The sequence below is a fragment of the Desulfomicrobium norvegicum genome (assembly GCF_900114595.1).
GTDB classification, from domain to species: Bacteria; Desulfobacterota; Desulfovibrionia; order Desulfovibrionales; family Desulfomicrobiaceae; genus Desulfomicrobium; species Desulfomicrobium macestii.
Genome location: NZ_FOTO01000002.1, coordinates 230,687 through 405,561, shown reverse-complemented (window position 1 = coordinate 405,561; position 174,875 = coordinate 230,687). Strand labels below are relative to the sequence as shown.

At 56.7% G+C, this 174,875-nt stretch carries 156 protein-coding genes (1 of these 156 cut by a window edge); 55 read left to right on the top strand and 101 right to left on the bottom strand.

Going from position 1 to position 174,875, the window contains the following annotated elements; genetic code table 11:
• Positions 1-285: 285 nt before the first annotated feature.
• Positions 286-438 (bottom strand): hypothetical protein, encoded by a 153-nt coding sequence (locus BMZ24_RS19650; protein WP_153304603.1) that lies wholly within the window; start codon positions 436-438, stop codon positions 286-288.
• Between the two features lie 58 nt (positions 439-496).
• Positions 497-1,678, bottom strand: a complete 1,182-nt coding sequence (locus tag BMZ24_RS05815) for an iron-containing alcohol dehydrogenase (RefSeq protein WP_092190206.1) — start codon at positions 1,676-1,678, stop codon at positions 497-499.
• 498 nt (positions 1,679-2,176) lie between these two features.
• On the opposite strand from BMZ24_RS05815, the gene BMZ24_RS05810 reads away from it, so the two are divergent.
• The 7 genes from BMZ24_RS05810 (at position 2,177) to BMZ24_RS05780 (ending at position 10,285) form a co-directional block, all read left to right on the top strand.
• Positions 2,177-3,319: an iron-containing alcohol dehydrogenase gene (locus BMZ24_RS05810; protein ID WP_092190204.1), complete on the top strand. Its 1,143-nt coding sequence runs from the start codon at positions 2,177-2,179 to the stop codon at positions 3,317-3,319.
• A complete protein-coding gene (locus BMZ24_RS05805; RefSeq protein WP_092190202.1) occupies positions 3,319-4,545 on the top strand; it encodes a two-component system sensor histidine kinase NtrB in 1,227 nt (408 codons plus the stop codon). The genes BMZ24_RS05810 and BMZ24_RS05805 overlap by 1 nt, the downstream gene beginning before the upstream one ends.
• Positions 4,542-5,918 carry a sigma-54-dependent transcriptional regulator gene (locus BMZ24_RS05800; protein WP_092190200.1) on the top strand — a complete coding sequence of 459 codons (1,377 nt, stop codon included), beginning with the start codon at positions 4,542-4,544 and terminating at the stop codon, positions 5,916-5,918. The genes BMZ24_RS05805 and BMZ24_RS05800 overlap by 4 nt, the downstream gene beginning before the upstream one ends.
• Positions 5,919-6,137: 219 nt before the next feature.
• Positions 6,138-7,265: a LuxR family transcriptional regulator gene (locus BMZ24_RS05795; protein WP_092190198.1), complete on the top strand. Its 1,128-nt coding sequence runs from the start codon at positions 6,138-6,140 to the stop codon at positions 7,263-7,265.
• Between the two features lie 137 nt (positions 7,266-7,402).
• The gene (locus tag BMZ24_RS05790; RefSeq protein ID WP_092190196.1) at positions 7,403-8,596 is read left to right on the top strand and encodes a quaternary amine ABC transporter ATP-binding protein; all 1,194 of its coding nucleotides are present in this window, start codon (positions 7,403-7,405) and stop codon (positions 8,594-8,596) included.
• On the top strand, positions 8,593-9,429 hold the full coding sequence (locus tag BMZ24_RS05785) for an ABC transporter permease (RefSeq protein ID WP_092190194.1): 837 nt from the start codon (positions 8,593-8,595) through the stop codon (positions 9,427-9,429). The genes BMZ24_RS05790 and BMZ24_RS05785 overlap by 4 nt, the downstream gene beginning before the upstream one ends.
• A gap of 16 nt (positions 9,430-9,445) precedes the next feature.
• Positions 9,446-10,285, top strand: a complete 840-nt coding sequence (locus BMZ24_RS05780) for a glycine betaine ABC transporter substrate-binding protein (RefSeq protein WP_192624350.1) — start codon at positions 9,446-9,448, stop codon at positions 10,283-10,285.
• Positions 10,286-10,466: 181 nt separating this feature from the next.
• On the opposite strand, the gene secA is transcribed toward BMZ24_RS05780, so the two are convergent.
• Positions 10,467-12,983, bottom strand: a complete 2,517-nt coding sequence (gene secA / locus BMZ24_RS05775) for a preprotein translocase subunit SecA (protein ID WP_092190192.1) — start codon at positions 12,981-12,983, stop codon at positions 10,467-10,469.
• A gap of 139 nt (positions 12,984-13,122) precedes the next feature.
• On the opposite strand from secA, the gene BMZ24_RS05770 reads away from it, so the two are divergent.
• Positions 13,123-13,704, top strand: coding sequence for a cysteine hydrolase family protein (locus BMZ24_RS05770; RefSeq protein WP_092190190.1), 582 nt, complete (start codon positions 13,123-13,125; stop codon positions 13,702-13,704).
• 31 nt (positions 13,705-13,735) lie between these two features.
• Here BMZ24_RS05770 and smpB read toward each other — a convergent pair whose 3' ends face one another.
• From smpB to BMZ24_RS05695, 15 genes are all read right to left on the bottom strand, one after another.
• The gene (gene smpB, locus BMZ24_RS05765; RefSeq protein ID WP_092190188.1) at positions 13,736-14,200 is read right to left on the bottom strand and encodes an SsrA-binding protein SmpB; all 465 of its coding nucleotides are present in this window, start codon (positions 14,198-14,200) and stop codon (positions 13,736-13,738) included.
• A 23-nt stretch (positions 14,201-14,223) separates the two neighbouring features.
• Positions 14,224-15,990: a phosphoenolpyruvate--protein phosphotransferase gene (ptsP, locus tag BMZ24_RS05760; protein WP_092190186.1), complete on the bottom strand. Its 1,767-nt coding sequence runs from the start codon at positions 15,988-15,990 to the stop codon at positions 14,224-14,226.
• Positions 15,990-16,268, bottom strand: coding sequence for an HPr family phosphocarrier protein (locus BMZ24_RS05755; protein WP_092190184.1), 279 nt, complete (start codon positions 16,266-16,268; stop codon positions 15,990-15,992). Before BMZ24_RS05755 ends, ptsP begins: the two co-directional genes overlap by 1 nt.
• A 10-nt stretch (positions 16,269-16,278) precedes the next feature.
• Positions 16,279-17,025 carry a PTS system mannose/fructose/sorbose family transporter subunit IID gene (locus BMZ24_RS05750; protein ID WP_244150290.1) on the bottom strand — a complete coding sequence of 249 codons (747 nt, stop codon included), beginning with the start codon at positions 17,023-17,025 and terminating at the stop codon, positions 16,279-16,281.
• Between the two features lie 2 nt (positions 17,026-17,027).
• Entirely contained in the window at positions 17,028-17,858 is an 831-nt protein-coding gene (gene rsmI / locus BMZ24_RS05745) for a 16S rRNA (cytidine(1402)-2'-O)-methyltransferase (protein WP_092190182.1), read from the bottom strand.
• A complete protein-coding gene (locus BMZ24_RS05740) occupies positions 17,809-18,213 on the bottom strand; it encodes a YraN family protein (protein ID WP_092190180.1) in 405 nt (134 codons plus the stop codon). Before BMZ24_RS05740 ends, rsmI begins: the two co-directional genes overlap by 50 nt.
• Positions 18,195-18,818, bottom strand: a complete 624-nt coding sequence (locus BMZ24_RS05735; protein ID WP_092190178.1) for a ribonuclease HII — start codon at positions 18,816-18,818, stop codon at positions 18,195-18,197. The genes BMZ24_RS05740 and BMZ24_RS05735 overlap by 19 nt, the downstream gene beginning before the upstream one ends.
• Positions 18,819-18,825: 7 nt before the next feature.
• Complete coding sequence (gene rplS, locus BMZ24_RS05730) at positions 18,826-19,173, bottom strand: 50S ribosomal protein L19 (protein WP_015775468.1); 348 nt, start codon at positions 19,171-19,173, stop codon at positions 18,826-18,828.
• Between the two features lie 48 nt (positions 19,174-19,221).
• Positions 19,222-20,496 (bottom strand): tRNA (guanosine(37)-N1)-methyltransferase TrmD, encoded by a 1,275-nt coding sequence (gene trmD / locus BMZ24_RS05725; RefSeq protein WP_092190176.1) that lies wholly within the window; start codon positions 20,494-20,496, stop codon positions 19,222-19,224.
• A gap of 200 nt (positions 20,497-20,696) precedes the next feature.
• Positions 20,697-21,245 (bottom strand): ribosome maturation factor RimM, encoded by a 549-nt coding sequence (gene rimM / locus BMZ24_RS05720; protein ID WP_161949051.1) that lies wholly within the window; start codon positions 21,243-21,245, stop codon positions 20,697-20,699.
• A 1-nt stretch (position 21,246) separates the two neighbouring features.
• On the bottom strand, positions 21,247-21,480 hold the full coding sequence (locus BMZ24_RS05715) for a KH domain-containing protein (RefSeq protein WP_015775465.1): 234 nt from the start codon (positions 21,478-21,480) through the stop codon (positions 21,247-21,249).
• Between the two features lie 61 nt (positions 21,481-21,541).
• Complete coding sequence (rpsP, locus tag BMZ24_RS05710; RefSeq protein ID WP_015775464.1) at positions 21,542-21,787, bottom strand: 30S ribosomal protein S16; 246 nt, start codon at positions 21,785-21,787, stop codon at positions 21,542-21,544.
• Positions 21,788-21,861: 74 nt separating this feature from the next.
• On the bottom strand, positions 21,862-23,349 hold the full coding sequence (ffh, locus tag BMZ24_RS05705) for a signal recognition particle protein (RefSeq protein ID WP_092190172.1): 1,488 nt from the start codon (positions 23,347-23,349) through the stop codon (positions 21,862-21,864).
• Between the two features lie 118 nt (positions 23,350-23,467).
• On the bottom strand, positions 23,468-24,661 hold the full coding sequence (locus BMZ24_RS05700; protein ID WP_092190170.1) for a pyridoxal phosphate-dependent aminotransferase: 1,194 nt from the start codon (positions 24,659-24,661) through the stop codon (positions 23,468-23,470).
• A 27-nt stretch (positions 24,662-24,688) separates the two neighbouring features.
• Positions 24,689-26,104, bottom strand: coding sequence for a sigma-54-dependent transcriptional regulator (locus BMZ24_RS05695; protein ID WP_092190168.1), 1,416 nt, complete (start codon positions 26,102-26,104; stop codon positions 24,689-24,691).
• A gap of 145 nt (positions 26,105-26,249) precedes the next feature.
• Between BMZ24_RS05695 and larB the strand changes: the two genes are divergently transcribed.
• The 8 genes from larB (at position 26,250) to BMZ24_RS05655 (ending at position 34,967) form a co-directional block, all read left to right on the top strand.
• On the top strand, positions 26,250-27,002 hold the full coding sequence (gene larB, locus BMZ24_RS05690) for a nickel pincer cofactor biosynthesis protein LarB (protein ID WP_244150289.1): 753 nt from the start codon (positions 26,250-26,252) through the stop codon (positions 27,000-27,002).
• A gap of 10 nt (positions 27,003-27,012) precedes the next feature.
• On the top strand, positions 27,013-28,125 hold the full coding sequence (locus BMZ24_RS05685) for a glycosyltransferase (RefSeq protein WP_092190164.1): 1,113 nt from the start codon (positions 27,013-27,015) through the stop codon (positions 28,123-28,125).
• Positions 28,122-29,123, top strand: a complete 1,002-nt coding sequence (locus BMZ24_RS05680; protein WP_092190162.1) for a polysaccharide deacetylase family protein — start codon at positions 28,122-28,124, stop codon at positions 29,121-29,123. Before BMZ24_RS05685 ends, BMZ24_RS05680 begins: the two co-directional genes overlap by 4 nt.
• Positions 29,120-30,169, top strand: coding sequence for a glycosyltransferase (locus BMZ24_RS05675; protein ID WP_161949050.1), 1,050 nt, complete (start codon positions 29,120-29,122; stop codon positions 30,167-30,169). The genes BMZ24_RS05680 and BMZ24_RS05675 overlap by 4 nt, the downstream gene beginning before the upstream one ends.
• A gap of 218 nt (positions 30,170-30,387) precedes the next feature.
• Positions 30,388-31,458 (top strand): O-antigen ligase family protein, encoded by a 1,071-nt coding sequence (locus BMZ24_RS05670; protein WP_161949049.1) that lies wholly within the window; start codon positions 30,388-30,390, stop codon positions 31,456-31,458.
• A complete protein-coding gene (locus BMZ24_RS05665) occupies positions 31,455-32,585 on the top strand; it encodes a glycosyltransferase family 4 protein (protein WP_092190156.1) in 1,131 nt (376 codons plus the stop codon). The genes BMZ24_RS05670 and BMZ24_RS05665 overlap by 4 nt, the downstream gene beginning before the upstream one ends.
• A gap of 12 nt (positions 32,586-32,597) precedes the next feature.
• On the top strand, positions 32,598-33,203 hold the full coding sequence (locus tag BMZ24_RS05660; RefSeq protein WP_092190154.1) for a hypothetical protein: 606 nt from the start codon (positions 32,598-32,600) through the stop codon (positions 33,201-33,203).
• Positions 33,204-33,206: 3 nt separating this feature from the next.
• Positions 33,207-34,967, top strand: a complete 1,761-nt coding sequence (locus BMZ24_RS05655) for an ABC transporter ATP-binding protein (protein ID WP_092190152.1) — start codon at positions 33,207-33,209, stop codon at positions 34,965-34,967.
• A gap of 87 nt (positions 34,968-35,054) precedes the next feature.
• On the opposite strand, the gene BMZ24_RS20470 is transcribed toward BMZ24_RS05655, so the two are convergent.
• The 7 genes from BMZ24_RS20470 to BMZ24_RS05620 form a co-directional block, all read right to left on the bottom strand.
• Positions 35,055-35,408 (bottom strand): GtrA family protein, encoded by a 354-nt coding sequence (locus BMZ24_RS20470; RefSeq protein ID WP_161949048.1) that lies wholly within the window; start codon positions 35,406-35,408, stop codon positions 35,055-35,057.
• Between the two features lie 115 nt (positions 35,409-35,523).
• Positions 35,524-36,456, bottom strand: a complete 933-nt coding sequence (locus BMZ24_RS05645; protein WP_244150288.1) for a glycosyltransferase family 2 protein — start codon at positions 36,454-36,456, stop codon at positions 35,524-35,526.
• A 115-nt stretch (positions 36,457-36,571) separates the two neighbouring features.
• Positions 36,572-38,419: a hypothetical protein gene (locus BMZ24_RS05640; RefSeq protein ID WP_092190146.1), complete on the bottom strand. Its 1,848-nt coding sequence runs from the start codon at positions 38,417-38,419 to the stop codon at positions 36,572-36,574.
• 71 nt (positions 38,420-38,490) lie between these two features.
• Positions 38,491-39,249, bottom strand: coding sequence for a class I SAM-dependent methyltransferase (locus tag BMZ24_RS05635; RefSeq protein ID WP_092190144.1), 759 nt, complete (start codon positions 39,247-39,249; stop codon positions 38,491-38,493).
• Positions 39,250-39,371: 122 nt separating this feature from the next.
• Positions 39,372-40,838 (bottom strand): undecaprenyl-phosphate galactose phosphotransferase WbaP, encoded by a 1,467-nt coding sequence (wbaP, locus tag BMZ24_RS05630; RefSeq protein WP_092190142.1) that lies wholly within the window; start codon positions 40,836-40,838, stop codon positions 39,372-39,374.
• Positions 40,825-41,949 (bottom strand): glycosyltransferase family 4 protein, encoded by a 1,125-nt coding sequence (locus BMZ24_RS05625; protein WP_092190140.1) that lies wholly within the window; start codon positions 41,947-41,949, stop codon positions 40,825-40,827. The genes wbaP and BMZ24_RS05625 overlap by 14 nt, the downstream gene beginning before the upstream one ends.
• A gap of 166 nt (positions 41,950-42,115) precedes the next feature.
• Positions 42,116-43,072 carry a hypothetical protein gene (locus tag BMZ24_RS05620; RefSeq protein WP_143077845.1) on the bottom strand — a complete coding sequence of 319 codons (957 nt, stop codon included), beginning with the start codon at positions 43,070-43,072 and terminating at the stop codon, positions 42,116-42,118.
• 52 nt (positions 43,073-43,124) lie between these two features.
• On the opposite strand from BMZ24_RS05620, the gene BMZ24_RS05615 reads away from it, so the two are divergent.
• Both BMZ24_RS05615 and BMZ24_RS05610 read left to right on the top strand, forming a co-directional pair.
• Positions 43,125-43,997 (top strand): glycosyltransferase, encoded by an 873-nt coding sequence (locus BMZ24_RS05615; protein ID WP_092190136.1) that lies wholly within the window; start codon positions 43,125-43,127, stop codon positions 43,995-43,997.
• A 7-nt stretch (positions 43,998-44,004) separates the two neighbouring features.
• Positions 44,005-44,832 carry a glycosyltransferase family 2 protein gene (locus BMZ24_RS05610; protein ID WP_092190134.1) on the top strand — a complete coding sequence of 276 codons (828 nt, stop codon included), beginning with the start codon at positions 44,005-44,007 and terminating at the stop codon, positions 44,830-44,832.
• A 134-nt stretch (positions 44,833-44,966) separates the two neighbouring features.
• Here BMZ24_RS05610 and BMZ24_RS05605 read toward each other — a convergent pair whose 3' ends face one another.
• The 36 genes from BMZ24_RS05605 to BMZ24_RS05440 form a co-directional block, all read right to left on the bottom strand.
• The gene (locus BMZ24_RS05605) at positions 44,967-46,082 is read right to left on the bottom strand and encodes a glycosyltransferase family 4 protein (RefSeq protein ID WP_092190132.1); all 1,116 of its coding nucleotides are present in this window, start codon (positions 46,080-46,082) and stop codon (positions 44,967-44,969) included.
• On the bottom strand, positions 46,064-47,014 hold the full coding sequence (locus BMZ24_RS05600) for a hemolytic protein HlpA-like protein (protein ID WP_092190130.1): 951 nt from the start codon (positions 47,012-47,014) through the stop codon (positions 46,064-46,066). The genes BMZ24_RS05605 and BMZ24_RS05600 overlap by 19 nt, the downstream gene beginning before the upstream one ends.
• Entirely contained in the window at positions 47,007-47,789 is a 783-nt protein-coding gene (locus tag BMZ24_RS05595) for a hypothetical protein (protein ID WP_143077844.1), read from the bottom strand. The genes BMZ24_RS05600 and BMZ24_RS05595 overlap by 8 nt, the downstream gene beginning before the upstream one ends.
• Before the next feature lie 50 nt (positions 47,790-47,839).
• A complete protein-coding gene (locus tag BMZ24_RS05590; RefSeq protein ID WP_092190126.1) occupies positions 47,840-48,781 on the bottom strand; it encodes a UDP-glucuronic acid decarboxylase family protein in 942 nt (313 codons plus the stop codon).
• A 44-nt stretch (positions 48,782-48,825) separates the two neighbouring features.
• A complete protein-coding gene (locus BMZ24_RS05585; RefSeq protein ID WP_092190124.1) occupies positions 48,826-49,968 on the bottom strand; it encodes a glycosyltransferase in 1,143 nt (380 codons plus the stop codon).
• Entirely contained in the window at positions 49,958-50,968 is a 1,011-nt protein-coding gene (locus BMZ24_RS05580; RefSeq protein WP_092190122.1) for a glycosyltransferase family 2 protein, read from the bottom strand. Before BMZ24_RS05580 ends, BMZ24_RS05585 begins: the two co-directional genes overlap by 11 nt.
• A gap of 9 nt (positions 50,969-50,977) precedes the next feature.
• Positions 50,978-51,892, bottom strand: coding sequence for a hypothetical protein (locus BMZ24_RS05575; RefSeq protein ID WP_143077843.1), 915 nt, complete (start codon positions 51,890-51,892; stop codon positions 50,978-50,980).
• 134 nt (positions 51,893-52,026) lie between these two features.
• Positions 52,027-52,797 carry a DUF268 domain-containing protein gene (locus BMZ24_RS05570; protein ID WP_208599806.1) on the bottom strand — a complete coding sequence of 257 codons (771 nt, stop codon included), beginning with the start codon at positions 52,795-52,797 and terminating at the stop codon, positions 52,027-52,029.
• A 22-nt stretch (positions 52,798-52,819) separates the two neighbouring features.
• Positions 52,820-53,521 carry an FkbM family methyltransferase gene (locus tag BMZ24_RS05565; protein WP_092190117.1) on the bottom strand — a complete coding sequence of 234 codons (702 nt, stop codon included), beginning with the start codon at positions 53,519-53,521 and terminating at the stop codon, positions 52,820-52,822.
• Complete coding sequence (locus tag BMZ24_RS19395; protein WP_143077842.1) at positions 53,521-54,384, bottom strand: glycosyltransferase family 4 protein; 864 nt, start codon at positions 54,382-54,384, stop codon at positions 53,521-53,523. The genes BMZ24_RS05565 and BMZ24_RS19395 overlap by 1 nt, the downstream gene beginning before the upstream one ends.
• A gap of 239 nt (positions 54,385-54,623) precedes the next feature.
• Positions 54,624-55,088, bottom strand: coding sequence for a hypothetical protein (locus BMZ24_RS19390; protein WP_143077841.1), 465 nt, complete (start codon positions 55,086-55,088; stop codon positions 54,624-54,626).
• A 170-nt stretch (positions 55,089-55,258) separates the two neighbouring features.
• Positions 55,259-55,969 (bottom strand): hypothetical protein, encoded by a 711-nt coding sequence (locus tag BMZ24_RS19385; RefSeq protein WP_143077840.1) that lies wholly within the window; start codon positions 55,967-55,969, stop codon positions 55,259-55,261.
• 147 nt (positions 55,970-56,116) lie between these two features.
• A complete protein-coding gene (locus tag BMZ24_RS05555) occupies positions 56,117-57,358 on the bottom strand; it encodes an ABC transporter ATP-binding protein (protein WP_092190113.1) in 1,242 nt (413 codons plus the stop codon).
• A 10-nt stretch (positions 57,359-57,368) separates the two neighbouring features.
• The gene (locus tag BMZ24_RS05550) at positions 57,369-58,184 is read right to left on the bottom strand and encodes an ABC transporter permease (protein ID WP_092190111.1); all 816 of its coding nucleotides are present in this window, start codon (positions 58,182-58,184) and stop codon (positions 57,369-57,371) included.
• A 152-nt stretch (positions 58,185-58,336) separates the two neighbouring features.
• The gene (locus BMZ24_RS20090; RefSeq protein WP_161949047.1) at positions 58,337-59,071 is read right to left on the bottom strand and encodes an HI0074 family nucleotidyltransferase substrate-binding subunit; all 735 of its coding nucleotides are present in this window, start codon (positions 59,069-59,071) and stop codon (positions 58,337-58,339) included.
• Positions 59,068-60,066: a GDP-L-fucose synthase family protein gene (locus BMZ24_RS05540; RefSeq protein ID WP_092190246.1), complete on the bottom strand. Its 999-nt coding sequence runs from the start codon at positions 60,064-60,066 to the stop codon at positions 59,068-59,070. The genes BMZ24_RS20090 and BMZ24_RS05540 overlap by 4 nt, the downstream gene beginning before the upstream one ends.
• 18 nt (positions 60,067-60,084) lie before the next feature.
• Positions 60,085-61,233, bottom strand: coding sequence for a GDP-mannose 4,6-dehydratase (gmd, locus tag BMZ24_RS05535; protein ID WP_092190244.1), 1,149 nt, complete (start codon positions 61,231-61,233; stop codon positions 60,085-60,087).
• Positions 61,234-61,421: 188 nt separating this feature from the next.
• The gene (locus BMZ24_RS05530; RefSeq protein ID WP_425266264.1) at positions 61,422-63,269 is read right to left on the bottom strand and encodes a polysaccharide biosynthesis protein; all 1,848 of its coding nucleotides are present in this window, start codon (positions 63,267-63,269) and stop codon (positions 61,422-61,424) included.
• Between the two features lie 38 nt (positions 63,270-63,307).
• A complete protein-coding gene (locus BMZ24_RS05525; protein ID WP_161949046.1) occupies positions 63,308-64,147 on the bottom strand; it encodes an MraY family glycosyltransferase in 840 nt (279 codons plus the stop codon).
• 146 nt (positions 64,148-64,293) lie between these two features.
• On the bottom strand, positions 64,294-65,265 hold the full coding sequence (locus BMZ24_RS05520) for an NAD-dependent epimerase/dehydratase family protein (RefSeq protein WP_092190105.1): 972 nt from the start codon (positions 65,263-65,265) through the stop codon (positions 64,294-64,296).
• Between the two features lie 2 nt (positions 65,266-65,267).
• Positions 65,268-67,388: an STT3 domain-containing protein gene (locus tag BMZ24_RS05515; protein ID WP_092190103.1), complete on the bottom strand. Its 2,121-nt coding sequence runs from the start codon at positions 67,386-67,388 to the stop codon at positions 65,268-65,270.
• 31 nt (positions 67,389-67,419) lie between these two features.
• Positions 67,420-68,544 carry a glycosyltransferase family 4 protein gene (locus BMZ24_RS05510; protein ID WP_092190101.1) on the bottom strand — a complete coding sequence of 375 codons (1,125 nt, stop codon included), beginning with the start codon at positions 68,542-68,544 and terminating at the stop codon, positions 67,420-67,422.
• On the bottom strand, positions 68,541-70,469 hold the full coding sequence (gene asnB / locus BMZ24_RS05505) for an asparagine synthase (glutamine-hydrolyzing) (protein WP_092190099.1): 1,929 nt from the start codon (positions 70,467-70,469) through the stop codon (positions 68,541-68,543). Before asnB ends, BMZ24_RS05510 begins: the two co-directional genes overlap by 4 nt.
• Positions 70,470-70,473: 4 nt before the next feature.
• Positions 70,474-71,298, bottom strand: a complete 825-nt coding sequence (locus BMZ24_RS05500) for a hypothetical protein (protein ID WP_092190097.1) — start codon at positions 71,296-71,298, stop codon at positions 70,474-70,476.
• Positions 71,295-72,419 carry a glycosyltransferase family 4 protein gene (locus tag BMZ24_RS05495; protein ID WP_092190095.1) on the bottom strand — a complete coding sequence of 375 codons (1,125 nt, stop codon included), beginning with the start codon at positions 72,417-72,419 and terminating at the stop codon, positions 71,295-71,297. The genes BMZ24_RS05500 and BMZ24_RS05495 overlap by 4 nt, the downstream gene beginning before the upstream one ends.
• Before the next feature lie 42 nt (positions 72,420-72,461).
• Positions 72,462-73,559 (bottom strand): glycosyltransferase family 4 protein, encoded by a 1,098-nt coding sequence (locus tag BMZ24_RS20465; protein WP_425266263.1) that lies wholly within the window; start codon positions 73,557-73,559, stop codon positions 72,462-72,464.
• A gap of 31 nt (positions 73,560-73,590) precedes the next feature.
• Positions 73,591-74,430, bottom strand: a complete 840-nt coding sequence (locus BMZ24_RS05485; RefSeq protein WP_208599805.1) for a class I SAM-dependent methyltransferase — start codon at positions 74,428-74,430, stop codon at positions 73,591-73,593.
• Entirely contained in the window at positions 74,423-75,505 is a 1,083-nt protein-coding gene (locus tag BMZ24_RS05480; protein WP_244150293.1) for a glycosyltransferase family 4 protein, read from the bottom strand. The genes BMZ24_RS05485 and BMZ24_RS05480 overlap by 8 nt, the downstream gene beginning before the upstream one ends.
• Before the next feature lie 29 nt (positions 75,506-75,534).
• Positions 75,535-76,227 carry a class I SAM-dependent methyltransferase gene (locus tag BMZ24_RS05475; RefSeq protein WP_161949045.1) on the bottom strand — a complete coding sequence of 231 codons (693 nt, stop codon included), beginning with the start codon at positions 76,225-76,227 and terminating at the stop codon, positions 75,535-75,537.
• Between the two features lie 35 nt (positions 76,228-76,262).
• A complete protein-coding gene (locus BMZ24_RS05470; RefSeq protein WP_092190085.1) occupies positions 76,263-77,600 on the bottom strand; it encodes a lipid II flippase MurJ in 1,338 nt (445 codons plus the stop codon).
• Between the two features lie 443 nt (positions 77,601-78,043).
• Positions 78,044-78,520: a hypothetical protein gene (locus BMZ24_RS05465; RefSeq protein WP_244150286.1), complete on the bottom strand. Its 477-nt coding sequence runs from the start codon at positions 78,518-78,520 to the stop codon at positions 78,044-78,046.
• On the bottom strand, positions 78,517-78,822 hold the full coding sequence (locus BMZ24_RS05460) for a nucleotidyltransferase domain-containing protein (RefSeq protein ID WP_092190083.1): 306 nt from the start codon (positions 78,820-78,822) through the stop codon (positions 78,517-78,519). Before BMZ24_RS05460 ends, BMZ24_RS05465 begins: the two co-directional genes overlap by 4 nt.
• A 116-nt stretch (positions 78,823-78,938) precedes the next feature.
• A complete protein-coding gene (locus BMZ24_RS05455) occupies positions 78,939-79,256 on the bottom strand; it encodes a nucleotidyltransferase domain-containing protein (RefSeq protein ID WP_161949044.1) in 318 nt (105 codons plus the stop codon).
• A gap of 28 nt (positions 79,257-79,284) precedes the next feature.
• Positions 79,285-79,809 (bottom strand): winged helix-turn-helix domain-containing protein, encoded by a 525-nt coding sequence (locus tag BMZ24_RS05450; protein ID WP_092190079.1) that lies wholly within the window; start codon positions 79,807-79,809, stop codon positions 79,285-79,287.
• Positions 79,810-79,918: 109 nt separating this feature from the next.
• Entirely contained in the window at positions 79,919-80,203 is a 285-nt protein-coding gene (locus BMZ24_RS05445) for a ComEA family DNA-binding protein (RefSeq protein ID WP_092190077.1), read from the bottom strand.
• A gap of 251 nt (positions 80,204-80,454) precedes the next feature.
• Positions 80,455-82,419, bottom strand: a complete 1,965-nt coding sequence (locus tag BMZ24_RS05440) for a peptidase U32 family protein (RefSeq protein WP_092190075.1) — start codon at positions 82,417-82,419, stop codon at positions 80,455-80,457.
• 249 nt (positions 82,420-82,668) lie between these two features.
• Here BMZ24_RS05440 and BMZ24_RS05435 point away from each other — a divergent pair, with 249 nt between their 5' ends.
• Both BMZ24_RS05435 and BMZ24_RS05430 read left to right on the top strand, forming a co-directional pair.
• Positions 82,669-83,715: a tetratricopeptide repeat protein gene (locus BMZ24_RS05435; RefSeq protein WP_161949043.1), complete on the top strand. Its 1,047-nt coding sequence runs from the start codon at positions 82,669-82,671 to the stop codon at positions 83,713-83,715.
• Between the two features lie 3 nt (positions 83,716-83,718).
• Positions 83,719-83,922, top strand: coding sequence for a hypothetical protein (locus BMZ24_RS05430; protein ID WP_092190070.1), 204 nt, complete (start codon positions 83,719-83,721; stop codon positions 83,920-83,922).
• A 24-nt stretch (positions 83,923-83,946) separates the two neighbouring features.
• On the opposite strand, the gene BMZ24_RS05425 is transcribed toward BMZ24_RS05430, so the two are convergent.
• Positions 83,947-84,654 (bottom strand): pseudouridine synthase, encoded by a 708-nt coding sequence (locus BMZ24_RS05425; RefSeq protein WP_208599804.1) that lies wholly within the window; start codon positions 84,652-84,654, stop codon positions 83,947-83,949.
• A 374-nt stretch (positions 84,655-85,028) separates the two neighbouring features.
• Here BMZ24_RS05425 and BMZ24_RS05420 point away from each other — a divergent pair, with 374 nt between their 5' ends.
• Together BMZ24_RS05420 and trmFO are read left to right on the top strand one after the other, a co-directional pair.
• On the top strand, positions 85,029-87,740 hold the full coding sequence (locus BMZ24_RS05420; RefSeq protein ID WP_092190066.1) for a cation-transporting P-type ATPase: 2,712 nt from the start codon (positions 85,029-85,031) through the stop codon (positions 87,738-87,740).
• A gap of 137 nt (positions 87,741-87,877) precedes the next feature.
• Complete coding sequence (trmFO, locus tag BMZ24_RS05415; RefSeq protein ID WP_092190064.1) at positions 87,878-89,185, top strand: methylenetetrahydrofolate--tRNA-(uracil(54)-C(5))-methyltransferase (FADH(2)-oxidizing) TrmFO; 1,308 nt, start codon at positions 87,878-87,880, stop codon at positions 89,183-89,185.
• Between the two features lie 147 nt (positions 89,186-89,332).
• On the opposite strand, the gene BMZ24_RS05410 is transcribed toward trmFO, so the two are convergent.
• Positions 89,333-91,462: a DUF3536 domain-containing protein gene (locus BMZ24_RS05410; RefSeq protein WP_092190062.1), complete on the bottom strand. Its 2,130-nt coding sequence runs from the start codon at positions 91,460-91,462 to the stop codon at positions 89,333-89,335.
• 94 nt (positions 91,463-91,556) lie between these two features.
• Between BMZ24_RS05410 and rdgC the strand changes: the two genes are divergently transcribed.
• Together rdgC and BMZ24_RS05400 are read left to right on the top strand one after the other, a co-directional pair.
• Positions 91,557-92,186, top strand: a complete 630-nt coding sequence (gene rdgC / locus BMZ24_RS05405; RefSeq protein WP_092190240.1) for a recombination-associated protein RdgC — start codon at positions 91,557-91,559, stop codon at positions 92,184-92,186.
• Positions 92,186-92,707, top strand: coding sequence for a hypothetical protein (locus tag BMZ24_RS05400; protein ID WP_092190060.1), 522 nt, complete (start codon positions 92,186-92,188; stop codon positions 92,705-92,707). The genes rdgC and BMZ24_RS05400 overlap by 1 nt, the downstream gene beginning before the upstream one ends.
• 109 nt (positions 92,708-92,816) lie before the next feature.
• Here BMZ24_RS05400 and BMZ24_RS05395 read toward each other — a convergent pair whose 3' ends face one another.
• Entirely contained in the window at positions 92,817-93,311 is a 495-nt protein-coding gene (locus BMZ24_RS05395; protein WP_161949042.1) for a PilZ domain-containing protein, read from the bottom strand.
• A gap of 343 nt (positions 93,312-93,654) precedes the next feature.
• On the opposite strand from BMZ24_RS05395, the gene BMZ24_RS05390 reads away from it, so the two are divergent.
• The 9 genes from BMZ24_RS05390 to BMZ24_RS05350 are packed head-to-tail and all read left to right on the top strand — an operon-like array spanning position 93,655 to position 101,000.
• Entirely contained in the window at positions 93,655-94,710 is a 1,056-nt protein-coding gene (locus BMZ24_RS05390; RefSeq protein ID WP_092190238.1) for a BMP family ABC transporter substrate-binding protein, read from the top strand.
• A 9-nt stretch (positions 94,711-94,719) separates the two neighbouring features.
• Positions 94,720-95,784, top strand: coding sequence for an ABC transporter permease (locus BMZ24_RS05385; protein WP_092190056.1), 1,065 nt, complete (start codon positions 94,720-94,722; stop codon positions 95,782-95,784).
• Positions 95,781-96,701, top strand: coding sequence for an ABC transporter permease (locus BMZ24_RS05380; RefSeq protein ID WP_092190054.1), 921 nt, complete (start codon positions 95,781-95,783; stop codon positions 96,699-96,701). Before BMZ24_RS05385 ends, BMZ24_RS05380 begins: the two co-directional genes overlap by 4 nt.
• Positions 96,702-96,710: 9 nt before the next feature.
• The gene (gene gpt, locus BMZ24_RS05375; RefSeq protein ID WP_015775398.1) at positions 96,711-97,196 is read left to right on the top strand and encodes a xanthine phosphoribosyltransferase; all 486 of its coding nucleotides are present in this window, start codon (positions 96,711-96,713) and stop codon (positions 97,194-97,196) included.
• A 3-nt stretch (positions 97,197-97,199) separates the two neighbouring features.
• Positions 97,200-98,702: an ABC transporter ATP-binding protein gene (locus BMZ24_RS05370; protein ID WP_092190052.1), complete on the top strand. Its 1,503-nt coding sequence runs from the start codon at positions 97,200-97,202 to the stop codon at positions 98,700-98,702.
• Positions 98,692-99,357: a class I SAM-dependent methyltransferase gene (locus tag BMZ24_RS05365; protein ID WP_244150285.1), complete on the top strand. Its 666-nt coding sequence runs from the start codon at positions 98,692-98,694 to the stop codon at positions 99,355-99,357. Before BMZ24_RS05370 ends, BMZ24_RS05365 begins: the two co-directional genes overlap by 11 nt.
• A 9-nt stretch (positions 99,358-99,366) precedes the next feature.
• Complete coding sequence (gene nikR / locus BMZ24_RS05360) at positions 99,367-99,786, top strand: nickel-responsive transcriptional regulator NikR (RefSeq protein WP_092190050.1); 420 nt, start codon at positions 99,367-99,369, stop codon at positions 99,784-99,786.
• Complete coding sequence (gene folE2 / locus BMZ24_RS05355) at positions 99,786-100,610, top strand: GTP cyclohydrolase FolE2 (RefSeq protein WP_092190048.1); 825 nt, start codon at positions 99,786-99,788, stop codon at positions 100,608-100,610. The genes nikR and folE2 overlap by 1 nt, the downstream gene beginning before the upstream one ends.
• A gap of 18 nt (positions 100,611-100,628) precedes the next feature.
• On the top strand, positions 100,629-101,000 hold the full coding sequence (locus BMZ24_RS05350; RefSeq protein ID WP_092190046.1) for a flagellar basal body rod C-terminal domain-containing protein: 372 nt from the start codon (positions 100,629-100,631) through the stop codon (positions 100,998-101,000).
• 304 nt (positions 101,001-101,304) lie between these two features.
• Here BMZ24_RS05350 and hslO read toward each other — a convergent pair whose 3' ends face one another.
• Positions 101,305-102,180 carry an Hsp33 family molecular chaperone HslO gene (gene hslO / locus BMZ24_RS05345; protein ID WP_092190044.1) on the bottom strand — a complete coding sequence of 292 codons (876 nt, stop codon included), beginning with the start codon at positions 102,178-102,180 and terminating at the stop codon, positions 101,305-101,307.
• Between the two features lie 6 nt (positions 102,181-102,186).
• Positions 102,187-102,909: a DNA/RNA nuclease SfsA gene (gene sfsA / locus BMZ24_RS05340; RefSeq protein ID WP_092190042.1), complete on the bottom strand. Its 723-nt coding sequence runs from the start codon at positions 102,907-102,909 to the stop codon at positions 102,187-102,189.
• 85 nt (positions 102,910-102,994) lie between these two features.
• Between sfsA and BMZ24_RS05335 the strand changes: the two genes are divergently transcribed.
• From BMZ24_RS05335 to amrB, 3 genes are read left to right on the top strand one after another with little or no spacing between them, the layout of a single operon-like run.
• Complete coding sequence (locus BMZ24_RS05335; protein WP_092190040.1) at positions 102,995-104,002, top strand: sigma-54 interaction domain-containing protein; 1,008 nt, start codon at positions 102,995-102,997, stop codon at positions 104,000-104,002.
• A gap of 31 nt (positions 104,003-104,033) precedes the next feature.
• Positions 104,034-107,129: a hypothetical protein gene (locus tag BMZ24_RS05330; RefSeq protein ID WP_092190038.1), complete on the top strand. Its 3,096-nt coding sequence runs from the start codon at positions 104,034-104,036 to the stop codon at positions 107,127-107,129.
• A gap of 9 nt (positions 107,130-107,138) precedes the next feature.
• The gene (amrB, locus tag BMZ24_RS05325; RefSeq protein WP_092190036.1) at positions 107,139-107,951 is read left to right on the top strand and encodes an AmmeMemoRadiSam system protein B; all 813 of its coding nucleotides are present in this window, start codon (positions 107,139-107,141) and stop codon (positions 107,949-107,951) included.
• Between the two features lie 69 nt (positions 107,952-108,020).
• Here the strand turns inward: amrB and folD are convergent, their stop codons facing one another.
• Genes folD through BMZ24_RS05310 form a run of 3 tightly spaced genes read right to left on the bottom strand, consistent with a single transcriptional unit; the run spans position 108,021 to position 111,006 of the window.
• A complete protein-coding gene (folD, locus tag BMZ24_RS05320; protein WP_092190234.1) occupies positions 108,021-108,866 on the bottom strand; it encodes a bifunctional methylenetetrahydrofolate dehydrogenase/methenyltetrahydrofolate cyclohydrolase FolD in 846 nt (281 codons plus the stop codon).
• A gap of 53 nt (positions 108,867-108,919) precedes the next feature.
• Positions 108,920-110,212 (bottom strand): phosphopyruvate hydratase, encoded by a 1,293-nt coding sequence (gene eno, locus BMZ24_RS05315; RefSeq protein ID WP_092190034.1) that lies wholly within the window; start codon positions 110,210-110,212, stop codon positions 108,920-108,922.
• The gene (locus BMZ24_RS05310; RefSeq protein ID WP_318779629.1) at positions 110,209-111,006 is read right to left on the bottom strand and encodes a type III pantothenate kinase; all 798 of its coding nucleotides are present in this window, start codon (positions 111,004-111,006) and stop codon (positions 110,209-110,211) included. The genes eno and BMZ24_RS05310 overlap by 4 nt, the downstream gene beginning before the upstream one ends.
• A 160-nt stretch (positions 111,007-111,166) precedes the next feature.
• Here BMZ24_RS05310 and BMZ24_RS05305 point away from each other — a divergent pair, with 160 nt between their 5' ends.
• On the top strand, positions 111,167-111,364 hold the full coding sequence (locus tag BMZ24_RS05305) for a Trm112 family protein (protein ID WP_092190032.1): 198 nt from the start codon (positions 111,167-111,169) through the stop codon (positions 111,362-111,364).
• 2 nt (positions 111,365-111,366) lie between these two features.
• A complete protein-coding gene (locus BMZ24_RS05300; protein WP_092190030.1) occupies positions 111,367-112,185 on the top strand; it encodes a TatD family hydrolase in 819 nt (272 codons plus the stop codon).
• On the opposite strand, the gene BMZ24_RS05295 is transcribed toward BMZ24_RS05300, so the two are convergent.
• The 8 genes from BMZ24_RS05295 to carB form a co-directional block, all read right to left on the bottom strand.
• Entirely contained in the window at positions 112,174-112,482 is a 309-nt protein-coding gene (locus BMZ24_RS05295; RefSeq protein ID WP_092190028.1) for a DUF4911 domain-containing protein, read from the bottom strand. The genes BMZ24_RS05300 and BMZ24_RS05295 overlap by 12 nt on opposite strands.
• On the bottom strand, positions 112,469-113,530 hold the full coding sequence (locus BMZ24_RS05290) for a M24 family metallopeptidase (protein WP_092190026.1): 1,062 nt from the start codon (positions 113,528-113,530) through the stop codon (positions 112,469-112,471). The genes BMZ24_RS05295 and BMZ24_RS05290 overlap by 14 nt, the downstream gene beginning before the upstream one ends.
• Positions 113,531-113,573: 43 nt before the next feature.
• Positions 113,574-114,587 carry a nucleoside recognition domain-containing protein gene (locus BMZ24_RS05285; protein ID WP_092190024.1) on the bottom strand — a complete coding sequence of 338 codons (1,014 nt, stop codon included), beginning with the start codon at positions 114,585-114,587 and terminating at the stop codon, positions 113,574-113,576.
• Positions 114,588-114,726: 139 nt separating this feature from the next.
• Positions 114,727-117,063, bottom strand: a complete 2,337-nt coding sequence (locus BMZ24_RS05280; RefSeq protein ID WP_092190021.1) for a penicillin-binding protein 1A — start codon at positions 117,061-117,063, stop codon at positions 114,727-114,729.
• Positions 117,060-117,605, bottom strand: a complete 546-nt coding sequence (locus BMZ24_RS05275) for a zinc/iron-chelating domain-containing protein (RefSeq protein WP_143077839.1) — start codon at positions 117,603-117,605, stop codon at positions 117,060-117,062. Before BMZ24_RS05275 ends, BMZ24_RS05280 begins: the two co-directional genes overlap by 4 nt.
• 43 nt (positions 117,606-117,648) lie before the next feature.
• Positions 117,649-118,644 (bottom strand): KpsF/GutQ family sugar-phosphate isomerase, encoded by a 996-nt coding sequence (locus BMZ24_RS05270; protein ID WP_092190017.1) that lies wholly within the window; start codon positions 118,642-118,644, stop codon positions 117,649-117,651.
• Positions 118,645-120,036, bottom strand: a complete 1,392-nt coding sequence (purF, locus tag BMZ24_RS05265; protein WP_092190015.1) for an amidophosphoribosyltransferase — start codon at positions 120,034-120,036, stop codon at positions 118,645-118,647.
• Positions 120,037-120,139: 103 nt separating this feature from the next.
• A complete protein-coding gene (gene carB, locus BMZ24_RS05260) occupies positions 120,140-123,388 on the bottom strand; it encodes a carbamoyl-phosphate synthase large subunit (protein ID WP_092190013.1) in 3,249 nt (1,082 codons plus the stop codon).
• Positions 123,389-123,856: 468 nt separating this feature from the next.
• Between carB and BMZ24_RS05255 the strand changes: the two genes are divergently transcribed.
• The 7 genes from BMZ24_RS05255 to BMZ24_RS05225 all read left to right on the top strand — a co-directional run bounded on the left by BMZ24_RS05255 (position 123,857) and on the right by BMZ24_RS05225 (position 132,401).
• Positions 123,857-124,342, top strand: coding sequence for an Lrp/AsnC family transcriptional regulator (locus BMZ24_RS05255; RefSeq protein WP_092190011.1), 486 nt, complete (start codon positions 123,857-123,859; stop codon positions 124,340-124,342).
• A 27-nt stretch (positions 124,343-124,369) separates the two neighbouring features.
• Positions 124,370-127,375, top strand: coding sequence for an L-glutamate gamma-semialdehyde dehydrogenase (gene pruA, locus BMZ24_RS05250; protein ID WP_092190009.1), 3,006 nt, complete (start codon positions 124,370-124,372; stop codon positions 127,373-127,375).
• A gap of 482 nt (positions 127,376-127,857) precedes the next feature.
• Positions 127,858-128,988 (top strand): branched-chain amino acid ABC transporter substrate-binding protein, encoded by a 1,131-nt coding sequence (locus BMZ24_RS05245; protein ID WP_092190007.1) that lies wholly within the window; start codon positions 127,858-127,860, stop codon positions 128,986-128,988.
• A 63-nt stretch (positions 128,989-129,051) separates the two neighbouring features.
• Entirely contained in the window at positions 129,052-129,957 is a 906-nt protein-coding gene (locus BMZ24_RS05240; RefSeq protein WP_092190005.1) for a branched-chain amino acid ABC transporter permease, read from the top strand.
• Positions 129,954-130,913: a branched-chain amino acid ABC transporter permease gene (locus tag BMZ24_RS05235; RefSeq protein ID WP_092190003.1), complete on the top strand. Its 960-nt coding sequence runs from the start codon at positions 129,954-129,956 to the stop codon at positions 130,911-130,913. The genes BMZ24_RS05240 and BMZ24_RS05235 overlap by 4 nt, the downstream gene beginning before the upstream one ends.
• Positions 130,910-131,677, top strand: coding sequence for an ABC transporter ATP-binding protein (locus tag BMZ24_RS05230; RefSeq protein ID WP_092190002.1), 768 nt, complete (start codon positions 130,910-130,912; stop codon positions 131,675-131,677). Before BMZ24_RS05235 ends, BMZ24_RS05230 begins: the two co-directional genes overlap by 4 nt.
• 10 nt (positions 131,678-131,687) lie before the next feature.
• Positions 131,688-132,401: an ABC transporter ATP-binding protein gene (locus BMZ24_RS05225; protein ID WP_092190000.1), complete on the top strand. Its 714-nt coding sequence runs from the start codon at positions 131,688-131,690 to the stop codon at positions 132,399-132,401.
• 351 nt (positions 132,402-132,752) lie between these two features.
• Here the strand turns inward: BMZ24_RS05225 and BMZ24_RS05220 are convergent, their stop codons facing one another.
• The 8 genes from BMZ24_RS05220 to sat all read right to left on the bottom strand — a co-directional run bounded on the left by BMZ24_RS05220 (position 132,753) and on the right by sat (position 142,981).
• Positions 132,753-133,214, bottom strand: coding sequence for an EVE domain-containing protein (locus BMZ24_RS05220; RefSeq protein ID WP_092189998.1), 462 nt, complete (start codon positions 133,212-133,214; stop codon positions 132,753-132,755).
• Between the two features lie 141 nt (positions 133,215-133,355).
• Positions 133,356-134,030 carry a hypothetical protein gene (locus BMZ24_RS05215; RefSeq protein ID WP_092189996.1) on the bottom strand — a complete coding sequence of 225 codons (675 nt, stop codon included), beginning with the start codon at positions 134,028-134,030 and terminating at the stop codon, positions 133,356-133,358.
• A gap of 15 nt (positions 134,031-134,045) precedes the next feature.
• Positions 134,046-135,272 carry a quinone-interacting membrane-bound oxidoreductase complex subunit QmoC gene (gene qmoC / locus BMZ24_RS05210; protein ID WP_092189994.1) on the bottom strand — a complete coding sequence of 409 codons (1,227 nt, stop codon included), beginning with the start codon at positions 135,270-135,272 and terminating at the stop codon, positions 134,046-134,048.
• A gap of 11 nt (positions 135,273-135,283) precedes the next feature.
• Positions 135,284-137,575: an FAD-dependent oxidoreductase gene (locus BMZ24_RS05205; protein WP_092189992.1), complete on the bottom strand. Its 2,292-nt coding sequence runs from the start codon at positions 137,573-137,575 to the stop codon at positions 135,284-135,286.
• Positions 137,576-137,578: 3 nt separating this feature from the next.
• Positions 137,579-138,820, bottom strand: a complete 1,242-nt coding sequence (locus tag BMZ24_RS05200) for a CoB--CoM heterodisulfide reductase iron-sulfur subunit A family protein (RefSeq protein WP_092189990.1) — start codon at positions 138,818-138,820, stop codon at positions 137,579-137,581.
• A gap of 162 nt (positions 138,821-138,982) precedes the next feature.
• A complete protein-coding gene (aprA, locus tag BMZ24_RS05195; RefSeq protein ID WP_092189988.1) occupies positions 138,983-140,974 on the bottom strand; it encodes an adenylyl-sulfate reductase subunit alpha in 1,992 nt (663 codons plus the stop codon).
• 38 nt (positions 140,975-141,012) lie between these two features.
• Positions 141,013-141,501: an adenylyl-sulfate reductase subunit beta gene (gene aprB, locus BMZ24_RS05190; RefSeq protein ID WP_092189986.1), complete on the bottom strand. Its 489-nt coding sequence runs from the start codon at positions 141,499-141,501 to the stop codon at positions 141,013-141,015.
• Positions 141,502-141,712: 211 nt separating this feature from the next.
• Complete coding sequence (gene sat, locus BMZ24_RS05185; RefSeq protein ID WP_092189984.1) at positions 141,713-142,981, bottom strand: sulfate adenylyltransferase; 1,269 nt, start codon at positions 142,979-142,981, stop codon at positions 141,713-141,715.
• Between the two features lie 350 nt (positions 142,982-143,331).
• On the opposite strand from sat, the gene BMZ24_RS05180 reads away from it, so the two are divergent.
• From BMZ24_RS05180 to BMZ24_RS05165, 4 genes are all read left to right on the top strand, one after another.
• The gene (locus BMZ24_RS05180) at positions 143,332-144,972 is read left to right on the top strand and encodes a chorismate mutase (protein ID WP_092189982.1); all 1,641 of its coding nucleotides are present in this window, start codon (positions 143,332-143,334) and stop codon (positions 144,970-144,972) included.
• The gene (locus BMZ24_RS05175; RefSeq protein ID WP_092189980.1) at positions 144,929-145,177 is read left to right on the top strand and encodes a hypothetical protein; all 249 of its coding nucleotides are present in this window, start codon (positions 144,929-144,931) and stop codon (positions 145,175-145,177) included. The genes BMZ24_RS05180 and BMZ24_RS05175 overlap by 44 nt, the downstream gene beginning before the upstream one ends.
• 78 nt (positions 145,178-145,255) lie before the next feature.
• Positions 145,256-147,178, top strand: a complete 1,923-nt coding sequence (locus BMZ24_RS05170) for an aconitate hydratase (protein ID WP_092189978.1) — start codon at positions 145,256-145,258, stop codon at positions 147,176-147,178.
• Positions 147,179-147,235: 57 nt separating this feature from the next.
• Positions 147,236-149,134 (top strand): peptidylprolyl isomerase, encoded by a 1,899-nt coding sequence (locus tag BMZ24_RS05165; RefSeq protein WP_092189976.1) that lies wholly within the window; start codon positions 147,236-147,238, stop codon positions 149,132-149,134.
• A gap of 83 nt (positions 149,135-149,217) precedes the next feature.
• On the opposite strand, the gene BMZ24_RS05160 is transcribed toward BMZ24_RS05165, so the two are convergent.
• The 5 genes from BMZ24_RS05160 to BMZ24_RS05145 all read right to left on the bottom strand — a co-directional run bounded on the left by BMZ24_RS05160 (position 149,218) and on the right by BMZ24_RS05145 (position 152,607).
• Positions 149,218-149,703, bottom strand: coding sequence for a metallophosphoesterase family protein (locus BMZ24_RS05160; RefSeq protein ID WP_161949041.1), 486 nt, complete (start codon positions 149,701-149,703; stop codon positions 149,218-149,220).
• Positions 149,700-150,281: a hypothetical protein gene (locus tag BMZ24_RS19380; RefSeq protein ID WP_143077838.1), complete on the bottom strand. Its 582-nt coding sequence runs from the start codon at positions 150,279-150,281 to the stop codon at positions 149,700-149,702. The genes BMZ24_RS05160 and BMZ24_RS19380 overlap by 4 nt, the downstream gene beginning before the upstream one ends.
• Positions 150,282-150,287: 6 nt before the next feature.
• A complete protein-coding gene (locus tag BMZ24_RS05155) occupies positions 150,288-150,917 on the bottom strand; it encodes an HD domain-containing protein (RefSeq protein WP_092189972.1) in 630 nt (209 codons plus the stop codon).
• The gene (gene argJ, locus BMZ24_RS05150; protein ID WP_092189970.1) at positions 150,898-152,073 is read right to left on the bottom strand and encodes a bifunctional glutamate N-acetyltransferase/amino-acid acetyltransferase ArgJ; all 1,176 of its coding nucleotides are present in this window, start codon (positions 152,071-152,073) and stop codon (positions 150,898-150,900) included. The genes BMZ24_RS05155 and argJ overlap by 20 nt, the downstream gene beginning before the upstream one ends.
• An 84-nt stretch (positions 152,074-152,157) precedes the next feature.
• Positions 152,158-152,607: an RrF2 family transcriptional regulator gene (locus tag BMZ24_RS05145; RefSeq protein WP_092189968.1), complete on the bottom strand. Its 450-nt coding sequence runs from the start codon at positions 152,605-152,607 to the stop codon at positions 152,158-152,160.
• 193 nt (positions 152,608-152,800) lie between these two features.
• On the opposite strand from BMZ24_RS05145, the gene murB reads away from it, so the two are divergent.
• Together murB and BMZ24_RS05135 are read left to right on the top strand one after the other, a co-directional pair.
• Positions 152,801-153,673 (top strand): UDP-N-acetylmuramate dehydrogenase, encoded by an 873-nt coding sequence (murB, locus tag BMZ24_RS05140; RefSeq protein WP_092189966.1) that lies wholly within the window; start codon positions 152,801-152,803, stop codon positions 153,671-153,673.
• Positions 153,674-153,687: 14 nt separating this feature from the next.
• Positions 153,688-155,370 carry a formate--tetrahydrofolate ligase gene (locus tag BMZ24_RS05135; RefSeq protein ID WP_208599803.1) on the top strand — a complete coding sequence of 561 codons (1,683 nt, stop codon included), beginning with the start codon at positions 153,688-153,690 and terminating at the stop codon, positions 155,368-155,370.
• 215 nt (positions 155,371-155,585) lie between these two features.
• Here the strand turns inward: BMZ24_RS05135 and metG are convergent, their stop codons facing one another.
• Both metG and BMZ24_RS05125 read right to left on the bottom strand, forming a co-directional pair.
• Positions 155,586-157,532, bottom strand: coding sequence for a methionine--tRNA ligase (metG, locus tag BMZ24_RS05130; RefSeq protein WP_092189964.1), 1,947 nt, complete (start codon positions 157,530-157,532; stop codon positions 155,586-155,588).
• A gap of 24 nt (positions 157,533-157,556) precedes the next feature.
• Positions 157,557-158,855, bottom strand: coding sequence for a PSP1 domain-containing protein (locus BMZ24_RS05125; RefSeq protein WP_092189962.1), 1,299 nt, complete (start codon positions 158,853-158,855; stop codon positions 157,557-157,559).
• Positions 158,856-159,262: 407 nt separating this feature from the next.
• Here BMZ24_RS05125 and BMZ24_RS05120 point away from each other — a divergent pair, with 407 nt between their 5' ends.
• Complete coding sequence (locus BMZ24_RS05120; RefSeq protein ID WP_092189960.1) at positions 159,263-159,628, top strand: hypothetical protein; 366 nt, start codon at positions 159,263-159,265, stop codon at positions 159,626-159,628.
• A gap of 141 nt (positions 159,629-159,769) precedes the next feature.
• Here BMZ24_RS05120 and alaS read toward each other — a convergent pair whose 3' ends face one another.
• Both alaS and recA read right to left on the bottom strand, forming a co-directional pair.
• Complete coding sequence (gene alaS, locus BMZ24_RS05115; protein WP_092189958.1) at positions 159,770-162,409, bottom strand: alanine--tRNA ligase; 2,640 nt, start codon at positions 162,407-162,409, stop codon at positions 159,770-159,772.
• A gap of 181 nt (positions 162,410-162,590) precedes the next feature.
• A complete protein-coding gene (gene recA, locus BMZ24_RS05110) occupies positions 162,591-163,649 on the bottom strand; it encodes a recombinase RecA (RefSeq protein ID WP_092189956.1) in 1,059 nt (352 codons plus the stop codon).
• 189 nt (positions 163,650-163,838) lie between these two features.
• Here recA and BMZ24_RS05105 point away from each other — a divergent pair, with 189 nt between their 5' ends.
• Complete coding sequence (locus BMZ24_RS05105; RefSeq protein ID WP_092189954.1) at positions 163,839-164,912, top strand: adenine nucleotide alpha hydrolase family protein; 1,074 nt, start codon at positions 163,839-163,841, stop codon at positions 164,910-164,912.
• A gap of 225 nt (positions 164,913-165,137) precedes the next feature.
• The gene (gene wrbA / locus BMZ24_RS05100) at positions 165,138-165,749 is read left to right on the top strand and encodes an NAD(P)H:quinone oxidoreductase (protein ID WP_092189952.1); all 612 of its coding nucleotides are present in this window, start codon (positions 165,138-165,140) and stop codon (positions 165,747-165,749) included.
• A 146-nt stretch (positions 165,750-165,895) separates the two neighbouring features.
• Here the strand turns inward: wrbA and BMZ24_RS05095 are convergent, their stop codons facing one another.
• The 4 genes from BMZ24_RS05095 to BMZ24_RS05080 all read right to left on the bottom strand — a co-directional run bounded on the left by BMZ24_RS05095 (position 165,896) and on the right by BMZ24_RS05080 (position 169,050).
• Entirely contained in the window at positions 165,896-166,432 is a 537-nt protein-coding gene (locus BMZ24_RS05095) for a DUF3750 domain-containing protein (protein WP_092189950.1), read from the bottom strand.
• A complete protein-coding gene (locus BMZ24_RS05090) occupies positions 166,429-167,202 on the bottom strand; it encodes a tRNA threonylcarbamoyladenosine dehydratase (protein ID WP_092189948.1) in 774 nt (257 codons plus the stop codon). Before BMZ24_RS05090 ends, BMZ24_RS05095 begins: the two co-directional genes overlap by 4 nt.
• Before the next feature lie 387 nt (positions 167,203-167,589).
• Positions 167,590-168,414, bottom strand: a complete 825-nt coding sequence (locus BMZ24_RS05085) for a TatD family hydrolase (RefSeq protein WP_161949040.1) — start codon at positions 168,412-168,414, stop codon at positions 167,590-167,592.
• A 222-nt stretch (positions 168,415-168,636) separates the two neighbouring features.
• Positions 168,637-169,050, bottom strand: a complete 414-nt coding sequence (locus tag BMZ24_RS05080; protein WP_143077836.1) for a cereblon family protein — start codon at positions 169,048-169,050, stop codon at positions 168,637-168,639.
• A gap of 45 nt (positions 169,051-169,095) precedes the next feature.
• On the opposite strand from BMZ24_RS05080, the gene BMZ24_RS05075 reads away from it, so the two are divergent.
• Positions 169,096-169,554: an L-2-amino-thiazoline-4-carboxylic acid hydrolase gene (locus BMZ24_RS05075; RefSeq protein WP_092189942.1), complete on the top strand. Its 459-nt coding sequence runs from the start codon at positions 169,096-169,098 to the stop codon at positions 169,552-169,554.
• 599 nt (positions 169,555-170,153) lie between these two features.
• Here the strand turns inward: BMZ24_RS05075 and BMZ24_RS05070 are convergent.
• The 3 genes from BMZ24_RS05070 to BMZ24_RS05060 form a co-directional block, all read right to left on the bottom strand.
• Positions 170,154-172,508 (bottom strand): mechanosensitive ion channel family protein, encoded by a 2,355-nt coding sequence (locus tag BMZ24_RS05070; RefSeq protein WP_092189940.1) that lies wholly within the window; start codon positions 172,506-172,508, stop codon positions 170,154-170,156.
• Between the two features lie 63 nt (positions 172,509-172,571).
• Positions 172,572-173,909 (bottom strand): M48 family metalloprotease, encoded by a 1,338-nt coding sequence (locus BMZ24_RS05065; protein ID WP_092189938.1) that lies wholly within the window; start codon positions 173,907-173,909, stop codon positions 172,572-172,574.
• A gap of 83 nt (positions 173,910-173,992) precedes the next feature.
• Positions 173,993-174,875, bottom strand: partial view of a YifB family Mg chelatase-like AAA ATPase gene (locus BMZ24_RS05060; RefSeq protein ID WP_092189936.1) — the 3' portion only. Its footprint extends 653 nt past the window's final position; 883 of the gene's 1,536 nt are visible here — the last part of the coding sequence; the start codon falls outside the window, past its right edge; it ends in the stop codon at positions 173,993-173,995.

The window sequence follows — 174,875 nt, the reverse complement described above, 5'->3', positions numbered from 1 at the left end:
CACGACCTCCAAGACCGGCCAGCTCGCCGAGTTCTTCAAACTTGAAGCTTTTGGTTCTGGTATTGATGCGTAGGATTTTCATGAAGACTCCTTGATCAGCAAATCGGGTAAGAAGTTTGTGAAAGGCACAGAATCATGCCTCTCAAGACATAAAGCAAAAAAAAGGGCAGGGTTGGGAGGAATGCCACCTCTCAACCCTGCCCCAGTTACTGGCATCATACAATTACGGCAGTCTCACGCTTCGGGTCCGGATCAGGGTGACCCGGCTTGCACACACTTCACGCTTCAAAGCCGCGAACCCGCGCACCACGTTTCGTCGAATCTGGCCGTTTCCAGAAAATCTTCATCGCGCACCGTGGCCCCGACCTCATCGCGCTCAAGGCCGACTTTCCAATCAACCTCTTCCAGGGAAAGCAGCGAAGCATCGTCAAACCACATGCGGACCTCCGGTTTCTGAAAAAAAAAGCGCGCCGGTTGGCCGGCGCGCAATGATTAATTACAGGGCAGCCTCGTAAATGCGGGCTACATCGGCGTCTTTCAGGCAGACGGGGTTGGTGAAACCGCAAGCATCTTTCTGAGCGTTGCCGGTCATGATGGCGATGTCTTCCTTCTTGACGTCCTTGCCATAACGCTTGCCCAGCTCGATCAGGCCGGAAGGAATGCCGACGTCGGTGGACAGCTGCTTGATGGCGTCAAGAGCCTTTTCCGCACCAGCACGCAGGGACATGCCTTCAACATTCTCGCCCAGGAACTTGGCCATGTCGACAAAGCGCTCGAGCTTGGCGTTCAGGTTGGCGCGCTCAACGTGGGGCAGCAGGATGGCGTTACATTCACCATGGGGCAGATCGTAGAAGCCGCCCAACTGGTGAGCCATGGCGTGAACGTGACCAAGGCTGGCGTTGTTGAAAGCCATGCCGGCCAGATACTGTGCGAAACACATACCTTCGCGGGCTTCGATGTCCTTGCCGTTGGCAACGGCTTTGCGCAGGTACTTGGCGATCAGTTCGATGGCCTTCTGTGCGCAGGCGTCGGTCATGGGGGTAGCGATGGTGGAAACATAGGCTTCCACGGCGTGGGTCAGGGCGTCCATGCCGGTGGCTGCGGTCAGCGCCGGGGGCATGCCGACCATCAGCATCGGATCGTCGATGGCGATACCGGGGGTGACGCGCCAATCAACGATGGCCATCTTAACCTTGCGGGAAGTATCGGTGATGATACAGAAACGGGTCATTTCAGAAGCGGTGCCGGCGGTGGTGTTCACGGCCAGATATGGAGGCATGGGCTTGGTGGACTTGTCCACGCCTTCGAAGTCATGAATCTTTCCGCCGTTGGCGACAACAAGGCCGATACCCTTGCCGCAGTCATGCGAGCTGCCGCCGCCCAGGGAAATCAGGGAATCGCATTTGGTTTTCTTGTACACGTCGACACCGGCGTGAACGTTGTTGTCGGTGGGGTTCGGAATGGTTTCGTCGTATACTTCATACTTCATTCCGGCGGCGTCCAACAGGTCGGTGATCTGCTTGGTCAGACCGCAGCCAGTGATGCCCTTGTCGGTAACTACCAGGGGCTTGCTGCCGCCCAGAGCCTTGATTTTCTCAGGAATCTGCTTGGAAGCACCAATACCGATCAGAGTAACGCTGGGAATGAAAAATCCATACACCATTTCTTGAACAGCCATGATTGCACCTCGCTAAAGATTGTTTGACTCGAATAGAATCCACTCAATTAACTCTCGTGATTCCCCATAAGGCAAGAATGAGGCCAGACTGCTCGAAAACGTGAAAAATCCTTGCTTTTACACTGTAACATACCGAAATAAAATACCATAACCAATTCACTCTACCCCTGAATGAAAGGCGACCGGCAATATGTTTTCAAAGCCCATCCCGTTTTGTATCACTTTGATCCTGGCCCTTATAGACAAGTTGAGTCAAAATGACTCATTGTGCCTCCCCGCCCCAAAAGAGCACCTTTGCCAGTCCTCTCAATGTTGGGTAGCATGGCCGAAATCGACCATATTATTCTTATTATTTTCAACGTCTTGAAGATATTCATCAAAGAAACGGCGTATGCCGGACAAGCCGGGACAAGCGGTCGTGTTCTTGCACTCTAAATGAAACAGACCAGTCGAGCCCAATCCCGGAACTCAAAGACAAACCCGTCGCGAGGAAAAGACATGGATATAAGAAAATTCTCTCTGCCAGAAATAATTTTCGGACATGGCAGCATGGAATATACAGGATCGTACGCTTTGCAGCTCGGCGCCAAGAAAGTCTTTGTGGTCAGCGATCCGGGTCTCGAGCGCAGCGGCTGGGTCGGCAAGCTCATCGAAGTTCTTGAGGCCTCGGCCTTGAAGTGGGTTTACTACTCAAACGTGAGCTCCAATCCGCGTGACTATGAAGTGCATCTGGGTGCGGATCTGTACAAGGCCGAAGGCGCGGACGTGGTCATCGGCCTTGGCGGAGGCAGCCCGCTGGACATGGCCAAGGGTGTGGCCACCGTGGCCAGCAACGGCGGGATAATCCAGGACTACGAAGGCGCGAACCTGATCATCAGGCCGCTTCCGCCCATGATCTTCCTGCCGTCCACGGCCGGAAGCGGCTCGGACATTTCCCAATTCGCCATCATCACCGATGTGGCGCGCAAGGTGAAAATGTCGCTCATCAGCCGCTCCCTGACGCCCAACGTATCCATCATCGATCCGGAAATGCTCTCCACCGCCGGCGACGATCTCATCGTGACCTCAGCCGTGGACGCACTGTCCCACGCCGTGGAATCCTACGTCTCGCTCATCGCCCACACGCTGACCGAGACCCAGGCCGTAAAAGCCATGCACCTCATTCTGGACAATTTGAAACCAGCTCTCAAAACCCGCGATCCCCTCGCCATGGAAAACCTGTCCATGGCGGCGGTTGCCGCAGGAATGAGCTTCAGTAACGCCAGTCTTGGGGCCTGCCATGCCATTGCCCACTCTCTTGGCGGATTTTTCGATACCACGCACGGAATGGTCCACCCGGTGCTCCTCCCTGCGGTCATGAGCTACAACCTGCCTGCCTGCGAGGCAAAGATGGCCACCATCGGAGAAATTGTCCTCGGCAAACGCCTGTCGTCATCCCTGCAAACAGCCGAGGGCGGCATCAAACGTCTCAAGGAGATTTTTCTGGAACTCGGCACCGCGGTTCATTTTCGCGAAATTGTGGATGACGAGACCGCCTTCCCCCAGATCTGTGAAATGGCCACCAAGGACGCATGCCTGCTGACCAACCCTCGCCCGGCCAAGGCCGAGGAATTGCTGAGCATCTGCCAGGAGGTCTGGTGATGGGTAAGACCACGCTCAGCGACATCGTCGGGCCGGAATATACCAAGCTCGGTTTTTTCCGCGAAGTGCAGGAAAAAATGGGAGAGCTTGAGACATATAATGCGGAGCTTGAACGGAAAAAACAGGAAATCCAGGACATCCTGAACGGAATCATGGATCTTTTGGCGGTGGTCTCGCCGGATTACCGCATTGTCTACGTGAACAAGGTGTTCAACGACTATTTTGATATCCCCCACCCAGAAGGGCTCTTCTGCTATCAGGTTTTCCGGGGCGGCTCCGAGCCCTGCCAGATCTGCCCCCTGCGCACGGCCCTGCAAACCGGCAAGCCCGACCGGGCCTCATATATCGACCACCGACCGGACCGCAGCCTGCACTTCGAGGTCGTGGCCTCGCCCATGTTCGACGACAAGAGCCAGGTTCGCACGGTCCTGGTCTCAAAACGCGACGTGACCATGGAAAAAGAATATCAGGCCAAATACTATCAGGCCGAAAAAATGGCCACCATCGGCCTTCTGGCGGCGGGCGTGGCGCATGAGATCAACAATCCCCTGGCGGCCATCAGCGGCTTCTCCGAGGCATTGAAACGCCGCCTGCCCTACCTTGGGACCCTTCTGGACAAGGAAACGGAACAGGGCATCCTGGAGGATTTCACGGACTATACGACCACCATCCTCGAAGAATGCAACCGCTGCCGGGACATTGTCGGCAACCTGCTCTCGTTCAGCAGCCAGAAAACATGCAAATTCAATACAATAGACCTAAACTCTCTGGTCACGGGGTCCCTCAAGATTCTGCATCACCAGATCAAGTTGCATCCGGGCATAACCCTGCATCAGGATCTGTGCCCCGAACCCGTGACCATCCGGGGCGCCCAGGGCGAACTCAAGCAGGTCCTTTTGAACCTTGTGCTGAACGCCATGGACGCCATCGACGCCAAGGGAACCATCACCATCCGCACCAGCATGGACAACGCGGAACGCGCGGCGCTCATTGTCGAGGATACCGGACAGGGCATCCCCCCCGAAACCCTGGACAAGCTTTTCATCCCCTTTTTCACAACCAAGACCAAAGGGCACAGCATCGGCATCGGCCTGTCCATCTGCTACAACATCATTAAAATGCACGGCGGGGAAATCCACGTCTGCAGCGAACCCGGCAAGGGTTCCGCCTTCCGGGTCATGCTCCCGACCGGATTTTCAGCAAACAACAAGGAAATGACTACATGAGCATCTTCAATTCCATTGAAATACTCGTCGTGGATGACGAGTCCAATATACGCAAGCTCTTCTCCCGCGAACTGGCCTCGCCCGGCCGCACCATCCACACCGTGGGCAGCGCCAAGGAGGCTTTCGAGCACCTGCACAAACATTATTACGACATCATCATTCTCGATATACGCCTGCCCGACGCCAACGGCCTTGAACTGATGACCAAGCTGCTTGAGACCGTGCCCAACGTGGCCATCATCCTCATCACCGGCTACGCCGACGTGGACAACGCCGTGGAGGCCATGAAGAACGGGGCTTACGACTACATCACCAAGCCCTTCTCCCTGGATCGCATGGAGCAGGTCATCGAGAAGGCCTACCAGCGGGTCCGCCTTCAGAGAGAAAATGAGCTCCTGCGCCACAATTCAGAGCACAAGTCCATGCCCAAATTCATAGGGCACTCCAAATCCGTGCAGCAGGTCCGCTATCTCATCGAAAAAGCCGCGCCCACGGATGTGCCGGTCCTTCTGACCGGGGAAAGCGGCACGGGCAAGAACGTGGCCGCCGCCGCCCTGCACGCCAAAAGCAAACGCGCGGGACAGCCGCTCATCATCAAAAACTGCGGCACCTTCGACAAGGAATTGCTCAGAAGCGAACTATTCGGATACTGCAAGGGCGCCTTCACCGGAGCGGAGCGCAGCCATGACGGCCTCCTGTCCCTGGCCCACAAAGCCACCCTCTTTTTCGACGAAGTCGGGGAACTGACCCTGGAGTTGCAGGGCGCCCTCCTGCGCGTGCTTGAAACCCAGCATTTCAGGCGTGTGGGAGACAAGGAGGAGCGTTGCGTGGATGTACGCTTCGTCTTTGCCACCAACAAGGACCTGGCCAAGGAAGTCGAGATGGGACGCTTTCATGACGCCTTCTACCACCGCATCAACGTCTTCAACATAGAGCTGCCGCCGCTGCGTGAACGGCGCGAGGACATCCCGGCCCTGGTCGAGTACTTTCTCATGTCACTGGCCAAGGATGGGCAGGAGTACAAGATCTCGCCCCGGGCCATGCAGCAGCTCATGGACAATCCCTGGCCCGGCAATGTGCGCGAACTCAAGAACATCATCGAGCGGGGCATGATCCTGGCCGAGAACAACATCATAAATGTCCAGGCCCTGCCATTCTGCCAAAAGAGCTGCCAGAATCCGCGTGAAAAAGGATTTTCAACCCTTGAGGAGCTGGAACGTTCACATATCAGCATGGTCATGCATGCCGTGCAGGGCAACAAGTCCCGCGCGGCCCAGGTACTGGGTATCGGACGCAAGACCCTTTACAGAAAGCTCGAAGAGTACAGGCTGACCGAAGTGGGCCTGCAGAACGCCAATTTTCTGAGCAAATAGCGGGGTGGATCTTTTTGACACGGTCTAAAAACGCATTACCGAATCAGGGGCGCCGACAGGGCCCCCGAGAAACACCGGTAAATCATGGTGCGCAATAACCGCTTATGGCTGTTGTGTTTTTTCCCGTCATCCTCTAGCCTGGGGCGGATCGTAAATTGCGCCGCGTCCGGGCTGGCCCGTGCCTGACCGTGCGACGGCAAAAAACTCCAGGATTCGCCAATGCCAACGGTATTTTTCTTTTGCGACGCCACAGGGCGCGTCGTCGAAGCGCACGCAGGGGAATTCGAGGAATGGGACCTTTCTCCCGGCACATCCCTGTGCAACGCCTTGGGCATTGACTGCCCGAACGGAGAACTTCTGAAGGCCCGCCTTTCCCCTGGCACCACACACACTCTGACCGGACCATCGGGACAGCCCATAAGCCTGCGGATCATGCCCCTGCCCAAAAGCCTTGCCCCCGAGGGAGGATTCCTCGCCACCGTAAGAATCTCCTCGCAGCTCGGCATCCTCGCCACGGACAATCCCGAACCCTCGGCCGCCACGCTGGATTATGCCGTGTTCAACGCCGTGTTCAACGACGCACGTGACGCGATCCTGCTCACGGATGAACAATTCCGCATCCTTGCCGCCAACCGCAAAGCCCACTCCCTGTACGCCGAAGGAGAAGAACCACTGGCCGGCGCCACGTTCAAACGCATCCTGCGCGCCGTGGACGAAGCGCGAGTCCTGGCCTCGGCCAGATCCCTGAAAAACGGGGCCTCGTGGCGTGGCACTCTCACGACCTTGAGGCCGGACGGCCAGGAAACACCGGTCAAGCTGGGCGTTCGATGCCTGAGCGTGGGCGAAGTGCGGCTGTTCCAATTCATGATGCGCGACCTGCGCGGACGCATCGCCCTTGAACGCGACCTGGCCCAGAGCCGACTGGCGGTCGCGGACATGAACACGGCCCTGAAGCAGGTTCTGCGCAATGTGGAAGAAGAACGCCAGGAGCTCAAGGACGAACTTGTGCAGCAAGTCCGTGAAGAAGTTCTGCCAACGGTGGAACGGATCGCCCTGGAAGACTCGCCTCTGGTACGCCAGGCCTACAGATCCGCCCTGGAGGAAAAGATCGCGGACATGGGCGTAACCACCCCCGAATCGGCCAATCTCTTTGCCAGACTCACTCCCCGCGAAATGGACATCTGCCGTCTCATCCAGCAGAGTTGGCAAGGCCGGGCCATCGCCGAGGAACTCGGCATCTCCTTTGAAACCCTGCAGACACACCGCAAGAACATCCGCCGCAAGCTCGGGCTCAAGGGCGGCCCGATTTCCCTTTCCGCCTTTGTGCAACAGCATCCTCCATTCTGATCTGTCGGGTACTCGCCCATACCCGATACGTCCCCGCTCCCTCCCCTTGATCTCTCGCGCTTTTCCCCTAGTCTATCCAATGCTGCAAAAAGGCGCGCAAGAAAGCGCGCTTCGTTAACTTGAGCCAAGGAGACTTAATGGCAAAAATATATGTAGAAGGTCTGTATAAAATTTTCGGCCCCAACCCGAAGAAAGCTCTGCAGATGTTATCCCAAGGCAAAAGCAAGGACGACATCATGGCCTCCACCCGGCACGGCGTAGGCGTCAACAACGCCAATTTCGAAGTGAATGAAGGGGAGATCGTGGTTGTCATGGGCCTGTCCGGCAGCGGAAAATCCACGCTGGTGCGCTGTCTGAACCGCCTGATCACGCCTACCGCAGGCAAGATTCTCATCGACGGACGCGATGTCCTGACCATGGGCGAGGACGAACTGCGGCAGTTGCGACAACGCAAGATGGGCATGGTCTTCCAAAATTTCGCCCTCTTTCCACACCGCACTGTGCTCGAAAACGCCGCCCTCGGTCTTGAAATCCAGGGCATGGACAGGGAGCAACGGCTGAAACTGGCCGATGAAGCCCTCTCCCTGGTCGGCCTTGACGGATGGGGCGCATCATATCCGCGCCAGCTGTCCGGCGGGATGCAGCAGCGAGTCGGACTTGCCAGGGCGCTGGCCCTGAGTCCCGACATCCTGCTCATGGACGAAGCCTTCAGTGCGCTCGATCCCCTCATCCGTCGCGACATGCAGGACGAACTGATCAGCCTGCAGGAAAGGATGCAGAAAACCATCGTCTTCATATCGCATGACTTGGACGAAGCCCTGAAGCTCGGCGACCGCATCATTCTAATGAAGGACGGCGCCATCGTGCAGATTGGATCACCGGAAGAAATCCTGACCCACCCGGCCGATGAATACGTAGCGCGATTCGTCGAGGACGTGGACATCACCAAAGTCCTGACCGCCGAATCCGTCATGAAGCACAGCGAGGCCGTGGCCTATCTGCGCACAGACGGCCCCCGTGCGGCCCTGCGCAAGATGCGTAAGCACAACATCGCCCATCTCTTCGTCGTGGACCACACGCACCGGCTGGTAGGGATCGTCTCCGCCGACGCGGCGGCCATCCTGGCGCAACGCGGCGAAGGAAGCCTGACCGAAGCCATCTGCACGGATATCAAGACCGTTTTTCCGGACACGGCAGCTCATGATCTCTTCAGCATAATGGCCGATCTGCCTTACCCGCTGGCCGTGGTCGATGAAGCAAACAAGTTCAAGGGAGTCATTGTACGCGGCACACTTGTCGCGGCCCTGGCTGAAAGAGGAGGTGCCGCATGAACGAGTACAAACTGCCGGTAGGCGAAGTCATCGAGACTGGCATCGACTTTCTGGTCGAACACTTGTCATTTATCACCAAAGCCAGCGCCGAGGTGGTCGAGACGCTGCTGGGGGCCATGGAAAGCGGCCTGCTGCTCATCCCCATCCCGGTTTTCATCGTGCTGGTGGGAGCCTGCGTATGGTTCCTGACCAAGGAGCGCAAACTCACCCTGGGCAGCGCTCTCGGCCTTGCGCTGATCTGGAACATGGGACTTTGGACCGCGACGGTCAGCACCATCGCCCTGGTTCTGGTCGCCACGCTCTGCGCCATCGCCATCGGCGTACCGCTGGGTATCTGCGCGGCCATCAGCAAAGGCACATACAAGGTGGTCATGCCCGTCCTCGACGTGATGCAGACCATGCCGGCCTTTGTCTATCTGATCCCGGCCATCCCCTTTTTCGGGCTGGGCAAGACAGCGGCCATTTTTTCCACGGTCATTTTTTCAATGCCTCCGGCGATCCGCTTCACGTGCCTCGGAATCCGACAGATTCCCGCGGAGCTTGTGGAATGTTCCACCGCTTTCGGCGCAACGCGCATGCAGAGACTGTACAAGCTGGACCTGCCCCTGGCCGCGCCGACCATCATGGCCGGCATCAACCAGACGGTCATGCTGGCCCTGTCCATGGTCGTCATCGCGTCCATGATCGGCGCCAAGGGTCTGGGCGGAGAGGTTTGGAAAGCCATCCAGCGCCTGCAGATGGGGCGCGGATTCGAGGCGGGCATAGCCATTGTCATCGTGGCCATGATCCTGGACCGGGTGCTGCAGAAGCTTGGCACCCGAAAAGAAAACTAAAACAAAGGAGTTACCTGTGAAAAGAATTCTACTTACCATCGCGTGTCTGATGCTCTTGATTCAACCTGCCATGGCCGCCAAGGGCAAGGTTCGCATCGCTTACGTCGAATGGGACTGCGCCACGGCCAGCACTACGGTTGCCAAGGCCGCGCTGGAAGAAATGGGTTATGAAGTCGAAACCCTCGCGGTCGCGGCAGCAGCCATGTGGCAGGCCCTTGGAACCGGCGACGTTGACGCCATGGTCACCGCCTGGTTGCCCGTGACCCATGCCGACTATTACGCAAAGGTCAAAGACAAGGTCGAAAAAGTGTCCGTGGTCTCCGGCGGAGCCAAGCTTGGCTGGGCCGTGCCTGCGTACGTTACCATCAACTCCATTGAGGAGCTGAACGCCAACGCCGACAAATTCAACGGCAAGATCATCGGCATCGACCCGGGCGCCGGCCTCATGAAGCTGTCCGAACAGGTCATCGCCGACTACAAGCTGGACAAGCTGGAACTGATGGAAGGCAGTGGTGCAACCATGACCGCAGCCCTGGACAATGCCATAAAGAACAAGGAATGGGTGGTCGTCACCGCTTGGTCCCCGCACTGGATGTTCGGCAAGTGGGAACTCAAGTACCTGGAAGACCCCAAGGGCATCCTTGGCGGCGAAGAACAGATCGAGGCCATCGTGCGCAAGGGCCTGGACAAGGACATGCCTGAAGTTCATGCCTTCTTCTCCAACTTCAAGTGGGATTCCCCGGCACAGCTGCAGATGGTCATGGCCTGGAACCAGGAAGGCGGAAGCCCCGAGGAAAACGCCCAGCGTTTCCTGAAGGAATATCCGGAGACCGTGAAGCGCTGGATGGGCAAATAACCGCAGTCTGAAACACGACGCTAAACGGCTCGGGCCAGGGATATGATCCCCGACCCGAGCCGTTTTTTTTGCTTTCCCGGATGACAAGTCCTATAAGACCTATAGGTCCCATGGGACACATAAATTTCCGCCAGAGGCATCTCCCCAACAAAAAACCCCGGCTCGCACCGGGGTTTTCTGATCAGGCCAGCTTACCGCAACATTTCTTGTACTTCTGCCCACTGCCGCAGGGGCAGGGGTCGTTGCGGCCGACCTTGGGGTCGACCCGGCGCACCGTGTCCGGCTTCTTGTCGGCGGGTTCGTTGCCGCCGACATACTTCACGTCTTCCTGTTCCTCGTGCTTCAACTCCTCCTGCTTGACCGCCTCGATGCGCAGGTGGGTTAGCGCCTTCATGGTGTTCTCGCGAATGCGGAAGATGAGGTCCTCGAACAGCTCGAAGCCCTCGCGCTTGTATTCCTGCTTGGGATCACGCTGGGCGTATCCGCGCAGGCCGATGCCTTCCTTGAGGTAGTCCATCTGCAGCAGATGGTCTTTCCAGTTGCGATCGAGGGCATCGAGCAGAAAGAAGCGCAGGATTTCCTGGTACTGATCAGGGGCGGCGGCGCGATGTTCCTCCAAAACGGACAGGATCGCGGTCCGTGCATCGTCCTTTTCGATGAATTTTCCACCCGGTGCCATGCGCTCCATGGCGAAGACTTCGTCCAGCTTGGAGCGGATCATGCCCCGGATTTCTTCGGGAGATTCGGAGTGCCCCTTCTTGTTTTCAAGGGGCTCGTAGACCTGGGAGAGCAGATCGTCGATGAACTCCTCCACCGTGGGCTGCAGGTCGTCGGCGATCATGAACTCGCGGCGCAGGGAATAGATGACCTCGCGCTGCTGGTTCATGACATTGTCATAGTCGATGAGCTGCTTGCGGATCTCGAAGTTGTGTCCTTCGACCCGCTTCTGGGCATTTTCAATGGACCGTGAAATGAGCGGATTCTCGATGGTCTGACCGTCTTCCAGGCCCAGCTTGTCCATGATTCCGGCGATGCGGTCGGATCCGAAGAGACGCATGAGCGTGTCGTCCAGAGCCAGATAGAAGCGCGAGGAACCGGGGTCGCCCTGACGTCCGGCGCGGCCGCGCAGCTGGTTGTCGATGCGCCGGCTCTCGTGGCGCTCGGAGCCCAGGATGTGCAGTCCGCCAAGCTCGCGCACGCCTTCTCCAAGGACGATGTCCGTGCCTCGACCAGCCATGTTGGTGGCGATGGTCACCCGCCCTTTCTGTCCGGCCATGGCCACGATCTCGGCTTCCTTCTCGTGGTACTTGGCGTTCAGGACTTCATGCGGAACGCCTTTCTTCTTGAGCAGGGATGCGATGTACTCGGACTTCTCGATGGATGTGGTGCCGACCAGAACCGGCTGCCCCTTGGCGTGCAGGCCCTTGATCTCCTCCACGATGGCCGCGAACTTTTCGGCCTGCGTCTTCAGGATCACGTCGGGAAAATCCTTGCGCACCATCTGCTTGTTCGGTGGAGCGACCACGACTTCCAGCCCGTAAATCTGCTGGAACTCCACGGCTTCGGTATCTGCCGTACCGGTCATGCCGGCCAGCTTCTCGTACATGCGGAAGAAATTCTGAAAGGTGATGCTGGCCAGGGTCTGGTTCTCGGCCTCGACCTTGACCCCCTCCTTGGCTTCGAGGGCCTGATGCAGGCCGTCGCTGAAACGCCGCCCGGGCATGAGTCGGCCGGTGAACTCATCCACGATGACCACCTGTCCGTCCTTGACGATATAGTGATCATCCAGGGTGAAGAGATAATGGGCGCGCAAGGCCTGAAGAATATGGTGCTGCAGGGTGATGTTGGCCGGATCGAAGAGGTTGGTCACGCCCAGGATCTCTTCGCAATGGGCCACGCCCTCGTCGGTGAGCACGACGGTTCGCGCCTTTTCATCGATGGTGAAATGCTCGTCCCGGTCCAGCTTGGGAATGATGGCGTTGACGCGGCCATAGAGCGAGGTCGATTTTTCGCCCGGACCCGAGATGATGAGCGGGGTACGGGCTTCGTCGATGAGGATGGAGTCCACTTCGTCGACGATGGCGAAATTGAGCGGACGCTGCACAAGCTGATGCTTGTAGAATTTCATGTTGTCGCGCAGGTAGTCGAACCCGAACTCGTTGTTGGTGCCGTAGGTCACATCCGCGCCGTAGGCCTGCTGGCGCTCGGCGTCGGAGAGGCCGTGCACGATGACGCCGACGGATAGTCCCATGAACGTGTAGAGCTGGCCCATCCAGGCCGCGTCACGCTTGGCCAGGTAGTCGTTGACCGTGACCACGTGCACGCCCTTTCCAGACAGGGCGTTCAGAACTACTGGCAGGGTCGCGACCAGGGTCTTGCCCTCGCCGGTCTTCATCTCCGCGATCTTGCCCTGGTGCAGAATCATGCCGCCCATGAGCTGCACGTCAAAATGGCGCATGCCAAGCACCCGGCGGCTGGCCTCGCGAGTCAGGGCGAAAACCTCGGGCAGCAGGGAATCAAGTTCGCGCCCACCGGCCACTGCTTCCCGGTACTCCGCAAAGCGGCTCGGAATCTCGGCATCGGCAAGAGCCTGCATTTCCTTTTCCAGGGCGTTTATCTTGCCGACCGTGGGCTGCAAGGTTTTCAGGAATCTGTCGTTTCTGGAACCGAATATTTTCTTGGTCAAGTAACCGATCATGAATACTCCCGACTCGTTGGTCTTGGGGATAAAAGAGTCTCTTGCCGGGGGGCGGGTGCTCCGGCTAGAAATCGGACCCATGCCCCGAGCTCACGCACTAGGGCAGATTTTTTACAATTACAACCGCAAGAAGGCAGCCATGAACGAGCATAACCGCGCCCTATTGATCATCGACATGCAACACGACTTCGCCGTGCCCGGCGGGGCCTGCGAGGTAGCCGGGGCCCATGCCACCATTCCGGTCATCCGCAAGGTCCTGACCCGATTTCGGGACCTTGGCTTGCCGGTCTTTCACATCGTGCGCGAATACCGCAGCGATGGCTCCGACGTCGAAATTTCCCGCCTTGAAGCCTTGAAAACCCGGCCCATGGTGGTTCCCGGCACTCCGGGAGTGCGCATAGCGCCAGGGCTTGAGCCCATCGAGGGCGAGTACCGCATCGTCAAAAAACGCTTCAGCGCGTTCATGTTCACGGAGCTCGACCTGATCCTGCGCCGCAAGGGAATCACGCACCTGACCGTGACCGGCACTCAGCTGCCTTTTTGCCTGCGCACAACCCTGTTTGACGGCTTGAGCCTGGGCTACCACATGACCCTGCTGACCGACGCCTCTTCCTCGCGCACGCAACAGATCCACCTGGCCAACATCCAGGACATCCGGGACGCGGGCATGGCCTGCGTGAGCGTGGAGGAATATCTGCACGGTATCAACACGCCGGCCTGATGCCGTGCCGGGGGAAGACCACCGCCGCCTCTCAGGCCCGGTTCATCTCCCGCTCGGTGTCCCGGTTCACGGCTTTCTGTTTCAAGTCCTCGCGCCGATCGTAGACCTTCTTGCCCTTGGCCAGGGCCAGTTCGATCTTGATCTTGCCGTCCTTGAAATAGAGCTTGGTCGGCACCAGGGTCAGTCCCTTCTGTTCCATCTTCGATTTGAGCGAGTGAATCTCGTGGCGATGCATGAGCAGCTTGCGCTCCCGATCCGGGACATGCTGGGCGTATCCGGCGTTGGCGTAAGTGGAGATATGCACGCCCGAGAGAAAGGCTTCGCCTTCCGTGATGCGTACATAGCCATCCATGAAGTTTACTTTTCCTTCACGCAGGGATTTGACCTCGGAGCCGGTCAGCATGATGCCGGCCTCGATGAAATCGAGCAGTTCGAAAAAATGACGGGCCTTGCGGTTGGCCGCGATGATCTTGATGCCTGTAGGCTTGGCGCACATGAAAAAATCCTTGAAGTTGAAATCTAGTCGTCCACCAGGGAGGAGTAGAACATGAGCTCCTCGGGAAAACGGCGGAAGATCATTTCCCGGACGAGCTTGTTGTTGCGGGCCACCGAATGGCTGGCCATGACCTGCTTCAGGAGGGCGTTGCATTCCTCCATGGAGGCCTGCCGGACGATGCGCTTGATGCCCGGAATGGACTGGGGCCCGAGACTGATGGAGTCGACCTGCATGCCCATGAGTACAGGGATGCAAAAGGGATCGGCCGCAAGCTCGCCGCACAGGCAGACCTCGATGCCCGCCCGGTGGGCCGAGTCCACCACCCACTTGATGGAGCGCACGATGGCCGGATGCAAGGGCTGGTACAGATAGGACACATCCTTGTTGGTGCGGTCGATGCCCAGGGAATACTGAATGAGGTCATTAGTGCCGATACTGAAAAAGTCCACCTCGCGGGCCAGAAAATCGGCGGTGATGACGGCGCTCGGCACCTCGATCATGATGCCCATGGGCATGTCCTCGCGGAAGCAGATCCCTTCCGCGTGCATCTCCTCCTGGACCTCCCGGTAGAACTTCTTGACCTCGACCAGCTCCTGCAGGCCGGAAATCATGGGAAACATGATGGACACGTTGCCAAGCACGCTGGCCTTCAGGATGGCCCGCAGCTGGGTCCGGAAGACCTCGCGGTGCTTCAGGCAGTAGCGGATGGCACGCAGGCCCAGGGCAGGATTGGACTCTGCCGAGGACTGCATGCGCATGAGCTTGTCCGCGCCCACGTCCAGGGTGCGGATGACCAGCTTCTTGGGCGCGACCAGTGAGGCCATGTCCATGTAGATTTCCGTCAATTCGTCTTCGGTGGGCATTCCGTCGCGGTTCAGGTAGCTGTACTCGGAGCGGAACAACCCGATGCCCTCCCCGCCGTTGTCGTTGACCGCGACGACCTCTTCGAAAAGTTCGATGTTGGCCAGGACTTGCACCCGGTAGCCGTCGATGGTCTCGGCGGGAAGGTGGCAGGAGCGCATGATCGTGGCCTGATAGCCCTCGAACTGAGCCTGCAGGTCCGTGTAGCGGGCCAGTTCGTCTTCGTCGGGATCGATGATGATGCGCCCATGGAAACCGTCCAGGATGATGATCCCGCCCTCGGCCAGGTCATCTCCGAGCCCTTCCATGCCGACCACGGCCGGAATCTGCAGGGACCTTGCGAGGATGCCTGCGTGGGAGGTCTTGCCGCCCTGAGCCGTGGCAAAGGCCATGATCTTGTTGACATCCAGCTCGATGGTATCGGCCGGGGAAAGATCATGGGCCAGCAGGATGGCGCGGTGCTTGATGGCCTGATGCCCGCTCTCCCCCCCCACCAGCTTGCCCAGCACCCGTTCGGCCACCAGACGCACATCCTGCATGCGCTGCCGCAGGTATTCGTCGGCGATGGAGGCGAAGATCTCCTGTACATCCCCGACGGCCCGCTCCAGCGACCATTCCGCATTGATCTTGGTGAGGGCGATGTGATCCAGGGCCCGTTTGCGAAACTTCTGATCGCGCAGCATCATGAGGTGCGATTCGATGATGGCCGAATGTTCCTTCAGATCCTCCGGCACCAGGGTCAAAATCCTTTCCAGATCGTGCAACGCGTCATCAAAGGCCCGGTTCAGCCTCTCGATTTCAAAAGGCACATCCGCATCGGACACGGTCTGGCGGACCGTGCCGGAGAAATGGCTTTTGTTCAGGTAATACGCGCGGCCAATGGCAATGCCGGCCGAAACGGGGATACCGAAGAGCGTGCGGGAAGCCATCAGCGATCCTCTCCGAACATGTCTTCAAAAAGTTTCGAAAGGCTTAAAAGGGCATCGGCGGCATCTGGGCCGTGGGCACGCAAGGTCAGCTCAGTCCCTTGCGGTGCGGCAAGGGTAAGCAGGTCAAGGATGGATTTGGCATCGGCCTCCATGTCGCAGGAGTGCACAGTGATTGAAGCCACATAACGCTGGGCTTCCTGAGAAATCTTTCCCGCGGGCCGGGCATGAAGCCCGAGGCTGTTCCCGACCCGGATAATCTTTTCCTGCACTTCATCCATTTCAAATCACCTACATGGATACAAAAGCAAAAATCTTTTCCCAGGGTGCCATCAGGCCGCCCAGAACCAACGCCGCCAAAATCAGGGAGCGATCCCACTCACGCATGAAGCCGGCCAGGGCCAAAAGTCCGGCACAGGCGGCCCAGACCAGGGGCCACAGTCCGCCCGCAGGAGCTGCCTGCAACAGAAAAAGGGCCACCAGAACGCTGTTCATGAGCTTGAGTCGCTGCCCCCAGTCAATGAGATTCCAGGACCTTAGCCGTTGCAGAAAAGAAAGCCCCTGAGCATAGCCGCGTCCGAAGGTGTACATCTTGAAAAGCTGCAACCCGCAGAAGCACAGACAAATCCAAACCGCAAGCGTCCACGTGTATCCAGCGGCCGCCAGATTGACGCCGACCAGGGACCACAAAACCAGAAAACTGCCGCCGAAGAAAGAATCCCCCAGTGCCGACAGGGTATAAACCGTGGTCGAACGCAATTTGGGAAGGATGTCCGCAGGAAGCATTCCAAGAGCTATCTTCTTCTCCATGGACAAAAAAATTCCGACCAAAAGGGGCGTCCAGAAGGGGTGGGTGTTGTAATGCTTCAGATAGCGGCCCCGCGCACGCTTCAAGGCTTGCGGTTCAGAAGCGTAAAGCGCACGCAGCCCCGGCTCCATGATATAGGCCAGCCCGACATTCTGCATCCCCTTGGTGTTGAATGTGGCGCCAACCATATATGTTCGCAGAAAAATCTGCAGCAGGATCCGCGTATCCACCCTTACTCCGCGTCGTGTTCCAGGATCAGTTCGTATATCTGCTTGACCGACCAGCCCCGGGTTTGATCCCGCAGGGTCCGGGCCGCGTCCTTGGCGTGCATGCCCTCAAGCATCAGGCCCTGGACCCGCTCCAGAACCTCGGCCCTGGACGTGGCGGCAATCTCTTCAGGGGGACCTATGATCACGGTCACCTCGCCCAGTAGCTCCTCAGTGAATTCCTGGAGTTGACCAAGCCTGCCATTGATAAACTGCTCATGTTTCTTGGTCAATTCCCGGGCCAGACAAAATTCCCTCTCTCCAAGCACCTCGAAGGCAAGCGCAAGGGTCGGGAGCACCCGATTCTTGCGTTCAAAGAAAACCAGAGTAGCCCCGAGCTGTGCATAGGGCCGAAGCAAAGCGCGCGCGTCTCCGCCCTTGCGCGGAAAAAAACCAAGAAAAACAAATGGATACGGCGGAAGACCGCTGGCCATGAGCGCCGCGATGGGCGCGCAGGGACCGGGCACCGGCACGACGCGGATCCCATGCTGACGGCAGGCCGCGACCAGACGGTAGCCGGGGTCGGCGATGAGCGGAGTTCCTGCATCGGAAACCACCGCGACATCGAGCCCCTGCTCCAGAAACGCCAGCACCTCGGCAATGCGGGAGCCCTCGTTGTGTTCGTGCAGGCTCAAAAAGCGCTTGCCCGCAATACCGGCCAGCTGCAGCAGATGACCGGCCCGCCGGGTGTCCTCGGCCAGAATGACGTCAGCCTCTTCCAGGGTTTGCCGCGCCCGGGGAGAAAAATCACCAAGGTTGCCAAGGGGCGTGGCCACGATCCAGACCGTCCCGTACATCAATGATATCCTCCCAGTGTTCGACGACCGTTTCCCCGAGCAGAAAAAGTATGCTGACCAAATCGAAGCGGCATGGCCTGCTCCAGGCCCGATGCCGGCTCAGATATAACGTTCCCGTCTTGATCAGGCGCTTCTTCTTGGCCGGCCCGATGGCTTCGCCGGGCTCGCCGCGCACATCACCGGAACGGGTCTTAACCTCGACAAAGACGATCGTCCCTGCATCCTCGCAAATCAGATCGATCTCGCCGCTCGTGCAGCTGAAATTTCGTTCGACAATCCTGAGCCCTTTTTCCGCCAAAAAAGCGGCAGCCAGCTCTTCGCCGGCCTTGCCCGTGATCAGATGCCGGGCAGCCACAGCTGCGCCTCCCGAGGCACCGGCCCCACGCCGCGAAAACTGATCCTGTGCGCCGGGCTCGGGCCGAGACTGCGCAGCGCATCGAGGTGCGCCTTGGTGCCGTATCCCTTGTGCACCGCGAACCCGTAGCCCGGATAGCGCTGGTCCATGCACAGCAAAAGATCGTCCCGAAAGGTCTTGGCCAGGATGGAGGCCGCTGAAATGCAGGGATGGAGAGCATCGCCGCCGACCACGGTCATTTGGGGCAGGGAAGATGGGAAACGCTGGTTGCCGTCCACCAGAACCAGGCCTGGACAGACCGTTAAGGCGTCCAGGGCACGAGCCATGGCGGCCAGGGTGGCCTGCAGGATATTGATGCGGTCGATTTCGCCGGGCCAGGAAAAACCTAAGGCCCAGGACACTGCCTGGGCCTTGATGGCTTGTGCAAGCACCGCGCGCCGTCGCGAGGAGAGCTTTTTGGAATCGGTCAGGCCCGGAAGGTCGAAATCCGGAGGCAATATGACTGCCCCCGCCACCACCGGACCGGCAAGACAGCCGCGTCCGGCCTCGTCGATGCCGGCCTGAATCTGATCCGCGAACTGAGTGCAGCCTTTGGGGCTGAGCAAATTGATCCTACCAGGCGTTCTTGGTCTTGATGCGGGCAGCTTTGCCTCTGAGGCTACGCAGGTAGTAGATGCGGCTCTGACGAACCACGCCTTCGGAAATAACTTCGATGCGGTCGATGGTCGGGGCATGCAGGGGGAAGATGCGCTCCACGCCGACGCCATCGGAAACCTTGCGCACGATGAACGTGCTGTCGGTGGTGCCCTTCTTCAAACGCAGAACCACGCCCTGGAAAACCTGGATGCGTTCTTTCTCGCCTTCGATGATGCGGGTATGCACCTTGACCGTGTCACCGGCGCGGAAGCGGGGATGGTCGGCACGCAGGTGCTCGTTTTCAATCTTCTGGATGATGTTCATGATTTTCTCCTTTATCTGAAGCGGCCTGTGGGCCGCAACGTGTGCGTCTTATCCGATATCGCCCAGCAGGCGGTCCACCATGATGGAAGCCGCGGAACGGACGGAAAGGTGGTTGTACCTATCCATAAAACGTATGGCCCGCAACATGCCGTCGGCCCCTGCCAGAACGTCGCGATGCAAACCGTGTCCGGTGCCCAGAACCAGAAGAACCGGCTCCTTCTGAAGCATCTGTGACACCTGGGCGCAGGTCATGTTTCCAGCCTTGGCGCTGGTAGCCACGACCTTGGGACGCACGCCCGTGCAATCCGTGATTTCCGCGATGGCCTCGTCCAACAGGCCGACCACCCGGACCCGGCCCAGGGCGGTGCCCCGATCCGGATTTGCCTTGAGCCCGTAACCCTCGCGCCAATGGCCTATGAGGGTGCGGGCGAGATCCTGCTGGTCCGCGACCGGGGTGCAGACAAAATATCCGCCAAGCCCATAGGTACACGAAACGCGTGCAATATCGTGGAGGTCAAGGTTTGTCAAAGACGTAGTGATGGTCTGACCCGATTTATTTTCAACCGGGTAATGGACCAGCGCCACAAAAAGATTTCGCCCCGGCCGTGTCCGCTCAAGCCCTTTCAAATACTTGATGTCATCATCCGTCAGCGCCGCCTGGGCAAGAATGTCCGGACGCGAGGCCAGGGTCGTCTCCAGGCTCTTTTCCCGCCGCCAGGCCATGATGCGTCCGTGATGGCCCGAAGACAGAACCGCCGGCACTTTCAGGCCCTCGTACTCCTCCGGCCTGGTGTAATGGGGATATTCAAGCAGGCCGGAACTGAAGCTTTCCTCGTCGGCGCTTTCGTCCTTGCCCATGAAATCCGGGATGAGTCGGCCAACGGCCTCGATCAAACACAGGGCGCCAACCTCTCCGCCATTCAGGACAAAGTCGCCCACGCAGATGGGCTCGATGGCGCAAAGCTCTTCCAGCCTGGCGTCGATTCCTTCATAGCGGCCGCACAACAGCGCGATCTCTTCCTCCCCGGCCAGTTCCCGAGCCAAGGCCTGGGTCAGGGGACGCCCCTTGGGACTGAGCATGAGCACCCTCGCCTTTGGCCCAAGGGCCCCAAGCGCGCGGCGGATCGGATCCACGGCCATGACCATGCCCGGCCCGCCCCCGTAGGGACGGTCATCCACATTGTGATGCTTGTCCGTGGAATGGTCGCGCGGATTGATGAACGAAAACTCGATCAGCCCCTTTTCCCTGGCCTTGGACAGGAGTCCGCAGGAAAGGGGGGAATCGAAAAATTCGGGAAAAATGCTGATGACGGAAAATCGCATTCCTGCTTCCACTTTAATGGCCGGAGCACTAGGGAGGGAAACTGCAAAAGTCGCTCGGCACCGCCCCTGGTCATTCCCGCGAAGGCGGGAATCCATCTTATTCCGATCAGTTAAAATTAGGGGATTGATCCCCGCCTTCGCGGGGATGACGACAGTGCATATCGACAATCCTGCGCGCCATTACCTCTGGCCAATCACGCTTACGGCTGTTGATACAATTCGAGCAGGCCGTCCGGGGGATCGACCAGGATGACTCCGGCATCAAGGTCGATATCGAGAATGAACTCGTCCACGGCCGGAAGCATGATCTCGTTGCCGTCCTCGTCGTGAATGAACCACAGCACCTGACCGGCCACGTCGCGGATGTCTTCCAAGAGGCCGATGCGGGAGCCGTTGACATGCATGACCGGCAGGCCGATCAAGTCCTCGGGGCGATACTCGTCCTCGTCCAGCGGCGGCAGATCGCGTTCCCGCGCCAGCACGTCGGCACCACGCCACGCCTCCGCCTGATCCCGCCCCTGGGAGCGGTCAACGGTGATGAGGGCGCGACCCTGATGCGCACGCCATCCTTCAAGAACGCAAGGCCTCGGTTTTTTGCCCGGAAGCCGCAGGTAGATGCGGGTCAAGCCCTCAAAGATGAAAGGGGAGTCTGCATATGGTTCGATGCAGAGCTCCCCCCTGAGGCCATGTGGTTTCTGAACCCGACCCAGTTCCACGAGCTTGACCGGGTCCAATTTCTCTTCGGACACGTTACTCCAGAATTTCCAGGACTGAACGTTTCCTGATTTTGGTTGAAGCCGCGCCCAAGATGGTCCGCATGGCCCTGGCCGTGCGCCCCTGCTTGCCGATGACCTTGCCCAGATCTTCCTTGGCCACCTTCAGCTCAATGACGGAGGTCTGCTCTCCCTCGATTTCAGTCACCGAGACACTGTCCGGATTATCCACCAAAGACTTGGCTATGAATTCGATCAAATCCTTGAGCATGAGCACCTCCGCTGAAGATCTGTGGATCGCACGATGAGCCGGGCGACGAGCCTTGGAGGTACTATTTACTGAATCCAGACTTCTTTAGCAAGGAGCGAACCGTATCTGTGGGCTGCGCACCCAGTTCGATCCAGCTTTTGACCTTGTCCTGATCGAACTTGATCTCGGCAGGCTCGGTCATGGGGTTGTAATAGCCCACATAATCAAGGGCCCGGCCGTCACGGCGGGAAGCGGAATCCACGGCCACGATGCGGTAAAACGGTTTCTTCTTGGAGCCCATGCGGGTCAGTCTGAGTTTCAAAGCCATTGTTGTTCTCCCTGAACGTAAGTGTATTGCGCGAACGCTTAAGTTCGGTCGTAACCGAAACAAGGGGCGCCCGACTATTTTTTTCTGCGCTGCTTTTTGGCCTTCTTGCGCTTTTCCTTGAGCTTGGCCGCTTCCGCAGCGGTTCGTCCGCCGCCTCCGGAAGGCAACCCGCCGGGCATCCCGGGCATGCCGCCCGGCATCGCTCCCATTCCTGGCATTCCGGGCATCCCGGGCATGCGTCCGCCCTGTGGCATGGACGGCATCTTGCCGCCCGCCATCTTCTTCATCATCTTCTGCATCTGCTCAAAATTCTTGAGAAGCTGGTTGACCTCGGTCACCGTGACCCCGCTGCCCTTGGCGATTCGCTGCTTGCGGCTGGGGTTGATGATCTTGGGCTCGTGGCGTTCGGCCATGGTCATGGAACTGATCATGGCCTCGACCTTGCCGAGTTCCTTCTCGGGCATTTGGACATCCTGCAACTGCTTGCGGATCTGTCCCATGCCCGGGATGAGCTTCATGATGCCTTCGAGAGAACCGAGCTTCTTGATGCGACGCATCTGCGTACGAAAATCTTCAAGATCGAATTCGGCCTTCTTGAATTTTCTTTCAAGGGCCTCGGCTTCCTTGGAGTCGATGGTCGACTGCGCCTTTTCGATCAGCGTCAGTACATCGCCCATGCCGAGAATCCGGGACGCAATGCGGTCCGGATGAAAAACTTCAAGTTCGCTGAGACGCTCGCCCATGCCGACAAACTTGAGCGGCTTGCCCGTGATGGACTTGATGGACAACGCCGCGCCGCCGCGGGCATCACCGTCCATCTTGGTCAGCACAACGCCGGTGATGTCCAGAACCTCGTTGAATTTCTCGGCAACGGTGACCGCGTCCTGGCCGGTCATGGCGTCGGCCACGAACAAAATTTCCTGCGGACGGCACTTTTCCTTGATGCCGACCAGCTCCTGCATGAGCAATTCATCAATATGCAGGCGGCCCGCCGTATCGATGAGGATCACGGAGCAGCCCTTGAGCTCGGCGTCACGCATGGCGTCAACGCAGATGTCCACCGGATTCATGTCCACGGTGGAAGGATAGACCGGCACTCCCAGCTCGGCTCCAAGTTTCGTCAGCTGATCGATGGCCGCCGGACGATAGACGTCGGCGGGGACCAGGTACGGAGCGTATTTCTGGCGGCGCAGGAACAGGGCCAGCTTGGCCGCCGACGTGGTCTTGCCCGAACCCTGCAGGCCGGACATCATGATCACGTAGGGCGGCTTACCCGAGAGGTTCAGGGCGCAGTTCTCGCCGCCCAGGAGCTTGATCAGCTCTTCGTGGACGATCTTGATGACCTGCTGGCCGGGTGTCAGGCTGCCGAGGACATCCTGCCCGAGCGCCCGAACCTTTACCTTTTCGACAAAGTCCTTGACGACCTTGAAATTGACGTCGGCTTCCAGGAGGGCCAGACGCACTTCGCGCAAGCCATCCTGGATGTTGCTTTCATCGAGGCGGCCGTGGCCGCGCAGTTTTTTAAAGACCGATTCAAGTCGGTCGGACAAGCTATCGAACATTCAAGGGCACCTGTGCTGGGGAAAAGAAGAAGGGATGCATAGACAAGTTCGATCCACTCGTCAAGCAGAAGCAAACCATGGTGTCGCGGCGCGCGGCATCCCGCGCGCCGCCACGAAATCAGCCCAAGGCCTTGGCCACGGCACGCGCAAAGCCGGGAGCCGCGCCCCGGATGGTGGACTCGTCCACACAGAAAGCCAGGCGGAAAAAGCCCGGATAGCCGAAGCCCGAACCAGGCACGGCCAGAATCTGCTCCTGCATGAGTTCATTGACAAAGGCCGCATCATCCCCGCCCTTGGGAATGCGCGGGAAGAAATAGAACGCGCCCTGCGGCATGGAAAATTCAATGCCGGCCTCACGCAGCACCTCGGCCATGGCGTCACGACGGCGGGCATAGACCGAGGCATCCACCTCGTGCCCCAAGGCCTTGGCCAGAAGCTTCTGCCCCACAGCCGGCGCGTTGACGAAACCGAGGATACGATTGGCCAGAATCACTCCCGCCACCAGATGCGCGCCTTCGGGCATGGCCGGATTCACGGCCACGTACCCTACCCGCTCCCCGGCCAGGGCCAGATTCTTGGAGAAGGAACTGATCACGACGCTGTGCTCGTAGATCGGGAAAATCGCGGGCACTTCAGTTCCGTCATAGGCCAGAAAACGGTAGGGTTCGTCGGAAATGAGCAGGATGGGCCGCCCGGTCCGGGCCGAAGCCTGCCGCAGGATGTCGGCCAACTGGGAAAGCTCTTCAAGAGAATAGATCCGGCCAGTCGGGTTGTTGGGTGAGTTGATCAGCACGCAGCGGGTACGGTCGGAGATGGCCGAGGCCAGGGCCTTCAGATCCAGCTCGAAGGTCAACGGCTTGGACGGGACGGCTTTCAAAACCCCGCGATGATTCTCGGCATAGAATCCGTACTCCACAAAATACGGCGCAGGACAAAGTACCTCGTCTCCGGGTTCGAGCACGGCCCTGAACAACGCGTTGATCCCGCCCGCCGCGCCGCAGGTGACAACCAGATCCTCGGCCGAAACGGCCACACCCTGCTCGACGGAAACCACCTCGGCCAGGCGCTCGCGCACCTGCGGATAGCCGGCGTTGGGCATGTAGCCGAAGGCAAAAGGCTTCCCGGCGTCCTCGGCCAATTCGCGCAGCCCCTCGGCCACCGCCGCCGGGGGAGCCAGGTCCGGATTGCCCAGGCTGAAATCATAGACATTCTCAGCCCCGTATTTCTTCTTGAGCTCGATGCCGGTTTCGAACATGCGCCGGATCCACGACGACTTGGCCAGATAGCCCTCGATCTGCGAACAAAGAATCATATGCTCTCCCTTGAAGGCCCGGTTCCCTTACGGAATATCCAGGCCGATCTTTCTGTATTCACCAAGTTTGTTGCGCAATGTGCGCACGGAAATTCCTAGGAGCTCCGAAGCCTTGGTCCTGTTGCCCAAGGTCGAATCCAGGCTCTTCATGATCAGATGCATCTCCATTTCCTGGATGGTCGGGATGCGTCCGGCAAAGTCCATGGTCATGCTCGGGGACAAGGATGACGCCCGCGCGGGAATGGGCGCGTCCGGCACCGATTCGCCCGCTTCGCAAAGCTCCGGGGACCACTCCTGCCCATCCAGCAGAAAATGCATCGGCCGGATGGGCCCCGCCCCGGCCAGGAGCACGGCCCTTTCCATCAAATTCTGCAGTTCACGCACATTGCCCGGCCAGTCGTGCGCCATGATCCAATCGCGGGCTTCGGTCGAAAGTTGCAGGGCGCCGAGTCCGTATTCCCGGGTGAGACGGCGGATGAAAAAATCGGCCAGCAACAGCACGTCATCGCCGCGCTGGGCCAGCGGAGGCAGGCGTAGCGGGATGACGTTCAGGCGGTAAAAAAGGTCCTGACGAAATTCGCCCTTCTCCACGCTCTGCTCAAGATTGCGGTTGGTGGTGGCCAGTACGCGCACATCCACCTTGACCGTCTCGACCCCGCCCACGCGGTCGATCTCGCCCTCCTGGAGGGCGCGCAGCAGCTTGGCTTGAAGAGCCAGGGCCATTTCGGAAATTTCATCCAGAAGCAGGGTCCCGCCGGTGGCCAGTTCGAACTTGCCCAGCTTGCGGGAAATGGCTCCGGTGAATGAACCCTTCTCGTGACCGAACAGTTCGCTCTCGAGCAGGTGCTCGGGCAAGGCCGCGCAGTTGACCGCCACGAAGGGAGCGTTTTCACGGCCCGAATGGGCATGAATGAAACGGGCGAACATCTCCTTACCCGTACCCGACTCGCCGGAGATGAGCACGGTGGCCTTGGACGGAGCCACCTGCTTGGCCAAAGCCAAAACCCGGGCCACGGAAGGATGGGAGCCTACGATGGCCACCTCGCGCGGATTGCTCCGGGCAACGGGACGAGGCGCGGCCGGGGCTTGCGCTTCCCGTGGCAACACGGCCTGGATCTTTTCCCAGGTCAGCGGACAGAGCCAGTAATCCTGCGCACCCATTTCCATATAATAGCGCGCTTCCTCGGCGCTGCCCTTGTCCGTAAACACGATGACGGGGATCTGGCTTTCGGCCTGGTTCAAGGCATCGAGAAGATCCTGGGCCCTGTATCCGGGCAGGGAAGGCAGGGTGAAGACGATATCGGCCTTGCGCGCCTCAAGCACTTTAAGCGCCGAGGCACGGTCGTCCACAACCATGGCCTGACACTCATGCGCCTTGAATTCGGCATGCAGGGGGGACACGAGTTCGGATCGTGAGACAAAGAGGATTCGCTTGGACGCCATATCCGCATACGCTATCTTTTCCCCAGCCTCTTTGCAATATGGAGAGCCTGCGGGCGCTTGCCCGCCATCCGCCCATCTGCTAGGGCTGGGTCGGATTTCGAGCCTTCAATTCACAGCAAGCCAAAGGGTCTCCCCTCTTATGCCCATGAACCCCCAAGAACTGACCTCCCTGCTGCGCGACGTCGCCGCCGGCAATATCTCGTGCGAGACTGCCCAGGCGGTCCTTGCGGGGAACGAAAACAAGGACCTGACCCTAGACACCTGGCGCCAGGAGCGCACCAATGTCGGCGAAGTGGTCTATGGTCAGGGCAAGACCCTGGAGCAGATCCGCGCCTCCCTTGCAGAGCTGGGGCGGCACCACCCGGTCCTGGCCACCAAGATTTCGACGGCGCACGGGCAGGAGCTTAAGAATCTTTTTCCAAATGGATGCCTGTGGGAGGAGGCGAGGCTCTTTTGCCTGGGAGCGGATCTGCTGGCCGCCGACCCCAAGGCGCCCGACTCGGAAGTGCTCATCGTCACGGCCGGATCCTCGGACCTGCCCGTGGCCCGTGAAGCCCTGGGCACTGCCAGATTCCTGGGACTTGGCGCGCACCTGGTGAGCGACGTGGGCGTCGCTGGCCTGCACCGCCTGGACCCGCACCTGCCGAGCCTGCGCCAGGCCAGGGTCATCATCGCGGTGGCCGGAATGGAAGGCGCGCTGCCAAGCGTCCTCGGCGGGCTCCTGAAGGCACCGATCATTGCGGTTCCAACCTCGACAGGCTATGGGGCCAACTTCGCAGGCCTGACCCCGCTCCTGGCCATGCTCAACTCCTGCGCCCCGGGCGTGGGAGTGGTCAACATCGACAACGGCTTCGGGGCGGCCGTGCTGGCAAAAAAAATCCTGACCCGCCAAGAATAAACAAAAGCAAATGAATAAACCGGTTCTTTTTCGAGTCACGAACAACCTGAAGGTGGGCGGTGTGCAGAAACGGCTGCGCGCACTGTTGCCTCTGCTCACGGAGCACTACGAAGTGCACGTCGTGACCTACAAGGATCGAGGCGTATTTTTTGACGAATTGGCCCAGCTAGGCGTGCATACCCACTTCCTGCCCCGCAAGGGGCACTGGAACCCGGTGGCCATCTGGCGACTGGCAAAACTTTTCCGCAAACACCGGGCCGATATCGTTCACACACATTCCTTCGGCGGCAATATCTTCGGCATCCTTGCGGCCGCACTAGCCCGGGTGCCGGTACGGATCGGCCAGGTTCATTTGAGCGACCTGCACTGGTACGGAACAACCGCCATGCGACGCAAAAAACAGATGCTGGAAGAACGCCTGGTCCACCGGCTTTTTTCGCACAAGGTGGTGTTCGTTTCCCGTGAATCCCTCGAATATTTCAAAAGACACACGCGACTGCCGGACAAGATGATGACCATCCTGCACAACGGCCTCGACCTGCCAGGCAACGTCGAGGCGGCATCCCGAACGGAACTGGGCCTACCCGAGGAAGGAAAACTTGTCGGGTTCGTGGGCCGCATCGCGCGAGGCAAAGGGGTCGGACGTTTTCTTGAAATCGCACGCCAGGCATCTCTTGAGTCGTCTGGCAGATATCATTTTGTGATCATCGGCGACGGCGAGGGGCTTTCCCGGCATCAGGCCTGGAGCCGCGAACAAGGTCTGGAGCCGCATGTAACCTTTCTCGGTGAGCGCCATGACATTCATCGCTGCTACGCCGCCCTTGATTGCCTGATTTTCTGCTCCGACCCCGGAGTTGAAGGCATGCCAGGAGTGGCCCTGGAGGCATGTGCCCACGGCCTGCCCATCCTGGCGTTGAAAACCGCCCCTCTTGAAGAGATTCATGAATATTACCCACGCATTGCCTTCATGGATGGGTTCACGTCGAGCGCAAAACAACTTGAGAAGACTCTGGCCCTGCCCGTGGCAAACCAAAAACCTTTTCGCGATGAATTTTCCATTGAGGCCATGCAAGCCCGAACCCTCGCCCTCTATGCCGATTTGCGCAGACAGGCCACGGCATGAGCGTCATATCCATAGCTCAGGCGCTGCTGGGCACAAGCATTCCGGTTCTTTGCTACCATCAGGTGCGGCCGGACAGCGGCATGACGCCTGAGAAATTTGGCCGCCATCTCGACCTCATCAAAAAGCTCGGCTTTCAGACCATCAGCCTGGCCAATCTGCACCGCATCATACAGGGACAAACACCTCAATCCGGCCCTTCGGTGGTCATTACCTTCGATGACTGCACGCTGGACAACTGGGTATACGCCGTGCCCCAGCTCTTGCGCCGGAACATGCATGGGGTTTTTTTCGCCATCACCGATTTTATTCAGCCCGGACCAACCCGGCTCCAAGCTGATCAAAAGACGGCTCCACTTCCAGTGCCAGCCTTTGGCGACATAATGCAGCAGGCCTTGTCCGGAAACTGTGACGGATTCATGAACGAGGCCGAAATCCGCGCCGTGGTGCACGATCTGGGCATGGAGGTCTATTCGCACTCCGCCACGCATCAGGCCTGTTTCACTCGCGCAAAACAAACCGGCACCCTCGGCGAGAACAGACACTGGAGCCATGCCGCATTATGCGGCCAAGACGCTGACGCAGACTCTGCCGTCCACCCAGTGGGCAGCGCCTATGCCCATGCAGGCTTTGGACTGGACGGGAACGGCCGCCCCCTGACTCTAAAGACTGACCAAGAGCGTCTCGCTTTTTGTGTAACTGACTTTTCGGCAGCGAAAGCCAAGTTGGAAGACCTTTTGGACCAGCCCTGCCCCTTTCTTTGCCTGCCCTGGGGCGAATACGACGACATCACCCTGGCTGCCGCAAAAAAGGCTGGCTATGAGGGTGTGCTGAACCTTGAGGCTGGACACGTCGGGCCCGGAATTGACCCCATGCGCATCGGCAGACTTGCGGTCAAGGACCGCAAAACATTGCCCTGGCTTGGCCTTAAGACCCTGCTCCTGGCTCACAGGACGCTGGCTCCATGGGCCCAGAGGCGGAACGTAGGCAGGCGCACATGAATATCTGCTTTGTCAATTCCACCAATAAATGGGGCGGGGTCAAAAGCTGGACCCTCGATGTGGCGCGCGGTCTCGCGGATCGCGGACATGGCATCCTCATCGTCGGCAGGTCAGGACCTTTCATCGACAAGGCCCGCGAAATGGGGCTCGACGCTCTGGGCCTTTCCTTTGGCCCGGACTTCAATCCAATGCGGATTCTTGGCTTCATCAAGCTTTTCAAGGCGCGCAAAACCGATCTTGTCGTCGTCAATGTGGGCAAGGATATGCGCATTGCAGGCATAGCGGCCAAAATGCTCGGCATCCCGGTGGTCCACCGCGTCGGCCTGGCTGGAGACATGCGCAACACATACAAGGTGCGCCTGCTGCACAAATGGATACGGCCACGTATCCTGGTCCCGTGCGAACAGATCAAAAGGGGCCTTCTGCAAGAACTGCCTTATCTGAAACCGGAAGAAATCACGGTCATTCTGACAGGCAAGGAACCTGCACCGTCTCCACCGGCAACCGTGCATTCACCGCTTCGCTTCATCTCCACCAGTCAGCTCAACGCCGACAAAGGGCATAAAGACGTCCTTGAGGCGCTGGCCGAACTGAAAAAACAGGGCTACGCGTTTGAATATCATATCGTGGGAACAGGACGCATCGAAGCGGAACTGAAAGACCTTACCACCAGCCTTGACCTTGACGACCGGGTCACCTGGCACGGATTTCAAAAGGATGTCAGGTCATTTCTGCGCAAGGCAGACGTCTTTCTTCTTCCTTCCTACCGGGAAGGCTTGCCAAATACGCTGCTTGAGGCAATGGCTGAAGGACTTGTCTGTGTGGCTCGGGATGTGGGGGGAGTGGCCGAGATGTGGCCACAAGAAGTACAAGACTTATGCATCCCTTCTACATTGTGTCCTAATAAATTTAATGCTGTATTGAATGAATTGATTTGTTATTCTAATGATATAATATTTGAACGAAGAAAAATATTCTGGAAAGCCTCAGTAAATAATTCACTCGAAAATATGATTAGAAAAATCGATTTTTTTTTCACGCATTAATAATAACATACACGAGCACTACAAGTATACACCTGTTTCAATAATGCGATAATAAAAATTATTATAAAAAATATATACTTATAAATCTAAAAGCCATGCAATACGCCTATCCTAATAGTTTTTATAATCTGCATAGTATTTTTGCAATTTCGCTTTGCATATATCTTACTGCTATTTGCTTGAATCCTTCCGCTTCGGAGCCTCTTGGGGCGCTTGTCTTGATCGTTTCAGCTGTCATACTCGGAAAGTCTTCAAACTTATGGCAGTTCCTTTGGGATTCGTCACTTTTATCCCTTTTGGCATTCGGGCTATACTGCTCTGTCACAAATATTTTCGGCCCCGGCGACGTAGCCCGGACAGGTATCATTTACGGATGGCTCATCCCGCTTTTCCTCGGCAAAGCGTTTGTCCACTTCCGCCATCAAACCGTCCAGAAAGACATCCTGATCGCAGCCCTCGCCTTGGCGGGGGGTATGCTCGTTGCGCAATTACTTCTCGCATTTGATATCACGTACATCGACAATCTGGGCCTTGATTTGCAATACTTGAAACTGACGTTCCGTAACGCAACCCGAACAGCTCTTTTTGTCGCGGTAGGATGCATGGTCTGTTTCACACAGGTCATTTTTGCCTCATCAAACCGCTCACGCCTTCTCGCAATGATGGCAGGCATTATCCTCCTGTCCGCACTGCTGATGACGGAAAAACGAATGACCCTGGCCGCGCTCCTAATCTGTTGCGGCTTTCTGCTCGTCTCGCGCAGGAGTTTCCGAGTCATCGTCTTAGGTTTAGTGGCCATCGTCTGTCTCATTTTTCTATTCGGAAAAGCAGAACGCTTCGATCTGCGTCCTGGCCATCTCCTCGCCAGTCAGGGAGAACGACTTACGGTTTGGTATGCGGCGGTTGAAATCATTAAGACCTACCCTTTGACAGGAAGCGGCTTTCGTACCTTCAAAGAGGCTGCAGCTCCTCATGTCGAAACCTACCGAGCAAGTCATCCTACAGGCGCATATGAAAATCTCGAGGACGCTCACAACTTGCCCTTGCATCTCCTGAGCGAAAGCGGAATCATTGGTACGGCTATTTTTTCTCTTATCTTCTTTTTTCCTTTGCGAAACTGCTGGCGACTCCGAAACACCAACGCTGCGGCCATTCCATTGCTATCCAGCATCGCTTTAATTTTGCTTAACTCGCAACTGCACGTAAACATCTTTTCCTTGAACGTCTCAGGCCTGCTTTTTTTCCTGACCGGTGCAGCAAGCGGCATCGGCGAGGAACACAACCGATGAGCGCCGAGTCGTACCTGTATATAGCCAAGTCCAAGATCCCCTCCCGCCATGCAAATTCCGTACAGGTTGTAAACATGATTTGCGCCTTTGCACCACTGGTTCAACGCCTTGACGCCTACCTGCCTGGAGGATTTACCAAACGCCTGCATGTATGGACAGGGAGGCTCTTCGCGAACTACGGGCTTCCGATTCCAGACAATGTGCGAGTTCACTTTGTTTCACAATCTGGGCACGGCTTTGAAGAAAACGTACTGCGAAAACTCCCGTCCACGTTTGAAGGCAAGATCTTCACCCGAAGTGCACCGGTCGCCTGGAAGCTTGCCGAGCAAAACGCACCGGTTCTATTCGAATCACATGTTTTTTCACGAGACGCCAAGCAAGTGCCCATGTCTCGTTTCATTCAGGCCATGAATGCATCAAGCACTGCCGGAATCGTGGGAATCTCTCAGGAGATCTCCGACTCGTACCTCGCAGCGGGCCTGCGGGAAAGACGGCTCATGACATCTGCGGATGGGGTGGATCCTGCGATTTTTTCCCACGCCGTGGCCGGCGGGCTAGGTCATCTGTTCGGTCAACGTATATACGATCGTCCCAGACTGGTTTACACGGGCTCGCTGAGCCCCGAAAAGGGCGCAATTTTCCTGGCCGAAGCGGCATCGCGGATGGAGCATGTCAATTTCGTCATCATCGGTGGCAACCTCAAGGAATCGAAAGCACTGGCTGAAAAGAGCAAAGGCCCCAATCTATTCATGCACCCAAGCGTACCACACAAGAGAATTCCCTCAATCCTTCAAGACGCGGACATGCTGATCATGCCTTACATGCCAGAGGGCGATCTGATTCCTTACATGTCACCGCTCAAACTTTTTGAATATCTGGCCACGGGCAAGCCAATTCTATCATCGGATCTCGCTGTACTGCGGCCATTTCTGACTCATGACGAAAATTGCCTTCTATTTTTGCCTGGCTCACTTGATTCCCTGTGCACGCAAATCAACCGTTTGCTAACCATGACTCCCGAAAACAAAGAACGCCTTCGCGACAACCAATTGCAGTCCGCAATGCGCCATACATGGACAAACAGAGCCAAAACCATCCTCGATTGGCATCGCGGATTGCTCGCATAAAGGAAATCATCCATGATCAAACTCGGCCCACAAATCATCAAAGGCGGTTGGTGCCAAATCGTGTCCATTCAGGACCAGCCCGAGCTCTGTGCCAAGATCCTGGTGCCCCGCAGACGCTTTCAGGGTGGACAGCCCGACCCCAACGTCATTGTCTCACAAAAATATGGCATTGAGGATTTTCTGGATTACGAATGGGCCAACTACCAGAAAATCATGGCCGCCTGCCCGGCAGACCTGCGCCAATATTTTGTAGACATGCGTGGCGTTGAAATAGCAGAAGACGGGCGCAAGGCTTTGCTCATGCGTATAGTCCGCGACGATCAAGGCGGACCCGCGCCCAATCTGGTCAAAAATACGCGGCATCTTACGCCCGAATTTTGGGCCGTGATGGAGCGTATCCGCAAGGAAGTGTTCTTGGCGAACAGCATCGACCATTTCGGGATCGTTCGCCGCAACATTTTGGTCCAATCACCGAGCCATCCAGTCATCATTGACTTTCAAACCGGACGCGAACGCTTTCGCGGACAATTCTGGCTTCGACACCCGTGGTTCGTCCGTCAGAAAGTCAATCGCTACTTTCAAAAACTTTATAAGGAGATGGGTATCACCCTGTCGTAACCTATGAATATCAAAAAACTTCTTGAGAATGAAACCATACATCTGCTTCGCCGCTGCCTGAGTTATTTTGCGCCCTACAAAATGCTTGTCATCGCGTCCTTCGCTGCCCTGGGTCTGGTAGCATTGTGCACCGCCGGGGCGGCCTATCTGGTCCAGCCCGCTTTGGACAAGATCTTTATCGACAAGGATCGCTCTTCGCTCATGCTGCTTCCCATCATGCTGGTGGCGCTCTTTCTGGGTAAAGGCGTGGGACTTTTCGTTCAAAAATATCTCATGTCCTATTGCGGACTCAAAGTGCTGGAGCGGCTTCGCTATGAGCTTTTCGCAAAAATAATTTGCCTGCCCGTGGATTTTTTCGGGGAAACACGTGTCGGCATGCTCATGTCCCGGATCATCAGTGACGTGAACCTGATCAGCTCAAGCCTGCCGGAACTGATCAGGATCATCCAGCACAGCCTGACCATGGTCGGGCTGGTGGCCCTCATCATCTACCGGGATGCGCAGCTTGCCTTCTGGGCCTGCCTGGTCTTCCCCTTGGCCGTTTATCCAGTGATCTATTTTGGAAAAAAACTGAGAAAAGTGGGGCGGAACTATCAGGCCAAGATTGCGGATATCTCTTCGTACATGCAGGAAAGCTTCAATGGCCTGCGCGTGGTCAAGGCCTTCGCCACTGAGGACATGGAAAAGGAAAAGTTCAGCGAGGCAAGCTCCAAACTTTTACGTATCGGCCTCAAGGGCAAGATCTACAACCAGCTGTCATCTCCAATAATGGAGCTGATCGGAGCCGTCGGCGCTGGCTTGGTCATCTGGTATGGAGGCAGTCAGGTCATTGCCGGCAAAAGCACGCCGGGAGAATTCTTTTCCTTCATGACAGCACTGGTCATGCTCTACGACCCCTTCAAGTCCATAAGCCAGGCCAACAACACCATTCAGCAGGCCATGGCTGGGGCCGAACGCGTTTTTGAAATTCTGGATTCCAAGGATTTGGTCGAAGAGTCTGGCGGCGATACCGTCTATGTTCCGCCGTTTGCTTCGCTTTCATTTGAGGATGTATCTTTTTCCTACCCCGGAACACAGGAGCCAGCACTCAAAGACATCAATCTGGAAATCAAGGCAGGCCAGAGGGTGGCGTTCGTTGGCCAGAGCGGGGCAGGGAAGACATCTCTCATACATCTGATTCCCCGTTTTCACGAATGCCAACAGGGAGTCATCCGCTTGAACGGCCTCCCCTTGAAGGATTACACCTTGTCCAGCCTGCGCACAGGCATCGGCATCGTTTCGCAGGATCCTTTTCTTTTCAATCTTTCAGTGCGGGACAACATCGCCTACGGTCGACCGGAACTGGATCAGCAGGTGGTTGAGCAGGCGGCCAAAGCGGCCTATGCCCATGACTTCATCATGGAACTGCCGCAGGGCTATGACACGATAGTCGGAGAAAAGGGAGTGAAGCTCTCAGGCGGACAAAAACAACGCCTGACCATCGCCCGGGCAATCATGAAGGACCCCTCCATCCTCATTCTCGACGAGGCGACGTCGGCTCTGGACACGGAGTCCGAGCGGATTGTCCAGAAGGCGCTGGAAAACCTGATGGCGGGCAGAACGAGTTTGATCATCGCTCATCGCCTGTCGACAATCCTTACGGCAGACAAAATCGTGGTCATGGACGGCGGGCAGATTAAATCAGTGGGTAATCATCAGCAACTGCTTGAGAAATGCCTACTCTACAAGAGGCTCTATACTCTGCAGTTTGATGCTAAAACTTAAGAGTGAGGCTTGAGTTATTCCCAATATTTTGAATATCTAGACTAAATCACCCGGTATGATTGTAATATACGAAATGCATCGCAAAAACTAACGAACAGAAACCTTGCCGCCCAAAAAGGCGACTTTTTGCAGCAAGTAGCTCACAGGAGGCATGATCAACACTACGCCCAAGACAGAAATATACGAGTGCAGCTGGAGTTTTTCGCAAACAATGGAAATGACAAAACTTACAGACACACCGATGATCGACAAACTTAAAAATCTCCAATAGTAATATATACTGCTTGTATTGACTTTAAAAACGAAATATGAAGATGCAAAGAAAGAAAAAATATTCGCACACATAAAAGCAAAAACATTCGCTAAGACGACAGGAAATTGCATATAAAGCAAGAATGTAAACACACCTATGTGAACAAGCGTGTTTACTACACCTGTCATCACAAATTTTACAACCCGTGGCCTCGAATCTAAATAAGAAGACAACTTATTAATTGTCATTATCATATTATGCAGCATTCATTTATCAAAGTTAGGCAATTAAAAGTATGAATTTTTATTCATTCTTATAGACAACATTATTATCATTGGAATCCATTACAACATAAAGCGGCCGCCTCTTCGTCTCAATATAAATTCTACCTATATATTCCCCCACTATCCCAAGCGCCAACAATTGAACGCCTCCTAGAAAAAGCATGGACGCCATTAGTGATGCATACCCCTGCACCGGATCGCCCCATAAAAGTCTTTTGCTCACGACAAACAGGCCATACGCAAGCGTTCCCATGGACATGCAACCACCAAGTATTGACGCCATTCGCAGCGGTAGAGTGGAAAAAGATGTCAAACCATCAACCGCAAGACCAAGCAACTTAATGGGCTTCCACTTGCTCTGCCCACAATAACGCTCAGGACGATCGAATTCTATCTGTTCATACCGAAAGCCAGGCCAAGACAACAAACCTTTCATGAAGCGATTGCGCTCGGGCATCTGCCTGAGCACATCCACGACATGACGATCCAAGAGGCGAAAATCACCTGCATTCTCAGGAATTTTAGACGCGCTGACGGAATTAAAAAATTTATAAAAAAACTTGGCTGAAGCTGCTTTTACGAATCCATCAGCCTGTCGTGAGCGCCGAACCGCCACGACAACATCAAAGCCTTGCTCCCATTTGTCCAACATCACAGGGATCAACTCCGGCGGTTCCTGCAGATCAGCGTCCATGGGTATGACGACATCCCCCCTAACGAGATCAAGCCCCGCAGAAAGTGCTATCTCCTTGCCATAGTTCCGAGAAAGACGAAACGCACGAATGCGCTTGTCTCCGATATCGACAAGAGCGGAAAAAGTATCATCACTACTACCATCATCAATACACACAACTTCATACGCAATAGCACGACCAGACAAGGCATTATCTATAGATGCGAACAACATTTCCAATCCGTCGCGCTCATTATACATAGGTATTACAAGGCTCACGAGAATGGATCCAACATCTCTTTTTTCGGAGCTCCTGGAAAACGCAAGAACTCCTCCGCTCGGAAAATTCATATACTCCACACTAAGCGATTTTTAACCAGTTAAAATATGAAAATTACTCAAAAAAGGCAACTTTCTTGTATTCAACACCATCCAAGCTCGCGTATACTGCAAGAATTTCCCCCCATTCAGGCGCAGCCACCGGGAGCATATAGCAGTCCTTCACACCTCCAAAAATTTTCCATTTCTCCAAGACACTTTGCTCTGTAATTCCAAAATATTCAAGCATACTGCCTTTCATGATTACATCTCTAGTCAAAATCTTTTTTTCGATCATACGTTGCATAAAAACCGGCACAGGGCGATCCAATTGACGACGAATCAAAACCAGCGTGGAAATATGATCACTCGCAGAAATTGAAGAGTCTACCAGTAACCAGTGAAAGCGAAAGGTGTCATTCGGACCGGCCTTGACGTTTTTAAAAACATACATTCCGAAAAAATTTTCCGCAGAAAATTTCCCCTCAGGTACTCGTTCCATAATATTAACATAAGCACGATTTAAATCGGGTGACGCAGAAACCAGCTCTCCCAAACCGAACATCTTGGAAACATCCTTGGAAGGCCACTCATCAGGACTACCGGGGATGGCCTCTCCTAGACTCACTGGATACGGATAAAACAACAACTTACCGACCTTTGTAGCATGCCCAGGGGCCTCATACCCAGTCCAAGTCAAAAAAGTATAGCGCTTTTCAAGTGAAGCTGCGTACGCTGCAATTTTTCCTGAAAAAAGGTCGTGCAAAAGACGTTGGTAGTTAGGGGTAAGAACCAATATGATGACAAATGCGAGACCTACCAGGGACAACGGAATTGTCGCCATCGTTCTTCGGACACGCATCATTGCGATAATGGCGACAAAAGTCAGTGCGTAACTGGAAAGCAGAGACATGCTGGCGGTCAACTTAGGAGTGGCTGTTACCGGAACATCACTGAGAGCCTGCACCAAAACAATACCAAAAGTTATCGCAAAAAAAACTAAGATTCCGAAAATTAGCGGGAGTATGTGGTTGCCAAATTTATTTGAACATCGTTTGAGTTCCGGATTTATCGTTAAGCCTACAAAAAGTACTGTCAGTCCCCATACAGAAAAAAATGCGCTAAAAGCATGCGACTTCCATGCAGCCCATGATGCTGATATCTGCGCTAAAATTACCTCAAGTGTCACGTCTCGAGTCGCTTGTCGCTTGAAGTTTCCCATTGCCAGAAAAGAGAAGAGAAAGAAAAATACCACGACCTTAAATGTTCGCAGATACATCTTTCTATGTGGGTGCGAAAAATAGTACGCCATCAAAAATGCCAGTGCAGCAGCCAGAAATGTTGCAATGGCCGCATGTTCATAGCAACCAATAGCCGCTACACTTGTTCCAAAAACTGCAATTTTAAGTTTTTTAGATACAAATTCTGCATTCCATAGCCGACATAGGGACCAAATGAAAGACAAGACAAGTCCATTGCCAATTCCCAAGCCCAGAACATCCGTCATCAAATAGTATGTTATATTCAGATTCGGATGCCCACTCAAAAAAGCCAACATGCAGATCGAAGCAATAATAAAAGAGTCGCCGCGACGTTTCCGACCAAAAAGTTCAAAGAAAATGCCGTAAAATGAAATCCAATATACCGACACCCCAGTTGCACATACCAGAGTGTACCCCACCCTAGATTCAGCAGCTTTGCCCAGAAAAACTACCAAAAAATGGTGAGTATAGCGCCCGCTCCAAGACGTCCAAGCGTGAAACATTTCTTCGACAGCCTTTCCAATATCGAAAATACCCCGCGCAGCATTTGCGCGGGTAAAATCATCGCCCAGAGGAAAGGTAAAACCCATAGCGATGTAAAATGGGATGATCAGAACTACGAGAAGAGCGCAGATCGAGGCATATTCCAACTTAATTTTCATAAAATATAAATTACCTATTGAAAAATATCATCACTAAATAAACTAACCAATTATTAATACTTTACAACAATTTATTTCAAGCTGTTTTTGCAAAACGTACTCGCTGTTAGAGACTTTCCATACTGATAAAAGCTATCTGTATAATCGCTTTGCTTTTGAAAAAGAAAAAAAATCGAAAAAGCAAAACTAGGAAGTGCAGAAGATAATAACCGCGCGATTTTTTTTGGAAAAGGGTAAAACTGTGCGCCTGCAAAATCTACGAGTTGGAATACACCATTCCCCGCCAGTTCAATCATCCTCTGCGTATCTTGCTTAGAAAAAGTCCGGATGTGTGCCGAGTAAGATTTTGCCTGAGTAGGATGTTGCCCAAACAATAAAAGAGCCCTGTTGTGCAGCGAAGCCACGTTAGGAACCCCTATTAAAACATATCCACCTGTCTTCAAAACCCTTGCTGTTTCGTGAAGAATAAAAAAAATATCTTTAATATGTTCTAAAACCTGATTTATGATCACGATATCAAAGTATTCATCTTCAAATGGCAAACGCGAACTTTCCAAATCGACTTGATATGTCTTGACTCCTTTACTTTTCAAGATTGCGCATTGTTGCGCGTCAAACTCAATTCCGAAAAGCTCTACTCCTGGAGAAGATTTGCGGATAATTTCAAGGTCTCGCCCTGTCCCAGCACCAAGATCTAAAGCCTTTTTAAATGAACCTTTATGCCTCAGCAGTCTGCCAATCGCATGGGCACCATACTGCTCACTGCCACATACCCACCTTAGTAACGGGCTCTGCGCACCAACAACACCAGATTTTTTTTTAAACTGCAATTTTTAACCACCCTAAGAAAATTATTTTCAATAAAATTATATTTTATAAAATTTAGAAAAAACTCATATAAAGAAAAAGCATTATAGCTACATTGCAACCTCTTAAAATAAATCAAAACACCTCAACATGCTCCCCGGCAACGGAATACTTCCCCAGGCGTCTTGAGCAGAATATAAATATCGAGCCAAACAGACCAGTTGCGAACATAGTACGCATCCAGCCGAACACGTTCGGCATACGAGATGCCGCTTCTGCCGGATACCTGCCACAGTCCGGTCAAGCCGGGCTTAACCTTCTTGTAGAGGACGAAGCCCCCCTCATACTTGTCCACCTCATCCAAAACGATCGGCCTTGGCCCAACCAGGCTCAGATCCCCACGTAGCACGTTCCATAGCTGAGGCAACTCATCCAAACTGGTTCTGCGCAAAAAATGCCCTACCCGTGTGATGCGAGGATCGCAGGTCAGCTTGTGCATCTCTTCCCATTCTGCGCGCAAAGCTGGATCGGACTGTAGGCATTCTTCCAGAACAGCGCCCGCATCGCGGACCATGGTTCTGAATTTCCAAATGGTTATATCCTTTCCGCCGAGCCCGATCCGTTTGTGGCCAAACAACACAGGCCCTCTGGAGTCCAGCTTGATGATCACGGCAATGATTGCGGAAAGAAGCAAAATTAACGGCAAGCAGATAAAAATCAAGGCCAGTTCCGCACCTCGCTTGATCCACTGTCTTCGCGGATCAAGGAGCTTCTGATGGACTTCAAGGCCCAGAATCCCGCCCATGTCGAAGGCGGATATCCAAAGCGACGATGCCCCGAACAAGTCTGGAATTATGATCAATCGCCTGAAATCAGCGGCTGGCCCTTGCAGCACCTCCACAAGCTTGGCCGGACCTGCGCCAGGCATCGCCACAATAGCAGTGGCGCCTTTACATTCTTCGGTCACCCCCTTTGCAGCGTCCAATGACCCGATCACCGGCACTCCGTTACAGCTGGTGCCATGTTTCCGAGGATCATCGTCAAAAAATGCCACCGGCCGCAAACACAAACGGTGTTCGCGGTCCAGCGCTTTGGCCACAGCTTCTCCCGTCCTGCCAGCGCCCAAAATAATCGCAGGGTGCCCCCAGCGCTTCCAAATTTCCACTTTTCGCCGGACCATTGTCCGAAAAAAAGGCACCGTGCCCAAAACGCCAATCCAAGCCATGACAAAAATCCCACGCGAGTATTGATCGCTTTGTTTGGACAAAAATATGGCACCAAGGAGAATCAAAAAAATTACGGAAGTCGACTGAGTAATTTTCTTGAGCTCAGCGGGCGGACTGAGCAAAATTCCGGGATATAGCCCCGCAATTGCGTACGCGGCAGGGAAAAGAAGCAGAAATGGAATCATGTCCCAGTAAAGAGCAAAACTAAAAGAACCACCCAGAACAAATCTCCCGACGACACTCAAGCACCAGACCAACAACAAGGCCAGGCAGTCGGAAAACAACAAGAGCCCGGTTACCCTCAATCCAGCAAGCGGCCCCTGCTTCGGGAAGTACGCTTTTAGATCATCGCCTGTAACCACTCCTTCAGATCTATGCTTGAACATCCCAACGCCCCATTGCGCGTGCATGCGCTTGAATTTGACTCTCGATAATCTTGGCCATTTCAGCCCTGAACCTCTCCGGCCCAAAACCGCACGCATGCGCCCGGATTTGGGTAGGGTGAAAATGACTTTTCATGCCTTCAAAGCGTTCGACAGCTTCAAGCAAAGCATCCTCGGTCTGCTCATGAAAAAAGATGCCCGTCTTTCCATCCACAACAGTTTCCAATGCCCCCCCCTTGCCAAAGGCAATGACGGGGCGCCCCGAAGCCATCGCCTCAAGAGGCACAATCCCAAAATCTTCCTCCCCAGGAAAAATCAGCGCCTGGCAACGAGAGTAGTGGTTGCGCAATACTTCAAACGGTTGACGGCCCAAAAACTCGACATTGTTGCCAGCTATCTCACGCAAAAGCCGCCCTTGTTCACCTTCCCCGATTATGACCAGGCGTTTCCCTGAACGGGTGAAGGCCTTCACTGCAAGATCGGCCCGCTTGTAACCAACCAACTGCCCGACCATAAGGTAAAAATCATCCTGCTGCTCCGAAACGCAAAAGTCATCCACAGCTACCGGAGGATAAACAACATCCGCGTCACGTCGATAATGCTTGGCGATCCGCCGCGCGACATTCGCCGAATTGGCCACGAAATGATCTACCCTGTCGGCGCTGAGCCTGTCCCAAATGCGCAAGTAATGAAGAAGGGGAGCCATGAAGAATCTTTTGATTCTGCCGGAATTCGACATGTAGTCGTGGTACATGTCCCAGACGTACCGCATGGGGGTGTGGCAGTAACAAATATGCAAGGTCTCAGGGGATGTCAGCACGCCTTTGGCTGGGCCGGATTCACTGGAAATGACGAGATCATATCCCCGCAGATCGAATTGCTCCAGGGCGAGGGGCATAAGAGGCAAATAGTGTTTGTACCAGCGTTCTGAAAAAGGAAGTTTATTGATAAACGACGTGGCTATTTCCCGTGATGCTAAACGATGAGACAGGGCGTCTCGATCCAGTGAAAGAGTAAAAATGTCTGCACGCGGAAAGAGAGTGCACAACTCTTCGACAACCTTCTCACCGCCCCTCTGTGATACAAACCAGTAATGGACAATAGCTACTCTCAAACTGCATTCACCTTCTCAAATATTTGATAATATTCATTTTGATGCGACAACTGATACCGATCAACGCTGATAAACGATGTTGAGGAATGCGACGAATGAACGATCATTAATGAGAGACAGAGATCGGCCTTGGTCTGACACGCACATATGTGGCATGCAGCCCGCCTCAATTGGGGATTAGCCCAAGCAGTTTCTTTACCTTCGAGACTCCTCGCCTCAGCCAAGGAACTAGAACAAAACGGATATCCTGCCAAGCCATAAGCAACTGTGCGCGCCACGGCGAAAGTTTTGCCTTTTCCAATAAATACCGTTTACGAAAGTAATTCATACTCGCCACCTTGACAGAGCGAGTGAAAATATTCGGCTTTTTACCGCAAAAATGTAAAACGGCGGGCTTTATACGGTTCGCGCGTAATGCTTCAGGACTGTAATACTGTCGCAACTCGCTATCTTCATGGTCTACGGGAATGACCTGATATTTAACGCTAAGTATACGTAACAACTCACGTTGGCAACCGTAAGCCCATAGAAAATTAAGAGGCCCCATTTCCCCACCAAAAAGAAAAACATCCGGATCGCACTTTTGAAGCATTGCAATATCGTACCATTCTTGAAGATCAAGCGCTCCTCTCCGCGCAAAAAAAGTTCCTGTACAGGCATAACGAGCCCGAAATTGTGCAAAATCAAAGTCTGGATAGTGCTTGACAATTTCCTGAGGAGCGAAAAACCAAAATGCTATTTCTGCATCGGAGTATGATTTTTGCTGATCAACGATGAAGTCGTAGCCGTGCTTGTAAAATTGTTCTATAACATTACCCCACACTATGGCATCTGCATCAAGATAAAGAGACTCTTCAAAAGGACTATGCCAAAACCCCACCATTTTTGTAAACCCCCACCCAAATCCAGTCGCTTGTAATCGCGGATCAACAACATCCTGACGCGTTAGAGTGGTTACATTTTCATCACGCAGTACTTCACCTAAACAACCAGGATCACCATCAACAATAAAACAGACGCGTGTCTCAGGCCCGAGAAAATGACAAACACTCATGTATGACGCTTGCGCAAAGTGCACATCACCAGGATAACATGTAATGACAACTCCAAATTTTTTTTCCACGGGCACCTCTTAAATCTTGCGCCAATTTTTTACTTATGGCATGCATTGAACTATGAACTCGACCACATGTGAACGCCCGATAATATCATGCGTTGTTGCGACATACAATGCTGCTAATTATTTACCAACACTGCTTGCTTCTTTTGCCGAACAAGACTTGAAGAACACAGAAATAATCGTTCAGGACGGAGCAAGTACCGATGCGACAATGGCTCTTCTCAATCAATGGCAAAAGAGGCTACCGTCTCTCAGAATATCGAGCCGTAGAGACAAGGGCATCTACGAAGCATGGAATAATGCCTTGGACCGCGTCACTGGAGAATGGGTACTATTTTTAGGCGCAGACGATAAATTCATTTCCCCAGCGAGCTTACAAAGCGCCGAAAGCATATTATACAAACTTGGCCCAAAAACCATCTACTTGGCAACCCCTGTCGTAATAGTTAACGACGCTAGTTCAATTGCTGTCGCAGACAGCAAAAGCATACAGCATCCATCAATTGACATTGGACACAACATTCATCAAGGGATGATCTTTCCCCACCAAGGACTATTCCATAGACGAACAATTTTTGATAAATATCGCTTCAATACCCGACTTCACATTGCAGGAGACTATGATTTTTTAGCCAGAACATTTTCTCTAGGAGATATTGAGGTGCGGGATCTGCCTCTTGTATGCATGGCAGTTGGCGGCGTGAGCACATCGCTCTCAAACATGTGGAGAAGCGAATGGGAGCAGTTGTGCATTTCACGGCAACACTTTTCCAAGTCATTCCCATGGAAAATTTATGTACGCTTAACGAGAAGCATTCTTTGTGCAGTTTTGGCCAAACTGTTTGGATTGGCCACAGCGGCCAGATTTGCCAATTTTTTGCGAAAATTGCGCAGACGTCCTCCATTATGGAACATTTCCTCAAAATAATATCACCATGAAAGTATCTCTTGCCATAGCGACCATCGGACGAACCAAGGAACTTAAGCGACTCCTAGAAAGCCTGTGCGACCAGTCTCATACAGATTTCGAAGTTCTCATTGCAGATCAGAATCCTCCAGGATTCCTTGATGGCACATTGGGCGCTTTTGAATCACAACTGGATATCCGACGCGTATGCATTAGCCCTTGCGGCGTTTCAGCAGCCAGAAATGCTCTTTTCGCGCTATTCACCGGTGAAATTGTAGCCTTTCCCGATGATGATTGCTGGTATGCACACGATACGCTGGAAATGGTGGTTAGTTTTTTTCAGCAAGATATCGCCATAAATAGTGCAGTAGGCACCTGGACACATGATGAATTTGCTCAATCTATTTCCGAAGTCAAAGAACACGCTATTCATGCAATGAATCTGCGTGAATTATTCGTACGAGGTGAAACGTATGTACAATTCCACCGCCGCAGCGCCACGATTGCCATTGGCATGTTCGACCCAGAACTTGGACCAGGCACAGGCCTTCCCTATGGCTGCGGAGAGGATACCGACTACCTTTTGCGCGCAGCAAATCACGGACCAGTCTATCGTGCGCCAGCCATTCGGGTTTTCCACCCCCTGCCCAACACACAAAACTATAGCCTTGCCCCCAAATGGCGCGCCTATGGCAGAGGTCGCATGTACGTGCTTAAAAAGCACAACCTCTCCATCTGGTTCAAATTAGCCAATGTCGTTTATCCATTGTGGCGTGGAGTTGTCGAAGGCAAGGCAAATTGGGCCTATCGTTGGCATATGTTCAAAGGCAGGCTAAAAGGCTTGCTGGATAATTGAAACTCCCGACCCGACTGAGCACACTGGAGATTGACGACTACAATCTCGGCACTACTTTTAATGTATCGCACCACTCCAATCTGTAAGTGATACCACACATAATGATTTTCCCTGAAAATAAAATGCACAAAGACTTAAATTTCGCTGCCAACCACATAGCGATATACATCAAGCGTTTCTTTTGCGCACTTTTCCCAAGAATATCTTGCGCATCGGCCATAACCCTTCTCAATCAACCCTTGTCTATAAGAAGAGTCAAACAAGACGCGCTCCAAGGCATTCGCGATGGAATCGACGGACTCTGGGTCAAAAAAACCGGCCGCGTCTCCTAAGACTTCCGGCAACGAGCTTCGATCAGAACAAAGCACTGGACAGCCAACACTCATCGCTTCCAATGGAGGAATCCCAAAGCCCTCATAAAGCGAAGGGTACACAAACACATGCGCAAAGTCGTAAAGGTCAGCCAACACCTCGTCGTCGCCGCTGAAATGCCGTACCTGCAATCGCCCCCCCCCCAACTCTTGAATCCGAGAACGTTCCTGCCTTGTCAGCTCGCCCCCTCCGAAAGCCACCAACTGAAAATTTTTATGTATGGACGGCGAGGCCGCATATCCTTGGAGGAGACGATCAAAATTCTTGTACCCCCCCCGACTGCCAACATACAAAATATAGGGCTCTTCACATCGTCGCATACCGGAGGGCGCGACCATCAACTCATAACCATGATGCACCACTGACGTCTTCGCAGGATCTACCCCTAATAAGCGAATGAGATCTTGTTGCGTGTTCCCAGAAACGCAAATGACATGATCTGCCCTATTGACTGCGGCAGCCTTCTTGAATCTTGTGGTATCACTCGTCTCAAAAGATTCTGGAAAAAGTTCATGAATCATATCATGAACTGTAACTATCACCTTTGCGCTATTTGAGGCCGCAGATTTATACGAGTAGTAAGTCTCATGTACAAGATTCGGACTACACAATCTTACCAAACAAGGAGCTATCAAATTGTTAATTAATTGAATTAACTTACCAGTTTTAGGTATTTGCGGAATATACAAACCTTTTACGCGATCACTATCAAATTTTAAATAACAATTGAAAAAAATTGGACTCGCAAATTTTACATCACAATTGTTATCTCTAGCAATGCGACTCGCCACCTCACAAAAATAGCGCGAAATACCACCGTATTTTTGCTGGTCAAATATCTGATGATCGTAAACAATATTTATTTTTTTAGCATGCATGACAGCGAATTCAAGATTAACGTTCCGATATCTTTTGCCTTATTTAAAGCTCGTCGTCGCCAACTAATTGTGAAATGCCCCTTGGCGGTAAACTCGTCAGCTGACAGATGTGGGAAGACATGCCGTGGGTGGCGAAGCGGAAACTCTATTTCTTTCGTCGGCATATTTGCGTAAATACTAGCACCTGTGGTGTGAGTTGCAGTTTGGCCGAATCCGATGTTTGAAACTAAATTAACTTCAGGCATGATAGCTAGCCGACTTTGCAACCAAGAACTCAAGACCCACTGATAATCCCAAGTGTCGAGAAGGCCGTGATGCACTTCGTCAAAAGCCTGTAGCCAATAGGGTCTCTCGCCACTGCGCCTAATGTAAGCAGCGAGTAAACCATCAAGCTGCGCCTGCGGCCAATCTCTTATTTTAACATCATAGTCCTTCCAAGCCCGACGCCATGACGCCCACCCCCAAATGTGAAGATAACGCGAGAAATAATAGCTCTCAGACACAGACACGCGATCAAAAAGAAAGTTATCACCACTGATCATGGCTACGCGCTCGTCATAACGATATCGTTCAAGCATCTCCTGACAGAAGCGGAAAAAAGTCGGATGAGGCAGGCAGTCATCCTCCAGAATTATCGCCTCCTCTACTTGCTCAAAAACCCAGTCGATGCCGCTTGAAACCCGCCTCTTACAGCCCAGGTTCACTTCTGAAAAGTTGGTCAGCACCTCACACGGCCAGTCAACTTTTTCGATAATGGCCCGCGCTACGGCTACTTGTTCCAATTCTCCTGGTCGCGAAGCACGTGGGCCGTCTCCAACCACCAGGAGCTTGGGCGGACGCACCTTCGCGATCTCTGCAAACACCCTGGCCGTCGTATCCGGGCGATTGAAGATGATGAAAGCGACGGGTGTTATGAGCTTGTACTCACCCATTGGGAAGCCCCAAAAATGGGTAGCCCCCGGCAAAATGAAGAATATAGTTTTCCTTCATTTTATCAGAAACAAACCGAGAATAAACGCGAGGGTATAATGACTTGAGCAAGGCAGGCGGCATAATACTGTGCAATTTTTTCAAAATTTTAAAGTGATACCCATGCGCAAAATTGTATGCGTAATCAGGATCCTCGGCACTCAACGCATGAAGCACCTGTGTATTGAAGCGATCATCCAGAGGTTTGAACAGTCCTTTGGTTTGAGAAACATAGGCGGCAATAGCTTCTTCGTGACTTGTTTCCGGCAAGTCAGACCAATATGCATCTTCAAAAAGTTTGCCGATCACAGACGGCCTGCATAAAAAAGCTCCTCCATTGATAGACCCGTGCAGCAATTCGCTGTCCTGAAACCCACGTGAGGTGAAATAACTCCTGTGGGTCTCCTCCAGTATGTCTGGTCGACGCCAAACGTGGAGGGCAGTCTTTTTAGACTCACGATTGTCAACAGAGGCAGAAAAAGCAAAGGAATCATCGACACAATCAAACACCGAAGGGGCTGTAGTCGAAATCAAGACATCCAGGTCAACAAAAAAAATCCAATCGTAGGAACTATATCGCTTTGGAAGCAACAATTTTTGACTTAATAAACTACGCCGAAATTTTTGGTCGGGAGCTTCATCGCAGACAATCAAATCCGTGCCACATTTCTTGGCATATCCACGAAGGTGGTTCAATGAAAAAGACAGCAGCCTGCTGTACTTCTCACCAACAGCCATTGTGACAACTGCGTATCTGCTCGTCTGCAACATTGTCATGCCCGGAAGGTTCACGAATTAACAATTTTCTTGAAATAGGTGATTGTCTCCTTCAAACCATCTTCGAGACGCACACGGGGTTCCCAACCCAGCTTCTCTTTGGCCAGCGAAATATCCGGTTTTCGCTGCCTTGGGTCATCCGTCGGCAACGGATGAAAGGTGAGTTTCGACTTGCCGCCCACAAGACACAGAACATTCTCTGCCAGTTCCAGCATGGTGAACTCCCCCGGGTTTCCCATATTCACAGGGCCGGTGAAGCCCTTCTCGCTGTCCATCATTCGCACAAAGCCATCGATCATGTCATCTACATAACAGAAAGAACGCGTCTGCTGGCCATCGCCATAAATGGTAAGGTCCTCACCTTTCAGCGCCTGGACAACGAAATTGCTCACCACGCGCCCATCGTTGGGATGCATATTTGGTCCGTAGGTGTTGAAGATTCGAACGACCTTGATGTCCAGATTGTGTTGCCGATAATAATCGAAAAACAACGTTTCGGCGCAGCGCTTGCCTTCGTCATAACAAGACCGTGGCCCTATCGGATTAACCTTACCCCAGTAACTTTCAGGCTGCGGGTGTAATTCAGGATCACCATAGACTTCACTTGTGGACGCTTGAAAAATGCGAGCTTTCACCCGTTTGGCCAGTCCCAACATGTTGATCGCTCCATGAACGCTGGTCTTAGTGGTCTGCACCGGATCTAACTGATAGTGAATAGGGCTTGCAGGACATGCCAAGTTGTAGATCTGATCAACCTCGACATAAAGTGGAAATGTCACATCGTGACGCATTAGCTCAAAATGAGGATGACCGATTAAGTGAGAGATATTGGCTTTACTGCCCGTAAAGAAGTTATCTATACACAAAACATCTGCGCCATCCTTGATATGACGATCACAGAGATGGGAACCAAGAAATCCTGAGCCTCCCGTCACGAGTACTCGTTTATTCATTATCTTTTTTCCAATTTTTAAAATTCATGTCGCTTTCTCTCTATCTACGAAAAAAGCACTTTATCATGCAGCTTTCGCATTTCATCTTCCCAACGCTCTGGATAAAAATGACTAGCGTAAACAGCTTGGGCACTATTCCCCATTCTCTTTCGCTCATTTGGATCGTTTGCCAATTGTATTACACGTTGGGCCAATTCATGCTGATCATCCACATCGACCATCCAACCGGTCTCGCCACTGTGCACTAACTCTGGAAATCCTCCAACATTTGTGACAACGCAAGGCTTACCATAACGCATGGCATCCAACACAGACAAACTCAAATTTTCAACTTTGCTCGGTTGCACATATATGTCGCATTTTTCGTAGTATTTGCTCACATTTTCAGATGTGCCAACAAACTGGATGTTCTTTTGCAAACCCAGATAAGTCACTCTTTGCCGGCATAAATCAATTAATGGGCCTGGCCCAACCCATAAAAAACGCATCATAGGAAGATTTCTAACAACTTCTGCCGCAGCTTCAATCCAAAACATTGGGTTTTTGTAATCAACAACATGGCCAACTGTAAGCACCTGAACACTTTCTTGGCTAACCTCAGGAGGCACGACCACGCTGCCGACGCTACTATATATAACAGCAACTTTTTCTTTACGACAATCCAGCCCCCATACATCTAGCATACGGCTTCTTGCATATTGTGAAACTGTTATGAAACAAATGCCCCTTGGAATCGAGACCTTCCAAATTAACCTGTTAACCAAACGCTTCAATTTAGAGCGAGCATGCTCAGGTGATGTGTGCAGCACGTAAATTGAGCGACGGCCGTTTCCCAAGTGACCAAGAAACAGACCAGGCGTTCCAACAGAAGCAACGATTATGTCTGGACTACTTTCAGCGATAAACGTGTTCAATGTTCGACGTTCTCTGTATAGTCGCCACGGCATCCTTCCGGGGCCCACACGCCCGACAGCCACCTCGCTGATATGCAAAAATCGCACACGATGAGATCGACAATATTCCGACATATCATCGTCATCAACTGGCCCTTGCGCTACTACTGTAAGATTAAAATTATTCTGCTCATAAAATTTTACCAATTGCTTGGCATATGTACGTGTCCCCCCAGCATGATCATATTGCGCCAACAAGAGCACCCGTGGACAATCACTTTTTTTATAAGACATGACGCATAGACTCAAAGAGAAGGCGTGCCTGCTTTCGCATCCGGCGAGGCTCCCAATTGCTCAATAAGGACTTGCCATAGCGTCTCCAACTCGTTTGTTCAGAACGCAGCGCTGCAAAATTAGCCAATAACCATCGCTCCGCAAGAACACACCTAAAACCATCTTTTGGAAAAACTTGTAAGCTATCATTTGCGGCAGCCAACTTAACAAGCCATGCCTCAGTAAATTCTAATCGCTCTTTGTCTGCGAGGAAGTGCCAACCGACTCCTATATCTAAATGAAGGGCCTTCTCAGCAGCAGTTGGCTCAACTTGAAGCTGTTGAAGCAACCTTGTTTGTATCGCCCACACAGCAGCCAGTTGATGATTACTTTTGATCGTAGTAATCTGATTCGCATGAATACGATACAGGGTATGCACCTCAGAAATATTGCAGACTTCGTATTTTCTGGATATACGCTCCCATAATTCGTAATCTTCTGCGAGTGTAAAATTTGTATTGAACCGAAGATTGGCAGCAGCAAGACAAGATCGGCGCAACATAACCGCAGAAGTGGCGATGGGATTATCAAATAACATACGCCCGCGTACAAATACAGGATCTACTGGATACTTCCAAACTTGTTCCTGGCGAAGCCCTAACGTTCGCACCCAGGTACCGCAAAGCCCTAAATTCGCCTGTCCATCAAGCAAAGCAACCTGTCTAAGCAACCTTTGCGAAAGACTGACATCGTCACTATCCAGCCAAGCCAAGTACTCGCCACTCGAGGCCTCAATGGCTCGGTTACGCGCCTCAGACAAACCAAGATTGATAGGGTGAGCGAGATATCGGACCCGTCTATCCCTGTATGATGCTATGATTTCGGCACTTTTATCAGTTGAACCATCGTCAAAAACCAGAAGTTCAAAGTCACGAAAGCTCTGCGTCAGAACGCTGTTTATAGCCTGTGCGATATACTTCTCGCCATTGTACACAGGCATAAGTACAGATACTTTGGGCATGTTTTAGCTCTAGCCTGCTACAGCCTGCCGTTTCAAGCGCAATGGAAATTCCTGATGTGCACTTTCATTGACGATGCCGTAGTATGACTTTCTATCGATACGAAACCCCTCTTGGCACATTCTTAGCATATCCTCTTGGTGAACCGACCCGTGTAAGTTCTCGATGTCTGTTTGAACCCTATTATACGGGATATTGATAAGCCGGGATTTGGAATAGCAAACACCAAGACGCCAGCTAAAAAGTCCGTGAAATTTCTGCAACTTTTCTTCAAAATGATTAGGAGAGTCAAAATCTATGCTTTTCGCCAATGCTAAAATTTCGTTACGCTGAAAAAAATGGCCATCAACAGACAGCGGATAGTTCCAATCAAGTTCACCGTATTTCCAAATCCATGCCTGCAACTTCTTATCATGTTGCAACTCGAGTGAAAACAGAGAAGGGACAGATTGTGAGCGATTCAATGTATAGCTTCGAGCAAGATTTTTACCCATCCGCAGACTAGGTACACAGTACATGGACGCCATCCCTGCAAAAAACGTCAGATCTACGGACTCCACAAACATATTATCATCAACCAAGAAGAAGATATTATCAGCAGGACTTTCGGAAAGTACCTCTAATAACAGCGGCCTGAAATCATGTCTATTTTCTTGACGCCGCACCTCAATCATCCCTTCGTACTCTTGAAAAACAACATTATAACCTGTATCATAATCGCTGCTAGTAGTCCGGTAGATGACGGTCAATTTTGAACGACCCTTCACAAGGTCGCGGTATGATCCGAGCAGCGCGTGAAGCTGAAGAGGGCGATCCATCGAAAACACAATTCCCGAAACATTATTAGCAGGCCCATTCTCACGCACCTGATCATTGAGTTCACACCATGCACCAGCCAGTAGCCGCAGCTCTTTTTGCTGCGACATCATATCACAATAATTTCGCCGAAATACTTTATTTATTAACATTCGAATCAAACAACACCGCCATTATGCTAAACGCAAAAACTTGTTTACAAAGTAAAAACAATTTGCTATTATAATAAGAGAAATTTTAAAAATCACTTACTGAAGTAAAAACAGCCGCATCCATAGCGCTGCCCAACTGTATCTTCGCAGCTTGCTCGCTGAACAAAAACCCCATCATCTTTAACAAAAGCAAATGATTTTAAATTTAAAGATGAAAAAAAAGACAACACTTGACTATATGTATATATGCGATGCGCGTTATACTGAATAATAGCATGCTCACCTAGCGGAACGACAAAGAGTAATGTCCCACCTGGCTTAAGGACACGAATCAGCTCTCTCATGGCCTTGATGTCACCTTGCGGATCAAAAGTATCACCATAGCGCTCTAACCCCACGTGCTCGACAACATGCATACAGGATAGAGATCCGATCGACGCATCTTCAAAAGGCAAGCAGAGCAAATTAGCATGGCCACACGAAAGATCCCAAAGAGTAAGCGGTGCTGGGCGGTAATCAAAAAACCTAACGGGAAAAAAAGCTGACACTAGTGACACAAATGCGAGACTCGATCCTATATCATAATGACAGTCAGGCTTGTTCTTAGCCAGAATACGAGCGGCCCAAGCAGGATGATAGATATAGTGATAATCAAAACCGGTTTGCGCTGTAGCATCCCCTAAACAGGGGAGTCTGTCTTCCCATTTGCAAACAAAACGCCCGCAATCTTGAAGCAAAGAAGACTTTTCCGCGAAATTCTGCTGAAAATCAATGTCTGACATAGAAGGAAATTCACCCCTTCTTTGGTACATGCGCACAAGCCCATAAGGCAAAAAAACCTTAAGCAATTTTTTCAGCAACATTTCACATCTCCGCCCAAAAAAACTATAAATTTGATTTTTTCCACACATCATTACGGACAAGCAGAGTATTTATATATGTATCCGCATATATAGAGTAATTCTTGCTCTTCAAATATAATATCAAACTATCTTTTTTTTCAGAAACTGTAAACTCTGTATAAGTAAGAGTTTCAACGCAAATTATCTGTGGAGATGTTTTCTCAAAATCTATGCTTTTTAAAATGACCTCATCAAAACCTTCGACATCAAGAGTTAAAAAATGAGGAAAAATGCCATTCGAATATTCATCTATAATCCTATTAATATTTTTTACTGGAACCTGAACAACATCAATTATCCTTCTTTCAGTATTTGCCTCAAGACGAATAGCCTCATCTTTTGACGCGGTATTTAATGTAGAGATATCCATTATATAATAATCAATAAAACCATCTTCTTTTCCTACACAAAAATTAAGATTTATATCTTTTGGCCTATGCTGCTTAAACGACTTAAGCATGGCTTTATTCGGTTCAATATTAATCCCCCGAGAACCATTAGCATATAAAATAGCAGTATTGTTTAAATAAAAAGGGTGATGAGCCCCAATATCTATATATGAAGGTCGAGCGATATTTAATGAATTAAAAACAAAACGAACGATTACATCCTCACCGCACTGAGAATATGATATTTGGCCGCGATTTTTTGAAACTAATTTTTGCAGAAAACTCCTAAACATCATCAAACGCTCCCTTGATGCTGCGCTACAAGACGTAGCAAATTCTTCGCTGTCAACTTGTCTGTGAGCGAATGAAGAACGTAACTACGAGGCGTGTAACATCTACGGTTACTGAAAAAAGCTATCAGTTTTATTGCAAGATCTTCGCTATCTATCCAAAGCTCGCCAGTATGCTCAGAAAGATATGGAGCGGAAGACGCATAAGCTGGTATCGGCCATATTTTATCAGCGCCTGCCCATACAAATGTAGGAACGTCCATGGCCCACGCTTCGGCTAAAGCTATCCCCTGGCTTTCAGCCCCGCCCATATATATCATACACTCGCTAGATTCCAAAAAAGCTTTAAATGTGGACGCATCATATTCACCATATCGCAGAATTTTTACGCACATGTGCAAACTTTCCAAAACCCTTTCTACGTCACCAAGCGGCGCAAAGCTATTTTTTAAATAGATCAAAACGTGCCCAGGACGTGGAGGATTTCGCCGCACCCAAAAATCAACGTCAACACCTGAAGGCCAAATAGCGATTTTATTATCTAAGGCCGGGCAATCTTCCACGTATAGCCGTCTAGTCCACTCAGAGTTTACAACATATAAATCTACGGCTTCGTTCGCAACGAGGTAATCACATAGCGAAGGTAGCACGCAGATGTTCGGCCCAGCAGCGAGAAATTTAATCCGGCCAGCAGCTTTTTGCTCAATAGCAAAACGTAACGTATCAACCCCAGACAGAACAATAACTTCACAAGAAGACAAAAAAGGAGGATTGTAAGAAAATGAAACGCCATTTTGCCTCAATCCTGCCAACAGACTACGAGTTACGGCATAGTGCCCCCCCACGGGACGCCTGAACCAAGCCTTCAAGCACCGTAATCCATACCAAAGCGACGTACGCTTCAACCAAGAATTATCCGGCACAGCCTCGCGCCGCCACCAAGGAGGGGGGGACGTGTAAATTGCAAGTTGTGAATTCATTACAATGGGTTAATGCGAATAAGACAACTGATAGTCAATTTATAAAAAATCCACCACATGACTTACAAAAGACCAGTATATTTGCGAAACAATGCTGAAAAACGATAACATAAACATATTAAAATACTCTACTCATTAATAAAATCTCCATCAGGTCCAACAAAACCATTAATACCAAGAAATTTTAGACTGGCAATATGTTTTTTTCCTATAAAGCGAGGCAATACATTCTCTATAGACCTGCCCATCATGAGCATGGGAATAGAGCACAGAAGAGCAAATATAAATATTCTGATACATTTTTTTGAAACCGCGTAGCACCGTGTAGATACCGAACCATTTCGAAATAAAAAAGAAATTTTATCGGAACTCCATGAATCTAAACAAAAACTATTTGTTATGACATATCGGGCACTAAGCTTAAAAAAAAGATCAACTTCTTTATCGAATCCACATTTCATCATCGCATAAAGAAGCATAACGGCTTCTCCCAGCCCTTTGAAGGGAGAGTCAACAGCCCAACGAACAATAGGGCTAGATCCAATGTAATAGTAATCGATACTAGCGGGCATAAATTCTTGGATGTCAATCATGCCCCCCTCAATCAAGATTACTTTCGCAAATGGAATACTCTCTGATATTGACGCTAACGTACGCTGCGTCTGAATGATGCGCTCTTCATAGGTATAAACACTCCTAATCGCAGTATACGACAATGGCTTCTGTGTAGGCAAAGCACATGAAACGACAATTACACAAACACTCATTCCGATAATCGCTTTAAAATGTACGTTGACTTATCCATAACAGAAGTTTCGGATATCCACGCTCGTGTCTCTCGTTGGCAAAGCGCATCAAGCAAACTCCCAAAATCAAAGTAAAAAACATTAAAAGAAAATCTGAGCATCCGATTTATAAATATCCTGCCCGCACACCCCATCGCAACAACAACAACACCAAAGCTACTGGACTCCTCCAAGAAACTAGAAGACTCGAAACATATCCTGTCAATATCTTTATAAGAATCACTTGCGGGCGTTTTCACATGAAATGCAGTCCCAAAAAGCAACATTTTTACATTGTCTGGAACATCACAGCATCCGACAAATAAAATTGTTTTCGCGCGCAATAATCGCAAGAAGTCAATACAATATTCTGTATCTACGACTGCCTGATGATGCAAAGCACATGTATTATATATTTTATTACCAAGAAAGTATGGAAAACACCGCACAAGAAAAAAATCACACCGTTCATCCGCACCCAAATGCACACCGGGACGCATGCCATATTCCATGCCAAAACGAGAAGAATTAAGCGGCAACGTCTTCAGGATTCCTGGACCACTAGCAGAAAATGCCTCGATCATCTCAAGGGTCATCTGGGAATTTTTTTCCTGCAGAAGGTCACCTTCACCGTCCGCGATACAAACGTCTCCATCACCAAAGCGCAAGTAAGCACCAGACTGTTCCAACTCGACTAGCCTTAAACACTCATCTAGAGTCTCTCGTGTTGAACAAATTGGAACAGAGACAGCGCGAATTCGTTTCAAAATCAAAGCATCGCACAATGAACGTATTAATTTATATATACCCTTGAATATGTACATAAATATAGAGACCTATTGTATTTTCCATTGATTTTTTAAAAACAACTTCGCGCTGTAATCATGCGAAGAGCCCAAATTTTGGGAACCATACGCCTGACGGATAACGGAAAATGGTAAAACAGCATCGACATCATCAAAATTATCCGCGCCAGGAACATGCAACACAATTCTAAAATAATAGCTCCCTATGGGCAGCGGATCTAATTTTATTATGCATAACACATTTTCTATCGAACTATTTACTGAAAAATCATGCATAGTTTCTGAGGCACTTGCCGTAACTACATCATCAGACTCATTTTTTATAAACCAAAGAATTTGGTATTGTTTATTTTTTGGCAATTTACCTGGAGATATTTTACATGACAAGACGAGCTCTGTATGCGACGTACAACTTGTTAAAGATGTTCCATCTGACGCAGAAAGTATTACCTTTCGCAAAAAAGGGAAATCTGAATCCTTATCACGAACGACAATATCACCTTTCTTCACTTGCTCAGATCGATCTGCTAAATATTTATCTGTAATTTCACTTGCACTACCTTCCGCAAGGACACATCCATTTCCAAATAATATTGCCCTATTGCATAGCTTATTAACGAAATGCAACTGATGGCTCACAAGTAGAACTGTCTTGCCTTTTTCTGAACTAACTTCTTCCATTTTTCTAATGCATTTTTTTTGAAAATCCATATCGCCTACCGCTAGCACTTCGTCGACAATAAGTATTTCTGGATCTAGACTTGCAGCAACGGCAAATGCTAAGCGAACATACATACCTGAAGAATAACGCTTAACGGGCGTATCTAAAAATCTCTCCACTCCTGCAAAATCGACTATTTCATCAAATTTTTTATTTACTTCGAACCGACTCATTCCAAGAATAGCGGCATTTAAAAAAATATTTTCCCTCCCAGTCAATTCGGAATGAAACCCCGTACCCACTTCTAACAGACTAGCCACCCTTCCGCGCAAGTGAACACGCCCCGCCGTTGGTTCCGTGATGCGCGAAAGGATTTTAAGCAACGTAGACTTACCAGCTCCATTATGTCCTACAATACCAATTCTATCACCTGGCATGACTTCAAAATTCAAATCTTTCAGCGCCCAGAACTCTTCTTTATTATCCTGGCGCCTAAACAACTTTTTAGGCAGCTGAAAAATTTCCTCACGCAAGGACTTATAATGCGTCTGCCCCTCATGCCGAATGACATATTTTTTGCCGAGACCCTCTACGGAGATGATAGGCTTCATGCTCGTCTCCTTAGATTACGTCCGCAAAAGTGCGTTCTGTTTTTCGAAAAATGACAATACCCCACCACATGAAAATTACTGCACATGTAAGACTTATAGCCAGAGCCCTTCCCGGAAAATCCACAGATCCCAGCACTGCCCAGCGAAAGCCATCAATAACCCCAACCATGGGATTACATTCAAAAAGCAAGCGCCACTGTTCAGGCACGATGCTTGATGAGAAACCCACAGGCGAAACATACAGACCAAATTGTGTAATGAAGGGTACGATAATTCGAAAATCACGATAGGTCACATTGAGTGAACACAATATCAACCCCGGGCCCAGGGACACCACACCCGCCAGCAATGTCAGCAACGGTACTGTCAATATCTGAAGTGGCGGAACATGCTGATACCACACCATAAGCAAACCAAGGATCACGAAAGAAATACAAAAATCAACGATGGCAACGCCTACGCTGGCCGCAGGAACTATGACACGCGGAAAATATACTTTGGAAACTAGATTGGCATTGCTCACCAGACTATTGGCAGAACTGGACAACGCCGTGGAAAAGAGCTGCCAGGGCAGCATGGCCGCAAAGACCATGAGAGCATAGGGCGCAGTTCCTTCAGATGGAAGATTAGCAACCTTGCCAAACACAAAGGTGAAGGCCAGCATGGTGAGAAGAGGGCGCAGCACTGCCCAGAGGATACCCACCACAGTCTGTTTGTATTGAACGGCGACATCACGCCAAGTCAGAATGAAAAAAAGCTCGCGGTATCGCCACAGATCTTTCCAATACTCGCGCTCTGTTCTCCCCGCTTCAAGAATCAATTCCATTGCTACTCCAGCACCTCAGTCATGCCCTGATAAAATATAACTAAAGACGAAGACACAATATCAGGTCTTCCTTTGACGATTCTTGCATTTTCATTCCCAATCCAGGCTGCTTAAACACCACGAAAATTTCCCTCACCACTCTCTCATTGCCCTTACCTGCGAAAAATACTCTTCCCAACCCGTCCAATGTGAGCAAGCAGCTCCTCATTGTCGATATGATGAAAAAGCGACAGGTCAAAGGTATAGGGCAGGAGCAAATCATCCAGTCTCAAACTGATCCGGTTCAAGTCCTGCAATGTGAGATCGTTTCCCTTGAGCACCAGATCGATATCCGAGCCAGGCTTATGCACGCCCTTGGCCCGCGAGCCGTAGAGAATCGCTTCCTCGACCACGGGATCGTCGCGCAATACGTCGACGATCCGTTCAAACATGGAGCTTTCGATCCCGAAACGATTTTCTGATGCCTCGCCCCGATTTCGATCAAGCAAGGACTCCATCTTCTCTTGCAGAACCACAAATAACCCGAAGTAAACGCCCAGAATGGCGTCGACAACCTCCCTGGCTGTCTCTTCGTTGTAAGTATGCGAGGTTTTGGTTCTGCTTTTGTAGGCGTCCATCCATTTGTCACCGTCAGCAATCAGCCCAAGCTGGAAGGCTTTGCGAATGGCGTCGCGGGATCCGTAGATGTCCGTCTGTCCCTGGTTTTCCAGAAAGTCCTTCATGACATTCCAGGCCAGTTCATATGTATATTCAAAGGCTTGAATCGCCCCCTGTTCCTCCAGCTCGTTCAACTGCCCCTTATCCACAAATTTTTTCAGCTGGGACAACGCCTTCTTGAAATTCGCAAACCGCTGCTCCCAGCGGACATCCAAACTGTTTCCCGTCATGCCGTGCCCCCCTCGCAACCAAGTCCACGAGCACCCAACTCTACCCAAATTTCCTGAAAATCCTTGTACGCAAGCCCGATCCCCACCGGCATCGCAATATTCGACCGCCACCCCATGCCGCCCATCCTGGACACATCGAGAAGCTTCTGCGGCGTCCCATCGGGCTTGCTCGAATCAAACTCAACCTCGCCCTCAAAACCCACAGCCTCCGCCACCATGCCCGCCAGTTCCGCGATGGTCACGTCCTGACCGCAGCCGATGTTGACCAAGGGCGGCTCGTGGTCACAAAACAGCGCGTCGGTTTTGCCGGACTCGGTCATCAGGAACACGCATGCGTCGGCCAAGTCGTCGCTGTAGAGGAATTCGCGGCGCGGCGTGCCCGTGCCCCAGACCATGAAACGCCTGTCACCCCGCACCTTGGCTTCGTGGGCCTTGCGGATAAGGGCGGGCAGGACGTGGCTGGTTTGCAGGTCGTAGTTGTCGCCAGGGCCGTAGAGGTTGGTGGGCATGACGGCAAGATACTTGGTGCCGTACTGGCGGTTGTAAGCCCAGCACATCTCAATGCCGGCGATCTTGGCCACGGCATAGGGCCGGTTCGTGGTTTCCAAGGAACCGGTCAGCAGATATTCTTCCTTGATCGGCTGGGGGCAAAGTTTCGGATAAATGCACGACGATCCCAGAAAAAGGAGCTTTTTGGCCCCATGTCTGTAGGCGGCGTCGATCACGTTTGTCTGGATCTGAAGATTGTCGCGGATGAAATCCGCCGGGTAGGTGTCGTTGGCGTGAATGCCTCCGACCTTGGCTGCGGCAAGGAATACGTACTCCGGCTTCTCTGCCGCAAAAAAATCTTCGACGGCCTGCTGACTGCGCAAATCATGCTCTGCACTTGTCCGTTTGAGAATATTGCCAAAGCCGTCTTTCTCCAGTCTTCGGCAAATGGCGCTTCCAACCAGACCGCGATGTCCGGCTACGTAGATTCTGCTGTCTTTTTCCATCATTTTCTGACGCACCGGCTATTCATTGTAGTCGTAAACCTTGAACCCATTGTCCCGGCAAACTTTATCCTTGGCGGCAAGAGATAGGTCTTCGACAACCATTTCCTTGACCATATCCTCGAATGAAATCTTCGGTTCCCAGCCCAGTTCACGCTTGGCCTGCGCCGGGTCGCCCAGCAAGGTCTCCACTTCGGTCGGGCGGAAGTAGCGGGGGTCGACCTCGACGATAACGTCGCCAACCCGAGGCAGCTTGTCCAAACGGCATTTCCCGACATGGTGGGAGCGCAGAACGGTTTCATCCATTGCGGAAATCACGGCCTTCTCGTCCACCCCTTCCCCGCGCCATTCAAGCTGAATCCCAAGCTCCGAAGCCGCGATGGACACGAACTCCCGCACAGAGAACTGACGCCCAGTGGCGATGACAAAATCCCTCGGCGTCTCCTGCTGCAGCATGAGCCACTGCATCTCCACATAATCCTTGGCATGCCCCCAATCTCGCTTGGCGTTCATGTTTCCGAGGAACACCTTGTCTTGCAACCCGAGTACAATTCGGGCCAGAGCACGCGTGATCTTGCGAGTAACGAATGTTTCTCCGCGCATTGGAGATTCGTGGTTGAACAGGATGCCGTTACAGCCATAAATACCGTAGGCTTCACGATAATTGACCGTGATCCAGTATGCATACAGCTTTGCGCAGGCATACGGAGACCGGGGGTAAAAAGGCGTCTTTTCGGTCTGCGGAATTTCCTGCACCAGACCATAAAGCTCGGAGGTGGATGCCTGATAAAACCGGGTCTTCTTGTCCAACCCCAAAATTCGAATGGCCTCCAGGATACGCAGCGTCCCTAAGGCATCCGTGTTGGCGGTGTATTCGGGGGAGTCAAATGAAACTTGAACATGACTCTGTGCAGCGAGATTGTAAATCTCATCAGGCTGAACTTCCTGAATAATCCGGATCAGATTCGTCGAGTCCGTCAAGTCGCCATAATGCAGAACGAGCTTGCGGTTATCCACATGTGGATCTTCGTAGAGATGATCAATACGATCGGTATTAAACAACGAAGCTCGACGTTTGACGCCATGAACCTCATATCCCTTCTTGATCAGGAATTCGGCCAGATAGGCACCGTCCTGCCCAGTGACTCCTGTTATCAACGCTTTTTTCATCATAAATTCCAGTCAAATTATTTTCAATTCCTTCAGTCCATCCAAACCTTGGGCAAAGCGCTTAAACACGGGAAAGCCGTTGCGTCAAACCCTTATTGGCGCGTATGACAAAGCTCATCGAGCCAACGTCTTGTTTTGGCATGTAATACACAAAATTCCATGGAATCGACGCGTTCGCCTCATTGGCATCAATGCGCCCCGGCCGCATTTTTTACGGGGGTATATTCGGGCACCAACACCAGAAGCCCCTGCCTTACCCCCTCGATGTCAAAACACTGTGCAGCTTCAACCAGGATCGCCAATTTGTCATCGCTTTCGACAAACGCCCTATCGGCGCGCAGCACCATAATTTTTTCATGCCCAGTTTCCAGCACGCCCTCTCCTGCGGTGATCAGCTCCTCGTAGAGCTTCTCCCCTGGTCTCAACCCCGTGAATTTGACCCTGATCTCGGCCGGATCCTTGCCGGACAGAACGATGAGATCCCGGGCCAGTTCCGCGATACGCACGGGCTGTCCCATCTTGAGTACAAATATCTCTCCGCCCTGACCTAGCGCCCCGGCCTGGACAATAAGCTGGGCCGCTTCGGGGATGGTCATGAAATAGCGGGTCACGTCCGGATGAGTGACCGTGACCGGGCCACCACGTTCGATCTGGCCGCGAAAAAGCGGAATGACCGAGCCCGATGAACCCAGCACATTGCCGAACCGCACGGCCATGAACGTCGTCCCCCCGCCTTGGAAGCCATGCATGAGCAGCTCCGCCACCCGCTTGGACGCCCCCATGACGTTGGTCGGCCGCACGGCCTTGTCCGTGGACACGAGCACGAAGCGGCCGGCGCCATGCCTGACCGAGGCTTCCATGACCGTGCGCGAACCAATGATGTTGTTGGTCACAGCCTGCCATGGGTTGCATTCAAGCATGGGCACATGCTTGTAGGCCGCGGCGTGGAAAACGACCTGCGGCTGCCGGGCCAAGAAAACAGCCTCCACCAAAGCCGCGTCCTGCACCTGCCCCAGCACAGTGACATAACGCGTAAACCCATGCTGGTGCAGGAGCTCCATCTCTATGGAATACAGATTCTCCTCTCCCGCATCGAAAAGAACGAGCAGGCGCGGCTCAAACCGGATGATCTGCCGGCAAAGCTCCGACCCGATGGACCCCCCGGCGCCTGTGACAAGCACCACCTTGTCCGCGAGGTAGCCTTTGATGCCAGCCTCGTCCAGATGCACTTCCTCGCGGCCGAGCAGGTCCTCGTAGCGCACGTCACGTAGAGCCTTGACCGACACCTTTCCACTGGCGATATCCGCCAGGGCCGGCAATTTCTTGATGCGGAGCTGGGCAGCCTCGCAGGCGTCCACGATCTCTCGCAGACGCTCACCGCTCTGACCCGCGCTGACCAGAATTTCTTCAGCGCGGGTCATCTGGGCAACACCCACCAGCGCCGAAAGCGGGCCATGGACGGGCAGGTCATGAATCCTTCGCCCGATACGGGACGAATCGTCATCCACGAAACCGACCAGATGCAGGCCGGAATCGCGTACGTCCAGAATTTCCTTGGCTATGCGAGCACCATCGGCGTCAGCCCCGACAATAAGCGCCCTTATACCGAGCTGGGGCGCGCAAAAATTTGCGGGCAACAGAACAGAACGCCAGTCTTTGGGGCGCAATGAGATCTCGTATAAAGATCGGATCATCACCCTGGCCCCACATGCGAAAACAAAAGCCAGCAAGGGGTCGAGGATGAACACGGAACGCGGGTGGCCATGGAAATGCGCGGTGAACGCGACATAGATGATGAGCGCCACCTCAGCCATGAAAACAGCGCGCCCAATCTTCCAGAGATCAGCCAGCCCGGTGTAGCGCCACATGCCCCGATAGAGACCGGTCATCCAGAAAAATGCGATTTTAAAAAATACGGCCACCGGCAAAAGCGTGGTCATCTGCCGGGCATATTCCGCAGGAATGTCGAACTCGAATCTCAGCAAAAAGGCAATTACCAAGGCCATTGCAAAAAAAAAGCTCTCACCGATAAGCATGAGGTAGAGGTTCTTATTTGTCAGCAACCGTTGAAATTTCATTGAGATCCTTGCTGTTTCAAAAAATATCTTCGCTTTAACGAATAGTGCGCCCAAGCCCACAAGCCGAATGCAACAACATCGACGCAAATCACATGGCCTATCCCGTTGCGTCTCCCGATCACCACCAGCAAAACCACCAAAATCTGTATCAATCCGTATGCCACGCTCACTTTCCAATGCGCAATTCCGCGCTCGTTGGCCAAAAACTGATACAGGTGCCTTCGATGCGGAGCAAGGAGCGATTCGCCGCGCCACAATCGCTCAACCACAGTCACAGCCTCATCTGCATAGAAGGGAAACAGAAAGGACGCAAAAACGAGAAAATCTGCCCACGAGCGAGCCTGCAGACACAGCATCACCGCAAAAAGAAAACCCAGGAAGATGCTGCCCACGTCGCCCATGAAAAGCCTGGCCCGCGGCAGATTGAACGGCAAAAAAGCCAGAATCGCACCAATTACCGCCATTGTCGGATATGAAAAGTCAGGCAGGGAAACCGCCATTCCTCCAAAGGTCATCAGACACGCAAAGGCGATCAGACCAGTGATTCCTGCCAACCCATTGATTCCATCCATGAAATTGTAGCAATTGGTCGTGCCGACCACGAAAAAAAGCGAGGGAAAAAGCGCCAAGGCAGGCCAAGACACAAGACCCGTCCACCATGCACTGCCCAAGACGAACAAAGCAGCCGCAAACTGTGCAATCAGCCTCGTTCCGGCGGAAATACTGCGCAGGTCGTTGACGAAACTCAAAACCGCCAAGGCCAGAATTGGAAGCCAGAAGAACGAAGGCAATTCGACCGTAAGGCCGACCCAGACAAAGGCCAGTACAAAGCCCACCCCGCCACCTTTGGGCGTGGGCCTGAGATGGGAACTGCGTTCCCCCGGCATGTCCAGAAAACCTGCTCGGGTCAAAAGATGGGGAATCAGTATGCAACAGGGAATGCTCAACAATACTCCCGCGCATAAATACAGAATACCCCCTGTCACTTGCGCCTCAACCCTTCGACCATTTCATTGATACCTCTGCGCAAATCCCAGGATGGGGCAAACCCCAGTTCGCGGCAAATTTTCGCATTGGAATAGCGAGCCGAGCCAGCCAATTTGTCCAGTCGATCCCGATTGAATGGAGAAAGGATTCCGAAGCGCTCCACCATATCACCAAGAAAGGCAGCAGCTTTCAGTGCACCAAAAGGGAGGAAAAGTCCGGGCTTTTTGCCCAAAGCTTCGTGAATCCAGGCCAGCATCTCTTCTGTCGAATACTCGTTGCCGTCGGTGAGAACATAAACCTGCCCGCAGGCAGCAGGGTTTGTCGCCGCAAGCAGGCAGGCTTGAACGACATCTTGCACATGAATCATGGAACGTCCGTTGGCAGGAAAGGCCACGGACGGAAATACTCCCTTTTGCACGGCGCGGATCATCAGATCAAGATTGCCCTTGCTCCCGGCACCATAAACGAGGGTGGGCCTCAGAACCACCGAGCAAGATAGCGGGAGTTCTTCAAGCACGACTCGCTCGGCTGCAAGCTTTGTGATGCCATAAGGATTCTGCGGCGAACATGGCGTAAACTCATCCCAGGCCTCAACCCCGCCCTCGCCCATGGCCTTGACTGAACTCAGGAGTACGCAAGCGCGTACTCCGGCTTGCCTGGCGGCACCCAGCAGCGAACGGGTACCGTGCACGTGCACGGCTTCGTATTCGGCGTTTTCAATGGCGTTCTTGGCACGCGTATGGGCCTTGCCTGCCAAGTGAAAGATCGTGCCCACGCCATCCAGGGCCCGAGGGTCGACTTCGTCCTGTGCAAGATCGCTTTCCAACACATGTCGCCACGGTCCGGTTTGCGGCCTACGCAGCATGGCCGTGACAGCGAAGCCATGATCCGTCAGTTTCTGGCACAGACAGCGTCCGATAAATCCCGACGCGCCGGTGACCAGGACGCGAGTTCCAAGTTGATCCATGCCTAATTCGTCACCTTATATGCTCTGGCCCACGGAGAATTATCCACGACCAAGGTGAATTCCTCGGCAAAATCCGATGCCGGGCGGAGCAGCATCTGCACCATCATGGACCGGTACATCTTGTCGTCCATCAGAAAAACCTGACGGGACATCTGATTGACTACCACATGCATCCCCGTCCCATTGGCCCACTCAAAATGCCGTGTCCCGGAATCCTCCACCACGTCCATGGAATCAAGGAGCGTTGACTTGCCGCCAACCACTAACGTGCCCGCTGCCGAATCCATACGGACCTCACCACGTACTTGCTGGATCTTGCCCGGAGAACTGGTGCCGGAAGCAATATCCCAATTTCCATAATAGCTGATCCAGGAGGCCAAGCGCAGGTTTTCCCAGGAAACAATGAAATAGTTCGACAGGCTCGTTGGCCAATTCGTGTCATCCAGAACTAGATCGGACAAGAATTCCTGAGCTTCAGCAACATCCTTTTTTTGGATATCGGACACTGGATTCCCCGAGAAAAGCGCGGTCCGAAGATCCGTTGTTCTCGCCAGACCATCTTCAAGCATGGCCTGCCCGAAATACCGAATCAACTGACTCGCCTGTCGCGAAGAGGTGGCGCTGTGTACTTGTGCAAGGGGATAGAGCCACTTCCCGGACTGTCGCCCGCCATCACCGAACGTTGCCCGCTCAGCATAGTACTGCCCTGCGTAGCCGTAATCCCACCACTGCCAGAGCAGGGCCTCCGGTTCCGTCTTTTCGCGTAATTCCAGAAATGTTTCGGCATAGATTTTAGGTAGCACCGGCACAGGTCTGACCTCTTGCATAAATACCGCCGAGGGCCACAAGACAACGCAGGCCAGAACCAACTGTGCGATCCAGCGCCGTCCCTGACTCTGGCCGAGCATGCTCATAAATTCACTCAGCCCCAAACCAAGTCCCATGCCAATGCCTACCGTGCCGTACATGGCAAACCTGTTCCCAAGCTTAACGCTGGCAAGACCAAGGACAAGAAAGGGCAAAAATACAAGAAGCGCAGGGCGACGCCAACTGACAAAACCAAAGCCCAAAATACCCAGAACAAAAACGAACCAATTTCCCCCCAGACGTGGTCCGAGCTGTCCCCAGTCAAGGTTCTGCGCCTCGCGAACGCTCTGGGCTATATCGGGGAGTTTCATGCCCGTGGCGTTATTCACCATCTCCGGAGTCGCCACCTTGGCGTACATGTAAAGCCTCTGCAACAAGCCCTGGAAAATCGAGTCCACGTTGCCCAAGTATGCAAGAAATCCTCCTATGGCGATCAGGATCAGCATCAAAAAAACCGAAGAAAATTTAGCGCGGAACACAACAAGAGCAGCCGCTGTCAATACCGAAAAAAGGAAGCCGAACCAACCGGCAAACGCGGTTCCAAAAGTCAGCAACAGTCCCACCCACAGAAAAAACCTGAACTCCCTACGAATCAGAAAAAAGCCCAGAATGCCCGACAGTCCCAAAGCCGGAAGCAATACGCTCGAACTTCCCGGGTAGAAGTACAGGGCCATTTTTCCGCAAATCCCCGCCACTAAGGCCAGCGCCAAACTCCGGAGACCAGCCCCACCGACCATATCTCCAGACAAGGACTCATTTTTCAACATCTCGATCCAGGCGGCCAGGCAGCAGACCATGGAGACCGGGAAAAGCAGATTGATGACATCAGTATCGCAAAATCCGAGCCGGGTGCGCACAAGAAACCCGATGCCGGACGTGACCAGAATGCCGAACACCAACCCACCATCAGGCAGGCGCAGAAAGCGGGCCAGCAGACAAACCGGAACCGCTAGCAAAGGGACAAAGACAACGGGCGCCCAAAAACCGACAGCAGCCACAGGGAAGCCAAGACTTACAATGCCCCGCAGCAACACCGTAATAGCATCATGCACATGCCGCCCAATCATTTTCACTCCGGCCAGCCACGTGTATGCGTCGTGGGTAGCCATGAGGTACCCGCCGTCCAGGATAAACGCCTCATTTTGCCACAGGGGGAGCTCCGCCAAGCGGACGGCCACTGCCGTGAAAATCACAAGGCCCAAAGCCAGCCAGCATTCCGTGGCAAGAGAGAAAGAAAAGCGATCAGGATTGGTCATTGATGCACCACAATGGATAAAATTTAACGAGTCAGGTTATGCTCGCTTTGGCCAAAGAGGCGTACACGGCGAGAGTTTCCGCAATGATGCGCTCCGAGGAAAATTCGGAAATGGCCAGGTTTCTGGATGCAAGGCCCATGGATTTCCGTAGTTTATCGTCCGATATCAGTCTATCCAATGCATCCGCCAAAGCCAAGGCGTCCCTGGGCGGGACCAAAAAACCGTTAACTCCTTCAGCCACAGTCTCCCGGCACCCCGGAGTGTCCGTGGTGACCACGGGAAGCCCTGCGGCCAGCCCCTCCAGTACGAATTTCGGGATTCCTTCCCTGTATGAAGGTAAGCACACAATATGACAACTTTTCAGAAGTGCGGGCATATCTTCCCTGTATCCCAGCCATTCCACAGTATTGTTCTCATGCCAGCCATACAGCACCTCACGTGGGATACTGGCAGGATTGCTCTCATCCGGATCGCCGGCCAAAACCATGCGAACATCAACGCCCCTTGCTCGCAATAAACGCGCGGCCTCGACATACTCTCCCACGCCCTTGTCCCAGAGCATACGCGCGGCAAGAAGAACAACGCACGGCCCCGGTGGTTCAGAGGACGCCTGTATGGCCGCCACATCGACCCCAGCTCCGCGGATCAGATGCACCCGATGACAACCCAAACCGCGAATCAACTCGGCGTCATCCCGATTCTGCACGATGACGCTCGTGCGAGGCAAAATGACGCGAAAAAGCGACAACACGCTCCATTTTACGATACGAGCAAGCCATGTTCCAGAGGCAAGAATCCAGCCCATGCCGGCCAGAGCGTTCACGACATGCCGGACTCCACACAAGCGGGCGGCGAGCGTGCCATAAAGAACGGGCTTCATGGCAACGTGGTGCACTATATCCGGCTTTTCCCTCCGATACACCCGGACCAGCCGCCAGAGCACCCACGCTTCCAAAAACAGGTTCATGGCCCGCCGGGACATTTCAAACGGAACCAGCCGCAAGCCCGCGTCACGAATGCGTTCCCCGTGGGCCGTAACCCGGGTGACCACCGCGACATCATACCCCGCGTCCTTGGCGGCAATGGCGAGAGGCAAACGATGCGAACAAAAATACCAATCCTCGCTGACGAAATAGAGCAGCTTTGGTTTTTTCATTTCCAACGATCCAGCCACGCCTGAAACATAAGCACATCCCACAGATAGTAATGCCAACGACGTTTGCCCGTCACATGCTCCGACCACTTGCGCCGGATCGGCGCGGGATCAAAAAAAGCTTCTTCCCGAAGTCGCTTTTCGTCGAGCAATTCTTCGGCCCAATCCCGTAGGGGGCCCCGTAGCCAGTGTTCTATGGGCACGCCAAACCCCATTTTAGGGCGCTCCATGAGATTCTGCGGCACATACCGATACAAAACCTGTCTGAATAACCATTTACCCTGCCCACTATGCACCTTGTATTCCAAGGGGATGCGCCAGGCAAATTCCACCAGACGATGATCAAGAAGCGGCACCCTCGCTTCCAAGCTCACAGCCATACTGGCCCGGTCCACCTTGGTGAGAATGTCATCCGGCAGATAAGTCAGCATATCAAGCAGCATCATTCGGTTACGCAGATCCGGCAAGTTCGCCAAACGGCCAGATTGACTCAAAATCGTCTCTGGCTCCTTGGCGCCAAGCACTACCTGATCTGGATGTTTCCAATGGGAAATCAGATCCCGGTAAAAGGACTCCCCCTCCCTGTGGCATAACACCTGCGCCAATTTGGGCAATTGATCCGGCAGATTCGCTGCTTGCATGCGCTTGGGCAGCAATCGTTGCAGGCGCGCAAGGCTCTGAAGAGGCGCATGGTCCATCGCCCAGCCCAAGGCCTGACGCAGTGGCGCGGGCATAAGGCGCAGTTTGCTCCAAATACCATAGCCGAGCGCATAACGATTGTAGCCGCAAAAAAGCTCGTCCCCCCCGTCACCGGAGAGACTGACCGTTACATGCCGTTGCGCGAGTTGGCTGACTAGGAAGGTAGGAATCTGCGAGGAATCGGCAAAAGGTTCATCATAGATTTCAGGCAGCCTCGGAATGACCGACATCGCTTCTTCCGGCGAGACATACAACTCAGTGTGGTCCGTACCCAGATGCATGGCTACGGCCTTGGCGTACTGTGCCTCGTTGTGACCTTTCTCGTGAAAGCCGATGGAAAAAGTTTTAACCGGCCTTGTGTTCTGGGCCTGCATCTGGGCCACCACCATTGTGGAATCAAAGCCACCGGAAAGAAAAGCCCCCAGTGGCACATCCGACATCATTCGCGAACCGACGGCTTGTCGCAGTAAAATATCAAGTTCATCGGTCAGAGTCGAAACATCCCCGGTTTGACGTACGCCATCAGACGCGATGGCCGGAAGACTCCAATAGCAAACCGGTACGCCTACCTGCTGGCCACCCTCACGGACCGTCATGAAATGAGCTGGTGGCAGCTTAAATATGCCCCGATAGATGCTCCAAGGCGAAGGCACGTAATTGTGTCGCAGATACAAAGCCAAGGCGTCCCGATTCACTTCGCCCTGCCAGTCCGGAAAGATTGTCATTGCCTTTAGCTCTGAAGCAAAAAGAAAGGTTCCGCCATTCCGGCCGTAGTAGAGGGGTTTCTCGCCCATGCGATCGCGTGCCAGGTATAATATTCGCTCCCGTTCGTCCCACAGGGCAAAGGCGAACATGCCGTTACATCGTCGTAGCGCACTTTCGACCCCCCAGTGCCGCAGGGCGGCGAGCAGGGTCTCCGTGTCGGAATGGCCCATCCAAGCGAAGTGGCCTCCTTCGGATTCAAGATCCCTTCGCAAATCCAAATGGTTATAGATCTCGCCATTGTAGACAAGCACGTAGCGGCCACACGGTGAAACCATCGGCTGGTGGCCTGCGGGAGATAGGTCCAGGATGGAAAGCCTCCGGTGCGCCAAAGCAAGGCCAACGGACCTGTCCGCCCAAACTCCCGCATCGTCTGGACCACGCTTTTCAATGCTGAGGGCCATGCGTTCAGCAATGCCAGGATCGATCTCCTGACTAACCGACCAGAATCCTACGATGCCACACATATAATCACTCTCCCCGCCGGGATATCGGCGCTGAGTGAAAGAGCAACCATACGCCAACACATCCCACCAAAAGCGGCAATGCGAATTTCAGGCACTCGGCCAACTTCTCGAACCAATACAAGACGTTGCTTTTCCACTCGAACCAAGCTGCAGCCGGGTATGACATGTAGGTATTGTTTTTCCTTGACCCGACAATGTCCACCATCGACGCAAAATTGCCATAATATTTTTGAAGTAAATCCGGGGTACGCGCCAGTTCCTCAACGCTTAGGACATCTCCGCCGAGATTTCGCGGCATAATCTCCAGGTCCGGGTCGTACATATGCCAGTCATCGTCGTACCACGCCTCCATTACCACATGCCCATCCAATCCAACATGGCGCGCCCAGATTCCATTCTCCAACGCCAACCTCAGGAGCAAATACGACGATTGATCACATAACAGCGCGTGTCCGCGTTGCACCATGATTTCCGGACTTCGAATGTGCGCAAACCCAGGATGAACGGCGCCGAACGTTACCAGCAACCAATTGCTCAGAAATGTGTGTCGCGCGGCATGGTGGGTAAACCGTTCGGTTACCAACCCGAAAAGCGTGAGCATCACCTCCTCCGCGTCCCCCTGCGCATTCATGGAAACAACACGACGCCGCGCCTCACGCTGAAGAGCAGTCCAACTCCTGCACTCACTGACGAGCGATCTATCAAATTTTTCCCATCCACGTGCTGCCACGCTGGGGTAGTCCCCCAACGATGAAAAATGTCCGATTACGGCCACCGCAAAAATTAACCATCCACACACAGCCAAAGTACAGCCCAGGATTCTTTTCATTCGGTCATCTTTTGGTAAAGTTCGACGTACTGCTCGACAACCGCCTGAATCGCATACCGTTCTTCAATACGCATGCGCGCTGCAAGACCTAATGCCGCCCGGTCCGCAGTCGACATCATCGACATTGCCAAGAGCCCTTCGGCAAGCGCAACACTATCCGAAGGTGGCACCAAAATACCCGTACCCCCAACAATATCCCGACAATCACCCACATCAGTTGCAACACACGGAGCACCGCAGGCCATCGCCTCGCCGAGTACGTTAGGGAACGCCTCTGACCAAGAACTCAGACAAAAAATGTCCATCGCCTGCATGAGTCGATGAACATCCATGCGCTCACCCGTGAAAATGAATCGCTCCATTAACTCCAGCGGTACAATGTTGGCCAGAGTCGGATTTTGCAAAGACACCTCGCGGCCCGCGAGAAGGAAATGAATGTTTGACACCTGACGAGCCACCGTCACTGCCGCCCGTAAAAAAGACGCGTGATCCTTCATTGGATGGAAACGAGCAACATGACCGATGACAAGAGCATCTTTTGGCGTGTTGAACTCCCTCCGGACAGCCATTCGGGTTTCAGGATCCGGCCGGAAGCGCTCCAAATCGAATCCGTTGGAGATAACCTGGCTCCTATCGGCCGCAAGCCCGAAGGATTCATGCTGCGCCTTGGCCAGGCAACTATTGTAGATCACCGCATCCGCTTGACGAGAAAGACAACGGTTAGCGCGGATCACTTGGCGGGTTAGAGGCTTTTCAACCTTCATGTCATACAAGCATTGCCGAATGTTCCAGGCCACAGCAGTACGATTCTGATTCATCCACGCAGCTGCACTTGCGGCCAGATTACCGTGGTACATCCAGCCCTGGATCAAGTCTGGCTCAAACGATCGGACAATACGGCGCAATCCAGCAATCACGCGCGCCCCCGAGATAAAGGATGCCATGTTCATGGAGTAAACAGGGATACCAAGCGCTGCGACAAGTGGCCCTATGGTTCCCTCATCTCGCAACGACACCACGGCAGCATCAGACCGATTCGCCAAGCCACCGGCCAACAGGTTATACAGTGCGCGCTCCGCACCTCCGGTTGAAAGCCCAGTCGAAACGTGCAAAATTTTCATAGAATTTCGAAATGATGGGGTGATGAAAGAAAAAAAATCATTTCAAGCATCTGCACCCACCTTTTGAAGGCCAAGCACCTCATCCCACTCGGCCATGATCCGCCGAGCGGAGAACCGCTCTCTCACAGCAATTGCTTCCTCACCCATGCGCTTACGCATTTTCTCATCTTGCATCAGCGTGTTCATGGCCTTGGCTAGTCCCGTCGCACCTTCGTCCGTGGACACCAAATAGCCGTCAACCCCATCCCGGATGATATCGGAAGGCCCTGTTTCGCAATCAAAACTGACCGCAGGCAGTCCATACGCCATCGCCTCCAGCAGGGTATTGGGGAAGCCTTCGAACCGAGAGCTCATCACATAAAGATCGGCCCGAGCATACCAGTCACCAAGGTTGCCCACACGTCCAGGCAAATGCACCCGATTCTTCAGCCCGAGACGACCCCGCTGCTGTTCCAAAGCCTCTCGTTCAGAGCCTTCACCTAAAATTATGAGATCCCAATCAGGGTACCGCGAGGCCAACGCGCTGAATGCGGCGAGGATTTGCTTAAAACCTTTCTCTTCTCCAAGCCGACCTACGGCAAGCGCCACATGCCTCGTACTGGGCACCACTGAACCTGATTCCACGACAGGCTCGATACATGGCAACGGATAAACCATTGGATTATGGATCACGCTGCCGCGAACTCGAGGACCGTAGCCCTTAAGCCACTGGAGCGCCCGTTGCGTCTGAACCACGACCCTAGTCGCTCGGGAATAGGTTACCTTTCTCAGCAACTCCAGGCCGCTGCCCAACGGCATCGCTGGCGGATAGGTCCGCTCCGAAACCACAACTGGTATCCGTAGCCCCCAAGAGACAAGCAGCGCGGCCACGTTCACATGAGGAAGAAAGGAAACAATCACATCCGGCCTTGACTCTTGAATCATACGCCGAAGAACTATGAACCGACGCATCTTATTGAACCACGACCTGCTACGGCTCCTCACTTGGTCCGCAAGATAATCCAGGCGCACCCGGCTATCCAATGGATAGAAACACTCCCCCCTACCCGAGAAGGTGGGCATTAATGTCACTTTGTGACCTTGTTCGGCCCAATGGTTGCTAAGGAGCGCAGCCACACGTTCGGCACCACCGCCTTCCATGGAACTGACCAGAAAAAGAATGCTTTTCTTATTAATTATTAACAACTAACTTAAGCTTCCTGAAGACAAATTCGTTACAGCCAAGTCCACCGGCACAGGTCTTTAATCGCCGCAATGTAAATCCCAAATCTCGAAAGAAATGAAACACCTCTTCTGGCTTGGCAACTTCAAACGGATATCCTCCGATCCAATCCACAACATCATGCCATGCAGACATACCACGCGATCTTTTATAGTTCTGCCAAGATTTCAAAGGATTTCCACCCATCGAATCTTTAAAAACCGTCAGCGTCCATTGACGAAGAAGTGTGTAAGTCGCTAGCGGTTTCCGCATCCATGGATATCTGTTGTACAAGCGTTTGAGAATTTTCCAACGCTTTGTTGGGCTTCCTTGATCATTATAAATTGAAACAAACAAAGTCCCTCCATTACAAACCAGAGGGGCAATACTAGCCAAAGCTTCCCACATTGCCCCAGTATGGTGCAGCACCCCCCAAGAATAAACCACATCGTATTGGCCTAGTCGACTAAGATATTCGCTATCTAACACCGAAGCTTCCTCAATCAGCCATGCAGCATCGCCTGGAAAATAACGACGCTTTAATTCTTTTGTACAAGCCACCGACTGGGGATCGTAGTCAAAAGAGTGAACTTGCGCACCCAGACGACGTGCAGCCAAACTGAACAGGCCACTTCCCGAACCGACATCAAGAAACTTCTTTCCGTGAAGATTATCGACTTCAAGCATAGTTTTTAGCGAACGTTCTGCCTCAAGGATGCGCTCTTCATTTAAAATAAACAGGAAGCGTTTCCAATTTGCTCCAAATTCAAATCGCTCCCCTTGCTGTACTTGCGTTTCAAAATTATTCACAAGATAATTCTCCAAAAAGTTTTTCCCACATGCCTGCAATCCGATCCAGCGCAAACCGTTCCCGTGCATCCACCGCCCGGCGTGCCATTTTCGCACGTAACCCTTCATCTCGCATTAGACGCGCGAGCTCCTGTGCAAACGTAGCAACGTCCATATGTGGCACAAGCACGCCATCAATCTCATCTCGTATTATGTCCCGTGGTCCGGTAAGACAATCAAAACTGACCGCAGGCAAACCGCACGACATTGCTTCTATCAAGGTATTAGGGAAGCCCTCAAACCTGCTACTCATCGCATAAATATCAGCTGCAGCATACCAATCACTAATGTTGCCAACTTGTCCCGGCAACTTCACTCGATCACACAAACCTAAATACCGAACTTGAGTTTCCAAACTGGCCCGCTCTGGCCCTTCGCCAACGATCAGTAAATCCCAATCGGCCAGATCGAGAGCAATTCGCGAAAACGCTTGAAGAAGCAGATCAAACCCCTTTTCATCCACCAGTCGCCCCACGGCGAGCAATACGTGACGTCCGGAATGAAGCCACTCGCCACAATCGCGTATCGGTGCCGTCGGTGGCAAAGGCCACAAAACAGGATTTGCAATTACTTTGACACGTTTTACATTTGTATATTGGTGTAGCCAATCGGAACTCGAACCAGCAAGTGCCACAACTGCATCAAGGCGCCCGTAGGCAAATGCACGCAAACGCTCCCACCCCACACCCAAGGGCCTCACCGGCGGATGAGTACGTTCCGACCCAACACAGAGCACCGGCATTCCCCGCCCCGCCAACGCAAGTAGAACATTCGCAGTGGTCATCATGCCTACAGCGACATCTGGACGCCATCTCTTCAACAATTTTCTTATCTCTCGGATTGACCTCGCATTGTTCACAACGGCTGACATCCAATTTCGGCTTCCCCTTGCGGTACCAAGCGAGACACGCTCAACGGCCGGATGCAACGCATAAAAATCGTTCTCGGCAGTCGCGAGCGTCGCCACCATAACTTGCCAACCTTTCACAGCCCAGTAATTCGCGAGGTTAGAGGTGACACGCTCTGCCCCCCCCATACATAGAGAATGTATAAGAAAACAAATTTTCATAAAGGTTTTTGGGCAACAACAAAAAAAGTTTCTCCGGCCCCCTTAACTCCTGCCGCCCTCAGAAATCGCTTCATCAACCAAAGTGCTTTGCCTTTCCAATTTAGCAACCGCCAGTCAGAAAAATTTCTCCGCAACAAATGCATAAAGTTAAATAGTGGCAAAATATCTGACCGGATCCTATGGTCAGTAAACGACTGAACGTGCCCCCAGCGATGAAATTTTACGCCGCAGCATGGACAGACCACAAAATTTTCTTGAATATTTTCCTCTGCGGGCACTGTAAAAACGAATTTCCCACCAGGTCGCAATACTCGGAAAACTTCGTACAAAGTTTTTCTGTAATCATCCACATCAAGATGCTCAAGCACCTCGGACATCACGACAACATCAAAAAAACTGTGGCTCCATGGTATATCTTGACTAAATCCAACCACTGCTCGATCACCTATACAATGTGCTTCACGCAATAAAGCAATCGCTCCATCGCTTGGATCTAGCGAATAGACAATTACTCCTTGCATGCTTAACAACATTTCTTCAAGTCCACCATATCCGACACCAATATTGAGTACACGATCTCCTGATGCGACCTCTCTCGATATAGCTTTATAGCGCGGAAACGCTCCTGCAAATAAATTTTTCGCAAAATGATCTGTTTGAAAATGATCCCATATTTTTCTTTGTTCCACAATATCACCAGTAGCCTTATACGAACAAAAAAACTCTATTTTTTATTCATATAAGTAGTAAAAATCAAAGATACAGCCGTCGCAAAATACATCGCAACAGTCGACCAAGCCAAACCAACTCCCTTAAAATCATACAACATTAACGCACTTCCTAGCTTAACAACAAAGCCAACGCTAGCCGCCATAAAAATGCAATTTTGTTGTTTTACAGCGCCCAACCACTGAACCAGCACGATACCAGAAAGATAGAATGGCAACTGCACCCCAAGAACAACTAGCACTTCGGAAACTACAACTGTATCTGACGCAGTGAACGCCCCCCGTTCAAACAGTATTTTTACGACAGGCTTCGCCAACAACGCAAGAACCCCAACTCCGCCAACACCAACCGCTCCAAATAACCATGCCCAACGCTTGGCGATTTGCCAACTCACCCGCGCATCCGCTACTCCAGAAAGTACAGGCAGTAAGGCGCGACCAATTACCACCGCACTGAACCCAAGAACTAATGCCATAATTCGTTGGGCATATATATAAGCAGCAAGCACTCCTTCACCCATACGCACTGCAAAAAATTGATCAACTAGCCCACTAATTGTCATAACGATTTGAGCCAGAAGCATCACGCCAAACACATGTCGTAAGCCACGCCAATGAGTACAGGCAAAATTTGGCATCGCAGCATTAAAACCGCACCTACTCAAATGAGCCAGCCAAAAAAATTGCACCACAACGCCTCCTAGCGTCCCAGCTACCAGCGGCAACGTACTATGGCCCAAAGAAAAATCAAAAAATATCATACTCAAAAGCGCCAGAATGATACACAGTGCAGGCATCGCTTCCAGAAAAGTATTGGCATGGCGCTGTTCGCTCATCAACCAAGAGGAATACAGACCAATTAAGCAGCTAAATCCTACAGTAGGTGCAAGCCAAGGAATGGAAGCCAACGCTGCTTGCTTGCCTAGCGCGCTTAAACCCGCGAAACCACTTGCAACGAATCCGAATAGAATGACACCCGTAATGACACTCGCTACAACACCAATAATAATCGTCGCAAACAGAAGTTCACTTCGAAAGTGAGCTTCTTGATCATTCTGCCCGGCACGCATACTAACGAGATACGGAATAAGCACGAAACTTACGACACTGAAAAAGACACTTCCAGGCCACATGATCAGATTGAACGCAAACAGATAACCGTCCACCACGGCGCTTGTACCATAGCAATACGCAACAAGCATCTCCTTGCCAGCCGCAATCAACTTGGCGAGCAATAAAAACACAGCCACTCGGCTCATTCCCCGCAAAATGGCTTTATTTTCGATGCTTATAAAACGGAATCGGTCACGAAAGCCATTCGGCAACAAGGCCATAACAATCCTTACCACTGCGCATCAAAGGAGGGAGCTTTCGGGGGCAAGCTTTTTTCACATGGGCGCACGGCGCCAAGCATTTCCTTGACAATATTAAGTTCTCATCCCCAACTTCAACAAGTTAGGCCTAAAAATGCACCTCTTTTTCATTCCGCCCGTTGCCCTTGCATGGGAAAAAAGTTTTTCCTACCCGCCCTACGTGATCAAGCTGCTCCCATTGTCGTTGTGATGGAAAAGCGAAAGATCATATTTATGCGATAGGAACAGGCCGTCTAAGGTCAGGCTGATTTTGTTCAAATTCTGATGAGCGAGTCTCTACTCTTTGCATACTCTTCGTAGAAATCCATTTACACTCATTTATATCTGAAACCACCGGCCGGAACCTTTCCGGTAAAGACTTTCTTCCCATTTTTTCGAATAAGATATGAACCAATTGAAACAACTCATATTCCCCCGGCCTTACCCACGCTATCCAAGACCTCTGCCAGTTCTTCAATGCCGGAACATGCCGCGTTCAAAACCATAGCCTTCATGTCGTCGCCTTCAGGATAATCATGCGCGAATTTGTTGCGAATTTCCCGAAGCTCCTGCCAACGCTGAACACTGGGAAGAATCCCCATTTTTTCCAGTCTGTTGAGCTTATCCAGCATGGGGCTGTCTTCCAGCGGCTCCATCAGAACTTTAAGCAGAGCAGGAAAAAGCTTGCTGCCCATGCTATCTTGCAGCTTTGAGTATCGCAGCACAAGCTGGTCGACGTCTTGAATGGACTCCAGGTCGAGGAGCGCCAACTTCTGCCCGTCCAGTGGCAAATGTACCGTCAGTGACTTGAGGGCATGCCTAGCGTGAATCAGATGTGTGCAGCATTCCTGCCACGCGTCATGAAAACGTAATTCATTGATCTCAATGTTTGTCGAAATCATAACTGCACTCCAGAAGCTTTTGCGATGCGTAAAATTTCAGGACGACTCTTGCGATCCGGGTAATCCACAAGCACGTCTATTTTTTGTTCCCCAAGGGCCAGCTTGACCTTGGCCAAAAAACGGAGTTGAGCTTCGAAAATTTCAGTTTGCCCTGTCTTGTCGGTCTCCACCAGCAGGTCGATATCACCACCCCGCCGAGAATCATCTATGCGAGATCCGAAAAGAAAAACCGTGGAGTCTGCTCCGAAAGCCTCTCGCGCCGCGTCGCAAAGAACCCGACGCTCTGTTTCTGTAATACGCATACTCCCTCCTCACATCAGAACCACTGCCTGGCCACCCGAAGGGCCACCATAATCATCTAACGTCTTCCATGGAACATACTTATATTCGTCAAATATTCAAAATATTCCTGGGAATACTACACAATTTCCTCTCCATGCAGTCGGATCTCTTCCACAAGCGTGCCCCCAGCGGCAAAATCCTCGGGGCTGAATGGAATTGGCTCAATATTATTATTAATCTTTCTGCGAAGCGGAACAATTTTACGTCGGTCCATGAATCGATCGCCTGTAAAAAATGGCGAAACCAAAGCCACATCCACGTCGCTTTCTTCCCTTGCAGTGCCTCTGGCCCAAGAGCCGAAAAGAAATGCCTTGTCCACAGAAATTCCGTTTTCACGAAGAACGGCGATGTACTTCCTGACATCCTGAATCACGAAAGCTTTTTGAGAATCCATGCTTTCATCTCCCCGAGACAACCGACCCTCACACCACCTTCCAATGCGGCCGCCCCAAAAAAGTCTTCTTCGAACCCTCGAATTCATCCACGCCGATGACCATCACCCTCAGCTTTCTTCGGATCTTGCCTTCGGTCAGGCGCACATACTCGCCCAGCCTGTCCGCCTTGACCTCGCCGACGATCAAAAGGTCGATGAGCCCGGAGTCCTTGCCCAGGGCGTAGTCGTCCAGGATGTAGACCGCGTGCACGTCGCCAAGGTCCCGGCGGACGTCTTCGACCACCCGGTCGATGCCGAGGCTCTTTTTGACGATGGAGTGCAGTTCGGGAAAAATGGGGTGCTTGGTGTTGGCGCGAAAAAAAAGGGAGCGGCCCTGTTTGTTTTTTTCCAGATAGCCGGCTTCGGTCAGGCTATCGAGTTCTTCCTTGACGGCATTGGGGGAGACGGCGAATTCCGTTGCCAACTCCCTGAGATAGCAGGACACGTCAGGGTTTAGGAAAAGCTTGAGCAGCAATTGAATGCGTGTTTTCGAGGAAAATAGTTCAGAAAGCATGGGCTTTTCGTACAGCCATTTTGAACGATATGCAAGAAAGCAGGTGACAAAAAAGCGACTCCCCGCAATTTGAGGGGAGCCGCTTCAGCGAGGATGAAAACCAGCCGAACTACTCTTTTGTCTCCTTCTTTTGGCCTACGGTGACACGATCCTTGATGGTCTCGTACTTGGCCGGGCCAATGCCCTTCACTTCCTGAATCTCCTCCACCGTGGCGAACGGATGGGCTTCCCGGTACTCAACGATCTTGGCGGCGGTCACCGGTCCGATCCCGGGCAGGCTCGTGAGCTCCTGCACGGTCGCTGTGTTGATGTTGACCAGGTCCTGCGCAAAGCCCGGGGCGGCAAAAAAGCCCAGCAGCAAAACGCAGATCATCACTTGCAACAATTTCTTCATCAAATAACCTCCTTGTGAATTTCGGAGGATCAATGCATAAATTCTCGCTACTCCACAATATTGATTTATCAATGTACGAAAAAAATGAACATCATGGACATAAGTACATACACGACGCTACCATTCGTACGAAAAACAAAGAACGCTCTTGTCAAATACATACCATTTTATATGAAACGCAAATGCGTAAAAGCATAAAAAAAGCAGGCCTGACAAATCAGACCTGCTCCGTATCGAACATGCAAAAATGACTACAGCATTTTCAAATCCCAGTTCCAGAGCCCTTGGCGCTCCTTGATCGAGACCTTCTCGGGCACCGGCTCGTGCAGACGCGCCAAAAGGGCGTATCCGGCCTTTTCCAGTTCCGTCCATTTTTCGCTCAGGTCCAGCTCCCAGTTGGGGAAGGTCCAGACCAGGTTGCCGTAGGTTCTTGACCAGAACTGCTCTCCCTTGGGACTCTGGAACGGTTCGCGTTCGCGCAGATTTTCCGAACGGATGCGCGAGACGCACAACGGATGGATGCCCTTGACCAGAATGCCCAGCGGCAAGGGCGACAGGGCCGGCAATTCCAAAAATCCCTGGCGATCCAGTTCCGGGCTGACAAAGGCCCCTGCAAAGCCCATGCGGGAAAGCTCCGCCAGAGCCAGCGGGTTGGCCGTGTTGCACATGGGCCCGGCCCAGAAGGTCTGGCGCTCGGGCTTGCCGAAAAGCCCCATCTGCCAGGGCGCGTTCAGCACGAACTGCCGGGCACCAAGGCGGGTCATGTTGTCCAGGCACTCGGTCCAGGCCTTTTCTTCCGCGGGCCAGATCACGGGTGGCAGCCACCACCAGATGCGACCGAAAATATTGCGGGAGATGTTCCGCTCCACCCCGGGGGTGAGCCATACGGCCTGCTCGCTCTGATTGCCGAGCCGCGCTGGCAGGCTGCGCCAAACGTCCATCTCGCGCGGCTTGCCCTTGCGCCGGACGCAGCGCGGCAGGGTCGGAGAAAAGGTCGACTCCTTGGTTGGCCGGTCAAAAGCCAGATCTTTTTTCAGGTCCGCGATCAAGGCTTGCAGCTCCCGCTCGCGTCGGTCCACCAAAAAGACCGGAGCGCCCTGGGGAGCGGGTCGCCCCTGCCCCTTGGCCAGCTCGAGGCGGCCACCTTTGGGGATGTCGCGCCGGATTTTCACGGTCTGGTGCCCGGCCTGATCCTCGTAGCCGATGCGCAGCAGATCGCCGCTTTTGAGCGGTTCGCGCGGGGAGACATAGGCGGCCTTGAACCCGCCCTGGACCTTGCCGACCATGTGCCCGGAAGCCGTCTGCTCCCGGTCGGCGATGGGGTTGCTGGGCCGATGCCCAAGAAAATTATAGTGCGAGGACGGCCGCCCCAACGCCATTTCCAAAAGCCCCAGGGCCGCCTTGCGCTGGGCCGGATCGTCCCCGGCGTCACGCAGCATGCGATAGGCCGTGACCGTGTAATACACGTAATGAGGCCCCTTCTTGCGTCCCTCGATCTTCCAGGAACAGGCCTTGTCCACCCCGCTCAAAGGACGCACCAGCACGTCCAGGGACAGATCGTCGCAGGAAAAGAACGAGGTCTTCTGGCTCTTCTGCTGATACTGACGGCGGCAAGGCTGCACGCAACGGCCGCGAAGACCGCTTTTGCCGCCCAGATAACTCGACCAGTAGCACCTGCCCGAGACGGCATAGCACAGCGCGCCATGCACAAACACCTCAAGGCCCAGCTCGTCGGGGCAACGGGCGGCGACGGCCTTGATCTCGTCGATGGACAGCTCCCGGGGCAGCACCAGCCGGTCCACGCCCAGCGCAAGGATCTGCGGCAGTCCGGCGATGGTTCCGCCGTTGGCCAGGGTGGAGAGATGCAGCTCGCCCTTGAACCCGGCCTGCCGGGCCAGCGCGGGCAGTCCGAGATCCTGCACGATCAGCGCGTCCGGTCCGACTTGGGTTTGCAGCCGGTGAATGAGACGGCCGGCCTGGTCCAGCTCGGGAGTCTTGAGCAGGTTGTTCATGGCCACATGCACGCGAATGCCCTTGGCATGGGCAAGCTCGGTCAGGGCCGCGAGCTCGGTCAGGGAAAAATTCTCCGCCTCCATGCGCGCGGAAAAATTTTTAAGCCCACAATAAATGGCGTCGGCGCCGGCGGCGATGGCGGCCAAAAAGCTGTCAATATCACCGGCCGGGGCGAGAATTTCGATTTTTTTCTTGATTTCCATGGGAAGACCAACGGCCCTGGGCCGAAAGTTGATGTCCGCGGGCGGGAGGCCAGCGGCGCTGCTGCGTATGAAAATTGATCAAAAGGCAGGCGAACTTATTCCGGGTAGCGTAACGGGCAGGGGGGATGTCAAGGACCAATACGCGGCGGGAGCAGCCGAATGCTTGTGAACTACGCACTAAACGCGTAAGACAATTGCCCAGCACCACCTAAGAACACGTAGGAAAACAGGACATCTAAGCACATGGGAATGACGGATCTCGTTTTCGTGGCCACAAGCCAAGACTCCCTTTTCCAGGAAACCAGGGATCACCTTGCCAAGCTCGGATACAGCAACTGCGCGCGATTTTCCTCGGGCAAGGCGGCGGTGGAATTCATCAAGTTCAATCCGGCCCGGATCATCATCGTCGACACGGAAGTCGAGGACCTGACCATCGCCGAGTTCGTCAGCGCCCTGCGCGAAGTCCGGCAGGCGGAATATCTCCACATTCTGGTCATTTCGGCGGAGCGGGCCGAGGAGTTCGTGCTTGGCGTCATCTCGGCCGGATGTTCGGGACTGGTTTTGCGCCCCTACAACCTGTCGGCCCTGGAAAAGCATATGGCCCAGTCCAGAAAGATGGTGCAAACCCAGGACAGCGATCGCGAAACCGTGGAGCAGGCCGAGACGCTCATCGTCCAGGGCCGATACGAGGACGCCATCGGCGACCTGACCCTCGTCGTCAACCAGGAGGACGAACAGGCCAGTCGCCTCTTCTTCCGAGGCTGCCAGTTTCTGGTGGACAAGAAGTGGTCCGACGCCATCCAGGCCTTCAACCAGTCGCTGGCCCGCAACCAGACCTTCATCAAGGCTTACGAAGGACTGGCCCAAGCCTATCTGGGCAAGAACGACACCGACCGCTATCGTCATTACCTGCAAAAAGCGGCCGAAGAATATGCAAAGCTCAACAACTTTGCCAAGGTCAAAAAAATATTCGTCGAAATCGTCAAATACGACATCAACGCGCCCAATCCATACAATACGCTGGGCATCAGACTGCGTCAGGAAAAACAGTACAAGGAAGCCATCCAGGCTTATTTTCAGGCCGTCCAGCTTAGCCCCAAGGATGAGAACATTCACTACAACATGGCCAAAGCCTATTTTTGCGATGCCCAGCCGGAAAACGCGCTGGAATGCATCAAACTCGCCCTGGGTCTGTCTCCGGAACATATCGAAGCGCTCAAGATGTACCGTCTGCTGACCGGCATATCCTGGGAAGACAATTCAAACGCCCCCTTTCAACCGCCCAAGGGGATGTGATCCATGGCCAAATTCAGCACCTGCGCCATTTGCGGAAAACTGGTCGATATCGATCAGGAGTCGCACACCCTGTTTCATTGCCGCAACTTTCTGCTGCGCTCCTACTATGGTGAAAAGAACGAACACCGGCGCGCACGCCTGCAGGAACGCATCGACGCCCTGAACGCCCGCATGCGCGTCAAGGGCAACAACCTGCTCGATGCCTGACCGCGTCTCCAGCAAACACAAAAGCTACATCCTCGAAGAACTTCCCGCGCTCCTTGGCCACGCAAGGGCGTCGAGCGGCCCCAGGGCCTCAAGGGCGCTCCTGGTCGCATCCTCCAGAAACATGGCTCCGCTTTTGGGCGGGCAGGCGTAGGCATAATCCTTTCCGTCCAGGGAAAAACGCAGGGTGTGGGCGTGCAGATACATGCGATCCGGCCACTCCGGGACAATGGGATGATAGAGGACGTCGCCCAGGACAGGCGCGCCCAGACTCTTCATGGCCACGCGCAGCTGATGCGTGCGCCCGGTCATGGGTTTCAGGACGAAGAGGCGCAGGCCCGGCCGCACGGACCAGCTCAGAAACCGCGTCCTTGCCGGACGCTCCATGGTCCGGGCCAACATCCAGCTGCCCCGGCGCGAACGGACCATGTCGCCCTGAATGAGCCCCTGCTTTTTGTGCGGGGCCATGTCCGAAAGGGCGACGTAGTATTTGCTCACGGCGCGTTCCCGAAACAGCCCGGCCAGGACCCCAGCCCACTCCCGGCTCTCGGCCAGAAGCAGCAACCCGGAGGTGGCCTTGTCCAGACGATGCACCGGAAAAACCCTCCGGCCCAACCGATCCCGGACCAGAGTGCACAGCCCGGGACGGCCGTCGCAATCATGAAAATCAAGCCCCGGGTCTTTGTGCACGACAAAAAATCCGGGCTCCTGTGCGATCACTTCAAAATCCGGCACGCCGATCACCATTTCTCTTTCTCTTCATTACCAATGCATTGCCCGGGGCAGCACCCATCATGACGGCGGCAGGATTTCGCCACGGCCGGGCCAAGGCTCTTTGGCCTGCGTGGACATGACCGCGGATCTCGCGGCAGCTGCCAATTTCCAATCCCCATGAGTGCCTCCGCATGTTGTCCGTGCAATGCCCTGCCGAAGATAAGGGCGCGATCGCTTCCCCCGAACAGACCAATCCCCGCGCCACCGCAAGACGCGCAATTGTCCTTCACTTCTTGAAGTTTGCCATTATGTGCTCTACTCAGTAAACAGTTGATTTTCTCAAACCAACGCGGCTGCATTGCGCCTTCCCCATCACCAACACGAGGAGCGTTCATATGGATTGCTTTAGCGGAAAAGTCTGGCACCACCTGCCTGCAAAGGAAGTGCTGGAAGTATTCCAAGTCGAGCCGGACAAGGGCCTGGACACCCTGCAGGTCAAGTGGCGGACGGACGAATTCGGCCCCAACTCCCTGACCGCGCGCCGGGGCAAAACCAAGCTTGAACGCTTTCTGCTCCAGTTTCACCAGCCCCTGGTCTACATCCTTATCGCGGCCGGAATAATCACCGCGGCCCTTGGGGAGGTGGTGGATTCGGGGGTCATTATCGGCGTAGTCTTGGTCAATGCCATCGTGGGCTACATCCAGGAAGCCAAGGCGGCCGGAGCGCTTGAAGCGCTTGCCAATTCCATGATCACAGAGGCGGTGGTCATCCGTTCGGGCTCCACACGCCGCGTGGCGGCTTCCGAGCTGGTCCCCGGAGACATCGTGATTCTGCGCTCGGGCGACAAGGTTCCGGCCGACCTGCGCCTCGTCGCCATCAAGGATCTGCGCGTGGACGAGTCGGCCCTGACCGGCGAATCCGTGCCCGTGGGCAAATCCGCGGACCTTCTGCCCCAGGACGCCGTCCTTGGCGACCGCCGCAACATGGCCTACGCATCCACCCTGATCACCTACGGCCAGGCCACGGGCGTGGTCGTGAGCACCGGCGACTGCACTGAAATCGGCCGCATCTCGACCATGGTCTCCGAGGCCGACGAACTGGCCACGCCCCTGACCCGCAAGATCACAAGCTTCAGCCACATCCTGCTCTGGGCCATCCTGGGCCTGGCGGCCCTGACCTTCGCGGCGGGCGTCCTGCGCGGCGAAAAAGCCGCCGACATGTTCATGGCCGCCGTGGCCCTGGCCGTTGGCGCCATCCCCGAAGGGCTGCCGGCCGCCGTGACCGTCATCCTGGCCATGGGCGTCTCGCGCATGGCCTCGCGAGGCGCTATCATCCGCAAGCTCCCCGCCGTGGAAACCCTTGGCGGAGCCTCGGTCATCTGCTCGGACAAGACCGGCACCCTGACCGAAAACCAGATGACGGTCACCGCCATCTTCGCGGGCCGCGCCAGCCACGAGGTCAGCGGGACAGGCTACAAGCCCGAGGGTTCCATCGAAGGGTTCAGCGACACGGATCAGGCCCTGCGCACGACCCTGCTGGCCGGACTTCTGTGCAACGACACCCGCATCGAATATCTGGAAGGCGGTGAAAAGGTCATCGGCGACCCCACCGAGGCGGCGCTCATCGTGGCCGCCGGCAAGGGCGGCCTCGACCTTGAGGCTGAATCCAAAGGGCTGCCACGGCTCGACACCCTACCCTTCGAATCCGAACACCAATACATGGGCACCCTGCACGACCAGGGCGCGGACACCCCCCGTCTGGCTTTCTTCAAGGGCTCGGTCGAAGCCATGCTCGATCGCGCGACCATGGAGCTTCTGCCCGACGGAAGCCTTGCCCCGCTTGATCACGCAGCAATCCGTGCCGAGGTCGAACGCCTCGGTCTCGGCGGCATGCGCGTCCTGGCCATGGGCTGCAGGGAACTGCCCAAGGACGCATCCTCGCTTGATCATGGCGATGTCGCTTCCGACCTTATCTTCCTCGGTCTCACGGCCATGATCGACCCGCCGCGTCCCGAGGCCATCAGGGCCGTGCAGGCCTTCCACCGCGCCGGAGTCAACGTGAAGATGATCACCGGCGATCATGCGGTCACGGCGGCGGCCATCGGCGTACAGCTCGGTCTTGGCATACAGACGTGCCCCGGGCAGCCGACCTGCCAGGTCATGAGCGGCTCTGAAATGGCCCTCATGTCCGATGAAGAGCTGATCGCCAAGGCCGCGGACACCTCCGTCTTCGCCCGTGTCGCCCCGGATCAGAAGCTGCGCCTGGTCATGGCGCTGCAGAATCGCGGCGAAGTCGTGGCCATGACCGGCGACGGCGTCAACGACGCACCGGCCCTGAAACAGGCCGACATCGGCGTGGCCATGGGCAGAGGCGGCACCGAGGCGGCCAAGGAAGCCTCGGACATGATCCTGACCGACGACAACTTCGCCACCATCGAGGCGGCCGTGGAAGAAGGCCGGGGCGTGTATGACAACCTGCTCAAATTCATCGTCTGGACCCTGCCGACAAACGTTGGCGAAGGCCTGGTCATTCTCGCCGCCGTCCTGCTGGGGGTGGCCCTGCCCATCCTGCCTGTGCAGATCCTGTGGATCAACATGACCACAGCGGGATGCCTTGGCCTCATGCTCGCCTTCGAGCCCAAGGAACCGGGCATCATGGACCGCGACCCGCGCGATCCGCGCATGCCCATCCTGGACTCGGAGCTGTACATCCGCATCATGCTTGTAGGCGGCTTGCTCCTCATTGCCGCCTTCGGCCTCTACGAGTGGGAACTGCAGACCACCGGCGTGCAGGAACAGGCCCGCACCGTGGCCGTCAATGTCTTCGTCATGGTCGAAGCCTTCTACCTCTTCAACAGCCGCTCCTTCACCCGCTCCCCCTTTGCCCTGGGCCTGTGGACAAACCCGTGGGTGGTCGCCGGATTCGGAATCATGGTGATCCTGCAGCTCGCCTTCACCTACGTCCCGTTCATGAACGTCCTGTTCGGCAGCGCGCCCATCGGCCTCCTGCCCTGGCTCAAGATCATCGGAGTCTCGATCCTGGCCTTCATCGTCATCGAGATCGAAAAATGGCTCCGCAACCGTCCGGCAAAGGCCGTCAGAGCATAGACCGGGGAGGCCCGCCTCCCCTTTTTTCCCTGATGCCCGATCCGCGTAAAAACGAATCGGGCATCATTCATAACGGTTGACCACGGCGCGACCATGGGCCACAAGTCCGCCTTTCACCACCATCACGGGAACAAGAGATGAGCACTACCTACGCAATCGTCGGGGCCGGACTGGCCGGATGCGAAGCCGCATGGCAGCTGGCCCAGGCCGGATGCGACGTTGTCCTTTACGAGATGAAGCCCCAGCGCTTCTCCCCCGCCCATCAGAGCGAGGGCCTGGCCGAACTGGTCTGCTCCAACTCCTTTCGCTCGGCGGAGCCTGAAACCGGCATCGGCCTTTTGAAACTTGAAATGGCGGAGCTTGGCAGCCTGGTCATGGATGTGGCCAAAGGGGTTGAAGTGCCCGCCGGAAAGGCGCTGGCCGTGGACAGGGAGCTCTTCTCCCGTGAAATGACCAGACGCATCGAAGCGCACCCGCGCATCACCCTTATGCGCCGCGAAATCACCAGCCTGGCCGAACTTGACGGGCAGGGGTACGCCGCCCTGATCGTCACCGCCGGTCCCCTGGCCAGCGACGCCCTGTCCTCGGACCTGGCACGCATCGTCGGACAGGATTCACTGGCCTTTTACGACGCCATCGCGCCCATAGTGTTCACGGAGTCGGTGGACATGAACGTGGCCTTCTGGGCCTCGCGCTACGCCCCCGAGGACAAGGATTACCTGAACTGCCCCATGAACGAGGAAGAATACCTGGCCTTCGTGCGTGCGCTGGTGGCCGGAGAAAAGGTCGCCCCGAGGGAGTTCGAAAAGGAGATTCACTTCGAGGGCTGCCTGCCCATCGAGGTCATGGCCGAACGCGGGGAAATGACCCTGGCTTTTGGCCCCCTGAAACCCGTGGGCCTCATAGATCCGCGCACCGGCGGGCAACCCCATGCAGTGGTGCAGCTGCGCGCCGAGAACCGGGAAAAGACGGCCATGAACATGGTCGGATTCCAGACCAAGCTCAAATACGGCGAACAAAAACGCATCTTCGCCACGATTCCCGGCCTCGCGCACGCCGAATTCCTGCGCATGGGCAGCATCCACCGCAACACCTACGTGCTGGCCCCGGAAGTCCTGACCCCCACCCTTGAACTGCGGGCCCGGCCGGGCACATATCTGGCCGGTCAGATCAGCGGCGTAGAGGGATATTTGGAGTCGGCCGCAACAGGCCTGTGGCTGGGACTTTTTCTGGCGGGCAAGCGGGATCTCCCCCCGGTGGAGACGGCCATGGGCGCGCTGCTCGGCCATCTGCGCACCCCGGCCAAACACTTCCAGCCTTCCAACGTCCACTTCGGCCTCATGCCCGCCCTGAACCGCAAGGCCCCAAAGAAAAAGCGCAAGGAGCTCTACGCGCAGCGTGCGCGGGACGTCTGGAAAAGGTGGATGGACGGAGAAGGAGAATAGGAAAAGATGCCTCCGGCGGGCAGGGGACACGTCCCCTGCACCCCTTTCAGGTGGATGAACACCCATGCCGTAGGGGCGAAAAATTTTTCGCCCCTACCCCCGCACAGGCGGAGAACCATGCCTTCGTTGCGTGAAACAGGACCGTTTCTAGACCTCCGGAACAGACAGCCCCAGCAGCATGCACAGCTCCACGTGCACGCCCCTGTTCGGCACGGCCATGACCTTGTTCTGGACCTCCCACCAATAAATGGACAGCCCCAGATGGCGTGAGCGGGTGATCAACTCCACCAGCGCGTGGGCCTGGCCCGGCAGGGACAGGGCCATCTCGGTGCCACGCTCCTCGATCAGGCGTTCCAGCAGTTTGCGGATGCCCGTGTTGACCGCGAACCAGGACGCAAGAGAATCCTGCATGCCACGCGGCAACTCCACTCCTTCAAAAAGCCAGTTCCAGACCAGCCCTGGAATCTGCATGGCCAAAAGCTCCTGGGACACGCTTTGCCCTTCCGCGAAACCGGACAGCAGTGGCGCCATTTCACGGGCGAGCAGGCAGGATTGCCGCAAAAGTTCCCGTTCATGCTCCCTGGCCAGGCGAAAGCCCACCTCGGCCTTGTGCCGGGAGTGCGCCGAAAATTCTTCCGGCCCTGACAGCACGGCCGTTTCCTCCTTGAGGGTCCGGGTCCAGAAGCAGCGCAGCCTGTGTCCCTGTCCCAGGGGTTCAAGCTCAAGCCGAACGCCCGGCCAGGCCATCTCGGGCCGGTCGCCTGCCGCCGGAAAACGGCGCGGATACGCGGCAAGCTCCTTTAAAGACGGCCTCCTGGGCGTGACCATTTTTTCCCACAGGACCGCTCCGTCCCATTCGTCACGCATGTTCGACTGGGCTTCGGCCAGCACGCGCACAAACCCGGCTTCCACATCCGGGCCGCCCGTGGCCGCGAGCAGGTCCAGGGCGCGCCTGGCGGAGGTCAGGCCATTGAGCGGCTCGATCCGGGCAATGTCATCAAAAAACCAGGCGCAGCTGGAAAAAGCGGCCAGGGCCAGCCGCTGCATGAGCAGCAACCGGCAGGCGTCGGTGCGCTGCGCCTGCTCAAGGCCGGGCAGGCATTGCCTCTCAAGAAACGCTTCCAAACCTTCGCTCCCGGCCAGAACCAGGCCGTACTCCCGCAGGGCCAGGCCGCTGTCGCGAAAAAATGCGCCACCCCGTTTGAAAAAATGCTCGTCAGCATAATATTTCAAATAATTGAGACAACGCCGCAACGGCCTGCGCCAATCCTGCACCCAATCCGGGTGGCTGCCGTCAGAGCACCCGCAGTGCGTTTTCCAGCGCTCCACTCCGTGCACGCAACTCCAGGAGGTGTTTTCATGGATCTGCACCTCGTCCATGGCCGGATGCGCCGCAAGGTAGGCGCCGTAGTTGGTCAGCCCGACTTCGTCGCGCCCCTCTCTGGCCTGCTGAATGACATAGGCCAGCGCCATTTCGCCGAATTTGAAATGATGCCCGTAAGACTCTCCATCCGTGGCGATGTTGCCGAGACCCTCGGAAAAGGAACCGGACAATCTGGTCCAGAAATTTTCTCCGCTGCCGAGCAGGCGCTCGAAGGCCACGGCCCTGGAGACGGCCCCGTCATAAAAAAACACGCTTATTGACTTGCCTTGTGGGAGCCTGACCAGATAGGGCCGCGTGGTGTCGAGGCTGTCTTCGGTCACGGGATGAAATGCCCCGTCTGCCCCGAGAATGGCCCGAGCCTGACGAGGAGCCAGGATGGTAAAGCGGATGCCGGCCTTGGCCAGGGCTTCAAGGGTCGGAAGATCCACGGCGGTCTCGGCCAGCCACATGCCCTCGGGCTCCCGGCCGAAGCGAGTCCGGAAATCCTGGACGGCCCAGGCTATTTCCAGGTCCTTGTCCAATTCCGTCGCCAAGGGCATGATGGAGTGATGGTACACTTGAGCCAGGGCATTGCCGTGTCCCAGACGCTCAAGGCTCTGCCTGTCCCCCTCCAGAATGCGCGTATAGGTCTCGGGAGCATGAAGCTCCATCCAGCGCAGCAGGGTGGGGCCGAAATTGAAGCTCATCCATGCATAGCAATTGACAAGCTCGGTGATCATGCCCGTGCCGTCGAGACGCCGCGCCCAGGCCAGGGGAGCATAGCTTTCCTTGGTGATCCGTGCGTTCCAGTCGTGTTCCGGGGCGGCGCCTTCTTCCGGCAGCACGTCTTCAAGCCAGGGGTCGAAACGGGGCGGCTGGTAAAAATGACCGTGTATGCAGATCGCTTTGGACATGGGAACTCCGTAAAATTCGAGTGATGAATATAGACCTTTAAACAAAACCAAGATGCCGTCAAAGCACAAAGACGAAGACGGCGGGGAGGACGCCTTGGGATTCATGTCAGCAAGCGTGGGAATCACGCGCTACCGCATTGTGGAGAATGATATCCCTTCGAGCCTCTGGCACGAAGTGGACGAGCGGCTCAAACGCAACGCCTTCCGCGACATCGACGCCAGTGCCGAGGAGCGCAGCTTCGGCTGGGTCTCCTTCGACAACATGCTCGATCCGGAGTTTGCCCTGTGCCCGCCAGAAAAAGGCCCATACCTGACCTTCACCCTGCGTCTGGACACGCGCCGCGTGCCGCCCGCGGTCATGAAAAAGCATTTCGCCGTGGCCGTGAACGAGGCCATGCGATCCATGCGCGATCAGGGCAAGAAATTTCTGACCAAAGAGCAGAAGACCGAGATCCGCGAGCAGGTCGAACTGCGCCTGCGCGCCCGGACCCTGCCCATCCCGGCCTGTTTCGACGTGGTCTGGGACACGACCAGGCAACTGGTCTACATCGCCTCAACCCAGTCCAAGCTGACTGAGCTCTTCGAGGAACTTTTCACGCACACCTTCGGCCTCAATCTGGAGCCGCTGACCCCTTATTTCCTGGCTCTCAGCACTCTTGGGGCCGAGCGTCAGGTCGAACTCGACGATTTTGAACCGACCGTTTTCGCCCAGGGAGGTGCATGATGGATCTTGAACGCGCGGAAACAGTGAGCCTCCTTCTGGGACAGGAGTTTCTGACCTGGCTGTGGTTTGCCAGTGAAACCAGCAACGGACTTTTCCGGACCAAGGAAGGCGAGGCCTTCTCGGTCACGGTGGAGCAGAAGGTCTCGGTTCAGGGCGGCGAGGGAGAGGCCAGGGAAACGGCAGTGTGCAGCGGGCCCATGGCCGAACTGCGCGAGGCACGCATGGGGCTTCGCAACGGAAAGAAGGTCAACAAGGCCAAGGTCCGCGTCGAGCGGGACGAGGTCAGCTGGCAGGTACTCCTGGACGCGGCCAACTTCACCCTGCAGGGCCTCAAAACTCCCAAGGTCGAGATGAAGCTGGAGGAAGGCGAAGACCCCGACGGACGCATCCTCGAAAAGATCTATCTGCTGGAAAAATGCATGGATTATCTGGATCTGGTCTACGCACGCTTCCTCGACCTGCGCTTCAGCCCGCGCTGGAAAGATGAAACGGAACACCTGCGCAGATGGCTGGAAGTGTAAGCCCTCCGCCCATGCGGTCCAGCTTGTCCATACCGTCCACCCAGACGCAAAACCGCCCCGGAACACCTGCGTGTCCCGGGGCGCGAAACCTCAACCATGGCCATAAAAATCAGTAGAGATAGCTCTGCAGGGCCTGATAGCTGTCCAGATCGGTGTCGTCGAAGCTGGCACCGACCTGATAGCAGTCCGAAGTCTGGAAAACCCTCTTGCCCTGACACTGGATGGTGATGGGCCGGTCTTCCCGCGGCAAGGCGAAAACGACATCAAAAGAGTCCAGCTCCTGGTCGGCCAGGTTGCAGCCGTCGCCGTTCTTGGGCACGACGAGGTTGATCCCGCCCAGGGACAGATTGGTTATCTTGCTGGCATGGAAATATTTTTGCGAGCCGATCTGACCGCTGATGATGGCCGGGATGGCCTTGTGCTGACGCGGGAATCTGCGCCGATCCTCCAGCAGGATTTCCTGTCCCGCCTGGGACTGAAGAAAATCCTGCAAGACGGCGTCGATAAAACCCGAAAGCGTGACCTTGTTCTTCTTGGCAAATTTTTTCAGCGATTTGCTGAAATCTTCCGTGGTCCTGAAACTTATCATCGTGTCTTTGGACATGTTTACTCCCTTCTCTGAGGCTATCCTGCGGGGCGAATGTAAGACAGTATAACAGAACCGTGCCGGAGGCATCAATATATCTTGATTTCAACAGGTTAATACAGAATGGGAAAAAACCAAGTCCCGGCACGCCTTTAATTATTGTCTGTTTTTTCCGGACTTTTCGCGTTCTTGTCAATAACTGTCTGACATTTGTCCGGTTTACATGGATGAAAGCATGGCCACCTGCCTGTTGCCAGCTTAGAGGGTATTGGCTATGTGCCATGTGCTTGGAACTCTCCCCACGAATGGGCATCGTGCCCCGGGGCCACCCCTTGCAGCAACACATTACGGAGGACGGATGATGCGAAAATGTTTGCCCTTGTTCCTGCTGGCCTTTTTGGCCCTGGGATCAACCTGCTTCGCCGAAGACATGAAAGTTGGATTTGTCTATGTGTCCCCGGTGGGCGACGCCGGATATTCCTATGCCCATGACCAGGGCCGTCTGGCTGTCGAAGCCATGGACGGAGTGACCACGTCGTTTGTCGAATCCGTCGCCGAAGGCCAGGATTCCGAACGTGTCATCATGAACATGGCCCGCAAGGGGTATGACGTCATCTTCGCCACCAGCTACGGCTACATGGACCCCATGCTCAAGGTGGCCAAGGATTTTCCCAAGGTCAAGTTCCTGCACTGCTCCGGCTACAAGAACGCTGAAAACATGGCCAACTATTTCGGGCGCATCTATCAGGCCCGTTACCTGACCGGCATGGTCGCGGGCGCCATGACCAAGTCCAACGTCCTGGGCTACGTGGCGGCCTTCCCCATCCCCGAAGTCATCCGCGGCATCAACGCCTTCACTCTCGGCGCCCAGGCCGTCAATCCCGACGTGCAGGTCCGCGTAGTCTGGACCAAGACCTGGTACGACCCGGCGACGGAAAAAGAGGCCGGCAAGTCCCTGCTCGACGTCGGCTGCGACGTCATCGCCCAGCATCAGGATTCCCCCGGCCCGCAGGAAGCCGCCCAGGAACGCGGCGTCTACTCCGTGGGCTACAACACCGACATGTCCGCCTTTGCGCCCAAGTCGCACCTGACTGCGGCCATCTGGAACTGGGGCCCGTTCTACACGGAAATGGTCCAGCAGATCAAGGACGGCACCTGGAAGAGCGACTTCTACTGGCACGGACTGGACAAGGGCATCGTCGACATCGCGCCTTTCGGCGAAATGGTACCGGCCGATGTGCAGAAAACCGTTCTCGACAAGAAGGCGGAAATCGCCTCCGGCGCCTATCAGGTCTTCAGCGGCCCCATCAAGGACCAGGCCGGCGTCGAAAAAGTCGCCGCCGGTAAGGTCATGGCCGATGGCGACCTGCTTGGATTCAACTGGTTCGTGCAGGGCGTTGTCGGCACCCTGGAATAAGGTCCCTCGATGCTTCAACTCAGCGCCGTACGACGACAGGAGCCCCTTGGGTGGGGCTCCTGTCTTGTTTTTCTGGCAGCCCTCGCCCTGGCCTTTGTCGTCAGCGGACTGCTCCTGGCCATGCAGGGCAAGCCGCCCGCAAGCGCCCTGTGGCTGCTTGTGCACAGCGCCTTCGGCTCCGGCTATGCCCTTGAGGACTGCCTGATCAAGGCCATTCCCATTTTTCTGTGTTCCCTTGGCGTAGGCCTGACTTTCCGCCTGCAAATCTGGAACATCGGCGCGGAGGGCCAGTTCGCCCTGGGAGCCGTGGGTGCGACCTGGGCCGCCCTGACCTTTCCCGGCTGGCCCTGGTACGCCCTGCTGCCGACCATGCTGATCTGCGCTTCGCTGACCGGCAGCCTGTGGGGGATCATTCCCGCCGTGCTGCGTCTCAAGCTCAGGACCAACGAGATCATCGTCACGTTGATGCTCAATTACGTCGGCATCCTGATTCTCGAATATCTCGTCTATGGCGCGTGGAAGGATCCGGGCAGTTTCGGCTTTCCCATGACCAGCGAATTCGTGCCTGCCGCCGTGGTCGCGCGCATCGGCGACACCCGCCTGAACTGGGGCCTGCTGCTCTGCCTGGCCGTCGGAGTGCTGATGACGGTTTTTCTGCGTTCCACCCGACTGGGCTTCGAGCTTCGGGCCTGCGGCGAAAACGTCCGCGCGGCCCGCTACGCCCGCATGCCCTACTCCCTGCTGGTGATTCTGGTCATGGGAGTGAGCGGAGCCCTGGCCGGTTGGGCCGGTTTTCTGGAAGCCTCGGCCACCCTCGGACGCCTGCAACCGAGCATCATGTCCGGTTACGGCTACACGGCCATTGTCGTGGCCTGGCTCGCCAACCTCAATCCCCTGATCATCGCCGTATCCTCCTTCCTCCTGGCCGGACTGCGCGTGGGCATGGAAAGCCTGCAGCTCGACCTCCAGATTCCGGCGGCCTTCGGCGCCATCATGGAAGGCTTCATCCTTCTGGCCGTACTGGCCGGAGGCTTCTTCTCGCGTTACCGTCTGCATCTGCGGAGGATCGGATGACCCCTGAAATTCTGCTCGCCCTGCTGGCGGCCACGGTTCAGGCCGGGACCCCGATCCTGTACGCCACCCTGGGCGAAATCCTCACCGAGAAAGGCGGCATCCTGAACCTCGGCGTGGAAGGCATGATGCTGGTCGGCGCCCTGGTCGGATTCCTCACGGCCCTGCACACGGGCTCACCCGTGCTGGCCTTCGTGGCCGGAGGATTGGCAGGAGCCAGCATGGCCGCGCTGCACGGCGTCGTCTGCATCTGGTTCATGGGCAACCAGGTCGTCTCCGGGCTGGCCCTGACCATTTTCGGAACGGGTCTGGCCGGATTTTTCGGCACGCCCTACATCGGCCGCACCGCCCCCGGCTTCGACAAATTCTCCCTGCCCGTTCTTGGCGATCTGCCCGGCCTGGGCACGATCTTCTTCCAGCAGGACGCCCTGGTCTATCTCTCCTACATCATTCCGCCGCTGCTGTGGGCCTTCTTCCGCTACACCCGCTGGGGCATGGCCATCCGCGCCGCCGGGGAGAGTCCCGCCGCGACACGAGCCGCCGGCCTGAACGTTCTGGCCTATCGCTGGGCGGCGCTGCTGGGAGGCGGGATGCTGGTCGGTTTCGGCGGAAGCTACCTGAGCCTTGCCTACACCCACCTGTGGACCAACGGCCTGACTTCCGGCCGGGGCTGGATCGCCGTCGCCCTGGTCATCTTCGCCTTCTGGCGCCCGAGCCGCGCCATGATCGGCGCCTACCTCTTCGGCGGAGTCATGGCTTTTCAGCTCCGCCTGCAGGCCATGGGCACGGCGTTGCCCTCGTCCATCCTGCTCATGCTGCCCTATGTGTTGACCATCGCGGCCCTGGCCTTTTCGTCATGGCGCAGCGATCGCACCCAAGCCCCGGCCGCTCTGGGCGTGAACATGGAACCTTCTGAATAGGATAACTTTATGACCGAAAACAGATATCAGCGCACCTACCCCATTTCCTGGGACCAGCTGCACCGTGACGCCAAGGCCCTCTCCTGGCGGCTCCTGGACAAGGATTTCTTCAACGGCATCATCGCCGTGACCCGTGGCGGCCTCGTGCCCGCCGCGATCATCGCCCGCGAACTGGACATTCGCCTGGTGGATACGATCTGCGTGTCCAGCTACGACTGGAAAAACCAGAAAGGCGAGGTCAAGCTTTTGAAAGGCATCGAGGGCAACGGCGAAGGCTGGCTCATCATCGATGACCTGGTCGACACCGGCCGCACGGCCAAGCTCATCCGCGAACTGCTGCCCAAGGCCCACTTCGCCTCCGTCTATGCCAAACCCGCTGGACGCCCACTGGTGGACACCTTCGTCACCGAGGTCAGCCAGGACACCTGGATCCTCTTTCCGTGGGACACGGAATCGCAGTTCGTGCAGCCCATCGCCGGGATGCGGCAGGGCTGAGGCGTGTCAGCTTCCACGGCCGCGGTCAGTCTGCGCGGCATCACCAAGGTCTTCGGCGCGGTCCGGGCCAACAACGACATCAGCCTGGACATCCACGCGGGCCGGATAAAAGCCCTGCTCGGCGAAAACGGGGCGGGCAAGAGCACGCTCATGTCCATCCTGGCCGGGCATTACCTGCCCGACAGCGGCCGGATCCTGATCGACGGTCACGAAAGCGCGCTGCGATCGACCAAGGACGCCATCAGGGCCGGGATCGGCATGGTTTATCAGCATTTCATGCTGGTGGAGGCCATGACCGTGGCCGAGAACGTCTTCCTGGGCCAGGAGCCGGGCTTCTTTCTCTCTCCCAGGGAAATGCGCGAGCAAGTCCGGACGTTGGCGCAAGGTTTTGGCCTGGATATCGACCCGGCCGCACGCGTTGCGGACCTGTCCATGGGCGAGAAGCAACGGGTTGAAATCCTGAAGCTCCTGCAACGCAAAAGCCGCATCCTCATCTTCGACGAACCCACGGCAGTGCTCACGCCCCAGGAGGCGCAGCAGCTCTTCACGGCCCTGCGCAGCATGGCGGCCCAGGGCAAGGCCATCGTCTACATCTCCCACAAGCTGGGCGAAGTCATGGCCCTGGCCGACGAGATCGCCATCCTGCGCCGGGGCGAAGTGGTGGACGAGCTTCCGGCTGGCGATGTGCATTCACCGGCCGACCTGGCCCGGCGCATGGTCGGCCGGGAAGTGCTGCTGGAAGTGCACCGCGAACCCATGGAGCTGCGCCAGAACGTGCTGCGCATGCAGGATGTCGGCACCGAAACCTTGTTGGACGTCTCCCTCAGCCTGAGACAGGGCGAAATCCTGGCCGTGGTCGGCGTGGCCGGCAATGGCCAGAAGGATCTGGTCGAAGTCGTGTGCGGCCTGAAAGAGCCCCGCAGTGGCGAGGTCAACGTGCTCGGCAAGAGCTGGCAGGCCTTCTTCTCCGAACCGGCCTGGCAGGGCGGCCTGAGCTACATCCCCGAAGACCGCATGGGCCTGGCCGTATGCCGGGGCATGGATCTGGTCGACAATTTCCTGCTGACCACACGTCAGGGCTACTGCTCTTCCGTCTGGTTGCAGCGCGACAAGGCCAAGGCGGTGGCCGAGGATCTGGTCCGTCAATTCAAGGTCTCCCCACCCGATGTGCACTGCCAGGCCAGGCAGCTTTCGGGCGGCAATCTGCAGAAGATGGTCCTGGCGCGGGAATTTCATCGCAGACCACGCCTCATCGTCGCGGAGCAGCCCACCCAGGGCCTTGACGTCTCGGCCATCGAGGAAGTCTGGACCACTCTGCTCGCGGCCCGCGAAGAGGCCGGGATACTGCTCGTCACCGGGGATCTGTCCGAGGCCCTGGCTCTGGCTGATCGCGTCGCGGTCATGTATGGAGGGGCCATCGTGGACACCTTCCCCGCGGATGACCGGCAGCGCGTTGACCGCATCGGACAGATGATGGCAGGCATGAAGCCCGACGATGATGACTGAAAGCCCCGAGCCCCACGGACAGCTCAAGGTGACCGCCGCCGGCAGGTCCTGGACCCTGGAACGCCCGGCGGACCTTGAATCCCTCTGGCAATCCATGGACGAGGACGACCCTAAGGCCGAAGAGCACATCCCCTACTGGGTGGAACTCTGGCCCGCCACCCTGGCCCTTTGCGGCTGGCTGGCCCGGCAGGAGCTGGCCGGACACAGATGCCTGGATCTGGGCTGTGGCCTTGGTTTGTCCGCCCTTGTGGCCGCAAACCTCGGCGCACGCGTCGTCGGGATGGATTACGAGCACGGCGCCCTGCACTTCGCGGCCCGAAACGCCCGCATCAATTCCGTCCCTTCGCCTCTTTGGGTGCGCATGGACTGGAACAAACCGGGCCTTGCGCCGGCAAGCTTCGACCGTATCTGGGGCGGCGACATTTTTTACGAGCAGCGGTTTTTCGAACCCTTGGAAAGTCTTTTGCTGTGCAGCCTGGCTCCGGGCGGCAAGGTCTGGTTCGGCGATCCCGAACGGACCGTGTCGAGCACGGTGTGGTCCAGGTTTTCCCGCCGGGGCTGGCGGGTCAGGAATCAGAGCCGGGAAGTGGTCCCCTTTGACCAGGCTCGCATGACGGTCAACGTGTGGGAACTCTCCCGCCCTTTAGTGATGTAAGGAGGAATGATGGGTCAGACTATTCGTTTTGGAGTGTCGCTCGACTCCGATCTGCTGGAAAAATTCGACGCGCTGTGCGAGGAACGCTGCTATCAGACGCGCTCCGAGGCCATCCGCGACCTTATCCGAGGCACCCTGGTGCAGAAGGAATGGGAAGACCTGAACAAGGAGATGGTCGGCACCCTGACCCTGGTTTATGACCACCATCACTCCGATCTGGCGCAGAAGATGACCGAAATCCAGCATTCATCGCTGGACGTCATCGTCACGTCCCTGCATATCCATCTCGACCATCACAACTGCATGGAAGTGCTCATTCTGCGGGGCCCGGGGCAGGAGATCAAGGCCACCGCCGAACGGCTCATCTCCACCAAGGGCGTGAAGCACGGCAAACTCAATCTGGCCACCACCGGCCAGGACCTGACCTGATGCGCGACGTACAGAGCGGCCCGGCGGATGTGGCCCTGCGCATCGACCGTGTGGGGGTCAAAAACCTGTCCATCCCCCTGACCGTGCGCGACCGGGCCAAGGGACGCCTGCACACCGTGGCGCGGGTGGATTTGAGCGTGGACCTGCCTGCCGAATTCAAGGGCACGCACATGAGCAGGTTCCTGGAAGCCCTGCGTGACATGGACAAGACCCTGGACGCGGACAGCTGCAAGAATCTGCTCCTCGACCTGCGCGACCGGCTGCACGCCCAAAGCTCGCACCTGTGCTTTCTTTTCACCTACTTCATGGAACAGCGCGCTCCGGTCACGGGCAGCCCCGCGCTCATGGATTATTCATGCTTTCTGCGCGGTGTGCTTCGCGACGGCGAGGTCAGCCTGATGCTGGGCGTGGAGGTGCCGGTCATGACCGTGTGCCCGTGCTCCAAGGCGATCTCCCGCGAAGGCGCCCACAGCCAGCGGGCCATGGTCCGCATCGAGGCGCAGTGCCTGGGCATGCTCTGGCTTGAGGATCTCATCGCCATCGCGCAGGAATCCGGATCTTCCCCTGTCTACGCCCTTTTGAAGCGCGAGGACGAGAAATACGTGACCGAAACGGCCTTCGCCGCCCCGACCTTCGTGGAGGATGTGGTTCGCGGCGCGGCGGCTCGGCTGGCCGCACATCCCAAGGTAAACGGATTCAGGGTCGAGGTGGAATCGTTTGAATCCATCCACAACCACAGCGCCTACGCCTGCATCGACCAGATGGACGAAGACGCCGACGCAGGCCACGCAGGCCTTGACGGAAGTCCCGCCCGCGTTAGATAAATTGATTGGAGGTGCGTCATGATGGAAAATGTTCAGGCCATGCAGGCCATCAGTTTTTCCCAGCAGGTCGCGGCCGACAACGTGGCCAACATGAACACGAACGGCTTTCGTTCCAGCCGGGTCGAATTCGAGACCGGCCCGAATGGCCAGGGCGTTCAGGTTCAGGATGTCTATGAAAACACCGCCGCCGGGCCACTGGTGCCGGGCGGGGAGTACGTCGAGACCGACGAGGGGCTGCGCTACGAAGAAATGCTGGTCGAAGGATCAAACACCGACCTGGCCACGGAAATGGTGCAGATGATCGAAAACGAACACGCCTTCGCCGCCAACGCGGCCGCCCTGCACACCCAGCTGGACATGACCGGCGTGATCATCAACATGATGGTCTGATTTTTTTTGGCATACAAGACAGTAAGGCCGCTTTCCGTAAAGGAGAGCGGCCTTTTTCATATCCCTTTTTCACGTTTCTTGGCCCCACCACCCCAAAGACAGGATTCCCGCCTGCGCGGGAATGACTTCGGTACTGATCAGTTCGACTGCGCCCCAGGCCATGGATCCCCGCCTGCGCGGGGATGACCGGTGAACTTCGCCGGAAAGAGCGGCCGCGCATGGATCCATGCCTTTTCCAGCAGGATAGTCAGGCCCAACCGGGGTGCAAGGGGCGCGCTTCCTGCCCGCCGGAGGCATTTTGCTTCTAATGCCGCTCCTCGGCCAGACGGCGCAGGTCTTCCGAGGTGAATGCGTATGGTTCCCGGCAGAATTCACAGGTGATGACGGTGTCTTCGCCCTGCTCGGCGAGGCTTTTGATTTCTTCCACACCCAGGGTGATGAGGGCCTGCTCGATGCGATCGCGGGAACAGCCGCAATGGAAGGCCACATCCTGATGCCCGAGAATTTCAAAGGGGATGTCCCCGAAAATTCTGTCCAGCACCTCTTTGGGAGTCGCGCCTTCCAGAAGCATCTTGGCCAGGGGCGGAAGGGCCTTTATCCGCCGCATCAGGGCATCAAGGGCTTCCTCGTTGGCCGGAGGCAGGGACTGAATCAGAAATCCCCCGGCCACGGCGATTCCGCCGCGATCGTCGGGGATTGTGGTCAGGCCCATGGCCGAGGGCGTCTGCTCCGAATCGGTCAGATAGTAGGCGATGTCCTCGGCGATTTCGCTCGACACGAGATTGACGACGCCCTGGTAGGGGGCCTTGAGCCGCAAGTCCTTGGTCACGGTCAAAAGGCCCGCCCGGCCCAGGGCTCCGGGGATGTCGAAGCGCCCGTCCTTGAGCGGCAGATCCACCGCCGGGTTGCCCACGTAGCCATGCACGAGGCACATGGGATCGGCCTCGACCACGATCTTGCCCAGCGGACCATTGCCCTCGAATTTGAGGGCCACGCGCTGCCGCCCCTTCAGAAGCGCGCCCAGGAGCACGGCCCCGGTCATGGCGCGGCCCAGGGCCACGGAAGCGGTCGGAAGGGTGGCGTGCCGGGTGCAGGCCTCGCGCACGGTGGCGGTGGTCAGGCAGGCCATGGCGCGCACATTGGCTTCATCGGAGATGACGCGGACAAGCTGATCGTTCATGTGTGATTATCCAGATTGGGTTGAATTTCGGGAAACAAGCGGCAAGCGGGCTCCAAGGGCGATTCCTTCGGGGCTTGCGTGCACGACGTGGGGCAAAAACTCCACGCCCTTGCCCACGGCCATCCAAAAAAGCTCGGCAAAGCGAGGATCTATGAAATCCGCCGGCCCAAAGCATCCGCCGTCGGGACGCTGCACCGCCAGAAAGACGCCCACCCGCACGCCGCTCTGGGCCAGGTTCATGAGTTCGAGCAGATGCTTCTGCCCGCGCTCCGTGACCGCGTCCGGAAAGCAGGCCACTCCGTCCTCGACCATGGTCACGTTCTTGGCCTCGATCCAGAATTCTCCCGCGGGCCCTGAAAGCCTGGCATCGAGGCGGGAGTCCCCGTGCACCGCCTCCGGAGTGAACTCCGAATATCCGCGAAGCTCCGGCATGGCGGCCGCCTCCCAGGCCTTTTTGAGCAGGCGGTTGGGAGTTGACGTGTTGACCCCGACCCAATCGCCGCCAGGCCGGACCAGCTCAAGGGTGTAGGGCAGCTTTCGCTTCGGGGATTCGGCAGGGGAGATGAACACCTCCATGCCGGGGCGCAGCAGCCCGAGCATGGATCCGGAATTGTTGGTGTGCACCGTCACCGGCCGGCCGTCCAGGAGCACGTGGACCAGAAAACGCTTCTCGCGGGCGACAAAGAAGGCGCTACGGCTTCGGGGTGGAAATTTCAAGAGATGATGCATTTTTGGAGTTGCTTTTCCGTCATAATCTTGACAGTTAGGCAGTATCAGAACAGCGTTGAAGCTCATCAACGTTCCAGGAGAGGCCATGTCATTTGATACGTGTGGAATAATTGGAAAGAGTTCCGCCTTGCAAGAGGTATTTCGGATCCTCGCCAAAGTGGCCCCTTCGGACAGCACGGTCCTGGTCACGGGAGAATCCGGAACCGGCAAGGAACTCCTTGTCCGCGCCCTGCACCGCAACAGCGGCCGGGCGGACAAGCCTTTCGTGCCCATCAACTGCGGGGCCATCCCGCGCGAGTTGCTGGAATCGGAACTCTTCGGGCATGAAAAAGGCGCTTTCACGCATGCCATCCGGACCAAGATCGGCCGCTTCGAAATGGCCCACGGCGGCACGGTGTTCCTGGATGAAATCGGAGAGATGGATCTCTCCCTGCAGGTCAAGATCCTGCGCGTTCTGCAGGAGCGGGAGTTCGAGCGGGTCGGAGGCGGCAAGACCATCAAGACCGACGTGCGCGTGGTCGCGGCGACCAACCGTGACCTGGAAGAGGAAGTCCGCAAGGGCACCTTCCGCGAAGACCTCTTCTACCGCCTGAACGTCATCCCCATCACCCTGCCCCCCCTGCGCGAACGCGGGGGAGACGTGCTGGTCCTGGCGCACCATTTCCTGAAGCACTTCTGCGTGAACCGCCGTAGCTGCGTCCTCGAAATGGCCGAGGACGCACGAGAGATCCTGGCCCGCTATTCCTGGCCCGGCAACGTACGCGAGCTGGAAAATTTCATGGAGCGCATGTCCATCTTGTGTGATGCCGACCACATCGGCATCGTTGACCTGCCCGACAAAATCCTTCGTGAAACCGGTGTCGAGGTGCCAAAGCGCCCCATGCCGACGATGGATGCGAGCTTCCGCTGGCCCGAACTCCAAGACTTGCGGGACCAACACCTGGGCCTGAAGGAATTCCTGGACCAGGTCGAGGAGAGGCTCTTGAGCGAAGCCCTGGGGGAAGTTGACGGAGTCAAGAACAAGGCCGCCGAAGTTTTGGGCATCAAGCGAACCACGCTTATTGAGAAGCTCAAAAAAAAGAACATGTTATAGTAATGTGCCCAATTCTTGCTTACAGCAGCCCGTGCGCACACGCCCCCTTGCCAGCCTGATCTGGCTCCTCGTCCCGGCCATTCTGGGCCTGATACCATTGCACGCCGCCCATGGCGCGGTTCTGACGTGGAACAAGCTGCCAAACGGCGAAGAGCTCGTCTTCAGATTCGATACGGCCCTGCCCGTGGCCGAACCCAGGCAGCGGGGCCTGACGCAGATCCAGATTCCCATCGCCTGGAGCTTCTGGCAAAATGAGCGAAAACCGGCAATCCCCGACCTCTCTTCCTCAAAACTGCTCAAAGAGATCCTGATCAGCCCGGACGGCGTCTTCATTCGAACGCAATCGGGCGACTTCATTTTGTCATCTTCCTCGGATTCCAAACGCAAGGAACTCTCCATTGAGCTGTATCCTCCCGCGCCGCCCGAGTCCAAAAAGCCTGATCCAGTCTCGCCCGCGCCCACAGGCGGGGACAATGCCACCGACGCCAACGCCACTACGGAGACTTCCCCGCCTAAGGGGCAAGCTCAGGCCGAGGAGAACGTTGCCGGGAACGCAGCACCCCAGGCGCAGGCAACAACGAATTCGTCAGCGGAGACAAGCCTGGAAAATGCCACCGACGTCGATCAGAAAGATTTGCTCGCGGAAGATTCGTCGCTTTCAGGGCTTGCCTCCGTGCGCAGCAAAATCGTGCGGCCCGGACAGGATCAGCCGGACCCGATGGCGCAGGAGCCCCCGCAGTCCGTAGTCCGCCGCCCCATCGATCGCGCCGCGACGCCGCCCGACCAAACCCCACAAACGTCTCCCGTTGACGAGGCGAAGACGGACGCAGGTGCTCCGGAACAACTCCCCCCTGCGTCTCTGCCTTCCAACACAACGGCACCCCGGCAAAACGCGACGCAGCTCCTGACGAAGGTCCAGATCACGGAGGCAGTCACGCCGGAGGTCAATCAAACCGGCGAACTCCCGGACACGATCCAGGCCGACATCACGCCGCCGGAACCTGCCCCCCCCACGGCCACTCAAAATCCCGGCAACGAAAACGCCGACCTGGCGCCATCGCCAACGCCGTCCGCCATCATCGCGCCCGAAACAATACTGTCCGAGCCGGAGCCCACGGACTCCCAGACAAACCGGACCGCGAACGCATCGGACATCTCCGGCAGCGCCGAGGACAACAGCACGGCCGAGCTTGAGGAATTGTACAAAACCGCTCAAACCGCCTTGATCGTAGGCGACCTGACCACGGCGCGCACGGCGGTGACAAACATGATCGAGCACCCCAAAATTCCCGAAACGCTGCACGAGGAATTGCTCTACACCCTGGCCGACATCACCATGAAGGAGGGGCTTGCGGACCTTGAGGGCAATTTCGCCTCGATCCTGGAAGCCTACGAGACCGCCAAAAACTCGAACCTTGATTCCCGCAATGTGCCCGAGGCCATCTCCCGAATTGGATACCTGCACCTCTTCGTGGGCAACGTACCCGAAGCCAAAGGCTACTTCGACTTCCTGCGCAGGAAATACCCGGACGATCGCCGGGTGGCCATGATCGACTATTATTGGGGCGAACACTACCTGCGGCGCAAGGAATACGGCCGGGCCGCCGAGCACTTCCAATACGCGATCCAGAACTTTCCCATGAGCCTGGCCGTGCAACCGAGCACGGTCGGACTGCTCAGGGCATTCACCGGGCTGGGATATTTCGACAAGGCCCTTGAAATCGTGGACAACATCGAAAAACGTTGGCCAAGCTATTACCTGAGCGACCCGTCCTTTCTGATGTCCGCCGGGTATGCCGCCATGCTCAGCGGCAAACCGGCCCGGGCCAAGGACTATTTCTGGGCCTATGCCAACATCGTCCCGAACGCCCCGGATGTGGACGTGGCCATGGCCCGTATCGGCGACATTCTCCTCAAGGAAGACAATCCCGACGCGGCCCGCGAGATATATCACCGCACTTCCGAGGCCTACCCAGCCAGGGAGGGCGGACTCATCGCCAAGATGCGCCTGGCCGAGGAAGGCGTTCTCGACCAGCCGAGCATCGCGGACATGAATCCCGTATTCAGCCGCCCGGAATCGAACCCCGAACAGATCTACAACAGCATCCTGGAACACGCTGACAGTCCACTGGCTCCCGTGGCACGGCTCAAGCTGGCCATGTGGCATCTCTGGAACAAGAAGTATGCCGCGAGCCTGGAGGAAATCCGCCGGTTTCAGAACGAGCATCCGGGGCACGAACTGCTGCCCAAGGCTCGGGAAGTGGCGGACACGGCGCTTCGGGACTGGCTCACCAACGATCTTGAGCTTGAGGATTTCAATGCTGCGGTGTTGCACTGGGGCGCTCACGAAAACATGTATCAGGACCGCGACGTGGACCCTCGGATCAGGTTGATCGTGGCCACGGCCCTCATGCAGACCGGCCGCTCCCAGGAAGCCCTGGACATGGCCAGGCCGTTCGTTTTCGGCTCCGCCCCCCGGGGAGAATTTTCCGAACCCGGCCTGGAGGTGACCCTGGCCATGCAGGTGGAGCTGCAAAAGTGGCGAGACATCCTGGCGCTGTCCAAAGAGGTCGAGTCCTGGAATCTGGGAGAGGAGCGGCAGCGGCAGGTGGATTACGCGACGGCCCTGGCCCATGAAAAACTGGAGCAGTCCGCCAGTGCCGGACCGCTGTGGACCAAGCTGGCCACGGACATGGGCCTGACCGACACGCAGCGGGGTTACGCCCACTATTTCCTGGGACGGGATGCGCTGGGCGCAGGACGGCTTGAACAGGCCACCATCCTTGGACAGGAAGCCCTGACACTGTTGCAGAAGGAAAAAAGCGACATTCCAAAGCTCAAGGAAACACTTGAGCTCCTCGTCCAGGCCGCCGAGAAAAGTGGCCGCGCCCAGGACGCCCTGGCCTGGACCCTGGAATACGACGGCTATGTTGACGAGAATGACGCGGACTGGCCCGCGCACACCTATCGCAAGGCCCTGCTCTTCAAGAAGAACTCGGAAACGGACAAATGGCGGGAAAACTTGAACCGCCTCAAGGAACTCTTCCCAAACTCCCTGCATGGTCGTATGGCTGCCGCAGAACTCGAAGGGACACGGATCGAAAGGGAAGTACGAAAATTTCGCTAGGAGGCAGACATGAGTTTTGATCGCGAGCCCGTCGTCGCGGGCCAGTTTTATGCCGGACGTCAGGACCAGTGGCTGGCAACCGTGCAGTCGTGCATGCGCGGGGAAAAAGAGAATGAGAAAACCACCAAACTGGCCATGGTCCCCCATGCCGGACACGTCTTTTCAGGCGGCGTGGCGGGTCAGACCCTGGCCCGGGCCAAATTGACGGATACAGTGCTCCTGCTCGGCCCCAACCACACTGGCATGGGCGCGCCCATGGCCGTATGGCCGGACGGCAAATGGCTGCTGCCCGGCGCGGCCATGGACGTTGACGCCGAACTGGCCGCCGCAATTCTGGCGGCGGAACCGGCGTTGACCGCCGACCGGGTCGCCCATCTGCAGGAACACTCCCTGGAAGTCATTCTGCCTTTCCTGTGGGCCAAGAACCCTGAAATGCGCATCGTCCCCATCGCAGTGGGCGACCCCAGGCCACACAAGCTCGGAGGCGCGGCGGCCAAGATCGCCGAAGTGCTCGCGAGGCTCGGCCGGGAAGTATCCGTCGTGGTCAGCTCGGACATGAACCACTTCGCATCCGACGAAAAAACCCGCGTCATCGATCGGCACGCGCTGGACCGCATCCTGGCCCTGGACCCCATGGGTTTTTACGGCAAGGTGCGGGAAGAGAACATCTCCATGTGCGGCGTGCTGCCCATGACCCTCGGCATGCACCTGGCCAACATCCAGGGCGCGAAAAAGGCGGAGCTGGTGGCCTATGCCACATCGGCGGACGTGAATGGGGACGTGTCCAGAGTGGTGGGCTACGCAGGAATCATCATCGAGTAGGATCGGCGGCGGGAAAAAGAAAATTCGGGGAAGGGGCCAAAACGGCCCCTTTGCTTTTTTACGGGGCCTTTAGCCCATATGTTCCACGTAGGCTTCGACCGTGTTGACCAGGAGCTGGGCGATGGTCATGGGGCCCACTCCGCCGGGCACCGGAGTCATGGCCGAGGCCACGTCCTGCAATCCTTCGAAATCGCAATCCCCGACCAGACCAAGCTCGGTCCTGTTGATGCCCACGTCGATGACCACGGCTCCAGGCTTGACCATGTCGCGCGTCACGAACTTGGGAATGCCCACGGCGGCCAGGACGATGTCGGCGCTGCACACCTCGGCGGCGATGTTCCGGGTCCGGGAATGGCAGACCGTGACCGTCGCGTTCTTCTGCAGCAGCATAAGCGCCAAAGGCTTGCCGACAATGTTGCTGCGACCGATGACCACAGCCTTCTTTCCGGACACGTCTATGCCGTGGCGCTCCATGAGGGTCATGATTCCCGCCGGGGTGCAGGAACGCAGGCAGGGCAGCCCCAGCGCCAGGCGGCCCATGTTCACGGGATGAAAGCCGTCCACGTCCTTGGAGGGGCTGATCAGGTCAAGGCAGCGCTGGCTGTCCAGCCCCTTGGGCAGGGGCAGCTGCAACAGCAGGCCGTCAATAGCGGGGTCGCTGTTCAGGAACATGATCGTGTCTTCAAGCTGCGCCTGCGGGATATCCTCCGGCAGGCGAAAGCCCTTGGAGATAATGCCCACATCCTCGCAAGCCCGCTCCTTGTTGCGGACATAGACCTGCGAGGCAGGATCGCCGCCAACCAGGATCACCGCAAGGCCCGGCGCCCGTCCATGCCTTGCCGTCAGCACCGCGACCTGATCCTTGAGTTCCTGACGGATGATGGCGGCCGTCTTTTTTCCGTCGATGATTTGCATGTTGTCCTCGGCTGAAAATAAAAAAGGCGCACCGAAGTGCGCCATACGGGTTATTATTCTTCGTCAAACCAGTTGGCGGCCATGGCCGGTCCAAAATAGACACCCTGCGAATCCAGGTCTTCCTCGATGCGCAGCAGCTGGTTGTACTTGGCCATGCGGTCGGAGCGGCACAGGGAGCCGGTCTTGATCTGCCCGGCGTTCACGGCCACGGACAGGTCGGCGATGAAGCTGTCCTCGGTCTCGCCGGAGCGATGGGAGATGACCGTGGCGAAAGAAGCCTCCTTGGCCATTTCGATGCAGTCCATGGTCTCGGTCAGCGTGCCGATCTGGTTGAGCTTGATGAGGATGGCATTGCCCACGCCGCGCATGATGCCGTCGGCCAAAAGGGCCGGATTGGTCACGAAAATGTCGTCGCCGACCAGCTGCAGGCGGTCGCCCAGCACGTCGGAGAGAACTTCCCATCCATCCCAGTCCGCTTCGGCCAGGCCGTCCTCGATGGACACCAGCGGAAACTTTCCGGCCAGATCGGCGTAGTAGTCGGTCAGCTCGCGCGCGGTCAGGATCTTGTTCTCACCGGCGAAATGGTACTTGCCGTCCTTGTAGAATTCCGAGGCGGCGGCGTCGATGGCCAGGGCGATCTGGCTGCCGGGCTCGTATCCGGCTTCCTCGATGGCCTTCATGATGTATGTGAAAGCCTGCTCGTGACTGGCGAAATTGGGTGCAAAGCCGCCCTCGTCGCCGACGGAGGTGGCCAGGCCGTCCTTGTGCAGGATCTTCTTCAGGGTATGAAAGGTCTCGGCGCCCATGCGCAGGGCTTCCTTGAAGCTGGCCGCGCCGAGCGGCAGGATCATGAATTCCTGGATGTCCAGGTTGTTGGCTGCGTGCGCTCCGCCGTTGATGATGTTCATCATGGGCGCGGGCAAGACCTTGGCGTTGATGCCGCCGATGTATTTGTAGAGCGGCAGGCCCAGAAATTCCGCAGCGGCCTTGGCCGTGGCCATGGATACTCCGAGCATGGCGTTGGCGCCCAGGCGGGACTTGTTCTCGGTGCCGTCCAGATCGATGAGGGCCTGATCCACTTCCACCTGACGAACGGCTTCAAGGCCGATGATCTCGGAGGCGATCTCTTCCATGACGTTGCGCACGGCCTGCTCAACACCCCTGCCGCCAAAGCGGTCGGCGTCGCCGTCGCGCAGTTCGAGGGCTTCACGCGTGCCTGTGGATGCGCCTGAAGGCACGGCGGCGCGCCCCGTGGCGCCCGATTCGAGGGTGACTTCCACTTCAACGGTGGGGTTGCCCCTGGAATCCAGAATCTCCCTGGCCCAAATACCTGTGATGGTGCTCATGATTGCTCCCTTGCGTTCCTTGGTGAATGTTTCTGAAAATATGCGGCCAGAAGGCCCTGCATGAGCAGGTCCGGGGCCAGATTGTCGATGCATGAGGTGATGGCCGCCAGATGCGGGGCAAAACCGCCCGTGGCGATGACGCGGGCGTCGGGAGCGGCCAGACGTTTTTTGAGCCGCGCGGTCAGCCCCTCCAGCATGGCCGCGAAGCCGAACAGCACGCCGTGATTGAGACTCTGCCGGGTGCTGGTGCCGATGTCCAGGTCCGCGCCGCCCGGTTCCAGGCTGATCTGGGGCAGCTTGGCGGTCTGGGTGCCCAGCGCCGTGACCGAACTGAGCACTCCCGGACAGATGAGTCCGCCCAGATAGGCCCCATTCTGCACGCAGTCGAACGTCGTGGCCGTGCCGAAGTCGACGACGATGAGCGTCTCGTCGTCAAAAAGGGTCCGCGCCGCGAAACCGCCCAGCAGGCGATCCGCGCCGACCTCCTGCGGTCTGGCGTAGCGGTTTTCGAGCGGCAGCGCGATGTCGCCGGGCACGAACAGGGCCGGGCAGGAGAAAAAATCCGCGCAGGCGGCCTTCAGCAGGCTGTTCAGTGGCGGCACCACGGAAGACAGCACCCAGGCCCGCACCTCGCCCTCGGCCACGCCCTCGCGGGCGCAGATTCCTGCGATGCAAAGGCCCAGGGAATCGGAGGTCTCCCGGTTGGTGGAGGGCAGCGAATAGGTCCGGCCAAGGCCGTTTTCGTCCGCCAGACAAAGCTTCACGTTGGTGTTGCCCACGTCGAAGAGCAGCACCGGTCCCCCAGAGAATGTTTTATCACCATGCATCATAGGTGCGGTTGTATCGCATTGGTTTGAAAACTCAAGGACCGGGTGGCATCTGTCCGCTTGTAACGCGTTTTCGTTCAGGATAAGCCCCTCTTCAACATCTTACCATTCATCATGTGGAGGAAACATGGCCCTGAACAAGGAACTGCTGCAAATTCTGGCCTGCCCCAAATGCAAGGGCGACCTGGAACTCATCGGTCAGGAAGAAGGTCTCAAATGCGCGGCCTGCGACGTCGTCTACCCTGTGCGCGAGGAAATTCCGGTCATGCTCATCGACGAAGCCATCGCCGTTGAGAAATGGGACCAGGGCGTGCGCGAGAAATAACGATGAGCAAAAAGAAAGAGCGGCAGCTTCCTGAAACCCTGGGGCTCTCCCCGGTGGGAGCGGACAGCCATGCCCATCTTGACGGCCGGGACAATGACGTGGACGCGGTTCTGGCGCGGGCCCTTGCCTGCGGTGTGCGCACCGTGGGCAATGTCTTTCTGGGCCCTGCGGCCTACCGCGAGGGAAGGGCCCTTTTCGAGCGTCACGACGATGTTTTTTTCCTGCTCGGAGTGCACCCGCACGAAGCCGCGAAAATGACGGACGTCGACCTTGCGGACATGCGCCAGGCATTCTCGACCGATCCAAGACTGCGCGCGGTGGGCGAGATCGGCCTTGACTACTTCTACGACTTCTCCCCCCCCGAAACGCAGCAGCACTGGTTCCGGCGCCAGCTGGAGCTGGCCCTGGAACTGGATCAGCGGGTGGTCATCCACTGCCGCGACGCCGAGGACGACTGCCTGGAAATTCTGGATGACATGGGTTTTGGCGGGCGGCCCCTGCTCTGGCACTGCTTCGGCCTTGGACCGGAATGGGCTGAAAAACTGCTCCGGCGCGGCTGGCACCTCTCCGTGCCCGGCACGGTCACATACGCCAAATCCGAAGCCCTGCGGGAAGCTGCCCGGATCATCCCGGCGGACAGGTTGCTCCTTGAAACCGACGCCCCCTACCTCTCCCCTGAGCCCTACCGGGGCAAACGCAACGAACCCGCCCTGCTGGGCTTCACGGCCCTAGAAATCGCCCTGCTTCGCGGCGAGAATCCGCATGAATTGTGGGCGCGCTGCGGCGACAACGCGAGGGACTTTTTCGGCCTATCCGACTGAGCATCCCGGAGGCTCGATGATTTTCGCGCCCTGGCCCTCAAGCACTTCCCGCAGGGTCCGCTCTGCGCCGGGCGTGAAGCGCAGCTTGATCACGGCCCGGTAGCGATCGACCACGCTCATGATGGCCAGGTTGTCGTAGCCTTCGAGCAGGAAGCGATAGAGGGCGATCCGGTTGCGGGGCACCTCGGCATAAAGAACCCTGCTGGCCAGGCACGCCGGCGCGGGGTTCTTCTCCCTGCGGGGCTTTCGGGGCCGAGACTTGCGCCGTTCCGGTGATGGCTGCTCAGAGCACTTCATGACCGTCCTCGGTGACCACGACCATATGTTCCCAGCGCACTCCGCCCCACTCAGGATAATACAGGCCAGGCTCCACGGTGATGACCATGCCGGGCCGAAGCACCGTCGGACGAAGAGGGCCGACTCCCGGAGCTTCGTGCGTTTCAAGGCCGATGCCGTGCCCAAGGGAATGCGTGAAATGCCCGGCCACCCCGTGCCGCGCGAAAAACTCCCTGGCCGTGGCGTGCAGCTCATCGGTGCCAACCCCCGGAGCGACCTTGGCGATGGCCAGGGCCTGCGCCTCCTGCACCAGGGCAAGGGTGCGCTTGAACTCGTCCGTGGGATTGTCCCCGATCCACCATGTCCGGGTCTGATCCGAACAATACCCGTCCAGTCGTCCGCCCATGTCGATCAGAACCGGAGTCTGTGCCGAAAGGCGGGCATCTGCGGGCGTAGCGTGTGGCAAGGCTCCGTTGGGACCGAATCCGACAATGGGCGCAAAACTGAGGCTCTCGGCTCCCCGTTCCCGGAATTCCTTCTCCAGCATCCAGGCCACTTCCCGCTCTGTAACGCCGGGCACCAGCTTCGGCCGAAGGGCTTCGTAAACCTGGTGGTTCAATGCGCAGGAGGCCCTGAGCCGGGCCAGTTCCTCACAATCCTTGACCGTGCGCAGCTCTTCCACCAGACGCGGGGCTTGGCGCAAGGCCAGCATCCCGGCCAGCTCCAGATACATTCCCGCACACATGGCATGGGTTTCAACCCACAGTTCGCTGACGCCAAGGCTCTTTACGAACTCGGCGATCTTTTCGACGCGCGGCGCCCCGTACACATGCACATGTTCGCCTGGCCAGTGCCGCCGGGCCTCCTCCGTAAAACGGGCATCGGTCAGCAGCCAGTCCGGTTCGTTTAGACGGATCAGCAGGCAGCCCGAGCTCTCGTTGCATTGCCCGTCATGCAGCTCGAACCCCGACAGATAAAAACGGTTGGCCGGATGGACCACGAGCAGGGCATCGATGTCCTGCTTCTGCATGAGATTTTTCAGCCCCTGAAGACGCTTGGCATGGTTCATGGTCGATACGCCTTGGTTTGCTGTGAAGAAGAGATCCGCAAGCTCATTTCCTGTCCGGCACGATGGCGCCCGGACAGCAGGGCTCGGGCTTGGAATAGACCTCGACGGGCTTGAACAGATGCCGGTGGAAGAAGTCGTCCCCCAGCCATGCGACCACGCGCACCAGAAGCGCGATGACGACAAGGGTGAAGATGATCCGCGCCCAGAGCAGCCCGGAGACATGTCCTCCGATGACGACCATGAGCAGGGTGTCCTCGAACACCGAATGGGACAGGCCCATGAGGCTCAAGGACGAAAAGATGTCCTTGGAACCGACCTTGCCCGAATGCGCCTCGTGCATGATCATGCCCCCGCCGTAGGCCAGACCCATGATCATGCCGACGATGGTCAGGGTCCCGGCCTCGGAACCGATGCCGAGCAGGCGCAGGAGCGGAGCCAGCAGCCGCACGCACAGCCCCGTCAGTCCGATGGCCGTGAACACACGCATGATCGCGCTAAGGGCCACGATGATGACAAAGACCATGGCCAGATTCTGCACCTGCCCAAGTCCCCAGACCAGAAGGTCCCTGCTTTCCGGCTGGGGTTGCCAGAGCAGGACGTTGGTCTCCTGCAGCCATCCTCCCCAGGCGTAGATCCGGGACAGAAGCCAGCCCAGCATCAGGGCGCCGCCGATGCGCAGCAATGCCTGAAAGCCCATGCGCGGACCCGACTTGCGCACGATCTGCAACTCCACGGGGAGGCCGTGGGCGACCAGGATCATGACGCCAAGCACCGTGACCTGCGCCACGCTCAAAGGATGCTCTCCTGCCAGGGACACGAAAACGATCATGCTTCCATAGATGTTGCTGACCAGCGCCGTGGCCCAGACGAGCCCCATCTCCCCGGGCAGCCCGACCATCTGCATGACCGGAGCCAGTGGCCGGGCGAGCCAGACCACAAGTCCCAGTTCTTGCAGGATTTTGACCACAATGATGATGGGGACCATGATCTTGTAGAGTTCGAGGCTGATCCGCCCCGAACGCCACAAGACGCTCTTTGTTTCTTGAAGGATGTTCATGGATTTCCGTACTGTGCATAAAAACGGGTTGACGGCTCTGCCTGTCCCCTCTCCCAAGCCGCAAGGGCGAGGCGCATCATCTTTTGCGGCCCCGTGCTGCAGGGCCGGTCACGAAGAGCGCGACATCAAACAAGAACCTCTAGAAGATCTGCTTGAGCAGGCTCTCCCCGCCAGCATTGGATGAACCCGGATCGGCGTCAAGCTCATCGAGACCCACACTTGGCAACGGCTCCGTGCCGTTCGCGAAAGGCAGCATGTAGGCCTCGGTCGCGCCCGGTCCTGCCAAACGGCCGGTGCGTGCGTCCACCCGGGCCATGACGATACCGGGAGGAGCCTGGAAGTCCTGAACCGGGTAGCCGGGTTCGACCTTGCTGCGATAGTCGATCCAGATGGGCAGGGCGGCCCGTGCGCCGGTCTCGTACTTGCCCATGGGCCTGACCTGATCGTAGCCCACCCAGACCCCGGTCAGCAGATAGGGGGAGAAACCCATGAACCAGGCATCCTGCTCGTCGTTGGTGGTGCCGGTCTTGCCCGCCACGGGGCGTCCCAAAACCTTGGCGCGCGCGCCCGTTCCGTACTGCACGACCTGCTGCAGCAGATGGGAAATGATATAGGCGGTTTCCGGGGAGATGGCCTCGGTCACTTCCTCCTTGGCCGAAAAGAGCTGTTCCCCCCAGGGCGAGACCACACTTTCGATCAGCCGCGGCTTGATGCTTGTACCGCCACGGGGAAACGCCGTGTAGGCTTGGCAAAGATTGAGCGGCGTGAACTGCCCGGACCCCAGGGCCAGGGAAAGATTGGGCTCCATGACTCCGGTCAGCCCCAGGGCCTTGCCGCGCTCGACGATCTTCTGGATGCCGACCTGCTGGGCCACTCGGATGGTGACCAGGTTGCGCGATTTGACCAGGGCCGTGCGCAGCAGCGTGGGGCCGTAGAAGATGCCTTCGAAATTTTCAGGCTTCCACATCTCCCCGCTTCCGTCCTGATAGACGATGGGGGCGTCCAGGACGATGCTGGCCGCGGTGAATCCGTTGTCCAGGGCCGCCGAATAGACGATGGGCTTGAAGGCCGAGCCGGGCTGGCGCAGCGCCTGGGTCGCCCGGTTGAACTGGCTGCGGAAGAAATCGTACCCGCCGCAGAGCGCAAGCACTTCCCCGCTGCGGGGATCGATGGACACAAGCGCGCCTTCAACCTTGGGCTCCTGTTCGAGCTTGAGCTTCCAGGGCTTGTCCTGTGCAACCTCCTCCACCGAGACCCAGACCACGTCTCCGGGTTTGAGCACCTTGCGGGCGTCGCCAACCTTGCCCGCCTCTTCCGGAGCCAGCTTGGGATTGGGCACCCGGGCCCAGCTCATGGAAGCCACGGGAACGATGCCCGATTTGGTGCCGAAGCGCACCTTCGCCCCGGCCTTTTCCACGCCGGTGACCAGAACCTGCATCCAGTCCCCGGGCTTGGACTCGATGTCCTTGCGGGCGCCAAGAAATTCCTCGTACTCGCCCTCGTCAATATGCCTGACCGGCCCCTGCCAGCCATGACGCTTGGCGGTTTCGACCAAGCCAGCCTTAAGGGCCTGATCGGCAACGACCTGATGGTCCATGTCCATGGCGGTGCGTACCTGAAGACCACCGCCGTAAACCATGTCCTCGCCATAGCTCTCGACCAGCTGCCGCCGCACTTCCTCGAGATAGTAGGGGCCCACTTTCCAGGACGGATCTTCCTGCGCCCCGTAAACGAGGGGTTCGTTTACGGCGGCTTCGTATTCGCCGCGGTCGATCCAACCCAGATCCCTCAGCCGGGCGAGGACATAGAGCTGACGCTCCCTGGCCCGCTCGGGGTTGCCGTAGGGCGAATAGCGCGACGGAGCCTTGGGCAGGCCGGCCAGCAATGCGGCCTGGGCAAGACTCAGCTGGGAGGCGTTCACGCCGAAATATTCCCTTGCGGCCGCCTCCACTCCGTAGGCCTTGGCACCAAGGTAGATCTGATTGAGATAGATTGTCAGGATCTCGTCCTTGCTCAGATATTTCTCCAGGCGATAGGCCAGGATGACTTCCTTGAGCTTGCGTTCGTAGCTGCGTTCGGGCGTGAGCAGCATGGACTTGATGACCTGCTGGGTGATGGTGCTACCGCCCTGGACGATGCCCCCGGCAATGAAGTTCTTCACAGCCGCCCGGAAAATTCCCGGCAGATCCACGCCTTCGTGCTGATAGAATCCGGAATCCTCGGCCGCCAGAAAGGCTTTGACCGTGATCGGGCTCATCATCGACAGGGGAATGAGAAATCTCTTCTCGCGGTAGAAATATCCGAGAATCCGGCCATCCCGGGCCCGGACCGTCGTGGCCAGGGCCGGAGAATAGTCGCTGAGCTTCGTGAATCCGGGCAAATCCTCCTGGGCCCAGTAATAGAGGCCAATTCCCGCGCCGGCGGCAAGAAACACGCCCAGCACAATCAGCACCAGGAATATCTTCAGAACTTTCATGACTTCACCTTTGCGTCCGGCTCAAGCCCGAGCTTCGAGCACATTTCGCCAAACAGGGCCCTGACCTCCGTGCTGCTTGTATTCATGGCCTCGATCATGGTCGCAAGGGAGGGGCATTCCTCATTGGCCAGGCATTCGGCGGCGGTGAACCAGGTCAGCTGCCCGTGAAATTGCCACAGCGGAAAAAGCCGGCAGTAGATCGGCCGCACGCTCCGATTCAGAACGCATCCGTCGCGCCCCAGAAAGGTGCATTCGCCTTGCGGGGTGGTGGCCAATCGCCAATGCGAGCCCTGCCTGGGAAATGCGGCCGCGATGTCGCGCTCCGGCATGAGAAAATCGAGCTGTTCGACAAAGCCGGGTGTGTTGGCGACCAGGACGAAGGAATCTTCCCCGCCCTGCCCGGCGCCACGGATGGCGTTCATTTCAGGGATGGAGATGGGAAAACAGAATTCCTCGTCCCCGCTTGCGACCGTGCAGCAAGTCCGGCCTCTGGCAGCGCAGCGGCCGCAGACATCTGGATGTATAATGGATGTATCGTTCATATTTGTTTGGAAAAAATGTGTGTGAAAGGACGCGGCCCTCTTTTCAGGAACGCGAAAACTTGACCCGGCCCTGCCCCAGCACGTCATGCATGTGCACCATGCCGGCCAGGGTCTGGTCGGGGGCGACCACGGGCAACACGGTGATGGCCCGGGACTCCATGATATCGAGGACTTCGGCGGCTTTTTGTCCGCAGGTGGCATGCAGGGGCGACGCGGTCATGACTGAATCGATCACGGCGTCCAGAACCAGCCGGTTCGCGCAGACGAGGCGGCGCACATCGCCGTCGGTCAAAAGGCCCAGCAGATGCCCCCCTGCGTCCAGCACGCACACGCAGCCCAGGCGGCCCGCGTTGAGCACCTCAAGGGCCTGTCCCAGGGATGCCCCGCTGGGCACCACGGGCAGCTGGGAGGAACGCATCAGCTCTTCGACCTTTCGGGTCAGGCGCTGACCCAGGGCCCCCCCGGGATGAAAACGGCGAAAGTCGTCCAGGGCAAAGGACTTCCACTCGATGAGGCAGACCGCCAGGGCGTCTCCCACGGCCAGGGTGGCCGTGGTGCTGGCCGTGGGGGCAAGCCCGTGTGGGCAGGCTTCGCAAGGCACCGAGGTGTCGATGACCACGTCGGACAGCCGGGCCATGGTCGATTGCGTTCCCCCGGTCAGGGAGATGACATGCCCGGCCAGGCTCCTCAGGCTGGGCAGGATGTTGTTCAGCTCGTCGGTCTCACCGGAATTGGAGATGGCAACGATGACGTCTTCGTGACGGATCATGCCCAGATCCCCGTGCGCACCTTCCACCGGATGCAGAAAAAAGGACGGAGTGCCGGTGCTGCTCAGGGTCGCGGCGATCTTGCGCCCGACCAGGCCGGACTTGCCAAGCCCCGTGATCACCACCCGGCCCGAGCACCCGGCCATGATCCCGAGGGCGCGCACAAAGGAGTCGTCCAGACGGTCACGAACAGCGGCCAGGCCGCGAGTCTCGATGTCGAGCACCTCCCGGGCCTTGGCCAGCCAGTCTTTCTGCGTGCTTGCACTAGGCATCTAGCAACACTCCAAGGAGAGCTTGCCGATGCCTCCGTCGGGCAGAACCGGATAGGCTCCGTTGAAGCAGGCCAGACAAAAGTTTTCGGGCCCGCGCACCGCCTTGAGCAGTCCGCCGATGGTGATGTAGTGCAGGCTGTCGAGGCCCAGATAGCGCCCGATGTCGGCCACGGAATGATTGGCCGCGATGAGCTCGCCCTTGGAGGAAAAATCGATGCCGTAGTAGCAGGGATAGCGAATCGGCGGGCAGCTGACGCGCATGTGGATTTCCTTGGCGCCCAGTTCGCGGAGCTGCTTGACGCGGGTGCGGATGGTCGTGCCGCGCACGATGGAATCCTCGACAATAACCACGCGCTTGCCCTTGATCATGGACTTCACCGGATTGAGCTTCACGCGAACCGAAAAGTCACGCATGCCCTGGGTCGGCTGGATGAAAGTCCGGCCGACATAATGGTTTCTGATCATGCAGGCCTCGAACGGCAGGCCCGACTCTTGGGCGTAGCCCACGGCCGCATACACGCCCGAATCCGGAAAGGGCATGACGAAATCGCCTTCAACCGGGCATTCCTGAGCCAGAATCTTGCCCATGCTCTTGCGGGCGTTGTAGACTTCCTGGTCGAAAACCAGGGAATCAGGCCGCGCGAAATAGATGAGCTCGAAAATGCAGGAACTCTGCTTCTCGGCGGGCTCCATGTAGCGGTGCGACATCATCCGCCCGTCCTCGATGACCAGCATCTCGCCCGGGTCCAGACAGCGCAGGTACTCGGCCTCAAGCAGGTCAAAGGCGCAAGTCTCGGAGGCCAGTACGTAGGCATCTCCGACGCGGCCCAGGGACAGAGGCCGAAAACCCCACGGATCGCGCACGGCGATGAGCTTCTGATCGACCATGAAGAGCAGGCTGTAGGAGCCCTGGATGCGGCTGCAGGCCTTGGCGATGGCCTCCTCGGGAGTGCCGCCGTTCATGTATTTGGCCACCAGATGCATGATCACTTCACTGTCCATGGTGGTCTGGAAGATCGTGCCCTGATTCTCCAGCTCTTCACGCAGCGAGATGGTGTTGACCAGATTTCCGTTGTGGGCCAGGGCCAGATTGATGCCCTTGTAGGTGACCTTGAAGGGCTGTGCGTTACGGATGAGCGAGGCCCCGGTGGTGGAATAGCGGATGTGGCCCATGGCCACGCTCCCTTTGAGCTGGTGCCCGAGGTGACGTTCCTCGAACACGTCGGCGACCAGTCCCATGCCGCGCTGCTCGCGGATGGTCTGCCCGTCCCAGGTGATGATGCCGGCACTTTCCTGACCGCGATGCTGCAAGGCATAAAGACCGAAATAGGTCATGCGCGCCGCTTCCGGATGGCCATAAATTCCAAATAATCCGCAGGCTTCCTTTTTCATATTGCTTCACGTTCCGTGTAGGTGTTCTTGAATGCGCAAAAGCCCAGGGCCACGATTGGCCCTGAGCTTTGCACCAAAATCCCTGATCTCCGGTGTCCGGAGGTTAGAAATCCCGGCCAGATTCCTTGTAATATTCCTGCAGGCATTTCACGTCGAGCCCGGAGGTGCTGCGCTCCTTGATGGCCATGGCCAGCGCCTTGGCCGCGGCCAGATTGGTCGTGTAGGGCAGGCCGTACATGACCGTGGTCCGGCGGAGCTCCGAGGAGTCCTCCTTGGTGCGCTTGCCGGAAGACGTGTTGATGACCAGCTGTATGTCTCCGTTCTTGATGTGATCGATGACGTTGGGCCGCCCCTCGTAGACCTTGTTCACAACCTGGCACTCGACCCCGTGCCCGGCCAGGAAGGCCGCCGTGCCGCGAGTGGACATGATGGTGAAGCCGAGCTTCTGGAAAGTCTTGGCCGGTACGATGATCCCGCTCTTGTCATGATCGTTGACGGAAATGAACACGCACCCGGACGCAGGCAGAAACTGCCCGGCCGCGAGCTGGGCCTTCATGAAGGCCAGTCCGAGAGACGGGTCGATGCCCATGACTTCGCCGGTGGAGCGCATTTCCGGTCCGAGCAGGGCGTCCACGCCGGGAAAGCGGTTGAACGGCAGGACCGCCTCCTTGACCGCGTAATAGCCGCCCTTGCGCATGTCCCAGGGTTTCAGATCGGCAAGCTTTTCGCCCATCATGACCCGCGTGGCCAGCTTGGCCAGGGGCACGCCGGTGGCCTTGGAAACAAATGGGGAGGTGCGCGAGGCGCGGGGATTCACTTCGAGAATGTAAACCTGTTCGTCCTTGAGGGCGAACTGGATGTTCATGAGTCCGACCACGCCCAGCTCCTTGGCCAGGGCCTTGGTCTGGCGCTCGATCTCCTGAATCCACATCTTGCCGACGGTGTGCGGGGGCAGCACGCAGGCCGAATCGCCGGAATGAATGCCCGCTTCCTCGATGTGTTCCATGATCCCGGCCACGTAGGTGTCCTCACCGTCACTGACGGCGTCGACGTCGATCTCGATGGCGTTCTCCAGGAACTTGTCGATCAGGATGGGATGATCCGGCACAACGGTGACGTGCTTGTCGAAATAGGTACGCAGGTCCTTTTCGTCATAGACGATGTCCATGGCCCGGCCGCCCAGCACATAGGAGGGGCGGACCACCACCGGATAGCCGATGCGGGCGGCCACGATCACGGCCTCCTCGATGCTCATGGCGGTGCCGTTGTTGGGCTGCAGAAGGTCGAGCTTCTTGAGCAGGGCCTGGAAACGCTCGCGGTCCTCGGCGCGGTCGATGGAATCCGGCGAGGTGCCCAGAATCGGCACGCCCTCGCGCAAAAGCGGCACGGCCAGATTGAGCGGAGTCTGCCCGCCGAACTGCACGATGACGCCCTCGGGCTTTTCCTGCTCAATGATGGCCAGCACGTCCTCGCGGGTCAGGGGCTCGAAATAGAGCCGGTCCGAGGTGTCGTAGTCGGTCGAGACGGTCTCGGGGTTGGAGTTGACCATGATGGATTCGATGCCCATTTCGCGCAGGGCGTAGGAAGCATGCACGCAGCAGTAGTCGAACTCGATGCCCTGACCGATGCGATTGGGGCCACCGCCGAGGATGACCACCTTGCGCTTGTCCGAGACTCGAGCCTCGTTTTCGGTTTCGTAGGTCGAATAATAGTAGGGGGTGTAGGCCTCGAATTCGGCGGCGCAGGTATCGACCAGCTTATAGGAGGGGATGATGCCCGCTTCCTTGCGCATGGACCGGATGTCGCGCTCGCCGCGTTTCCAGATCGTGGCCAGCTGCCGGTCCGAAAAACCCATGGCCTTGGCGTCGCGCAGCACCGTCACGAAATCGGGATTGTCCACGGACAGATTTCCCTGCAGGCCGACGTTCTTGAGTACGCCCTCGAAATCCACGATGTCCTTGAACTGGCGAATGAACCAGGGATCGATGGCCGAGGCCGCGAAGATCTCCTCCTCGGAGATGCCGGACAGCAACGCGTCGCGCAGCTGATAGAGGCGGCGGGAGTTGGGCTTGCGCAGCCCGGCCAGGGTGTCCTCGATGTCGGGCAGCTGTCCGTCGAAGGTCTTGCCCAGTCCGGGGTAGCCGGTCTCAAGGGAGCGCAGACCCTTTTGCAGGGCTTCCTTGAAGGTCCGGCCGATGGCCATGGTCTCGCCCACGCTCTTCATGGCCGTGGTCAGATAATCTTCGGCGCCGGGAAATTTCTCGAAGGTGAAACGGGGAATCTTGATGACCACGTAGTCGATGGTCGGCTCGAAGGCGGCCATGGTCTCGCGGGTGATGTCGTTCTGCAGTTCGTCCAGGGTGTAGCCGATGGCCAGCTTGGCCGCGATCTTGGCGATGGGGAACCCCGTGGCCTTTGACGCCAGGGCCGAGGAACGCGACACGCGCGGATTCATCTCGATGATCATCATGTCGCCGTTGGCAGGATTCAGCGCGAACTGCACGTTGGAACCGCCGGTCTCGACGCCGATCTCGCGCATGATGGCCAGGGAGGCGTCGCGCATTTTCTGGTATTCGTCGTCGGTCAGGGTCTGGGCCGGGGCCACGGTCACGGAATCGCCGGTGTGCACGCCCATGGGATCAAGGTTTTCGATGGAGCAGATAATGACGCAGTTGTCCTTCTTGTCGCGCACGACTTCGAGCTCGTACTCCTTCCAGCCCAGAAGCGACTCCTCCAGCATGACCTCGGAGGTCAGGCTGGCCGCCAGGCCCTGCTGGGCGATGCGCTCCAGGTCTTCCTTGTTGTAGGCAACGCCGCCGCCGGTGCCGCCGAGGGTGTACGCCGGGCGGACAATGATGGGAAATTTGAGCTTGTCGCCCCACTCGCGGACGTCGTCCAGGGTGCGGGCGATGCCGCTCTTTGGAACCTTGAGGCCGATATTCTCCATGGCCTTGCGGAAAAGCTGGCGGCTCTCGGCCTTCTTGATGCTCGGCAGGGATGCGCCGATCAGTTCCACTCCGTACTTCTCCAGGACCCCGTTCTCGGCCACGGCCACCGCCGTGTTCAGGCCGGTCTGGCCGCCAAGGGTCGGAAGAAGGGCGCAGGGGCGTTCCTTTTCAATGATGCGGGCCACGGTCTCGGGCTCGATGGGCTCGATGTAGGTCCGGTCGGCCAGGTTCGGATCGGTCATGATCGTCGCCGGGTTGGAGTTGACCAGGATGACCTCGTAGCCCTCTTCTTTGAGGGCCTTCAAGGCCTGGGTCCCGGAATAGTCGAACTCGCAGGCCTGTCCGATGACGATGGGGCCCGAGCCGATGAGCATTATCTTCTTGAGATCTGTTCTCTTGGGCATGGATGATTGGGTGGGTTATATGTTGGAAATCGCTCCAGAAGCGCAGGCGGCCTGACAGCCGTCGTGCCCACACTCATGAGGCCCGGGTACATTAAACACAGTACACTGGAAGGTCAAACACTGGTTATGCACACCCCGCAGACCCATCCATCACCGCCAAATCACGGAAAAATTCACTCCCGGACCAACCCCGCCCCCGGTTCCCGAACGCGCATGTCAAATACGTAATACTCATTTCGCCGCCAAAAATTTGCGATCCGGATCCTGAATTTATTGTTTTTGAGCTTTTATTCTTTTCTTCGATGTTCTTTGCGAATATTATTCGAGATTGATCGCTTACTCACATCCGGCCCGGCAGAGCCTGGAAAGCCCTTTGCAAAGAGACACACGCAATTCTCCAATTATGGCAATCTTCATTGACGAAGATCTTCTCAAGAATTATATTCCCAAACCAAGAGGCGAACAACAATGTTAGACAGCACAGATATCGAGATCCTGAATATCCTTCAAGAGAACGGAAAGATCACCAATGCCGAACTGGCCCGCCAGATCGGCATGGCTCCGTCCGGCGTGCTGGAACGGGTCAAGAAACTCGAACAGAAGGGCGTCATCGATAAATACGAAGTGCGCCTTAACCCCAAGGCCTTAGGGATTTCCCTTTCCACCTTCATCCAGATCAAGACCTCCGATTCGGTCGGCAGCTCGGAGATCGGCAGAAAGCTGGCCGAAATCGACGAGGTGCAGGAAGTGCACTGGACCGCCGGGGAGTACAACTATCTGGTCAAGGCCCGGGTCAGCAGCACGGAAACGCTGGCCCAGCTCATGAAGCAGTTCGGCGAAATACCCGGAGTTCGTGACAGCCGGACCACCCTGGTGCTCGACACCCTAAAAGAGACCCAGGCCCTGTCCCTGCAGTTCATCGCGTGCAAAAACCCCAGGAAAGCCCCAAAATAAACCAGTTCTAAAATCCAGGAGTCAAAAATGGACAGTATGGTGTTGGACAAAAAGATCAGCGACCGTGGCAAGGAATTTTTTGCCAGCATCTCCGGCGAAGCCCCTTCCATTTTCAACAAGGGCTGGTGGACCGGCAAGGTCATGGACTGGTCCATGAAGAACGAGAACTTCAAGGTGCAGCTGTTCCGCTTTGTGGACGTCCTGCCCTACCTGAACACCTCCGACTCCCTGACCCGGCACATCGACGAATATTTCGCCGGTGACGACCAGGACGTGCCCAAAGTCCTGAAATGGGGCGCGGGGGCGATGGGCTCCGGCCTTGGCGGCAAGCTGGCCGCCGGGCTCATGGCCAAGACCATCCGCTCCAACATCGAGGGCATGGCCAAGCAGTTCATCATCGGCGAGAATACCTCCGACGCCATGAAGAACCTCAAGAAAATCCGCAAGGACGGCTTCGCCTTCACGGTGGACATCCTTGGCGAAGCGTCGGTCAGCGAGATCGAATCCGAAGCCTATCTGAACGAATACATCGAACTCCTGGACGCCCTGAAAAAGGAGCACGCCTCCTGGGCGGCCCTCGGCGGCGGAGAGCTGGACTGGGGACATGCGCCCAAGGTCAACATTTCCGTAAAGCCCACGGCTCTCTTCTCCCAGGCGTCGCCCAAGGACTTCGAGGGCTCGGTCCGGGGCATCGAAAATCGCCTGGCCACGATCCTGCGCAAGGTTAAGGAAATGAACGGCTTCATGCGCATCGACATGGAGCAGTACAAATTCAAGGACATCACTCTTGAGGTGTACCGCCGTCTGCGCTCCAGCGAGGAATTCCGCGACTACCCGCATCTGGGCATCGTGTTGCAGGCCTACCTGAAGGACACGGACAAGGATCTGGCCGATCTTCTGGCCTGGTCCAGAGCCCAGGGCCTGCCCATCTCCATCCGCCTGGTCAAGGGCGCCTACTGGGATTCCGAGACCGTCATCGCCAAGCAAAACGGCTGGGACATCCCGGTCTGGACCATCAAGGCCGAGAGCGACGCCGCCTATGAACGCCAGGCAAAGGTCATCCTGGAAAACCACGACATCTGCCATTTCGGTTGCGCCTCGCACAATATCCGCACCATCGCCGCGGTCATGGAGACTGCCAAGGCCCTGAACGTGCCCGATGAGCGCTACGAGTTCCAGGTCCTCTACGGCATGGCCGAGCCCGTGCGCAAAGGGCTAATGAAAGTGGCCAAGCGCGTGCGCCTCTATGCCCCTTATGGCGATCTGTTGCCCGGCATGGCCTATCTGGTGCGCCGCCTGCTTGAAAACACGGCCAACGAATCCTTCCTGCGCCAATCCTTTGCCGAGGAGGCCGAGGTGGAGCGCCTGATGGAAAACCCGGTGGCTACCGTCGAACGGGAAAAAGCCCAGCGCCGCCCCGGGGCCGATCCGGAGATCAAGGGCCTCACCCGCTTCGAGAACGAGCCCTTCGCCGATTTCACCCAGGAGGCCGTACGCCGGGCCTTCGTGGATGCACTCGCCGTGGTGCGCACGCAGCTGGGCAAGGAATATCCGCTGGTCATCGGCGGCCAGGAGGTGCGCACGGCCGACACGTTGCAGTCGGTCAATCCGGCCAACCCGAACGAAGTCATCGGCACCATCTGCCAGGCTTCCACCAAGGAAATCGATCTGGCCATCGAAGCCGCCAAAAAGGCCGCTCCGGCCTGGAAAGCGCTGTCTCCCGAGGAACGGGCCGGATATCTGCTCAAGGCTGCCGAAATCGCACGCACGGAGATCTTCACCCTGTGCGCCTGGCAGACCCTCGAAGTGGGCAAACAGTATGATCAGGCCCAGGCCGATGTGGCCGAAGCCATTGATTTCATGGAATACTACGCCCGCGAGATGATCCGCTTCGGCAAACCCCAGCGCATGGGCCGGGCCCCGGGCGAGATGAGCCAACTCATGTACCAGCCCAAGGGCATCGCGGCCGTCATCGCCCCCTGGAACTTCCCGCTGGCCATCAGCTGCGGCATGAGCTCGGCCGCCATCGTCGCCGGCAATCCCGTACTGTACAAGCCGGCCGGACCGTCCTCCGTGGTCGGCTTCACCCTGTCCGAAATCTTCCGCAAGGCCGGCCTACCGGCCGGGGTGTTCAACTATGTGCCGGGCAGGGGCTCGGTCATGGGCGACTACCTTGTCGAACATCCCGACGTCGCGCTGATCGCCTTCACCGGATCCATGGAAGTAGGCCACCGCATCATCAACAAGGCGTCCGTGGTTCATCCCGGCCAGAAGCAGATCAAGAAGGTCATCGCCGAACTTGGCGGCAAGAACGCCATCATCATCGATGACGACGCCGATCTGGACGAGGCCATCAGGGAAGTCCTGCACTCGGCCTTTGCCTTCCAGGGTCAGAAATGCTCGGCCTGTTCCCGTGTCATCGTCGTCGAACCCATCTATGCCAAGTTCATCGAACGTCTGGTGGAAGGAGCCAAGTCCCTGGCCATCGGACCGGCCGAGGACCCGACCTACTTCATGGGGCCGGTGGTGGACGACAAGGCCCAGCAGAACGTGCTCAAATACATCGGCATCGCCACCAGCGAAGGCAAGCTCCTGTACTCGAGCCCTGTCCCGGACAGCGGGTATTACGCGCCCCTGACCATCGTCGAGGGCATCACCCCCGAGCACCGCATCGCCCAGGAAGAGGTCTTCGGTCCCGTCCTTGCGGTCATGAAGGTCAAGAACTTCGACCAGGCCATCGAGTGGGCCAATTCCACGCGCTACTCCCTGACCGGAGCCGTATTCTCGCGCAGCCCCAAGCACCTCGAAAAGGCCCGCGAACAGTTCAACGTCGGCAACCTCTACCTCAATCGCGGCTCCACCGGCGCGCTGGTGGAACGCCACCCCTTTGGCGGCTTCAACATGTCCGGCATAGGCTCCAAGGCCGGCGGCCCGGACTACCTGCTGCAGTTCATGGACCCGAGACTCGTCTGCGAAAACACCATGCGCCGCGGCTTCGCGCCCATCGAAGAGGACGACGACTGGATCATCTGATCGCCCCTCCCCCGCGCCTGCCTTTGCGGCCCGCCAGGACTCGTTCCTGGCGGGCCTTTTTTGTTTTCCGGCGGACCCGCACGCGAATTCGCCTGATCGATACTCTTTTAAATTGAATCACCTTGCGCATGCCGCGACCGGCAGAGTCAAAGCCATTTAGCCAAACATGCGCAAAAAACCTTGCTCCGCACACACATTTTGAATAAAATTTTAAATGACAGCGCTTAAATCGAATAATCGTCAGGCAGACACTTTTTCATGCGAGCACTTGTCTCTTTTTGGAAAAAAATTGATTTTCCAACGCTTCTCATGTAGTCGAATTTTACATTTTTTACAAATTAATTCCTGCTTTATCGTTTTCCATCCCTTGTTTTTCATGCGTCCCTCAAAGGGGTTATCCGGACTCTCCGGTTTCATATCTTACCTAAAACCGGTTCGCACCCTGCGAACCCAAGGGCTCTGCAACCTTCAAGGAGGACTTCATGAAGAAAAAACTGTGTACACTTGGTTTCCTGACCCTGGCCCTCGTGGCGTTGACCCTGGGCTCCGCCTGGGCCGAAACCATCCGCATCGGCCTCATGTGCCCCCTGACGGGCTCCTGGGCCAGCGAAGGTCAGGACATGAAACAGATCGTTGAACTGCTGGCCGCCGAGACCAACAAGGCGGGCGGAATCAACGGCAACCAGGTCGAGATCGTGGTCGAGGACGACGGCGGTGATCCGCGTCAGGCAGCCCTGGCCGCAACCCGCCTGACCACCAAGGAAATTTCCGCGGTTATCGGCACCTACGGATCGTCCGTCACAGAAGCGTCCCAGAACATCTATGCCGAGTCCGGCATCCTCCAGGTCGCCACCGGTTCCACGGCCATCCGCCTGTCCGAAAAGAGCCTGCCTCTTTTCTTCCGCACCTGCCCCCGCGATGACGAGCAGGGCATGGTTGCCGCCAAGACCCTGGGCGAACTCGGTTTCAGCAAGATCGCCATCCTCCACGACAACACCTCATACGCCAAGGGTCTGGCCGACGAAGCCAAGTCCCTGCTTGAAGCCTCGGGCAAGACCATCGCCTTCTACGACGCGCTGACTCCCGGCGAGCGCGACTACAACGCAATCCTGACCAAGATCAAATCCGCCGCCCCCGAAGTCATCTTCTTCACCGGTTACTATCCCGAGGCCGGCATGCTCCTGCGCCAGAAGATGGAAATGGGCTGGAACGTGCCCATGATCGGCGGCGACGCGACCAACAACCCCGATCTGGTCAAGATCGCCGGCAACCAGGCCGCCGAGGGTTTCATGTTCCTGAGCCCCCCTGTCCCGGCTGATCTGGACACCCCCGAAGCCAAGGATTTCATGACCGCCTACAAGGCCGCCTACGGCAACGCCCCGGGTTCCGTATGGGCAGTGCTGGCCGGCGACGCCTACCGCGTCATCGCCGAAGCCGTCGCCCAGACCAAGGACACCTCCAGCGAAAAGCTGGCCGCCTACATGAAGAATGAAATGAAGGATTTTTCCGGCCTGACCGGCAAGATCTCCTTCAACGAAAAGGGTGACCGCGTTGGCGACCTGTACCGCGTGTACAAGGTCGACGCCGCCGGAGCCTTTGTTCTGCAGCCGTAAAAAGCTAGGGCTCCTCTTCAGGGAGGAGCCCTTTTTTTTCAACATCTTGCCCCGACACACATCATGGAAGAATTTTTTCAACAACTGACCAATGGACTGGCCGTCGGGGGCATCTATGCCCTGATCGCCCTCGGGTACACCATGGTCTACGGGGTCCTGAAGCTGATCAATTTCGCCCACGGCGATCTTTTCACCATCGGCGCCTACCTTGGCCTTACCCTGCTCGTCTCCATGGGCCTTTTCGACAAAATCGGACCGCTGCCCGCCGTGATTCTGCTGGCCATCATGGTCATGATCCTGGTCGCCATCATCGGCGCGATACTGGAGCGCGTGGCCTACCGCCCGCTTCGCCAGTCGCCCCGGCTTTCAGCCGTGGTTTCAGCCCTCGGTGCGTCCATCTTCTTTCAAAATGCGATCATGGCCATCTACAGCCCAAAATTCCTGGTCTATCCGCACAACATCCTGCCCAAGACGGCCGTGAACATCATGGGCCTGGACATCCCGGTCATGCGCATCATCATGTTCGCGACGTCCCTTGTGCTCATGGCGGCGCTGTATTTCTTCATACAGAAGACCAAGATCGGCACGGCCATCCGGGCCGCCGCCATCGACCAGGGCGCGGCCAAGCTGATGGGCATCAACGTCGACCGGGTCATCATGCTGGTCTTCTGCATCGGCCCGGCGCTTGGCGGCGCGGCCGGTCTCATGGTCGGCCTGTATTACGGGCAGATCAATTTCAGCATGGGCTGGATGTTCGGCCTCAAGGCCTTCACCGCGGCCATCCTGGGCGGCATCGGCAACATTCCCGGGGCCATGGTCGGCGGCTTGCTGCTGGGCGTCATCGAGGCCCTTGGCGCGGCGTATATTTCCATCGCCTGGAAAGACGCCATCGCCTTTTGCGTCTTGATCCTTATCCTCATTGTCAGGCCCACGGGCCTTCTAGGAGAAAGGGTGGCTGAGAAAGTATGAAATCACGTAATGTCCTCTACTACTTCATTTTTGCCCTGCTCATGGCCTCATGCCCGCTGTTTCTGAACGCCTATTGGACCGACGTCTTCAACAATGTCGGACTTTACGCAATTCTGGCCCTGAGCCTCAATGTCATCCTCGGCCATGCCGGCCTTTTCCACATGGGGCACGCCGCATTCTACGCCATCGGCGCCTATACCACGGCCATCCTGAACACCACCTTCGGGATTCCCGTGCTGTGGAGCATGCCTATGGCTGGGATAATGGCCGGGATCTTCGCCATGATCGTGGCCAGACCCATCATCCACCTGCGCGGGGATTATCTGCTGATCGTCACCATCGGAATCGTCGAGATCGTGCGCATCGCGCTCATCAACAACGTCTTCGACATCACCGGCGGGGCCAACGGCATCTTCGGAATCAGCCGCCCGACGGTCTTCGGGTACAAGATATCCAAACCGGACCAGTTCTTTTACCTGATCTGGGGTTTCGCGGCCGTGACCATTTTTCTCCTGCTGCGGCTTGAGCATTCCCGTTTCGGACGGGCGCTCATGTACATCAAGGAGGATGAAGTGGCCGCCGGAGGAAGCGGAATAAACGTCGCCCATCACAAGCTGGTGGCTTTCATCATCGGCGCTGTCTGGGCCGGCATGTGCGGAACCATCTACGCATCCAAGATGACCATCATCGCCCCTGAGTCGTTTTCCTTCGCCGAATCCGTGGTCCTTTTCACCATCGTCATCCTGGGAGGGGCGGGAAGCATTCCCGGCGTAATCCTGGGAGCGTTTCTCCTGGTCGGGCTGCCCGAACTGTTTCGAGGTCTGGCCGAATACCGCATGCTGGTCTTCGGCGCGGCCATGGTGCTCATGATGATCTTCCGGAATCAGGGCCTGCTTCCGCCCGGTCCCAAGAAGTATGACGTCGCCAGCCTTCTTCCCGCCGGAGGTCGCAAATGACGCTGCTCTCCATAGAAAACCTGAGCAAGAACTTTGGCGGTCTCATGGCTGTCAACGAGGTTTCCTTTGATGTCGAGGCAGGCAGCATCGTCGGTCTCATCGGCCCCAACGGCGCAGGCAAGACTACCGTTTTCAACCTCATCACCGGCAACTACCAGCCCAACACGGGCACGGTCCTCTTTGACGGCCAGAACCTTGTCGGCCTGCCCACCCACACCATCGTGGAAAGGGGCATAGCCCGCACCTTCCAGACCATTCGCCTGTTTCAGAACATGAGCGTCCTTGAAAATGTGCTCGCGGGCGGCCATTGCCGCATGCACTCGGGCTCACTGGCGGCCATGTTCCGAACACCGACCCAGCGACGCGAGGAACATGAGTCCATGCGCCAGGCAATGGCCGAACTGGAATTCGTGGGCCTGTCCCATGAATGGCAGAACAAGGCCAAAAACCTGTCCTACGGCAATCAAAGACTCCTTGAAATCGCCCGCGCCCTTGCCACCAAGCCCAAACTCATCGTGCTCGACGAACCGGCCGGAGGCATGAACGACCAGGAAACCCATGACCTCATCCGCCTGATCCGCGCCATCCAGGATCGAGGCATCACGGTCCTCTTGATCGAACACGACATGGGTCTGGTCATGCGTGTCTGCTCATCCCTGGTCGTGCTGGAACACGGCGCGAAAATCGCGTCCGGCACGCCCGCCGAGATCCAGGCAAACCCGCGTGTCATCGAAGCCTACCTCGGTGTCGACTCCGACGAATAAAGGACCACACATGCTGCTTAAAATTGAGAATCTGCGCGTGAACTATGGCAATGTCGAAGCCCTGCACGGAATCAACCTCGAAGTTGAAGAAGGCGAAATCGTTACTATCCTCGGCGCCAACGGTGCCGGGAAATCGACAACCCTCAACGCCATCAGCGGGCTGGTAAGCATCACCGGAGGGACGATCTTCTTTCGCGACACGGCCCTGCACAAGCTTCCCGCGCATGAAATCGTCAAGCACAAGATCACCCAGAGTCCTGAAGGTCGCCGTGTCTTCACGACCCTGACCGTTCAGGAGAACCTCATTCTTGGAGCGTTCACGTCCACCAACACAGAGCGCATCCAGAAGAGCCTGAAGTGGATCTACGAGCTTTTTCCACGCCTGCAGGAACGGCGCAAACAGATGGCGGGAACCCTGAGCGGAGGAGAGCAACAGATGCTGGCCATAGGCCGGGCGCTGATGGCCAATCCCAAGATCCTGCTCCTTGACGAGCCAAGCCTTGGCCTGGCCCCGATTCTGGTCAAATCCATCTTCGACACGGTCAAGGAAATCAACAAAACCGGGGTGACCGTCATCCTGGTCGAACAGAATGCCAAGGCCGCCCTCAAGCTGGCCCACAGGGGCTATGTCATGGAAGTCGGCAACATCGTACTGGCTGATACGGCGGCAAATCTGCTCAAAAACGAGCAGGTGCAGCAGGCATATCTGGGTGGGGGGCACTAGTCTCCCACGCCTCATTTCTAAAGACGTCACTGCAAAAAGGCGTCATCCCCTTGAAAACGGGGATGACGCCTTTTTAACTACCTGAAAAGAAAGGATTCCCACCTCGCGGGGACGACGCTCAGGTTCTTTCGCTGCTTTTTGCAGTGTCGTCTTTTAAAGCCAAAGCCATGTCGTGACAACGTCGCAGCTTTTTTGTCTGGACTCGCGCGCTATCTCAGGAAAGCCCCCTTGAGGCACAAAGGCAATCAGGAAAAATAAAGAAGCAGGCTCTACTGGGCGCGCCAGCGTCAATATCGAAACGCCAGTCTCACGGCGAGAGACACGCCCATGGGCCGCAGATCCGGAAAGAAATCACTGCCGCCCGAGGCGGGTGACAATCTCGAACTCTTCTTCCGTCACCGGCATGACCGAAAGCCGCGAGCCCTTCTTCAAAAGCTCCATCCCTTCCAGCCCCTTCACGCCGCGCAATGACCCGAGCGGGACCGGATGCGCAAATTTCTCTACGAACTGCACATCGACCATGAACCACAACGGATTTTCAGGCGTCGAACGCGGATCGAAATGCTGATCCCCAGGGTCCTGGGCGGTATGGTCCGGATAGCTTTCACGTGTCACCCTGGCGATACCAACCACGCCAGGATTCTTCACGCTGTGATAAAAAAGGATGAGATCGCCAACGCTCATCTGGTCGCGCATGAAATTGCGGGCCTGAAAATTACGCACGCCATCCCAACTTGAGGTCTGGTTTGGGGCGCCCTCCAGGTCATCGATGGAAAAGCACCCCGGTTCGGTCTTCATCAACCAGTATTTCATCATCGCCTCCTGCTCTCGTGATTGATCCGGCAACTTCCCAGAATCACGCCCTTCTTGCAATGCTTTCAGCCTGCGCGTGAGGCTGAAAAAAAAGGCTCCCCCCGGAGGAGGAGCCTTTGAGGCAGTGATGCAAGTGCGCTTCTACCAGTTGGAATCGGCGAAGGGGTCCTGCGATCCGCCGGAGAAACCGAAATCGGTTCCGGCAGCAGTTTCGGCAGGAGCGCCAGCGGCTTCGGCAGCGGCGGGAGCAGCAGCGCCGGCGGCAGCGGCAACGCCGGCCACGCCTGCGACAACCACGCCGGTCTTCTTCACTTCTTCGACTTCCTTCAGCAGGGCTTCGAGCTTGCCGGTGAATTCGACGATACGGGCTTCAGTGGTCACGAACAGAGCTTCGGCTTCGCCCTTCTTCTGTCCTTCGAATTCCTTGACCTTGGCGCTCAGGGCGGCGATCTCCGCGTCCTTGGCGGCCAGGGCCTTGGTCAGTTCGTCGACCTTGGCGCTCTTGGCGTTGATCTGGCCCTTGTAGTCGGCCAGCTTGGCGAAGACTTCGTCAACTTCGGCCTTGGCCTTGACAGGCATGGGCGCGACGGAGACGGACTGTCCCAGCTCGACCATCTGTCCCTTGGACATCTTGGTCAATTCGGGATGCTGCTCATAAATCCAGGCCTTGGCCAGAGCTGCGGCAAAAGGAGTGGAATCGCCATCCAGGTCTTTCTGGGTCAGGTAGCCCAGCATCTCGGCAACGGAAGCGTTGCCATCACCCTTCAGGTAGGCCACAAAAGTATCCATGGGAAAAATCTTGCGAGCTTCAGACATGGTGTCCTCCTTTAATTAAATAACAAAGATTTTGTCATCTTCGATGAGTTTTTCGTCAATGGGCAAACGACCAATATACCGTGCATAAATGAGCGCTGTGGTGCGGTACACCAAATGCCCAAGTTTGGACCAAGGCAGATACGCAATCAGCATGAAGATGCTGACCAGATGCAGATAATACGTGAAGAAGGCCAGGGGCGCGACGCCTGCCAGACGGAAGATCTGGGCGCCGATGCCGGTCAGGGTCACAACCCAGATCACACCGAGCAGATACCAGTCGTAGTAGTTGGAAACGGACTTCTTGGTGTCCGAATTCAAGCGCCGACGAGTCAGCAGAGTGAGACCGGTCACCAGCAGCACAGCGCCCACGTTGGCCAGGATCTTGACCGGGTGCCAAAGAGGCATGGGCGTATGGCCGACAGGTGCCAGCAGGGGAATGACCTTGCCGCCCCAGTGAGCCACGGCCACGATTGACGTGACAATGGCGCAGGCCACGAAACCGTAGAACAGAATCTGATGGCCCTTGACCCGTTCTTCATCCGCGGGGCTGTCCACGCAGTTCTTGAAACGGGAATGCTGGAGGACATCGTACTTGATCGTCGCGATGATCGCGTCTTTCAAGGTCGGCTTCTTGTATCCGATGACAAACGTCTCGGTCACGTTGGCCTTGAACCCGTCGATCATGTTCTTGACTCCAAGCCCGAAGCAGATGGCCACGAAGATGGCGACCAGTCCGAACAGGGGGTCAATGGTGAAATCACCGGGGAAGAGGTTGCCGTAAACGATTTTGCCGTCTTCCGTGAGCGGAAAGAAGGTGCCCACGAGAGCGGCACGAATCATCCAGATGAAGGCGAAAATAGCCATCGGAATACCTGCCAGGATGGGCAGGTGCTTGGGAGAACTCATCCACTCGCCAATAATGGCAGGCTTCACCAACTTGCGGTAGGTCATGTTGCGCAGGGCGGCCAGCAGGTCTCCCGGTTTTGCTCCGCGAGGACACAGTTCGGAACAGGTTCCGCAATTGTGACACAACCAGATGTCGATGTCGTTGACCAGCTTGTCTTTGAGACCCCACTGGGCCCAGACCATTTCCTTGCGCGGATAGGGATTGTCCGCAGGAGACATGGGGCATGCGACAGAGCAGGTAGCGCACTGGTAGCACTTCTTGAGATCCGCACCACCCACCTCCTGCAGTTCCTTGACGAACTGCAGATTAGGCTCAATCTTAATTGTTTTGGACATACATGCTCCTCCTAGTATCCCTTGAACGGGTTGGGACCAAGCTTGGTGATCGCATCAACAAACTCGTCAATCATGCCGGGAACCTTGTCGTATTCGTCAATGGCGACCTGCATCTGCTGTACCCGTTCGGTTTCGATGCCAAGCTTGCCCAGGGTCTCACCGATGTTGGCCATGCGCCGACTGCACAGGTCCGAACCCTTGACGAAATGGCACTGGTAATCTTCACCGTACTTGCAACCCAGGAGCAGGCAGCCGTCCGTGCCCTTGGACATGGCGTCGGCAATCCAGATGGTGTTGACCGAACCAAGGCAACGCACCGGAACGATGCGCACATAGGGGCTCCACTTCTTGCCGCGCAGGGCAGCCATGTCGAGGGCAGGATAGGCATCGTTCTCGCAGGCGAGAATGAGCATGCGCGGACCGCCCACTTCCATATCGTCGGGAACCTCGACCTGCTTGATCATGGATCCGATCTGGTCGACGTTGTAGTTGTCGAAGAAGATGACACGTTCAGGGCAGGCGCCCATGCACGTTCCACAACGGCGACAACGGGAGGTATTGGGCATCGGATTGCCCTTTTCGTCCTCGTCCAGGGCGCCGAAAGGACATTCTTCCGTACAACGCTTGCACTGGGTGCAGCGCACGAGGTTGAACTTCGGAAAGGACAGATCGCCCGAACGCGGGTGAACCGCCATGCCTCTGTTCGCTGATTCAAGACACTGAATCGCCTTCAGGGCGGCGCCGGAGGCATCGACCTCGGCCGTGGCCATGGTCATGGGCTGACGCACCGTGCCAGCGGCATAAATGCCGGTGCGGCGAGTTTCGTACGGGAAGCATATGTAGTTGGAATCGGCGTAACCGCTGAACAGCTCAAGGTCCGGCATGGCCGGGCCCTGCCGATATTGGAGCTTCAGGATCGGATCAAGCGCGGTGGTGGGCACCATGGCCGTGGGCAGCACAAGCATGTCCACTTCGATCTCGACCTTTGCGCCGAGAAGGGTGTCCTCAAGTACCACAACGATGTCGCCATCGCCACCATCCCGAACCTCGCGGATCACGCCCTTGGTCATCATGACGCTCGGGTCGTTCTGCGCGGCCTTGTAATACAGCTCATTCATGCCGGGGACCATCATGTGCTCATAGACCACCATGGCCACTCCGCCGGGAATGAATTCGCGTACGTAGTTCGCCTGCTTCAGGGCTGTCAGCGAAGTCAGTTCGGAGCTGTAGGACAAATGCTTGTAGGTGTCCTGCTTGACGAAGTTGGTCTTGGGGGTGTCGTCGGCCTCCTTGACCTCTGCCGCGGCCAGTGCGGCGGCGCGAGCGTCCTCTTCCTTGACCTCGAAGGGGGCGAGCTTGTCGCCGAATCCGAGCAGGAACATGACCTTCGCAGGCTTGGCGCCATCACTCTTGCGCACCACGGAGCCAGCCTTGGCCATCATCTCGAACTCACGGGAAGTGACCACGTTCTTGAGCGTTCCATAGCCGAGCGGCTTCAGGAATGCCGTATCCTGCGGCACCCATCCGGTAGCGATAACCACGGACCCGACCGCCACGACGCGCTCTTCCTTGCCAACCTTCACGGTCACTTCGTAATTGCCGGGAGCGCCGGCGATGCTGGCGATTTCGGATTCGAGAAGTACATCGATCTTTTCGGCGGCCTGCACCTGGGCAATCTTCTTTTCAACGCCCGTGGCATGAGCCGCGTCATAGGGGAATGCAAAAGGAATGGTCTTGTACATGCCGGCGGCAGCGCCACCCAGCATGTCTTTCTTTTCAACCAGCGTCACGTCGTATCCGACAGCCGCGACATCAAGAGCCGCGCTCATGCCGGCCCAACCGCCGCCGATGACCAGCACCCGGTTGACAACATCGATCCCGCCATCTTCCGGAACCGCTGCTTTCTGCAATTTGACCACGCCCATGTTCACATAGTCGTTGGCCATCTTGAAAAGCAATTCGGGAGTGGTGCCTGAAAGGACCTTTTCCTTGCTCGGATCTTCGTAACAAAGCACGCAAAGTTCGCGCAGGTTGACCCGGTCAACCAGGATCTCCCGCCCGAACTTGTAAAAATCCCAATCCACGCGAGGCGAAGAACCGCAAACGCAGACAGCATTGATCAGGCCGGCATCGATATCCGCCTGGATCATTGCCCGTCCTTCGTCGGTAGCCAGCCTCGGATGTACCTTGACTACGGGGCAGCAATCACTCCATTTTTTCTGCACTCCGTCGCACAGTCTCTGGATGTCGAGAACCCCGCCAAGGCTTGATTCATCAAAATATACACCAATCTTGTCGGCCATGACCTACCTCCCTCTCACCGTCTGGATCGCTTTCATCGCTGCCCCGGTGGCAGACTGGGCCGACTTCATAACGTCCAGAGGTTGTTTGGCACAGCCCGCGGCGAAAATACCTTTTTCCTCCCCTCCAACGATGAACCCTTCGGCATCAACCGGGACATCAATTGGCAGGGAAGCGCCGGCCAGGCTGGGCTGCATTCCTGTGGCCAGAACCACGAGATCGAAACGTTCGACAGACTTGGAGCATGACACCGCATCTTCAACGGTGAGCCACACGTCATCGCCTGCGTTGTCCTGTTCAACCGCGGCGACCTTGCCTTTGACGGCAAAGATCTTCTCATCCGCCAGAATCTTCTTGGCGAAGTTGTCGTAGCGTCCAGGAGTCCGCAAATCAATGTAATAGATGGTCACTTCAGCGTCAGGATACTGCTCGCGAACATATTGTGCCTGCTTCAGGGAAGCCATGCAGCATATGTAGGAACAATAATGCAGATGGTTCTCGTCACGGGAGCCGGCGCACTGCACAAAAGCGATCTTTTTTGGCTCACGGCCGTCGGAAGGCCGAAGAATCTTGCCGTTTGTCGGGCCATATGGCGATGCGAGGCGTTCCATCTGCATGTTGGAAATGCAGTTTCTGACCGCTCCTGCGCCAAGGTTGGACAAATTAGTCACATCGTAGGGCTTCCAACCCGTGGCGATGATGATGGAACCAACGCTCAAAGTGATGGTCTTTTCTTCTTCGGTCAGATCGAGGTAGTCGCATTTCTGGACCTTGCTCTTGTCCGAATCGCTCAGGCTGGCCTTGTCCACGACATAACGCTGTGGGAAAGCAAAAGGCGCGTCCATGTAGACTGGCTTGCGCGTAGCCAAACCGAACTCGTAGTCATTGACCACTTCCGTGGAGAGATCGTCACACAAATCGGAAAGATCGGGGCTGCTGGGACCAGCGTAGCGCGGTTTGATCTGTACCGTAACCTCATAATTTCCAACGGAGCCGTCCACCTTGGTCACTTCGGCCAAGGTAAAAAACTTCACGTTGGGGTTGTTCTTGATCCGCTGATACTGAATTTCCAAACCGCACGAAGGTGGACACAGCTTCGGGAAATATTTGTTCAGCTGCATAACACGTCCACCCAGAAATGGGGTCTTCTCGATGATGAAGACCTCATGACCGATCTCAGCGGCCTCAAGGGCGGCGGTGAGTCCGGCGAAGCCACCACCTATGACAAGTATGCTGTTGCTAGCCATTAGATTCCTCCCAGAGCACTTAAGTTGAAGGCCATAAAAATGAATAGAATGGCCCAAGCATAATCTATAACTACCAGAGGTTACAGATCATGCATAGACCATTCTATTTCCTGATACAGAAAAAAGGCTGCGGGATGGACCCGCAGCCTTTTGGCCCATAAACTAGTCAGGGATGATCTGGTAGTAATGTCTCTTGAAGATCTCGGTTTCACCAGTGGCCGGGTTGAACTTGGAGTTAACAAAGCACTTCCACTTGGCATCGTCCAGACCCATGAAGTCTGCGCGATAGTAGAAACCGGGGTAACGGCTTTCCTGACGGAAACGAATGTGCTGCATGTGCAGACGAACGGTCCACAGTCTGTGGTACTGTTCCCAGCAACGGAGCAGTTCGTGCAGGTCGCGGGCAGCCAGCTTCTTGGAGTCTTCTTCCAGCATGTCGAGCAGGCCGAAACCGGTGTCGAGCAGTCTGTCGGAAGTGGTGTACAGAGTAGCAACACCGCCGCCGTATTCATCGGTGGCCTTGATGAGGCGCATCATGAAGTTGTTGGGCGAGATGTAGTTCGGGTTGACTACCGGATCAGTGGAAGCACCCTTGAACTGCTCGTAGGTGTACCAAGGCTGGTAGATTTCCTTCTTCAGTTCTTCGGAGGACAGATTCAGCGTGGGAGTGAAATCCTTGTGATCCACAACGTAGCGAACCATCTGCTTGCCGACGATACGGCCTTCAGCATGGGAACCGGAGGAGAACTTGTGACCGGAAGCGCCAACGCCGTCAGCGCAGGTGAACAGACCGTTGACCGTGGTCATGCGGTTGTAGACCTTTCCGTTGGCTGCCTTGACCTGGTATTCTTCAGGAACCCAGGACTCTGCAGGACCGGATACCCAGATGCCGCAGCAGCCGGAGTGGGAGCCGAGCAGGTAAGGTTCGGTGGGCATGATCTCGGAGCCGCGTTCTTCGGGCTTGATGTTCATGGCTGCCCACAGGTTGGCCTGGCCAACACACATATCCAGGAAGTCTTCCCAAGCTTCGGACTCAAGATGCTTCTGCTCGGCCTTGGACAGTTCCTTGAAGGTGGTCTGCAGGGCGGTGGCGGTGTCCATGTAGATGGGGCCGCGACCTTCGCGCATTTCGCGAAGCATCATGTGGTTGCGCAGACAGGTCGGAATGACGTGACCCTTTGCGTAACCGCGATCTTCGTAGGGCTTCAGCATGGCGCGGTTGGTGACACAGTAGTCTTCACCCTTGGCGTTGGTGGCTTTGGCCTTGAAGAGCAGGAACCATGCGCCGACCGGACCGTAACCGTCTTTGAAACGGGCAGGTACGAAGCGGTTTTCCATCATGGTCATTTCAGCGCCAACCTGAGCACACATGGTGTAGGTGGAGCCGGCGTTCCATACGGGATACCATGCGCGACCAAGGCCTTCACCAGTGGAGCGGGGACGGTATACGTTAACAGCGCCACCGCAAGCCACGGACATGGTCTTGGCCTTGATGACGTACACTTTGTTTTCACGAACGGAGAAACCGACTGCGCCGGCGATCTGGTTCGGAACCTTGGCATCAAGCAGCAGCTTAACGATGAAGATGCGCTCCATGTAACGGTCGGAACCCAGAGCGTTCTTGGCGGCTTCAGCAACGATGACCTTGTAGGACTCACCGTTGATCATGATCTGCCAACGGCCGGAGCGGACAGGAGCAGCGCCGGTGCGCAGGGACATGCCCTCTTTCTTGGCCTGTGCGCCGTCGAGGTTCTTGCCGTCTTTCTTAACCCAGCAAGGCAGGCCCCACTCTTCGAACAGATGAACGGAATCATCCACGTGGCGGCCAAGGTCGAAGATCAAGTCTTCGCGAACGATGCCCATGAGGTCGGTGCGGACCATGCGGACATAGTCGTCGGACTCGTTCTCGCCGATGTAGGTGTTGATGGCGGAAAGACCCTGAGCAACCGCGCCGCCGCGATCGACAGCAGCCTTGTCAACCATGAGAATCTTGATGTCGCCGCCAACTTTGTCGGCCCAGCGCACTGCTTCAAAAGCAGTTCCGCAGTTACCCATACCACCGCCGACCATAAGAATGTCGGTATCAATCTCAACGATTTCGGGCTCTGCGCAGGCCAGACCCTTGATCACGTCTTTAACAGGAATCTGAGGCATATGTTCCTCCTGAAATTTCTTTCGTTTAAAGCGCCGAATTAGGCGACGGCCGACTTGAAGGTGACCTTCAGGTCTGCTTCACCGATTTCAATCTTCTTGCCGAGAGCTTCTTTGGGAGTGGCCAGAGCGGTCTCGGTGAACAGAAGCTCATCTTCCAGGTTCCCAGCCTCAGGCTTGCCTTCGAAGGGCTTGATGGAACCTTCCACAGTGGTGCGGATGGGGAACTTGAAGCGCTTTACTTCGCCATTGCGGAACTGAACGGTCCACATGATGTCTTCTGCGCCGCGCAGCGGGATGCAGGTACCGCCCATGGGAGCGAAGTCAGCATACGGACGAGCGGTGATCGCGCCCTGGGGACAAATCTTGATACAGGAGTAACATTCCCAGCAAGCGGCCGGCTCCTGATTGTAAGCCTTCATCTCTACAGGGTCCAGGATCATCAGGTCGTTAGGACAGATGTACATACAGGCAGTCTTTTCACCGCCCTTGCATCCATCACACTTTGCTGGATCAACAAAGGTTGGCATAATTCCTCCGAATAAAGAGTTTAAAACAACTTAGCCACAGGCCCGAAACAAACAAAAATTTTACCCAAGCTTTTCGCTTGTGAATCTTTTATCAAAGCACTTTTGCCGTGTCAAGCCGCATATTGACAATCATAGGCCTTGCCTGACTTAACGTCGCAAGACCAAATCAGCAGGGCGGACAAAAAGCCCGCCCTGTTGGTTGAAATCAAAACTACATTGCTGCGCCGGAAGCGGCACCCTGCATCTTCACTTCGACCTTCTCGGTCAGAGTGGAGTAGTATTCGCGCAGGATGACGAGGACTTCGTCACGGCCGAAGTGATCAACAACCTCGGCGCCTTCGGACAAAGCCTTGCGCAGCTTGGTGCCGGACAGAACGACGCGGTCGTCCTTGCTGTGCGGGCAGGTGCGCAGGGAAGCCATGCCGTCACACTTGTAGCAGTAGAAGGTCCAGTCGATCTTCATGGGCTGGGTGATCAGATCCTTGCCAGCGCCCAGATTCTTGGGAACGCGATCAAAGATTTCCTGAGCCTCGAACAGACCGTAGAAGTCACCGACGCCGGCATGGTCACGGCCGATCAGCATGTCGGAAACGCCGTAGTTCTGGCGGAAAGTGGCGTGCAGCAGGCCTTCGCGGGGACCGGCATAACGCATATCCAGGGGGTAGCCGCCCTGAACCACGTTGGCCTTCACGAAGTATTTGTCAATGAGGGTGTCGATGCACTTGATGCGGACTTCGGCCGGGATGTCGCCGGGCTTCAAGTTGCCGACCAGGGAGTGAATGAAAACGCCGTCACACACTTCAACAGCGATCTTGGCCAGATATTCGTGAGAGCGGTGCATGGGGTTACGCAGCTGCAGAGCGGCAACCTTGCTCCAGCCTTTCTCTTCGAAGGTGGCGCGGGCTTCGGCCGGAGACATGTAGCAACCGGGGAATCTGTCGCGGTAGTCGCCTTCGGAAAGGACTTTGACAGGGCCGGCAACGTTGTATTTCTTCTGAGCCAAAACCATCTGCACGCCGGGGTGATCCTTGGGAGCGATTTCCCAGAACTTGTCATCGGCGGACTCTTCGCCCTGACCCTTGTAGACCTTCTCGCATTCCCACTTCTTGTCGGCATCGGTCATTTCGTAAACTTCGGTGACCTTCATGGTGGCCATGAAGACGCCCTTCTTGGGATCGAACAGAGCGATCTCTTCGCCGACCTTCACTTCTTCATCTACATCCAGGGTCACGGGCACGGGCCAGAAGGTGCCGTCAGCCAGGGTGAAATTTTCACACACGGACTTCCAGTCGGCCTTGGTCATGAAGCCGCTCAGCGGGCTGAAGCCGCCGATGCCCATCATGATCAGGTCGCCCTTGGCGCGGGGGCTGATGTCGATCTTCTTCAGTCCTTCGGCCTTTTTCTGCTCGGCAGCCAGTTCGGCACCCTGAAGCAGACAGCAAACCAAACCTTTTCCACCATGCGGGGGTACGAGAGCCATAACGTGGATCCTCCTAAATATAGTTTGTTTTTATTTTCACAAATAAAAAAACGGAGACCCCTTTTTGCTTCTCAACGAGCTTCTTGTCAACCGTTTTGTGATTTTTTTATCAACCACGCAAGTATCCGCCAAACCTGACCTGTCAGAATTATCGGCATTGATGGGGCGCTATCTGACATTATTGGGTCATCTTTCAGCTTTTCCTTTTATTTTAGCATATTATATTTATATCGAACAATAACCGCTTGCAATCCCCAAAGTCTTATTGTTAATGGACATCTCTGATACCAGCTTTCATCATGCGTTCATGCACCCATGAACATCAACCTCCCTAGCCTGAAAGAATTCGCATGGCCGAAAAACATAATACTCTATCTCTGACTCAGGAACTGGCTCAACTCGACGAAAAGCTTGTTTCCCTTCTCATGTCCAGGACCAACCTTTTGTCCAGGGCGGCATCCACCAGGCGCTCCAAAAACCTCGGCATCACCGATCCCAACCAGGAAAAAGTGCTGTGGCAGGTCTGGCGCGACGCATCCAAGGCGGACAATCTGGAGCCCCAGATTCTCAAAAAAATCTTTCACCTCTCGAACAACCTGTCCTACGCCAGGGTCGAGCGCAATTCCTCCAACGAAAAACCTCTGTGCCTCTTCCCCCGGCGCAAGCCCGTGGAAATAGACCTCGATGCCCCTCGGGACCAGATCCTGCGCAGCATGATGTTTTTTCTTGGAGCTACGAATTCCTCGCCGCTGACCATTGCACCATTCCAAGGAAACGACATTTCCCTTGAACTGATCAACGCCCTTAATCTCTGCGGGTTCAAGCTCACGTTCCAGAACCGGCAATGCGAAACCCAGCCCGTCGATTCCTGGTCCATGGACAACAAGATCATCTATGCCGGACAGAGCAAATTCCACTTCTACCTCCTGCTGTGCCTTGCCCTCGGGCAGGTGACCCGGGCCAAATTCACCGGCTCCACCAAGCTCAAGATTCATGACGTCAGGCCAGTGCAGGACCTTCTGCCTCAGCTTGGCGCCCGGCTGACGGTGGTTGAACCGCACAGCTACGGCTTGCCGGTCAGGGTGGAAAGCAGTGGCCAGCTTCCGGAGACCATCTCCATCCCCAAGGGCGTTTCCAAGAAATTCGTGCTGGCTCTTGTTGTCGCGGCCACCACCTACAAATCCGGGCTTTCGATCCAGCTTCATGAATCGTTTTCAAACAGCAAGCTGCTGCGCAAGGGGATCGGGTTCCTGCAGGAGCACAATCCGGAGCTTCAGTTCGAGGGCCTGAGCATCATCGTACCTCCGGCGTCCACCAGCCTTGACCTCTCCGCGGTGGATATCCCCGTGGATCCGCTGATGAGCCTCCATCTGCTGGTCCTTCCGTTCTTTACGGACGGCAAGGTCGTCCTGCATGGAAAATGGCCTCACTACGCGCCCCACCTCCAAGACATCATGGATATCCTGCACGAATTCGGATTGCGGATCAGCGTGCAGGGCGGCCAGATCACCTCGGTCATGGGCAACAGACCCCAGAAACTATCCATAGACATAACCTCCTGCCAGGAATACCTGCCTTTGATGCTGGCCATGTCCATGGGATTGCGCGGCCAATGCGCCATCACACTGGACACCACGCGCGAGGATGTCGATTACGCCCAGGACCTGCTCGAGAATCTGGGTGCCGGATATGCCATTGAACCCGGGCTGTTGCAGCTGGGACTGCCCAACGCCAAGAAAGTCAGCGAGTCGCCCTGGCAGAGTCCCGGCCCATACTGGACGCTGGCTGGATCGCTCATATCCTTCACGCATCCGGGGGTCTGCATGACCAATGCGGACAATATCTCCTCGGCCTGGCCCTGGTTCTGGAAAATTTTCATGAACCTTCCAAGCCCTCAAAACTTCATAAATTCCTCACGGATCGAAGAACAGGTAGACGAAACTCAAGATGACAAGCCAAAGCGTAAACGAATCCGAATCACAACAGATTGAGACCATCGAAAAGGAAATCGGCAGGTTCAAGGCCGAGCAGGCCGAAGCCCAGGCCAAGGTAAAAGAGTTGCTGCAGCGCGAAGATCCCGCGCGCGGAATAACCTTTCACGAGGAGATTTTCCGGCTGCAGCAGGACAACCTGCGCCTGGATACTGAAATTCAGATTCTGAAAGTCAAGCTCAGGCGGCTTGCATCCACTTGGTAAGCCCAACGATTCAGGCTCCCAGCTCCGGCTGGGAGCCTTTTTTCAAAGATATTCAACGGCAAAATTGAAGGAGCGCGCATGAACCAGAACCTCACCCAGAAAATCATCGCGGCGCACCTCGTTGAAGGCGATATGCAGCCCGGAAACGAAGTGGCCATCAAGATAGACCAAACTTTGACCCAGGACGCCACCGGGACCATGGCCTACCTGCAGTGGGAAGCCATCGGCCTGCCCCGGGTCAAGACGGAACTGTCCGTCAGCTATGTCGATCACAACACACTGCAGATGGGCTTTCGCAACCCTGATGACCACCGTTACCTGCGCAGCGTGGCCGCCAAGTACGGCATCGTTTTCTCCCCTCCCGGCACCGGCATCTGTCACCAGCTGCATCTGGAAAATTTCGCGATTCCGGGCAAGACGCTCATCGGGTCCGACTCGCACACTCCCACTGCCGGCGGCATCGGCAGCCTGTCCATGGGCGCCGGAGGCCTCTCCGTGGCCCTGGCCATGGCCGGAGAACCCTACACCATCACCATGCCCAAGGTCTTCAAGATCCGCCTCGAAGGGCAGCTGACAGGATTCGCCTCGGCCAAGGACGTCATCCTGCACCTGCTCGGCATCCTGAGCGTCAAGGGCGGCGTGGGCGCGGTCATGGAGTACCACGGTCCGGGCGTCGCCACCTTGAGCGTTCCGGAACGCGCGACCATCACCAACATGGGCGCGGAGCTGGGCGCCACGGCGTCCATCTTTCCGAGCGACGAGCAGACCCGCGCATTTCTTGCGCTCATGGGCAGGGAAAAGGACTTCACGCCTCTGGCCGCCGACGAAGGAGCCGCCTATGACCGGGAAATCGTCATCGACCTGAGCACGCTTGCGCCCCTGGCCGCCCAGCCGCACATGCCGGACAGAGTCGTCCCCGTGGCCGAACTCGATGGAATGAATGTCGATCAGGTTGCCATCGGCTCCTGCACCAACTCCTCATACTCGGACCTGCAGAGCGTGGCCCAGATCCTCAAGGACGAACACATCGCCCCAAGCACCGACCTGCTCCTGTCCCCGGGTTCCAAACAGGTTCTCAAAATGCTCATGAGCGAAGGTCTGCTTGATCTCATTCTCGACGCCGGCGGGCGGCTCATGGAATGCTCCTGCGGCCCGTGCATCGGCATGGGCGGCTCTCCGTCCAGCGGCGGCGTCAGCGCCCGGACCTTCAACCGCAATTTCGAGGGTCGCAGCGGAACCCAGGACGGACAGGTTTATCTGGTGAGCCCCATCACCGCCGCTTTTTGCGCCCTGAACGGCAAGTTCACCGACCCGGCAACCTGGACCAAAACCGTTTCCAAACCGTCCCTGCCGGCCACGGCGCCGTCCATCCGCCATCTTTTCGCCTTCCCGCCCGAGGATGGGGGCGAGGTTGAAATCCTGCGCGGGCCCAACATCGTGCCTCTGTCGCCCTTCGACAGGCTGCCGGATGTTCTGGAGTTGCCCGTGGTGATCAAGGTTGGGGACAACATCACCACTGACCACATCATGCCTGCCGGCGCGGCCATCACCGCCCTGCGCTCCAACATTCCGGCCATCAGCAGACACGTCTTCGAGCGCGTGGACAAGGATTTCGTGACCCGGGCCGAAGCCGCCGGCCAAGGGCTCATCCTCGGCGGCGACAACTACGGACAAGGCTCCAGCCGCGAACATGCGGCGCTCGCACCCCGTCATCTCGGGGTCCGGGTGGTTCTGACCAAGTCCTTCGCCCGCATTCACAAGGCGAACCTGATCAATTTCGGCATCCTTCCTCTGATGCTCGCCAACGAGGCCGACTACGACTCACTGGCCCAGGGCGATGTCCTGCGCATCGAGCTTGGCGCTCTCGCGCCCGGGGCGACTCTTTTGGCCTCGACATCGGAAGGCAGACAGCTCACTTTGACCCATGATTTGACGGGTAATGAAATAGCCATTATCAAGGCGGGCGGTTTGCTCAATTACGTCAACGACAGGCAAAAATAAAAGCCTCTCGGGGCAGTTCCCATTATTTTTAACTTCAGACACTTTGTCGGAGATTCCATGCTAGATATCCTGCGCCAGGGCGCCCAAAGTTGGGGAATAAAAATCCTCTTCGGCATCATCATTGCCGTTTTCGTTTTGGCCTTTGGCATGAATCGCGTGCAAAACGACCAGACCACCGTCGTTGCCACGGTCAATGATTCCCCCATTCTCTTCCGGCCTTTCCAGGAACGCGTGCAGCGCAGCCTCGAACTCGCGCGCAGCCAAAACCCGAACCTGACCGCCGAAATTCTGGCTCAGATGGGATTCAAAAGGCAGATCCTTGAGCAGATGGTCATCGAAGAACTGATGATGCAGCAGGCTGCAAAGCTCGGCCTGACCGTTTCCAAGGAAGAACTGGCCAAGGAGATTCATCTCATTCCCGCCTTCCAGAACGAAAGCAACGTCTTCGATCCGGGCGCCTACCAGAACGTGCTGCGTGCCAACAACCTCACTCCCGGCAAATTCGAATCCGAATACATGCGCGGGATGACCATGGACAAGCTGCGTACCTACGTCGGCCTGCCCGGACGTCTCGGCGAGGATCAGGCCCGCGACTTCTATACCTACGGTCGCAGCACCGCGGTCATATCCTATATGATGTACCCGTGGGAACGCTACCAGAATCAGGTCAACGCCACGGAAGAGCGCATCAACGAATATTATGAGGCGCGCAAGGCCAACTATGCCGTGCCCGCCCGGGCCAAAATCGCCTACCTGCTGCTCACCCCCGCGACCTTGGCCGACCTTTCGCTCGTCTCCCCCGAGGAAACCGAAAAATACTACGCCGAGAACAAGGAACAGTTCAAGATCGAAGAGCAGGTCAGGGCCCGCCACCTTCTTGTGCGTGTTGACGAAAACGCCGATGACGCGGCTGTGAAAAAGGCCATGCAGACCATCGAGGCCGCCCAGAAGGACCTCGCGGCAGGCAAGTCCTTTGCCGAGGTCGCCGCGAAATACACCGAGGACCCCTCCGGCACCCAGACCGGCGGTGAACTTGGCTGGTTCGGACGTGGCAGGATGGTCAAACCCTTCGAAGACGCCGCCTTCGCCCTTGAAAAGGGTGCTGTCAGCGAGCCGGTCCGCACCCAGTTCGGCTTTCATCTGATAAGCGTTGAAGACGTCAAGCCTGCGGGATATCAGGACTTTGAATCTGTCGCGACCGACATCGCAAATATCATCGCCGAGGATCGCGCGGCGGAAACGCTGCAGGATCGCCTGGACCAGGCCCTGGAGATGGTGCTCGTTGGCGAGCCTCTCGATGCCGTGGCCAAGGCCATTGGCCTGAAGCTCGAAGTCCGCGAATCGGGCTACTTCGCCAAGAATCAAGGACCAAAGGAACTGCCCGGCCTTTCTCCGGAAAACGCCCAGACTCTGTTCGACCTGCCCCTGGACATCACGACACAGTCCCCGCTCCCCATTGCCGACGGATACCTGCTTGCCACCAAGCTTGAGCAGGTGGCCGAAAGCGTGAAGCCGCTGGAAGCGGTCAAGACTGAGATCGTCGCGGCCATCACTCGTGAAGAAGCCCTGAAAATGGCCAAGACCGCCGCGGAAAAGGATCTGGAAACGCTTCTCAAGGGTGAGTCCCTGGCCGACGCCACGCTGAAGGAAACGGAACCCTTCGGGCGGCAAGGATCCATATCCGGTCTGGGCATGAATCAGCTGCTGGCCAGCAAGGCCTTTGAAACTGAAGCCGGTTCATGGCTGCCCGAGGCATACGCCTTCCCCGAAGGCTACGTTCTGGCCAGGGCCGACAAGGTGACTCCTCCGGCTGAAGAAGAATGGGCCGCAGAGAAGGAATTATGGCTGACCTCCCTCAATGAGCGCGCCGAAGAGCAGACCGTGCAGGCCTTTGTCGCGGATCTGCGCGCCAAGGCGGATGTGCGCATCACCAACCCCGCGCTGCTCGAAAACTAGCGCCGCCACTGGCGTTCCCTGAAAAATGCGAAAGCCCGTCTCGACTGAGGCGGGCTTTTTTCATGCGTGTCGGCAAGATTCCTTCAGATGGTGATCCACTCCACTTCGGGCTCCTGCCCGGACGTGAGATGGAGCCGGGCCATCCCGCCCTCGCCGGACCTTGGCCAAAACAGGGAGCCGGGGTTGAGCAGGCGCACGCCTTCGGACGACAGCCGCCAGTCACGTATATGCGTGTGTCCGTAGCAGACAATGTCCACGCCCTGAAATCGGCCCGCGACGACATCTCCCACCCTGGAACGCGGCCCCCATCCATGTCCCATGCCCAGCCGAAATCCTTCCAGCTCAAGCTCGCGCAGCACGGGCAGGGTACCGTTCAGGGGGGACAGGTCGCAGTTGCCCTGCACGGAGTAGAATCTGGGATGGGAATTGAGAAACGACCATGTTTCCTCGCTCACGCAGTCCCCGCAATGCAGAAGCACGTCGGCGTCACGGCAGTGGCGTTCGAAAATCGCGGCCAGCAGGTCATCGGGTTGATCCAGGTGCGTATCGGACATGACCGCTACAATCACGAAGCCTCCTTGCGCGCCAAAGGTTGAATCACGAATTCGCATTCAATCCACAGAGATTCTCCGGGTCCGGCTGAATTGCCATACGTGGATTTGAGCGTGGACAGAAACAAGAGCAGAAAGGCCTGGAACTCCTGGTCGCCGGAAACACGATTGACCACAAACTCGCCGATCCTGCCGTCTTCGAGAATGCTCAGGCTGACCAGAGCGTAGCCGGTACTGTCAGAAGACATGTTTTCCCACAGGGAGCGGATGGCTCGCTGCACAGCCCTGGCGCGTTTCAGATCCGCTTCGCTGCGAGGCTTCGAGACTCGCTTGCGCGTATCGGGACGCGCCTGCACATCCACGGAGATATGCAATGGCGCCGAATCCAAACGGGAAACGCCCTGGGCTTGCTGCTCGCGAAAAATTCGTTCGCGGTACATGTTGATGGTGTCGAGGTTGAGTTCAAGAACGCTTGGCAGACCGTAAAGAGGTCCGAAAACGACAAACCAGGCAGGAATGACGTGCAGGCAAAGAGCCAGAAAAAAGCTGAGTGCGGCCCTCCCGTGACGGAATCTGCTTGCTTCTGGCGCTGTCATGGTCCGCTAGGGGCGGGGCTTGCCGTTCCCCTTGCGCCACCAGGACTCATCCGGCCGCACAAACCACCAGTCCGACTGGTCCGTGGTCTGTATGGCCCGGGCAAGCTCCAGGGCCGGGTCCGTTTTGAGTCGCAACACCGCATGGTCCAGCCATTTGGACGCATAGGGATTGCCCAAATCCTGTTCTTCCTTCAGGTTGGCGATGAAATCGAGCTGGTCCGCATCTTGCGCCAATCTGGACTCAAGCGTCACGCCAGCCTCCAGCTCGTGCCAGAGCCCGAGCGCCTCCTCCCGCAGGCCGGTGCCCTCCAGGGCGTGCGTGATGGCCAGAACCGGGTTGCTCGTGTTGTAGATGCGATTCACGTAGTTGAAATCGCCGATACGGGCCTCGTGCACATCATGGAAGAGGCACAGGAATACGGTCCTGGCCACGTCCGCACCGGCCTTGCGCGCCAGCATGTAGCCGATCATGGCCGTGCGGAAGGAATGCTCGGCCACGTTTTCGGCTCCCGAACCCAGAAACTGGTATCCGGTGCGCGGCGTCTTGCGCAACATGCCAAGCTCGAAAACAAAATCGGCCAGACGCTTCCAGGTTTGGTCCGTCATGGTATTGGCTTCAGGTTCGGTATTCAGCATTGATCTTTATGTACTCCTCGGTAAAATCGGACGCCATGAGCATAAGCTCGGCCTCTCCGGCATGAAGCTCCAGGTCGATATCGACAACGTCCCGGCGCAGGGCCGAGGCCAGAAGGCTGTCCCAGTCCGCCTTGACCGGAGTGCCCTGACGGAAAATGGTCATGCCCGCGATGCGCACGACCACATCTTCGGGCGTGAACGCGGCTCCGCTGCGGCCCAGGGCGGCCACAATCCGGCCCCAGTTGGGATCGCGGCCATACAGAGCGGTCTTGACCAGCGGAGAATTGCCCACCGCCCGCGCGGCAAGCTGCGCGTCGGCCATGCTGGCCGCGCCGCTAACATTGATACGCATGACCTTGGTTCCGCCCTCGGCGTCCTGCACGATCATGTAGGCCAGATCCTGACAGATTTCGAGCAGCGCTTCCTCCAGAAGGTCCAGATCCGCTCCCCGCGCCTCGGCTGCAGTGCCGTTGGCCAAGGCCAGAACACAATCATTGGTGCTGGTATCGCCGTCAACGGTGATGGCGTTGAAGCTCCTGTCCACGCAGCGGGCCAGGGCGGCCTGCCACCACTCCTGTTCGACACCGGCGTCGCACAGGATGAAGCCGAGCATCGTGGCCATGTTCGGGCAGATCATGCCCGCACCCTTGCAGAACCCGGCCAGACGGACCGTGCCGGAGGAAAGCCGGGCCTCGCGCACGGCGAGTTTGGGAAAAGTGTCCGTGGTCATGATCGCCCGGGCCATGTCCACCAGCCCCATCCGGCCAAGATTGTCGCGCAGGGCGGGGATTCCCTTTTCCCAGAGCTCCATCTTGAGCTGGTCGCCGATAACTCCCGTGGATGCCGGCAGAATCGCCGTAGCTTCAAGGCCGAGGGCGGACAGCATTTCAAGGGTGGCCCGGCAGTTCGCAATGCCTTCCTGCCCTGTACAGGCGTTGGCCTGTCCGGAATTGACCACGATGGCGCGGATGCCCGAAGGCCCTTTTTCAAGGATCTCCCGGGCCACGAGCACGGGAGCGGCCTGAAAACGATTGGTGGTGAAGACTCCGGCCGCAACCGCCGGAACCGTGCTGACCACCAGCCCCAGATCGGAGCGCCCAGGTCGCTTGAAACCGCACTGCGCGGTTGAAAATTGGAATCCCGAAGGAATGTTCATTGTGCCTCCAGCTACAGAAAGTTCCGCCCAAAAATGCGGAACCTCGAATTCTGACAGGGGGAAAAATCTTTGTCAAACAGGGAGCTAGCTGTCGCGCTCGAAATAGTCGTCGGACAGCTGGCAGCAATTGGGCGCGCCCTTGGCCAACTCGGCCAGGCTGATGGTGTCCAGCTCGCGCAGCATGGCATCCGTGGCCCGCTGCCAGGCCGCTCGGGTAGGACAGACATCCGTCTTTTCGCACAGATCCGGTGCGCTCAAGCAGGCCGAAAGCTCCACCGAGCCTTCCATGATGCGCACGATGTCTCCCAGGGAGATATTCTCCGGCGAACGGCTCAGCTGGTGCCCGCCTGATGCGCCGCGCTTGCTCGTGACCATCCCGGCGTGCTTCAGGGGCTTGATGATTTGTTCGATGAACGGCACTGTGATGCCCGTGCGTTCTGAAATGTCGTTCACGCGATGGGGCACGCCCTCGTTGTGCAGGGCCAGGTCAAGCAGGATACGGGACGCATATCTGGATTTCGCAGAAAGCTTCATAATAATCTCGAATGATTGGAATTTTATTTTGAATCGACGATAACTCAAGAATGCGTCAAACCCATGCCGGTTCCTGCTTTCGCAAACACCGCGCATTCCAATTTGACCGGCATGGTTTAGTGTTCCCTACATGGTCAACGGCCGCACCGCAATATTGCACCCTTCAGGCAGCGGGAGTACTTAGGCACAAAGCATGAAGCACCTCCAAAACGTCCCCCTCAAGAACTATTGCACCTTCCGTATCGGAGGCGTGGCAAAAGATATCTTTTTCCCGGAAAACGCGCAGGAATTGGCGGAAATCGTGCTCCGTCATCGCTCCGAAAACACTGCTTTCTGGATTCACGGCGGCGGGGCCAACACCCTTTTCCCGGACGACGAAATCCTCCTGCCCGTCATCTCCACCAGCGAAATGACGGCCTGCGTCCGTGATGGCGGCACCGTGCGCGCGGAAGCCGGAAAGACCATGGACGCCTGGGTTCTGGAATGCCTGCGCGAGGGTCTGGGAGGAATCGAATGCCTGTCGGGCATTCCAGGAACTCTCGGCGGCGCGCTGTACATGAACGCCGGTGCCTACGGCCACGAAATCTCGGACCACCTCGTCTGCGTCACGATCCTGACCAAAGGCGGACGCGTGATCGACATTCCCAAAGAGGAATGCGGGTTCGGCTACCGCCAGGCCCTGGCCCTGCGCGAAGCGGTCGTGCTGGCCGGAACCTGGAATCTGCCGCAATCCGACCCTAGCCCCCTGCTGATCAAGCGCAAGGAAATACTGGCCCGGCGCAAGGAAAAGCAGCCGCTTGAATTTCCATCCGCCGGCAGCGTCTTCAAACGTCCCACAGGAGCCTACGCTTCCCAGCTCATCGATCAGGCGGGCCTCAAGGGCCTGCGCGTGGGCGGAGCGCAGGTTTCGGAAAAACACGCAGGATTCATCGTCAACGTCGACAACGCCACATGCCGGGATGTGCTCGACCTGGTCGAGATTTGCCGCAAAACCGTGCGGGAGCGTTTCGGCTACGAACTCGAACTCGAACAGTGCCTCTGCCCCTTCTGCCCCGATCACAAATAAGCCAGGAGAGCCCCATGCCCAAGGCCGTGCAGTCCGACATCGACATCGCCCAAAAAGCCAAGATGCATCACATCCGCGACATCGCGGCAAAACTCGGCCTCGGGGACGACCAGCTCGAACCCTATGGCAAATACAAGGCCAAGCTCCCGCTGGCCCTGGCCGAAAAGGACCAGTGCAAATACGGCAAGCTCATCCTCGTTTCGGCCATCACCCCAACCCCGGCCGGTGAGGGCAAGACCACCGTGTCCATCGGGTTGAACGACGGGCTGAACCGCATCGGCAAGAAGTCCATGGTCGTGCTGCGCGAACCGTCGCTCGGCCCGGTGTTCGGCATCAAGGGCGGCGCCACCGGCGGCGGCTATTCGCAGCTTTTGCCCATGGAGGACATCAACCTCCACTTCACCGGGGACTTCGCCGCCATCGAAAAAGCCAACAACCTGCTGGCCGCCCTCATCGACAACAATCTGCAGAGCAAAAACCGCTCGCTCAATCTCGACGGCCGGACCGTGGCCTGGAAGCGGGTCATGGACATGAACGACCGCTCGCTTCGGCGTCTGGTCTGCGGTCTGGGAGGCCTGGCACACGGCGTACCCCGCGAAACCGGCTTCGACATCACGGCGGCCTCGGAGATCATGGCCATCCTCTGCCTGGCCGACGATCTGCCGGACCTCAAACGCCGCCTGGGTGACATCTTTCTCGGGTTCACCTTTGCCCGCGAACCCATCCACGCCCGGGACCTGAACGCCCAGGGAGCCATGGCCGCCCTGCTCAAGGAAGCCGTCAAGCCCAACCTCATCCAGTCCCTGGAAGGCAACCCGGCCATCATGCACGGCGGTCCCTTCGCCAACATCGCCCAAGGCACCAACACGGTCATCGCCACCCGCACGGGCCTTTGCCTGGCCGACTACGTGGTCACGGAGGCGGGTTTCGGCTTTGACCTTGGCGGTGAAAAGTTTCTGGACATCAAGTGCCAGTCCGCCGGATTCGACCCCTGCGCAGTGGTCCTGGTGGCCACGGTGCGGGCGCTCAAATACCATGGAGGGGTCGAGCTTGCGCACCTGCCCGTGCCCAATGCCAAGGCCATCAGCCGGGGGCTTGAGAATCTCACCAAGCAGATCGAGAACGTGCGCCTCTTCCATCTCACGCCCATCGTGGCCATCAACCGCTTCGCCACGGACACGGATGAAGAGCATCAGGTCATCCTCGACCACTGTCAGTTCATGGGGGTGCAGGCCGCCGTCATGGAAGCCTGGGAGAAGGGCGGGGAAGGGGCCGAAGAACTGGCGGAACTTGTCGCGGCCACGGCCGACCAGTGCACCGCGCACTACAAGCCGCTGTACGACTGGAACCAGAGCGTGCGCGAAAAGATCGAGATCATCGCCACCCGCGTCTACGGCGCGGCCTCGGTGGAATATGCGCCCGGCGCGCTGAAGGATCTGGAAAAAGTCAAGCAACTGGGCCTTGAGGGATTGCCCGTGTGCATCGCCAAGACCCAAAGCTCCCTCTCGGACCAGCCGGGGCTGCGCGGCCGCCCACGGGATTTCGTAGCCACCGTGCGCGAAGTCGAGATCGCCTCTGGAGCGGGGTTTCTGGTCCCCATCACCGGCAACATGATGCGCATGCCCGGCCTGCCGGAAGTGCCCTCGGCGGAAAAAATCGACATCGACGAAAAGGGTGTGATCAGCGGACTTTTCTAGGAAGCCAGCAAAAAAACGGGCCCGCACCAAATGATGGCGCGGGCCCGTCGGATAAGTCTGGAAGATGGATTCCCGCCTTCGCGGGAATGACGCGGGCGCAAGGCGGCTGGTCGGGGTTCCGGCCAGCGCCCTGGCCACTCGCTTCACCATTATTTCATCCCCGCGAAGGCGGGGATTCTGCTTTTCAAATCAAGAATCCGGGGCTGCGGCCCTGATCAGGATACCTTGCCACCGTTGGCCACTTCCGAACTCGGCCCAAGCAAAGCAAGGCCCCCTTCCTTCTTCACCGCCAGCACCATGCCCTGGGAAACCAGGCCACGCAGCTTGCGCGGTTTCAGATTGGCGACCACGACCACTTGCCGGCCCACCAGTTCCTCGGGCTTGAAGAACTCGGCGATACCGGCCACGACCTGACGCGGCGTTTCGTCGGCGGTATCGATCTTGAGCACCAGCAGGCGGTCCGCTTCGGGATGAGGATTCGCCTCAAGCACCGTGCCTACACGCAGATCGACCTTGGCAAAATCCTCGAACTCGATGCATTCCGGGCAGGCCATCGCAATCTTGGGTTCAGGCTTTGGCTCCTTGGCGGGCTTGGCCTTCTTGGGCTCGACGGCCTTCTCCTCCCGCTGCTCCAGATCCTGGCGGGGGAAAAGGTTGGAACGCTCCGCGACGGGCGTGCCGGGAGCCAGGCCAAACCAGGAGGAAGTCTCGGACTCGAGGTCCGTGCTCTCGACGCTGAACTTCACCCCGAGCTGGGCCAGCATGGTCTCGCTCGTGCTCGGCATGACGGGCCACAGATGCACGGCCACCTTGCGCATGCCTTCGAGGATGACGTAGAGTACCGTCCCCAGGCGATTCATGTCCTTGTTCTTGTAGAGGGTCCAGGGAGCCGAAGAATCGATGTATTTGTTCAGATGGCGGACCAGCTCCCACAGGGATTTGAGCGCTCTTGAAAACTGGAAGTGTTCGAACTGGGTCTGATAATTGGCCATGGCATTGTGCCCGAGTTCAAGCACCTCCCGATCGAGATCGAGCAGCTCCCCGCATTCAGGCACCACCCCTCCGAAATACTTGTGGGTCATGGACAGGCTGCGCGAAAAGAGATTGCCCAGATCGTTGGCCAGGTCGGCGTTGAAGCGTCCAACCAGGGCGTCCTCGCTGAAAGAGGAGTCCTGGCCGAAGCTCATCTCCGACAGCAGAAAGTAGCGAAAAGCGCTGAGGCCGTATTTCTGGGCCATGTCCAGCGGGGCGACGACGTTGCCTATGCTCTTGGACATCTTGGTCTCGTTCACGGTCCAGTACCCATGCACGCGCAGCCCCTTGTAGAGCGGAATCCCCGCCGACATGAGCATGGTCGGCCAGAACACGGCGTGCGGCTTCAGGATGTCCTTGGCCACCAGATGATGCGCCCCGGACCAGTATTTGCGGAAATCCTCGCCGTCGGGATAGCCAAGAGCCGAAATGTAGTTGATGAGCGCGTCGAACCACACATAGGTGACAAAATCGGAATCGAAGGGCAGCTCGATGCCCCAGGTCAGCCGCGTCTTCGGCCGGGAAATGCACAGATCGCCCAGGTCCTCCTTGAGCATGGACAGGACCTCGTTACGATAGCGCTCGGGCTGGATGAAGTCCGGATTGGCCTCGATATGCTCGCGCAGCGGCTCCAGATACTTGCTCATGCGGAAAAAGTAGTTCTTTTCCTTGATGAACGTGGGCACGGTCTGATGGTCCGGGCACTTGCCGTCCACCAGCTCCTTGTCCGTGTAGAAACGCTCGCACCCGAAGCAGTAGTGCCCGCCGTACTCGTCGAAGTAGATGTCTCCCTTGTCGTACACGGTCTGCAAGACGTGACGCACGCACGCCTTGTGCTTCAGGTCCGTGGTCCGGATGAACTGATCGTTGGTCACTTCCAGCACGGGCCAGAGGTCCTTGAAGAGCTGGCTGATGGTGTCGGAATAGGCCTTGGGATCCTGTCCGGCCGCCTCGGCGGCCTGCACGATCTTGTCGCCATGCTCGTCCGTGCCGGTCAGAAAAAATGTCGCGTCGCCCTTGAGGCGATGGAAACGGCTCACGCTGTCGGCGACAATGGTCGTATATCCGTGCCCCAGATGGGGCCGGGCGTTCACGTAGTATATGGGTGTGGATATGAAAAACGGTTTCAAGCGATTCTCCTTGTCTGCCGGAATTTATTGCTGCCCGGAGGGCTTGGGTGAATGATCCTTGCGCCCGGGACCTGACCTTCGCCGCTTGTCCCTGGGCCGGTATTCCTTGCGTTCGCGCTGCTGATCGGAACCCTCCGGCCGGCTCTCGGGGCGGTCTGCGGGCGGCGTCGGCGCATCGTCGCTTTTGGGACGGGAAGGACCACGATCGGGCCGATCAGGACGGTCTGGCCGATCGGAACGAGCGGGGCGATCGGAACGATCTGGACGATCTGGGCGATCTGGGCGATCTGGGCGATCTGAACGTTCGGAACGATCAGTCCGTTCGGAACGCTCCGGGCGATCCGTTTTGGGGCCGGAGGGGCGCTCACCGCCGGAGCGGGGACGCTGATCCCTGCGAGGGGGTTTGGGCCTGCGCTCCGGGCGCGCGGTCTTGTTTCTGAGCTCCGGGTCCATGAGCGCGGCCAGCTCGGCCGGGACGTCCTCGGGGGCATCGTCACGGGTGGTCATGCGCGGCTGATCCGGCAGGACCATGGCCGCCCAGTCGGCCAGGGAAAAATCCAGCTCATCCCCGACCTCGTTCAGAACGCTGACGGAATCTCGAAACATGTTGGCCCGCAGGGTTTTCATGGGGCCCTGCGTGGTCATGTAGCGGCGGCCCAGCTTGGGGGCACGGCGCTGAAAATCCGCATAATTTTCTTTCTCGTAGGCCAGGCAGCACAGCAGGCGCCCACAAACCCCGGAAATCTTCGCCGGATTCAAAAAGAGGTTCTGGTCCTTGGCCATCTTGATGGTCACCGGCTCGAAGCGCCGCAGGTAGCGGCGGCAGCAGCACATCTGTCCGCAATTGCCGAGCGCCCCGATCATCTGCGTTTCATGACGCACGCCGATCTGGCGTAACTCGATGCGGGTGCGGTAATTTCGCACCAGATCCTTGACCAGTTCCCGAAAATCGACCCGGCCCGGAGCCGTGAAGTAGAAGATCATCTTGCTTTTGTCGAAGTAGATCTCAACGTCCACAAGCTTCATGTCCAGATTCATCCGCGCCATGGATTTCTGGCAGTACTTGCGGGCGTCTTTGGCCAGCTCGTCATTTTCACGGCCAATCTCCACATCTTCGGCCGTGGCCGGGCGATAGATCGGTTTGATCGACTCCAGGTCCAGGCCTTCGGGCAGACTGTCGCGCAAGGCCACTATCTCCCCGAATCCGATCCCTTCCTCGGTTTTGACCAGGACCATGTCATGCAGGGAAAGCACGAACGGCGTTGCCAAAAAATAATATATCTGTCCCTGGCGTCTGAAAGAAACACCAACGTATTGAGCCATAACATATCCTAAAATTTGCCTGTCGACGGCAACGGAAAAACGGTAACGGATTCACGGTGCGCAAAGGCGCAAGCAACCGGTTCCGAGCGAATACCCGGAACCGGTTGTGTATCGGGAGAATACGAAAGTGACAAGCTGGAGAAGTCCCGGCCTTCGCGCGATTTCCGGGGCCGTGGCACCCACGCCCCATGGCAAAGGGCTTATGCGCCTTTGCCCGAAGACGCGTTGATGACGTCCTCAAAGACGGCGATATCTGCCCCAGGTAGCGTACGCTCCCGGACTCCGCATGCTTCAAGCCGCACAGCTTGCCATGCAAGTTGCCGGGAAGGCGGCATTTTTCTCGTGCTTGTCAAAATCCCCCGGCAATCGTAAGCAGTACTAAAATCCCGTGCAGGAAGGACTTCCCCATGACCGTCGATCCCCTAAATTCATATTCCAGTCAGAGCCTTGGCTCCGACGCGAAGTGGAATGGCGGGCAGTCGCGGGAAATGCTCATGGCGAAGGTATCCACCCGCACCGTTGCCGTGCAGCTCGGCAAGCTCGGCGTAAGCCTGAGCACCCAAAACATCTCCCTGGACGAACCCGCGCCAAAAATCCTCAAGGATTTCGCGCAGGAACTGGAACTACAGTATCTGACCCAGCACGTTTCCCCGTACAGACCCGCCGGAGACTATTCCCAAAACGCGAACCTGCAGCGCCTCCGCGCAGGAGCCTACAGCCAACAAGCCTTTCAGACCCGCACCGTCAATTCCATGATCAGCGTGACGGTGTAGTCCTTCGGACCGCACCCGGCAACGCATTGTAAAACCTGACAAATCCCGCCGCGCGAAGCGCTTCGATGCGTCCGCGAGGCAAATTCGCGCCCCCGGGCTTGCCTAAAAAAAAGAGCCGCCATGTTCGGCGGCTCCTTGCTTTTACTTGGCGAGGAAGGCTTCCAGCTTCGCCAGCGCCCGGTCTATGCCCTCTGGCTCCGAGCCTCCGGCCTGAGCCAGGTCGGGCCGGCCGCCGCCGCCGCCCTTGATCTCCCCCGAGACTTCCTTGATGAGCGCCGGGGCCGTGTAGCGCCCGTGCAGATCCTTGCTGACCGCGAGCACGAGCATGGCCTTGCCGTCGATCTCGGCGGCCAGGGCGATGATGCCGCTTGAGAGCTTGGAGCGCAGATCGTCCATGAGATTCCTGAGTGCGTTCATGTCCGGTGCGTCGATCTTTCTGGCCAGCACCTTCATTCCGGCGATGTCCTTGGCCTCCGAGGCCAGATCCTTGCCGCTCTCGGACATGACTTTGGCCTGCAGGGTTTGCAGCTCGCGGGCCAGCGCCTTGGACTGATCCTGCAGGGCGATGATCTTCTTGCCCAGCTCATGAGGCGCGGCCTTGAGCGCGACTGCCGCCGAGCGCACTTCCTCGCGCTGCGCCTGCCAGTGACGCAGGGCGTCCCAGCCGGTCAGGGCCTCGATGCGGCGCACGCCCGCGGCGATGCCCGCCTCGGAAAGAATGACGAACGTTCCGGCCTGCCCCGTGGAGGACAAATGGGTTCCGCCGCAGAGTTCAACGGATTCGCCCGCCATCTCGACCACGCGCACGTCGGCCTCGTATTTTTCCCCGAAAAGGGCCATGGCCTGCTTCTGCTGCACGGCCGCATCATAGGACATGACCTGGGTGACGATGGGCGCATCGGCCAGGATGGCCCGGTTGACCTCGTCCTCGACCTTTTGCAGTTCTTCCGCCGAAAGGCCGCTTATGTGCGTAAAGTCGAAGCGAAGCCGTGAAGGCCCGACCAGGGACCCGGCCTGCTTGACATGTTCGCCCAGCACCCGGCGCAGGGCCGCGTGCAGCAGGTGAGTGGCGGAGTGGTTGCGCGCCGTGGCGATACGCTCGCCCTCCTCGACAAAAAGTTCCACTTCCTGGTCGGCCAGAATCTCTCCGCCTCCGACTTCGATCTTGTGCACGATGAGTCCGGCAGCGGGCTTCAGGGTGTCCAGGACCCTGGCACTGCCCGTGGGCGCCTGCACGCGGCCGGTGTCTCCCATCTGTCCGCCCGACTCGCCGTAGAAAGGAGTCTTCAAGGTGACCATGAAGCCCGTGCCTGAATTCAAACGCTCGACCGGCTGCCCCTCGGCGTCAAGCAATGCGACAATGCGGCTGGTCGCGGCCAGGCAGTCGTAGCCGATGAATTCCGACTCCAGCCCCGCTCCCGTGAGGGATGCGAATTGTCCGGCCAGCCCCTTGTCGCCGGAACCCGCCCAAGCCTGCTTGGATTTCTTTTTCTGCACGGCCATGTGCTCGCGAAAACCGGCTTCATCCACGCTGAAACCCTGCTTTTCAGCGATATCGTTGACGATATCGAGCGGGAAACCGTAGGTGTCATAGAGCTTGAAAGCCGTCTCGCCGCTGATGGTCGAAAGGCCGCCCGCCTTGAGGCTGGCCATCTCGTCCTCCAGAATGCGCAGGCCCTTGTCCAAGGTTTCGCCGAAACGCTCTTCTTCCTGGCGCACGACGCGGACCATGAACTCCCTGCTGGCGACGAGCTCCGGAAAAGTGCCACCCATCTCGCTCACGACCTGGTCAGCGGTGTCGCACAGAAAGGGCTCGTCAAAACCAAGCAGCTTGCCGAAACGATAGGCGCGGCGGATCAGACGGCGCAGCACGTAGCCGCGCCCTTCATTGGAAGGCAGCATGCCGTCGGCCAGCAGAAAGGCGATGGAACGGCTGTGGTCGGCGATGACGCGCAGCGCCGTGTCCGAGTCCTCGCCCTGATGGTAGGCCACGCCTGCCTTTTTGGCCATGGTCTGGATGAGGCCCTGGAAAAGGTCGGTGTCGAAGTTGGAGCGCTTGCCCTGACAAACGGCCGTGATGCGCTCAAGACCCATGCCCGTGTCGATGCTGGGCTTGGGAAGGGGGGTCAGAGTTCCGTCATCGGAACGATTGAACTGCATGAAGACCAGGTTCCAGATTTCAAGGTACCTGTCGCAGTCGCACTTGCCGATGCCGCAGTCCGGGCCGCAGGCCATGTCCGCGCCCTGGTCCACATAGATTTCGGAACACGGGCCGCAGGGGCCGGTGTCGCCCATGGCCCAGAAATTGTCCTTCTCGCCCAGGCGGAAGATGCGCTCCGCAGGCACGCCGGCCACCTTGCGCCACAGCTCTCCTGCTTCGTCGTCATCGCGGAAGATGGACACAAAGAGCTTTTCCTTATCGAGGCCCAGCTCCACGGTCACGAAATTCCAGGCCAGACGGATGGCGTCTTCCTTGAAATAATCGCCAAAGGAAAAATTGCCGAGCATCTCGAAAAAGGTGTGGTGGCGCGCAGTGCGTCCCACGTTTTCAAGATCGTTGTGCTTGCCGCCGACACGCAGACATTTCTGGGATGTGGCCGCCCTTGTGTAGTCGCGCTTTTCCTGGCCCAGGAAGATTTTCTTGAATTGGACCATGCCCGCGTTGGTGAACAGAAGGGTCGGGTCGTCCTGGGGCACCAGGGATGAGCTGGGCTGCACGCTGTGTCCGTGCTCCCGGAAATATTCCAAAAACCGTTTGCGAATTTCGCCGGCACTGATCACTTTATCCACCTCGTTTCACCCTGCCTGTTCCTTGCAGGGCCTAGATATTTATAAAAAAGGCACAGACTCAAGCCTTGACGGAAATGACGCATCCCTGACGCGGCAGTTTGTCGTCATCCCCGCGAAGGCGGAAATCCATGCTTTTCACTTTACGTTCAACGAAAAATTCAGCCGAAAAGAGCTATTCGACGGGCGCAAGCTCAACCGGCGCTTCCTGCTCCGGAACGGGCATGCCCAGGTGTTCGAGCAGGGCGCGTTCGATCTGCATGCGCAAATCGTCGTTGTCCTGCAAAAAGGCGCGGACATTCTCCTTGCCCTGGCCCAGCCGTTCCGAACCAAAGGCGTACCAGGCGCCGCTCTTGTCGACGATGCCCTGCTCGACGCCAAGGTCGAGCAGTTCTCCGACACGCGAGATGCCGGTGCCGAAAAGCACGTCGTACTCGGCTTCGCGGAAGGGCGGAGCCATCTTGTTCTTGACGACCTTGACCCGCACCCGGTTGCCGTAGGACTCTTCCTTGTCCTTGAGGGTCTGGATGCGGCGCAGGTCCAGACGCACGGAAGCGTAGAACTTCAGCGCGTTGCCGCCTGTGGTGGTCTCGGGGCTGCCGTAACCGGTCATGCCGATCTTCATGCGCAGCTGATTGATGAAAATGATGGATGTGCGCGACTTGTGGATCGTGCCGGTCAGCTTGCGCATGGCATGAGACATGAGCCGGGCCTGCCCGCCGACCTGGGTCTCGCCCATGCTCCCTTCCAGTTCGGCCTGGGGGATGAGGGCGGCCACGGAGTCGACCACGACCACGTCCACGGCGCTGGAGCGGACCAGCATGTCCGCGATCTCCAGGGCCTGCTCGCCGTAGTCGGGCTGTGAAATGAGCAGATCCTCGGTCTTGACCCCGAGCCTGCGGGCGTAATTGATATCCAGGGCGTGCTCGGCGTCGATGAAGGCCGCCACGCCGCCGCGCTTCTGGGCTTCGGCGATGATGTGCAGGGCCTGGGTGGTTTTACCGGAGGATTCAGGCCCGAAAATTTCAGTGACCCTGCCGCGCGGAATGCCGCCCACGCCCAGCGCCAGATCGAGACCGATGGAGCCCGTGGGAATGACCGGGACCACCTGATGGGATGTATCGGAAAGACGCATGACCGAGCCCAGGCCGTAGCGGCGCTCGATTGTTGCCAGCGCGGTTTCCAGCGCTTCGCGGCGGGCATCTTCGGGAGAAACGTTTTTTGGTCGGGCCATGAGCAGCTCCATGAAAGTTGGGGTTTCCGAAAAACGGACAAGCAGTGATTCGTAGCAAATATGGTTTTGGAAGACAATTATTCAGGTCGCCGGGAAATTCGTACAATTCCCGCGCAGTGCGTGAAAATGGGGGGCACGTATGTATTTTCATCCTTGCGCCGCCCCCGGGCTTTGGCTAGCAGCACGGGCATGAACACCTTTGACGCGCTCTCCCTTTTCTCCGGCGGCCTGGACAGCATCCTGGCCAGCAAGCTGATGCAAAGCCTCGGACACAAGGTTCTGGGGCTGCATTTCGTCAGCCCTTTTTTCGGCAAGCCGGAGCAGGTGCCCGAATGGGAACGGGAATACGGCATCCCCATCACGGCCATCGACGTGGGTCAGGAGTTCGTGGACCTCATGGCCGCGTTCCCCCCCCACGGCTTCGGCAAGGTCCTGAACCCCTGTGTGGACTGCAAGATCCTGATGCTGCGCCGGGCCAAAAAGCTGCTGCCGGTCTACGAGGCATCATACATAATCTCCGGCGAGGTTCTCGGACAGCGCCCCATGTCGCAACGCGCCGACACCCTGAACATCATCCGCAACGACGCCGATGTCCGCGAAGTGCTGCTGCGCCCCTTGAGCGCCGGCCTGCTTCCCGTCACGCCTATGGAGGAATCAGGGCTGATCGATCGCGCCAAGCTGCGCTCTCTGGTCGGCCGCGGGCGCAAAGGACAATACGCCCTGGCCAAGGAGATGGGCGTGACCAAGATTCCGACCCAGGCAGGTGGATGCCGCCTCGGAGAGCGGGAATCGGCCCGGCGCTACTGGCCCATCCTGCGCACATTCCCAAAACCCCTCGCCCCGTATTTCGATCTGGCCAACGTCGGACGCCAACTCTGGCGCAGGGAAGCCGACACGGTCACCGGCCACTGGATGGTCATGGGCCGGGACTACAGGGATAACCAGAAACTCCTGAAGCTGGTCAGCCCCGAGCAGTACGTCTTCGAACTCAAAAGCTTCCCCGGGCCCAGCGCCGTCGGCGTCCCGATTCCCGGACTGAACTGGACCGATGAGATCCTGGCCGAAGCGGCGGCCTGCCTGGCATCCTTTTCCCCCAAGGCCAGAATGCACGGTGATGCCGTGGAAGTTTCCATCGAGCGCCACGGCGCGGAACGCATCATTTCAGTCCGCCCCGACAGGCCCCACGGCTTCGAGGACAATCTGACCTGGCCCCAGACCCGGGCGCAACAGAAGATTTGGGAGCGAACGCTGGCCGAAATCTGACCGTTTCGACATTTTCCGCCTCGAATCTCCCATTCTTTGCCTCCAGCCCTCATTTTTCGTATCCTTGCGCCATAAAATCCCGTATCAAGGCTCGAAAAGCGCAGGGCTTTTCGTATCATTTCGGCCGGTACCCTTGACTCGTATCAATAAATTCGCCAATAGTAATGCCTATCAAAACCATCAACATTGTGACTGAGTCCTAGTCACAACATATGGAGAGTAATCATGAAAATGCTGATAATTTATTATTCGGCCTACGGTCATATCTGCACCATGGCAGAAGCAGCCGCTGCTGCGGCCCTTGAAATTCCGGGAGTAGAGGTGACCCTGCGCCGCGTGAGCGAAACGTTGAGCGATGACATCCTGGCCAAAATGGGGGCGCTGGAAGCGGCCAAGGCACAGGCCGATGTACCGGTGGTCACGGTCGAGGAATTGGCGGAAGCCGATGCCGTGCTGTTCGGCACCCCGACACGCTTTGGCAACATGACCGCCCAGATGAGGCAATTTTTGGACTCGACCGGTGGGCTGTGGATGAAGGGTGCCCTGGTCGGCAAACCCGGCGGAGTGTTCGCGTCCAGCGCGACCCAGCACGGCGGGCAGGAATCGACGATCCTGTCCTTTCACACCTATCTGCTGCATCAGGGCATGGTGGTGGTCGGTCTGCCCTATGCATTCCAGGGTCAGATGCGCATTGACGAGATCACCGGCGGCTCACCCTACGGAGCCAGCACCATCGCCGGTGGCGACGGCTCCCGTCAGCCCTCGGAGAACGAGCTTGAGGGAGTACGCTTCCAGGCCAGGCACCTGGCCGAAATCGGCTTGAAGCTCAAGGGCTGAAAACCGCTGCAGGCATGAACCGACCCCGCGCATCTTTTGATCGCGGGGTCTTTTTTTCCCCTGAGCCTGCCGAGTTGAAGCTGTTTCGGTGCAAAGAAGAGCAGCTTGAAGAACTATCCTTGATACGGCCACCCGCCAGCCAATGATCACCTGGAAGCAGCGTACCCACTGCCTATGGCGGAAAAAGGCAGGTCCAGGCCCAGTTCCGGGACTTGTCTGCCGATCCAGGCCACGAAGGTGTTGCTGTTGGGGCCGGGGAAGGCCTTGTATTCCGTAGGCCACGGATAATTTCTGGCGGCGCGGTCCACGGCGTCAATCATCTCGTCCACACCTGGCCCCCTGTGTTCCACGAGCAGACGGGGCGGGGCTCCGTACCAGTGGCGGTCGGGAGCGTCCTTGGCAATGCCCACGACTGGGTTACCCCTGTGCGCCCTCCAGCCGACCACGTCGTAGACCGTGTAGGAATCTTCCCCGGTGCGTTTGGCCGCGACCCAGGTATGGATAGCGAACCAGCCCCGCCAGCCCCAGGCGTCGGCTCCGTAGACATGCAGCACGGCCTCGGGGGTTTGGGCCGGGTCGGGGGCGATCCCGGCAGGTTCGCGGCTGGCCGTGCGCCAATCCTGGTTGGAGGAACAGGAAAAGAGCAACACCATCATGCACAGCAGAGCCAGACGAATCCTCATTCTTCCCCCTTCGTGTTTTCAGCGTCCTTGCCGGGTTCGAATCCGCCAGTGAGGACGCGCACGACCTCGCTGGCCACGTAGAGCCCGAACATGCCCGTCAGGTACGAAATGGACCCGATGGGCGCACGCGGACGGCCGCTGACGCCCTGTTCAAGCCCCTCGTCGATAACCGGAGCGTTCTTGTTCAGCGCAGCCTCGGTGGAGAAGACGCAGCGCACACCCGTGGTCACACCCCGGCGACGCAGGCGCTTGCGGATGATCTGGGCCAGGGGGCACATGAAGGACTTTGAAATATCCGCAGCCAGGATCTTGGAGGGATCCAGCTTGGCCGCCGCGCCCATGCTGACCACAACGGGCAGGCCCGCCTCGCGCGCCGCCACGATGAGGTTGACCTTGGAGTTGACGCCGTCGATGGCGTCCACCACCACGTCGAAGCGCGGCTCCATGAGCCCGGCCACGTTGTCGCCGTCCACGAACTGGACCCTAGCCTCGACACGACAGTCCGGGTTGATGTCCAGCACCCGCTCCCGAGCCACATCCGCCTTGTGTCTGCCCACGGTCGAGTGCAGGGCGAAGAGTTGCCGATTGATGTTGGAGAGCCCTACGGTATCGTGGTCAAAGAGAACGAGGCTCCCCACCCCGGCCCGAGCCAGAGCCTCCACCACATAGGACCCCACGGCCCCCAGCCCGAACACGGCCACCGTCCCCCCCTGCAGGCGGGCCAGGCCATCCTCGCCAATGAGCTGCATGGTCCGGGCGAATCGCATCATATTTACTTCACCTTCTATTTCCCAATAATATCGATAAATTCATTGTAATCCACGCCCCCTCTCCCGAACTTCGAATCCCGGTCCACGGCCTGACGGTCTGCCTTGCCATTTTCCCTGAAATCCGATTCTCCGCTCAAGGTCTGTCGGTTTGCGGCGTCCGCGTCGGATCGACTGTCTGACTGAGCCAGGCATCGTTTGACGGATCATCGCCTCCCGGACGGAGCGCAGGCGTCTGTTCGAAGAAGCGATGATCCGTCTCTACGAGGCCCGCGAAGGAGTTTCGGTCCGGCGCGGGCGCCGTAAAGCGGCAGACCGACGCGCCACATCGATCCTCTTCATGCCCCGCACCCAGCCTCTTCAACCTGACGCGCCACCACAACTCCGCTCTCAATCTCCCTTTCCGCCACTCTCGCAGCACCAAAAAAACTCCCGCGCATTGGCAGCCGTCCGTGCCGCCACCTCCTCCGGTCTCTCCCCCCGTAACTCCGCCAGAACCTCAATCACCATGGGCAGGTAAGCCGGTTCGTTGCGCTCAAAATCCACTCCGACCGGAGCGATGGCCGGACTGTCGGACTCCACCAGTAAGCGCTCTGGTGAAATCCTTACACAGGCGGTACGCGCCTTGCGATTGGCCGTCCTCGTTATGGAAGCGCAAATGGAGATGTGAAAACCCAGTTTCTCAAAAACCGGAACCATCTCATGCGACCCGGCATAGGCGTGCAGCATCATGAATGGCGGCCGTCTTTGCATCTCTCCGACCAGATCCGCCAACCGGCCAAAAGCCTTGCGGCAATGCACCGTCACGGGCCTTCCGTACCGCGCCGCCAGTTCCATCTGGGCCAGAAACACTTCTTCCTGTTCGGCGTCATTGCGTTCCTCCAGGGCGTTGTCCAGCCCGATTTCGCCGACGCCGACAGGGTTGTCCGCTACCAGACCTTCAAGCCGCGCAAGCCAGCCCGATCCGCGCTTGGCCACGTACCAGGGGTGAAGGCCCAAAGATACGCAGATATCCGCATGGCTGCGGCCAAGCCCCAGCACATAATCCCAATCCCCCTCGTGGGTGCCGTTGCAGCACATCATGCGCACCCCGGCTGCTCGGGCCCGGATCAGGGCCGGTTCCAGGGCGTGACGCAAAAAGCCGTCCTGCAGGTGGCAGTGGGCATCGACCAGCCCGGGCGCATCCGAAACATGAAATGAATTTGCCTTGCTCATGCCGAGAATTGTGTCACATGAGTTGACGCCGCCCCCAGGCGTGCGCATGAAAGAGGTTCGAAGTGCAACCTCAAGGAGGATGACATGGAAAGCATATTGTACCTGCTGCTCTTGGTGGGCATATGGGTGGTCTTGATCAAGGTCGTATTCCCCAAAATCGGCATTCACGGCTGAGGACCGGCATCAAAGAGCTGCAGTTGGCAGCCCAAGGACAAAGACAAGTCATGAACCGGACTCGCGCAAGAAGGCCATGATCAGGCCCGTAAACCCGTCCCCCGCGCCGCGATATTCCCAGCCGAGATGGACGGCGCACCGACGGCACATGGCATAACGCCACGCATAACCCGCGAACCAGCTGAAATCATGCGTGAACTCACCTTCAAAGCGGCATCCCGGCGCAACGGCGAAGCAGCCGACTTCGAAGAGGATGCCGGCAGGATTGAACAAGGCATGCACATGCTTGCCGCCCACTGAAATCCGGTCCCGAATCCGGGTCACGGGCTGGCCGCAGGTGCGGCAAAGCAGGGCCCCGCGACCGGACTCGTCCAGCTCGGGGCTATCCAAGTCCGCCAAAACCGGGGATTGGGCGGGGAAATCGCTTTCCCGAAAATACGCGGGAACATCCATTGCAGGCATGCCCCGCCCAGTACCTCAAGACTCTACTGAAAGCAAAGAGGCCCCATGAGCATGATCGCCACCCGCACGGCCCAGGCCGGGCTTGCCGCCCGAATCTTCACGTCCCTGAAAGCGCATCTCGACCCCTCGCTGGCCGTAAAAATTCTGGCCGAAGCCATCCAGACCGACGCCATGGCCGCAGGACAGGCATTTGCCCGTCAGGCTCCCGAAGGGCCAAACCTTGAACACTTCGCAACCGTTCTCGAACGATGGCAGGAGGACAACGCTCTTGTCATTGAAGATGTGAAACTCAGCGACGACACTCTCGCTTTTGTCGTCACGGGCTGCGCCTACGCCCGCGTCTATGAGCAAATGCGCCTTGAGCCTGAACTGGGTTTCATGCTGTCCTGCGCCCGGGACGAGCCTTTCGCCCAGGGCTATAGCCCCTGCCTGAGCATGCAGCGCTCCGAAACCATAATGCAAGGCCGACCCTGCTGCAGATTCACCTTCACGTGGCGGAAATGACGTGAATGTTCGTAAAATATTCTCATCATTTTAGATTGTTACCTATAATACGAACAAACTGACAACCCGTCCCGCTCATCACCCCCCTCAAAGCAGACCGTTGCCATCCAACTGCCACCTTTTCTGGATTGTATATATTTAATATCATTATTTCAGGATATTAGATATATTACAAACATTGCAAACAACAACCCCAACGCGAATCCTCACCCGGACTCTCATTGTGCTGCAAGCTGTTCCCTTGCTGTTCGTAACTTTGAAACTTCTAGTGACACCGGTAGTGGGCTTCTTTTATGAACACCTGCGCAGATCCGACGGACGGAAAAACCGCGCCCTTACCTTAACTTTCTGTTTAATTTCATAATGTTAACTCAATTACAAACAAACCTACAAGCTACTTTCGGCCAGCCTTTTTCCTGTCACCAAGCCTGTTCGTATCGTGTTCAAAAATTGTCCCTGATTGCACGGGCATGTTCTGAACATGTTCTTTTACGCTCAGGCTTGATTATGAACAGCAAACGTAACACGCTGGAATAAAAACGTAAAAAAGGGCCGCTCTTCGCAGGAAGAACGGCCCTTGATTTTGGATTGTCTGGAACTCAAGCCTTGGATTTGACCTCGATGGTCCCGTCACCGGGACGCATGTGCACATCCATCTGCGGGAAGGGAATCTCCACTCCGTGTTCACGAAACTTGGCTTCGATGGCTTCGCGAATCTCCGAGCACGAGGAAAGAGCAAAATCAACGTGCCGCACCCAGAAGCGCAGGATGAAATCCAGGGAACTGGCTCCGAAGTCGTTGAAAATGACCCACGGCTCGGGGCTTGAAAGGACAGCCGGGTGTTCTCGGGCAATCTCCAGCAGGATCTTCTTGACCTGCTGCACATCGGATCCGTAGGCCACGCCCACAAGCACGTCCCGCCTGATGCTCACGTCGTTGCGATGCGTCCAGTTTGTGACCTGGTTGGCGATGAGGGTGGAATTGGGCAGAAAGATCTTGGCATTGTCGAAGGTCTGGACCTCGGTGTTGCGGATGTTGACGCTCATGACCTTGGCCCAGATCCCGTTGACCTCGATGATGTCGCCGGGCTGAATGGCGCGGTCAAAGAGGAGAATGAGACCGCTTATGAAGTTGCTGATGATGGTCTGCATGCCGAAACCGATACCCACCGAAAGACCACCGGCGATGACCGCGAAGTTGGTCAGGCTGATGCCGAGCAGGTTCACGCTGACCAGGCCGAAGAGCAACCACAGACAATAGATGCCGATACGCTGGAGCGACGCCGCCGCGCCGTGATCGATGTTTTTCCAGCGCAGATTCTCGCTGTCCAGGACCGTTTTCCAAGCCAGAGCCAGCGAGCGGACAACCTGGAAGAGCAGCAGGACAACCCCAAGGCGCAGGAAATTGAAGGAGAAATCCCCCCAGTTCAATTCCAGTGTCGACAGTTTTTCATAAACAACGTTGGTGCCAAGATTGATCGAGACCCAGGCCATGATACCGAGCACCACGACCAGCCAGACCAGCAACGTCAGGAAGGTCACGGCCAAATCCGCCACCAGGGCCCTGAAGCCGCCCTTGTCGAGTTTTTCGAACACCACCCGCACCACGCTCGACGCTCCGATCCCCAGTTGCACGGCCAAGGCCAGAACGCCCCACAACGTGCTGGCCAACACGGCCAGATTGCCCCAACCGAGCACGGCCATGGCCACCAGAATCGCCATTGCGTAGGGATGCACCCTGCGGATGAGACGCTCGTAGCGTAGCGAGGGCTGAATCATGCCAAAGAAAAGACTGCTCAAAACCACAAGACCGACCCAGGCGAGGTGCTCCATCCATTGCGGCAGGCGCAACAGATCCAGCACCGCCACGCTGATGGACAGAAAGACCAGCGGCAGCAACGGCTGCAAGCTCTTCTTTTCCAACCTTCCGCGCACGTTGCGAAAAACCCAGGCCAGGGCCTGCACACCCATCAGCATGAGCACATGCGTGGCGGCCAGAAGCAGGGATGTCTGCTTGACCTGCCCGGCCAGGAACGCTGCAAGCAGCGAAAGCGCCAGAGACAGGCAGAGAATGCCGAAAGCCGAAGTCAAACGTCCGCCGGCGTAGGCATTCTGAAACACCCGTTCCAGAAATCTGTAGGCGGCAAAACCGACAAAGACGAAGGGCAGCCAGAACAGCACAAGCATTCCGATCCAATCCCCACGCTCCTGCGCCACGGTGGAATATTGGCTGATGAACAAGATCTTGAGGTTCGAAAACCAGTCCACGAGATCCTTGCGGACGTCCACTCCTGTTGCCGGCAACAGACGAAATTCCTTGGCATCCAGAAATTCAGCCCGCCAGATGAGAGGAAGCTGGGTCTGAAAGTTGCTTACCCATTCAGCGGCTCGGGTCTGAATTTCAGCCATCTGGGTCTGCAATTTCTCCACCCGGTCCTGCAAGTCCGTCACCTTTCGATCCACGGCAGTGACATTCCGGCGCATGGCCTGCACATCATCGCGCACGGCCTTGTCGAGGCCGGTCGCCCATTTGCGATCCAGATCCTCCTGCAGGGTGTCGACAGTGATCGCCTTGGTCCGAACCTCCCTGACCAAAGCCTCAAGCGGCTGCGATTCCTTGGCCAGGGTCAATTGCAGATACGTGGCCTCGGCCAGGGCCACGCGCATGTCGTAAGGATTCGTCTTGACCATGCGCGCCATGACTTCAATGGTCTGCAAACGCGTCCGGGCTGTTTCGAGGGCGGTCTTGAATCCTGCCTCCTGCCTGTCCAGCTCCTGCTGCAACAGGTCCACTTCCCGTTGCAGGCCATCTATTTCCTTGGCCTTGGTTTGAAAAAAGGAAGAGAGCACCGTTACGCTTTCGGAAACCGGCGGCTCCTCTTCGGCCCGGCCGGAGGTGCCAGAACATAAAAGGCTCGCAAGCAGAAGCGTCAAAACCAATATCTTCAATCTCATAGATTCCTCAAACAAAGAGGCCACCCGTTCCCAAGTGGCCTCCTGTGCAGTCTGCCGTCAGGTTTACAGGTATCCCCAGGTCTTGAGCCTGGAATAGGCATGCTGGGCCATTTCGCCCTGGGTCACGACCTTGAGGTAGCGGTGGTATTCCCGGGCCGCATCTTGTTTGTTCTTCATGCCCTCATAGGAAAAACCCTTCATGAAGACCGTCGTCGGATTGCCGGGCAAAACCCGCTCATAGGATGAAAAATCCGCCAGGGCGCTTGCGTAATCCTTGTTCAGGATGGAGGCCACGCCGTGCATGTGATGGGCCTGGGCTTCCGTGGGATAGACCCGTCTCGCCCTGGCAGCGTAATCCGCCGCCGCTTTTGCCTTTTTCTGGGCAATCAGGCACTTGGACATCATGACCAGCCCTGCATAGTCATCTGGAGAAAACTTGAGACCTTCGGCGTACAGCCCTTGGGCGACCGCGTATTCCCTGGCGCCCATGGCCTTGTCCCCTTCCTGAAAACGCTTGAACATGGGCGCGAGCTTGCGCAACCGGGCCGTGGAATCCATGTAGCGTTCCCTGTAAACCGGAAGATTCTGGCTGCCCCCGAAACGGGTGTGCGAACGGGCCACGGCGGTGTCGTAGCGCTCGGTGCTCATGGGATGAGAGGAGAACATGGCTTCGATGGCACTGGGCTGGCTCCTGCCCATGGAACGCAGCACATCCATAAGCCCGACCATGCCTTGGGGGGAATATCCGGCCCCGACCATGTACTCCATGCCCAGATCATCGGCCTGACGCTCATCCTCGCGGCTGTACTTGGCCAGGAAAAGACTTGCGCCGAGCCCGCCCACGGTCCCGGCCAGGTTGCCAAGACTCTGGCTGGCCGAACCCGCGATGAGCGAAGCGCCGCCGACCAGCGCGCCAAGAATCTTGCTCTTGGACATGCGCGCCGCCGTGTGTCTGGCGTTGACGTGCCCGAGCTCATGGCCGATCAGGCCGGCCAGCTCCGCCTCGCTGTCCAGCTCGGCCAGGATGCCGCGCGTAATGGCGATGCTCCCTCCGGGAAAGGCGTAGGCGTTGACATAGGTCGCGTTCACTACATTGAACTTGTAAGGCATGTGCGCGCGATGCGTGACCCTGGCCAGACGGGCGCCCACGCCGCTGACGTAGCCGACCAAGGCCGCGTCCTGACTTATGCCGTAATCGGCTGAAAACTGATGAGGCGCGTTGACCCTGTCGATCTGGACTTCCTCGCCTTCCCCCATGAGCATGAGCTGGCTTTGGCCGGTCACGGGATTGGCCGCGCAGCCCGCCACGGCCGTGGACATGGTGGCCAGGGCGGCAAGTTTGATGAAATCCCGGCGGGTCAGGGTGCCGCGGTAGGCACGATCGTCAAATACAGAGCTCATGTTCGACTCCTTCAATAAAATTCATGCGCAAAGCCTACACCAATGGCCCGCACGCTGACAACCCGCCCGGCCAGGACAACGCCTCATTCCCGGCTCTGACGATCAAGGCCCCTGTAATTGATGGCTTCGGCCAGATGTATGGTCGAAAGATCCCGGTCTCCGGCCAGATCGGCAATGGTGCGGGAGATGCGCAGCACGCGCACAAAGGCCCGCGCCGACATGCCAAGACGCTGCACCGCGCCTTCCAGAAAGTCATGTTCGTTTTCGGTCAGAGGGCAAAACCGCTCCAGCCATTTGCCCGTGAGTTCCGAATTCGAGGAGAAATGCAGACCCGCGTAGCGCTCCTGCTGCACCTGCCGGGCGGCGTTGATGCGCTCCTGCATGACGGCGGAGCTGATGCTGCCCTGTTCCTGCTTCAGGTCACGGTATGGAACGGCCGGGACCTCGACGTGCAGATCGATGCGATCCAAAAGCGGACCAGAGAGGCGGGAACGGTAGCGCTGGATCTGCATGGGCGTGCAGGAACAGTGGTGCTTCTCATCGCCCAGATAGCCGCACGGGCAAGGGTTCATGGCCGCCACGAGCATGACGTCGCCGGGGTATTCAAGCGACACGGCGGCGCGTGAGATGGTCACGCGGCCCTCTTCCAGGGGCTGGCGCAGCACTTCGAGGACGTGCTTCTTGAACTCCGGGAGTTCGTCCAGAAACAGCACGCCCCGATGGGCCAGGGACAGCTCTCCGGGACGAGGATATTGTCCGCCGCCGATAAGCCCCGCGTCGGAAATGGTGTGATGCGGCGACCTGAAAGGGCGGGTCACCACCAACGGCTGATCCGGAGGCAGCTTCCCGGCCACGGAATAGACCTTGGTGACTTCCAGGGCCTCGTCGAAACCGAGCGGCGGCAGGACGGTCGGGATGCGGCTTGAGAGCATGGTCTTGCCGCTGCCAGGAGGGCCTATGAAAAGC

Coding starts and splice junctions, on each gene's coding strand:
- BMZ24_RS05445 (WP_092190077.1), bottom strand. CDS start 80,203: ATGAAGAAATTGTTGCAAGTGATGATCTGCGTTTTGCTGCTGGGCTTT.
- qmoC (WP_092189994.1), bottom strand. CDS start 135,272: ATGTCCAAAACAATTAAGATTGAGCCTAATCTGCAGTTCGTCAAGGAA.
- BMZ24_RS05810 (WP_092190204.1), top strand. CDS start 2,177: ATGGATATAAGAAAATTCTCTCTGCCAGAAATAATTTTCGGACATGGC.
- BMZ24_RS20090 (WP_161949047.1), bottom strand. CDS start 59,071: ATGACGGGAAACAGTTTGGATGTCCGCTGGGAGCAGCGGTTTGCGAAT.
- BMZ24_RS05590 (WP_092190126.1), bottom strand. CDS start 48,781: ATGAATAAACGAGTACTCGTGACGGGAGGCTCAGGATTTCTTGGTTCC.
- BMZ24_RS05795 (WP_092190198.1), top strand. CDS start 6,138: ATGCCAACGGTATTTTTCTTTTGCGACGCCACAGGGCGCGTCGTCGAA.
- BMZ24_RS05465 (WP_244150286.1), bottom strand. CDS start 78,520: ATGATTTCGACAAACATTGAGATCAATGAATTACGTTTTCATGACGCG.
- BMZ24_RS05715 (WP_015775465.1), bottom strand. CDS start 21,480: ATGCTCAAGGATTTGATCGAATTCATAGCCAAGTCTTTGGTGGATAAT.
- purF (WP_092190015.1), bottom strand. CDS start 120,036: ATGAAAAAGGAAGCCTGCGGATTATTTGGAATTTATGGCCATCCGGAA.
- sfsA (WP_092190042.1), bottom strand. CDS start 102,909: ATGCATCATCTCTTGAAATTTCCACCCCGAAGCCGTAGCGCCTTCTTT.
- BMZ24_RS05420 (WP_092190066.1), top strand. CDS start 85,029: ATGGATTGCTTTAGCGGAAAAGTCTGGCACCACCTGCCTGCAAAGGAA.
- BMZ24_RS05085 (WP_161949040.1), bottom strand. CDS start 168,414: ATGAGCAAGGCAAATTCATTTCATGTTTCGGATGCGCCCGGGCTGGTC.
- BMZ24_RS05065 (WP_092189938.1), bottom strand. CDS start 173,909: ATGAGCTCTGTATTTGACGATCGTGCCTACCGCGGCACCCTGACCCGC.
- BMZ24_RS05815 (WP_092190206.1), bottom strand. CDS start 1,678: ATGGCTGTTCAAGAAATGGTGTATGGATTTTTCATTCCCAGCGTTACT.
- BMZ24_RS05510 (WP_092190101.1), bottom strand. CDS start 68,544: ATGAAAAAACCAAAGCTGCTCTATTTCGTCAGCGAGGATTGGTATTTT.
- BMZ24_RS05470 (WP_092190085.1), bottom strand. CDS start 77,600: ATGGCCTTGTTGCCGAATGGCTTTCGTGACCGATTCCGTTTTATAAGC.
- aprA (WP_092189988.1), bottom strand. CDS start 140,974: ATGCCTCAGATTCCTGTTAAAGACGTGATCAAGGGTCTGGCCTGCGCA.
- BMZ24_RS05605 (WP_092190132.1), bottom strand. CDS start 46,082: ATGCATGCTAAAAAAATAAATATTGTTTACGATCATCAGATATTTGAC.
- BMZ24_RS05135 (WP_208599803.1), top strand. CDS start 153,688: ATGCCCAAGGCCGTGCAGTCCGACATCGACATCGCCCAAAAAGCCAAG.
- BMZ24_RS05380 (WP_092190054.1), top strand. CDS start 95,781: ATGACCCCTGAAATTCTGCTCGCCCTGCTGGCGGCCACGGTTCAGGCC.
- BMZ24_RS05640 (WP_092190146.1), bottom strand. CDS start 38,419: ATGAAAATTAAGTTGGAATATGCCTCGATCTGCGCTCTTCTCGTAGTT.
- BMZ24_RS05610 (WP_092190134.1), top strand. CDS start 44,005: ATGAAAGTATCTCTTGCCATAGCGACCATCGGACGAACCAAGGAACTT.
- BMZ24_RS05290 (WP_092190026.1), bottom strand. CDS start 113,530: ATGAACCATGCCAAGCGTCTTCAGGGGCTGAAAAATCTCATGCAGAAG.
- trmD (WP_092190176.1), bottom strand. CDS start 20,496: ATGCGATTTTCCGTCATCAGCATTTTTCCCGAATTTTTCGATTCCCCC.
- BMZ24_RS05600 (WP_092190130.1), bottom strand. CDS start 47,014: ATGGGTGAGTACAAGCTCATAACACCCGTCGCTTTCATCATCTTCAAT.
- asnB (WP_092190099.1), bottom strand. CDS start 70,469: ATGTGTGGCATCGTAGGATTCTGGTCGGTTAGTCAGGAGATCGATCCT.
- nikR (WP_092190050.1), top strand. CDS start 99,367: ATGGGTCAGACTATTCGTTTTGGAGTGTCGCTCGACTCCGATCTGCTG.
- BMZ24_RS05235 (WP_092190003.1), top strand. CDS start 129,954: ATGAAATCACGTAATGTCCTCTACTACTTCATTTTTGCCCTGCTCATG.
- carB (WP_092190013.1), bottom strand. CDS start 123,388: ATGCCCAAGAGAACAGATCTCAAGAAGATAATGCTCATCGGCTCGGGC.
- BMZ24_RS05365 (WP_244150285.1), top strand. CDS start 98,692: ATGATGACTGAAAGCCCCGAGCCCCACGGACAGCTCAAGGTGACCGCC.
- BMZ24_RS05070 (WP_092189940.1), bottom strand. CDS start 172,508: ATGAGATTGAAGATATTGGTTTTGACGCTTCTGCTTGCGAGCCTTTTA.
- BMZ24_RS05785 (WP_092190194.1), top strand. CDS start 8,593: ATGAACGAGTACAAACTGCCGGTAGGCGAAGTCATCGAGACTGGCATC.
- BMZ24_RS05350 (WP_092190046.1), top strand. CDS start 100,629: ATGATGGAAAATGTTCAGGCCATGCAGGCCATCAGTTTTTCCCAGCAG.
- BMZ24_RS05520 (WP_092190105.1), bottom strand. CDS start 65,265: ATGGATCAACTTGGAACTCGCGTCCTGGTCACCGGCGCGTCGGGATTT.
- BMZ24_RS05300 (WP_092190030.1), top strand. CDS start 111,367: ATGAGCAAAAAGAAAGAGCGGCAGCTTCCTGAAACCCTGGGGCTCTCC.
- BMZ24_RS05530 (WP_425266264.1), bottom strand. CDS start 63,269: ATGCTTATCGGTGAGAGCTTTTTTTTTGCAATGGCCTTGGTAATTGCC.
- BMZ24_RS05655 (WP_092190152.1), top strand. CDS start 33,207: ATGAATATCAAAAAACTTCTTGAGAATGAAACCATACATCTGCTTCGC.
- BMZ24_RS05410 (WP_092190062.1), bottom strand. CDS start 91,462: ATGTCCAAAGCGATCTGCATACACGGTCATTTTTACCAGCCGCCCCGT.
- BMZ24_RS05700 (WP_092190170.1), bottom strand. CDS start 24,661: ATGATTCTTTGTTCGCAGATCGAGGGCTATCTGGCCAAGTCGTCGTGG.
- smpB (WP_092190188.1), bottom strand. CDS start 14,200: ATGTGCGCCAAGCCTACAGGCATCAAGATCATCGCGGCCAACCGCAAG.
- BMZ24_RS19390 (WP_143077841.1), bottom strand. CDS start 55,088: ATGATTGACATCCAAGAATTTATGCCCGCTAGTATCGATTACTATTAC.
- BMZ24_RS05280 (WP_092190021.1), bottom strand. CDS start 117,063: ATGAAAGTTCTGAAGATATTCCTGGTGCTGATTGTGCTGGGCGTGTTT.
- BMZ24_RS05440 (WP_092190075.1), bottom strand. CDS start 82,419: ATGGAAATCAAGAAAAAAATCGAAATTCTCGCCCCGGCCGGTGATATT.
- BMZ24_RS05125 (WP_092189962.1), bottom strand. CDS start 158,855: ATGGCTCAATACGTTGGTGTTTCTTTCAGACGCCAGGGACAGATATAT.
- BMZ24_RS05430 (WP_092190070.1), top strand. CDS start 83,719: ATGGCCAAATTCAGCACCTGCGCCATTTGCGGAAAACTGGTCGATATC.
- folE2 (WP_092190048.1), top strand. CDS start 99,786: ATGCGCGACGTACAGAGCGGCCCGGCGGATGTGGCCCTGCGCATCGAC.
- BMZ24_RS05175 (WP_092189980.1), top strand. CDS start 144,929: ATGACAAGCCAAAGCGTAAACGAATCCGAATCACAACAGATTGAGACC.
- BMZ24_RS05145 (WP_092189968.1), bottom strand. CDS start 152,607: ATGAAGCTTTCTGCGAAATCCAGATATGCGTCCCGTATCCTGCTTGAC.
- BMZ24_RS05495 (WP_092190095.1), bottom strand. CDS start 72,419: ATGAAAATTTTGCACGTTTCGACTGGGCTTTCAACCGGAGGTGCGGAG.
- BMZ24_RS05790 (WP_092190196.1), top strand. CDS start 7,403: ATGGCAAAAATATATGTAGAAGGTCTGTATAAAATTTTCGGCCCCAAC.
- ptsP (WP_092190186.1), bottom strand. CDS start 15,990: ATGGCTTCCCGCACGCTCTTCGGTATCCCCGTTTCGGCCGGCATTGCC.
- trmFO (WP_092190064.1), top strand. CDS start 87,878: ATGAGCACTACCTACGCAATCGTCGGGGCCGGACTGGCCGGATGCGAA.
- BMZ24_RS05335 (WP_092190040.1), top strand. CDS start 102,995: ATGTCATTTGATACGTGTGGAATAATTGGAAAGAGTTCCGCCTTGCAA.
- BMZ24_RS05500 (WP_092190097.1), bottom strand. CDS start 71,298: ATGAAAAGAATCCTGGGCTGTACTTTGGCTGTGTGTGGATGGTTAATT.
- folD (WP_092190234.1), bottom strand. CDS start 108,866: ATGCAAATCATCGACGGAAAAAAGACGGCCGCCATCATCCGTCAGGAA.
- BMZ24_RS05550 (WP_092190111.1), bottom strand. CDS start 58,184: ATGGAATTGATTCTTGAAGCGGGGAGAACAGAGCGCGAGTATTGGAAA.
- BMZ24_RS05120 (WP_092189960.1), top strand. CDS start 159,263: ATGACCGTCGATCCCCTAAATTCATATTCCAGTCAGAGCCTTGGCTCC.
- BMZ24_RS05755 (WP_092190184.1), bottom strand. CDS start 16,268: ATGGATGAAGTGCAGGAAAAGATTATCCGGGTCGGGAACAGCCTCGGG.
- BMZ24_RS05770 (WP_092190190.1), top strand. CDS start 13,123: ATGAACGAGCATAACCGCGCCCTATTGATCATCGACATGCAACACGAC.
- rsmI (WP_092190182.1), bottom strand. CDS start 17,858: ATGTACGGGACGGTCTGGATCGTGGCCACGCCCCTTGGCAACCTTGGT.
- BMZ24_RS05400 (WP_092190060.1), top strand. CDS start 92,186: ATGGATCTTGAACGCGCGGAAACAGTGAGCCTCCTTCTGGGACAGGAG.
- rplS (WP_015775468.1), bottom strand. CDS start 19,173: ATGAACATCATCCAGAAGATTGAAAACGAGCACCTGCGTGCCGACCAT.
- BMZ24_RS05540 (WP_092190246.1), bottom strand. CDS start 60,066: ATGGAAAAAGACAGCAGAATCTACGTAGCCGGACATCGCGGTCTGGTT.
- BMZ24_RS19650 (WP_153304603.1), bottom strand. CDS start 438: ATGTGGTTTGACGATGCTTCGCTGCTTTCCCTGGAAGAGGTTGATTGG.
- sat (WP_092189984.1), bottom strand. CDS start 142,981: ATGGCTCTCGTACCCCCGCATGGTGGAAAAGGTTTGGTTTGCTGTCTG.
- BMZ24_RS05685 (WP_092190164.1), top strand. CDS start 27,013: ATGAATAAACCGGTTCTTTTTCGAGTCACGAACAACCTGAAGGTGGGC.
- BMZ24_RS05800 (WP_092190200.1), top strand. CDS start 4,542: ATGAGCATCTTCAATTCCATTGAAATACTCGTCGTGGATGACGAGTCC.
- BMZ24_RS05285 (WP_092190024.1), bottom strand. CDS start 114,587: ATGAACATCCTTCAAGAAACAAAGAGCGTCTTGTGGCGTTCGGGGCGG.
- BMZ24_RS05665 (WP_092190156.1), top strand. CDS start 31,455: ATGAGCGCCGAGTCGTACCTGTATATAGCCAAGTCCAAGATCCCCTCC.
- BMZ24_RS05565 (WP_092190117.1), bottom strand. CDS start 53,521: ATGATGTTTAGGAGTTTTCTGCAAAAATTAGTTTCAAAAAATCGCGGC.
- BMZ24_RS05385 (WP_092190056.1), top strand. CDS start 94,720: ATGCTTCAACTCAGCGCCGTACGACGACAGGAGCCCCTTGGGTGGGGC.
- BMZ24_RS05675 (WP_161949050.1), top strand. CDS start 29,120: ATGAATATCTGCTTTGTCAATTCCACCAATAAATGGGGCGGGGTCAAA.
- BMZ24_RS05240 (WP_092190005.1), top strand. CDS start 129,052: ATGGAAGAATTTTTTCAACAACTGACCAATGGACTGGCCGTCGGGGGC.
- recA (WP_092189956.1), bottom strand. CDS start 163,649: ATGGCCCGACCAAAAAACGTTTCTCCCGAAGATGCCCGCCGCGAAGCG.
- BMZ24_RS05205 (WP_092189992.1), bottom strand. CDS start 137,575: ATGGCCGACAAGATTGGTGTATATTTTGATGAATCAAGCCTTGGCGGG.
- BMZ24_RS05570 (WP_208599806.1), bottom strand. CDS start 52,797: ATGTTGCTGAAAAAATTGCTTAAGGTTTTTTTGCCTTATGGGCTTGTG.
- pruA (WP_092190009.1), top strand. CDS start 124,370: ATGGACAGTATGGTGTTGGACAAAAAGATCAGCGACCGTGGCAAGGAA.
- BMZ24_RS05275 (WP_143077839.1), bottom strand. CDS start 117,605: ATGAACGATACATCCATTATACATCCAGATGTCTGCGGCCGCTGCGCT.
- BMZ24_RS05080 (WP_143077836.1), bottom strand. CDS start 169,050: ATGCCTGCAATGGATGTTCCCGCGTATTTTCGGGAAAGCGATTTCCCC.
- BMZ24_RS05450 (WP_092190079.1), bottom strand. CDS start 79,809: ATGCTTTCTGAACTATTTTCCTCGAAAACACGCATTCAATTGCTGCTC.
- wbaP (WP_092190142.1), bottom strand. CDS start 40,838: ATGTTCAAGCATAGATCTGAAGGAGTGGTTACAGGCGATGATCTAAAA.
- hslO (WP_092190044.1), bottom strand. CDS start 102,180: ATGAACGATCAGCTTGTCCGCGTCATCTCCGATGAAGCCAATGTGCGC.
- BMZ24_RS05680 (WP_092190162.1), top strand. CDS start 28,122: ATGAGCGTCATATCCATAGCTCAGGCGCTGCTGGGCACAAGCATTCCG.
- BMZ24_RS20470 (WP_161949048.1), bottom strand. CDS start 35,408: ATGACAGGTGTAGTAAACACGCTTGTTCACATAGGTGTGTTTACATTC.
- BMZ24_RS05090 (WP_092189948.1), bottom strand. CDS start 167,202: ATGATGCGATTCGCCCGGACCATGCAGCTCATTGGCGAGGATGGCCTG.
- BMZ24_RS05095 (WP_092189950.1), bottom strand. CDS start 166,432: ATGAGGATTCGTCTGGCTCTGCTGTGCATGATGGTGTTGCTCTTTTCC.
- BMZ24_RS05395 (WP_161949042.1), bottom strand. CDS start 93,311: ATGTCCAAAGACACGATGATAAGTTTCAGGACCACGGAAGATTTCAGC.
- BMZ24_RS05455 (WP_161949044.1), bottom strand. CDS start 79,256: ATGGATTCTCAAAAAGCTTTCGTGATTCAGGATGTCAGGAAGTACATC.
- BMZ24_RS05585 (WP_092190124.1), bottom strand. CDS start 49,968: ATGTCTTATAAAAAAAGTGATTGTCCACGGGTGCTCTTGTTGGCGCAA.
- BMZ24_RS05515 (WP_092190103.1), bottom strand. CDS start 67,388: ATGACCAATCCTGATCGCTTTTCTTTCTCTCTTGCCACGGAATGCTGG.
- BMZ24_RS05165 (WP_092189976.1), top strand. CDS start 147,236: ATGCTAGATATCCTGCGCCAGGGCGCCCAAAGTTGGGGAATAAAAATC.
- BMZ24_RS05595 (WP_143077844.1), bottom strand. CDS start 47,789: ATGGCTGTTGGTGAGAAGTACAGCAGGCTGCTGTCTTTTTCATTGAAC.
- BMZ24_RS05435 (WP_161949043.1), top strand. CDS start 82,669: ATGACGGATCTCGTTTTCGTGGCCACAAGCCAAGACTCCCTTTTCCAG.
- argJ (WP_092189970.1), bottom strand. CDS start 152,073: ATGAACATTCCTTCGGGATTCCAATTTTCAACCGCGCAGTGCGGTTTC.
- BMZ24_RS05105 (WP_092189954.1), top strand. CDS start 163,839: ATGAACACCTTTGACGCGCTCTCCCTTTTCTCCGGCGGCCTGGACAGC.
- BMZ24_RS05230 (WP_092190002.1), top strand. CDS start 130,910: ATGACGCTGCTCTCCATAGAAAACCTGAGCAAGAACTTTGGCGGTCTC.
- BMZ24_RS20465 (WP_425266263.1), bottom strand. CDS start 73,559: ATGGAAGGCGGTGGTGCCGAACGTGTGGCTGCGCTCCTTAGCAACCAT.
- BMZ24_RS05225 (WP_092190000.1), top strand. CDS start 131,688: ATGCTGCTTAAAATTGAGAATCTGCGCGTGAACTATGGCAATGTCGAA.
- ffh (WP_092190172.1), bottom strand. CDS start 23,349: ATGTTCGATAGCTTGTCCGACCGACTTGAATCGGTCTTTAAAAAACTG.
- BMZ24_RS05270 (WP_092190017.1), bottom strand. CDS start 118,644: ATGCCTAGTGCAAGCACGCAGAAAGACTGGCTGGCCAAGGCCCGGGAG.
- BMZ24_RS05295 (WP_092190028.1), bottom strand. CDS start 112,482: ATGAAGTGCTCTGAGCAGCCATCACCGGAACGGCGCAAGTCTCGGCCC.
- BMZ24_RS05695 (WP_092190168.1), bottom strand. CDS start 26,104: ATGGCGTCCAAGCGAATCCTCTTTGTCTCACGATCCGAACTCGTGTCC.
- BMZ24_RS05215 (WP_092189996.1), bottom strand. CDS start 134,030: ATGTCTGAAGCTCGCAAGATTTTTCCCATGGATACTTTTGTGGCCTAC.
- eno (WP_092190034.1), bottom strand. CDS start 110,212: ATGAGCACCATCACAGGTATTTGGGCCAGGGAGATTCTGGATTCCAGG.
- BMZ24_RS05220 (WP_092189998.1), bottom strand. CDS start 133,214: ATGAAATACTGGTTGATGAAGACCGAACCGGGGTGCTTTTCCATCGAT.
- BMZ24_RS05805 (WP_092190202.1), top strand. CDS start 3,319: ATGGGTAAGACCACGCTCAGCGACATCGTCGGGCCGGAATATACCAAG.
- BMZ24_RS05615 (WP_092190136.1), top strand. CDS start 43,125: ATGAACTCGACCACATGTGAACGCCCGATAATATCATGCGTTGTTGCG.
- BMZ24_RS05660 (WP_092190154.1), top strand. CDS start 32,598: ATGATCAAACTCGGCCCACAAATCATCAAAGGCGGTTGGTGCCAAATC.
- murB (WP_092189966.1), top strand. CDS start 152,801: ATGAAGCACCTCCAAAACGTCCCCCTCAAGAACTATTGCACCTTCCGT.
- gpt (WP_015775398.1), top strand. CDS start 96,711: ATGACCGAAAACAGATATCAGCGCACCTACCCCATTTCCTGGGACCAG.
- BMZ24_RS05390 (WP_092190238.1), top strand. CDS start 93,655: ATGCGAAAATGTTTGCCCTTGTTCCTGCTGGCCTTTTTGGCCCTGGGA.
- secA (WP_092190192.1), bottom strand. CDS start 12,983: ATGATCGGTTACTTGACCAAGAAAATATTCGGTTCCAGAAACGACAGA.
- larB (WP_244150289.1), top strand. CDS start 26,250: ATGAACCCCCAAGAACTGACCTCCCTGCTGCGCGACGTCGCCGCCGGC.
- BMZ24_RS19380 (WP_143077838.1), bottom strand. CDS start 150,281: ATGACAGCGCCAGAAGCAAGCAGATTCCGTCACGGGAGGGCCGCACTC.
- BMZ24_RS05255 (WP_092190011.1), top strand. CDS start 123,857: ATGTTAGACAGCACAGATATCGAGATCCTGAATATCCTTCAAGAGAAC.
- amrB (WP_092190036.1), top strand. CDS start 107,139: ATGAGTTTTGATCGCGAGCCCGTCGTCGCGGGCCAGTTTTATGCCGGA.
- BMZ24_RS05575 (WP_143077843.1), bottom strand. CDS start 51,892: ATGTCGCAGCAAAAAGAGCTGCGGCTACTGGCTGGTGCATGGTGTGAA.
- BMZ24_RS05460 (WP_092190083.1), bottom strand. CDS start 78,822: ATGCGTATTACAGAAACAGAGCGTCGGGTTCTTTGCGACGCGGCGCGA.
- BMZ24_RS05170 (WP_092189978.1), top strand. CDS start 145,256: ATGAACCAGAACCTCACCCAGAAAATCATCGCGGCGCACCTCGTTGAA.
- BMZ24_RS05305 (WP_092190032.1), top strand. CDS start 111,167: ATGGCCCTGAACAAGGAACTGCTGCAAATTCTGGCCTGCCCCAAATGC.
- rpsP (WP_015775464.1), bottom strand. CDS start 21,787: ATGGCTTTGAAACTCAGACTGACCCGCATGGGCTCCAAGAAGAAACCG.
- BMZ24_RS05180 (WP_092189982.1), top strand. CDS start 143,332: ATGGCCGAAAAACATAATACTCTATCTCTGACTCAGGAACTGGCTCAA.
- BMZ24_RS05555 (WP_092190113.1), bottom strand. CDS start 57,358: ATGAAGCCTATCATCTCCGTAGAGGGTCTCGGCAAAAAATATGTCATT.
- BMZ24_RS05580 (WP_092190122.1), bottom strand. CDS start 50,968: ATGCCCAAAGTATCTGTACTTATGCCTGTGTACAATGGCGAGAAGTAT.
- BMZ24_RS05245 (WP_092190007.1), top strand. CDS start 127,858: ATGAAGAAAAAACTGTGTACACTTGGTTTCCTGACCCTGGCCCTCGTG.
- BMZ24_RS05075 (WP_092189942.1), top strand. CDS start 169,096: ATGAGCATGATCGCCACCCGCACGGCCCAGGCCGGGCTTGCCGCCCGA.
- BMZ24_RS05480 (WP_244150293.1), bottom strand. CDS start 75,505: ATGGGGGGGGCAGAGCGTGTCACCTCTAACCTCGCGAATTACTGGGCT.
- wrbA (WP_092189952.1), top strand. CDS start 165,138: ATGAAAATGCTGATAATTTATTATTCGGCCTACGGTCATATCTGCACC.
- gmd (WP_092190244.1), bottom strand. CDS start 61,233: ATGAAAAAAGCGTTGATAACAGGAGTCACTGGGCAGGACGGTGCCTAT.
- BMZ24_RS05155 (WP_092189972.1), bottom strand. CDS start 150,917: ATGCTGAATACCGAACCTGAAGCCAATACCATGACGGACCAAACCTGG.
- BMZ24_RS05200 (WP_092189990.1), bottom strand. CDS start 138,820: ATGGCTAGCAACAGCATACTTGTCATAGGTGGTGGCTTCGCCGGACTC.
- aprB (WP_092189986.1), bottom strand. CDS start 141,501: ATGCCAACCTTTGTTGATCCAGCAAAGTGTGATGGATGCAAGGGCGGT.